This window comes from Enterobacter sp. RHBSTW-00318 (assembly GCF_014101375.1).
Taxonomy (GTDB): Bacteria; Pseudomonadota; Gammaproteobacteria; order Enterobacterales; family Enterobacteriaceae; genus Enterobacter; species Enterobacter ludwigii.
In genome coordinates, this window is record NZ_JABXQH010000001.1 from 3,954,577 (window position 1) to 4,184,633 (window position 230,057).

The window sequence follows — 230,057 nt, forward strand, 5'->3', positions numbered from 1 at the left end:
GGCTCGTTCAGCACCCGTTCCACAACCGGATGACGGCCTTCGGTAATACGAATACCGGGTTTATCGGTAAAGGCCGGGCAGGTGTAGTTCAGCGTTTCAGCGCGTTCTGCCAGGTTGACCAGCACGTCCAGCTCTGCCAGCGCGCTGGCGCTTGACTGCAGGTCTGCAAGGTGCGGCATCAGCATGTCGAACAGCTCTTCATACAGCTGTTTCTCCAGCGCCAGCGCCTTGCCTTTCGAGGTGAGAACTTTGTCCTCATACTCTTTCAGTTCAGGGATAATGTAACGCTCAGCGTTTTTCAGCGTCTGGCGGCGCACGTAGTGAATGGGGGCCAGATGGCTTTGTCCGCGGCTGATCTGAATGTAGTAACCGTGAACCGCGTTATAGCCCACTTTGAGGGTATCGAGCCCAAGGCGTTCGCGCTCGCGAATTTCCAGCTTATCCAGGTAGTCCGTGGCACCGTCGGCCAGCGCACGCCATTCATCCAGCTCTTCGTTGTAGCCCGGGGCAATTACGCCGCCGTCACGCACCAGAACCGGAGGTGCGTCAATAATGGCGCGTTCGAGCAGCTCGCGCAGCTCGCTAAATTCACCCATGGTTTCACGCAGTTTCTGCACCGGCGCGCTATCCACATCGGCGAGCAGGCTGCGCAATTCCGGCAACTGCTGGAAGGCATGACGCATGCGGGCGAGGTCGCGCGGACGTGCCGTACGCAGCGCCAGACGCGCAAGAATACGCTCCAGATCGCCGACCTGACGCAGCACGGGCTGCAGTTCACTGTAGCGATCCTGTAACGCGGCAATCGTCTGCTGACGACAGGTAAGCGTGTCGGTATCGCGAATGGGCATATGCAGCCAGCGTTTTAACATACGGCTGCCCATCGGCGTCACCGTGCTGTCGAGGACGGAAGCGAGGGTGTTTTCCACGCCTCCGGCCAGATTCTGGGTGATCTCCAGATTTCGACGCGTCGCGGCATCCATAATGATGCTGTCCTGCTGACGCTCCATCGTGATCGAGCGGATATGCGGCAGGGTGGTGCGCTGAGTATCTTTGACGTACTGCAGCAGGCAACCCGCGGCACACAGTCCGCGCGGGGCGTTTTCCACACCAAAGCCAATCAGATCGCGGGTGCCAAACTGCAGATTCAACTGCTGGCGCGCGGTATCAATTTCGAACTCCCACAGCGGACGACGGCGCAGACCGCGGCGGCCTTCAATCAGCGCCATCTCGGCAAAATCTTCGGCATAGAGCAGTTCTGCCGGGTTCGTGCGCTGCAATTCAGCCGCCATCGTTTCACGATCTGCCGGTTCACTCAGACGAAAACGTCCGGAGCTGATATCCAGCGTCGCATAACCGAAACCTTTGCCGTCCTGCCACAGTGCCGCCAGCAGGTTATCCTGGCGCTCCTGCAGCAGGGCTTCGTCGCTGATCGTACCAGGCGTGACGATGCGCACGACTTTGCGCTCAACCGGCCCTTTTGAGGTTGCCGGATCGCCGATCTGTTCGCAAATGGCGACTGACTCACCCTGATTCACCAGTTTCGCAAGGTAGTTTTCTACCGCGTGATGCGGAATACCGGCCATGGGAATGGGCTCGCCTGCAGATGCGCCACGCCGGGTCAGCGAGATATCGAGCAGCTGCGACGCACGTCTGGCATCGTCATAAAATAGCTCGTAAAAATCGCCCATTCGGTAGAACAACAAGATTTCCGGATGCTGTGCTTTCAGCTTCAGGTACTGCTGCATCATCGGTGTATGGCTAGAGAAGTCCTTATCAATGTCTTCATTCATATTGATTTTACTCATTATTTAATTCTTTCAAGTGCTCATATGGCCCTAGGTAAAACCCCTTTAAACCCATATAAACCAATAAATTTGTAGCTCAATTGTAGCTCAAGGTGTGATAGATTAGTTTTACTCCTTCTCTGGGCTACAAATGGTGGTGATGCTTTGAAAACAACTCTCAATCAGGCTTTTATTATCAATAAGTTAAGTATTAATGTTAAGCCTGAACTCAGTAGTTCTGGAAAAGTCGTTTTCGAAGCCAACCCTGACCAAAAACCTTACATAGTTTTTGACGATCATCGAGATTCACCCGTTGGCTTCGGTGTGAAGGTCAGTTTGACGAAAAAAACCTATGTAATCCAGCGAAGAGTAGCCTCGTCAGATCGTAATGTCAGTGAGGGTAAGAAGCCAAGCTCTGTCTTGAAAGTAAAGGTTGGGAATGTGTCCGATTTTCCGAGTATCGATCAAGCCCGTGAGGCAGCTCGGCAGTTGGTTCAGACAATGATTGCAACAAAGAGAAATCCCAACAAGATTAAAAGGGAACTCGATCTGGCTGAATTGACTGTGAGTGAAGCTTTTGCCCAATACAGGAGTCACTTACTTGGCAGAACCAAACCTGCTAAACCAAACACTCTCAATGTGTTAAACAAAGCTGAGAATCGGTTGAAAGAATGGCAAAACCTTCGAATCAAGGATCTTACTGGTAATGAAATCCTTCGGAAGTTTGACGAGCTTGCTTCAAGAGCCAGAACAGCAGCAGAACAGACTTTTAGGTGGGCCAATGTTGCTGTAAAACACGCAATCGAGATTGAAGCTGGGAATGCTCAGACCCAGCAACGACAACCTTCGTTGTCCTACAACCCTTTTTCAATTTTAAAGGTACAGAAGAAGTTCAGAACACGATCTGAGCTGGAAGATAGCTATCGTGCCAAGGGCGTTCGAAATCCATTGTCCCCAAAAGATACTTTGGGACGGTTCTTAACTGCATTACACAATAAGCGAAGTTTTAATCGCTTGGGTTGTGATTATCTGTTGCTGACCATTCTGACAGGAGCCAGGAAGGAAGAAACAGCAACACTGTGCTGGCGAGAGGCCCTGACACAAGAAGAGGCTAGAACGACCAGCTATGTCGATCTCGAAAATCGAGTGATTCGCTTTTACGACACGAAGAATCGTAATGACCATGAGCTTCCAATCTGCGATGCGACAAAGCGAATTCTGGAAGACCGGCGAGATATCGTCAATGATACCGAAATACGCGCAGATAAACGCAAATGGGTTTTTCCGGCTCGTTCGTCGCGGAGTAAGGTTGGGCACTATTCTGATAGTAAAAGCTTACGCGAGTATATCTGTCTGGAAGCCGGAATAATAAAGTTGGGAATGCACGATCTACGAAGAACCTTTGGTCGAGTTGCAGAAGGGCTTACTTCGTATGCAGTGGTGAAAAGATTGCTTAACCACCGTAATACCACAGACCCTACTGAAAGATATGCTGAGCCTGATAAAGAGCGGGTATTTGAGGCTCTTCAACTGATTGAGCTTCATATGCTGATGACGTCACCAGAATTGTATAATACACTTTTGGCTTCAGCGAAGTATCCACCATTGCCAGTAAATCAGGAGAACAAGGAATGAGTACTATTGATACTTTAAGGGAATACGCCGAAGTATGGCGGCTATTTGGTAGTATGCCAGATGATGCAACCCTGAGTGCTGAAGTTTCGGCCCTTTATCTTGGTGTAAGTGTCAAAACATTGGCTCGTTATCGCCAGACTGGTAATGGTCCCGCTTATATTCAATACCAGGCAGAAGACAGCAAGGCAAGGAATCAACGAGTAAATTATCTTTTAGGTGATTTAAGAACATGGCGGGATCATCATAAAGTGAACAGCACAATGGAAGCAGCACAGATCCGTGGGTTGGCTTTTGCTTCTTTGACTGATTTTACCAAGCCAGAGCCTTTCTGGACTATTGATAATAAAATCTATTCTCATGCTCTTACTGTATCTGACGAAGTATTCAAGGAGCTATTAAATACCTCTCGCGCAGAAGTTATTTGGATCTCTCTTGAAAAAGTGTTGTTTGAGAACTGGCATACTTCGAGAGAGCGTCAGAAATGGAATGACGTTTTTGTTAGAGTACTAAGTGGGATGATTAAATCATGTGAAGTTGAACAAGAACGTCATATACTTAATGATATCTTATGATTAGTTTTATTCCCAATATAAAGTTGAATTTGTATTGGGAAATAGTCATTTGCGGAAGTATAAATTGTTCAACAGCATTATTTATTATTTTAATCAAATGGAATGCCGTCTGTAGGATATCTTCTTTTGGGATTTTTAACCGGCTTTGTTTTACTCCCTGCACGATAAAAGTTAAACGAATTGGCAAAGTCTTCTGTCTCCAGTCTGGACTTTCTAAATTTATCCATCAGATCTTCATTGAAACGACGAGGGATTCCTTTAACACACAAGTTTGAATTAAGGTATACTTGGTTATCTATGGCGTCACGAATAAGTATTTTTCTCTCAAATAACTCTTTGAATGCGCGTGAGACATTTGATTTATTCAGCCCAAGATCTTTGGCTATACGTGACTGTGAAAAATCAGGGATAATATTTCCATAATCAATTACTGAGAAGAGATAAAGCACAATTCTAAACGCTGTGGGCGTCAAATCCATCCTGGCGAGTGTGGCCATATTGCCTTTGAATATCATTGAGAAATCGTCTCTGAATGACGTTTTTTTATAGCTATTTGCTTTAATCTTTATTTCTTCCAGATCTTCAGGCATAACCTCTAATGCTTCTGCAATAATGGACTTTTGTTCTTTAGTTAATACAACGCTTGTGATTGACATGATGGCTCCTTTTTTATTGTTGTGATTACATATATGGCACATTTAATTTATTTGTCAACTTTGGTGGTAGCATTATTTAATTGTATTTACTTTGAGATTTTACGGTTGTTATTTAGCGGGAGATGGTTGGTTATCAAATTTAAAACAAGGGGTGCTAAATTTCACCATCACCTGTTATGTAATTAATGATTTTTGGTGCTGAAGTTAATAACGACAGGGTTTGTTTAATTAATTGATTTTATTGGTTAATTTTCAAATGTGTTCTGCAAGATAAAAGAGTGATAAAGAAATAAGAAACCACAGTTTTGCATTAGAACGATAATCAAGGCCTTGGTGTACCTGATGAAAATACTTTTATTATTGTTTTTCTTATATAATATCATTTCTTAAGGGAAGCATGCGCAACTGTGTGTTGCGCCATTGGGCTTCAGAACATTACTACAGTATTTTCTGTAAGTATAAATACGCTTCGCGCACGAGTTCATAGACCTGAGGTTAACTGTCATTACAAATACGCTTCGCGCAAAAAATCAGGAGGCTGAGTTGATCGGGAAAGCGAACACAGATACATGATTTGCCCATTTGCTGAGTACGGCTCACGCCGGGACCCTTCGGAAAAACCCTTTCTGCTTCAGCGAGTGAGTGCTGTGGGCACTCAGCGGCGCTGCCAGGGAAACAAAATTATGGTTTTCACCGGTTTGGTAAAAATAATTAACATTTATCGGTAGTCGGGGCGTAAGCCAGTGCGTAGCACGCTCTCAAAAATATTCCTGTGGTTTTTTTATCTGAAATATGGAAATGACTCAGATAATTGAAATATGAAATAGTAATGCAATCTGGAGGACTCAATATCTCCACAGTGAAAGCTGTTTTAAGTGAGAATAGAATAAATATTGTTTTATAAAAATATTTTTAAATTACTATTGATTTTACTTTTTGAAGATGATAGTACTTAATTATAAAAGTAAAAAATGGAGAAAATTATGAGTGCTATTGATGTTTTATCTCAGGAGGAAAAGTTTATACATGTTGTTGATAAATTTATAACCCATCATCACAACAGCGTTAATAACAATGTCTTTTACAAAAAACTTTATGTTCTCTTCGCCGGGTATCATCTGAAGTATTTTTATTCACGGGCGCAGTATCGCAATTCATGTTATCACGTTGATAATATTATGCAGATGTTTACAGGAGTCGTTTCAACCCTGAACACAACTCTGCTCAGGAAGCTTGCAAACAGCAATACATTGCTGCATTGCCTGAATTCACTTGTGAATTATATTTCAGGCAATCTGGACGAAGCAGAGCATATTTATGCTGATTTGCTGGCTCAGTATGAAAAGAAACGCATTGCAGGCTCTCTGGCTTATACTCCGCCAGGCTCAGTGATCAGGAAAAGACTTTGATAGCGGCAGCAGCGTGTACAAGGAATGGGATGCTGAATGGTGGAGAGAAATGGAGCTGGCGTTTCCGGCAGGTCATAATCGAGTATTAAAAAGGCAGGAGCCACCCAGTTGGCGTCCCGCCTGTCGTGATGGCTTTAAGGTGGGTTTACTTATCAACGACCTGCCAGCCATCATCCGTTTTGACAAGGGTTACAGCAGCAGTACGCTTTTCGTTATCGACAATAGCCGTCACATTGCATTTATAACTTTGATCAGAGACTTCTACGCAGTCATGCTTTTTGACTGATTTTAATTCGCGCAGTGCGTCTTTTGGGACATCCTTGCCTGCTATAGATTTCACGAAAGCATTCGCCTGCGCAACGACCTTATTCATGGCAGTGTAAATATCCTGTTCGGAAGGTTCGCTGTTACAGCCACTCAGCAACGATGCAGCGGTAACGAGTGTGATAACGGCATAAGTTTTCATAAATAATTCCCTGGCTGTAACGTGAGTTATTGAATCAGACCTGTATTCATTCTGCTTTTATTTTCAGAGAACGAGCATTTGCTGACCGTTTCTCCTTTAAATTCGATTTCCAGCGTTTTGGCCTGCGTCTGTGAGCCCCCCGTCAGCAGCCCAACAACGGGAATAAATGTGGTGGCATCAAACTGATTGTTATCCATCGAATAAGTCCATTCTTCATTTCCACTATCAAGTGTAGTCTTGGTTTCGGGCTCACCTAATGCGGTAATGATTTCTGATTTCGTTGTTTTATTTTTGATGATTTTAGACTGCAGACTTTGTGATGTTTCTTTTTTCAGTTGCTGATTGCCTGATGTTGAACAACCAGAAATAAGGAAAGAAGAAATAAAAAACACAGAAATCATGAATCTGTTCATAAGTTATCTCATATTAGTTTTTTATGTTTGCGGTAGTGTGAAATTAATATCACCGTATAAAAATAACTCTATCTGCATATTTCTTTTTAATAATGCAGATAAGAATAATGACGCTGGCAAAAAACGTAATGACTGAGACAGGAGTGCTGCCGGTTAATGAAAATACTAACCAGGCGATAGCTAATGCCACGAATTGAAACAAGAATGCCACACTGAGCGGGCTTTCACCATAGGCCACTTTTGCATGACAGCCTTTGCAAACCCGCACACCATGTGGGCTTTGTGTAAAGCAGAAGGGGCAGCTAATCGTTTTATTATCCATCGTGACTCCAAGGACTGATTTAAGATGATGTATTTTTGAACATTTTCGATGAATGACCCGCTTTAGTAAAATTGCTTGTACCGATCGATGATTACTTCGTGATAGCTTATGGCTATCATAACTTAATTATCGATCTATACAAACGATCAATTATTCATTGACTATTGTTTCGTTATGGACTAGCACACCTTATGGTGTGTGGTGCTGGTTATTCCTAACTGATTGTTCCTGAGGAGAATGACTGGCTGTGAAAGGAACGGGTGCTAACAGGTGCAGATGAAGAATCTTGCGGAAAGGATGTGTTGTGGCATGCAGCAGTGACATTCCCCTGCGCCTTAGAAGTACAACAATTTGGTTGAGTAATAAAAGCCACACCTTCAGGCGACGCTGGCGGGGTATCTGACGGGTTGTATTGTGCAGCTTGCTCCTGAGCTGAATGATACCCACTGTCTCCTGTTGTCTTTCCAGACGAATTTTTTCTTCAAGCTGATGGATTTTCTCCAGAATCGTTTCCCGGTTTGCAGCCTGTTCTTCAGACTCGCATGATGGCACTGGCACTGGCACTGGCACTGGCACTGGCACTGGCACTGGTGCAGGTAGTATTGGCTTTTGTGCTTGTTTCAGTAAAGTCAGATGTTCCGGTACGAAATCAATCAGCGTTTGCAGGTAAGACCAGCCATATTTCTTACCCAACTGAGATGCTTTAAAGGCAATGCCCTGATACTGAAATGAAAAGCCGTTCATTTTTCCCGTTAAGGCGATATTGGGTTTACAGTTCACGCCTTCCTTTTCCAGCATAGTGATAAAAGTCAGCAAATCAGGGCGGCCGGTTAACGCATTATCAATCAGGCTCTGCAGAGTGGACTTGGGGCAGAGAGTTGTCGTTCGTTCAGCCATCATCAGCTCATTGCGGGAAGGCTTTCTTTTCTCCTGACGATGACCACTGTTTGCAGGTGTAGTTTGAGTGAGTTTGTGGACTTTCTCCAGTTCGCTGATAATCCGGGTACTGATGAGGTTTTCATTTTTACCAAGGTATAATTTCCCACCGACCATGTTAATTCTGTTAGCTATTATATGGATATGCTGCCCGTCCGAATCATCGTGCATGATATAGCAGCGAAGATGGGTTTCAGTGAATCCCATCCGGGTCATATAATCGTCAGCGAATGCCGCCCATTGTCTGACTGACAGTGTTTCTCCCTTTGGCAGGCGAAGCGAATTATGCCAGACAGGTTTGGCGACACCGGGGCGCAGTAGTCTTGTGCCTTCAAATTCACTGATAAGTTCAGCAGCAGTGCTTCCCGTCATGTTGCCACCGATAATATAAGGCGTGATTTTGTGGTGAGATCCTGGCTTAAGGCTATAGAGAACCACACCTGCAAACTGTTTACCCCGCTTTATTTTCTGCATGCCTTTCACTGGTCTTGCTCCAGAAAGGTTGATGGAATAAGGTGATCCCTGAGAGTTTTGATTTGTCTGCGCAGGGCGAAGAGTTCTGTACGGGTCAGTTCGCTGTCAGGGCTTTTGCTGTCGAGATGATTCAGCAGGCGGTTTAAATCCTGTGAAAGGTTGCCGAGTTTAATCCATGCTTCACGATTGATTTCAGGTAATACCGGTGGGAGTTTGTTGAGGGATGCCATTCTTAGCCATTCCCCTTTTTTATAAGGGCCTCTTTTACTATCGAGAATAGATAATTCTTCTTCGTTTAACCGAACGCTGACGCAGTGAGTTCGAACTTCATTAGGTGAATATTTTGCTGTATGGAATTTACCTCTTCTTGAGCTTCTTGATAGATCTTCTTTACTTTCATTTTTATGCATATCTAACCTTTTTTAAAATGTGTTCATGATCTACAGTTAGCGCATTGGTAAAATAAGTCAAGGCATTGTCGAAATTTATAAATAAGAGAGGTGGAGCAGATTGCTAATTAGGTAATCTGCTCTGGGTAAAAATAGGGTTCATATTAAATTCATTATGACAGTGAGGAGGGGCGGAGGTTACAATCTACGTTTTACTGGCATTAAAGAGATTGTTTGTTTCATAATTTCGCTAAGTTTCTTTCTCTCATGTTCTGCTATATATTTACAAATCTCATCATGTCGAATATGCTGTTCCAGTTGTTTTTTATCTATTTTGATATCATTGCGGATAAACCATTTAATGGTTTCAATGTCCCCGCGTAAATCATAACCTCGCAGTACAATATGGCGAAAATGTGTGTTGCTGATATCTGTCTTCTTCTTTAGTTCACTGAAGAAAGAGCTCATTTCATTTTCATTGGCACTTAGATAAACCTGGCAGTTATCAGAGATAGTAAAGTTAAGGTTTTTCTTCTGAAGCAAATCCATTATCTGCAGACTTTCGCTGTTGAGGTAGTTGAAAATTACTGGACTGCTATCCTTCATACTAATATGACGAATGAGCATTTTGGCTTTGAAATCGCCTAATGAATAGCAAATTTCAAAAATACCATGACCCTGGTTATCTCTGTGGTTTATATCGCAACCGGCCTGTACCATCAAATCAAAGATAGAGTGATTTTTTACGTAAAAAAGTATTGTTCTTCCGCATTTATCCACATTGTTGACATTAATTCCAGCATTGATCAGGGTTTTGCAACAGGATATATTATCAGCTAACGAGCATAAACAGGTTTGGCCGAGACCATTTTTGTGGTGTATATCTACGCCGGAATCAATCAATTTTTTCAGTATGTGAGGATTTCGCTGGTTAAACAAAACATTGTGACCATAGTTGTCAACATGGTTAAAATCTATTCCTGCTTTAACCAGAGTGTCAATCATTCTTGGGTTTTTACAGTAAAACAGTATATTTCTTCCAAACGAATCCAGTGTATTAATATCGGAGCCTGCAGTAATGCAAGCCTGAATGTCTTTTGGAGTTTTACAAGAGAGTAATGCATTTATTGCGTTGTTATTCATAATTTTTCTCCTCTGTTAAGCGACTAATCTGATATAGTTTTCATGGTTGGTTTTATATTCCTTTATTTTTTTAATGTCTTCGTAAATTCGAGCGAGTGAAAACCATGAGATCTCTTTCAACATGTTTTTGTTGCTTACATACAAAATGTTACCACCGCGAAATGAAAAAGCATTATGGAATGTACTTTCATTCGTCGTTTTGAGAAATCGAATGAAATTTTTTATTGTCTCTTTTTTGTTCATGTTATAAGAGGTGAATGTATAGATAGAGAATACGGTTAAAATATTTCTCTTCGAGACCATATGTCTTGAGAAATAATCGAAATAAAATCTTTGCTCCTGAGTGTCACTTTTGCAGAAAAAAGAAAATTGTGGATTATATAATCTATAAAGATCTGCGTTCTTTTTTGTTTTGGCGAGATAGTTAGTCAGGCTTGGATAGTTTGTTTTATTCATTTTAGTTCTCCTTTATTTAATTAACAAATGAAATATATATTATTAAATAAACAAAATGCAAATATATTTTTATATTTATTTAATTAAATAGTTATATTTTTATTATATTTCATATAAGGTGTTGTTTTTCATTGTTATATTATTTTTATCAAAAAGTGCTGTGTTTTATTTGATTGATTTGGTTTGAGAGTAGTGATTGATATTGTATGAATTGGCGATGAGGGTGTTTTAAAAAATAAATTTATCAAAGTGCTAAGGTGCAATGTGGGGCTTTGTATTAAATTAATGATGTTAGCGCCCCTTGGCTATCTAACTAAAGGTTAAAGCCAAGGGGAGAGTGTTCAGGCAGATTCAATTCATAATCTTTTTTTTGTAATTGCTTTACAGGTAACTGGTTGAAGCGTTGTTCGTAAAACCTTTTGCTCTCTCTGTGATTTTTCCTGGAGGATTTCTTCATAGAAGTAGCGTTCTTTTAGTGATTCTATATCAACTTTTATATCATTACGTATTAACCATTTAATTAGCAGTCTTCCTGCATAGTGCGTCAGTAGATATGTACTGCTTATGTAAAACCAAACATGACTAATGTCTGTCAGCTTCTTTAGTTGTAAAATTAATTTTTTAGCGTCGGCATTTGTTGGTGTTATGATACATTTATCACTTATCTCAAATTCATTTTTTTGTTTTATAAGCAATGACAACAGCTCAATTGATTTAAATGTAATGTTCTTGAATACAATTTTTGAACTGTTTGTAAGGTGAATATTACGGATAAGGAAGCGCATGTAGTTATCATTTTTAGATTCCCAGTGCGTATATTTACCAACTATGCTATTATTTTCTGACTGCCAGTGATCGAATGCTGTCTGTCCACTTATATTTTTATGATTAATGTCGCAACCAGCCTCAATTAGTGCATCGTACACATATCCTTCAAATGGAATGAAAAGAAAGGAATTGCCATAGCTATCTTTGGCATGGATATCTAGTCCTGCTTTGATAAGATATTTTATTAACCCAGGTGAAACATTAATATGCTGTATGGCAAGGGTGCCTGACTTGTTTCTGTGGTTTACATTAATTCCATTGCTGACAAGAAGTTCCACCGTCTCTATATTTTGAGCATAAAACAATGCATTGTTTCCGTCATTGTCTAAGTGGTGAATGTCAATGTCAGCGTCAATCATTGCCTGTATAGCTTCGGGTACATTACAGGTAAAAAGAGCAGTTTGACCTTTACTATTGCACATATTTATATCCATGCCAGCCTTGAGGCAACGAAGGACACCATTTTTAGACTTTACACGGAATAGGTTATTTTTATTATTTTCTCTTGATATCATTGTTTATCTCCTTTTTTGTTGTTTTCAAGATATTAATGACACCAGATTTTACGGTATTCAAATTTATTTTTGTTTTATTAGGGGGTATCTGATTTGGTTTGCTTGAGGTTATTCTTAACTTAATGGAACATAGGGACGTTAAGGTTATCCTATGTGATGTGGATTAACCATTTTCACAAGAATATTTATCCATATTGGAACTAATTTGTATAAAGGAGATAATTAGAGGCTCAGATATTAATAATATAGAGAGTAATGCTATAGGATATGGAAAAGATCATGTAATATAATGGTGGTTATTAATGTTCTTCTTAATTTTGGAAATTAAATGAGTAGTGTTTTTTATGAGGTTTTTTTCTGTTGATAATTCTTATTAAAATTTGAAGAGCATCCTTTAAGTTATTCGGCTTGAGGATGCTCATTTAAAATTTAAGCAGCGGAGTCTTTTTCAACAGCCAGGAAGGGGTGATGCTGCCAACTTACTGATTTAGTGTATGATGGTGTTTTTGAGGTGCTCCAGTGGCTTCTGTTTATATCAGCTGTCCCTCCTGTTCAGCTACTGACGGGGTGGTGCGTAACGGCAAAAGCACTGCCGGACATCAGCGCTATCTCTGCTCTCACTGCCGTAAAACATGGCAACTGCAGTTCACTTACACCGCTTCTCAACCCGGTACGCACCAGAAAATCATTGATATGGCCATGAATGGTGTTGGATGCCGGGCAACCGCCCGCATTATGGGCGTTGGCCTCAACACGATTTTACGTCACTTAAAAAACTCAGGCCGCAGTCGGTAACCTCGCGCATACAGCCGGGCAGTGACGTCATCGTCTGCGCGGAAATGGACGAACAGTGGGGATACGTCGGTGCTAAATCACGTCAGCGCTGGCTGTTTTACGCGTATGACAGGATACGGAGGACGGTTGTGGCGCACGTCTTCGGTGAACGCACTCTGGCCACACTGGAGCGTCTTCTGAGCCTGCTGTCGGCCTTTGAGGTCGTGGTATGGATGACGGATGGCTGGCCGCTGTATGAATCCCGCCTGAAGGGAAAGCTGCACGTAATCAGCAAGCGTTACACTCAGCGCATTGAGCGACATAACCTGAATCTGAGACAACATCTGGCAAGGCTGGGACGGAAGTCACTGTCGTTCTCAAAATCGGTGGAGCTGCATGACAAAGTCATCGGGCATTATCTGAACATAAAACACTATCAATAAGTTGGAGTCATTACCCAATTCTTGGCTAAATTTGCGATCCTACCTCAGAATGCAAATAGCCGATTATAAAAGCTCCCGTTCGGGAGCTTCATTTCAATAGTTAATCAATCTTAATCACCCACAAATTGCCAGCCGTCATCTGTTTTTAGGAGTTTAATTGATGCTGCTTGTTTTAAACCACTAATATCCATCACTACATTACATTTATAGCTTTTATCTGATTCTTTCGTGCAATCTACTTTTTTCACTGAGGTCAGTTGGCTTCCCGTCCATTTACTTAAAGCAGAATAAATATCTTTTTCAGAAGGTTCGGAATTACAGGCTGTTAATAGAAAAGTAGAAAGGATAACTGCGAGAATTGAGTATGTTTTCATTTTCTTATTCCGGAAACGATTAATTAAGAATGCCAGATTTTGTATTGTTATTATCAGTAGAGAATGTCCATTTGCTTACGGTTTCTCCATTGAAGTCGATTTCGAGAGATTTAGACTGAGTCTGGGAACCGCCAGTTAGCAAACCGACAACAGGGATAAAAGTCGAGGCATTAAACTGATTGTTATACATGAAATATCTCCATTGCTCGTTGCCATCGTCAAGAGTCGTTCTGGTGTCAGGCTCACCAAGTTGAGCAAGTAGCTCTGCTTTAGTTGTTTTGTTTTTAATTATTTTTGATTGTAGACTTTGAGCAGTTTCATTTTTAATTTTTTGGTTCCCTGATGTTGAACAGCCAGAAATTGAAAATATTGCAATAAAAAATGATGTAACAATAAATTTATTCATTTTATCATCCTTATTATATTTGGCCGGGGTTAGCTTTTATGTGTGAAAATGGCTCTGTGTGAAAATTTCTTACGCAAATAAAATCTTAAAAAAATTGCCGAGGCAAAATAGATAACGACAGTTAATATAAAACTTTGACTGATAGCAAATATGAAGAAAGCAATTACTAACAGCACAATTCCTATGAGTAAAGCTAACCAGGATGAAACGGCTCCATATTTGATAGTCGAATGACAGCCAGTGCAGACACGAACACCGAACGGACTCTCTTTAAAACAAAATGGGCACTTTATTGTTTCGTTCTTCATGGTAACCCCAGGGTAGAAGATTTACTGCGTGTTTGTAGGGATTCTCGATGACTCGTTGGCTTTAGTAAAATTGATTGCACCGATCGATTATCGGTAATTGATAGGTGATGACTATCATAGATAGATTATCGATCTGTAATAACGATCAATTTATTATTGACTTATCCTAAATTTACTACTATCAAAATGATTTTACTGTCAGGGGTAAGCAGTAACTTGTTGTCTATAAATGAATTTTTTTCCTTTGCGTAGAGGCCCTGTGGCATAGAGTTTTGAGAATCCAGGGAGGGGCTTATGAAGAATGCTCTTACCATAGCTTCGGAGAAGCTCTGTAAACCTTCTAAGAAATGGAAGCCAGCCGATAAGCCTGAGATGCTTTTGCTGTTTGACGGCATTCTTTTGAAGGATCTTTTCTACGATTTCGTTCCGTTTGTCTTCTCTGAGCCGTAATTCCAGTTCTGCAATTTTTCCACCGATACTTTCCCTTCTCTCAGTTGTCCTTAAAATCGTTGCAGGAGCAGGAGCAGGAGCAGGAGCAGGAGCAGGAGCAGGAGCAGGAGCAGGAGCAGGAGCAGGAGCAGGAGCAGGAGCAGGAGCAGGAGCAGGAGCAGGAGCAGGAGCAGGAGCAGGGTAATGCTGCCAACTTACTGATTTAGTGTATGATGGTGATTTTAAGGTGCTTGCGTGGCTTCCATTTCCATCAGATGTCCTTCCTGCTCCGCTACTGAAGGCGTGGTGCGTAACGGCAAAAGCACTGCCGGACATCAGCGCTATCTCTGCTCTCATTGCCGTAAAACATGGCAGCTACAGTTCACTTACACCGCCTCTCGGCCCGGTACACACCAGAAAATCATTGATATGGCCATGAATGGCGTCGGATGTCGCGCCAGTGCACGCATTATGGGCGTTGGCCTCAACACGGTTTTACGACACGTAAAAAACTCAGGCCGCAGTCGGTAAACTCACGCATACAACCGGGCAGTGACGTCATTGTTTGCGCGGAAATGGACGAACAGTGGGGTTACGTCGGCGCTAAATCACGCCAGCGTTGGTTGTTTTACGCGTATGACAGGATACGGAGGACGGTTGTGGCGCACGTCTTCGGTGAACGCACTCTGGCCACACTGGAGCGTCTTATGAGCCTGCTGTCACCCTTTGACGTGGTGATATGGATGACGGATGGCTGGCCGCTGTATGAATCCCGCCTGAAGGGAAAGCTGCACGTAATCAGCAAGCGATATACGCAGCGAATTGAGCGGCATAACCTGAATCTGAGGCAGCACCTGGCACGGCTGGGACGGAAGTCGCTGTCGTTCTCAAAATCGGTGGAGCTGCATGACAAAGTCATCGGGCATTATCTGAACATAAAACACTATCAATAAGTTGGGACCATTACCAAATAGTTTATATGCTAAAAATTTAGGGAATCATTTTCCTAATTCTCCAGCTAAAAGTTCAGCCTGCTTCAAAACAGTCTCTGTGGCGAGCAATGACATATCAGGCGGATAACCATATTTTTTGAGCAGACGTTTTACCACCACGCGAATTTTTGCTCTTGCTGCTTCTTTCACTGTCCAGTCAAGACTGACATTGTTGCGGATAGCCTCCGTAAGTACGACTGCCAGTTCTCGTAGTTTTTCCTTTTCCATTAACTCGCGAGCACTGTCGTTATCTGCAACAGCAGAATAGAAGGCATATTCATAAGCGCTGAGGTTTAACTGGCTGGCAAGGCTGTCAGATTCCTGGATAGTCTTGGCAAGCTTGATTAGCTCATCAATTACCTCCGCTGCGGTCAGTACCTTGTTCTGGTAGCCATTGATTGCAGAGGTCAGCATATCAATCAGTTTTTTGCCTTGGGTGATACTTTGATTCGAGCGAACCTTGATCTCGTCAGAAAGCAGTTTTTTAAGCGTTTCCAAAGCAATATTTCTGTGTTGGTAATCCTTCATTTCCTGAAGGAATTCTTCAGAAAGAACGGAAATATCAGGTTTTTGTATCCCAGCAGCGTCAAAAATATCAACAACTTTATCGGTAACCAGAGCCTGATCGATAGTCTGTTTTACCCGAACTTCGAGACTGTCATTGTGTTCTTCTTCTGATCCGTCTGAGTTTTCAGTAAATTTATTCAGTCTGGCTTTTACTGCCTGGAAGAATGCTACTTCGGGTGCCGCTTCCATTGCTTTATCGTGCGGTGTCGCCAATGCAAATGCCTGCGATAAGGCTGCAACCGCAGCGAGGAAACGCATTTTACCTTTACCGTTATCCAGCCCTAAAACATGGTTTTCTGATTCAAGAATAATTGTCAGGCGTTGTGAGGTAGTTGCGGCAAAGTAAGCTTTGTAATCGTAGCCATACATCATGCCTTCTAGGATTTCCAGCTTTTCCTGCATGAGCGTTACGGCTTCTTCCTGAACCTCAGCAGGATCTCCACGTCCACCTGCATCAGAGTAAAAGGAGAGGGCTTCTTTTAAATCAGAGGCAATGCCCAGATAGTCAACAACCAGACCGCCTATCTTATCTTTATACACACGGTTCACACGGGCAATTGCCTGCATGAGGTTGTGGCCTTTCATTGGTTTGTCGATATACAGCGTATGCATGCTGGGAGCGTCGAAGCCGGTTAACCACATATCACGCACTATCACCAGTTTCAGCTTGTCGTCGTCATCCTTCATACGGTTAGCCAGAACCTGACGTTCTTTTTTTGTGGTGTGGTGTTTAGCGATTTCTGGCCCGTCAGCAGCAGAAGAGGTCATGACGACTTTTATTATACCGTCATTTAAATCATCGCTGTGCCATTCAGGCTTTAAGGCTATGATTTCTTTATATAGTTCAGCAGCAATACGTCGGGACATGGTAACAATCATGCCCTTGCCATGATAGGCATTAGATTTTAAGCGCTGTTCAAAGTGTTGAACCATATCCGCCGCAATGGCTTTAATACGTTTTGAACTGCCAATCAGACCTTCGATTCTGGCCCATTTAGAACGTTCTTTCTGGGTAAGCGTCAGTTCGTCTTCGTTAAACTCATCGTCAAACTCTTCAATAAGCTGTCGGCCTTCATCACTGATGGCAATTTTCGCCAGACGGCTTTCATAGAAAATACGCACGGTTGCACCGTCTTCAACGGCCTGTGAGATATCGTAGATATCAACGTAGTTACCAAAAACAGCAGGCGTGTTGACGTCCGTTTTTTCTATGGGGGTTCCGGTAAAGCCGAGATAGGTCGCATTAGGTAAGGCATCACGCATATATTTGGCAAAGCCATAAACAGTGCGCTTACCTGTAACGTTGCCTTCACTGTCTTTCACGTCAACTTCTTTGGCGCTGAAACCGTATTGTGAACGGTGGGCTTCATCAGCGATAACGACGATATTGCTTCTGTCTGACAACAACTCATAGATATTGCTGCCATCATCAGGCTGGAATTTTTGAATAGTAGTAAACACCACACCGCCAGAGGCGACACGCAAATATTCTTTGAGTTCTTCCCGGTTGTTGGCCTGTTTTGGTGTCTGACGAAGTAGCTGGGTCGCGGAAGAGAACGTACCGAATAGCTGATCATCTAAGTCGTTACGGTCAGTAATCACAACAACTGTCGGATTATCCAGCGCCAGCACAATTTTCCCGGTATAAAACACCATCGAAAGCGATTTACCGGAACCCTGAGTATGCCAGACTACGCCCGCTTTGCGATCTCCGGTTTTTTGCGCATTAACAAGATCTTTACTGTTACGTCCCTGCTGGCGCAGTGCCACTTCGGCAGAGGGGGAGTCCGCATTCACCGCTGAGGCACGAATAGTGGAAAGAACTGCTGCATTTACCGCGTAGTACTGGTGATAAGCCGCCATTTTTTTAACAGTACGGATACTGATAATCCCTTTGCTGTCTTCATGTTTGCTGGCCTCAAACACGATAAAGTGGCGGATCATATCCAGCAGCGTTACAGGATTAAGCAACCCCTGTAATAAAACTTCGAGCTGTGGTTGGGTACTGGTAGCTGGCGTTTTACCGTTTGCGGTTTTCCACGTCATATAACGACTGAAATCAGCAGAAATCGTCCCCGCCTTGGCATCCAGTCCGTCAGATATCACATTAAACACATTGTACGTAAATAGGCTGGATATTTGGTTCTGATAGGTTTTAATCTGGTTATAAGCGCCTGATAACGTGGAATTTTCGTCAGCAGCATTTTTGAGTTCAATAACGACTAACGGCAGACCGTTGATGAACAAAATAAGATCCGGCCGGCGGGTATGGTTGCCTTCTTTGATGGTGAGCTGATTAATGACCAGAAATGCATTATTAGTGGGATCGTTAAAGTCGATCAGGCTGGCCAGCTCCCCTTGTGTATTACCATCCTTGCTGACTTCGATATTGATTCCTTCGGTCAAAAGGCGATGAAAGGTTAGATTGTTTGCCATTAGGTCAGGTGAGCTGATCTGCATCACCTGTTTTAGAGCTTCCTCACACTTCTGCTCACTAAGGTGCGGATTAATTCGTTGCAATGCTGTACGCACTTTATCTTCAAGGATAACCTGCTGATAGCTACGTAACGGATTGATTCCACTGGGTTCAATGTCCGGGCCGTAAACATACTCATAGCCCAGCCCTTGCAGGTGCTCAATTGCCATTACTTCAATATCGGATTCGGTCATCTTTGCCATGCGTACTGTCCTTATTGCCGCTTAACCAGAGAGCGGGCTGTACACCCGCATAATTATTTTATGCTACTGATGCGATTGCTTCTTCTGCATACTGAACCCGTACTTCACCGCTCATCAGTTTGGGAAGTAAGGTATCGCGGAGTTTTTCTAAGCTATCAATTTGTTTTGAGTTGTTAATAAGTTTACTTTCAAATGAATCTAATAACTCATTAATTATACGTAGGGAAGCTTCTGTTGGCAGATTAACATTGAACTTCTTAAGATGATCCAAGTTAACTCGTTGTCTGCCAGTTGAACCTTCCATACAGCTTTCTGCATATTCTTTGAAGTCCGGGTTTCGGCACATGATATATGAGATAAAAGGATGGATTTCTTTTTTAGGACGCATAACTATGAATTCGGTAGAACCCCATCCAGTTTCATTGTCGTCTAAAAAATCAATATAGGCCGCTTTCCCATTTTCTAAACATGGGGTAATTCTGGCTAGCAAGGTATCTCGTTTAGTAAATTTAGTTCCTGAAGAAAATGGACGTCTGTAATATCCATTTGCACGAAAAATAACAGTGCTCAGTCCAGCCATGTCCAAATAAGTAGCGTCTTGGCTTTTAATTAAAGTTCGCTTTGGATTAAAGTCAATTATCTGATCTATACTAACTGATACACCAGTGCTATCTAAAATAAACCACTGCCTAAACAGGGTTTCGGCCATGGATTCCAGAGTTTTATTCTGGCGATGAAGCAGGTCTATTTTGTCATCAAGAGAGGACAGTACAGAGGCGATGGCTTTTTGCTCTGGCAGTGAAGGTAATAGGATCTCTTGACTATAAGCGGTATCCCTGTTTAGTCCAGGAACAGCGCTATCTTCGTTCAGTTCTTCCAGCCCTAATGTTTTCAACAAATAGAATAAAAAAACAAAATCATATTTCGAAGGGTTAGGTAAAATATAATAAGCAGTATCAATACACCAAAATGGTCCATAAGTTAAGTACGCTTTCCCAACATTTCCTTTACGACCAATAATAATTCCTTGTTCGTTTATTAATGCTTTGTTATGCCAACCAGTTAATCCACCTGAACTATATACAGGTATAGAGCCAGCATTCCTATCCTGTGCCTTTAATGCTTTACCATAATTAAGAATGACAATCTCACCAAGTTTAGTTTTTATCCACTGACTCATAAAACCACCTTCGCCAGACTCTCAGCGATAGACTTATTCAGATGCGCTTCTTCTTCCAATTGTGCTTCAAACTCCGCTTTAAGAGCCGTAAAACGTTCTTTAAAGTCAAAATCGTCTTCTTCGTCAGCAAGGCCAACATAACGACCAGGTGTCAGCACATAATCAAGTTTAGCAACTTCATCAATGTCTACTGACGCACAGAAACCCGCAATATCTTCATATTCGCCACCTTTGTTACGCCAGTTATGGTAGGTGTCTGCGATGGTTTTAATATCGTCGTCAGAAAGCACTTTGGTACGACGATTAATCAAATGACCAAGATTACGGGCATCGATAAACAGAATTTCTTTACTGCGATCACGATATTGGCTGCTATTTTCACGATCACGACGCATAAACCATAACGCCGCAGGGATCTGGGTGTTCAGGAACAGTTTTGCAGGTAAATTAACGATACAGTCAATCACATTGGCATCTTTTACCAGTGCGGCACGGATATCACCTTCACCAGAACTTTTAGATGTTAAAGCCCCTTTTGCCAGTACAACACCAGCCTGACCTTTTGGCGACAGGTGATACAGAAAATGCTGCATCCAGGCAAAGTTAGCATTCCCGGTAGGTGGGATACCGTATTGCCAACGGGCATCGCCACGAAGCTGCTCACCGGACCAGTCAGACACGTTAAACGGTGGATTGGCAATGATAAAATCAGATTTCAAATCTTTATGAGCATCGTTAAGGAAAGAACCTTCACTGTTCCAGCGGACGTGTTCTGAATTGATACCCCGGATAGCCAGGTTCATTTTTGCCAGACGCCAAGTGGTCTGGTTGGATTCCTGACCGTAAATCGAAATATCGTCAATATTTCCCTGATGCGCTTCAACAAATTTTTCTGACTGAACGAACATACCACCAGAACCACAGCAGGGATCAAAGACACGGCCTTTGTAGGGTTCCAGCATGTTAACCAGCAGGCTAACAATGGATTTTGGTGTATAGAACTGACCGCCTTGTTTACCTTCTGCCAGTGCGAATTCACCAAGGAAGTATTCGAATACGTGGCCTAATACATCAGCAGAACGCGCTTTGGCATCTCCCAGTGCAATGTTGCCAATCAGATCTATCAGTTCACCCAGCACAGTGGCGTCGAGGTTCTGGCGAGCGTAGACTTTCGGCAGCACACCTTTTAGCTGTGGGTTACCCGCTTCGATAAGCTCCATAGCATCATCAACCAGCTTACCGATTTCGGGTAGCTTGGCCTTAGATATTAGATAGTTCCAGCGTGCAAGCTCAGGGACAAAGAAAATGTTGTAAGCGGTGTACTCGTCTTTATCTTCCGGGTCAGCGCCTGCGAACTCGCCTTCACCAGCCTTCAGCAACTCATAATGAGATTCAAAAGAATCAGAAATATACTTAAGGAAAATGAGGCCCAGCACGACATGCTTGTACTCGGCTGCATCAATGTTCTTACGTAGCTTGTCAGCCGCTTTCCACAGGATGACCTCTAACGGGTCTGTTTTGATTTCTTTAGGTTTTCTGGCCATTAGCGTAACTTTGTGAAGGGGGGAGATGGCTCTATTTTGCCTTAAAGTTCCGCTCGTTACGAGCTTATACAGCGATTAATTATTATCTGGTTTTAGTGTGTTCGTGTAGCTCAGCAAGTGCAATGACTCATGGAGTAAATGCTTTGTAGCGGGATTGTAGATGTCAGGTCATTGCCGTCAATGGAGCCACTGTCATTGGCATAATTGCTGCACAGCCGATGCCACTCGCACATTCGCCAGTTCACTGGGGTTCATCGTGAGTACTACACCAGTACGCAGTCCGGAAAGTAACGGCATGGCAGAATCGTTTGTAAAGACGTTCAAGTGAGATTACGTGTATGTAAATGATCTGCCGGATGCAGTCTCAGTGATGGAAAAATGGCATAATGGATAGAGGATTATAATAATCTGCATCCACACAAGAGGTTGAACATGAAATCGCCACGCGAATATCGTGATGCCATATTAGCAGTTAATTAACCGTGTCCGTTTTAGCAGGGGCAACTCCAGTATTCAAAAAAACTTTCTTAGTGCATATGCATGAGGTGAATAGATGTACAGGCTATGACAAACCATAGTTATAATTTTTAATGTTTAAAATTCTCCGTTACAGTAGGACATTCCTTGTACATTAAATTCCATCTAAGGTTGAATTTTTAATTTAATAAGGTAGCAATCTAAAATAATGTGTGTGGGTTATTTGTAAGATGATTTTTCTATTTTTGATAGTGGTAGTTAAGGAGGGGGGTATCTATTCAAAAATATAGATATTCAAGGTTGGTAGCGGTTTGGTTTCTTTTCTAACCGAAGGGCAGAAAAGCAAGGGGAACTCGAAGAAGCAAGCGCAGCGGCTTCGCAGAGTTAGCCCTTGCTTCATTTCGTATAATCATAAAAATCGGAGTGGCTGATATTTTTATGTAAATATATACAGCTTCACTTGTATTTGTTTTAAATATTCTGTTGCAGCTCAGGAGATGATAAAATTTACGCTTCGGTTGCATAGATGACACAGTATTGTGTTTGTAATTTAAAATATTCACTCATGCAATTCTTTTTAAATAATTTTTATTTGTTTTTGGACAAGCGTTGACATTTCTTATTTAAATGATAGTGATAATGTTATATCAATTAAAAATAAGGAGTTAAATATAATAAGGCTTTAGATGAAGTAGAGTTGCTTATGAATGAAATGCTTGGTAAATTAAATATAGCATTGAATGAAACGAATTTATATCCAACTAATGATATGTTTCGGATAATTGTGCGTGAGATTGATGTTGAAAATTTAAAAATACTGTCTTTTATTTATAACGAAGGATCTCAAGAGGTTATAGACGATATGACTCCCGTAATAAAAGAATTCATGTACTGGTAGGGCGATAAATTAGATTTTGGAACTATTAATATCCAATCTCTAATTGCAAAAAAAGAAGAAAAAGTAATTTCTTCAATCATATTAGAAAATTCAGATAAAGGTAAAGACATAAAAAGAATTTAATGGTTAATTGCAATCCTAACAATCTGCCCTCAGGGCTATTTTTAGAGGGGTGATAACTATCCTCAAACTGAGGGGCCGTTGCATTCCCTCTTATGAATACCTACTCATAGAGGCTGTCTGGCACAAGCGAAGCTCTTTGATCTGTTTATTGACTGCGAAGATCTCTGTTTTAGTTAACTCACTATTGCTACTTTTTGCATTAAGATGGTTTGTAAGGCAGTTCAGCTTTTGGGATATGTTAGAGAGTGATTTCCAAGCTTCAACATTGATAGCAGGAACGACCGGAGGAAGCCTATCAAGAGAGCTTCTTATACAATAGGGAAGATAAAAGAATCTATTAACTCTCAGCCTAATGATTCCAGAATAGATTTTATTAAACTATATCATTAGGATATGATATTAGTGGATTCACTCTTGAGCAAGAGTGAATCCACTTCTGAAATTAACTTTTACTCCATTGTTCAATTATCTTATCAAACTCCGAATCTACCCATTCTTTTCTCCATTCATCAAGATATTTGATGTCAATTGACGATGGGGGTATTGTACATTTTTCTATTTTTACAATCGAAGGTATTGATATTGAATCCCCCATGATTAAGGCCTCACCTTCTTTGAGCGATGGTAGGAGGTTTGTAATATCACCTACTGTATCCGGGAGTAATCGCTTAACATAATTTTGATCGTCTGGGTTAGTTAATCGCATTGAGATAAAAGTATTACACTGAGAAAATATTGTTTCTGAAATTTCAGAAGGTCTCTGACTTGCAAGGAGAAGGGTTACTCCGTATTTTCTACCCTCTTTTGCAATCCTCTCAATTGCTTCTTTGGATGTCCTGTATTTGCTCAGATCACTTTTGGGAGCATATTTATGTGCTTCTTCGTAAACAATTAATATTGGGATATCTTGGTTTTCATTAGATTTTCTTTTTATTTTTTTTGAATGATAGCCAAATTCAAAAATTAATCGAGATATCAATGATACACATATGCTAAGTACTTCAAAAGGAACACCGCTTACATCAAGTATTGTTATGTTTGATTTATCTTTTCCATAGCTTATTAAAGTTTCTAATGTTTCTTTAAATGTTACGGATTTGCTACCTTCACCCAGAATAAAATCTAATCTCTTATCAAATATTTTACTTTGTAATCGATCAACAAAATTGAGAAGTTTTCCATTTAAAGCACCGGCTGAACTTCCATCAGGAGTTACATTCTCTTTGAATAACCTATGAGCATTTTCATTGTCAAACTTGAAATTTCCTTCCTCATCTGACCAAATATGTTCATTATCTTTATTTTTTCTTTCATTATTTCTATTGTTAATATAATTGATGACTTCATTAATGTCGAAATAATATGGCGAGTGAAAGCTTATTATTTCCTTTGTGGCTGGATCTCCTTGAAAATGTATCTTTTTATTTAATGTTATTGCCTGACGGAACACATTTCTTTGATTGTGATCATTTGCTTCCGTGTCAAGAAAAAGCTCTTCTAACTCGTCACCATTTAATAGCCAATATGGAAGGGTTAATGTATCTACATTTAATACATTTGAATTAGGGAATGCATTTTCATATTCAGAATGTATATCAAAAATAATTATATGAGAATTGTTTAATCCCTTATAACCTTCTTGCTTTTCATCTACGGCTTTTTGAAGTATTTTTGCAACAGTGTGGGATTTACCTGAACCCGTTGAACCTACGATAGCGATATGTTTATTGAAAAATCTATTCCCATTCACAGGTACGGATACTTTGGTATTAAGCGATAAGCTTGAAAAAGTAAAACGGTCATTTATATCTATACTATCTGAGTATATGGATATTATTTCGTCTAATTTCGCTGGTTCCACTTTTTTAGGAGGAAGTGCAAGTGAATCTCCACCGCGATAGAATTTTCCATTTTTAACAAGACCTATTGGACTTGCTTCTATCATGTATTTCTGCTTTTGGCTTTCTTTAACTTCAATAGAAAAATTATCTATGATCGCCAGAAGAGCAACATCTTGATTATCTGAAACCCTTAAATAAGATCCTACACCTAATTTTTCTTCTGCTATCTTAAATTCTTCAAGATCGTCTACGGAAATTTTTAATTTATTTGGCGATACCGATACTACTTCTGCATTAATATCATTATTCCTGCTCATTACACTATCTCCTTTATGTCGGCAAAGTCTTTAACTTGTATGTTTACCTGGGGTAGTTGGGATGGGATATCAAGGCAGTTTTCCGTATAAAACTGGTAAACTTCTTTTCTTATATTAATACTGTTCAGTGTTTCATTGAAATCATCTATGTCGTTGATAAATTGGAAGTGGATTTCTTTATTTGAAAAACCTTCGATTAACATCTTGGGGGTAAATACACTTCCTTTAAAAGGGTACCCATCAGTGAAAATTAGATCTTCATTGAATAATTGATTCTTTAATTCGTATAAATTGGCATCGCTGGTGCCATGAAAAAGTAAAAAAGGAGAATATGGTCGATCTGTTCTTTTAGATAAATTAGACCAATTTGATTGTATTTTATATATACAGTCTTTAACTGTTTTTATATCAGTTTTGTCTTGAAATTCTAAGATGAAAAAACGAGCATAAGGTGAGGTGTTTACACTTCTGCGTATGAAAGATTCTTTTAATTTTCTTAAATATTCTTTTCTTCCTTCATATTGATAAAACCATATGTTAAATAAGACTTTTGATTTGTTGATACTTTCAACAAAATCAGATTTTTTTATCCTTCTATCTTTTTTATTACAAGAGATATCATATGTTTTTCTGAAAGCATTAGAATAAAGATAATGCTCTGCCTCATAATCTTCACATTGGAAATGGTTTTTTATTATTTGTATAGTTTCTTTTTTTTGATCATCAAATGATTTTGCATTGATATTTATAACTAACCGATCCAAAAAGGCTTGTAGATCCTCTTCGGTAAGCCCATTTTCAATATGGTATTCATGTTTGATTTTTTTTTCGGTGTAGGTGAGGAAATTAGATTTGAAAAAGTCAACTTTTAATGGGAGTGTTAACTTTTCTTGACCGGATTTATAATGCCCATAAAGATAATAATTAGCCCCTTTTTCTTTATTGTCCTTAAAGTGTGACAACATTAATCTTATGGGCTTTGATATAACGGAGTGGTTATAATCGGTACTTTCATAATATTTGCATTGTATCGCAGTTAAATGCCCATCGTTGTAGACATCAACATCTTCAATGCACTCTATATCAATCGAGTCATCCATTTGTGGTAACGAAAAAATCTCAATAATCGTTTTATCAACCTGATAACAATACCCACGAATTGTATCAACCGCACTTCTGTCCACTTTGTTATCCTTTTTGAGGTAAGGTGTTAAAAGTATATAAAAATATGCTGTGTTAATAACAATGCAATGATTGCATAGCTTTATGATTCTGCCACAAAGACAAGCCATTGACATGTACAAAGAACCAAAAACATTAAATTTCAATGCTAATTATTAAGATGTGAATAATTTGATGGCGTTAATAATTTTTAGTTTCTTGCCTGAAACCCCAAAAAGTAGCTTATGTGTAACCTTTTGTTATATGGCTATTTTAAATTTTCAATACAATCAGTTGGATATGTTATATTTTTCAATACTGCTGCATCATCGGCGTATGTGCGTCGAAATTGTCGATTGTGCTCATGGAGTTATGATGTCCATTTCTTTGAAAATAATACGCTTTGGGCGGCTCAGTGGCCGTTAGTTCCTTCTATTGTCGCATGAAAAAAAGGTACGGCGCAGAAAAATGTCGCGGCATTACGAGGTGCCTTCCTGCACTAACTCAATGACAATTTTTCCATGCTCAACCCCCACTCTGACCTGCGAATGGGTGGTAAACCCCGCTTTTTCAAGCCAGTCGCCCTTTAAGCTCAGCGCCGCATGCACGCTGTAGCGTTTGGGTATCTTGGTGTTACGGTCTTCATGACGCTTTCTGAAATACCCCACTTTCAAATGACGATAGGATTTGGTGATAGCGATCTTGTGCATACGGCCTCCGGACAACGTGGACAAGGGTCATTCCTGATGCTGTATAAAATACCAGTGATTTACTGCAGGTGTGGGCTTAATACTGGAATCAGCCTTCAGAAAACAGAATGCAACACCTGAAATCAGTAGCTGAAAGGCGTATTATAAATGCACTTTATTATCTGATGAGCCGTTATGTCCGGAAAACGCATTACACGTGAGAAAGAGACGATCGCGAAAATGATCGCACTGTATGAAACACAGTGTCCTCAGGCTTCGCAGGAAGAGGGGCATTATCAGGCGCTGAAAGCGTATGCCAATAAGCGCCTGGATAAATGCGTTTTTGGTGAGGAAAAACCCGCCTGTAAACAGTGCCCCGTTCACTGCTATCAGCCTGCCAGGCGCGAAGAGATGAAGCAGGTGATGCGCTGGGCTGGCCCACGCATGTTATGGCGTCATCCCATCCTGACGGTACGCCACCTGATGGATGACCGTCGCCCGGTACCGGAATTACCGGAAAAGTATCGCCCGAAAAAGTAACCGTTCAGGCGCTTCGCTGACAACCGTATCCCAACGCCTGCATGCGGGACCTCAGCCAGAATGACGCTACACCAGACTCTCTTTATCAATCCCGAGACGTTTCATGCGCGAGAGCAGCGTGGTGCGTTTTAGTCCCAGACGTTGGGCGGCACCTTTCGGCCCGGCCACGACACCGTTAGTCTCTTTCAGCACGCGCATGATCAGCTGATATTCGTCTTCACCTTCCTGCGCCACGTCGGTGGCTGTAACCGGGGTTTCGGGCAGGGAAACTTCGGGCAGGGAGAGTTGCAGTACGTTACCGCGCGTCAGCAATACCGCACGTTCAATGACGTTTTCCAGTTCACGGACGTTACCCGGCCACTCCATCGAGGAGAGGGTACGTAGCGTCTCGGCGGGGATACTGTCGATGTTGCGGCCCATCCGGCGGGCTATTTTGGCGGTAAACGCTTTGACCAGCAGAGGGATATCTTCCGGCCGTTCACGCAGGGGCGGCAGGCAGATTGGGAAGACGTTCAGGCGATAATAGAGGTCGCTTCGAAACTCGCGGTCGGCGACCATTTTTTTCAGGTCGCGGTTGGTGGCGGCAATGAGCCGCACGTCAGTCTGGATAAGTTTGTTACTGCCAAGACGTTCAAACTCCTGCTCCTGCAGGACGCGCAGCAGTTTGGGCTGCAGCTCCAGAGGCATGTCGCCCACTTCATCAAGGAACAACGAGCTTTTGTCCGCCAGCTCGAAACGGCCCAGACGCTGGCTGCTGGCACCGGTAAACGCGCCGCGTTCGTGGCCAAAGAGATCGCTTTCCAGCAGGCCTGCGGGCATAGCGGCGCAGTTCATCTTCACCATGCGGCGGCTGTTACGGTTGCTGAGGTTGTGGATCGCACGGGCAATCAGCTCTTTACCGGTGCCGGTTTCACCGAGGATCAGCACCGTACTGTCACTTTGCGCCACCATCTCCACCTGTTTCAGCACGCTGTACATGGCATCGCTGCGGCCGATGATTTCGCCAAACTCGCTGTCCACGTTGTTAAGCTGTTCCGTCAGCGCCAGGTTTTCATCCACCAGCCGTTCTTTCAGACGGTGGATCTCCTGATAGGCCAGCGCGTTATCCAGTGCGATGGAGATACGCTCGGCAATCTGGCGCAACAGTTTCAGGTTGGCGGTGGTAAAGACGCCCTCTTCACACTGCGCCAGCTTCAGGACACCAAGCATAGTATTGCCGGACATCAGCGGCAGCAGGCACAGCGTCTGGATTTTATTCCCCCAGGTGTTAAACAGCATCCGCTCATAAGGCGCGAGCGCATCCTGCTCGTTGAGGTTGAGCAGCAGGATCTCTTTGCTTTTAAATACCCGCTCAGAGAGCGTGCCCGCCTCATCCACTTCACTCTGTTCGTGGGCGGGGTTTGCCTCATCAAGATAGTGGGTGGAGTAGATGTTCAGCTTGCCTTTCCGGTGCCCCCGGAGCGCAATACTGATGGCGTCGATTTTGAAATAGTGGTGGATCTCTTTTGAGACTTCGCTGACCAGCTCATCCATATCGAGGCGCGAAAGCACCGCGTTGGTGATGGCCACCAGGATCCGGAAATTGTCACGTTCGCGGCTCAGCAGGTCGTAATCCACATTATTGGTGACGCGGCTTTGAATTTGCTCCGCGACCACGGCCACAATCTGGGTGAAGGTGTGCAGACGCTCGTATTCCGCCTCGCTCCACGGCTGGTCGGTGTGACGAATAAACTCGCAGCCGCCGAAGATATGCCCTTCCACCGCCAGTGGCAGCAGGCTGTAGTGGCCGAAAGGCGGGTATAACTGACTCTGCGCCAGCATCGGCCACGCTTCGCGGAATTCCTCAAAATTGCAGTGCAGCGCCTCCGGGCGGGAAAGAATACGCCGGACAGGACCATGAGCGAGGTAGGTTTCATCCTCGTACTCAAACGCTTTGCCATTGTCGCGCGTTGAATAGTAGCTCGCGCGATGGCTTGCGCTATGCCAGAGCACAATTGCGGCGCTGTCTGCCAGCGCTGATTGCCTGACCAGCCGCGTCAGGGCATCGCTCAGCGCGCCAAGATCGGGCTGCTGTAAAAGTGTGCGCGTAATGTCAAACAGGCCCTGCTGTCCAAGATCGCTCATCGGTGTATACGGCATATTGCTTTCCAATAGAAACTGGCAAAAAAGAGAAAGTCAGTGCTGACCGCTTTTGGCGCGGTTCTAGCAAATGCGGGGTAAAGGTTCCGCGTGCGGCAGATCCAGCGTCCGCTTGACGCCATACAACCCGGTCAGGCGCACCCCTTTGCGCTCAACCACTTCACCAATCAGCGCGGCCTCTTTCCCGAAAGGATGTGCCCGCAGCTGTTCGAGTACGGATTCGGCCGCCGCGCGCTCCACGCCAATGACCAGCTTGCCTTCATTTGCAAAGTTTAGCGGGTCGAGCCCGAGGAGTTCGCACAAGCCGCGAACGGCAGGCTTAACGGGCAGCGCGCGTTCAGTGAGTTCGATACCCAGACCGCAGCGCGCCGCGAACTCATGTACCACGGCGTTAACCCCGCCGCGTGTCGCATCGCGCAGGGCTTTCACGCCTGGAAGGGAACGCAGGGTCTGGATAAGCGGGGTCAGTACCGCGCAATCACTGCGTAATTCTCCGCCCAGCCCCAGGCCTTCACGCAGGTTCAGGATCGTCGCCCCGTGGCAGCCCAGCGATCCGCTGACGATCAGCACGTCGCCGACGGCAAGCTGCTGCGCGCCCCAGTGAATGTCGGCAGGGATCGCCCCCATGCCGGCGGTATTGATGAACAGTTTGTCGGCTGCGCCACGCTGGACCACTTTGGTGTCGCCGGTGACGATGGCGATACCCGCCTCGCGTGCCGTATGCGCCATGCTGCGGACAACCGCAGAGAGCGTCTCCATCGGCAGCCCCTCTTCAAGCATAAAGCCGCAGGAGAGAAAGCGCGGAACAGCGCCGCTGACGGCCACGTCGTTTGCCGTGCCGCAGACCGCGAGCTTGCCGATATCGCCGCCCGGGAAGAACAGCGGGTCAATCACGTAGCTGTCGGTGGAAAAGGCCAGCCTGTCGCCCTGCGCGGTCAGGGTGGAGAGGTCAATGCGGGCCTGATCCTCCTGCTCCGCCAGCCAGGGGTTATCAAACGCGTCCATAAACAGACGGTTAATCAGCTGCTGCATCGCCAGGCCGCCGCTGCCGTGTGCCATTTCAACCGTATTCATGCTTCAGACTCCTGATTGCGATACTGATACCACGCGGCACACGCCCCTTCGGAAGAGACCATCAGCGCGCCAAAAGCCGTTTGCGGGTTACAGGTGTTGCCAAATAACGGGCAGTGATGGGGTTTGCATTTGCCGGTGAGCACTTCGCCACAGCGGGCCCGCGGGTCGTCACACACCTGTTGCGGCTGCGGGCGGAAGTGGGCTTCGGCGTCGAACGACCGGTAGGCTGGCGTCAGGCGCACGCCGGACTCTGCAATCAGCCCCAGACCACGCCATTCGCTGTCGCCCTCGACGCTAAATACCTCGGCTATCGCCTGCTGGGCCACCACATTTCCACTGTCGGGGACGACACGGCGGTACTGATTTTCTACTGCACACTGGGCTGCTATTTTCTGCTCAACCAGCATGGTCACGCCTTGCAGTAGATCAAGAGGTTCGAAACCAGCCACCACTAAAGGCCGTTCGAACTGTTCAGCGATAAACCCGTAGGCCGCCGTCCCGATAACCATGCTGACATGGCCCGGCGCCAGGAAAGCGTCAATTCCGTTGTCCGGCTCTTCAAGCAGGCTGCGTAACGTCGGGATGAGCGTAATGTGCTGGCAAAAAAAGAAAAAGTTATCAATGTTGCGGGCTTTGGCCTGCTGCAGCGTGATGGCCGTGGCGGGCATGGTGGTTTCAAAACCAAGCCCGAAAAAGACGACCTTGCGGCCGGGGTTATGGGTGGCCAGCGTCAGGGCGTCCATCGGCGAGTACACGATCCTGATATCCGCCCCCCGGGCTTTTGCCTGCAACAGCGAGCCGTTTTTGCCCGGCACGCGCATCGCATCGCCAAAGGTACAGAAAATCACGTCAGGCTGGTGGGCTATCTCAAGGCAGGCGTCGATGCGTCCCATCGGCAGGACGCACACCGGGCAGCCGGGGCCATGGATAAACTCGATGTTTTCCGGCAGAAGCTGGTCGAGGCCAAATTTAAAGATGGCATGCGTATGCCCGCCGCAGACTTCCATAATACGCAGCGGCTTTTCGGCGGTATAGCTCAGCCGTGCCGCCCGTGTTTTCAGATGTTCAATCAGCTGCATCACCTGCTCAGGCGCGCGATATTCATCAACGTAGCGCATGGTTTACCGCTCCTCGCCGTACAGCAATGCCCCGACGTCCGGCTCCACGTCGAACATATTCTGAAGGGCATCGAGCGTGTCGCGGGCCTCCGCTTCGTTGATGATGCTCATGGCAAACCCCACGTGCACCAGCACCCACTGACCGAGGCGTGAGGCGCCGGTTTCGTCGGTGCTGCCGACGAGCGTCAGGTCGACGTCGCGCAATATGCCACACACCTCAACGCGGGCCTGATTCCCGTCAATGGCGTGAATTTGTCCGGGGACGCCTATGCACATCGTTCGCTCTCCAGCCAGTTCAGCCAGGCGTCCATCCCGTCACCGCGGGTGGCGGACACCAGCATGATGTCAATATCCGGGTTCACTTCACGGGCATAGGCCATGCATTTGTCCACGTCGAAATTCAGGTACGGCAGCAGGTCAACTTTGTTCAGCAACATCAGCGAAGCGGCGGCAAACATATGCGGATATTTAAGCGGCTTGTCTTCACCTTCGGTCACCGAGAGCACCGCGACCTTATGTCGCTCACCGAGATCGAAGCTGGCCGGACAGACCAGGTTGCCCACGTTCTCAATAAACAGGATGCCGTTGTCCGCAAGCGGCAAGCGCGGCGTGGCGTCGGCAATCATTTGTGCATCCAGATGGCAGCCTTTACCCGTATTAACCTGAATGGCGGGCGTGCCGGTTTCGCGAATACGCGCGGCGTCGTTCACCGTCTGCTGATCGCCTTCGATCACCGCGCAGGAGATGCGTCCGTTCAGGCGGTGGAGCGTTTGTGTCAGCAGCGTGGTTTTGCCGGAGCCGGGGCTGGAGACCAGGTTCAGGACCAGCTGTTTACGCGTGGCAAAGCGGGCGCGGTTGCGTGCTGCAATCTGGTTGTTTTTATCCAGAACGTTGATTTCCACCTCCAGCATCTGACGCTGGCTGAGCCCCGGCGCGTGGGTACCGGCGATGCCATGCCCGTAATGCAGGTCGCCCGCAGCGGAGTGTCGGGGGGCGAAGGTGATACCGGTTAATGCCGCTGCAGGGCGAGGGGCAGGTGAAAAGGGTGCGGAGCGAAACGCGGCGTGAGGACGGTGTTCATCCCCTTCTATATACAGGTTGCCTTCAGCGCAACCGCAGGTACTACACATATTTTACTCCTTCTCGATTTCGAGACGTTGGATCTGCATGCCGTCATCCGCCACGATGCGAAGCTCGCTGCTCTGGCACTGCGGACAGCGCTGAACCTTCGATGAAAGCAGAGTGACGTATTGCTGACACTGCGCGCACCAGCACTCCGCCTGCTGTTCTTCAATATGAAGTTCACAGCCTTCCGCCAGCGTGCCGCGGCACACCAGCTCAAAGCAGAAGGTCAGGGCGCTGGTTTCAACGCAGGAAAAGGCCCCGACCTGTAGCCAGACACCGGTGACGCGTTTTGCATTGTTTGCCCGCGCCTGCTGTTCAATTAACTCGACGGCCCGCTGGCAGAGGGTGATTTCGTGCATGACGCCTCCTCAATGAATTGCCCCGATAATGCAATAACGGTGCCAGCTTGATTTTTGTTAAGGCGTGACGATGTCAATGCTGTCGAAATGACACGTCGACACGGCGCGATTGACACGCTTCTTTTGATTAAAATAGTTAAAAATCAATGCATTAAAAACTGGCATGGAATCTGCTTAATAGCCGCTATCTCCATTAACCGGATACCTTTTATGACTATTTGGGAAATTAGCGAAAAAGCGGATTACATTGCGCAGCGCCATCAGCAGTTACAGGAGCAGTGGCACCTTTACTGCAACTCTCTGATTCAGGGCATCACCCTGTCAAAAGCCCGTCTTCACCACGCCATGAGCTGTGCAGCGCAGGGGGATATGCGCTTTGTGCTCTTCGGCCATTTCACGATAAACGTCACCCTGGCAGACACCTTCAACAGCCACACCATCGAGTACTACGTCGAAACAAAAGAAGATGAAAAACAGTGTATTGCGAAGGCGCAGCTGATGGCCGACGGGATGGTCGATGGTCACGTCAGTAACCGCGATCGCCAGCAGGTGCTGGAGCACTATCTGGAAAAAATCGCGCCGGTTTATAACGGCCTGTACGCCGCTGTTGAACACGATCTCCCGGTCAACCTGAAACAGCTGATGGATGGAAATATCTCAGCGAACGTGGCCTGACCATTGCGTGTCGAGAAGTGTCGACAAGACAGTTTTTCGTCAAAAATGACTATCACCAGAGGATGACCCGGTGAACCGTTTTGTAATTGCTGACTCGACGGTCTGTATTGGCTGTCGAACCTGTGAGGCGGCCTGTTCGGAAACGCACCGTCAGCACGGGCTACAGTCCATGCCGCGCCTGCGCGTCATGCGTAATGAAAAAGAGTCTGCGCCGCAGCTCTGCCACCACTGTGAAGATGCCCCCTGCGCGGGAGTCTGTCCTGTTAATGCCATCACCCGTGTCGAGGGGGCGGTGCAGCTGAATGAAAGTCTGTGCGTGAGCTGCAAACTGTGCGGCATTGCCTGCCCGTTCGGCGCGATTGAATTTTCCGGCAGCCGTCCGCTGCATATCCCGGCGAATGCCAACTCCCCGAAAGCGCCGCCAGCGCCACCTGCGCCGGCGAAGGTGAGCACGCTGCTTGACTGGGTTCCCGGCGTGCGTGCCGTTGCGGTCAAATGCGACCTGTGCAGCTTTGATGAACAAGGGCCAGCCTGTGTGCGCACCTGCCCGACGAAGGCGCTGATTCTGGTCAATATTCGCGACATCGTTCGCACCAGTAAACGTAAGCGTGAGCTGACCATTAACAGTGATTTCGGCGATCTTTCTCTGCTTCAGGCGCTGAACGAGGGGGCGAAATGAACGCGGTGATGATGATTACCAGCGCGGTGGCCTATTTTGCCGCCGCCGCTGTGTTGGCCTTGATCTTCTCTTTCCATAAAACCCTGAGCGGCTGGATAGCCGGTATCGGCGGGGCGGTTGGCAGCGTGATGACGCTGGTGGCCGGTGGCCTCGTGTTAACAGGCGGACAATCTGTCGAAGCGGTGATGCCGCTGATACGGCACACCGTTGAAATTACGCCGCTGAATGCCATCTGGCTGGTGACCTTTGGTCTGTGCGGCGTGTTTATCAGCCTGTTTAATATTGACTGGCACCGTCATCAGCACACTCAGCCCAACGGTCTGCTGGTCAATCTGCTGATGGCTGCGGCGGTCTGTACCGTGACTGCCAGCAACCTCGGCGCTCTGGTGGTGATGGCCGAGATCATGGCGCTGTGCGGCGTATTCCTTACGGGCTGTAGCACCTCCGGCAAACTGTGGTTTGCGCTGGGGCGTCTTGGCACGTTGCTGCTGGCACTGGCCTGCTGGCTGGTGTGGCAGCGCTTCGGCACGCTGGACTTCTCCGCCCTTAACGGTCAGTCGCTCGGGAATGATGTCTGGCTCCTTGGCGTGATCGGCTTTGGCCTGCTGGCCGGGATTATCCCGCTGCACGGCTGGGTGCCACAGGCACATGCACATGCCTCCGCGCCTGCCGCAGCGCTCTTCTCGACGGTTGTCATGAAGGTTGGTCTGTTCGGCATTCTGACGATAACGCTCACCGGTGGGCAGCCACCGCTGTGGTGGGGCGTTGTGCTGCTGGTCGCCGGGATGATCACCGCCTTCGTCGGCGGCCTGTACGCCCTGATGGAGCACAATATCCAGCGTTTGCTGGCGTACCACACCCTTGAGAACATCGGCATTATCCTGCTGGGTATTGGCGCAGGCGTTACCGGGCTGGCGCTCAATCAACCGGCGCTGATTGCGGCCGGCTTTATCGGCGGCCTGTATCACCTGATCAACCACAGCCTGTTTAAAAGCACCCTGTTCCTCGGGGCAGGTAGCGTCTGGTTCCGCACCGGTCATCGCGATATCGAAAAACTCGGCGGCATCGGCAAAAAAATGCCCGTTATCTCTCTGTGCATGCTGGTGGGGCTGATGGCAATGGCTGCGCTGCCGCCGCTGAACGGCTTTGCCGGCGAGTGGGTTATCTATCAGTCCTTCTTCGCACTCGGTCAGAGCGAGGTGTTTATCGCCCGGTTGCTCGGCCCGCTGCTGGCGGTTGGGCTGGCGATAACCGGTGCGCTGGCGGTGATGTGTATGGCTAAAGTCTACGGCGTGACCTTCCTGGGTGCACCGCGCACGCGTGAGGCCGAAAACGCCTGCTGTGCGCCGGCATTGATGGGGGCGAGCGTTGTCGCGCTGGCGCTGTGCTGCATCGCGGGCGGGGTGGCTGCCCCGTGGCTTCTTCCGCTGTTGGGTAACGCCATTCCTCTGCCGCTCACCACGGCGCATACCACGGTGTCCCAGCCGATGATTGCGCTGCTGCTGATTGCCGCGCCGCTGCTGCCGTTCGTGCTGATGCTGTTCTTCAGACGCGACCGCCTCTCCTCTCGATCACGCGGTACCGCCTGGGCTTGCGGTTACGCACACGAGCAATCCATGGTGATCACAGCGCACGGCTTTGCCATGCCGGTCAAAGAGAACTTTGCCGCGGTGCTGAAACTGCGGGACTGGCTTAACCCGGTGGGGTGGGTGCCGGGCTGGCAGAGCGCTGCCGTGCCCGTGCTGTTCCGCCGACTGGCGTTGATCGAACTGGCGGTACTGGTTGTGATTGTGATTTCACGAGGAGCCTGACATGAGTCTGTTACTGGCAATACTTCAGGCGCTGGTGCTATTTGCCATGGCGCCGTTGCTCTCCGGGGTGAGCCGCGTGGCGCGTGCCCGGATGCATAACCGTCGCGGGCCTGGTGTACTCCAGGAGTACCGTGATTTGTTCAAGCTGATGGGACGTCAGAGCGTTTCCCCGGACGCGGCAGGATGGGTCTTTCGCCTGACACCGTTTGTGCTGGCTGGCGTCATGCTCACCATCGCCACGGCGTTACCGGTCGTCACCGTCGGATCGCCACTGCCGGTGCTGGGCGATCTCATTACGCTTATCTACCTCTTCGCCATCGCGCGTTTCTTCTTCGCGATTGCCGGCCTCGATACCGGCAGCCCGTTTACCGGGATTGGTGCCAGCCGCGAGGCCATGCTCGGCGTGCTGGTTGAGCCGATCCTGCTGCTCGGCCTGTGGGTCGCTGCGCAGGTCGCGGGGTCAACCCATATCAGCTTTATCACTCATACCGTGTATCACTGGCCCGTGGACCGTTCCCTTCCGTTGCTTTTGGCGCTCTGCGCCTGCGCATTCGCGACGTTTATCGAGATGGGCAAACTGCCGTTCGACCTCGCGGAAGCGGAGCAGGAGCTGCAGGAAGGTCCGTTGACCGAGTACAGCGGTTACGGCTTTGCGGTGCTGAAATGGGGCATCAGCCTCAAACAGCTGGTGGTGCTGCAGATGTTTGTCGGTGTCTTCTTCCCGTGGGGGCAGATGACGCACTTTTCCGCGGCCGGCCTGGTGCTGGCGGTGGTCGTTGCCGCGCTCAAGCTACTTGTCGGCGTGCTGGTGATTGCCCTGTTTGAGAACAGCATGGCGCGTCTGCGTTTTGTGGCGACGTCGCGCATCACCTGGGCCGGTTTTGGTTTTGCATTTTTAGCGTTCGTCTCCTTGCTGGTGGCGTGATTAAAGAGAGTTTTTATGTCTGAAGAAAAGAAAGGTCAGCAGTATCTCGCCGCGTTGCACCAGGCCTTCCCGGGCGTGGTGCTGGAGGAGTCCTGGCAAACCAAAGACCAGATAACGGTGACCGTGAAAGTGAACTACCTGCCGGAAGTGGTGGAGTTTCTCTACTACCAGCAGGGTGGCTGGCTGTCGGTGTTGTTCGGCAACGACGAGCGTCAGCTGTGCGGAAACTATGCGGTTTACTACGTGATGTCGATGGAGCAGGGCGAGAAGTGCTGGCTCACCGTGCGTGTCGAAGTGGATCCCAACAAACCGGAATACCCGTCTGTCACCCCGCGCGTGCCCGCCGCCGTCTGGGGCGAGCGTGAAGTGCGCGATATGTATGGTCTGGTCCCGGTTGGGCTTCCGGATGAGCGCCGTCTGGTGCTGCCGGACGACTGGCCAGACGAACTCTATCCCCTGCGCAAAGACAGCATGGATTACCGTCAGCGTCCGGCCCCGACCACCGACAGCGAGACTTACGCGTTCATCAATGAGCTCGGCAGCAAAAAGAACAATGTGGTGCCGATAGGCCCGCTGCACGTCACGTCTGACGAGCCGGGCCACTTCCGCCTGTTTGTCGACGGCGAGAATATTATTGATGCCGACTACCGCCTGTTCTACGTGCATCGCGGGATGGAAAAGCTGGCGGAAACCCGGATGGGATATAACGAAGTGACGTTCCTCTCTGACCGCGTGTGCGGCATCTGCGGGTTTGCCCACAGTACCGCCTACACCACCTCGGTGGAGAACGGCATGGGGATTGTGGTGCCGGAACGCGCGCAGATGATCCGTGCCATCCTGCTGGAAGTGGAGCGTCTGCACTCGCACCTGCTGAACCTCGGTCTGGCCTGTCACTTTGTCGGTTTTGACTCCGGCTTTATGCAGTTTTTCCGCGTACGTGAAGCCTCCATGAAGATGGCGGAAATCCTGACCGGGGCGCGTAAAACATACGGTCTGAACCTGATCGGCGGGATTCGTCGCGATCTGCTGAAAGATGACATGATCCAGACCCGCCAGCTGGCGCAGCAGATGCGTCGCGACGTTCAGGAGCTGGTGGATATGCTGCTCAGCACGCCGAACATTGAGCAGCGTACCGTCGGTATTGGCCGGCTGGATCCGCAAATCGCCCGCGATTTCAGTAACGTTGGCCCCATGGTTCGCGCCAGCGGCCACGCCCGCGATACCCGCGCCGATCATCCGTTCGTCGGCTACGGCCTGCTGCCTATGACCGTGCACAGCGAGCAGGGCTGCGACGTTATTTCGCGTCTGAAGGTGCGTATCAACGAGGTCTTCACCGCGCTGAACATGATCGACTTCGGTCTGGATAATCTGCCGGGCGGTCCGCTAATGGTCGAGGGCTTCACCTACATTCCAAACCGCTTCGCGCTGGGGTTTGCCGAAGCCCCGCGTGGAGACGATATCCACTGGAGCATGACCGGTGACAACCAGAAGCTCTACCGCTGGCGCTGCCGTGCGGCAACCTACGCCAACTGGCCAACCCTGCGCTACATGCTGCGCGGCAATACGGTATCCGATGCGCCGCTGATCATTGGCAGCCTCGATCCGTGCTACTCCTGCACCGACCGCATGACGGTGGTGGATGTGCGCAAGAAGAAAAGCCAGGTGGTGCCGTACAAAGAGCTGGAGCGCTACAGCATCGAGCGTAAGAACTCGCCGCTGAAATAGGGGATTTTGTGCAGGCTGATGCCCTCACCCTGACCCTCTTTTTGATGAGAGATCCGGGGGGCGGAGCACAGGCAGCACATAAGCAGGAGTCAACATGTTTACCTTCATTAAAAAAGTGATCAAAACCGGGACGGTGACCAGTCGCTATCCGCTGGAGCCGATGCCGGTCGATAAAAACTTTCGCGGCAAGCCGGAGCACAACCCGCAGCAGTGCATCGGCTGTGCTGCCTGCGTTAACGCCTGCCCGTCAAATGCCCTGACGGTGGAAACCGATCTGAAAACGGGCGAGCTGGCCTGGCAGTTCAACCTCGGGCGCTGCATTTTCTGCGGCCGCTGCGAGGAGGTTTGCCCGACGGTGGCGATCCGTCTTTCGCAGGAGTACGAGCTGGCGGTCTGGAAGAAAGAGGATTTTCTGCAGCAGTCGCGTTTCGCGCTGTGCAACTGCCGTGTCTGCAAACGCCCGTTTGCCGTACAAAAAGAGATCGACTACGCCATCGCGCTGTTGCAGCACAACGGTGATGCCCGCGCGGAGCATCATCGCGAAAGCTTTGAAACCTGCCCGGACTGCAAGCGGCAGAAATGCCTGCTGCCGTCGGATCGCATCGATATTACCCGTCATATGAGAGAGGCCAGCTGATGGAAAACCTGATCGGCCCACGCGACGCTAACGGCATTCCGGTGCCGATGACGGTGGAGGAATCCATCGCCAGCATGAAGGCCTCGCTGCTGAAAAACATTAAACGTTCGGCCTATGTGTACCGGGTGGACTGCGGCGGCTGCAACGGCTGTGAGATTGAGATCTTTGCCACGCTGTCGCCCCTGTTCGACGCCGAACGCTTCGGTATTAAAGTGGTGCCTTCGCCGCGTCATGCGGATATTTTACTGTTTACCGGTGCCGTCACCCGCGCCATGAGATCGCCAGCATTGCGTGCCTGGCAGTCCGCACCGGATCCAAAAATCTGTATCTCTTACGGTGCCTGCGGAAACAGCGGCGGCATCTTCCATGACCTGTACTGCGTCTGGGGCGGCACCGATAAAATTGTTCCGGTGGATGTCTACATTCCCGGTTGCCCGCCAACGCCTGCGGCCACGCTGTACGGTTTTGCCATGGCACTCGGGCTGCTGGAGCAGAAAATACATGCCCGTGAACCGGGTGAACGCGACAACCAGGCTGCCGCAATTCTGCACCCGGATATGGTGCAGCCGCTGCGCGTGAAGGTCGATCGCACGGCGCGCCGGCTCGCGGGGTATCGCTATGGTCGCCAGATTGCCGACGATTATCTGCGTCTGCTGAGCCAGGGCGATCATCAGGTCACGCGCTGGCTGGAGGCGGAAAACGATCCTCGTCTTAATGAGATCGTCGCGAACCTGAATCAGGTGGTGGAAGAGGCGCGTATCCGATGAGTGAAACGGTGGTGTTCAGTCAGCTGAGCCGTAAGTTTATTGATGAGAACGATGCCACGCCGGATGCGGCGCAGCAGGTGGTCTATTACAGCCTGGCCATTGGGCATCACCTCGGAGTGATAGATTGTCTCGAAACGGTATTAAGCTGCCCGTGGCCTGACTATCTGGCGTGGATCGCCACGCTGGCGGAGGGCAGTACGGCGCGCCGCAAAATGGAAGGCGTGCCGAAGTACGGTGAGATCGTTATCGACGCCAACCACATTGCGATGCTCGCCAGTGCCTTCGACGCCGCGCTGAGCGTGCAAACCCCGCAGCAGCAGGCCTGGAGCAAAATTTTGCTCAGCATGCTGCATGATATTCATCAGGAGAGTGCCATCTACCTGATGGTGAGGAGATTACGTGACTGATGTTTTACTGTGTGTCGGTAACAGCATGATGGGCGACGACGGCGCGGGCCCGCTGCTTGCACAAATGTGTGCCGCGCATCCGCAGGGTGAATGGGTGGTTATTGACGGCGGCAGCGCACCGGAAAACGATGTGGTGGCGATCCGTGAGCTGCACCCGGACAGGCTGCTGATTGTGGATGCAACCGATATGGGACTTAATCCGGGGGAAACCCGCCTGATTGATCCGGATGACATCGCCGAGATGTTTATGATGACCACCCACAATATGCCGCTGAACTATCTGGTCGATCAGATTAAAGACGACGTGGGGGAGGTATTGTTTCTGGGCATTCAGCCGGACATCGTTGGGTTTTATTATCCGATGACGCCGCCGGTGAAAGAGGCCGTTGAAGAGGTTTACTCCCGGCTTGCCGGATGGCGTGGGGACGGCGGTTTTTCCCGACTGTGAGCAGTGCCGGGTGGTGGTAGCTTCCACCCGGCCTGGACACCTCCTCGCCCGAATCCTGTGGGAGAGGGTGGGGGAGAGAGCAACAGGCTACGCCAGATCCGCGCCGTTACTTGCAATGACCTTCTTATACCACCAGAACGATTTCTTACGCGTTCTGTCCAGCGTACCGTTGCCCGCGTCGTCGCGGTCAACATAGACAAACCCGTAGCGTTTGCTCATCTCGCCCGTGGATGCGGCCACCAGGTCAATGCAGCCCCAGGTGGTGTAGCCCATCAGCGGCACACCGTCTTCTATGGCATCGCCCATCGCACGAATATGTTCGCGCAGGTAGCTGATACGGTAGTCGTCATTAATCTCACCGTGTTCATCCATGACGTCTTTCGCGCCGAGGCCGTTTTCCACCAGGAACAGCGGCTTCTGATAGCGGTCGTACATCATGTTCATGGTGATGCGCAGCCCCAGTGGGTCGATCCCCCAACCCCATTCGCTGACCTGGATGTGCGGGTTGCGCAAGGATTTCACGATATTCGCCGCATTGGTATTACTGGCGTTCATGTCCGCCGACGCGCAGCGCGAGGCGTAATAGCTGAACGACACAAAATCGACGGTATTTTTCAGCAGTTCATCGTCGCCAGGGTCTTTGACAATCACCACCCCTTTTTCGCGGAACACGCGGGCAGAATAGGCCGGGTAGCTGCCGCGCGCCTGCACGTCGATAAAGAACAGGTTTTCGCGGTCTTTCTCCAGCGCCATCCACACGTCTTCCGGTTTGCAGGAGTAGGGGTAGAAGTTGCCGCCGGCCAGCATACAGCCGACCTGGTTTTCCGGGTTCACCTCATGGGCGATTTTGGTCGCCAGGGCGCTTGCCACCAGTTCGTGATGCGCGGCCTGATATTTCACCTGATCTTCGTTCTCACCCTTTTCAAACACCAGGCCCGCGCCGGAGAACGGGCTGTGTAGCATGATGTTGATTTCGTTGAAGGTGAGCCAATACTTCACCAGACCGTTAAATTCTTCGAAACAGGTACGGGCATAGCGGGCGAAGAAATCGACCATCTTGCGGTTGCGCCAGGATCCATACTCCGTGACCAGATGCATCGGTACGTCGAAATGGCACAGGGTGACCAACGGTTCGATGTTGTATTTTTTGCACTCTTCGAACACTGCGCGGTAGAAGGCAATCCCCTCTTTATTGGGCAGCGGCTCATCGCCGTTCGGGTAGAGGCGGCTCCAGGCAATTGAGGTACGAAATACCGTAAAGCCCATCTCCGCCATCAGGGCGATGTCTTCTTTGTAGCGATGGTAAAAATCAATCGCCTCGTGGCTCGGGTAAAACTCGTCGTCACGCAACGTAAAACGTTTTTCCTTACCGACCTTCACCGCCAGACGATTCGCGCCGTGGGGGATCATATCGACCGTCGTCAGTCCTTTGCCGCCTTCACGGTAAGCCCCTTCACTCTGGTTGGCGGCAAGCGCGCCGCCCCATAAAAATCCTTGTGGAAAAACAGACATCTTTACCTCGCTATAAATTTAGACTTGTGCTGCTTTGGCCTGAACCGGAGCGCTCTGCAGGGCGCGTGCTTTCTCAGCGTCGTCTTCGACCGGGATATCTTCAAAACCTAAAATCAGGGTCAGAACAAACGAGAGCACAACCGCCAGCGCCATGACCCCGAATACCCAGACGATGGTCATCGGGTTGGCCGGATCGAAGAACTGTACGCTGGTAAACAGCCCCGGCGCCGCCATTGAGTGGCTGGCAAGACCGGCTATGCCAGCCACTGCCCCGCAGATGAAGCCGCTGATAAGGCTCGCAATCAGCGGGCGTTTCAGGCGTACCGCCACACCATAGAGGGCAGGTTCTGAAATGCCTGCCATGATGGCAGAAGCCGCTGCCGCCAGCGCCGTCTGGCGCAGTTCCGGGTTTTTCGTTTTCCATGCCACCGCCAGCGATGAACCGCCGAGCGACAGGTTGGCTCCGATTTCCGACGGCATAACCATTCCCTCTTTGCCCGTCTCGGCAATGGTCTGAATAATCGTCGGCGTAAATACGCGGTGCATCCCGGTCATCACCAGCAGCGGCCAGAGGGCGCCCATAATGGCCACGGAGAGCCAGCCCAGATAGCCGTGAATAGTGTAGACCAGCGCTGAAATCGCGCTCCCGATCCAGATCCCGAGCGGCCCTATCAGCACAATGGCGAGCGGGGCGGCAATCAGAACGATCAGCATCGGTTTAAGGAAGTTTTTCGTGACCGCCGGCGTAATACGATCAACCCAGCGTTCGATGTACGACAGGCACCAGGTCATCACCAGCGCCGGGATGACCGTGTAGGTGTATTTCACTGCCGTCACCGGAATAAAGGCGAATTCAACGTGCTCGCCCTGTGCGGCTTTCGCCATCAGTTCGATAAAGCCCGGGTGTACCAGCACGCCCGCGATGGCAATCGCCAGCGACATGTTGGTTTTGAATTTCACTGCGGCAGAGGCGGCGACCATCAGCGGCAGGAAGAAGAACGCGCCATCGCCAATCAGCGTCAGAAGGGTGAGCGTCGGTGCCCCTTTTTCCAGGGCGCCGGTCATCTCCAGGATCATTGCCAGCAGTTTGACCATTGAACCGCCGATGATCGCCGGGATCAGCGGTGACATGGTGCCGATCAGCGCATCGAGGATCCCGGCACCGATGCGGCGCAGGGTCATTTTCTGCGGGCCTTCCGGTACGGCAGGCTGCAGGTCGGTGGGCAGCAGGCTTACCACTTCGCGGTAGGCCTGAGACACGGTGTTGCCAATGATCACCTGGCACTGGTTGTCGTTGCGGACCACGCCGAGCACGCCGTTAATGCTTTTCAGGCGCGGGGCATCGGTGAGGCTTTCGTCTTTGAGGACGAAACGCAGTCGCGTCATGCAGTGGGTGACGGCGACGATGTTGTCTCTGCCGCCGAGCGCGCTGACAACGTCATTCGCCAGCGCAGCGTAATTTTTGGCCATCGGATGTAATCCTGTTATCGTTGTGAGAAATGTAGGAAACCGGTTCCACATAATCATCAATAGTTTCTTTGAATGAAACAAGATCACATTTTGTGCATTTTTTCATTTCGTGATGATGATCACCTGGAGGGGTAAAAAGCGTGATATCGCCGCTGCGACAATTTTTCTGCAGTGCAGTACACTGCGCCCTGGTAGTTTCAAACGGAAGATTACGATGACCACGATGCTTGAAGTCGCGAAGCGGGCAGGCGTTTCGAAAGCGACGGTTTCCAGGGTATTGTCGGGCAATGGCTACGTCAGCCAGGAGACCAAAGACCGGGTGTTTCAGGCGATTGAAGAGAGCGGCTATCGCCCGAATTTGCTGGCACGAAATCTGGCGACCAAACGTACCCAGACGCTGGGTCTGGTGGTCACCAACACCCTTTATCACGGCGTCTATTTTAGCGAACTGCTCTTTCACGCCGCCCGCATGACGGAAGAGAAAGGGCGGCAGCTGATCCTGGCGGACGGTAAGCACAGTGCGGATGAAGAGCGCGAGGCCATTCAGTATTTGCTCGATATGCGCTGTGACGCGGTGATCATTTACCCGCGTTTCCTGAGCGTGGATGAGATGGACGATATCGTTGAGAAATGCGAACAGCCGATTATGGTCCTCAACCGCCGCTTACGGAAAAACAGCAGTCACAGCGTCTGGTCAGATCATAAAGCCTCCTGCCAGGACGCCGTGTCGCAGCTTATTCAGAAAGGGCACCGGGAGATTGCGTTTATCACCGGTTCGCTGGATTCCCCCACGGGCGTTGAGCGTCTCTCGGGCTACAAAGACGCCCTGGCACAACACCAGATCCCGCTGCGCCCGTCGCTGATTGCGCAGGGGAAATGGAACCCGGCCAGCGGTGCGGCGGCGGTGTCTGAGCTGCTTTCGCGCGGTGAAACTTTTTCGGCGCTGGTGGCGAGCAATGACGATATGGCGATTGGTGCCATGAAACAGCTGCATGAGCGCGGGATCGCCACCCCGGATGCCGTGTCGGTGATTGGCTTTGACGATGTGGCCATCGCCCCCTACATCGTCCCCTCGCTCTCCAGCGTGCGCATTCCGGTGACGGAGATGATCAAAGAGACCATTAGCCGCCTGATCTTCCTGCTGGATGGCGGTGAGTTTAAGTACCAGCAAACCTTCTCCGGCGAGCTTATCCTGCGTGACTCGGTTATTGACGGGCCTCACCGCTGATGTCGACAGCTGTCATCGTCAGAAGTGACGATGACAGCCCTGCTGTCATTTTATAAACCGCAGAAAATCAACAGGTTAATAATTGGCACGGTTTATGTATATCTCCGCGCAGGACTGTAATGCTGGAGAAGCAGATGAACCGTTTTATTATGGCCGATGCCAGTAAATGCATTGGCTGCCGTACCTGTGAAGTGGCGTGTGTGGTTTCCCATCAGGCGGAGCAGGATTGCGCATCGCTCACCCCTGATACCTTTTTACCGCGGATCCACGTCATTAAAGGCGTGAATATCTCCACTGCCGCTATCTGTCGCCAGTGTGAGGATGCGCCGTGCGCTAACGTCTGCCCAAACGGGGCCATCAAACGTGAGAAAGGATTCGTGCATGTGATGCAGGAGCGCTGCATCGGCTGCAAAACCTGTGTGGTTGCCTGCCCGTACGGTGCGATGGAAGTCGTGGTGCGTCCGGTTGTGCGCAACAGCGGCATGGGGCTGAGCGTGCGCGCGGAAAAAGCGGAAGCCAATAAATGCGACCTCTGCTACCACCGTGATGCCGGCCCGGCCTGTATGGAGGCCTGCCCGACGCACGCCCTGGTCTGCGTGGATCGCGACAAGCTTGAGCAGATGAGCGCGGAAAAACGCCGTCGTGCCGCGTTCGACACGTCATCGTCACTGCTGTTTTAAGTCGCGATGGGCGATAACGGCGTACTGTTGCGGGTGCGCGGCAAGGTGCAGGGGGTAGGGTTTCGTCCCTTCGTCTGGCAGCTGGCGCATCAGCTACAGCTGACGGGTGACGTTTGTAATGACGGAGAGGGCGTGCTGGTGCGTCTCGCGGGTAATGGGGGGGCCTTTACCGCGAGGCTGCATCAGGACTGCCCACCGCTGGCACGTATCGATGCTGTCGACAGCCAGCCGTTTACCTGGGCAACGGTGCCGCAGGCGTTCACCATTCGCCATAGCGCGGGCGGAGCGATGGACACCCAGATTGTGCCGGATGCCGCTACCTGCCCGGCGTGCCTGGCTGAAATGCGCGATCCCCGAGCGCGGCGTTATCGCTATCCGTTTATCAACTGTACCCATTGCGGTCCACGTTTTACCATCATTCGCGCCATGCCCTATGACCGCCCGGCCACGTCAATGGCGGCATTTCCCCTCTGTGAGCCGTGTGAAACCGAGTACCGCAATCCCGCTGACCGCCGTTTTCACGCGCAGCCGGTAGCCTGTCCGGATTGTGGACCCGAGCTGGAATGGCGCGCGGGCGAGGCTGTTGCCACCCGCGAGTCTGCGCTGAGTGCGGCGGTCCACATGCTCAAAAATGGCGGGATTGTCGCCATCAAAGGGCTGGGCGGTTTTCACCTTGCCTGTGACGCATCCAACGCGCAGGCGGTGGCAACCCTGCGGGCGCGCAAACAGCGCCCGATGAAGCCACTGGCGGTCATGATCCCGCAGGCGGAGGGAGTGCCGGAATCAGTGCAAACGCTGCTGCGCTCGCCTGCAGCGCCCATCGTGCTCACGCCAAAAGCATGGTGTCCTCCGCTTCCTGACGCGATCGCGCCAGGGCTGGACACCGTTGGCCTGATGCTGCCCGCTAACCCGCTACAGCATGTGCTGATGATGGACTGTCAGCGCGCGCTGGTGATGACCTCCGGCAACCTCAGCGGGCGTCCGCCGGCCATCACCTGCCAGCAGGCACTGGATGAACTGGGCGACATCGCTGACGGATTCCTGCTGCACAACCGCGACATCCTGCAGCGTATGGATGATTCCGTGATGGATCAGGACGGTATGATGCTGCGCCGCGCGCGCGGTTTTGTGCCGGATGCCATCACGCTGCCCGCCGGTTTCAGCGCTGTCCCGGCGATGGTGTGCACCGGTGCTGATATGAAAAATACCTTCTGTCTGGTGCGCGGTAACCAGGCGGTACTGAGTCAGCACTTTGGCGATCTGAGTGACGACGGTGTCGAGGCCCAGTGGCGTTCTGCGCTGTCGATGATGCAGCAGATCTATGCGTTTCAGCCGCAGCGCGTGGTATGCGATGCCCATCCGGGCTATCACGCCCGACAGTGGGCGCAAGCCCAGGCTTTGCCGATCGACACCGTGCTTCACCACCACGCTCACGCGGCGGCATGCATGGCAGAAAACGGCTGGCCGCTTGAGGGCGGAGATGTCATTGCCCTGACGCTGGATGGGATCGGCATGGGCGAAAACGGCGCGCTGTGGGGCGGGGAGTGCCTGCGGGTAAGCTATCTCGACTGCGAACGTCTGGGCGGTCTGCCTGCGGTTGCGCTGCCGGGCGGGGACAGGGCGGCCATGCAGCCGTGGCGCAATTTACTCGCCCACTGCCTGGCGTTTGTGCCGGACTGGCAGCAGTACCCGGAAACGCGTGACGTTCAGCGGCAAAACTGGCCGCTGCTGGCTACGGCCATTCAGCGCGGTTTAAACGCGCCGCTGGCCTCATCCTGCGGCCGTCTGTTCGACGCGGTGGCCTGCGCGCTCGGCATCACGTCAGAAACCCAGAGCTATGAAGGTGAGGCCGCCTGCCGGCTTGAAGCGCTGGCCGCGCAGTGCCACGACGTTCAACATCCGGTTACGCTTCAGGCTGATAACCTTACGCGCTTCTGGCAACAGTGGCTGAACTGGCAGGCGGAACCCTGCGAGCGGGCATGGGCGTTTCACGATGCGCTGGCGAAAGGGCTGGCGGAGCTTGTCACCTCCCATACCCGGCGACTGGGGCTTTCCACCGTATGCTTCAGCGGCGGCGTGTTACATAACCGTCTGCTGCGCGCGCGACTGCGCCATTACCTCTCAGACTTCACGCTGCTTTTTCCTCATCATCTGCCGTCAGGTGACGGCGCTATCTCCTTCGGGCAGGCGGTGGTTGCTGCCGCCCGGTCATGTTCACAAAGGATGTAAAATGTTACGACTCTTACGCAATGAACCCCGCGCGGCGTTTCTGCTGCTGGCTCTGGTAATGGCTAATCTTCTGGCATGGGGCTGGGCATGGCAAACCTTCAGCGGCAGTACGGCGCTGATGGCCGCCAGCCTGCTGGCCTGGTGTTATGGACTCCGTCATGCGGTGGATGCCGACCACATCGCGGCCATTGATACCGTCACGCGTAAGATGATGCAGCAGGGTAAACGCCCTTCCGGCGTGGGGGCATGGTTCTCTCTGGGACACTCCACCATTGTGGTGCTGGCCTCCATTGCCATTGCGGCCACCGCCACGGCGTTTCAGAAGAATATGGCATGGTTTCATGAAACCGGCAGCCTGATTGGCACCGCCGTTTCTGCAACGTTTCTGCTGGCGATGGCGCTGGTCAATCTGGTGATTTTGCGCGGCGTGTGGCGTAATTTTCAGGCGCTGAAGAACGGTCAGGTCACGCGTGACGACATCCCGCTTCCGGCATCAGGCGGAGTCATGAACTGGCTATTTGGCGCAACGTTCCGCCTGGTGAACAAGAGCTGGCAGATGTACCTGGTCGGTTTCCTGTTTGGTCTGGGGTTTGATACCGCGACGGAAATCGGTGTGCTTGGGATTTCAGCCGCCAGCGCGTCAAACGGGATGTCAGTCTGGTCCATCATGATCTTCCCGGCGCTGTTTGCCAGCGGTATGGCGCTGGTCGATACCCTCGACAATCTGCTGATGGTCGGCGCTTACGGCTGGGCGTTTAACAAGCCGCAGCGCAAGCTTTACTACAACATGACCATCACCGGTACCTCTGTGGTGGTGGCGCTGTTTATCGGCGGGCTGGAAGCTCTGGGTCTGTTGATGGATAAGTTTGCCCTCAGCGGAGGCCTCTGGGATCGCATTGGCGCAGTTAATGACAACCTCGGTAACGCCGGGTTCGTGGTGGTCGGGCTGTTCGTTGCCTGCTGGCTGATTTCCATGATCAACTATCGCTGGCGCGGCTACGATGCACTTGTCGTACGTTCCTGACGCGGCGTCTGAACATCATTGTCGTTATCTGGCTAAACGACGTTGAAAAAAAAGCCCCGGGACATCGGGGCTGTGGACCATAAAATCCAAAGGTTACGTTAGCGTGGCAGGCGAATCAGCGTTAAGCGGGTAATGATTTCAGCAGAGCGAAAGCCTCCTTCATCCGGTCTTCGCTCACCACAAAGGCGCGCATTTGTCCTTCGCTGTCGCACCCACGAGCCACCATTCCCTGAGGTTCAATGGTGAGTTGCCAGTGCAGATCCGGACGCTCGGTTTCGCCTGCCAGGTGTAGCGGGAGTGCCGGCGTTTTTACTTTTACCAGCATGGCGGGTAATTTCAGTGGCGCACTGCCGCCAGACAGGTTTTTCGCCAGGTACATCGCGCTCAGTTGAATGGGCTGCAGGAAGGGCAGGACCTGTCCGTTAATTTCAGCGCAGTCACCCAGGGCGTAAATATCGGGCTGCGTGGTTTGCAGGTAGCTGTCTACCTTCACGCCACGGCCTGTTTCCGCGCCGGCGCGATGCGCCAGCGCCGTTTCCGGACGCAGGCCCGTGGCGGCAACCACCACATCCACCTCAACGCTGCGGCTGCGGTCGAGCGTTGCATGAATCCCACTCCCGGTTTTCTTCAGGCTTTGCAGCTGGGATTTCAGCAGCAGATGTACGCCCATATCGGTCAGACGATGCTGTAAGCGACTACTTACTTCTGCGGGCATCAGCGCCGACAAAATGCTTGCCGCATGGTCGACCAGGGTGACGGATTTACCCGCCCGGCTAAAATCCATCGCCAGCTCTGTGCCAATCAACCCTGCGCCGACAATCATCACCCGCTTCGCGTCACGCAGCAGGGTTTCACTGGCCTGATACGCCTGCTGGCTGTTGAGGGTGATCATCAGTTCCCGGCCTTCCACCGGCGGCACAAAAGCAGACGCCCCTGTCGCCAGCACCAGTTTGTCGTACTGCCAGGTTTTGTCTTTTGCTTTTACCACATGGGCGGCGGCGTCGATATCGGTTATCCAGGTGTGCGGAAATAACCGCAGACTAAACTGTTCCGCGAACGCCCCTGCGGTCTGGCGGGTGAGGTCTTCGGCTCGCTGATTCTGGCTGATAACGTGGCTTAAATCAGGCTTGTTGTACTCGTCCATGCTGTCGGCGGCAATGAGCGTCAACGGCACGCTGGCGTCTTGTTTGCGAATGTTTTTCACCAGCTGGCGGGCGGCAAAGCCCGAGCCGATGATAACGATACCGTGGTTCATTGTGCCTCCGTCGCCAGTTCGTCAAAGACCTCTTTTCCCAGGGAACATTCCGGGCAGAGGAAATTGTCCGGCACGTCGCACCAGGGGGTACCGGGGGCAACATCCTGCAGCGGCTCGCCCTGTGCCGGGTCGTAAATCCACTGGCAGACGCTGCACTGCATGCGAGGGCCAAAGTCAGCGACCGCTGCGGCGCAGGCTTGTTGCGGCGCGGGGTTTTTGGCGTTCATGTCGGGGAGCGGCGCGAGCGCCCACTGACGCGCAATGTCACGGCCATGCTGGCGGCACAATTCAAGCGCGTCGATGTCCGGACGCCATTTCGCCTTCAGGCTCATGGACATCTCAAAACCGGCATCCTGCAAACGCGTGGAGAGCCGGTCTACTGCGCCGCCGCTCCAGCCGTGGGAGCCAAATGCGCTGGCCCGTTTATTACGAAAGCGCAGGCCGGTCATCTCTTCCACAAGGCCTGCAATTTTCGGCATCATCACGTTGTTCATCGTGGAGGTGCCCACCAGCACGCCCTTGGAGCGGAAGACGTTGGTCAGGATCTCGTTTTTATCGCTACGCGCCACGTTGAAGATTTTCACCGCCACGTTCGGGTCGACTTCGTTAATACCCTGCGCAATGGCGTCCGCCATCATGCGGGTGTTATTAGACATGGTGTCGTAGAAAAGCGTGATACGGTCTTCCTGATAATCCGCGGCCCATTTGAGGTACAGCTCCACGATCTGGGTGGGGTTTTCGCGCCACACCACGCCGTGAGAGGTGGCTATCATATCCACGGGCAGGTTAAAGCCGAGGATTTCGGTGATTTTTGGCGTCACCAGACGGCTGAACGGCGTCAGGATATTGGCGTAGTAGCGCTGACACTGTTCGAATAGCTCAGTTTGATCCACTTCGTCGTTAAATAGGCGCTCGTCACAATAGTGCTGGCCGAAGGCATCGTTGCTGAACAGCACCGCATCGCCGGTCATGTAGGTCATCATACTGTCGGGCCAGTGCAGCATCGGGGTTTCAACGAAGATCAGCTGTTTGCCGTTGCCGATATCCAGCGTGTCGCCGGTTTTGACGGTGTGGAAATTCCACTCCGGGTGGTGGTGATGGCCGTTAATCGAGTCGATGGCGTTGGTGGTGCAGTAAATCGGGGTGTCGGGAATGCAGGACATTAACTCGGTCAGCGCCCCGGCATGATCCTCTTCCGCATGGTTAATGATGATGTAGTCGATATCCGCAAGATCGATTTCACTGCGCAGATTTTGCACGAACTCCCGGCTGAATTTGTGATCGACGGTATCGATGAGCACGTTTTTGCCTTCACGGATGAGATAGCTGTTGTAGCTGCTGCCGCGCAGCGTTTTGTACTCCGTTCCGTGGAAGTCACGCACTTCCCAGTCACGTTGGCCAACCCAATGAATGTTATTTTTAACCAGAATAGACATAGCAACCTCAATTAATACGGCGTTTTTCAAATAAGATGACTAGCCTTTATCAAGTTGCGTGCCAGTTTTTCATGTTGCTGTTTTTTAAGGTTTTTAAATTTTATTACTCGTAATGGGTAGTCAATATGACTATCTGATTTATGGTCATTGTGACAATATGAATGGTCAAAATGACAGTGAGGCGCAGATGAGCTTTTCCGTGGACGTACTGGCAAAAATTGCCATTGAACTGCAAACCGGTATCGGTCATCAGGACCGTTTTCAGCGGCTGATTTCGACGCTGCGCCACGTGCTGGCGTGCGATGCGTCGGCACTGCTGCGCTACGACGCCCGGCAGTTTATTCCGCTGGCTATCGACGGGCTGGCGCAGGACGTTCTTGGGCGACGCTTCTCCCTGGAAGGCCATCCGCGTCTGGAAACCATCGCGCGGGCCGGTGACGTGGTGCGCTTTCCGGCGGACAGTGATTTGCCCGACCCTTACGACGGGCTGATCCCGGGGCAGGAGAGCCTGAAAGTTCATGCCTGTATCGGCCTGCCGCTGTTTGCCGGACAAAACCTGATTGGGGCATTAACCCTCGACGGCCTGTCGCCGGATCAGTTCGACACCTTTAGCGATGAAGAGCTGCGGCTGATTGCCGCGCTGGCCGCCGGTGCGCTGAATAACGCGCTGCTGATCGAACAGCTGGAGAGCCAGAACATCCTTCCCGGCAGCCCGTCGGCGTTTGAACCGGTGGCACACACGGAGATGATTGGGCTGTCACCGGGGATGGTGCAGCTAAAAAAAGAGATCGATATCGTGGCGGCCTCGGATTTAAACGTGCTGATTTTCGGGGAAACCGGCACCGGTAAAGAGCTGGTGGCGAAGGGCATCCACGAAGCCTCGCCGCGCGCGGTCAACCCGCTGGTGTACCTCAACTGCGCCGCGCTGCCGGAAAGCGTGGCGGAAAGTGAGCTGTTTGGTCACGTCAAAGGGGCGTTTACCGGGGCGATCAGCAACCGCAGCGGCAAATTCGAAATGGCGGATAACGGCACGTTGTTCCTCGATGAAATTGGCGAACTGTCGCTGTCGCTTCAGGCCAAACTGCTGCGCGTCCTGCAGTACGGCGATATTCAGCGCGTCGGCGACGATCGCAGCCTGAGAGTCAACGTGCGTGTGCTGGCGGCAACCAACCGTGACCTGCGCGAAGAGGTGTTGGCCGGGAATTTTCGCGCTGACCTGTACCATCGTCTGAGCGTGTTTCCGCTTACCGTGCCGCCGCTACGCGAGCGCGGTGACGATGTGGTGCTGCTGGCGGGTTTTTTCTGCGAGCAATGTCGGTTACGAATGGGCCTTTCCCGCGTGGTATTAAGCCCCGGCGCGCGAGCCCATCTGATGCGCTACGGCTGGCCGGGTAACGTACGCGAACTGGAACATGCGATTCACCGCGCCGTGGTGCTGGCGCGGGCGACACGTTCGGGAGATGAGGTGGTGATCCACGCGCGGCATTTCGCATTGCACGATGACACCGCTTCGTTCGTTACGCCTGCCGCGCCGGAAATGGCCCATGAGAACCTGCGGGAAGCAACAGAAGCGTTTCAGCGTCAGACGATCGCCCGCGCGCTGGAGCAGAATAACCGCAGCTGGGCGGCGTGCGCGCGAGCGCTGGAAATGGACGTCGCCAACCTGCACCGGCTGGCGAAACGTCTGGGACTCAAAGGTTAAATAATCCCGGCCTGGTAGAAATCCTGCAGGTTGATGGCGCCGCACAGCGTGCCGTGCTCATCCACCACCGGCGCGGCGGTGATTTTGCGTTTCATCAGCACCTCTTTGGCTTCGATGGCGCGGCTCTCGGCGTTCAGGGTCAACCCGCCCCGGGTCATCGCTTCCGAAACCTGGGATTCCAGCTTGCCGCCGCCCACCAGCCAGCGGCGCAGGTCGCCGTCGGTAAACACGCCTTTAACGCTACCGGTTTCATCGCACACCGCTACCAGACCCAGCCCGGTGCGGCTCAGTTCCAGCATCGCATCCATTACGCTGGTGTTGAGTTTGACCTGCGGAATGGCCTCGTCGGTCCGCATCAGATGATGAACTTTATTGAGCAGTCGCGCACCGAGCGCGCCCGCCGGGTGCGAGCGGGCAAAATCTTCTTCGTTAAAGCCGCGTGCCTGCATTACCGCCATTGCCAGCGCGTCGCCCATCATCAGCGTATTTACGGTGCTGGAGGTGGGAGCGAGGTGCATCGGGCAGGCTTCGCGCTCAACGGAGATATCAAGCGTAGCTTTGGCCGCCAGTGCCAGCGGTGAGCGGGATTTACCGGTCATCGCCAGCAGCGCGACCGATTTTTCCTGCAGACGCGGGATGATGAGATCCAGCTCTTTGGCCGAACCGGAGTAGGAGATAAACAGCATCACGTCGCGGCTTTCAATCATCCCCAGATCGCCGTGCAGCGCTTCAGCCGGATGCACGAAGAACGCCGGTGTGCCGGTGCTGGCAAGCGTAGCGGCAATCTTTTTGCCGATATGACCGGACTTGCCGATCCCGGAGACCACCACTTTACCTTCGCACTGGATAATGGTGTTTGCCGCGCGCACAAAATCCTCGCCCAGACGTTCCGGCAGGCGGCTGGCTTCCTGCAGCTCCAGCATCAGGGTCTGGCGGCCTGCGTTTAACAGAAAATCACTCATCTCTCTCTCCGGTTACAATCACGTCGATCCCTTTCTCTTCCAGCGCTTTTTTGAACGCCGGGTCGATACCTGCGTCGGTAATGAGCTTATCGACGCTTTCAAGGCTGCAGACTATGTTGGGACTTTTACGGCCAAACTTCGACGAGTCTGCCATCAAAATCACTTCGCGCGCGGCGTTGCACATCGCTTTGCTGACGCTGAACACCTCGTTAAAGGTCGTCACGCCGGCGTTCAAATCGATACCGTCCGTGCCCATAAAGAGTTTATCAAAGCTGAAGTGTTCAAAGGCGTTTTCCGCCAGTTGACCGTGAAACGACGCAGATTTTTTACGGAACGTCCCGCCGGGCATCAGAATGGTTTGCTCGCTGTCGAACTCCGACAGGGCGTTGACGATGTGCAGACTGTTGGTCATCACCGTGATGTTGTTAAAGCGGCTGAGCATCGGGATCATCTGCAGCACGGTGCTGCCTGCATCAAGGATAATGGAGTCGCCATCATGGATAAATTTTACGGCGGCCTCGGCAATCAGCGCTTTCTGGTGAGTATTGATCAGCGTTTTGTGATCGATAGGCGGGTCGGCTTCATCTTTGTTGAGCATCACGCCGCCGTAGGTTCGGATGACTGCACCAGAGTTTTCGAGCAATACCAGATCCTTTCGTATTGTCGTGCCGGTGGTGTCAAAGTAGTGGGCCAGTTCTTCTACCGAGCATTTTCCCTGCTTTTGCAGATGCTCCAGAATGGCCGCCTGACGCTGACGTGGTTTCATAGGCGCTCAATTCCTTAGGTTGCGAAATGATAATTTCGCAAGCTTATCGCGTTCACAACGAAATTATCCATGTTTCAGATTAAGCGCTAATGATAGAGCATTCTGACAGAGCGAATCATGGGGAAAGATCACATCGGGTTGTAATTCCTGCAGCGATATCCCGTTAATCGCCTGGATTTTCGCCGGGCGGGCAAAAACGGTCATCCCGCGCATGATGAGGGAATCGCAGACCGTATTGTGTTCGTCCAGCGCAATGGCAACCACCACGCGCGGTTTGAAACGCCCGCCGGAACGCCCGACGCCCACGCGCCCTTTCTGACACAGGGCATCAAACGCGCGGTTAAACTGGCGGATTTGCCAGCCGCCAAAGATCAGCTGGCACATCCAGGCGATGGCGGCAACGGTAATGAGTGCGGTAACCATACGAGCTCCTTGTTGTTCCCTCTCCCGAAGGAGAGGGGGATACGGGCATCAGCGTGTTCGATCAGAACATCACCTGCCCGCCGGTGACATTAATGGACTGCCCGGTGCAGTAAGAGGCTTGGGGGCTGGCATAAAACAGCAGCATGTTCAGCACGTCCTGATAATCGCAGCCGCGCTTCAGCGGCACTTTGTCGATGTAATACTGCTCCACTTCCTCCTCTTTCAGCCCGAGCTTGGTGGCATATTGCGGCAGCAGGGACTGGAACATCGGCGATTTCAGCAGGTTGCCCAGCATCAGCGAGTGAACGGTAATGCCATATTCGGCCAGATCGAGGGCCAGAGATTGCGTCAGCCCTACGCCGCCAAATTTCGCCGCGCTGTAACCGGAGTTGTGTTTGCTGCCCACTTTGCCCGATTTCGAGTTGATCTGGATGATGCGCCCCTGAATGCCATCGCGGATCATCAGACGGGAAAACTCGCGTGCGCAGAGGAAATAGCCCACCAGGTTAACCTGCAGGGAGCGGTCGAAGTCCCCCAGTTCGAAATCGCTGATAAAGGCCGCTTTGGCTATCCCTGCGCTGTATACCAGCAGGTCGGTACGGCCAAAAATCTCGTCCACGCCGCGGGCCAGCGCCATCACGCTCTGCTCGCTGGTGGCATCAGCACCAAATCCGTAGGCCATTCCTTCACCCAATTCGGTGTTGATGGTGTCCGCCACGCGTGCGGCTTTTTCACTCTGAATATCCACTACCGCCACGCGGTAACCCTCTGCAGCAAGCCCACGGCAGAGGAACTCGCCTAAGGTTTGTCCCCCACCAATGACAACGGCAACCTGACTCATATCTTTCTCCTTAAATTACGCAACAAACTTCAACGTGCAGCCTGGGGTGACAGCCTGCGGAACCGGGCCATCCACATGAACCGTACCGGGATATTCCGCCTGCGGCTGGCCATCAAAACGCAAAGTGATATGGCCGAGCTCCCGCAGGTTTTGTCCGGCCACGTCGCCGACGGCGGTCACGGCGTAGCGCGCGTCGCCCAACTCCAGCTGGCTCCCGGCCTTCAGCTCGCCGTTCATCTTGCCGTGACAGTGGATAAAGCAAAACTCTTCGATATCCGCGGGCGCACCTTCGCGGAAGGTAATCAGCATCTTGTCGCTGAGCGCATCGGCCGCGCTCTGGCCAATGCGGGTGATGGTGGTCTGGTAAATTACGGTCATCACAGGAACCTCTTATTGGTAAATAAAGCCGGAGACAAACCAGGCAATCAGCACCGTCGGTGCGCCGGTCAGGAAACGGCTGACCAGTACAGACGGCACGCCAACGCGCACGGTGTCCTGGCGCGCTTCTGCCAGCGACAGCCCGACAGGAATGAAATCACACGCCGCCTGGGCGTTAATGGCAAACAGGGCGGGCAGAGCCAGATGCGGGGGAATGTTGCCAAGGCCAATCTGCACGCCAATCAGCACGCCGATAACCTGCGCAATGACCGCGCCCGGGCCGAGAAACGGCGACAGCAGCGGGAAGGAGCAGATCAGCGCCAGCGTCACCAGCCCGAGCGGGTGGCTCGCCAGCGGGGCGAGGCCGTGGGCAATCCAGTCGCCCAGACCCGAGGCCATGATGATGCCGATCAGCGCCGAAACGAATGCCATAAACGGCAGAATGGTTTTCAGCACCGTGTCGATGGTGTCGCGCCCGGACTGGAACAGCACGGCCACGGCAGAGCCCATCCCCATTCCGACTTTTGCCAGCAGGCCGTCACTCTGTTCGGTGATTTTTTTACTCGTGTCGTAATCGCGCGGGGCCGCTTTCTGAGGGGCAACAGACCCTTGTGCCAGGTGAATGTTTTCCTCCTTCACGCCGGAGACATAAATGTCCTCCAGGATGTACTGCGCCAGCGGACCTGATTTACCGGTGGAATGGATATTCACGGTAGGAATACGCCGCTTGGGGTAGATGCCGCAGCGCAGCGTGCCGCCGCAGTCGATCACCGCCACACCAATTTCCGGTTCAGGCGGTTCGCCCTCTTTGAAGCCGTCGACCGCTTCCCAGCCGGTCAGCTCACGCAGTTTGTCGACAATGGCCGGACGTGTACCTGCGGTGATATAGACGATTTTTTTGCCTTCAGTGGCGTCGAATTCCAGCGGGCCGCCCCAGCCGCCCGTTCCTTTTTCAATGCGAATACGGCTCATGCTGCGGCTCCTGAAAGATGGACTTTCTGTTCAAGCTGGATACCCATTTTCTTCTCGAAAATGGCGGTGGTGAGGTCCGTGACCCAGCCGCGGAAAAAGTTGGTGACCAGACCGACCAGCAGATAACTCACCGCCAGCGGACCGAGCGGCAGGCCAAGCGTGGTCAGGCCGCTGGCAATGCCCAGATAGACAAACAGCTCGCCGGGGTTGATATGCGGGAACAGGCCATTCATGGAGTGGCAGCTGTAGGAGGCTGCGGCGTAATAGCTGGGTTTGTACTTTTCAGGCATAAAGCGGCCGAGGCTCAGCGTCATCGGGTTGCAAAAAACAAACGTACCGATGAAGGGCAGAACCAGGTAACGGGACAGCGGATTGCCGGCGCAGCGCTGGGCAAAACGTTCAATGCGTTGCTGGCCGATAAAGTTAATCAGCGCGTTCATGATGACCAGCAGGCTAATCAGCAGGGGCAGGATCCCGGTCACCATGCCGGTGAACACTTCTCCGCCTTTCTGAAACAGCCCGATGAACCACTCGGCGCCGTGGGTGATGGTTTCTATCATTCTTCTCTCCTGTGGGGCTTTTTTGTTTTTGTATAACCGAGGCTAATAATAATCACTTTGAAAGGTTTTAAAGTGTTAATTAGATCTCACAATGAAAGAAAAATGGATTATTTTGAAAGTTAATTGCCAATGAGAGTCTTGTGTGGATGAAAATTGCACAGATTTGCGATGGGGAGCGTAAAGATTTGGTGGGGGAGGTGCGTACCACTTCCTTGAGGTGTTGCGGATGCTTTACCATACTGGGTTCTTATCGAACCCGTTAAATGGATGTCACATGTTCAAGCGTCGTTATGCAGCGTTGTTACCTGCGCTTATTCTGCTGTCTGCCTGTAGTAGCAAACCCAAGACCGAAGCCGTGCAGCAAACGGCTGGCGCGCCTTCCGGAGGATTCCTGCTGGAGCCGCAGCATAATATGATGCAAATGGGAGGCGACTTTGCGAATAACCCGGCGGCCAAGCAGTTCATCGATAAAATGGTGAGCAAACACGGTTTTGACCGCCAGCAACTGCATGAAATTTTGTCGCAGGCGAAGCGACTGGATTATGTTCTGCGTTTGATGGATCGCCAGGCACCGACGGCTCAGGTACCGACCGGGCCAAATGGCGCATGGCTGCGTTATCGCAAACAGTTCATTACGCCGGATAACGTGCAAAATGGCGTGGTCTTCTGGAACCAATATGAAGATGCGCTGAACCGTGCGTGGCAGGTGTATGGCGTACCGCCTGAAATCATCGTCGGGATTATCGGCGTGGAAACCCGCTGGGGCCGCGTGATGGGCAAAACCCGTATCCTCGATGCGCTGGCGACGCTCTCCTTTAACTACCCGCGTCGCGCTGAATATTTCTCGTCTGAGCTGGAAACCTTCCTGCTGATGGCGCGCAATGAACAAGATGACCCGTTAGATCTCAAAGGCTCGTTTGCCGGTGCGATGGGCTACGGCCAGTTTATGCCGTCCTCTTATAAGCAATATGCCGTCGACTTTAACGGAGATGGCCACATTAACCTGTGGGATCCGGTGGATGCCATCGGCAGCGTGGCGAACTACTTTAAAGCGCACGGCTGGGTGCCGGGCGGTCAGGTGGCGGTGCAGGCTAACGGCCAGGCACCAGGGCTTGAGAACGGCTTTAAAACCAACTACAGCGTTTCGCAGCTGGCCGCTGCAGGCTTAACGCCAACGCAGCCGCTGGGAAATACGCAACAGGCGAGCCTGCTGCGTCTGGATGTCGGTACGGGTTATCAGTACTGGTACGGGCTGCCTAACTTCTACACCATCACCCGCTATAACCACAGCACTCACTATGCGATGGCCGTATGGCAGCTGGGGCTGGCGGTGTCACAGGCGCGCGTGCCTGCCGCGTCGCCGTTCAGTCAGTAACGCTTGATGCTCGACCCTCTTCCGCCGGGAGAGGGTCGGGCTGATATCCAGAAACATTTCGCCACACTCCCGTTAATCTCCGCTCATTTACATCCGCATTATCTTTCATTATTGTTATGTTATAACATTTGATGTGGTGATGAGATGTCTACTTCCTTTTTTTCTCTGTCTGCGCCGGTCCGGCTTCTGATGGCGCTGGCGCTGATTGTCTTTATCGGGCTGGCCGTGTGCTGGGCGGTGGCATTGCCATGATTGTGATGAGTCAACTCACGGCGGGTTACGACCGCGAGCCGGTCACGCGTCCTCTTTCCGGGGTGATTGAATGCGGGAGCATGACCGCCATCCTCGGGGCCAACGGCTGCGGTAAATCAACGCTTCTGAAAACCCTCGCCGGGTTTATCCCGCCGGTAAGCGGCCGTTTTCACTGGCAGAAAAAACGCCCGGTAATGGGCTGGCTGGCACAGCGTCATGCCCTAGAGGCGCAATTTCCGCTAACCGTGCAGGATGTGGTCAGCATGGGCTGCTGGCCTGAAGCGTCGCTTTTTTCTGGCCTTCGCCGTGAAATGCGGCTGCGCATTGCCGGTGCGCTTGAGCGGGTGGGGCTTGGAACGATGGCGCTAACGACCATTGATGAGCTCTCAGGCGGTCAGTTTCAGCGCATGCTGTTCGCGCGGGTATTAGTGCAGCAGGCGCCGCTGGTCATGCTCGATGAGCCCTTTACCGGCGTTGATGAAGCTACCTGTAATGTGCTGATGGACCTGATGCTGGAAATGTATATGCAGGGGCAAACGGTGCTTGCGGTGTTGCACGACAGCGAGCGTGTATCGCGCCACTTCCCGCAGACGTTACGGCTGGACGCTGACATGCCCCAGTGGAAAACCGAGCGGGTGAGGGTGGCATGATCTGGCATATCTTTTTTCAGCCTTTTATTGAGTATGGCTTTATGCGCCGCGCGCTGGTGGTTTGCCTGGCGTTGTCCGTCAGTACCACTGCTCTGGGCGTTTTCCTTCAGCTGCGCCGGATGAGTCTGATGGGCGATGCCCTCTCTCACGCCATTTTGCCCGGTGTCGCGGTGGGGTATTTGCTCAGCGGTATGTCGCTGCTGGCCATGAGTGTGGGAGGCTTTATTGCCGGTATTACCGTGGCGCTGGTGGCCGGGCTGGTCAGCCGTCGAACGCCGCTTAAAGAGGACGCCAGTTTTGCCGGGTTCTATCTTGGCTCGCTGGCGCTGGGCGTCACGCTGGTATCACTGCGCGGTTCGAGCGTCGATCTTCTGCACCTGCTGTTTGGCTCCATCCTGGCGGTGGATAACGATGCCGCGCTTTTTGTGGCAGGCGTTTGCATGTTCACCCTTATCACGCTGGCGATTTTCTACCGTGGGCTGGTGACCGAGGCCTTTGACACCGCCTGGCTGCAGGTAAACGCCCGCCATGTTCCCGGCTTATTACACGGCCTGTTTCTGGCGCTGCTGGTGCTTAATCTCGTTGCCGGTTTTCAGGTGCTTGGCACGTTGATGGCGGTCGGGCTGATGATGCTCCCTGCGGTAGCGGCACGCTGCTGGGCACGCACCTTACCCGGACTGCTATTGATGGCGGGTATCAGCGGTATTTTCTGCGCGTGGCTCGGACTCAGTCTCTCCTGGGCCGCCAGCCTGCCCGCGGGGCCGTCCATCGTGCTTACCGCCAGCGCGCTGTTCTTTATTTCCATTTTATTTGGCACGCGCAGCAGGCTGGCTGGCAGCCTGCGTGCGCTTTTTTAACGCAAGGGGAAACGATGAAACGTACGGGATTCGTAGTGGCGCTCGCGCTGGGGATGATGTCGCAAACGGTGATGGCGAAAACGCTCAATGTGGTGACCAGCTTTTCCATACTGGGGGATATGACCCGGGAGGTGGGCGGTGACCATGTGAACGTCACGACGCTGGTGGGGCCGGACGGCGATCCGCATACCTTCGAGCCCTCGCCAAAAGATAGCGCGGCGCTAAGCAAGGCAGATGTTGTGGTGGTCAATGGTCTGGGGCTGGAAGGGTGGCTGGATCGCCTGGTGAAAGCCTCCGGGTTCAAAGGCCAGCTGGTGGTGGCGTCGCGTGGTGTGCAGACGCATACCCTCGAAGAAGAGGGCAAAACCGTCACTGACCCGCACGCCTGGAACAGCGCGGCGAACGGGGCGCTGTACGCGCAAAATATTCTCAACGGGCTGGTGAAAGCCGACCCAGAAGATAAAACCGCGCTGGAAGCGACCGGAGAACCGTACATCGCGCAGCTTAAGCAGCTGGATAGCTGGGCCAAAACGCGTTTTAGCCAGATCCCGCTGGTGAAACGTAAAGTGCTGACCAGTCATGACGCGTTCGGCTATTTCAGCCGCGCCTACGGGGTGACGTTTATGGCACCCCAGGGGTTGTCGTCAGAGAGCGAGGCCAGCGCGGCACAGGTCGCTGAGATCATTAATCAGATTAAAGCGGACGGCGTGAAAACCTGGTTTATGGAAAACCAGCTCGACCCGCGGCTGGTTAAACAGATTGCTACAGCCACCGGCGCGCAGCCGGGAGGCGAGCTTTACCCTGAAGCGCTCTCGGCAAAAGGGGGCGTGGCAGAGACCTACGTTATGGCGTTCCGCCACAATGTGGATACCCTCGCTGACAGCATGAAATAATCCTCGCCACCGCCGGTGCGCTCGCATCGGCTTTTTTCTGAAGCCCCCTCGTAAATCCTGCAGCGCATCCCCATATCTGACGAGAAAGTGCTATCTTGTGCTGCATGTTTTTCTAAGGCCTGGAGCGAGAATGACTGACCATGAATTGATGCAGCTTAGCGAAGTGGTAGGGCTGGCGCTTAAGCAACGCGGGGCGACCCTCACCACCGCGGAGTCCTGCACCGGCGGCTGGGTGGCGAAAGCGATTACCGATATTGCCGGCAGTTCCGCCTGGTTTGAACGTGGTTTTGTGACCTACAGTAATGAAGCTAAAGCGCAAATGATCGGCGTGCGGGAATCTACGCTCGAACAGCATGGCGCGGTCAGCGAGCCGGTGGTGATTGAGATGGCTATTGGTGCGCTCAAAGAGGCGCGCGCGGATTATGCAATATCGATTAGCGGCATTGCGGGCCCGGACGGGGGCAGTGACGTGAAGCCTGTCGGCACCGTCTGGTTTGGTTTTGCTACCGCCAGAGGTGAAGGGATCACCCGCCGGGAGTGCTTTAGCGGCGATCGCGAAAGCGTGCGTCGTCAGGCAACCGTTTATGCATTAAAAACGCTCTGGCAACAATTTCTACAAAATACTTGATACTGTATGACCATACAGTATAATTGCACCAACAGAACAGAAATCCACGGTGAAGCACAGTCGCTTCTCCCGGCATGACAGGAGTAATAATGGCTATCGACGAAAACAAACAGAAAGCGTTGGCGGCAGCACTGGGCCAGATCGAAAAGCAATTCGGTAAAGGCTCCATCATGCGCCTGGGTGAAGACCGTTCCATGGATGTGGAAACTATCTCCACCGGTTCGCTTTCTCTGGATATCGCGCTGGGCGCTGGCGGCCTGCCAATGGGCCGTATCGTAGAAATCTACGGGCCCGAGTCCTCAGGTAAAACAACCCTGACGCTGCAGGTTATCGCTGCGGCACAGCGTGAAGGTAAAACCTGTGCGTTTATCGATGCCGAGCACGCGCTGGACCCTGTTTATGCTCGTAAGCTGGGCGTTGATATCGACAACCTGCTGTGTTCTCAGCCGGACACCGGTGAGCAGGCGCTGGAAATTTGTGACGCGCTGGCCCGTTCCGGTGCGGTTGACGTTATCGTGGTCGACTCCGTTGCTGCTCTGACGCCAAAAGCTGAAATCGAAGGCGAAATTGGTGACTCTCACATGGGCCTCGCGGCACGTATGATGAGCCAGGCAATGCGTAAGCTGGCCGGTAACCTGAAGCAGTCCAACACGCTGCTGATCTTCATCAACCAGATCCGTATGAAAATTGGTGTGATGTTTGGTAACCCGGAAACCACTACCGGTGGTAACGCGCTGAAATTCTACGCGTCTGTCCGTCTGGATATCCGCCGTATCGGCGCGGTGAAAGAGGGTGAAAACGTAGTGGGTAGCGAAACCCGCGTGAAGGTTGTGAAGAACAAAATCGCAGCGCCGTTCAAACAGGCTGAATTCCAGATCCTCTACGGTGAAGGTATCAACTTCTACGGCGAACTGGTTGACCTGGGCGTGAAAGAGAAGCTGATTGAAAAAGCGGGCGCATGGTACAGCTACAACGGCGACAAGATTGGTCAGGGTAAAGCAAATGCAATCTCCTGGCTGAAAGAGAACCCGGCTGCGGCGAAAGAAATTGAGAAGAAAGTGCGTGAGCTTCTGCTGAACAACCAGGACGGTACGCCTGATTTCGTGGTGGATAACGCGGGTGCTGAAGAAACCAACGAAGATTTCTAATTCTCTCGTTTAAAGATGAAGGGCTGCTAATGCGGCCCTTTTTGCATTTCTGAATCAGCAGGTTTTTTATGAGTGAATCGACTTCACGCCGCCCTGCCTATGCACGCTTACTGGACCGTGCGGTGCGCATTCTTGCCGTCCGTGACCACAGCGAACAGGAGTTGCGGCGAAAACTGTCGGCCCCCGTAATGAGTAAAAACGGGCCGGAAGAGATTGATGCGACTGCGGAAGATTACGACCGCGTCATTGCCTGGTGCTATGAGCACCTCTATCTGGATGACGAGCGTTTCGCTTCCCGGTTTCTTGCCAGCCGTGGCCGCAAAGGATATGGCCCCGCGCGTATCCGCCAGGAGCTGAACCAGAAAGGGGTCGCCCGTGAAACCATTGAAAAGGCCATGCGCGAATGCGACACAGACTGGTGCGCGCTGGCAAAAGAACAGGCCATTCGCAAGTACGGCGAACCCTTGCCACGTGAATTTTCAGAAAAAGTTAAAATCCAGCGCTTTTTGCTCTACCGCGGCTTTCTGATGGAAGATATTCAGGATATCTGGCGTAATTTTGCGGATTGAATGCATGCGGGATTTTACTTCCCACTAAAGAAAACTTATCTTATTCCCACTTTTTCCAGTAGCTGGTCTGTCCAACGTTTTACCGATACAGGCTTGCTACGACATTTCGTTAGCTTGATTTCAGGATAATTATGAGCAAGAGCACCGCTGAGATCCGTCAGGCGTTTCTCGATTTTTTCCATAGTAAGGGACATCAGGTAGTTGCCAGCAGCTCCCTGGTACCGAACAACGATCCGACTCTGCTGTTTACCAACGCCGGGATGAACCAGTTCAAGGATGTGTTCCTTGGTCTCGACAAACGTAATTATTCCCGCGCCACAACCTCACAGCGTTGCGTGCGTGCGGGCGGTAAACACAACGACCTGGAAAACGTCGGTTACACCGCGCGTCACCACACGTTCTTCGAAATGCTGGGTAACTTCAGCTTCGGCGACTATTTCAAACACGATGCCATTCAATATGCGTGGGAACTGCTGACCGGTGAAAACTGGTTCAACCTGCCGAAAGATCGTCTGTGGGTTACCGTCTATGAAACCGATGACGAAGCCTACGAAATCTGGGAAAAAGAGGTTGGTATCCCGCGCGAGCGTATTATTCGCATCGGTGATAACAAAGGCGCACCTTATGCGTCTGACAACTTCTGGCAGATGGGCGATACCGGTCCTTGCGGTCCGTGCACCGAGATCTTCTACGATCACGGCGACCATATCTGGGGTGGTCCTCCAGGCAGCCCGGAAGAAGACGGCGATCGCTACATTGAGATCTGGAACATCGTCTTCATGCAGTTCAACCGTCAGGCTGACGGTACGATGGAGCCGCTGCCGAAACCGTCCGTTGATACCGGTATGGGTCTGGAGCGTATCGCGGCTGTTCTGCAGCACGTTAACTCCAACTACGAAATTGACCTGTTCAGCACCCTGATTAAAGCCGTTGCGCAAGTGACGGGTGCAACCGATCTGAACAACAAATCGCTGCGCGTTATTGCAGACCACATCCGTTCCTGTGCGTTCCTGATTGCCGACGGCGTGATCCCGTCGAATGAAAACCGTGGCTATGTGCTGCGTCGTATCATTCGTCGTGCTATCCGTCACGGCAACATGCTGGGCGCGAAGGACACCTTCTTCTATAAACTCGTTGGGCCACTGATTGGCGTGATGGGCGCAGCCGGTGATGAGCTGAAACGTCAGCAGGCGCAGGTTGAGCAGGTTCTGAAAACGGAAGAAGAGCAGTTTGCTCGTACTCTGGAGCGCGGACTGGCGTTGCTGGATGAAGAGCTGGCGAAACTTAAGGGCGATACGCTGGACGGCGAAACCGCTTTCCGCCTGTACGATACCTACGGTTTCCCGGTTGACCTGACGGCGGACGTTTGCCGTGAGCGCAACATTAAAGTGGACGAAGCAGGCTTTGAAGCCGCAATGGAAGAGCAGCGCCGCCGTGCGCGCGAGTCCAGCGGTTTTGGTGCTGACTACAACGCGATGATCCGCGTTGATGGCGCATCAGAATTCAAAGGCTACGAAAATCTGGAACTGACTGGCAAAGTGACCGCCCTGTTTGTTGACGGTAAAGCCGTAGACAGCATCAACGCGGGTCAGGATGCGGTTGTCATTCTGGACAAAACGCCGTTCTACGCAGAATCCGGCGGCCAGGTTGGCGATAAAGGCGAACTGAAAGGCAACGGTTTCAGCTTCAGCGTAAGCGACACGCAGAAATACGGTCAGGCGATTGGCCATCAGGGCAAACTGACTGCCGGTTCTCTGAAAGTGGGCGAGGGTGTCCAGGCGAACGTTGATGAAGCTCGTCGTGCGCGCATTCGTCTGAACCACTCAGCTACGCACCTGATGCACGCTGCCCTGCGTGAAGTTCTGGGAACGCACGTTGCACAGAAAGGTTCTCTGGTTAACGATAAAGTGCTGCGCTTCGACTTCTCTCATTTTGAAGCGATGAAGCCGTCAGAAATCCGCGCGGTGGAAGATCTGGTGAATGCGCAGATCCGTCGTAACCTGCCAATCGAAACCCATATCATGGATCTCGAGGCGGCGAAGAAGAAAGGCGCGATGGCACTGTTCGGCGAGAAATACGACGACCGCGTTCGCGTGCTGAGCATGGGCGACTTCTCGACTGAACTCTGCGGCGGTACGCATGCCTCCCGTACCGGCGACATTGGTCTGTTCCGCATTGTTTCCGAATCAGGAACGGCGGCGGGCGTGCGTCGTATTGAAGCGGTAACCGGTGAAGGCGCGATTGCCAGCCTGCATGCGCAGAGCGATCAGCTGCACGACATCGCGCAGTTGATGAAAGGTGATAGCCAGAACCTGGGCGAGAAAGTGCGCGTTGCGCTGGATCGCACGCGTCAGCTGGAAAAAGAGCTGCAGCAGCTGAAAGAGCAGGCTGCGGCGCAGGAGAGTGCAAACCTCTCCAGCAAAGCTGTAGACATTAAGGGCGTCAAACTGCTGGTCAGCGATCTGGCGGGCGTTGAGCCTAAGATGCTGCGTACTATGGTCGACGATCTGAAGAACCAGCTCGGTTCCACAGTTATCGTGCTGGCGACAGTGGCAGAAGGTAAGGTTTCTCTGATTGCGGGCGTCTCTAAGGATGTGACCGACCGCGTAAAAGCAGGGGAACTGATTGGTATGGTCGCCCAGCAGGTGGGCGGTAAGGGTGGCGGTCGTCCGGACATGGCGCAAGCCGGTGGTACGGATGCGGCGGCACTTCCTGCGGCATTGGCCAGTGTTGAAAGCTGGGTGAGCGCGAAACTGTAATAACTACAAAGCACAAGCAGACGCCATAGCGGTAACGTTATGGCGTCTTGTTCACTGCGCTATCGATAACGATAAAGTCAGGTTGAGTTTGTGTATATCGGCTAAACTTACGTTTAACAGAATGTGATGCCGTGACTGCTTACACTTTACGTGTTTGTCATCGCTTACTTTTTGGCGTTATATGATGGATAATGCCGGGATACAAGAGACCCGACTCTTTTAATCTTTCAAGGAGCAAAGAATGCTGATTCTGACTCGTCGAGTTGGTGAGACCCTCATGATTGGGGATGAGGTCACCGTGACAGTTTTAGGGGTAAAGGGTAACCAGGTACGTATTGGTGTAAACGCTCCTAAAGAAGTATCTGTCCACCGTGAAGAGATCTACCAGCGTATCCAGGCTGAAAAATCCCAGCAGTCCAGTTACTGATATTGTCGCGTCTCGCTGTCGGGCGAGACGCAACCTCTCCCGCCATTTTTCCTGCTTAAAGTTACCGTTTAATTTCAATCGCTCTGTTTTTAACCACTCTCTTACCCTTAACTCGCCTTAACATCACTATTCTGTCATCAGTTTTCTGAGAAGATGCCTGCAAAATCCGCTTATAAAACACCCTCTTTGCAGCTTTTGCATGCGAATTGCGTGTGATTTGTGCAAACGATAAAAGCTTTTGGAAAATTGTTTGACTTATAAGTCCCAGAAAGTAATATATGCGCCACGCAGCGACGAGAAGCTCTTAACGAGTTACTCGAAGCACTCGAAAGAGGCGTTGTGTGGTGAGGTGGCCGAGAGGCTGAAGGCGCTCCCCTGCTAAGGGAGTATGCGGTCAAAAGCTGCATCCGGGGTTCGAATCCCCGCCTCACCGCCATTTTGCATCCGTAGCTCAGCTGGATAGAGTACTCGGCTACGAACCGAGCGGTCGGAGGTTCGAATCCTCCCGGATGCACCATCTATTACTTCATATTCCTTTCGAAGTGATATGAATATCGAGTAGTACAATAGTAAATCCCGATGCATCCGTAGCTCAGCTGGATAGAGTACTCGGCTACGAACCGAGCGGTCGGAGGTTCGAATCCTCCCGGATGCACCATCTTCTCCGAGATAACAGCAAAGCTGTTGTTTCAAGGTCTGCGGGTTAGCCGCAAGCACCAGGGAGGATAACGTTGCTTTAGCAACGGCTCGAAGGGCGAGGCGCAGCCGAGTAATCCTCCCGGATGCACCATTTACTATTTCTGAAAGCAGTACCCTGATGCATCCGTAGCTCAGCTGGATAGAGTACTCGGCTACGAACCGAGCGGTCGGAGGTTCGAATCCTCCCGGATGCACCATCTATTACTTCATATTGCTTTCGAAGTGATATGAATATCGAGTAGTACAATAGTAAATCCCGATGCATCCGTAGCTCAGCTGGATAGAGTACTCGGCTACGAACCGAGCGGTCGGAGGTTCGAATCCTCCCGGATGCACCATCTTCTTTTCTGTACCACTCTCTTTCTCCCTGGTTATTCCTTCGACGTTCCGTCAGCAATCATTTCTCTTTGAGCGACAAAAACCACCGTTTACGATAAAGTAATGCTTTGTTAATCGTTTAGCGAGAGCACGATGTACGCACAGTATGACGGTTTGATCTTCGATATGGATGGCACTCTCCTGGATACCGAACCCACGCATCGTCAAGCCTGGACTGATGTCCTTGCTCGTTACGGTATGCGTTTCGATCTTCAGGCGATGATCGCCCTCAACGGAGCCCCAACCTGGCGTATAGCGCAGGCCGTGATTGAACGTAATCATGCCGATCTCGACCCGCACCTTCTGGCCCGTGAAAAAACCGATGCGGTAAAAGCGATGCTTTTAGATACCGTGCGTCCGTTACCGTTAATTGACGTCGTAAAAGCATGGCACGGGCGTCGTCCTATGTCCGTTGGCACGGGCAGTGAAAGCGCTATTTCGGAAGCGCTGCTCACCCATCTTGGCCTGCGCCATTATTTCTCTGCGGTGGTTGCCGCCGATCATGTTCAAAATCACAAGCCCGCACCGGACACCTTCCTGCGTTGTGCAGAATTGATGGGTGTGCCTGCGGTGAAATGTGTTGTGTTCGAAGATGCTGATTTTGGTATTCAGGCCGCGCGCGATGCCGGGATGGATGTTGTGGACGTCCGCTTACTGTGAGTGACGCGCTGTCACTTTTATCATTATTCGCCAGCAGTTTTTTAAGCGCCACGCTCTTGCCGGGAAATTCGGAAGTGGTGCTGGTGGCGATGCTGTTGTCTGGCGTGAGTCAGCCCTGGTTGCTCGTGTTAATAGCAACAATGGGTAATAGCTTTGGAGGGCTGACTAACGTTATTCTTGGGCGTTTCTTTCCGCTGCGTGAAAAATCGCGCTGGCAGGAAAAGGCAGTCGGCTGGCTAAAACGCTATGGCGCTGCCACGCTGTTATTAAGCTGGATGCCTGTAATAGGTGATTTACTGTGCCTGCTGGCGGGATGGATGCGCATCTCCTGGGGGCCAGTGCTCTTTTTTTTGTGCCTTGGCAAGGCGTTGCGCTATGTTCTCGTGGCATGGGCAACACTACAGGGTATGACGTGGTGGCACTAATTGGTGGAATGAATACGCGACCTTCAATCGTCAACCATTACAATTATGCTGAGTAACAATACTTTGACAGGCGGGAGGTCAATTTGATCCCGGACGTATCTCAGGCGCTGGCCTGGCTGGAAAATCACCCTCAGGCACTGAAGGGTATTCAGCGTGGTCTTGAGCGTGAAACGCTGCGCGTTAACGCGGACGGTAGCTTAGCGACAACGGGTCACCCGAAGGCGTTAGGCTCGGCGCTGACACATAAATGGATCACAACCGATTTCGCTGAAGCGCTGCTGGAATTCATCACGCCAGTGGATGGTGATATTGATCATATGCTAACGATTCTGCGCGACATCCATCGCTACACTGCCCGCAATCTGGGTGATGAGCGTATGTGGCCGCTCAGCATGCCGTGCTATATCGAACAAGGCCAGGAGATTGAACTGGCGCAATACGGCACGTCAAATATCGGTCAGCTGAAAACGCTCTATCGTGAGGGGCTGAAAAACCGCTACGGTGCGTTGATGCAGACCATTTCTGGCGTGCATTACAATTTCTCTTTACCCATGGCGTTCTGGCAGGCGAAGTGCGGCGAAACGGATAAAGACGCGATCTCCGCGGGTTATTTCCGCCTGATCCGCAACTACTATCGTTTTGGCTGGGTCATTCCGTATCTGTTTGGGGCATCGCCTGCGATATGCTCGTCATTCCTGCAGGGGAAACCGACCACGCTGCCGTTCGAGAAGACAGAGTGTGGAATGTACTATCTCCCGTACGCCACCTCCCTGCGTCTTAGCGATCTGGGTTATACCAATAAGTCGCAAAGCAATCTCGGTATTACGTTTAACGAATTGCACGAATATGTGGCAGGATTGAAGCGGGCGATCAAAACGCCGTCGGAAGAGTACGAGAAAATCGGCCTCGAAAAAGACGGTAAGCGCCTGCAGATTAACAGCAACGTGCTGCAGATTGAAAATGAACTGTACGCGCCTATTCGTCCGAAGCGCGTCACGCACAGCGGTGAAACCCCGTCGGATGCACTGCAGCGCGGCGGGATTGAATACATAGAAGTGCGCTCGCTGGATATCAACCCGTTCTCACCCATCGGCGTTGATGAGCAGCAGGTTCGCTTCCTGGATCTGTTTATGGTCTGGTGCGTACTGGCGGATGCGCCGGAAATGAGTTCAGAGGAACTGCTCTGTACCCGTACCAACTGGAACCGCGTGATTCTGGAAGGGCGCAAGCCGGGTCTTACGCTGGGTATTGGCTGCGAGACAGCGCAGTTCCCGCTGACGAAAGTCGGCAAGGATCTGTTCCGTGACCTGAAGCGTGTTGCCCGAACCATGGACAGCATTGACGGTGGTGAAGCCTATCAGAACGTGTGCGACCAGCTGGTTGAATCGTTTGATAACCCGGAACTGACGTTCTCAGCGCGTATTCTGCGTTCTATGATTGATCAGGGTATTGGCGGCACCGGGCGTTCGCTCTCTGCGGAATACCGCGAGATGCTGAAGCAGGAGCCGTTAGAGATTCTGAGTGAAGCCGATTTTGTGGCAGAACGAGACGCGTCTGTCGTGCGTCAGAAAGAGGTTGAAGCGGCGGATACGGAGTCGTTTGAGGCGTTTCTGGCGAAACAGGCTTAACAGAAAAGAAAAAGGCCACATCGCTGTGGCCAAAATATACATCTCTGAATTCAGGGATGATGATAACAAATGCGCGTCTTTCATATACTCAGACGTGCATTTTGTAGAAGAGTTCAGTTTATTTTAAAAAAAATCACTATCGGAGGTGACGTATGCCGTTATTAGATAGCTTTACTGTCGACCATACCCGTATGGAAGCACCTGCAGTACGTGTGGCGAAGACCATGCACACCCCGCACGGCGACACGATCACCGTATTCGATCTGCGCTTCTGCGTGCCTAACAAAGAAGTGATGCCAGAGAAAGGCATTCACACCCTGGAGCACCTGTTTGCCGGGTTTATGCGCGACCACCTGAATGGTAATGGCGTGGAGATCATCGATATCTCTCCGATGGGTTGCCGTACCGGTTTCTACATGAGCCTGATTGGTCAGCCTGAAGAGAAACGCGTCGCGGATGCCTGGAAAGCGGCAATGGAAGATGTGCTGAAGGTGAAAGAGCAGAACCAGATCCCTGAGCTGAACGTATATCAGTGCGGAACTTACCAGATGCACTCTCTGGAAGAAGCCCAGGAGATCGCGCGTCATATCATCGAGCGTGACGTTCGCGTAAACAGCAACGAAGAGCTGGCGCTGCCAAAAGAAAAACTGCAGGAACTGCACATCTAGTGCACCTTTTCCCTCTCCCTCAGGGAGAGGGTAGGGTGAGGGGCGTTTAACCTCATGACCACAACCTCAACCTTCTCCTTTACCCATCGCCCACTTGTTCCTTATGCCCATGATTACCTTCATGGCGACAGCGAGCCGTGGCATCAGCACGACTGCGCGCAATTGCTGCACACCCTGAGTGGGGTGGTGAGAGTCGATACCGCATCAGGTTGTTGGGTGGTGCCGCCCGGACGTGGCGTCTGGCTACCCGCGGGCACTCCGCACTCTTTGCGTATTACCGGCAACGTTGCGGCGCGCACGTTGTTTATCGATCCCCTGGCGCGAGCCGATCTTCCGGCAACCTGTCAGATAGTCCAGATCTCCGGTCTGTTACGCGAACTTATCCTCACCTCGCTGACGCTTGAGGCGTCCTACTCGCCAGGCAGTCGTGATGAGCGCGTATATGAGCTCATTCTGGATGAAATCCGCACGATGCGGGTGCTGCCGTTTCACCTGCCTGAGCCGGAAAGCGAGCCGTTGCGTACCCTTTGCCAGCAGATCCGGCTGTTGCCGGGGGAAAGCTGGGGCAGCATGCAGGCCGCAAACACGCTTGGTATGAGTGAACGTACGATGAACCGCCATTTCAAGCAGCAGACGGGGTTAAGCTACGGTGAGTGGCTAAGAAGGGCGCGCCTGCTGGAAGCGCTGCTGCGCCTGGGACAAGGTCAGCCAGTGCTACGTGTGGCGCTTGATCTGGGCTACGGCAGCCACAGTGCCTTTACGGCGATGTTTCGCCGGGTGATGGGGATATCACCCAGCGATTATTTCAAAGACAGCTAGCTGACAGCATTGAACAGGGCCTGAAGAGACGCGCGGGCCACGTCGCTGTCAATGCCGACGCCCCAGCGGCTGCTACCATCCTGAAACAGACAGCGGATATACGCCACCGAGCGGCTGTCGCTGCGCTCCCCAAGCGTATGTTCGTGATAGTCCTTAATGACAAACGGGGTCGTGACCCAGCGGCTTAGACCATTGGCCGCCGCGGATAAAAGCCCGTTGCCTTGCCCCTCCAGCTGGCGCATCCCGCCCTGCGTCGTGACGCTTGCCGTCAGATGTAACTGCCCGTCCTGCTGGCTGTCGCTACGGTAAGCGTGCAGGGCAAAGCCCGGCGTCTCTACCAGCCCATAACGGGTGCGGAACAGTTGCCACAGCGCATGCTGCGTCATCTCTTTACCGTGCTGGTCGGTTTCCTGCTGTACGTGCTGGCTAAAGTCCTGCTGCAGGGCGCGGGGTAATTTCAGACCATGATTTTGTTCAATAAGCCACGCGCTGCCGCTTTTCCCTGACTGGCTGTTAACCCGGATCACCGCTTCGTAGGTGCAACCAATATCCTGCGGGTCAACCGGCAGATAGGGCATTTCCCAGCGTTCGTCAGGCTTGCGGGCATCAAAGCCTTTCTTGATGGCATCCTGATGTGAACCTGAAAATGCGGTATACGCCAGCCGTCCTGCCCACGGATGGCGCGGATGCACCGGCAGCTGATTGCAGGTTTCTACCACCTCCACCACGTGATTCATGTCGCTAAAGTCCAGATTCGGGCTAATCCCCTGGCTGTAGAGGTTCATCGCCAGCGTGACCAGGCAGACGTTACCGGTTCGTTCGCCGTTCCCAAACAGACACCCTTCGACACGGTCTGCACCGGCCATCAGGGCCAGCTCCGCGCTGGCGACACCGGTGCCGCGGTCGTTATGCGGATGGACGCTGATGCAGACATCGCTGCGGCGGCTGAAATGACGGCAGAAATACTCAATCTGATCGGCATACACATTCGGTGTACTGACCTCAACGGTGGCCGGTAAGTTGATCACCATCGGGCGTTCGGCGCACGGCTGCCAGATGTCTGCCACGGCTTCGCAAATCTCCAGCGCAAAGTCCGGCTCGGTAAAGCAGAAAGTTTCCGGAGAGTATTCGTATTGCCAGCGGGTGGCGGGATTCTCTTCGCACAGCGTGCGGATAAGACGCGTGGAACGGGTCGCCAGCTCAACGATTTGCGCTTTCTCCATGCCGAACACCAGGCGGCGGAACAGCGGGGCGGTGGCGTTATACAGGTGTACGGTGGCCTGCTTCGCCCCGCGCAGCGACGCAAAGGTACGCAGGATAAGGTCTTCTCGCGCCTGGGTTAATACCTGAATGGTGACGTCATCGGGAATGCGGTTTTCGTCGATCAACTGACGCACAAAATTGAAGTCCGTCTGTGAGGCAGAGGGGAAAGCGACTTCGATTTCTTTGAATCCGCAACGCAGTAACAACGCCCAGAACTGCAGTTTGCGGTTGCTGTCCATCGGCTCGGCAAGGGCCTGATTACCGTCGCGTAAATCGGTGGAAAGCCAGCGCGGCGCCTGCGTGAGGCGTTGCTCAGGCCAGCGGCGATCGGGCAGGGAAATAGCAGGTTGAGGTTGGTATTTGTCGGAAGGTGTTTTCAGCATGGTGCGCTCCTGTTGTCTTTTCACTATCGTGAATCGATTTCAGGAGCGCTGCTTTATCGTTACTGACAATCGCTGTCGCGATCTGGACACCGCACGTTAGTGCGCACCGCCGCCACCGCCTCCGGCGCCAAACGGTGGTCGGGCAAACCATACCAGTCCCAGCAGGATGATAAAGATCCCCGCCGATATCCAGAATATCTCGTTTGCCGAGATAATCAGGCCCTGGTTGGTGATCTGCTGGGCGATCCAGCCGGATGTCTGCTGCTCCGTCATCCCCATTCCCTGAAGCTGACTGTACATCTGCTGCGAGTTAGGGTTAAACGGGTTCACCGCTTCGGTCAGCTGCGCATGGTGCATCGACTCGCGATTGGTCCAAAGGGTCGTGGTGATCGACGTCCCGATGGAGCCTGCCAGCGTACGCGTAAAGTTCGACAGGCTTGATGCCGCCGCCATGCGCTCTGGCGGCAAGCCAGAAAGCGTAATGGTCGTCAGCGGCATAAAGAAGCACGCCACGGCGAAGCCCTGAATGAACTGCGGCCATGCGGATGCGCCAAAGTCCATGCCCGGCTCGAACGTATACGCGCGCCAGTAGAAGCACACCGCGTACATAATAAAGCTGAAGGTCACCAGTCTGCGCATGTCGAGCTTGTGAGCGAAGCGGCCGATAATCGGCGACAGCAGGACCGGAATTAACCCCACTGGCGCAGAAGCCAAACCTGCCCAGGTTGCGGTGTAGCCATATACCTCCTGCAACAGCTGCGGCAGCAGAACGATTGCGCCGAAGTAGAGCATGTAGGCCAGGCTGATACACAGGCAGCCGATGGTGAAGTTTCGCGACTTAAACAGCGAGAGATCGACGATTGGGTTATCGTCTGTCAGCTCCCAGACGATCAGGAAGCTCAGCGATATCACCGCGACAACGGTCAGGATGATAATCTCTGTCGAGTTAAACCAGTCCAGCTCTTTACCCTGATCGAGCATCACCTGCAGGCTACCGATCCCGACCACCAGCAGCGCCAGACCAATGGCGTCAATTCGCCGCTGCTCTGTTCGGGTTTCGCGACCGCGCAGCGTTTGCAGGGTCAGCATCACCACCAGCGCCCCAATCGGCACGTTGATGAAGAAGATCCAGCCCCAGTGGTAGTTGTCGCTGATATAGCCGCCGAGGATAGGCCCGCAAATCGGTGCGACAATCACCGTCATTGACCACAGCGCCAGCGCGATAGAGCGCTTAGCGGGCGGATAGTTGTTCAGCAGCAAACTCTGCGACAGCGGAATCAGCGGCCCGGCCACAATCCCCTGAATGACGCGGAAGATGATCAGCATCGTCAGGCTGTTGGACATGCCGCACGCCCAGGAGGCGAGCACGAACAATACCGTTGACCACAGGAACAGCTTCACTTCACCGACGCGCTTCGCCAGCCAGCCGGTGATAGGGATGGAGATGGCGTTTGCCACCCCAAACGAGGTAATGACCCAGGTCCCCTGGCTCAGTGACGAGCCAAGGTTACCGGCGATGGTCGGGATCGCCACGTTTGCGATGGTAGAGTCCAGCACCTGCATGAATGTCGCCAGCGACAGCGCAATGGTCATGATAACCAGTTGCGCCCCCTCCAGCGGTTTTTGCGGCTTTTGCTGTTGCATAATGCTCACCTTCGGATTAACCGGCGTTTGCCTTCACGATGTCATCGATCAGTTTATTGACCGGATCGAGGCTAATTTCACGGGCGTTACTTTCATAAGCCGGGGTGCTGCGCACCTGACTTGCCAGGATCTGACCATCGCGGTTGGCGGTATCAACCGTTACCAGCGTAGAGAGGCCAATACGCAGCGGATGGTCCGCCAGCTGTTTTGCATCCAGTTCAATACGTACAGGCAAGCGCTGAACCACTTTGATCCAGTTCCCGGTGGCGTTTTGCGCTGGCAACAGGGAGAAGGCACTGCCGGTCCCCATATCCAGGCCGACCACTTTCCCGGTGTACTTCACGTCATCACCGTAAATATCGCTGATCACCGTCGCGGTCTGGCCGATACGCATATGGGCAAGCTGCGTCTCTTTAAAGTTCGCATCAACCCACAGGTTGTCCGCCGGAACGACCGCCATCAGCGGCGTGGTTGGGCTAATTTGGGCGCCAGGCTGGACGGAACGACGAGAGACGTAGCCGGTCATCGGGCTGACAATTTTAGTACGCTGCAGGGCAAGCCACGCGTTGCGCACGTCGGTGGCAGCCTGTTGCACGGCAGGCTGGTTTTCCAGGCTGGTGCCCAGCACCATCGCCTGGTTGGCGTTGTACTGTTGAATCGCCACGTCCAGCTGCGCCTGTGCGCTGGCAACGGCATCACGCGCGTGCTGCAGCTCTTCACGGCCAATCAGGTTGGCAGTGCCGAGGGGAACGCGACGGTTCAGGTCGCTCTGCGCCTGCGCCAGTGCGGTTTTCTGCACGTCGATGTTGGCCTGCAGCTGCTTGCTGTTGATCATCAGCTGGCGGGTCTGACGGACGCTGGAGGCCAGCGCGGTCTGGGCTTTTTCAAAAGCCTGTTGGGCGTCGGTCGGATCGAGCGTGACCAATACATCCCCTTTTTGCACAAAATCGGTGTTATCAGCCCAGACTTTCGTCACGCTGCCCGATACCTGCGCCATAATTTGTACCTGGTTCCCTGCCACGTATGCATCGTCTGTCTCTTCAGCATGACGCAATACTAAAAACCAATAGATCCCATATGCCACGGCAATAATAATAAAGAGCAATGTCAGTACAATAAGGGCGCTTTTGCGTTTGCCCTTTTTATTGACCGGTTGCTGCGGGGTAGTGCTCTCCGCATTTGCGCTCATTGTTGTTCTCCACGATCTTCTTATTTTCACATCGGCTGAGCCGAGCTGTTGTCAGAAAGGCCAGCAGTGTGACGTGCTGGCCTGTCGGTTTTCTTATGAGTCTGGGATTGTTGAGCGTGTTGTCGCGTTAGCGCAGCGCCTCTAGAACAGCGCCGTCTTCATCCATCTGGTCCAGACGGGTCAGCAGCTTACGAGTAATGTGCTCAAGCTGGTCGCGCTCGGTGGTGCTGAGGGCAGACCACAGTTGATGCAGGCAATTATGCTGAGGTGGCAGCACCTCACGCAGGAATTGGTGACCTTTGTCGGTCAGCTGCAGATGCAGGCAGCGGCGATCGTTATCGCTTTCACGGCGTTCAATCCAGCCGCGTTTTTCCAGTTCATCGGCAATACGGGTGGCATTAGTACGGGATGAACCCAGCGCGCAGCTCAGCTCTGACGGCTGAATGCTGTGATTTTCCTGAGACTCCAGCGTAATTAACGCCATAAACAACGTCTCGTTAATCCCTTGAGCTTTCAGCATCTTATTACGATTTTCCAGTAGCTTACCCTGCATGTGCATGCACAGGCGGGTCAGCAGGATCTCCTGATACGGGAAGTCCTCATGACGACTGGCGCGGAATTTAAGCATTTGTTCAATGGGCGTAAACGAACTATCCATTTGGGCATAACCTCATTAATTACAGCCGATATAGTAACGATAGTGACAAATAATGTAAATGAATTATTTGTGCGGTTATATCCGCCAAACTTATGTCACCATCAGAAAGCGCCGGGTAAGTCCGTGACCCGGTGAGCACAGAGAGCGTTGGGAGTGAACCCGCGGAAGAGAGGATGTGAGGACGGGGGTCTGAACTATTCATGCCGGTAGAAAATATGTCACCCACATTAAAATTTCTGGGATAAATGATTACGTTTACATTAACAGACTGCAGGGCCCCTTTACACCCTAAGAGGCCCAAAGCAATGTAAAACTTAGTTAATTACGTCCTGGCGATGGTACCCGCGCCACCATACTAGCAGATTCAGCGCGGCGACGATTGCCCCTATCCCGCACACGCCTGACCAACCGGCATGCTGCCACGCCGAGGCTGAAATTAACGAACCCGCTGCGCCGCCAATAAAATAGCTGGTCATGTATCCGGCCGTGAGGCGGTTACGCGCCTCTGGCTTCACGCGGTAGATGACGGTCTGGTTAGTGATATGCACGCCCTGTACGGTCAGGTCGAGTACCAGAATACCGACGATCAGCGCCAGCACAGAGGTATGGCCATACCAGATGGCTGCCCAGGAGAGCAGGAGCAGAACCAGCCCGGCAGAGGTCGTCAGATGGGATTTGCCTTTATCCGCCAAGCCGCCCGCCGGACGCGCGCCCAGGGCTCCCGCAGCGCCCGCCAGACCAAACAGACCAATCACCGCTTCGGAATAATTGAACGGCGGTGCGGCCAGCAGAAACGCCATTGAGGTCCATAAGATGCTGAAGTTGGCGAAGGTCAAACAGCCCAGCAACGCACGCGTACGCAGCAGTTTATCGTGTGTGAAGAGGCTGAAAACGGAGGCGAGAAGCTGCGGATAATTAAGGTGATTTTCCTGCTTCACCTTTGGCAGCCCGCGCCACAGGGCAAGCGCCATCACGGCCATCAGTACGCTCGCCACCCAATACACGGTACGCCAGCCACCAAGACTCGCCAGCAGCCCGGCGACGGTCCGCGCCAGCAAAATCCCCAGCAGCAGGCCGCTCATGATTGTTCCCACCACCTTGCCGCGCTTTTCCGGTGAGGCGAGAGTGGCGGCGAGCGGAACCAGAATCTGCGCCACGACGGAGAACAGACCCGTTAACGCGGTGCCGATAATCATCATCGTTAACGAGTGGCTGCTGGCGGTGATCAGCATCCCGCCTGCGGCCAGCAAGGTCATGGAGACAATCAGCATCCGACGCTCAAACATATCGCCCAGCGGCACGAGGAAAAGCAGCCCGGCGGCATAGCCAAGCTGCGCGGCGGTGACAATAAAGCCAGCGGAGCTGGCAGAAAGGTTAAATGCGCGGGCGATGGTATCGAGCAGTGGCTGCGCGTAGTAGTTACTGGCGACTGCCAGACCCGTTGCCACGGACATTAAAAGGATGAGTGCCGGGCTAAGCCCTTGAGTTGTTTTAGTCATCAGGTTCAGGAATCGTGAGTTAAGTGATTATTTTTCCGTGAACCATAATAGCGAATGATTGTGAATGTGGTGGGATTGTTACGTGCTGGATTGTGCGGTTTAGGGGAGTTCACCCTCTCCCGTGGGGAGAGGGCAGGTCTGAAGGGCTCTTATGACTTCTGCGCGTCCATCGCTTCTTTTACCCAGCCATCAAACTGCTGCTGGTGGGCTTTGATCCAGCCATCCACGTGGCCTTTGATGTCAGCTTCGGACGATTTCCCCGCGTGCATCATTGCGTTCTGGGCGTTGATGTCCGCCAGAGGCAGTTTCATCACCGAGAACAGCTTCGCTGCCGCCGGGTTTTTCTCAGCCCAGGTTTTGTTAGCAACGATATGCATCGTGTTTACCGGGAAGCCATAGTTCATGCCGTTTGGCAGTTTGGTGTCGATATCTTTCTGCTCGCCCGGCAGGGAAGAGAAGGGCACCTGCAGCCACACCACGTCTTTCCCCGGCTTCAGCACGTCGCTCACCCAGTACGGTGTCCAGGTGTAATAGATAACCGGTTTACCCTCTTTGAAGCGGGCAATGGTGTCGGCCATCATCGCCGAGTAGTTACCGTGGCTGACGTCGACCGTTTTCGCCAGGTCAAAGGCTTTGTTCTGGTGATTAATCACCGCCTCACAGCCCCAGCCCGGCGAGCAGCCCATCATGTCAGCTTTGCCGTCACCGTTGGTGTCGAACAGTTTGGCAATCTTCGGATCCTTCAGCTGCTCAATATTGGTGATGTGGTACTGGTCGGCTGTTTTCTTGTCGATCAGGTACCCCTGCGCCGCACCGGTCACGAAGGTGCCTTCACGGTAGAATTTTTTATCCCCGCCGGCGGCGGCATACATGTCGTCGTGCAGCGGCTGCCAGTTGACGGCGGTAAAGGTGGCATCACCGGAGGCAATCGAGGTGTAGCCCACGTTGTAATCCACTTCACTTGGGGTGTTGACCGTATAGCCCAGTTTTTCCAGCGCGCGGCTGACTAACAGCGTCTGGAAGGTCTCTTCTGAAATGGTGCTTTGCACCGGTTGCACGGTAATGCCTTTGCCCGGCAGGTCTGCTGCAAACGTGCTGGTGGAGACAAGGGTGGCAAACGCTGTGGCAAAAAGTACGCGATGTCGCATCGTTGTTCCTTATTTTCTGAATGGGCGGGTGATTAACCCGACAGGGCCGGTGCTATACCAGCGACGGTTGCCGCGACTGCGTGAATCACGACCGACAGCCTGCGTCAGGCGGTCAAGGATAATGGCGAGGATCACAATGCCGACGCCGCCCACGGTGGCCAGTCCCATATCAAGACGACCAATGCCGCGCAGCACCATCTGACCCAGTCCGCCGACGGCGATCATTGAGGCAATCACCACCATGGAGAGGGCCAGCATCAGCGTCTGGTTGACACCCGCCATGATGGTTGGCATCGCCAGTGGAAGCTGAACTTTAAACAGCATCTGGCGCGGGCTGGCACCAAATGAACGCGACGCCTCGATAAGATCGGCCGGTACCTGGTTAATCCCGAGTATCGTCAGACGAATGACCGGCGGCAGGGCGAAGATAATGGTCACCACGACGCCCGGCACGTTGCCGATACCAAACAGCATCACGATCGGCACCAGGTAGACAAACGCGGGGGTGGTCTGCATCGCATCCAGCAGCGGACGAATAATCTTCGCCGCCCGCGGACTGCGCGCCAGCCAGATCCCCATCGGCAGGCCGATAGCGACGCAGAAGAGCAGTGCGGTGAGCACCAGCGCTAAGGTGATCATTGCCTGTGACCAGGCGCCAATCGCGCCGATGGCAATCAGTGAGATCAGCGTGGCGACACCCATGCCAGCGCTGCCAAACTGCCAGGCAATCAGGGAGAAGAGCACAATAGCGACCGGCGCGGGCATGCCGAGCATCAGCTGCTGGAAACCGTTCAGGATGTAATCCACCGGTACGCGGATCCCCTGGAAGACCGGACGGAAGTGAGTCACTACCCAGTCGATCCCCTCCGTGACCCAGCTATCCAGCGGGATCAGCGTCTTATGAAACGGATCCATAATATTGAAGTGCTCTGGCGCAGGGGCCGGTGCACTGTTGAGCCAGTCCGCCGCGCCGCCATCGGTTGGCGCAGGCGTGGAAGACCCCCACGCATCGGCAGATTGAGCAGCGCTGTCCGCCGCCTCGGTGGTTCCCCACGGGTTAGATTGATCAGCCATTGTTTGTCCCCTCGCGATCTAAAGCCTGCAGCAACATGCGTTTTGAGATGATGCCGACGTACTGTTGTTCCTCACTGACTACCGGTACGGCACATGGGGCCTGACCAACGTGAGAGAGCAGCTCGCTGAGCGGCGTTTCGGCGTCTACGGCAAGCGGGGAGTCGATAACCGCCGCATCAATGCCCTGATTTTCGCTGAGTGCGGTTTTCAGGGAGTCGATGGAAACAATGCCAACAAATTTATTACCGCGTTCGATCAGATAACCGTATTCCCGATCTTCATCCTGCAACAGTTTCAGTGCAGAGCGCGGACCAAAGCCCGGTGTTTTGCGGATAAGACCGTTCGGTGAACGACGGGCGATATCTTTCGCACTAAAGACCTGGCTAATATCCACGCCGCGGAAGAAGGTGCGCACATAATCATTGGCCGGATTATTCAGAATTTCATCCGGCGTGCCGACCTGCACCACTTCACCATTTTGCATAATGGCAATACGGTCACCAATACGCATGGCTTCATCAAGATCGTGGGAAATAAAAACAATAGTACGTTGATGTTTAGCCTGTAATTTTACCAGCTCATCCTGCATCTCGGTGCGAATTAATGGATCGAGTGCCGAGAAAGCTTCATCCATTAATAAAATGTCTGGGTTAATGGCTAATGCGCGGGCTAATCCGACACGCTGGCGCATCCCGCCAGAAAGCTCATCCGGGTAGGCATGCGCATAATTCTCGAGGCCCACCTGACGTAATGCATCCAGCGCTTTTTCCTGACGTTCATTAGCGGTAACGCCCGCTAATTCCATGCCAAAGGCGGCATTATCCAGCACCGTCATATGCGGCATCAGCGCAAATGACTGGAACACCATTGCAATCTTCTTTCTGCGCACCTCGCGAAGTTCAGCCTCTGATATTCTGGCGATATCAACGCCATCAATCAGTACCTGTCCACGGGTGGGTTCAATCAGGCGATTGAGAAGGCGAACCATAGTGGATTTACCCGAACCGGATAACCCCATGATGACAAAAATCTCGCCTTCTTCAATGGCCAGACTGGCGTCTTTAACGCCAAGCGACAGCCCGGTTTTTTCCAGAATTTGCTCTTTTGAAAGGCCTTTCTCAATATATTTGAATGCGCGCTGAGGATGCTCGCCAAATACTTTATAAAGATTTTTCACTTCTAATTTAATTGCCATGCAATAGAGAGTGTCCTGTTATTTGTTTATGTCGATATCATTACCATGGTAAATAGTTAACTGGCATTACCCTAACATACTGAGAATCTGAGACAACCCTGGGTTTGCTTATGGCAGGAATTTTGCCGTAAGCGAAACGGCTGAATTTCCCATGAGTAAAGGGCTGAGCGTGGTTTGAATTTTTCTGAATTTTTTGCTTTTGCACAGCGAAATTTCGCCTGAATCGGAGTGATTCAGGCGAATATGAACGGGGAATTACAGTGTAGTTGCCCGTAAAATATTAGGGAGGAAGTTGTTAGATTTATATTAAATTAATGAACGTTAATCCGCTCATTAAAAATCCCAGTCCTCATCTTCGGTCTCCACCGCTTTGCCCATCACATACGACGAACCAGACCCGGAGAAGAAATCGTGGTTTTCATCGGCGTTGGGTGACAGTGCCGCCAGGATCGCCGGGTTCACGTCGGCCATTTCCGGTGGGAAAAGCGCTTCGTAGCCGAGATTCATCAGCGCTTTGTTGGCGTTGTAGCAAAGAAACGCTTTTACCTCCTCCTCCCAACCGGTACCGGCGTACAATTCTTCGGTATAACTCAGTTCGTTCTCGTACAAATCCATCAGCAAATCGAGGGCAAAACCTTTTAACGCTTCGCGCTTTTCTTCGCTGACGTTCTCCAGCCCTTTCTGATATTTATAGCCGATGTAGTACCCGTGTACGGCTTCATCACGAATGATGAGGCGAATTAAATCGGCGGTGTTGGTCAGCTTGCCGCGGCTCGACCAGTACATCGGTAACCAGAAGCCCGAATAGAACAGGAAGGATTCGAGAAACACGCTGGCAATTTTTTTCTTCAGCGGTTCGTCGGCCTGATAATACTCCTGCACCAGGCTGGCCTTTCGCTGCAATGACTCGCTTTCTTCGCTCCAGGTGTATGCCGCGTCCACATCTTTGGTCTGGCACAGCGTCGAAAAAATCGAGCTGTAGGAGCGGGCATGGACCGCCTCCATAAAGCTGATGTTCGACATCACCGCCTCTTCGTGAGGCGTCAGCGCGTCGGCCATCAGCGCAGGGGCACCGACGGTATTTTGAATGGTGTCCAGCAGCGTCAGACCGGTGAACACACGGATCGTCAGCTGCTGTTCGGCGTGGCTGAGGGTTTGCCAGGCCGGAATATCGTTTGAAAGCGGGATTTTTTCCGGCAGCCAGAAGTTGCTGGTCAGGCGGTTCCACACCTCCAGGTCTTTATCATCCTGAATTTTATTCCAGTTAACGGCACTCACGCGTGACAGTTTCATCCTTTCTCCTTACAGCGCGCAGGACACGCAGCCTTCAATTTCGGTACCTTCCAGCGCACGCTGGCGCAGGCGAATGTAGTAGAGGGTTTTGATCCCTCTCTTCCAGGCGTAAATCTGTGCCCGGTTGATGTCGCGCGTGGTGGCGGTGTCCGGGAAGAAGAGCGTCAGCGACAGCCCCTGATCCACGTGTTTTGTCGCCTCGGCGTAGGTATCAATAATTTTCTCAGGACCAATCTCATACGCGTCCTGATACAGGGCCAGATTGTCGTTGGTCATAAACGGGGCAGGATAGTAAACGCGCCCGGTCTTACCTTCCTTGCGGATCTCAATCTTCGACACAATCGGGTGGATACTCGACGTGGCGTGGTTAATGTAAGAGATTGACCCGGTTGGCGGTACGGCCTGCAGATTCTGGTTATAGATGCCGTAACGCATCACATCGTCCCGCAGCTGCTGCCACATCTCGCGGGTAGGCAGGAGAACCCCGGCATCGGCAAAAAGCTGGCGCACTTTGTCGGTTTTCGGCTGCCAGTCTCCTTCCAGATATGGCCTGAAGTACTCACCGCTGGCGTAACGCGACTGTTCAAAGCCCGCAAAGCGCTGGTTACGCTCGCGCGCCAGCATCATTGAGGTATGCAGCGCATGCCAGGTAATGGTGTAAAAATAGAGGTTGGTGAAATCCAGTCCTTCCGGGCTACCGTAGGCGATACCTTTCCGCGCCAGATAGCCGTGGAGGTTCATCTGCCCAAGGCCGATGGCGTGCGAGGCGGCATTACCGGCTTCAATGGACGGCACGCTGCGGATGTGGCTCATGTCTGACACCGCGGTCAGTCCGCGAATAGCGGTCTCCACCGTGCGACCAAAATCGGGGGAGTCCATGGTGTGGGCAATATTCAGCGACCCGAGGTTACAAGAGATGTCTTTGCCGATGTCGGCGTAGTCCAGGTTTTCGTCATACGTGGATGCGCTGTTCACCTGCAATATCTCGGAGCAGAGGTTGCTCATATTGATTCGCCCGGCAATCGGGTTCGCACGGTTGACCGTATCTTCATACATGATGTACGGATAGCCGGACTCAAACTGAATTTCGGCCAGCGTCTGGAAGAAATCGCGGGCGTTAATGTACTTCTTACGAATGCGATCGTCGGCCACCAGATCGTGATACAGGGCGCTTATCGCCACATCACCAAACGCTTTCCCGTAAATACGCTCAATGTCGTAGGGCGAGAAGAGCGCCATCTCGGCATTTTCTTTGGCGAGCGCAAAGGTGATATCCGGAATCACCACCCCAAGCGACAGGGTCTTAATGCGGATTTTTTCATCGGCGTTTTCACGTTTGGTATCCAGGAAGCGCAGGATATCCGGATGGTGTGCGTGGAGATAGACCGCCCCCGCGCCCTGACGCGCCCCCAACTGGTTGGCATACGAGAAAGCATCTTCCAGCATTTTCATGACCGGAATCACGCCGGAGGACTGGTTTTCGATGCGCTTAATTGGCGCACCGGCTTCACGCAGGTTCGACAGCAGAAACGCTACACCGCCGCCGCGTTTAGAGAGCTGCAGCGCCGAATTCACCGCGCGACCAATCGACTCCATATTGTCTTCGATGCGCAGCAGGAAGCAGGAGACCAGCTCGCCGCGCTGAGCTTTTCCGCAATTGAGAAAGGTCGGTGTGGCGGGCTGGAAACGGCCGGAGAGCATCTCATCCATCAGGCGTTCTGCCAGCGTTTCATCGCCCTGCGCGAGCGTCAGGGCAACCATCACCACGCGGTCCTCGAAGCTTTCAAGATAGCGTTTGCCGTCGAACGTTTTCAGGGTATAGCTGGTGTAAAACTTCCATGCGCCAAGAAACGTCTGGAAACGAAAACCGCGGCTATGGGCCTGCCCGAACAGCGTCTCCACAAAGGCACGATCGTACCGGGCCAGCACGCGCTCTTCGTAATAGCCTTCCTTGACCAGATAATCGAGACGTTCATTCTGGCTTGCAAAGGTCATGCTGTTGGGGCGGACGTGGGTGGCGATAAACGCCTCCACCGCCTCATGATCTTTGCCAAACTGAATGTGCCCCTCACGGTCATAGAGGTTCAGCATCGCGTTTAATGCGTGGTAATCCGGTGTCGCCTGAATTACACGTTCTGCGGTTGTCGTTGCCAAAATTCGTTCACTCCTTTACGCACGTTCTCTACGTCCTGCTGTGTCCCCATCAGTTCAAAACGATAGAGATACGGCACGCCGCATTTTTGAGAAATGACATCACCGGCACGGCCAAAGGCATCGCCGAAATTGCGATTGCCCGCCGCGATAACGCCGCGAATAAGCTGTCGGTTGTGGGGATCGTTGAGAAAGCGGATCACCTGGCGAGGCACGGCCCCCGCGGTGCCACCTCCACCATAGCTCGGGACCACCAGAATGTAGGGTTCGTCTACCCGGATCCGTTCCCGCTCATTAAGCGGGATACGTATCGCAGGCAGCCCGACGCGCTCAATAAAGCGGAGCGTGTTTTCCGAGCTGCTGGAGAAGTAGACCAGCCCACTCATGCCCTGGCGGCCTGGGCGGCGAGGCGGTTAATCATGTCGGGGCGAAAGCCGGACCAGCTGGTCTCCCCGGCGACGACGACCGGCAGCTGGCGAAAACCTTGCGCCCGCAGGGTATCGGCAGCTTCGGGCTGCAGGTCAATATTCACCATCTCAAAGGCCACTCCACGGCTTTCCATTGCACGTTTTGTCGCGTGGCATTGAACACAATCGTTACGAGTGTAAATAATAATGCTCATGATTCGTATTTCCATTTAAAATGAGAGAGCGGCGCGAATCATCGCGTCAGGTTGTGTGTATCTTGCTAAAGGGAATACTAGATGTAGTTGTCTTAAGATTCAACCATACAAGATATGGGAATTTCAGATTAATATGGCCCCGATGATGAGCACAGCGGGGCAGGGCGGGCTGTACGGCTTTTTCAGGCGCGCAGGCAAAGAAAAGCCCCGGGGGCTGACGCGACCGGGGCGGATTCGGACAGGCTGAGACGACTATTTGCGCAGGCTAAGCAGCGCCCCCACGAAGATACCCACCGCGGCTACCGTACCAAGCGTACAGAGGGGTTTTTCGCGAACGAAGGTATTGGCGCAGCTGATGGCATCGCAGGCAGCCTGCGTGGTGCGCGAACGCCCATTCATGCGGGCGCGGGTTTCACGTAGCAAAGACTGAGCCTTACGTTTTGCGGCATCCGCTTCGTCCTTCGCACCGGAACCCCAGGATTTCAGCACTTCTTCCAGCGAGTCCGCTAATTGGCTGACATCGTTACGAATATCCTGTGTGTCGTCGTTAATATCGTTTCGGTTCGGTCTGTTAAACATACGATCCTCCGTAATTTTGCGTTCCCGTTTAGTTTAGTCCAGAAATTTAATATCTGAAGCGCGTCACGCGTTATCTGGCAGTTTATGGAATATTCTGAAAGCCCTGCTAATGCTGAATACTGTAAGGTTGCCGGGCAGGAAAAGATAACGAGGAAAAGATATGTATTTACGACCTGATGAGGTGGCGCGCGTTCTTGAAAAAGAGGGATTCACCATGGATGAGGTGACATCAAAAGCGTATGGATATCGCCGTGGCGAGAATTATGTTTACGTTAATCGTGAAGCAAGAATGGGACGTACCGCTCTCATTATTCACCCGACGCTGAAAGACAGAAGTTTGTCATTTGCTGAGCCTGCCTCGGATATTAAAACCTGCGATCATTATCAGCAATTCCCACTGTATTTAGGTGGTGAAACGCATGAACATTATGGTATTCCGCATGGCTTCAGTTCGCGTATGGCGCTGGAGCGGTTTTTGAAGGGACTGTTTGGCGACGTACAGTAAATCTGCGACTGGCATTCGCCAGTCGCCTCACATCATGCTTTGGCCTGGCTGTACTGGCTGACCTTAAACAGGCGGCGACAGTAGTCGAGAAAATAGCCATACACCGCACCCATCAGCATTGAAATCACGATATTTGAACTGACCGCTGCGACGATTTGATGCCAGTCTGCGCCCACTGTCAGCAGAATAGCCACGTAAACGGGTGACTGGAACGTCACGTATGCCAGAACGTCGGCGAGGTTTTTCACCCACCCTGACGGGCTAATACGACGCGCAAAGCGCATGACCGCATCGCGGTATAATCCGTAAGGCCACGCAATAATAATGTTGACCGGAATTGCCACCAGACGAGAAGAAAGTGACTGCTCAAAGGACATTCCGGAGAGGAAAATTTCGATCAGCATGTTCACGACGGAACAGTAAACAACCATCGCGAAGGTATCCGCTACCGCATGGCGCAGGCGAGATTGCGGTGAGAACATGTCTGAACTCCTTGAGAAGAACACAATAGAAACGATTTTCCCTCAGCGGTTAGTGCTTTAGGTTGGTTTGTCAGTCGTGTATAGCGTATATCTCTGCATTTGAACTAACAACTAGTTATTAATTTTTATTTAGTCGCGTTTTGTCCACAAAATTCTCTAAAATTGCGTGTTTTTTGTTCGGTTCGTTATAATCTGTCCCTGTCGTCAGTTTTTGTATGTAAATCAATCTGTTGATCTTGAGCGTGCCGAAGCGAATGTTCTGCCCGAACGACGGCAGTGCGGCATGCTTTGATTTGGATTAAATCTAACCGTTTATACTGAGATAAAGATTGAATCCGGCGGTATCGACAGTTATCTGCCGATATTATTAAACGCGATATTTTAAAACATTTACATTTTTAGCAAGACGTGCCCGCGGGTAGATATTCCAGGCGAAATGAATTATTCTCTTGTCGATTTTTCGATTTACCCTAAAGAAAAGGTTTTCAAATATATGTCTTTGACGTTACAGAATCTTAATAATATCCGAACTCTGCGTGCGATGGCGCGTGAATTATCCCTGGACGTTCTTGAAGAAATGCTGGAAAAAGTCAGGGTCGTTGCTGAAGAGAAACGGAGTGAGTTGGCGGAATTAGAGCAACAACGCGCTGAGCAGCAGGAAAAAATTAATGCCCTGCTGGAACTGATGAAAGCTGATGGTATTTCACCGTCCGATCTCCTCGGTTCAGATATGGCGCAGGCCGGTAAGCCAGCGAAAAAACGTAAACCGCGTGAAGCGAAATATCGCTTTATTGATCTCAACGGTGAAGAGAAAACATGGACCGGTCAGGGGCGTACGCCAAAGCCTATTGCCAATGCACTGGCAAATGGTAAATCACTGGATGATTTTCTGATTTAATCCATGAGCCGGGCGGAAGACACCGCCCGGTTGCCTGTTTAGCAGACGCCGAAATCACCCTCTTCGGTATACAGGGCCAGGTCTGCGGCCTTCAGGGTAAATTTCTCGCCTTGCTCATTGCTGGCCTGAACCGCCACAACGCTATCGCCGTTCACTTCGAGTACTTTCAGTTTTGGGCCGCCTTTACGCGGTTGCACATAATCACCGACAGAAAACATACTACCTCCTCATCGTTTCAATGATCTTCACCTTAGCCCACGTCTGATGCCGGGTACAGCGTATTTCACCGATTACTGCTTACGAGGTACGCCGGTTCCAGGGCATCACTTTCAGCAGTCTCGCCATTCCGCAAAACCCGGTCAGCCCGGCAAACAGCAGCCCGGCCCCCACAAAGCCGCTCAGCAGGAAAAAACCGCTGGAGAGCGTAAAGCCCAGCACGACCCCGCACAGGGTGAGCAGCCCGGCGGCAATTTGCACCTGGCGCATCAACGGCAGCGGCTGTGACGTGTCTTCCTGCGTGATCAACCCAGCCTGCTTCCACCCCTGAATTCCGCCTTCAACGATAAATGCCTGAGCAGGCGCGGCAGCCTGAGCAAGGCGGGCTGCGTTCGAGGATGTCCGGGCGCCAGACTGGCAGTGAAAAATCACCGTTTCGCCCGCGTGCGTCTCAAGCCCGCCGGGTAAGGTGTCCAGCGGCACGGACCGGGCGGCGGGAATATGCTCGCGGGCATATTCGTCGGGATCGCGAATATCGATCAGTTTTGCACCTTCAGCAACGAGCGCATTGGCCTGCTGGGGTGAAATGAGCGGTAGTGACATGGTGGCTCCTTACGGGCAATAGAGGCTTTTCAGGGTGCTGATCAGCTGATGCACCGCATCGTTTTTAATGAAATACAGGATGCGCTGCGCTTCACGGGTGCTGTCGATAAGCCCCTCTTCACGCATACGCGCCAGATGTTGTGACGTGGCGGATGGGCTAAGCCCCGTCGCCCGCGCCAGATCGCCCGCGCTGGTACCCGGTGTACCGCACAGCATGCAGAGGATCAGCAACCGACGCGGATTGCTCATCGCTTTTAACAGGGCTGCGGCCTGTCCGGCGCTGGCCTGAAGTTGTTCGAGTTCAGTCATATTAGTTTAGTCTTTACTTAATTAAGGAAACCCTAAACTAATGGGGAGGATTAAGCCAGTGTCAAAAGCGTAAAAGAGGGTAAAAGGGCGATAAAGAGATGGTGCAGGCCGTTAAACTGGCTACGCTTAGAGAATGTTCTCTTTTTTATTTTCAATTGGTTAGCTTGCACGGAGTCGTTATGGGTTTTTGGCGTATTGTCTTTACTATTATCCTGCCACCGCTGGGCGTGCTGCTCGGCAAAGGGTTTGGCTGGGCGTTTATCATTAACATCGTTCTGACCTTACTGGGCTACATCCCTGGTCTTATTCACGCGTTTTGGGTGCAAAGCAAAAACTAAGCGCGCCACAATAGATCGCTGTATATCCCGGTCAGCACGCCCTGTGGACCAAACTGCTGTTTGATCCAGCGCGTGACCTGGCCGGTCGCCGCATGCTGCGTGGCAAGCAGCATGCGTGAATCCTGACGCGGATTATTGATTCGCCGCGTGACCAGCAGCCCGTCCTCCACCGCCTCGCGGGCCATATACTCCGGTAAAAAACCAATCCCGTCCCCAAGGATCTGACACTGGCATTTGGTGTTGAAGTCGGGCACCAGAATCGCCTCCTGGCCGTGCAGCAGCCAGCCGACCTTCTTGTTTATGGTGTGCGCCGTGTCTTCCACCATGATGTTGGGGTACAGACGCAGCTGGCTTTCGGCTATCGGCTCCGGCACGAAGGCCAGCGGGTGTTCCGGCGCGATGGCGAATACCCAACGGATGGCACCGATCTCGGTGTAATCAATGCCGCCGCCGTCGAGCAGCGTATCCGGTGCGCCAATCGCGATATTGGCCTGGTTGTTGATGATGGAGTCCCAGACGCCGTTGTAGACCTCGGTCGTGACGGTGATCTGGCAGGTAGGAAACTGTTTTTTCAGCACCTGCAGCAGCCGTGCCGTATGGCGTGGGGTGTACAAAAGCTGGTTGATGCAGATGCGGACCCGCGCCTCAATGCCCTGCGAAATGGTGTCTATCCCGCGCTTAATGGCATGAAAATCATTCAGCAGGTCGGTCGCTTTACGGTAAAAGTAAAACCCCGACTCGGTCAGCTCAATGCTGCGCGTATTGCGTACAAACAGCACCACATCCAGCCCGGTCTCCATTCGCTTGATGGTGTAACTGATGGCAGAGGTGGTTACGCCAAGCTCGGTGGCGGCTTTGCTGAAGCTGCCAAAGCGTGCCGCCGTGGTGAAGGCCAGCAGGTTCTCTTCAGTAAAGATGGAATTCATATTACGGCTCCTGTTAGCCATCAGTTTTGAACATATTTTAACAGCGCTGTTACAACGCATATGACGGCGGTCACAGTTCTGATTATTCGCGCCGAGCCGCGTCATGTCAGGCTTCATCAGGCATAAGCAGAATGCTGTCTGAGGCGAATAAAAGCGCTAAAACATAAGTAAAACATTGCACGGCTGCACATTTTGGCTGAATTGTTGAATTTAACTCAATAATGAATTGACTGTCGATGAATGATTTTTAAGCGGATTCTTTTCTCACCAGGCTGTTGCTATTCTCAGGTCATGAGCAATACATCATGGGGAGTCTGAATATGTCTGCGAACGAACTCGTTACTGAATTTTTGCTGGCGGCAGAGCAGGGCAATATTGACGGGCTAAAAGCCTGCCTTGAAAAAGGTGTCGATATTAATGCCACTCAACGCCAGAAAAGAACGGCCGTTATTATTGCCAGTCTGAAAAAACATTATGACTGCGTGGCATTTTTAATTGCCGCCGGAGCAGATATTGATCAACAGGATCAGACCTGTTTTAACCCCTTCCTGATTAGCTGCCTGACAAATGATTTAACCCTGCTGCGGATAGTCTTACCCGCCAATCCGGATCTTGATCGCCTGACCCGCTTCGGTGGTGTCGGCATTACGCCTGCCAGCGAGAAAGGGCACGTTGAGATTGTGCGCGAGCTGCTGGAGAAAACCGATATTAACGTCAACCACACCAACTTCGTGGGCTGGACGCCGCTGCTGGAAGCGATTGTCCTCAACGATGGCGGCGCGAAACAGCAGGAAATTGTAAAGCTGTTACTGGATAACGGCGCAAATCCGCACATGACCGATAAATACGGCAAAACCCCGCTCGAACTGGCGCGGGAAAAAGGCTACCACCAGATAGCAGACCTGCTGCTGGCTGCAGGCGCGTAATTCCTTCGGCCAGCCTTTTCCGGCTGGTCGCTCATTCAGACAGTATTTTACCGACGTGCCTATTGCACGACGGCGGCCCCCTTTTATCCTCATTCAGGAGAAAATAATGCCCACCAAAATCGTCATAAAAAAGAATACCTATTTTGACTCGGTGTCATTGATGTCGGTTTCTACGAAGGCCAATAAATTGCCGGGCGTTGAGCAGGCTTTTGTGGCTATGGCGACAGAAATGAACAAAGGCGTATTAAAAAATCTCGGGCTATTAACGCCGGAATTAGCGGATGCCAAAAACGGCGACTTAATGATTGTGATTAAAGGCGAGGCGGCGAATGACGAAACGCTGGCAGCCATCGAAGCGCTTTTCACCCGCAAGGAGAGCGGCGGGAGCCATGAAGCGCGTTATGCCACCCTTGCCAGTGCGAAAACCCATCGTCCTGAGAGCAACCTGGCGGTGATTTCGGTAAACGGCACGTTTGCCGCCCGCGAAGCACGTCAGGCGCTGGAAAACGATCTCAACGTCATGCTCTTCTCCGACAACGTCAGCCTTGATGACGAGCTGGCGCTGAAGCAGCTGGCACACCAGAAAGGGCTGCTGATGATGGGGCCGGACTGCGGCACGGCCATTATCAACGGTACCGGGCTGTGCTTCGCCAATGCGGTGCGCCGCGGACCGATCGGTATTATCGGGGCGTCCGGGACCGGCAGCCAGGAGCTGAGCGTGCGGATCCATGAATTCGGCGGCGGCGTGTCGCAGCTGATTGGCACCGGCGGGCGCGATCTGAGCGAAAAGATAGGTGGCCTGATGATGCTGGATGCCATCGCGATGCTGGACGCTGACGACGCCACCCAGGTGATTACCCTCATCTCTAAACCGCCTGCGCCGTCGGTGGCAGAAAAAGTGCTGGCCCGCGCCCGCACCTGCCGCAAACCGGTGGTGGTCTGTTTCCTCGGTCGTCATCAGCCGCCGGCTGATGAAGGCAACCTGCAGTTCGCCCGTGGCACCAAAGAGGCGGCGCTGAAGGCCGTGCTGTTAACGGGGGTGAAAAAAGAGTCTCTCGACCTGCATCCGCTGAACTGGCCACTGATCGAAGAGGTGCGTGCCCGGCTGACACCCCAGCAGAAATACATCCGCGGCCTGTTCTGCGGCGGCACCCTGTGCGATGAGGCCATGTTCGCCGCGCTGGAAAAGTTCGACGACGTCTACAGCAACATTCAACCCGACCCGGCGAAACGGCTGGACGATATCAACGTCAGTAAAGCCCACACCTTCCTTGATTTTGGAGATGACGATTTCACCCACGGCAAACCGCACCCGATGATCGATCCGACCAACCGCATCAGCCGCCTGTTGCAGGAGGCGCGTGACCCCGAGGTGGGCGTGATCGTGATGGACTTTGTTCTGGGCTTTGGCGCGCACGAGGATCCGGTTGGCGTGATGCTTGAGGCCATAAAAGAGGCGCAGGCGACGGCGAAAGCCGATAACCGCCCGCTGGCAATTCTCGGCTATGTGCTCGGAACCGACCAGGACTCACCGTCCCTGGCACAGCAGTGTCAGCTTCTGACCGAGGCAGGGGTGATCTGGGCGAGCAGCAGCACCAACACCGGATTACTGGCACGTGAATTTGTCTTTAAAGGGGAGACTGCCTGATGACGACCTTATTTAACCAGCCGTTGAACGTGATTAACGTCGGTATCGCGCTGTTCAGTGCGGATCTCAAAAAGCAGCATATCCCCGTGACCCAGCTCGACTGGACGCCGCCGGGGCAGGGGAATTTGCAGGTTGTAGAAGCGCTGGATCAGCTGGCCCTTGCGCCACTGGCTGACAAAATCGCCGCCGCCAATAAGATTGCCCTTGAGCGCATTATCCAGTCCCATCCGGTGCTGGTGGGCTACGACCAGGCGATCAACGTTGTGCCGGGCATGACCCGCACCACCATTCTGCACGCCGGTCCGCCCGTCAGCTGGGAAAACATGTGTGGCGCAATGAAAGGGGCCGTGACCGGGGCGCTGGTGTTTGAAGGGCTGGCACGCGATATCGACGACGCGGAGCGCGTGGCGGCGTCAGGGGCGATCACCTTCTCGCCCTGTCACGAGCACGACTGCGTAGGCTCAATGGCGGGCGTCACTTCGGCATCGATGTTTATGCACATCGTTGAGAACAAAACCTACGGCAACCGGGCGTTCACTAACCTTAGCGAGCAGATGGCGAAGATCCTGCGCATGGGCGCCAACGACCAGAGCGTTATTGACCGCCTGAACTGGATGCGTGACGTGCTCGGCCCGATGCTGCGCGATGCCATGAAAATCATTGGTGAAATCGACCTGCGCCTGATGCTGGCCCAGGCGCTGCACATGGGCGACGAGTGCCATAACCGCAACAACGCCGGCACCACGCTGCTGATCCAGGCGTTGACGCCCGGGCTGATTCAGGCCGGGTATCCGGTGGCACAGCAGCGTGAGGTGTTTGAGTTCGTCGCCAGCAGCGATTACTTCTCCGGCCCGACGTGGATGGCGATGTGTAAAGCCGCCATGGATGCCGCACACGGTATTGAATACAGCACCGTGGTCACCACCATGGCGCGTAACGGCTACGAGTTCGGCCTGCGCATCTCCGGGCTGCCGGGGCAGTGGTTCACCGGCCCGGCGCAGCAGGTGATAGGGCCGATGTTCGCGGGCTACAGGCCGGAAGACTCCGGGCTGGATATTGGCGACAGCGCCATTACCGAAACCTACGGTATCGGTGGTTTTGCGATGGCCACAGCCCCGGCGATCGTGGCACTGGTGGGTGGCACGGTGGATGAAGCCATCGATTTCTCCCGTCAGATGCGCGAGATCACCCTCGGTGAAAACCCGAACGTCACCATTCCGCTGCTCTCATTTATGGGCATTCCAACCGCCATCGACATCACAAAAGTCGCGGGCAGCGGCATTCTGCCGGTCATTAACACCGCCATTGCCCACAAAGACGCAGGTATTGGCATGATTGGGGCGGGCATCGTTCACCCGCCGTTTAGCTGTTTTGAAAAGGCGCTGTTGACCTTCCGCGATCGCTACTTTTTATAAGGCATGCATCCATGAAAAACATGAAACTGGAGTGGAAAAGAGGTGACTGGGCGGCGTATTTCGGGTTGATGACCAACAACCTGACCAATTTGCTGACCATGATGGGGCTGCTCATTTTTGTCGTCGGCATCCCGAAGGAGATTGTTTATGGACGCATTGCGCCAGCCTTCGGGCTGGCGGTGCTGGTCGCGAGCGTCTGCTACGCGTGGTTTGGCCTGCAGATGGCGCGCCAGACCGGGCGTACGGATGTCACCGCGCTGCCGTCTGGCCCAAGCGCGCCGTCAATTTTCACCGTGACCTTTCTGGTGCTGATGCCGGTCTACCAGCAAACCGGTGATGCGGATTTCGCTATCCAGATTGGTCTGGTGTGGTGCTTCGTGGAGGCGATGATTCTGGCGGGCGGTTCGTTCCTGGGGGAAACCATCCGCAAGATGATCCCGCGTACCGTCCTGCTGTCGTGCCTGTCCGGGCTGGGCCTGCTGCTGCTGGCGATGAACCCGATGCTGCAGGCGTTTGAGGCGCCTACCGTGTCGTTCATCGTGCTGCTGCTGATCTTTATTAACTGGTTTGGTAAAAAGCCGATCTTCGCCAAAATCCCAACCGGCCTGCTCTTGCTGATTGCCGGTACCGCGCTGGCGTGGATCTCCGGTCTGCAAAGCCCGGAGGCCATCAAAGCCTCGATGTCGTCGTTTGGCTTTAACCCGCCGGAAGTGCATGTCGACAGCTTTATGCAGGGACTGCCGCACGCATTACCGTACCTGGCCTCTGCCGTCCCGCTGGGTCTGGCGAACTACATTTTTGACCTGGAAAACATCGAAAGCGCCCACGCGGCGGGGGATGAGTACCCGACCCGCAAGGTGATGCTGGCAAACGGGCTGGCCTCCATGCTCGGGTGTCTGATGGGTAACCCGTTCCCGGTGACGGTTTACGTCGGCCACGCGGGCTGGAAAGCGATGGGGGCCAGCATTGGTTACACGCTGGCCTCCGGTGTGACCATGTTTATCGTGCCGCTGTTCGGGCTGGGGGCGTTTATGCTCGCCATCATACCGATGACCGCCATCGTGCCGATTCTGGTGTTTATCGGGGTGGTGACCGCCAACCAGGTAGTAAGGGAAACGCCCAAAGTGGAGGTTCCCGTGATCTTCATCTGCCTGTTCCCGTGGATCGCCAACTGGGCGCTGACCATGATGAACAGCGTGATGGGCGCGGCGGGGACCAGTGCGGCGAAAATTGGCACCGACGTGCTGCACAGCAAAGGGATCTACTACCAGGGACTGGTGCATCTGGGTAACGGCGCACCGCTCGCCAGCATGCTGTGGGGCTGCATCGCTATCTTCGCCATCATCAACAAACCGCTGCGCGGAGCCGTGGCCGCCGCCGTTGGGGCGTTGCTGGCGCTGTTCGGCGTGATCCACGCGCCAGTGGTTGGCTTTGCTGAAGGCAGTTCGCTGATGTTTGTCACGGCCTACCTGATGATGGGGGGCATGTTTGTGGTGAAGCATTTTCTTGATAGCCGCGACGTGGTGAGCGCGGCAGCGCCGGTTTCGGAGTCCTGATAATGGCTGATGTCCTCACCCCGCACCATTTCAAAGGAAACACTATGAAAGAGCTCATGGTCGTCGCCATTGGCGGCAACAGCATTATCAAAGATAACGCCAGTCAGTCCATTGAACACCAGTCACAGGCCGTGAAATTGGTTGCAGAGTCAGTGCTGGAGATGCTGGCGTCTGACTATGACATCGTGCTCACTCACGGTAACGGCCCCCAGGTGGGGCTGGATCTGCGCCGCGCTGAAATTGCTCACGAGCGGGAAGGACTACCCCTCACGCCGCTGGCAAACTGCGTGGCGGATACCCAGGGCGGTATCGGCTACCTGATCCAGCAGGCACTCAATAACCGCATGGCCGCCCACGGCGAGCAAAAAGCGGTCACGGTCGTCACGCAGGTGGAAGTGGATAAACACGATCCGGGTTTCGCCCATCCCACCAAACCTATCGGCGCGTTTTTCAGTGAGACGCAGCGTGATGCGCTCCAGCGTGCCCATCCTGACTGGCATTTTGTTGAAGACGCCGGGCGCGGTTATCGCCGGGTGGTGGCCTCACCGCAGCCGCTGCGTATCGTTGAAGCGGAGGCTATCAAGACCCTGACGCAAAAAGGCTTTGTGGTGATCGGGGCGGGCGGTGGTGGTATTCCGGTGGTGCGCACAGCGCAGGGGGATTACCAGAGCGTCGATGCGGTGATTGATAAGGATCTCTCGACCGCGCTGCTGGCCCGCGAGATCCATGCCGACGTGCTGGTGATCACCACCGGGGTGGAGAAAGTGTGCATCAACTTTGGTAAGCCAGACCAGCAGGCGCTGGATACGGTGAATGTGGCGCAGATGAAACGCTACGTGGCGGAGGGGCACTTCCCGGCGGGCAGCATGCTGCCGAAAATCGTCGCCTCGCTGGCGTTTCTGAACGACGGCGGCAAGCGCGTGATCATCACCTCGCCGGACTGCCTGCCTGCGGCGCTGAGCGGTGAGACCGGTACCCACATTGTGAATGCGTAAGTAAAAGGAAGAGAAGATGAGTGAGAATAAAAGCCGACGCGAGTTTATTAGCCAGAGCGGCAAAATGGTTACCGCCTGCGCCCTGTTTGGCACCACTGGCTCCGTCGCGTATGCTGCAGAGACTGCGAAACCACGTTGTGAGACAGGCAAACCGATGAACATTACCGCCAGACACTACTACCTGGATAACGTGCTGCTGGAGGCCGGGTTCAACGTTGACGGCGGCGTGGCGATAAGCACCCGCACCGAACTGAAAACACTCGAAATTAATGACGGCAAAATTGTCGCCCTGCGTGATAACAAAAGCCATGCCGATGCCACGCTGCCACACTATGATGCAGGCAGTAAGCTGATGCTGCCGGCGATGCGCGACATGCATATCCACCTGGATAAAACCTTTTACGGTGGTCCCTGGCATTCCCTTAACCGCCCGGCGGGCACGACCATTCAGGACATGATCCGTCTTGAACAAAAATTGCTGCCAGAGTTACAGCCCTACACGCAGGAGCGTGCGGAAAAGCTTATCGATCTGATCCAGTCGAAAGGCTCCACCCTCGCCCGCAGCCACTGCAATATTGAGCCGACATCTGGCCTGAAGAATCTGGAAAATCTCCAGGCCGTCTTAGCGCGCCGCAAGCCGGGGTTTGACTGTGAAATTGTCGCCTTCCCGCAGCACGGCTTGCTGTTGTCGCACTCCGAAACGCTGATGCGCGAGGCCATGCAGGCTGGCGCGCACTACGTGGGCGGTCTGGATCCGACTAACGTGGACGGTGCGATGGAAAAATCCCTCGACACGATGTTCCAGATTGCGCTGGATTATGACAAAGGGGTGGACATCCACCTGCATGAAACCAGCCCGGCAGGCGTCGCGGCGGTGAACTACATGGTAGAGACCGTGGAGAAAACGCCCGCGCTGAAGGGCAAACTGACCATCAGCCACGCCTTCGCGCTGGCCATGCTCAACGAGCAGCAGGTCGATGAAATCGCCACCCGTATGGCGGCGCAGCAGGTGACCATTGCCTCTACGGTGCCGATTGGCACCCTGCATATGCCGCTGAAGCAACTCCGTGACAAGGGGGTGTTCGTCATGACCGGCACCGACAGCGTCATTGACCACTGGTCGCCGTATGGGCTGGGCGATATGCTGGAAAAAGCCAATCTTTACGCCCAGCTCTATATTCGCCCGAATGAACAGACGCTCTCCCGCGCGCTGGGTATCGCCACCGGTGATGTGCTGCCGTTGAACGACAAAGGCGAGCGCGTGTGGCCAAAAGCGCAGGACGATGCCAGCTTTGTGCTGGTGGACGCTTCCTGTTCCGCCGAGGCCGTGGCGCGGATTTCACCGCGTACCGCGACCTTCCATAAGGGCCATCTTGTGTGGGGCACCGTCTCCTGACGCCACGTCGGGGTATTGCTACAGGTGATACCCCGACAGACGCAGCTCGCGATCAATCCATTCAACAAACTGCTGGATCTTCCAGGTGCGCTCGTTCATGTGCGGCATCACCAGATGATGCGCATTAATGGCGATCCCCGTTTCATCTGGTAGCACCTGCACCAGGGAGCCATCGTTCAGGTGATCGGTGGCCATCATCTTGCTTTCCAGAATAAATCCCAGCCCCATGCGCGCGGCTTCAAAGCTCATGTAAGAACGATCAAAACTCAGGCTGAAGTTGAGCCAGGGGCGGTCGATATTGTGCCAGGCAAACCATTTTTCCCAGTTGACCAGGGTGCTGGTCGACGAGATAAGCGCCTGTGAAAGCAGGTCCTGCGGCGTGTTGACGGGATGTGCACGCAGATATGCCGGTGAGGCCAGCACCACCAGCGCATCGTTTTTAATGGTCATGACCCTGTAAGCGTCCCAGTCCGGGATGCCGTGGCGAATATCAATATCGATGTTATCGCGTGCAAACTGCAGGTTCTCATAGGAGCAGGAAAGATTGACCGTAATATCCGGGTATTCACTGCGAAATTTGCCGAGCCGGCGCAATAACCACGTCAGGCCAAACGTTGGTGAAGAGTGAACGCGCAATACCGGATTATCGGCCTCTTTCATCACCTGTTCGGTTGCACGGCCGATGGCGCTCATCGCTGCGGAGACGTCGCGCAGATATTTTTCCCCCGTCGGGGTCAGGGTCACGCCTTTGCCGCTGCGGATAAATAACTTCTTCCCCATCCAGGATTCCAGCGAGGCGATCTGATGACTGACGGCTGACGCGGTGACGTTAAGCTGTTCGGCCGCCAGATGGATACTGAGAGAGTTGGCCACGGCGATAAAGGACTGAATATTTCGCAGCGAGGGTATGGGGAGGGTCTGGCGATCCTGCGCGGGCATGGCCCACTCCTTTTAAACGAGACAATTTTAAAAAACATAACATTGCGGCATCGCGTCAGCAATTTTTACCCGGCTGAATGGATTAAACATGATCCTGTTCACAGTGTTTTATCGATGAATATTGATGAGGGTTACATTTTATTTTTATGACCTGCATCGCGTATCAAATTTATCTCAGCAATAAATGAGTTTTATTGAATGGTGTTTCGTTCGATAGCCGATATATTGACGTTGAACGCATAAATAAAACGACTCACGTTGTTCGAATAATGAGGTAAAACATGTCTCGTATAGAACAAGTTGCCCCCTACATAGCGACAAAGAAAACCAATTACCGTTTCGTTGTGCTGGCATTAATTTTTATTGTGTATGCCATTAACTATGCCGACCGAACAAATATTGGTGCTGTACTTCCTTTTATCATCGACGAGTTTCATATCAATAATTTCGAAGCCGGTGCGATCGCCAGTATGTTCTTTTTGGGATACGCCCTGAGCCAAATACCGGCGGGCTTTTTTATCGCCAAAAAGGGCATTCGCGGGATGGTGGCGCTGTCGATATTTGGCTTCTCGGCGTTTACCTGGTTGATGGGGACTGCGACCTCAGTGCTGGGCCTGAAGTTTATCCGCCTCGGGCTGGGGTTAACCGAGGGGCCATGCCCGGTGGGGTTGGCATCAACGATCAATAACTGGTTTCCACCAAAAGAGAAGGCCATGGCGACCGGCGTCTATATCGCTGCCACCATGTTTGCCCCCATCCTGGTGCCGCCGCTGGCAGTGTGGATTGCCATGACATGGGGCTGGCGCTGGGTCTTTTTCTCTTTTGCCATTCCGGGGCTGGTCATTGCTGTCCTGTGGTATTTACTGGTACGTACCCGGCCTTCCGAGAGCCCTTTCGTGTCAAAGGGCGAACTGGAGACCATTACCGCAGGTCAGGCGACACCGGATGCCAGACGGGAAAATATCGTGATTTCCCCCGGCTTCTCCCGCCTTGACCGTCTGATCCGCGTACGGGATCTGTCGCCCATCAGCACGGTAAAAGGTCTGTTCACATCGAAAAATATTCTCGGTGACTGTGTGGCCTACTTCATGATGGTCAGCGTGCTGTATGGCCTGCTGACCTGGATACCGCTTTATCTGGTGAAAGAAAAAGGCTTTACGTTCATGAGCATGGGCCTCGTCGCGAGTATGCCGTGTATCGGCGGTTTTATCGGCGCGATTTTTGGCGGCTATGTCTCCGATAAATGGCTCGGGCGCAGGCGTAAACCGACCATGATGTTTACAGCCATCAGCACCGTACTGATGATGGTCATCATGCTGAATATCCCGCAAAGCACCGTTGCGGTTTGTGTCGGCCTCTTTTTTGTTGGTCTCTGTCTGAATATAGGCTGGCCCGCCTTCACCGCTTATGGAATGGCCGTTGCGGACAGCAAAACGTATCCCATCGCCGCATCAATTATTAATAGCGGCGGTAATCTCGGCGGATTTGTTTCGCCGATGCTGGCAGGTTATCTGCTGGATAAAACTGGAAGCTTTAATTCTGTCTTTATTTATTTCGGTATTTGCGCAGCAATTGGATTAGTCATGATTATCTTGCTGGAAGAACCGAAATAATAAATAAAACCTCTCTTACAATACTGGAGAAATATATGCTTCTGAAAGATAAAGTCGCCGTGATTACCGGCGCGGCTTCTGTGCGCGGTTTGGGTTTCGCCACGGCAAAATTATATGCCGAGCAGGGCGCGAAAGTGGTCATTATTGATTTAGATGCCGAGGCCAGCCAGCGTGCGGCTGCATGTCTGGGTGAAGGGCATCTGGGGCTTGCGGCAAACGTCAGCAACGAGTTGCAGGTGAACGCAGCCATTGAGCAGGTTCTGGGTAAATATGGGCGCATCGACATTCTGGTGAATAACGCCGGGATAACCCAGCCGCTCAAACTGATGGATATTAAGCGCGACAATTACGATGCCGTACTGGATGTCAGCCTGCGCGGTACGCTGCTGATGTCCCAGGCGGTGATTCCCACTCTGCGCGCGCAGAAGTCCGGCAGCATTGTCTGTATCTCTTCAGTTTCGGCACAGCGCGGCGGCGGTATTTTTGGCGGCCCGCACTACAGCGCTGCAAAAGCCGGCGTGCTGGGACTAGCCAAAGCCATGGCCCGTGAGCTTGGGCCGGATAACGTGCGCGTGAACTGCATCACCCCGGGGCTTATCCAGACGGACATCACCGCTGGCAAGCTGAGCGATGAGATGAAAACCGCCATTCTGGCGGGTATTCCGCTCAACCGTCTTGGTGATGCACAGGATGTTGCCCGTGCCGCGCTGTTCCTGGGCAGCGATCTCTCTTCTTATTCCACCGGTATCACGCTCGACGTGAACGGCGGCATGCTGATCCATTAAGGGGAGACGAGAATGACGAATACGACAGTTCAACAGGTTGCCGCGGCCGCGTGGCGCATTCGCCGCTACGCGCTGCGAATGGGCGAAGTACAAGGTCAGGGCTATATCGGTCAGGCGCTGGGCTATGCCGACGTGCTGGCAACTGCGTTTGCGCACGGTATGACCTTCAGGGCTCAGGAGCCGGAGTGGGAAGGCCGCGACCGCTTCCTGCTCTCCCACGGACATTACGCCATTGCGTATTATGCGGCGCTGATCGAGGCGGGGATCGTTCCTGAAGAGGAACTTGAAACCTACGGCTCGGATGACAGCCGCCTGCCGATGTCCGGCATGGCAACGTATACACCCGGCATGGAGATCTCCGGCGGTTCTCTGGGGCAGGGACTCAGCATTGGTGTGGGAATGGCGCTGGGGCTGAAACATAAACAGAGCACGGCGTGGGTAATTAACTCCATGTCTGACGGTGAGCTGGACGAAGGTTCAACCTGGGAAGCCGCCATGTCAGCCGCGCATCATGGGCTCTCGAACCTGATTGTGCTGGTGGACATTAACCGGCAACAGGCGGACGGTAATTCACATAACATCCTCGGTTTTGAGCCGCTGGAAGATAAGTGGACCTCCTTTGGCTGGTATGTACAACGCGTTAACGGTAACGATATCCCCGCGCTGGTGTCGGCGTTTGATAATGCCAGACGCTATCCCGAACAACAGCCGCGCGTCATCTTGTGCGACACGCTGATGGGCAAGGGCGTGCCTTTCCTCGAGCAGCGTGACAAGAACCATTTTATTCGCGTGGATGCCGATGAGTGGCAACAGGCGCTCGCCGTGCTCGATGCGAATAAACCAGAAGGAGTCCTGTAATGAGCCAGCCCGTCGAAAATAAACCGCGTTTAACCACCTCCGCCATGATTGCCTCAATTGCAGAGGAAGGGCAGGAAACCCGGGCCGCGCCGTTTGGCCACGCGCTGGTGAAACTGGCGGCTCAGCGCCAGAACATTGTCGGCATGACGGCAGATTTATCGAAATATACCGACCTGCATATCTTTGCTCAGGCATACCCTGAACGTTTCTTCCAGATGGGAATGGCGGAACAGCTGTTAATGGGGGCGGCAGGTGGGATGGCTAAAGAGGGCTTTATTCCCTTTGCCACCACCTATGCCGTGTTCGCCACCCGCCGTGCCTACGATTTTATTCATCAGGTCATTGCTGAGGAACACCTCAACGTCAAGATTTGCGCCGCGCTGCCGGGGTTGACCACCGGCTACGGGCCAAGCCATCAGGCAACGGAAGATATTGCGATCATGCGCGGCATTCCGGGCATGACCATTATCGATCCTTGCGATGCGATTGACACCGAACAGGCGGTGCCTGCCATTGCCAGCCACGAAGGGCCGGTTTATATGCGTTTGTTACGCGGTAAGGTTCCGGTGGTGCTGGATCAGTACAATTACCGGTTTGAAATAGGCAAAGCCGCGCTGCTGGAAGAGGGCAGTGATGTGCTGATTATCGCCTCAGGGCTGATGACCATGCGCGCACTGGAGGCGGCAAAGCAGTTGCGCAAGGATAATGTCAGCGTGGCGGTACTTCACTCACCCACGATTAAGCCCCTGGATGAAGCGACCATTCTGGCGCAAGCCGCGAAACCCGGACGTCTGGTTATTGTGGCTGAAAACCACAGTAGCGTTGGCGGGCTTTGTGAAGCCGTGGCGTCGCTGTTGATGCGCCATCGCGTTAACGTCGACTTTGACACCGTTGCGTTGCCGGATGAGTTCCTTGATGCGGGTGCGCTACCGACCCTTCACGCGCGTTACGGGATTTCGACTGCCGCCATGGTGGAGAAGATCCGGCGCAGGCTCTGATTTTCAGACGGGTATGTTGTCAACGGGCGAGGGGTGTTTTACCCTCGCCTCTGTTGCGATAAAGGAGTCCGTCATGGCACAAAACATCTACGACAACCCGGCGTTTTTTGAAGGCTATGCCCGGCTACCGCGTTCGGTGCAGGGTCTGGACGGCGCACCGGAATGGCCTGCGCTGAAAAGCATGCTGCCACCGTTATCCGGCAAGTCAGTTATCGATCTTGGCTGCGGTTACGGTTGGTTCTGTCGCGCTGCACGCGCGCTGGGGGCGGCAGAAGTGACCGGCGTTGATCTCTCCGAAAAGATGCTCGCCCGGGCGGCTGAACTGACGGACGACGTGCAAATACAGTATCAGCGCAGCGATCTGGCATCTCTGGCGTTACCTGAGAACAGCGTTGATTTGATCTACAGTTCACTGGCGCTGCACTACCTGCCGGTGCTGGAGACCCTGTTTGAAAAAATCCGGCGGGCGCTTAAACCCGGCGGCAGCCTCGTCTTTTCAATGGAACATCCGATTTACACCTGCGCCTCACGTCAGGGCTGGCTGACCGACGATAACGGCGAGCGTTTCTGGGGCGTTAATCGCTATCAGGATGAGGGCGAGCGCGTCAGCAACTGGCTGGCGGACGGGGTGATCAAATATCACCGTACGCTCGGTACCACGCTCAATGCGCTTATTAAGGCGGGGCTGACAATAACGGAAGTGAACGAATGGGGACCAACGCAGGCACAAATTGATGCATGGCCCGCGCTGGCCGAAGAGGCGGAACGTCCGATGCTGGTCCTGATTTCTGCCGCTAAGGCTCAGTAACCCACTTTATACACTCGTCCATTCTGCACTCCTTCCACGCTGCGACGATAGGCCTGCGCCACCGTTGCGGCGGGAACACTTTCAAAGCCCGGGAAGAAGCCTTCGTACGCTTCCGCTGATTCGGTAAGTACCGTCGGGCTAATCAGGTTGATGCGGATCCCGCGCGGCAGTTCACAGGCCGCAGCGCGGACAAACCCTTCCAGAGCGGCGTTCACCGTGGTGGCATTCACCCCCTGAGCGATAGGCTCATGCGCCACGATCCCGCTTATCAGGGTGATGGAGCCGCCTTCATTGAGGTAATGCTGGCCGGTCAACGCCAGACGAACCTGTCCCAGCAGCTTATCCTGCAAGCCCTGGTTGAAATCGCTGTCTTTCATGGTCGCGAGCGGGCCGAAGTGCAGGCCGCCACTGGCAGAGACAATCGCATCCACCGCACCGATGTTTTCAAACAATGCCTGGACGCTTGCCTGAGAGGTGATATCCACCTGGTAGTCGCCCTGGGTGCGACCCACGCGGATCACGTCGTGGCGACGGCTCAGCTCTTCTGTTACCGCACGACCGACCGTACCGCTGGCACCAATAATCACGATTTTCATAGCTGACTCCTTAGGTTGTGAGCCTTCATTCTTTAATAAATCAAAACTCAGATAAACTGGGCTAAAGTTAGAGGATTGCTAACCAGGGGTTTGGAATATGGATAAGCTTCGCAGCATGGAGACCTTCATTGCTGTCGTTGAGAGCGGCAGTTTTACCGGCGCGGCAGGCCGGCTGGAGATGTCGGCGGTGATGGTGGGGAAGTACATTGCGTTGCTGGAGTCTCAGCTCGGCACCCGGCTGCTGGAGCGAAACACGCGGCGTCAAAGTCTGACGGACGCCGGGCGGGTCTATTTCGACGAGGCGAAGCGGGTGCTGGAGCAGGTCTCTATCGCCGAAAGCGCGGTTGAGCGACTGCGTGCCGCCCCAGCCGGGACCTTGCGGGTCACTGCGCCCACCTCGTTTGGGGGTTGTGTGATAGCCCCCCTCACGGCGACCTTTTTGCAGCGCTACCCGGACGTGCGCGTGGAGTTGGATCTGACCAACCGGATGGTGGATCTGGTGGATGAAGGGGTCGATCTGGCCATTCGCATTGGTGACATTCATAACGACGATCTGGTGGCGAAATACCTCTGCCCGTACCGAATGGTGATCTGCGCGGCCCCGGCGTATCTGGCGCGTTACGGCACGCCGCGAACGCCTGCCGATCTGGCGGATCATCTCTGCCTGTCACACACGGTGTGGACCGCGCGTAACGAATGGCGGCTGCCGGGGGTTGAAGGTGAGATGCGCTGGAAGCGCGATGCCATTCTGCGCTGCAACGATGGCTATGGGCTACGGATGGCGGCGAGAGCGGGGGCGGGATTATTACTGCAACCCGAAGTGCTGGTGGCAGAAGAGCTGGCGAGCGGCAGACTGGTGCAGGTACTGGAGAACTACACGCCTGCGCCACGACCGGTACATTTGCTGTGGCGCCAGGATTTACGTCCGCTACCCAAGCTCACGCAATTTGTCGCGCATATTCTGCAGGGCGCGGAATATTTCGGCCATGCAGTTGAAGAAAAGTAATTATCAAAGCCGCAGACTTATGCTACTAAGATTAGGCACATTATAAAAAAAGAAGGTAAGCAAAGAATGTCTGTGAATAAACTCGCCAGCAGCGCACAGGGCCTGCAATCATCTGCCATCCGTGAATTATTAAAACATAGCAAAATGGCCGGGGTGATTTCGCTGGGTGGCGGTATTCCTAACCCTGCACTGTTCGATCATGAAGGCCTGAAAATTGCCGCTGATGCCGTATTATCACAGCATTTTGGTGAAGCTTTTCAGTACGGTCTGACCGAAGGCATCCCGGGGCTGCGTGAAGAAATTAAGCTCATCTGTGAAGGCCGCGGGATCTCCTGCAAGGCCGATGACGTGGTCATTACGTCCGGTTCGCAACAATCTCTCGATGTGCTGGCGCGGGCGTTAATTAACCCGGGCGATACCGTCGTCGTCGAACGTCCAACGTATCTAGCGGCACTGCAGGTATTTGGTCTGGCACAGGCCAAATTTGAATCCGTGGGCACCGATGGCGACGGAATGAAAGTGGATGAACTTGAAGCACTGGTGGCGAATAAAACCATCAAGGCGGTTTATATTGTTCCGACATTTGGTAACCCGGGTGGGGTAACGCTTTCTGAGGTGCGTCGTAAACAGCTGGTGGAATTATCGAAGCGCTATGACTTCGTTATTATCGAAGACGATCCGTACAGTGAAATTAATTATACCGATGAAGTGTTCCGCCCGTTAATTGCCCATGCCAAAGATATCGGCAATGAAGAGAACGTCGTCTATACCTCGACCTTCTCCAAAATCCTCGCGCCGGGCACTCGTGTGGGCTGGGTGCTGGTACCGGAGTGGCTGAAACGCGCGGTGGTTAATCTCAAGCAAACCACCGATCTGCACACCAGCACGCTGTCACAGCTGATGACCTACGAGTACCTGAAAACCGGTCGTCTGGCCGATCAGATTAAAATGATCCGTGAAGCCTACCGCCAGAAATACCAGACCTTTGCAAATGAACTGGAGGCGGAACTGGGTGATGTCATGTCGTTCCATAAGCCGAAGGGCGGAATGTTCCTGTGGGCCAAAATGAACAATGGCATCAACACCACGCGCTGGCTGGAAAAAACGTTAAGCAACGGTGTGGTTTTTGTGCCGGGTGAGTTCTTCTATTGCAATGAGCCAGACCATACGACGCTGCGCATGTCGTTTGTCACGCCAACCGATGAAGAGCTGAAAGAGGCGGTTCGTCGCCTGAAAAAATCGCTGTAACAGACCTGCGCATAATGGCACCTGTGCTGTTATGCGCATTACTTGTGCAGTGCGGCCAGCGCCGCAAGCGTTCATGGTGAATCCCATGTTTGAATTTCTGATCGGTATCCTCACGCACACCCCCGTCTGGGTGTGGGTTCTGTTTATCTTCCTTATCTCACGCGGCCTCAATGCCCGTAAGCCTGCCACCGTTACGCTGGAAAGGCTGGCCATCATTCCTGCCATCTTTCTTATCTGGGATATCTACGATCTGTTGGTCTATCGCGATCTTACTCTCGCGACGGTGGCCCTTTGGGTTGCGGGGATTGTGGCGGGCGCGGCGCTGGGGTATGTGCTGATTAAGCAGACGGTCATCACCCGCACCGACGCGCCGCGCACCCTTTATCGCCAGCCGGACTACACGGCACTGCCGTTTATGATGCTGGCATTTGGGGTGAAATACGTGCTGGGGGTGATGAACGCCCTCTCTCCCCAGACGTTGCAGCAGCCCGCCATGAGCGCGCTGGCGATAGTCTCCGGCGGGGTATTTGCCGGGGTGTTTATCGGGAAGTTTACGCGCTATGTGAGTGTGTATCTCAGCGGCGCACCGCAACCGGCTGAGTAACGTTAGCCCGTTGCATGGGCCAGCGCGCGAGCAGAAGCTTCACCGTTGGCTACTCGCGTGACTTCGTGGATCCGGCAGATTTTTCCTGCGCACAGCGTGGCAAACATATAAACCTCTATTTCAGCCTGATGGCCTTCGGGATACGTGACGGTCACGATATGCCGGTCAGCCAGCAGTGTGTCATGACACCCTATCTGTTCCACGCGGAAGGCGATATCGCGGATCTGCGAACGCACGTGCTCCAGGTGCTGAATAAAGCCAGAATAATCAAGAGAGTGACCGTCCGTGATCTGCTGATACTCTGGCGAAAAAACGTCTTTCGGATCAATCTCGCCTTTAAACAGGCGGGTCAGTAAACGGGACATTTCCTCACGCAAAATAGCATTGTCAGACTGGGTAATCAGGCGGGTGATGATGTTCATGGTGACTCCTCGTTGCGTTGAGCCGCCATTATCCTTGACAGACAGAGACTTAGTTTCTGTAATAAGCCAATGAATACCGATTTTCGGCCAAATAACGTGGTCAGCTTCGAGACACTTTTGCATCCAGGTGGATACCATACGCCGTGGCACAGCCATCAGGCCGGTCAGCTCTGGCGGATTACGACGGGTCTGCTGGTTGTCGAAACAGCGTCTGGGCGTTCGGTTGTACCGGCGCAACATATCGGCTGGATCCCGCCCGGTCAGGAGCATGCTGCCTTTTCCGGGAGTGCGATTGACGGTCGTGCGATCTATCTGGATCCCGCAGGGTGTGAAGCGCTGCCCGGTGAAACGACGCTTTTCGAACCCGACGAGCTCACCAGCGCGCTGTTTTCACGCTTAAACGCTGAAGGAAGCGGGTACGATCCGCGAAAGCTCACCCTGCTGCTGGATGAACTGGCGCGGGGCCGTCAGGTGCGCTATCTGCTGCCCATGCCAGCCGATCCCCGATTAAAGAAGGTAGCCAGCCATCTAATGCAACGTGTGGACGACAACCAGACGGTTGAGCACTATGCCTCCCTTGCGGGAATGAGCGTGCGGACATTCCACCGTCGGTTTAGCGCGGAAACGAGAATGAACGTTGTTAACTGGCGGCAACTTGCCCGCGTAATGCGGGCAATGGAGTGGCTGGCAGCAGGTAAACCGGTTGGCTGGATCGCGCTGTCGTGCGGCTACAACAGTATCAGCGCGTTTATTGAGGTTTTCAGGGCCTTTACCGGCAAAACGCCCGGGCAGTGGGCGCTTAAAGAAGCCCCTTCTGTGCGAAGGTAATGCGCGTGGCTTCGTTCAGATCCAGTGCTTTAATTGCTTCCGGGCGGACCCAGGCAACCTCCTGAAACTCGTCGTTAAACGTTACCTGCCGATTTGTGCTGATGCAGTCGAAAATCAGGTAAATCATATAAATCTCTTCCGTGGTGCCATCGGCATAGGTTTTCACCCGAATGTCATCGCGAAACGCCCAGGGTTTGACCTCCGTGATCTCCAGCACGTCGCCCAGCTCTTCGCGAATTTCACGGCGCAGCGCCTGCTCCATGGTTTCTCCCGGCTCCATCCCGCCGCCCGATAACGCCCACTGGCCGGGAAATACGCCGCGGTCATCGGCCATTTTGCACAGCAGATACGCCCCGTCGTTCTGAATGATGGGGCAGACAATAGTTCGTTGACGCATGGTTTCTTCCTGAAAAATGAGTTTGGGCTATTTTAACAGAAGGCGGAAAGGGAAAAGGTAAACGAGGTCAGACTTTCGCCGCTGGGTTAAGCGGTATTGTTGCGGGTTACGGATGCCATGACTCCGGCCCTCTTCCACGGGCAGAGGGCCGGACAAACAAACCGCCAGTGATTAGCGCTCTCGCAGCGCCTCTTTCGCCCGGTTGAACGGCTTGATCATGTAATCCAGTACCGTTTTCTCACCGGTTTTAATGTCCACCGTCGCAATCATCCCCGGCACGATTGAGAAGTGCCTGCCTGCTTTATTCACCAGGTAATCCTGGCTGGTGCGGATAAATACCCGGTAATAGAACACTTCCGGCTTGGCTTCGTCCTGAATAGTGTCCGGCGAAATGGTTTCAACCACGCCGTGCAGTCCGCCATAAATGGCGTAATCGTAGGCGGTGATTTTTACCAGCGCTTCCTGATTCGGGTGGATAAAGGCGATATCGCGCGGGGAGAGGCGGGTTTCGATCAGCAGGTGATCGTCCACCGGTACAATCTCCATCAGCTCGCCGTTAGGCGGGATGACGCCACCGATGGTGGTGACTTTGATGTTTTTCACGATCCCGCGCACCGGAGATTTCACCGTTAAGCGGGTCACTGAATCCTCGCGGCCTTTGAGGATCGCCGAGACCATATCCACTTCAGCGTTGGCCTTGGATAACGCCTCGCGGGCCTGAACATAGTACTGGGATCGCACGTCGGTGAGTTTCAGCTCCAGATCGCTTTTCTGCCGCTGCAGGCGCAGTACCTCCACGTGGCTGGCGGCGCCGGTTTTCACCAGACGCTGAGTGATCGCCAGCTCCTTATTCGCAAGATCCAATGCCGCACGCAGCTCCCGCTGGGTATCTTCCAGCTGCGCACGGCGTGAATTATAGAGCCGGGTTTCGGCAGCGGTCAGATCGGTCCACTTCGCCAGCGAAGGGGGAAATTTCAGCGGCAGATCGTTTACCTCGGCGTACAGTCGCACGCTGGAGGCCAGCGAGGCACGGTAGCGCGCCGCGCTTTCACCAACGTTAGATTCTGAACGCGTGGGATCGAGTCGCGCCAGCACTTGTCCGGCCTGCACCTGGTCACCCTCATGGACGTTCAGCTCGGTGAGGATCCCCCCGTCGAGCGACTGTAAAACCTGCTCGCGCGAACTGGGGATCACTTTGCCCGTGCCGGTTGAGACTTCATCCAGCACGCCAAACCACGCCCAGACGCCAAGTACCACGAACATCAGTAAAGAGAAGATAACAATCCGCCGCGCACCGGTGTAGCCGCTTTCGGAGTCGAGCGCATTGTCCAGGTCGTCCATTGCGGCGACGTCACGCTGACTGATTTTCATTTTTCCACTCCCGTCCGGTTGCTGCCTGCTGCTGCTGTTGCTGCATGCGGCTGTTGTTCAGCGCCTGCGCTTTCGGCGCGTCCATCACCAGCATTCCCTCTTTGAGCACCACGACCCGCTCCACCAGTTCCAGCACCGGCACGCGATGCGTGGCGACAATCAGGGTGCGGTTGCCAAGCCAGGCGCTCAGACGCTGGATAAATTCCCGCTCGGTGTGCTCATCGAGCGACGCAGTCGGTTCATCCATCAGCACAATATTGGGGTCGCGAAGCAGCATGCGCGCCAGCAGAATGGATTGCCGCTGGCCGCCGGATAACCCCACGCCGTTCTCCATAATTGGGTAGTCCAGACCCTTCGGCAGTTTCTGCACAAAGCCCGCAGCGCCGGTTAACTCCAGCACCTCGAAAATCTCCTCATCGGTGGCGCGCGGCATGCCGAGGGTGATGTTTTCGCGCAGGGTGCCGTAAAAGAGCCGGGCGTTCTGGGTCATAAAGCCGACGTTGCGCCGGACATCGGCGACATCGAGGTGCGGGAGGCTGAAGTTATCGAGCCGCAATTCACCGCCGGCGAGATCCATTCCGCCCGCCATCGCCTGCAGCAGGGTCGATTTTCCGGCGCCGTTACGCCCGAGGATCGCCACTTTTTCACCTGGCTTAATCTCCAGACGGTTAATGCGCAGGGCCATGCGCGGATCTTCCGGGTGATAGCGGAACTGTGCCTGCTCGAAAAGATAGTGACCGCGCAGTACATCCTGGCGGATCGGCGTCTCCTCACGCTGGTTTTCTGTGGGGAGCTGCATGATGCTGTCCAGTCCCTCTTTCGCCGCTTTGACCTGCTGCCAGCGCGCCAGCACGCCGCACAGGGTGGCCATCGGAGCGATCATGCGCGAGGCCAGCATTGAGGCGGCGACCACCGAACCGGTCGTCAGCGTGCCGTCGATCACCATCGGCGCACCGACCACGATCACCCCGGCATAGACCAGGCTCTGAATCGTCATTCCCCAGCTGATCAGGTTCTGGGTCAGTTCACGGGTGCGCAGGCCAGATTCAGCGGTGATCTGGATGTAGCTGTTCCACTGCTGCAAAAAGCGGTTTTCCGCCTGCATCAGCTTTATGTCCTCCAGCCCCTGCACGCTCTCCACCAGCACGGCATTGCGCAGGGTGGATTCGTGCGCCGACTGCTTCGCGAGCTCTGCCAGCTTTTTCTGCAGCAGCAGACCGGGCAGGACCATGATCACCGCGGCGACCGGTGCGATCCACGCCAGTTGGGGAGCGATGATTGCCAGCACCACCACGAACAGGAAAAAGAAGGGCAGATCGACAATTGTGGAGATGGTGGAGGAGGTGACCATCTCGCGGATCTGCTCCAGCTCGCGTAGCTGGGAGATAAAGCTGCCGGTCGAGCGAGGGATGGCGCTGTTGCGCAGCCGCAGGGCGTGACCGAAGACCCGATCCGATACGCGCAGATCGGAGCGTTTACCCAGCAGATCCATAATGTGCCCGCGTGCCACGCGCAGCACAAAGCCAAACAGGGTGGCGATCAGCACGCCGATAGTCAGGACATACAGCGTCGGGTAGGACTGCGCGGGGATCACCCGGTCATACACCTGCATGGAAAAGACAATCCCCGACAGGGACAGGACGTTAATGAACAGCGCGGCGAGCATCACCCAGCTGTAGGGGCGCAAGTCGCGCATTACCAGCCGGTAAAGCCAGTCCGGACGGTATTTCGAAATATAGGCATCCACGCGGCTGTCTTTCAGCGCGGCCAGTGGGCGCAGGGCAATGACGTGGCGGATGGCGGGCAGCATGGCGGTCATCGAAAGCCGGTTGGTGTAGGTCTGATCGTCGAAAAAGCTGACCTCCAGCGTATCGTCGCCATCGAAATGTTCGATCACGCCGATCCTGCCGTCGTTCATTGCCGCCACGACCGGCAGACGCCAGCTGTTGATCGCCTGCTGATCCGCCGTCAGCAGCTGAAACGACAGCCCTGCTTCACGGGCCAGCTGAGTCAGTGCAGGCACCATCGGTTTGCCTTTTAGCCACGGCGCGCCCGCGAGCAGCGCACCGGGGGAGCAGGCGACGCGGTAGCGCGTGGCGACAAAACCAAAGGCCTGCGCCCACTGCGCCAGGGCCTCATCCGTCATGGTCTCACCTTGCGGGATATCGCGTTGCTTCATGGCTGGATCTCCACGGTCTGGATGGTGCGGTTATCAAGATCGAACGCGTGACGCAATTGCCCGGTGTTATAGAGGCAGTTGAGCTGCAGCTGGTGCAACTGTCCGAGGGTCTGCTGCTGGGTAAAACGCGCCTGATAGACCTCCTGCTCGGCGTTAAGCACATCGAGCAGCGGGCGCGAACCCAGATCGAGATATTGCTGCTGATAGAGTTCACGGGTGCGGGCGCTGAGCGCCTCCTGACGGCCCTGAATCTGCAGCGTGCTCAGCAGGCTTAATACCTGGCTGCGCGACTCCAGCAGTTTCTGGCGTACCTCGAGGCGGGTACGCTGAATGGTGGACTGTGCGGCTTCTACCGCGTGGCCTGCGGCGTTACGCCGGGCGGTGAGGCCGCCGCCCTGATAGAGCGGCATCTGCACTTTCACCCATGCAGAGTATTGGGTGCGATCCCGCGTTTCGTTACCCGCATAGCGTTCGTTCAGGTAGTGGCGCACCTCCGGCTCCAGCGAGACGGTCGGTGTCATCTGGGCGTCGGCGTAGTCGAGATTGGCCTGGGCGACGTTAGCCTGCGCCCAGGCGGCTAATACTGCCGGGACCAGACGATCGTCCGGCTCGGCAATGTCGCAGCTGCGGGCCAGCTTTTGTGGAAAATCGTTGCTGATCGTGTTGAGGGTGTTCCAGCCAAGGAAGCTCATCAACGTGGCACGGGCGCTGTCGAGGCTGGCCTGGTACTGCATCAGCTGGGCGCGCGCGCCTTCGATACGTGCATCGGTCTGCACTACGTCAGAGAGTGAGGTGGCCCCTTCGTCATTACGCTGGCGGGTGAGGGTACCAATCGAAGAGAGCGCCTCAAGCTGCTCTTTGGCGGTGTCGACCATTTGCTGCCAGGTTTGCACCTGCACCATCGCGATGGCGGTATCGTGAGCGATGGTGTCGATGCTGACCAGCACGTTGGCCTGCTGCTGGGCGACGCCGGCACTTTCCGCACGCACTTGGCTTGCCACCTTGCCAAAGTCGTACAGCATTTGTGAGAGGGAGAGCACCAGCGACGGAGTAAAGCCATTATCGTCGCCGTCGTGGGTATAACCGTTATCCATGCCGGCATTAATTTGCGGATAGTATTTCGATTTGGCGACGTCCACCTCTTCGCTTTGTTGGTAGAGTTTCCCCACGGCTTCACTGATGGCCGGGTGCCAGGTGACGGCGCGGTTGACGGCTTCGCCAAGCTGCAGCGTGCCGGGGGCAGCCTTGCCGACGACAGGTGCCACGCGGCCATTCAGAGAGGGGAGTTCCTGCGTTTCACGGAGTTGTCCGGTATTGATCATCGCCGCCGGCGTCGCGGAGAGGGCGGGCACAGATATCAGGCAGCACGAGAGCCACCAGTAAGGCATCTTCATTCCCATGTCTTATCCCTAATAAAAATGTACTGCTTTATTGTTTATGCCCGGGCGCTGTGCGCCCGGGTCATTTGTGCAGGTGCTATCAGGTAACGATGTGTTGCTGGTTCACTAACTCGTCGTAGGTGGTCTGGACGTTATCCAGCGTCACGAGCGTCGTATTAGTGTAGGTGCTCCCTGAACCATCACGGTCGATGGAGATCACGGTATTGCCATTACTATTAGTAACATGCAGATAATTACCGAGCGTTGAGCTGCTCCCGTTCCAGCCCACCAGCAGATCGCCGATATCGATTTTGTCCCCCTGCGTGAGCGAGAAATTGGTCCAGTGATCGCCAGCAGTGCTGCTGACGTTGCCCGCGGTGGCGTTGCCTGCGGTGGCGTTCAGCACCTGGTAAATCAGGGTGTCGCCGTAGGCGGTGCCGGTAATGACGTCGTTATGTTCCGAACTGATGAACTGCGGCGCCATATTGATGGTCAGCGTGGCACTGTCTGTTTTCCCGTCGGCATCGGTCAGGGTGTAGTTGAAGGTCTCCTTCGAGGTGATGGTTGAGAGCGACACCCCGGTGTTGAGGGTGTAGGTGTAGTGGCCGTCCGCGCCAATTGCCAGCGTGCCGTAATGGCCGACGACGTTGACCGTTGCGCTGCCGGTGTACGGATCCAGCGTGGTGGTCACGCCGTCGTAGCCGGTCACGCTGAGGCGGGTATCCACCGAGTGCAACTGATCCAACACGCCGCCAGAGTCGGGGCCGTCAAAGATATTGCCGTTCACGCTGTGGCTGCCGGTGACGTCGAAATCACTCAGCGAGTAGGTGGTGCCGTTCACGCTTGGGGTGATCGTAATATTCCCCACACTCAGCCCCGGTACGCTACCGGTATAGCTCAGCGTATAAGTTCCGGCATTCAGATCCAGCCCGGTCAGCGGAACGTCGATATTACCGCCCAGCAAAGAGCCACCACTGAAGGAACCACTACGGATAACGCCTGTGCCATCACTAATTGACCAGTTCACCGTCAGGCCGCCCAGAGCCAGCAGCGATGCCACGTTAAAGTGCAGCGACGCGTTATGCAGCGCGGTGTTCGGATCCACCACGAAGGTTCCGCTCCCGCTGCCCTGGGTTGATGACAGCAGCGCGGTTGTCCAGCTGGCCGTCCCGACGGTGGTATCCGAGTAGGTTGTCGTGTGATGCACCGAGGTGACGTCCATCACGGTACTGACATCGTTGACCGCATCCATCGCTTGCGCGGTTGGGGTGATGTTGAGCGATGCTGTATCCTTTGTCCCGTCTGGCGCGGTGATGGTATAGACAAACGTATCCGGCGTGCTGATATGGTCCGCACCCACACCGGTTTTCAGGGTGTAGGTGTACTGTCCGGACGCATTGATGCTCAGCGTGCCGTATTCCCCCTGGATGTCGGTCAGGCCGCTGCTGTTCACCGCCACGCCGTTCACTTCTGATACCACCGCGCCGGTTGCGACATCGTTGTCCAGCACATCGCCGGTGGTGGTCTCGCCAATGCTCGATACGCTGTAGACATGATCTTCCAGCACGTTCAGCGTGTAGGCGGTCAGGGCGGTGATCCCTGCAGCCGTATTCAGCAGGAAGAGGTACTCCCCGGCAGGCAGGTTCAACGTCAGCTGAGACGAGGTACCGCCCAGCAACGGCGCACGCAGCCAGCCCGGTTCGACGCGCATCTGCTCGAAGGTCTGCGTCGCGTTATTGAACTTGTAGACATACAGGTCGAATACCGACGCCAGCGCCACACCGCCCACGGAAGCCTGAATGGTCATGGTGCGGGTAGTGCCTTCCTCCACGTTATAGATAATGGGGTTGGTCATGTCGTCCAGCAGGTTCAGCCCCAGCGTGTTGCCGAGATTAATACCCACCAGGGTAAAGCCGCCCTGCGACGAGGTGCCGTTATTAATTTCACTCACGGTCGTGTCAAAGGTCAGCGAGGCCGTGTCATCTACCGCCACAATACCGTTGACGAGAGTGCCTTCACCCAGCGACAGCACAAGGTTCGCCGACGCGCTGACGCCGTTATGGGTGATGGTGTAGGTGAAACTCTCTGTGCGACCAATGACCGCTGCGCTGGTGTCGGTCAGGTTGTAGGTGTAGCTGCCATCGCGGTTAATGGTCAGCGTACCGTACTGGCCCTGAACAACCGTGCCGTCGGCGTTCACGCTGGTGGTGACACCCAGCGCGTTGGTGACAGCAGAGACCGTGGTGCCTGCCGGGGCGTTGTCGCTGCCCGCGGTCGGGTCGGCGTCGAGAATTACGTTACCGTTCAGGCTGGTGTCGCCCGTCACGGTACCGGCGCTGGTTTCTTTCACCGCCACATCGAGGCTGGTGTAGGAGCCGGTCGCCAGCAGGTTGGTGTTGTAGCTCAGCACCCGGTAATCGCCATCAGCCAGCCCGGTCAGGTTCAGCGATACGCCGGTGGCTCCGAGGGTCAGCAGATCGGCAAACTGCGGTTGTCCGGTATCCACAACGGTGGTCCAGACACCGTTGACGTTATGTTGAACCACAAGTTCAAGGGTGTTGAGCAGAGAGAGTACCGCGCCCGTGGCGTTGGCGTTCACCACAATATCCGCGCTGCCACCGCTGCCCACCGTGAAGTTCACCTGGGCAGTATCATTACCCAACAACGTGAGAACGTTGCCTACGGCACCCACCAGCAGGAAACCGTAATCACTGTACTGGCTGTTGGTGACGGTGGCCGTGGTGCTGAGGTTCAGCTCTTCGACGTTATTGCTGGCGGAGAGCGGAACGACCGGCGCAAGTACGGAGCCAGGCTGTGAGGTATTGCCCGCGACGTCACTGGCGGTGATCTGCAGCGTCTGGCCTTCGGTCTGTTTGTTCGTAAAGGTGTAACTGTACGTGCCGTTGCTGTCCGCCGTGGCAGTCACCGTGGAGCCATCTGCAAGGCGAATAGCAACGGTGCTGCCTGCTTCCGCGTTACCAGTCAATACGCTACCGTCAGCGTTAAAGGTACCGGTTGGTGCCGTGGGGGCGGCAGTATCAACAATAATCGTCGTCACGGTTGAAGCCGCGCTGATGTTGCCCGCCGCATCGGTGGCCGTAGCGGTGAAGTTATGCGTGCCTTCCGTCAGTATGGTGCTGGTTTGTGGCAGGGTCCAGTTGCCGCTGGCATCGGCGGTTACCGTGCCGACAACCGTTGCCCCGTCATAGATACGCACTGTCGCATTGGCTTCGGCGGTTCCGTTCAGCGTTGGACGTGTGTCGTTGGTCGGGGTGGTGCCGATAACTGGCCCAGTGACGCTACCGACATCATCGACAACCGAGCCGATAACCGGGGCGATTGGCGCTATGGCATCCACGTTGATCACATAGGGGGTGGTGGGTGCGCTGGTATTGCCCACCGCATCGGTGGCGGTAAACGTCAGGCTGTGCGACCCGTTGCTCAGCGCCGGAGAAGGGGTAAAGCTCCATGCCCCGCCGGTCGCGATCGCGCTACCAATCTGGACGCCGTTATCGAAAATGTTCACTGTGGCCCCGGCTTCCGCTGTACCGGTGAGGGTTGGCTGCGCGTCGTTGGTCAACCCTCCGTCGGTGACTGGTGTAGCCACGTTACCCACATCATCCACAATGCTGCTCAGCACCGGCAGGGCTGGCGGCGTCGTGTCGATAGTCAGGCTAAAGGCCGCTGACGAAACGCTGGTATTACCCGCTGCATCCGTGGCCTGCGCCGTGAAGCTGTGCGCGCCCGTGGCTAAGGTGGTCGTGAGCAAGATACTCCAGTTGCCGCTGGTATCCGCGGTGCCCGTTCCGACAAGCGTTGTACCTTCGTAGATATTCACAGTCGCAAACGGCTCACTGGTCCCGACAAGCCGTGGCACGGTGTCGTCGGTCGTCTGTCCTGAACTGAGCGGGCCGGTGATGCTGCCCGCATCGTCAACGGCCTGGCTGATAACCGGCGCATTGGGGGCGCTGGTATCAACAACCAGCGTAAAGCCAGGCGAAGCCGGGCTGACGTTCCCCGCCGCGTCGGTCGCGGTCGCGGTCCAGGTATGGCTGCCATTGCTCAGCGCTGATGACGGCGTAAAGCTCCATGCTCCGGCGCCATCCGCCAGCGCGGTGCCGACCGGCTGTCCGTTCTCATAGATGGTCACCGTGGCGTTGGCTGCCGCGGTGCCCGTCAACGTTGGCGTGGTGTCGTCGGTACTTTGCCCGGAAGTCAGCGGCGTCTGTACGCTGCCTGCGTTGTCTCCCGCGGTCGTGATGGCCGGTGCCGCCGGTGGTGCCGTATCCACCGTCAGGTTAAACGGTGCCGTTGTGCTGCCGGTGTTACCAGCCGCATCGGTGGCATTGAAGGTGATAGCATGAGGCCCGTCGCTCAGGGCGGTGTCAGGCGTGTAGGTCCAGTTCCCCTGGGCATTAACCACCGCGGTGCCAATCTCGTTGCCATCCACAATGATATGCACTGTGGCACCTACTTCACCCGTACCGTTGAAGGTCGGACGCGCGTCGTTGGTGCTGTTGCCGGTGGTGAGCGTACCGGTGACCGGGCCGACGTCGTCAATCACACTGCTGACCAGTGGCGCAGCAGGACCTGTTGCATCCACGGTAAAGGCAAAGACCGACGAGTTTGCTGACGCATTCCCTGCCGCGTCCGTTGCATAGACGCGAAGAGCGTAGCTGCCATCGCCCAGTGGCGTGCTCGGGGTAAAGGTCCAGTTACCACTTCCGTCGACGGTCGCAAGACCAATCTCCGTACCATTATTCATGATATGGATTGTACTGCCCGGTTGTCCGGTGCCGCCGATCGTCGGGGTGATGTCGTTGGTGACTTGCCCGCTGGTGAGGTTGCCGGTCACGCCGCCAGGGGCATTGTCGTTAACCGTATCCAGCGTTGGAACCGTTGGCGCCGTCAGGTCAACCACGACGTTCCAGCCGTTAGACACCTGGCTGACGTTGCCCTGTGGGTCGGTGGCGGTAACGGTGAAGGCGTGAGGCCCTTCGCTGAGCGCGGTGTCAGGGGTGAATGTCCAGGCACCGGTGCCGTCAGCCGTGACCACGGCAATCTGGGTACCGCCGTCGAAAATTTTCACCACGCTGTTCGCTTCCGCCGTCCCCGAAAGGGTTGGCGTCGCGTCGTTGGTAGGGTTACCGCTGACTACCGTGGTGGCGGCGTTACCGACATTATCCGTTACGTTGGTGATCACCGGTGTGGTGGAAACCGTATCAACGACGATGGTGAAGCCTATCGACAGACCACTTTCATTGCCCGCGGGGTCGGTCTCGCGGATGGTCAGAACGTTATTGCCCTCCGCCAGCGCGGGCGGTGTGAAGACCCAGGTCCCCGTATTGCCGACCAGTGCGGTGCCCAGCAGGGTTCCGTTGCTGTAAACGGAGATGGTATCGCCCACCGTGCCGGAGCCGGTAAGGGTAGGCTGGTTATCGTTGGTGGTCTGCCCGTTGGTGAGCGGACCGGTGCCTGGGTTGACGTCATCAATTACCGCGCCGATAGTCGGTGTGCCCGGTGCAGTCAGATCGACGGTGACGCTGGCGGCCGGAGAGCGGCCGCTGGTCGCGCCATTGAGGGTCGCTGTGACCTCAAAGGTATGCAGCCCTTCGCCAAGCACGGTCGGGGTATAGCTCCAGTTGCCGCTGCCGTCGGCGGTGACCGTCGACACGGCTGTAACGTCACCGTCCTGATAGATGGTAATCAGGCTGCCCGCTTCGGCCGTGCCGGTGAGAGTAGGGGTAGTGTCGTTGGTGGTTTTGTCTTTCACATCGCCGGTGACCGGATCGACGTCATCGACGATCGCTGTGATAACGGGCACCTGCGGCAGGTCGAGCGGCGAATCAACGACGTTAAACGTCGCGCCTGGGCTGGCATTCCCTGCGGCATCAGTAGCGCTTACGGTCAGGGTGGTCGGATCCAGCTGTGCCGGACTCAGCGCAATGGAGAAGCTGCCGTCGCCGGCGGCAGTGCCGGTACCAATGACGGTACCACCGCTATTTTTCACGGTAATGGTACTTCCTGCCTCGGCAGTACCCGTCAGAGGCGTTCCCTCCTGAGCAAGAGCCATGTTGATCGGGTCGGCCGGCGCGGCGGTATCCACCGTCACGCTCAGCGGCGCAGAGCTTCCTGAAGCGTTACCGGCCGGGTCGACTGACGAGACGGTGAAGGTATGCGTGCCTTCCGCGAGCGTGCTGTCGGCGGTCCAGCTCCAGTTGCCATCCGGCTGTACCGTTACCGGCACCGTGGATGCTGTACCGTCTACGGAGACGATAACGGTGGTACCCGGTTCGCCGGTGCCCGTGAGGGTCGGCGTGCCGTCACGGGTATAAAGCACATTGCTTGTGAGCTGGCTGTCAGACACCGTATTAATCAGCGGGATTTCTGGCGCAGTGGTATCAACGGTGACGGTGAAGACCGGGCTGAGGCCGCTGACGTTACCCGCAGCATCGACTGCCGCAACGGTGATGTTGAGTGGGCCATCAGTCTGGGTCGGAAGATCGAGAGACCATTCGCCATTGCTGCCGATTTCGACGCGTCCTAGTTCAACGCCATTGTTATAAACGATGACCGTTTCGCCCGCAGGGCCGGTACCGCCCACACCGGGGGTAGTATCCGTGGTAACACCACCGTCTGGCTTACCGCCAACGGCGCTAATGACAGGCGTATCAGGTGCCACGGTATCAACGGTGATAGTGATCCCCGGTGACGCCGCCGAAACGTTACCGGCTTCGTCGGTGGCGGTGGCGGTAAATTCGTGGCTTCCCTCATCAATGCTGGCGTCAGGGCGCCAGCTCCAGTTGCCGTTGCTGTCTACGGTGACGCGACCCACTTCGGTGGCAGGCTGACCATTAATGCTGTCATAAATAATAACCACATCGTTCGCTGTGCCGGTGCCACTCAGGACCGGACGCGGATCGTTCGTGGTTTCCCCGTCGGCAACCGGTCCGGTTATCTGGCTGACGCTGTCCGTAATCACCGGTGCTGCTGGCGTAGCTGGTGGGTCGGTATCAATGGTGATGGTCACCGGCTGGGACGGGGCGCTTTCGTTCCCCGTGCCGTCCACGTTGGTGACGGTCAGGGTGATGTCATAGGTACCGTTGGGCAGTGGGGTTGTCGGTGTCCAGGACCAGTTGCCGGAGCCGTCCACTACGGCGTCACCTATTTTGACGCCGCCGTTGTAGATCGTCACGGTATCGCCGACCATGCCGGTACCGCTCAGGGTTGGCGTGGTGTCACGCGTGGTTTCACCCGGATTCAATGGCGTTTGCGTTGCACCGCCGTCAGGATTCACGGTGATGTCCGGAATATCCGGTGTGGCTGGCGCAATGGTATCTATCGTTAATTCAAACGGGCTGGAGATGGTGGTATTTCCGGCGGCATCCGTGGTGTGAACCGTCAGCGAATGCGTGCCGTCGGTGAGTGGGGTCGTTGGCGTAAATTGCCAACCGCCACTGCCGTCGAGGGTGGCTGTGCCGAGCAGGGTCGTACCGTCATAGACGGTGATAATCGTATCAGCAGGCGCGGAGCCCTGCAGCAGCGGCAGGGTGTCATCCGTGGTATCACCGCTACTGAGCGGTCCCTGAACGCCGCCAACGTCATCGGTGACGGTGGCGATAGTTGCAGCCACTGGCGCGGTGGTATCGACGATAAAGGTGAAGTCGTTTGACGGCAGGCTGGTGTTACCCGCCGCGTCGGTCGCGACGACAGTAAAGGTATGAGGACCCTCGCCAAGCGGCACGGTGGGGGTATAGGACCACGTGCCGCTGCCGTCGACCGGGATCGTGACAAGATCGGCGCCATCCAGGCGGATGGTGACCGTCGAGCCCGGCTCAGCCGTACCGTTGAGCGTCGGGGTAGTGTCGTTAGTGCTGCCGTTAGGGGAGAGTGTACCGAGGCCCTCCGGGACATCATCCACCACCTGGGTAATGAGCGGGGCGGCAGGTGCCACGCTGTCAATCGTAATGCCCCAGGTGTTGGAAATCCCACTGATGTTGCCTGCCGCGTCGGTTGCGACTGCGGTCAGGGCATGCTGCCCCTCGCTAAGCGGTGTGGAAGGGGTAAAGATCCACGCACCGCCGCTATCGGCAACGGTTGTACCAATATCAACGCCGTCCATGCGGAGGGTGATCGTCGCATTTGCTTCGGCAGTCCCGCTGAGCGTCGGGGATGCGTCATTGGTGGTCTCATTATTACCGATCGTACCAGTGCTTCCGGAAACATCGTCCACGACTTGTAATATCACCGGAGCGGTTGGTGCCGTGCCGTCAACGTTGATTGTCCAGGTGTTTGATGGCCCGCTCTGATTACCCGCGGCGTCCGCCGCAATTGCCGTTAGCACATGGGTTCCATCTAACAGTGGAGAAGGCGGTGTAAAACTCCACTGGCCGGAAGACGGAACGACCACCATCCCGATAATATCGCTGTCGCTGGAAAAGGTGATGGTCGAGCCGGGTTCGCCCGTTCCGTTTAACGTTGGGGACCGGTCGTTAGTCAGTCCACTCTGCTCGACTGGTCCGGTGGTGGCAAGGACGTCATCAACCACTGAAACAATGACCGGGGCCTGCGGTGGGGTAATATCCGGTGCAACAACGGGCGCTGTCGGACCCGTGTTGCCTGCCGTGTCGGTGGCTTCTGCGGTTAGGTTTTCGCCATTGATCTTCGGCGGGTTCAGCGGCAGGGTAAAATTGCCCTGGCCATCAGCCACAGTATCACCAATGAAGACACCACCTTCACGGATGGTTACTGTGCTCCCGGGCTCTGCGTTGCCGCTGATGGTGGTGCCATCAGCCGAGACAACCACGTTTTCAGGAGTAAGCGGCGGCGTAGTGTCCACAGTGAAGGTGATAGGTTGCGATGTTGTGCTCTGGTTTCCTGCAGCATCGGTTTCACTGACGGTTATCGAGTGTGTCCCTTCCGGGAGCGGATTGTCTGGTGTGACACTCCAGGTGCCGTTGGGCTGCACCGTCGTGGTCCCAATCGCCACGCCATTGTCGTAGATGGTGATAGTTCCACCAGGCTCGCCAGTCCCTGCCAGGACCGGCAGGGAAGCATCGGTGGGCACGCCCGAGGTAATGGTTCCTCTAATTTGGCCCGTGTCGTCGGTTAGCACAATCGTACTTGGTGCATCCGGCGGGGTAATGTCGACCGTGAGGGTGAATACCGGTGAGACTGGACCGGAGTTACCGGCGGCGTCGGTTGCCTGCACGGTAATCTGGTGGGTGCTTTCACTGAGGTTTACTGACGGTGTGAAGGTCCAGGTGCCATTGCTGGCCACGACCACACTCCCAATCGCGATACTACCGTCATAAATCGTCACGGTGGAGCCCGCTTCGGCAGTGCCGGTAAGCTGTGGACGCTGATCGTTGGTGCTACCGCCGTTACTGATTGTCCCCGTCTGCGGGTCAATATCATCTGTTATGCTGGTGATGGTCGCTGCATCAGGCGCGGTGGTGTCCGGTGCGATTACATTCGTGCCCTGGCTGGTATTCCCGGCGGCATCCGTTGCTGTGGCGGTAATTTGCTCACCATTGGTCAGTGGCGTCCCGAGGGATACGATAAATGTGCCGTCGCTACCGGTTTGACCTGTACCGATCACATTCCCGTTCATGTCTTTCAGCGTAATCGTACTGCCGGGTTCGGCAGTACCTGTGACAGTTTTACCATCCGAAGAAAACTGAAGACTGGAAGGCGCATTTGGCGGTGTGGTATCCGGATCGGAAGGATTGCCCGGCGTGCCGGGGTTCGTATTGTCATCATCATCGTCGCCACCCCCTCCGCCGCCGCTGCTTGCCGCGACAGCGATCCCGCCTGCGACAGCAAGACCACCGAGTACCCATGGCCAGATGGCTGCGCCACCGGTATCACCGCCTGAGGCCGCCAGTAATACGTCCGTGGAGGCGATAGATTCGTAGGTAGCAGCCCCGGTAGGATCTTCAATCCACCACAGCGCACCGTCACTCTCTTCCAGGACCAGCTGACTCACCCCCTCCGCGTCGGTGACGTAGAAATTCTTCAGGGTAATGACCTCGCCAGAGTGCAGCGTGACCACCAGATCGTTACCACTGCGGGCGAAGTGGGAGACATCGGCTCGCTCTACATGAAGCTCAACGATAGAGGAATGGCTCAGCGTAACCTGTGTGCCTTCCGTGGTAGTTTCCACGCCAGTAAGTTTCGATATAACAGAGATTTGGCTCATTTAGGTATTACTCCAGCAGAGTTGTCGTGAACGGCGTGCAAGATGCGCCATCTCTGCGGAAGGTAAAGCACGCCCCCGGCGGAGTTGCTGTTATTTACGCAGCACTCACCGTTATTTTTTTTAGAGCGAACGATGCCCGCCATAATCCAGAGTGGCAACATCAGAGCGAATCTAATTACTCATGAGAGAGAATGTCGTGTATTTGTATTTTTGTGTTGTATAAAACCCTGTAATTAATAGAGGTATTGGTTTTGATGATATAAAAATGATATAGCCAGAAAAGTCTGAATGTGCAAATCAAGCATCTGTAAACACTGTGTGAAGCGTTGAAGGGGGCATTAATTCATAGCTGGCTATTATAATTTAAAAAATACAAGGTATTGTTTTTATTGTATTTTTATTTATTTGTAAAATGTGGTTTTTTATCATTTCGCCATGAATAAATATTTAACAGGGGAGTTTTTTTAGAATGGCGTTAAACGCTATTGTTTATGTCGGCTTAATGTGCATTTAAGTTAGGGTAACGTTTTTGATATAACATATATTATGTTGGTAATTAATTAAAAATATATTCTTGTGCGGTGCCGGGATTCTGCTACTGAGAGAAAAATAATAACTAACAGGGAGTAAAGATAAAATATCCCGCTCAACATTTAATGGGGATACGACGTCAACATGATTCTGAGAAAAAAAGAGGGGCCCGGTAATGAATAAAATGCATCGCTCACGCGTTCACTGACGTCATTCCCATTCACCCTGGAGCCTTTTATGAACACCACCTCTGTGCGTTTGATTCCGGTGCTGATTTTTTCCCTGTTGTCTCCTCTCGCGCTGGCGATGGGCGATAATAGTACCGAGAGTAAAACACCCGACTGTCCGTCCGGACAGGTGTATGACAGTGCAACTCAGAAATGTGTGTCCGATAAGAGCAGCAGCCTTAGCGATCAGGACAAAACCAACTATGCCTATCACCTTGCTAAAAAAGGCGAGTACCAGGCGGCGCTGAACCTTCTTGATTCGCTAAAAAATAACAACACGGCTGAAGCATGGAACTATCGCGGGTATGCCACCCGCAAACTGGGTCGTACGGATGAAGGTATCGGTTACTACCAGCGTGCGCTGGCTATCGCCCCGGATTATGCCAAAGCCCGTGAATACCTGGGCGAGGCGTGGATGGTCAAGGGACGTCCGGATTTGGCCAAAGAGCAACTGAAAGTGATTGCCGGTATTTGCGGCCAGTCCTGTGAAGAGTACCGTGACCTGCAGGCTGCCATTAACGGACATCCGGAATCCTGATTTTCTCGTGGAGGGAAAACACATCGCTACCCGTGAGGTTCGCCAACAGTTAGCCGCACACCTCTCACGTCTCTGGCGTTATGGGCTGGTGTTGTCGCGAAACAGGGATGTCGCCGAAGAGCTGGTTCAGTCCACCTGCGTCCGCGCGCTTGAAAAAAGCAGTCAGTACATGCCCGGTACGCGTATCGACAGGTGGCTGTTTGCGATATTGCACTCCATCTGGATCTCTGAGCTTCGGGCATGCCATGTTCGTCAGGGGCAGGGGTTTGTCGCCAGCGACGAGCTTCTGGCGCCGGATACCCGTGAACAGGATGAGACGCACCTGCATTACCTGAAGGTGATGCAGCGTGTCAACATGCTTCCGGAAGCCCAGCGCAACACGGTTTTTTTGGTGTATGTCGAAGGTTTTACCTATCAGGAAGCCGCGAACACCCTGGCGGTGCCGATCGGTACCGTAATGAGCCGACTGGCGACGGCACGGGCAACGCTGGCAGCGTCTGCCGATGCCTTGCCCCCGGTTAAGGAGAAACGCTCTTGAACGCGCACCGTTTTACAGCGCCCTATAACGATGAGGCTATCGTGGCATGGATAGATGGCGAGATGTGTCATGCCGACGCGCAAAAATTTGAAGAAGAGTTGAGACGTGACGAGCGCCTCTCCGGGCGGACCGCCGAGTTAATGAAAAGCAATGCGGATTACCCCGGCGCGTTTGCCGCTATGCTGGATGATGCTCCTCTGGAGAAGATGCAGGCCCGGCTGGCGGAACTGCCCGATCCGAAGCCCGCTACCCCGGCTGGCGTAAGCCGGCGCGCACTCATTGCCGCGTCGGTCAGTTTCCTGGTGGTCGGTTCCGGCGTGGGATATGGGTTGCGACCCGCTTTCGCACCGTCTGATGAAAACGCCCATATTCGTGACCTCGAAGCGCAATACATGTCGCTTTACAGCGTCGAGACATTGCTGGATATGGACAGCGCGCCGCATGTTCTGCAGCGTGGGCTGGAACGGGCAGCGCAGGATATCGGCCTGCAACTTCAGGCGTCACAGCTTATCCTGCATGGAGCAGAGCTTAAAATGGTCCGCATGCTGCGCTATGAAACCACCTCTATCGCGCAAATAGCCTGGATAAATGCCGACTACGGCCCAATGGCGCTGTGCATCTCCCCGACAGAGCAGACAACGACAGCCGCTCAACAGGAACAGCGGCACGACATGAACCTGGTGTGGTGGCAGAAAGCGGGATATCAGTTTGTGCTGATCGGCCGCAACCCGCTCCCACAGTTGCGGGGCAGTGCAGAGCAGCTGCAAAGCCTGATTTCAGGATGACGGGATACCGTTAGCCTGAATTGCAATGGCAATGGCAATCCTGTCATCAACGACCAGCGCAAATTTATCCATGCCGTAGGCCGCGCGCGAAATGCTCGTTGTCGCATCCAGCGTGAGGACCGGCGCGTGCGGATCTTTCACGACGGCGTCCAGAATGACCGGGCGGGCAATATCGCGTACGGTCAATGTTCCGAACACCCTGAACGTTCCTGAACCCTGAGCGACCACGCGTGAGCTGATAAATTCGATAACAGGATAACGTTCAGATTCAAAAAACATGTCGCTTTTCAGTTGCCAGGTGAGCAGGCTGTTTGAGGCAACCAGGGTGGCCACGGGAAGGGTGACATGAATATGGTCATCGATATCCTTATCCGGGTTAAGCGTTACGGAACCCGTGACGCCACTGAATCTGGCCCAGGAGAGGATCCCCCCGAAGGCGTGCCAGGATAACCGTATGGCGGTGTTTTCAGTATCAATGGTATAGCTCTGCGGGGCGGCCTGCGCCAGCGGACAGAGCAACACGAACAGAATAACCAGGCGTCGCAGCATCTCAGGATCTCTTTAGGGGTGGCAAGGCGTTAACGCGCAACCCCGGGGATCTATTCGGCTTTTAGGCGTCAGGACGTCTTAATAATATCCACCGAGATCTCGACGGCGGTTACCGGACCCCGGTTTTCCAGCCAGTGGACCGTGTTGTGATCTTCCGGCCAGCCGACACCGGGACCGTAATCAGTCGCAATACCGTTACGATGATCGGTGATGGTTCCTTCAAGGATAAATACGGTGCCGGGCCTGTCGATATGATTATGCACCGGACCAAAGACCGCGCCGGGAGCGAGAGTGACCCTGCGCATGCGAAGCTGGCGCCCGGCCATGCCCGCTATTTCCGGACCCAGATCGACGACGGAGAGTAATTCAACGGTAACGCCCTGGGTTTCAGGTGCGGTGTGTTCGCTGTTCATGATGGAGTCCCCCTGAGACAAGTTTAGTCTTCAGGAAGCAGGGCAGGAGGGAATAAAAAAGGCCGCGTCTGCGGCCTTTCGAAGGGATTACTCAGTGACTTTCTTTTCCAGCTCGCTGGCACCTTCTTTGGTTTTATTCCAGCCTTTCTCAGCACCTTCTTTGGTGGCATCCCACCCTTTCTCGGTGCCTTCTTTGGTTTTATGCCAGGCTTTCTGGGAATCTTCGCTGACCTTGCTGCCTAAGTTTTCGGTTTTACCCTCTGCAGCATGCTTCTGTTTCAGCTTCAGCTCTTCGCCTTTATTCTGCTCTTCGTGCAGTTTTTGCTTCGCGTCGTTGGCGTTTGCCTTCGCCGCAGCGACGGTATCGTCAGTTGCATGTGTGGTCGCAGCAAATACTGGGGAAGCCAGCAGAACGGCAGATAATGCGATAATTGTTTTTTTCATAATATCCTCATTTAACGTTATCGGTTATGAGCGTGATTCAGCATGGCACAGACGAAGCGGTGTGGCTTTAGGAAAAAACTGTAATGTTATTTTGGCGTTATACCGTGAAGCGTATTTAGTTACGCAGAGGAATTAATTATTTTCAGGTTCAATGCCGTGTACCAGGGGCGTGCATATCCCTATTACGGGTGGCTTTTGGCCATGAGTAAAGTTAATTAACTCACTGAGCTTCGCAAAATATATTTTGACTCTCCCCGCTTGTTGGGGAGAGTTCGCAGAACAGTTTCACGTTGTCGCTCCTGGAATAGCCTGAAAAAGGCCCGCCAAAGCGTCGGGAGGTGTAAATATCGCGTTTTTGTCCCTGAGGGTCGATTGTTGTCAGTGTCCAGCTACTCAGGCGATCTTGCGGTCCGACGGGTATAAAAACATGCCAGTCTCCCTGCGGTACGAAAGAAAAATACCCATTATTATCCGTTTGTGTCGTGGCAATTTGTCGGTCGAATTCTACTAACGAAACGGTTACCCGGGGCAGCGGTTTCCCTGCGTTATTCAATGTGCCCTCAATACGAGGGGAGGGATAATCATGGTAAACGCAGCCGCTGAGCAAAAACGTGAGAGCCACGATAGCCTGGCTTGCGATGCGGTTTGAGGACGCTGTCATGGGTGCGAATCCTTTTGCGTTCAGGTATTTTTCGATGGCGTGAATGCAGTATACGCGGGTGGCGTAATTTCGGAACTGTAGATTCTGTTAAGGATGTTGATTTACTGAGTTTTTCCAGACTTATGCCTGGATAAATAAAGTGTGTGAATGGATGCGTGCAGAATGTAGCTTTACGAGCTACATAATAAGAGGTCTTGTCGGTGCCTTTACAATGTTAACGCAACTGACGTTGCGCTTTGCAGAAAGTCGCATCAACGAACTTTCTCTGGCGCAGGAGTGGCTGAAATCGTCATGTATTTTTTCAGACAAACCTCTCGTTTTACCCCCTTGGGGTCTGAATTAAAAGGAAGCCTTAAGCGCGAGGAGTCGACGGTGTTGACTGTCCAGAGAAAATTACCAATGAATCTGAAATTGATACTAGCTACTGTAACGGATAATACTTCAAAACTCCCCATCGAATACTCATTACCCAAACGGACGATTTCTTTAACGCCATCCTTAACATCGATAAGAGCAATTGTCAGTGACTCCTCGAAAATAATGTCATCCGTTAAAAAAAGATATAGCGATGATCATTAACCTTAACAGCTGCTTCCAATATTTGCCCTGGTACAATAATGCCTGTGCTATTGCCATTGATCACTACGCTAGACTGCGCCTGGGATAAATCTGTCGCTTCCTGACCCTTTACCAGAGATATTAAATTAACCTGTTTCATAATCAATTCCACACACTCCCCATTTCCCATACTGCAAGAGCACCGCTGACAAAACCACCAATAAGTACACAAACAGGTGCATCTGGCCCACACATCAATCCCGCCATTACGCAGCCTGCGGCGTTTAGCGCTATTTGCCGCCCCGATTCTGAGACCTTATTCTCAGCGGTATAAATTTCGTAAACAGAAATTGCAACAGTGGGTACGACGTATAGATGCTCAAGGTATTGAGAGTGATTGTAAGCTCTCCTGGCTTAGTTAGTATCGACGTGCGCTAGTGCAGCTTCATCACGTCATGAGGAAATTCTTTCTCATTAAGAATTATTGAAGTAATAGATTTCATATCATGAACCACCAGCAGATCTTTTAAGCCCATACGTTTTGATGGTATATTGGGTGCTTAAAATTTAACCGGTTCAAGCGGCATATGATAATCAGAAAACATTATTGATTATCATAGGATAAGCAACATCATTTGTCAGAGTCGCCATTCAGATGCAAACATCCTGTAACATATTAATTAAATGGTGTATCCTCATTTCTATAGGAAAAATCCGCTTTACAGTGGTTGCTGATTGTGATTATTAGTTTTGTGAGGCAATGGCAATGTGCGAAAGGATATTAAAAAAAGATGTTTATTCTGAATGGGTTATACGCAATACCCTGTACTGGATGACTTCGCTTACTCAGTGGAAGTTTTGTGAAGATATATCCTCCTGGAAAATCTCTTTTGAAAACGATAGTCCCGAATGCCTCTATGAATTCGAGAGGCTGCTGAATGATTACGCTTTGCGAGAAAAACTACAGCATAAAACAGGGGCGTTGAGAGATTCTATTGTCCATAAAGTGCTTCGCAGTGTCGATGAAAGGCTTTCGTAATGGAATTGATGCCATTCAATTTTGACAGATTGCCTAATGGACAGGTGTTTATAAGCAACCTCGCTGGTTTTCATCATTTCATTGATGAGCAAGAGTTGCTTGATCTTTCTGATGAGCAAATCAATGCGGAACAATCAAACGCACTCGAAAGCAAGCTATTCATAACCAACGAAAGCTCATCGGCTATAACGCCCTATGCTTTAAGTTCTGCTTTTGCAAAACGATTGATGAATGAACTGGCTATCAGGCCAATTTTCATGATTGTGCCCACACTACGTTGCGACCATACCTGCAAGTATTGTCAGGTCAGTAGAGCTTCAGTGAATGCCTCTGGTTATGATCTAGATCCCGATCTCATCCCTGATATCATTTCTACTATCAAAAAACTATCGACACCACCATACAAGATAGAGATACAGGGTGGAGAGCCACTCTTGCGGTTCGATTTAATTCAGTCTATCTATGAGCAATGTGCTGAAACGCTGGGAGGTATCGATTTTGAGATGGTGATAGCATCAAGCCTGTCTGTCTTGAATGAGGATATGCTTGAATGGTCGAGAGATAGGAACATAACGTTCTCTACTTCGCTTGATGGTGAGGAAGTTGTTCACAACAGTAATCGAATTCTTGGTCATGGGCTTGCGTACAGTAGAACAGTGTCAGGAGTAGAGGCTATTAAACGGTCTTTAGGCGCTGGGCGAGTTGCAACGGTTACCACAGTTACTAAAGATCTTATCAGGCATCCTGAATCGATTGTCCATGCTCACTTGTCTCTTGGCCTCAAGGACATGTTTATCCGACCTGTTAGTCCCTATGGGTTTGCACAAAAAGCATCGTTCACCTTTTCTATGGATGAATACTTCAGTTTCTATGCCTCGTTGATAGATGAAATCCTTAAGATCAATAATGAAGGGATAAGGGTTGTGGAACATTCGGCCTCCATTCATCTGAAAAGGATCTTCAATCCCGGCTTTAGTGGTTACGCAGATTTAAAGTCGCCAAGTGGGGTTGTGCTTAACAGTATTCTTTTCAATTATGACGGTCGAGTATATGGTAGCGATGAGAGCCGTATGTTGCAGAAGGTGAATCCTGAAACGGAGTTCAGTGCGGGTGAGGTTAAGACGCTACAATTTTCTAAGAGTCCTTACTATAACGCAGTATTAAGTTCATCGTTCAATTTTGCTCTACCAGGTTGTGATACATGTGCATATCAACCATTTTGCGGTGCAGATCCATGCCAGAACATAAGTGTACAGGGTGAGCCTGTCGGTGATAGGAGTCGTTCAACGTTTTGTCAGTATCACAAGGGGATGTTCAGGTATCTGATGAACTGCATCTCAGAAGGTGGTCCGAAGGCTGAGATGCTAAAAGGATGGGCATATGTCTGAGGTTATCAGGAACGATATCTTTCATTTTGCTTCAAAAGAGACTGTGCCCGCGGGGTTCTATCGGTTATGCAAACAAAAACCAGTGAACCCTTTATTCTTTTTGCCCAATTTGCTGGTAGTTGCTGAAAGCAATAATGATGTCATTCTACCATGCTTTGATTACTCTGTTATTAGCACTGAATTATTTGAGTCAATTGAAGATGGAGATATTGGGATAATCAACAATGGCTATATGATACGCGTTATTCTGTCCCGAAAAGCCAATCATAATACTGTCTTAGTAACGGAACGTTGCAATAACTTGTGTCTGTTTTGTTCGCAGCCACCAAAAAAATCAAATGATGATTGGCTTCTTACCCAATCAGCTCTTGCTATAGCTTCATTTGGTTTGAATGGAATTGTTGGGGTCAGCGGTGGTGAACCTTTGCTGTATGGAGATGATTTCCTTCACTTCATTGATTTTATCATCGAGAATTCACCAGATACTGCTTTGCATGTTTTAACAAACGGACGCAAATTTGCTGATACCAACTTTACTCAGGAAATGGCAAAGCGAAGCAAAAAGATCAAAATCACCTTTGGTATCCCGCTCTACTCATCAAGACCACTTGTGCATGATCATCTGGTAGGGAGTGATGGCGCATTTAATGAAACAGTCAAGGGGTTAATCAATGCAGGAAACTCAGGGATTAATATCGAACTTAGAGTTATTCCGACACTGGCTAACTATACAGAACTGGATGACATCGTAGAGTTCGTCGGCCGTGTGTTCTCCAACATCAATCAGATTTCCCTTATGGGGTTGGAATCTATCGGGTGGGCACGAAAAAACTGGTCATCAATCTTTATCGAGCATGATAACTATCGTGAGAAAATCCTCTCTGTCATAGACACTGCGCAAAGGTCAGGCATCCCTCTAACAATCTTCAATTACCCATTGTGCCATCTTCCTGAAAAAGCCAGAGGGTTTGCTACCCAGTCAATTTCTGACTGGAAAAATTACTATCCCAAAGAATGTGATGAATGTACTCAGAAGTCTTCCTGTGCTGGTTATTTCAGTTCGTCAAAAGGCCGTTTTCATCAACCTCCGAGACCAATTTTATGAAAAAAATTAATTTCGCTTCCCTGCTTCCGGGATTTTTGGCACTCAATAATTCTGTATGGGCAAGTGATTCCTCTACTGGAGCAAGTGATTTGCCCGGTATGACTCTTAATGAGCATGATTTAGTGATAGCACCACTTAACACGGAAGTCCCATTCTACATTGCAGGGCATCGCAGCCATAGCTCCCATCGGAGTCATAGTTCTCACAGATCCTCATCAGGTGGCGGGTACTATGGTGGCAGCACTCCTTATTATCCTAAAACATACAGTTCACCAAGCTCATCTGGCTCTTCAAGTTCAGGGACAAGTTCCTCATCGTCATCTGTTCGTTCGCTTCGCTCTAATGACATGGATGCCTCTACGACTACAAACTCTGCTGGAACGAATGGAACTACCCGTGCAACTAGTGGGCTGACTTCTGATACTGAAAAGCGTAAACGTTTAATCATGCGAGTGCAGTTTGCATTACTGGATAAAGGTTTTTATAACGGTAATATTGATGGAAGTATGGGACCAGCGACACGAGCTGCTATCAAAGATTATAGAGTTGCAAATGGGCTTCCTACTCCAGTAAGAGAAACATTAGATACTCAGTTATTGAATTCTTTAAATATACTGGCCCGTTAAAAATATCTGGTTAAATAGAATGAACATAAAACTCGCTATTTGAAGGATGTAGCTAATTCTGGGACAGGACATTCAGACGCCGCAGGACAGATCATGCATACAAAAAAGCCCGCAGGGCTTGCGCCGTGCGGGCTCTTAGGACTTCATCGGATGACTCTGGTAATCACCGATGGAGAATTTTGGTGGAGCTGGCGGGAGTTGAACCCGCGTCCGAAATTTCTACATCCTCGGTACTACATGCTTAGTTTGTCTTTACATTCGCACGCCAGCTGCGAACAAACACGCCACTAACGTACTAGCCTGATTAGTTTTAACGCTTCAACCCCAGGCAGGGCTTCCACGCGATCTCTTTTGGGTTTGACCTCTCTTGAATCCCCGTCTTAAGAGCGGAAGCTAGGGAGAGAGGGCTCAGAGCAGGTTATTAAGCTGCTAAAGCGTAGTTTTCGTCGTTTGCGACTATTTTTTTGCGGCTTTTTACGAGGCAAACCGCCCCTCGGCATGCACCTTGGGTTTCGCAAATCCCGTCGAATCCAGAATCAGCCCCAATAGTGTTGAACTGAGTATACCAGATTTTAGATCCTGGATACCAGCCCGGAACGCTAACTTATTGAATAGTACAATAAGTGCGCAGAATCAACGTCCTGCGTTTTTCATAATACGTGCTTTGTCGAGCTGCCATTCGCGCTCTTTCAGATCGGTACGTTTGTCGTGCTGTTTTTTACCCTTCGCGACGCCAACTTTCACTTTGCACCAGGCATTTTTCCAGTACAGCGACAGGGCAACCACGGTGAAGCCTTCACGGTTAATGCGCCCATAAAGGGACTCCAGTTCACGCTTGTTCAGCAGCAGCTTACGGGTACGCGTTGGGTCACACACGTAGTGTGACGAAGCGACGGTCAGCGGCGTGAAGTTGGCACCGAACAGGAAGGCTTCGCCATCTTTCAGGATCACGTAACTATCACCGATATTGGCTTTCCCGGCGCGCAGCGATTTTACTTCCCAACCCTGCAATGCAAGGCCAGCTTCGAATTCTTCTTCAATAAAATACTCGTGGCGAGCACGCTTGTTGAGCGCAATGGTCGCCGAGCCTGGTTTATGTGCTTTTTTCTTCGTCATAAGTATCGTAAAGCCATCGGTAATCTGATTTCAAAAAGTCACCTCATTGCGTCCTGTGAGGTCTAACGCGCTATATTAGCACGAGATGAGGCTTAGCGTTTTTTTAACAGGTGATAAATGTTATTATTTGTCGGTTGTGTGACCATGGGAAATGCTATGCCTCAGATTAGCCGTACTGCGCTTGTTCCATACAGCGCGGAACAAATGTATCAGTTAGTGAACGACGTTCAGTCTTATCCAGAGTTTATTCCGGGATGTACCGGGAGCCGAGTGCTGGAGTCTGGCCCGACGCAGATGACGGCGGCGGTCGATGTCTCCAAAGCGGGGATCAGCAAGACGTTCACCACCCGCAATACGCTGACGAGCAATCAGAGTATTTTGATGCATCTGGTAGATGGTCCGTTTAAAACCCTGATGGGTGGCTGGAAGTTTACCCCCCTCAGCGCTGATGCCTGTCGCATCGAGTTCCAGCTGGACTTTGAGTTTACCAATAAACTGATTGAGCTGGCGTTTGGCCGCATCTTTAAAGAGCTGGCCTCGAATATGGTTCAGGCGTTCACGACCCGCGCCAAAGAGGTTTACAGTGTCGCATAAGATAGCTGTCGAGGTGGTGTATGCGCTGCCGGAGAAGCAATATCTGCAGCGTGTGATGCTGGAAGAAGGTGCGACCGTTGAGGCGGCTATTCGCGCTTCTGGCATCCTTGAGCTTCGTCGTGACATCGACCTGGCGAAAAATAAAGTCGGCATTTACAGCCGTCCGGTCAAACTGGCTGATGTGGTGAATGAGGGTGACAGGGTCGAAATTTATCGCCCGCTGATTGCCGACCCGAAAGAGCTGCGTCGCCAGCGTGCGGAGAAATCGGGTAAGTAGTTCGCTCTTCACCTTAAGCCTGATCTCAAAGGGGCGAGGGGGATGAAGGAAAACAAAAAAGGTGCTCATTGAGCACCTTTTTGCGTCACTGACACCTGATTATTTGGTCAGGGCAGGCTTGTTGTCGATGTTGGTCAACACACCGGCGCTGCTGAAGGTCAGCGTCAGGGTCTGCTGGGACGCGTCTTCATGGCCCGGCTGCTGACGGAATACATAGAACCAGGTGTTTGTGCCGAACGGATCGGACATCATTGGGGTTCCAAGTGCATAAGCGACCTGCTGTTGTGTCATCCCCACACGGATTTTGGACACATCGTTAGGGGTAAGGTAGTTCCCTTGGTTGATATCAGGACGGTAAACCACTTTCTCCAGAGTGGAACAGCCTGCGGTCAACATCAGAAGAACCGCTGCGGCAGCGGTCAGCATTTTACAACGCATAGTGATTTGATTCCTTTTCGGGCCCGAGCAGAACGCGGCTCATATGTTATATGCCGATGATAATAGACCTTGCCCCACTTTGAAACCGGTCTGGCGGCGTTTTTGTTGTTCTCTATGACCCTGAGATCCCGAAAAAGTTTATGCCGCCAGCAGTTCTTTCGCGTTCGCGAGCGTATTTCGCGTGACTTCACTGCCGCCCAGCAGGCGTGCCAGCTCCTGCAGACGTGCGCGTTTATCCAGTGGCTTCATGTGCGTTTCCGTCATTTCACCGTCAGTTTCTTTGCTGACGATAAAGTGATGATGACCACACCCGGCCACCTGCGGCAGGTGGGTAACACACATGACCTGCGTTGATTCACCCAACTGGCGCAACAGTTTGCCGACGACTGCCGCTGTTGGGCCGCTGATCCCCACATCCACTTCATCGAAAATCAGCGCCGGGGTTTCCATTTTACGTGCGGTAATCACCTGAATCGCCAGCGCGATACGCGACAGTTCACCGCCGGAAGCCACTTTAGAGATGGGCTGCAACGGCTGCCCCGGGTTGGTGGTGACGCGGAATTCGATACGGTCCGCACCTTCCGCCGTCAGATGGTTCTCTTCGAAACGGACATCAATGGTGAATACGCCGTGCGGCATCGCCAGCGTGTGCATGCTGTCGGTGATGTGCTGGCTCAGTTCCTGGGCGTAATGTTGACGGATCTCATGCAGCTGTTTCGCCGTCGTCAGCGCCTGTTCATGGTGCAGGTTCACCGCCAGTGACAGGGTTTCCAGCGAGTCAGCCTGATCGTCAAGCTGCTGTTGTTCATCAAGCAGGGACTGATAATAGCCAGGCAGCTCTTCTGGCGTAACGTGGTGCTTGCGCGCCAGCGAGATCTGACGGGAGATGCGTTGCTCCAGCTCAAACAGACGGTTCGGGTCGAGATCCAGACGTTCACAGTAGTGGCGCAGTTCGTCACTGGCTTCTGAAGTCTGAATCGCGGCCTCTTCCAGCATATCCAGTACGCCAGAGAGTTTGCTGTCCATGCCGGCCAGCTCGGTGATGAGCTGACGAACATTATACAGCTGGCTCTGCAGGTTCACGTCTTCACCGTCAGCCAGCATGTTAAGGGCATTCTGGCTGGTTGAGAGCAGGTGACCGCTGTTAGCCAGGCGCTTGTACTCTTCGTCGATAAGCTCAAATTCACCCGCCTGCGGGCTAAATTCGTTGAGTTCTTTAAGCTGGTATTCCAGAAGCTCAGCGCGGGCGGCACGCTCCTGGCTTTGCTGCTGGTGCTGGGCAAGCTCACGACAGCTTTGATGCCACTGGCGATAGTGCTCCGCCATGCGCTGAGTAAGTGCGTACTCACCGGCATAGCCATCAAGCAGCGCTTTCTGCTGCTCCGGTTTAATGAGTTGCTGGTGCGCGTGCTGGCCGTGGATCTGAATGAGTAACTGGCCGAGTTCGCGAAGCTGGGAAAGCGGGACTGCAGTGCCGTTGATAAAGCCGCGGGAACGACCATCGCTGCTGATAACGCGACGAAGTAAACACTCACGTCCGTCTTCCAGCTGGTTCTCTTCGAGCCAGCGCAGGGCGGCAGGGGTATCTTTCAGGGAGAAGCGAGCGCAGAGATCGGCACGGTTTGCACCCCTGCGCACCATGTCACCTTCTGCACGGCCGCCGAGGCACAAGCCGAGGGCATCTATGGCAATGGATTTACCCGCACCGGTTTCCCCGGTGATCGCCGTCATGCCGCTGTGGAAATCGATCTCAAGCTCACGAACTATGGCAAAGTTGCTGATGGTCAGTTGTGCCAGCATAATTGTTTTCCTGTATGAAAAACCATGACTGTGTTTTCATACAGTATAAACTGGTTTTATATACAGTAAAGTACTGGATGCAAAATCAGAACAATTTTTTTGACCAGCCAAGCTTCGAGCTTAATGTATTGAAATAGCTGTAATCTTTCGGGTGAATAAGATTCAGGTGGTAATCACACCGACGAATGAGAACATCTTCACCTTCCTGAATAGGCAGCGCAATCTGGCTGTCGCAGCTGATCTCCAGATCGTTACGGCGGTGCGAGAAACGCAGACGGATGGTGCTGCTGCTGTTGATCACCAGCGGACGCGCCGAGAGCGTGTGCGGGAACATCGGTACCAGGGTGATGGCATCCAGTGAAGGGGTGAGGATCGGACCACCCGCAGAGAGCGAGTAGGCAGTCGACCCTGTCGGCGTGGAGATAATCAGCCCGTCAGAACGCTGCGAGAAGGCGAAGATTTCGTCGATATAGACTTCGAACTCAATCATGTGCGCCACTTTGCCGGGATGGAGCACCACTTCGTTAATCGCGGTGCTGATGCGCTTCTGGCAGTCCTGCTGACACACCTGCGCTTCCAGCAAAAAGCGTTTTTCGCTGATATAATGACCTTCCAGCACGTCGGCCAGCTGCTGCTGGGCGTTGTCCGGATCGAGGTCGGTCAGAAAGCCGAGATTGCCGCGGTTGATACCGATGACCTTGATGTCATAACGCGCGAGCGTTCGGGCCGCGCCGAGCATATTGCCGTCGCCACCGACCACCACGGCGAGATCCGCCTGCTGGCCAATTTCCGCCAGCGTGCCGGTTTTGACGCTCTTCAGCTGCAGCTCCTGGGCAATCTGCTGTTCGACCATCACTTCATAGCCTTTGCTACACAGCCAGCGATACAACATTTCATGTGTCGTCAATGCGGTAGGGTGACGCGGATGCCCGACGATCCCAATACACCTGAAATGATTATTCATTTTCTGGAGGTCCTTGTGCCTGATGAATGATGACAATCTGTCTTGTTCCCTTGAATCCCGGAAACTGATCCCCATAATAAGCGAAGTTAGCGATATGAATGCAGAAAAACGCGGAGAAATTCATGAGTAGTAAAGAACAGAAAACGCCTGAGGGGCAAGCCCCTGAAGAAATTATCACGGAACAGCACGATGATGTTGAGGCTGTAGAGCCGGACGCATCTGCTGAGCAGGTGGACCCGCGCGATGAAAAAATTGCGAATCTGGAAGCTCAGCTGGTAGAAGCACAGAATCGCGAACGCGACAGTGTTCTGCGCATCAAGGCGGAAATGGAAAACCTGCGCCGTCGTACCGAGCAGGACGTTGAGAAGGCGCATAAATTTGCGCTGGAGAAATTCATCAACGAACTGCTGCCGGTTATTGATAGCCTGGATCGCGCACTGGAAGTGGCTGATAAAGCTAACCCGGACAACACCGCGATGATCGAAGGTATCGAACTGACGCTGAAATCCATGCTGGATGTGGTACGTAAGTTTGGCGTGGAAGTGGTTGGCGATACCAACGTTCCGCTGGATCCAAACGTGCACCAGGCGATTGCGATGGTGGAATCAGAAGACGTTGAAGCCGGTAAAGTGCTTGGCGTGATGCAGAAAGGTTATACCCTGAACGGTCGTACCATTCGTGCTGCAATGGTTACCGTGGCGAAAGCGAAAGCGTAATTTGCCATCTGTAGCGCCGGGTGGCGGCTTGCGCCGTACCCGGCCTACTCTCTACTCAGCAATACTTTCCCGAATCGGTTTTACCGGCAGGACTTTCACCTGCTTAATCATATTGTCCTGCACGTCCAGGATATCAATATCGTATTGCTCAATGCGCACCCGCGTGCCCGCCGCCGGGATCTCTTCCAGTGCTTCCAGTATCATCCCGTTTATGGTGCGTGCTTCATCTTCCGGTAAATGCCAGTTAAAGGCTTTATTGAGCTCGCGAATGTTCGCGCTACCGTCGATCAGCACCGAGCCGTCGTTTTGCGGGGTGACTTCTTCCGCAAGGGAAGGGGACATTGAGGTGGTAAAGTCCCCGACAATCTCTTCCAGAATATCTTCAACCGTCACCAGCCCCTGAATATCCCCGTACTCATTGACCACCAGGCCGACCTTCTTCTTGTTACGCTGGAACTTCACCAGCTGGGTGCTGAGCGGCGTTCCTTCCGGCACGTAATAAATTTCGTCGGCGGCGCGGAGCATCACCTCTTTGGTGAACTCTTTTTTCTCGGTCATCAGACGATAAGCTTCGCGCACGCGCAGCATGCTGATGGCATCGTCCAGAGAGTCGCGGTACAGCACGATGCGCCCGTGCGGGGAGTGGGTCAGCTGGCGGACGATGGCTTTCCAGTCGTCATTGATATCAATGCCGACGATCTCGTTACGCGGCACCATGATGTCGTTAACGCTGACCTTTTCCAGATCCAGTACCGACAGCAGCATGTCCTGATTACGCCGGGAGATCTGCGAGCGTGATTCATGCACGATGGTGCGCAGCTCTTCTTTGCTGAGCGCGCTGCTGATGGTGACGTCTGCTTTGATACCGATCATCCGCATCAGAACACGCGTCACCATGTTCAGTAACCAGACCAGCGGCATCATCAGGATCAGCAGCGGTGCCAGCAGGAAGCTGCTGGGGTAGGCCACTTTTTCCGGGTAGAGCGCGGCGATGGTTTTAGGCAGCACTTCTGCAAACACCAGCACCACAAACGTTAGCACACCGGTGGCAATGGCGACGCCGGCGTTGCCGTACAGGCGCATCCCAACGATGGTACCGAGCGCAGAGGCAAGAATGTTGACGAGGTTGTTACCGATGAGCACCAGACTGATCAGACGATCCGGTTGACGCAGCAGTTTTTCGACGCGACGGGCGGCACGGTTACCCTGCTTAGCACGATGACGTAACCGGTAGCGGTTTAAGGTCATCATGCCGGTTTCCGAGCCGGAGAAATAGGCGGAGATGACCACCATGACGATCAGCGTAATGATCAGCGTGGTGGTAGAGATGTGTTCCAGGGGGAACTCCTTTGTTACTTAGCCAGCAAATTGCTGTATGAAGCGGCTGCCAAAATAGGCAAGGGTGAGAATGCCCGCGCCCGCGACGTTGAACCAGACCACGCGACGACCGCGCCAGCCTTCATGATAATGGCCCCATAACAGGACAATATAGACAAACCACGCGATGATGGAGAGGACCGCTTTATCGATATTCTCCACGCTGAACAGGTTTTTCATATAAAACAGGCCCGTGCACAGCGTTAACGTCAGCAGCACGACACCGACCTGGGTGATGTGGAACATCTTACGCTCAATCACCATCAGCGGCGGCATCTCATGGTTAAAGGCCAGCTTTTTGTTTTTCAGCTGGTAGTCAATCCAGGCGAGCTGCATGGCATAGAGCGCGGCGATAATCAGCGTTGCGTAAGCGAAGAGTGACAGGCCGATATGCACCAGCATTCCCGGCGTCGCTTCCAGATGCGTAATAAACTCATTGGGCATAAACGTGGCCAGGGCCAGGTTGATCAGCGCGAAGGCATACACAATCGGCAGTAGCAGCCAGCCGCGGTTTTTAGAGGCGACAATGGTCATCACCGTACAGATCATCAGGCTGACCAGCGAGCCGACGTTGAGCACGCTCAGGTTCTGTACGCTGCCATCGCCGGGGATAATGCGCGATTCCAGCGCGAACGCATGGCTTATCAGTGCGATCACCGCCGAAAGAATAGCCATGCGTCGCCAGCCGCTGTTTTTTTGCAGCAGTCCAGGAATGATCAGCGCGAGGCTGACAGAGTAGGCAACAAGGGCGATCAGTGCGAAAACAGGCATATAGGCATCGACAGTTGTCTTAATAAGAAAGAGAAGCAGTATAACGTTACGTGACGCCTGCTCCAACCGTTGCATAACAACAAAGCCGCCTTCATGTTATACTCCGGCAAAATTCTGTGTATGTGTCGCTGCCAGCGACCCAACGTTTCTACTCAGGCGAGAGACAATGTTTGATAATTTAACCGATCGTTTGTCGCGCACGCTGCGCAACATCAGCGGCCGCGGACGCCTTACCGAAGACAACATCAAGGAAACGCTGCGCGAAGTGCGCATGGCGCTGCTGGAAGCAGACGTCGCGTTGCCGGTTGTTCGTGATTTTATCAACCGCGTTAAAGAGAAGGCGGTTGGTCATGAAGTTAACAAGAGCCTGACCCCGGGTCAGGAGTTCGTCAAAATCGTCCGTAACGAACTGGTTTCGGCGATGGGCGAAGAGAACCAGGTGCTTAACCTGGCGGCACAGCCACCGGCCGTCGTGCTGATGGCAGGCCTGCAGGGTGCGGGTAAAACCACCAGTGTGGGTAAGCTGGGTAAATTCCTGCGTGAAAAGCACAAGAAAAAAGTGCTGGTCGTTTCTGCGGACGTCTATCGCCCGGCGGCGATTAAACAGCTGGAAACCCTGGCGCAGCAGGTCAGCGTGGATTTCTTCCCGTCTGACGTTGCCCAGAAGCCTGTCGACATCGTTAACGCGGCGCTGAAAGAGGCGAAGCTGAAATTCTACGACGTGCTGCTGGTGGATACCGCCGGTCGTCTGCACGTTGACGAAGCGATGATGGATGAGATCAAACAGGTGCATGCCGCTATCAATCCGGTAGAGACCCTGTTTGTTGTTGACGCCATGACCGGTCAGGATGCGGCGAACACCGCGAAAGCGTTTAACGAAGCGCTGCCGTTAACCGGCGTAGTGCTGACCAAAGTGGACGGTGACGCCCGCGGCGGTGCGGCGCTTTCGATTCGTCATATCACCGGCAAGCCGATTAAATTCCTCGGTGTGGGTGAGAAAACCGAAGCGCTGGAGCCATTCCACCCGGACCGTATCGCCTCCCGTATCCTCGGCATGGGCGACGTGCTGTCGCTTATCGAAGATATCGAGAGCAAGGTTGACCGCGCCCAGGCTGAGAAGCTGGCCAGCAAGCTGAAAAAAGGCGACGGTTTTGACCTGACCGATTTCCTTGAGCAGCTGCGTCAGATGAAAAACATGGGCGGCATGGCAAGCCTGATGGGCAAACTGCCGGGCATGGGCCAGATCCCTGACAACGTAAAAGCGCAGATGGATGACAAGGTGCTGGTGCGTATGGAGGCGATCATCAACTCGATGACCCTCAAGGAACGTGCTAACCCGGACATCATCAAAGGGTCCCGCAAACGCCGTATCGCAGCCGGTTGTGGCATGCAGGTGCAGGACGTAAACCGCCTTCTGAAACAGTTCGACGACATGCAGCGCATGATGAAGAAAATGAAGAAAGGCGGCATGGCGAAGATGATGCGTGGCATGAAGGGCATGATGCCGCCAGGATTCCCTGGCCGTTAATCGCCTGGCTGTTGGCTATTTTGATGCCGGGGTGTGCCCGAAAAGCGCACCCTGGCCGTGTTTTGCAGCAGAGTTTTAACTGCTGATTGCATTTTCCCCAGAAATCAGTAAAATTTTCGGGCTTTTAATATGACACCCGGGCTCCGTTCCTCGATGGGGCCCGGTTGTTTTATTCACACAAGAGGATGTTATGGTAACTATTCGTTTAGCACGTCACGGCGCTAAAAAGCGTCCGTTCTACCAGGTTGTTGTTACTGACAGCCGTAATGCACGCAACGGTCGCTTCATTGAGCGCGTTGGTTTCTTCAACCCGATCGCTTCTGGTTCTGAAGAAGAAACCCGTCTGGATCTGGATCGTATCGCTCACTGGGTTGGCCAGGGCGCTACTGTTTCCGATCGCGTTGCTACGCTGATCAAAGCAGCAAACAAAGCAGCTTAATCTGTCACGGTGGTCATGATGAGCAATAAAGCACCTGTTGAACCGATTGTATTGGGCAAAATGGGTTCTTGCTACGGTATTCGTGGTTGGCTCAGAGTGTTTTCCTCCACTGAAGACGCTGATAGCATTTTTAATTACCAGCCCTGGTTTATCCAGAAAGCCGGTAAGTGGGAAGAAGTCGAGCTGGAAAGCTGGCGTCACCACAATCAGGACATCATCATCAAGCTGAAAGGCATTGACGATCGTGATGCCGCGAATGCACTGACTAATTGTGAAATTATCGTGGATTCGTCGCAGTTGCCGCAGTTGGAAGAGGGCGACTACTACTGGAAAGACCTTATGGGTTGCCAGGTGGTCACCACTGAAGGTTATAGCCTGGGGAAAGTCATCGACATGATGGAAACCGGGTCAAATGACGTTCTCGTCATTAGGGCAAACCTGAAAGATGCATTTGGCATCAAGGAGCGGTTGGTTCCGTTCCTCGATGGACAGGTTATCAAGAAAGTCGATCTCGCTACTCAAACGATTGAAGTAGATTGGGATCCTGGTTTTTAAATTCTCCGGATAAACGGTAAAAGACGGCGCTATGTGGATTGGCATAATTAGCCTGTTTCCTGAAATGTTCCGCGCGATTACCGATTACGGGGTAACTGGCCGGGCAGTAAAGAATGGCCTGCTGAACATCCAGAGCTGGAGTCCTCGTGACTTTACGCATGACCGGCACCGTACCGTGGACGATCGTCCTTACGGCGGCGGACCGGGGATGTTAATGATGGTGCAACCCTTACGGGACGCCATTCACACAGCAAAAGCCGCGGCAGGTGAAGGCGCGAAGGTGATTTATCTGTCACCTCAGGGACGCAAGCTTGATCAAGCGGGCGTCAGCGAACTGGCGACGAATCAAAAATTGATTCTGGTCTGTGGTCGCTACGAAGGGATAGATGAGCGCGTAATTCAAACCGAGATTGACGAAGAATGGTCTATCGGCGATTACGTACTCAGCGGTGGTGAGTTACCAGCGATGACGCTGATTGACTCCGTTGCCCGGTTCATTCCGGGTGTACTGGGCCATGAAGCTTCGGCAACGGAAGATTCCTTTGCTGATGGGTTGCTGGACTGTCCACACTATACTCGTCCTGAAGTGTTAGAAGGGATGGAAGTACCGGCGGTGTTACTGTCAGGAAACCATGCTGAGATACGTCGCTGGCGTTTGAAGCAGTCGCTGGGCCGAACCTGGCTTAGAAGACCTGAACTTCTGGAAAACCTGGCTCTGACTGAAGAGCAAGCAAAGTTGCTGGCCGAGTTCAAAAAAGAACACGCGCAACAGCAGCATGAACATGATGGGAATGCGTAATACGCTCCCGAATATCAGTTTACCCAGGATAAGAGATTAAATTATGAGCAACATTATTAAGCAACTTGAACAAGAGCAGATGAAGCAGGACGTACCTTCCTTCCGTCCAGGTGACACCGTGGAAGTGAAAGTATGGGTTGTTGAAGGTTCCAAAAAACGTCTGCAGGCATTCGAGGGCGTGGTTATCGCTATTCGTAACCGCGGTCTGCACTCTGCATTCACTGTTCGTAAAATTTCCAACGGCGAAGGCGTTGAGCGTGTCTTCCAGACTCACTCTCCGGTAGTTGACAGCATTGCTGTTAAACGTCGTGGTGCTGTACGTAAAGCTAAACTGTACTACCTGCGTGAGCGTACTGGTAAGTCTGCTCGTATTAAAGAGCGTCTGAACTAAGATTCGCTTAAGCGACATCCTGTTAAAAAGGGCTGGCCGAAAGGCTGGCCCTTTTTTATTCCATCGCACCTCTCGCATTAACACTTTCGTCATAAATCATTTACAATGCTGGCCTCTTAACGGGAGGGAAAGTGGATAACGTACTGCATCGGCATAACTGGAAACGCGCAGCGGCTTTGACCGCGCTGTTTGCGATCCTGCTGATCGTGGTTGCGCCGCTTATCTCCATCTCGCTGCAAAAAGATCCCATGAGCGCCATGCCGGGAATGCATCATGACATGAGCATGATGTCGATGGATGAGCACCATGGCGATATGCCGCACTCGATGCCCGTCGACCATGCGGAAGCGTGTGGCTACTGTGTACTGTTAGCGCATGTGCCGGGCATGATGCTGGCGCTGATTGTACTGCTCAGTGTGGTACTGCAAAGGAGTCGCGTTACACCGCCGCAACCGCCGGTCAGCCACTGGTACTTTTTCCCCTGGCTCTTTCCTGATACCCGCGCGCCGCCGCGGCAGTCTGCTTTTTCCCTTTAAAAAAAATCGATAACTTTTTGCCTTAAAAAGGAAAAGTATGACTACCTGCACTCCGCGCGCGGCATGGGGAAACCTGCTGCGTCGACTCCATTTCTATGTCGGGCTGTTTGTTGGCCCGTTTATCTTCTTCGCCGCGCTGACCGGTACGCTGTATGTGGCGACGCCGCAACTGGAAAACGCGCTCTACCGGCACGCGTTGCACACGGATTCGGTGGGAGAGGCGCAGCCTCTGGCCGAGCAGATTGCCGTGGCGGAAAAAGCCGTGGGTTCAGATCTGCGCCTGCATGCCGTTCGTCCGGGGCTGGTTGACGGTGATACTACCCGCGTGATGTTCGCTGACCCGGCGCTTGGCCCGTCGGAGAACCGCGCTATCTTTGTGGATCCCGTGAGCCTTGAGGTGCGGGGCGATATGACGGTGTACGGCACGAGTGGCATTCTGCCGTTGCGCCAGACCATCGATTATCTGCACACCTCGTTGATGCTTGGCGATGTCGGGCGGCTCTATAGCGAGCTGGCCGCCTCCTGGATGTGGGTTGCCGCGCTGGGGGGAATCGCCCTGTGGTTTTACACCCGACCAAAACGTCGGATGAACAACCGTTTCCAGAACCGCCGTCGTGTGCATGTGGCACTGGGCTGGGTGTTGCTGGGGGGAATGTTATTGTTCTCAGCGACAGGCCTGACGTGGTCTCAGTGGGCGGGCGGTAACGTGGATACACTGCGTGCCCGGATGAACTGGCTTACGCCGCAGGTCAATACTACGCTCTCCGGTGTGCCTGCCATCATGGACGAGCACGCTGAGCACCGGGGGCATCATAGCGGGATGATGATGCCCGCGATGGTGATGGATCCGACGCTTTTTGATGACGTCCTGCATGCCGCCCGCACGGCGGGTATAGATGCCAGCAAGCTCGAAATCCGCCCGGCGAAAACGGCTGAACAGGCCTGGACCGTGACGGAAATCGATCGCAGCTGGCCGACTCAGGTCGACGCGGTGTCGGTCGATCCGCACGCCATGCACATTCTGGACAGAACCCGGTTTGAAGATTTCCCCTTAATGGCAAAACTGACCCGCTGGGGCGTGGATTTCCACATGGGGATCTTGTTTGGGCTGGCCAATCAGCTGTTGCTGATCGCGTTCGGTATTGCCCTGTGCGTGCTGATCGTCTGGGGATACCGGATGTGGTGGATGCGTCGTCCGGCGCAATCGGCCGTGAACCCGGTTCAGACGCTCTGTCAGAGCTGGCTGGCGCTATCGGGATGGGGAAGAGCCGTCACGGCGATGGTGAGTGTCCTGCTGGGGCTGGCGATGCCGGTGATGGGGGTGAGTCTGGCCCTGTTTGTGCTGGGCGACTGGCTGCGCTGGCGAGCGGCAACAGGCGTGTCGCTCGCAGAATCATCGGTTAAATAACCTTATGGCGTGCTGATAACCACCGCAACCCGGCGGTTTTCAGCGCGCCCTTTTGCAGTACTGTTGCTCGCAACAGGGTATTTTTTGCCTAACCCCTGCGTGGTGAGGTTGCTGCGCGGGATATTGGCTCCCTTCGCCCAGGCGTCGGCTACCGCATTTGCACGTTTCAATGACAGCGCTTCGTTGTAGCGCTCTTCGCCGTAGTTGTCCGTGTGACCGTCCATACGCGCGTGGTTCAGGCCGGTTGCCGCGAGGCGAGAGGCCATGGTCTTGATCTGCGTTTCACTTTCCGCACGCAGCCTGGCGTCATTTTTATCAAACAGGATGGTATCTGACAGGCCAAGAGACCAGTCGCCGTTCAGTTCGTTAAAACCGTAAGACTTCATCGCCGCAATTTGCTCAGGAGTGAACTTGCCTTGCGGCGGTGACTGGCAACCTGCCAGCACGACTGAGGCTAATAACAACGGCGCGAAGTATCGCTTTAACATATCGTTTCCCTTCTAATTTATCGTTTTTGTACGCTGGTTTTTAACCAGGTACATATTGCGGTCGGCTTTCTCCAGTAATGCTTCCACAGAACCATTTTCCCACGCCAGAGCAAAGCCAATACTGAGTGACATTGATGCTTTTTGCCCGTTATGCAATTCGAACGGGCGGATAAACTGCTGCGATAAGGCAGCACAAAGATGTTGAACCTCAGGCTCTGAATGGACGCCGTACAGCACCATGGCAAACTCGTCGCCGCCAAGGCGGTATGACTGATGGCGCTTATCACCGAACTCGACCATTCTTCTGGCGACTTCAATCAGCACACAGTCTCCTGCCGCGTGTCCCCAGGTGTCATTAATAAACTTAAAATTATCACCGTCGAGGAAGAGCAGGGCCGAGTTTGTTTTTGCTGAGGGGTCATTCATTAATGCCGCGATGCTGTTACGAAACGCCGCACGGTTGGCAAGACCCGTCAGCGGGTCGTGCATGGCGGTGCGTAATAGCTGGGCGTTTTTCGCCTGCAGTTTAAGCTGCCACTCCTCCATTTCATCCAGAAGGCTGTTGAAGTCCTCGCCAAACTGGTGAAATTCTTCAATGCGCCCGTCTTTCACCCGTCGGGAGAAGTTACGGTTAGTGCGTACGTCATGAACGACGTCAGTAATGTTTTGCAGCGCTGTAACCATGCCGTGATGCAAGGATTGCGTAATGGTCAGTGCGACCACCGTCGCAAACAGAATACAGCCGGTGAGAACGGCAAACGACATCCAGATGAAGTGGCTTATCAGGCTGTCACGCGCGGTAAGGCGTATTTCGCCAATCGTTGAGCCGTTATGGAATACGGGCTGGGAAATCGGCTCGGGGAAAAGCCAGCGGCTGACCAGTGCGCCCAGAGTGTCGTTGTTATCCGCCGGGTTCCACGACCAGTACGCAAAGCGTTTTTTGTGCACGTTGAGGACTTCAGCCACGGCAAACTGGCCCTGTTTGCCAAGGGCGGCAAGCGTTTCATTGGCTGCCACTGAATCGTTGAACACCAGGGAGGCTTCAAGGCTGTGGCTCATGGTGGCGCCGGTTAATTCGAGATTCTTTTGTGCGTATTGCTTTAATGTCACGACGGAGGCAAAACAGAGGAGCAGCCATATTAATGTCATCGTGATGATGACGCTTATCATGCTGATTCGTCTGAGTGTTCTTTTAAACGTCGGACGTGGCGCTGAAGTGAAATCTTTATCCATGCTGCTTATTCCGTGCGAGCATTAATACATCCGGATTGACTCTCACGCCACTGCGAGTCAGCGCATCCAGATTGACGGAAAACCGGACATGGTTGCGATCAATTATCAGGCAAAAGGCGCTGCCAATAATACATTCCGGATTTTGCTCTGAGATTAATAGCAATGCTCTGCCCTGATACTGACTTATTAATTCACGTTGTTTTACGGGGGATTCCGCCCCGAAATAAATAGCATCACACGTCGCGGACAGGGTTTCCTGATCGTTACGCACAATAACGGGGGTATAAGGTAATTCGCTTTGCCCGTCCTTGCTGGTGAGTGCATGCGTGTAGTGAGAAGAAGCATAAACACAGAGTTTTGGCTGGCCGGAAAGTGACGGCCATCGGGTGTAGCTCACAATACCTGAAACGATCGAACGTACCGATTTATCGGTTTCGGTGAACGTGCCTGCCGCTGCTGGGCCCACCATAAGGAACAGCATTAGCACCAGAGTGAGTCGGAAAAAAGAGATCAAGAATAAATTTCTCACCAGAATCCGCCACTTCGCTCCGGAAATAGATGTCCTTAAGAGTTGTGGGCAGAATACCATTGTTTATCAGAGCCGTCATTATGTCAGAATTTTCCCTGCCTCGACCTAAGCTAAATCCTACACTTTGTTATATTCCGGTGAATAAAAAGAGGCTTAATTAAGTCTGCTGGAGCGCATGCTTTCATCCATGCCTTTTTGCCATGACTCGTGCAGTTTTGCTGCATTTTCAGCAGTATCGCAGCTGGCAGGAAAAGATTTGCCCGCTAATCCCCAGGCGTGGAGAAAACCTTCTTCACACACTTTCTTCTGTCCGTCTGCATATCCCCGGAGATATTCACTACGATCAACATGCGGATCATTAAAATTATCGGCCAGCGTCTGGTTATCTTTAACCGGCAGACCATTCATGGCGTCTTCTTTACCTGCATCAAACCAGCTGGGGCTGGTCCAGTCCGGGTGGAAGGTATAAGGATTGATTTGGCAACCCGATAAAATGAGCGACAACAGCACCAGAGCAATTGAACGCATAGCCATTCTCCTTTTTTCTTCAGCATAGCCTGGTAACGGAAAGTAAGTGGTGTAATTTAAAGTTTACGGATCTGGCGGCTGATTTTTGCAATAAATTGGCATTCGTAAAGAAAAGTGTACGTATTTTGGATTGAAATCTTTACTTGTTATGGTATCGTTGTTTCACCTCTTCGAGGAAAACAACTATCGCAAACGAGCTTTACAGGATCGCAATCATGCAAAAAGACGCGCTGAACAACGTACACATCACTGACGAACAGATTTTGATTACTCCGGATCAACTGAAAGCGGAATTCCCACTGAGCGTCGCGCAGGAGGCTCAAATTGAGCACTCGCGTCAGACCATTTCAGACATTATCGCTGGCCGCGATCCGCGCCTGCTGGTGGTATGTGGTCCTTGTTCTATTCACGATCCTGAAGCCGCCATTGAGTACGCTCGTCGATTTAAAACATTAGCGGAGGAGGTCAGCGATAGCCTCTATCTGGTAATGCGCGTCTATTTTGAGAAGCCACGTACCACCGTTGGCTGGAAAGGGTTGATTAACGATCCGCACATGGATGGCTCGTTTGATGTGGAAGCAGGGCTGAAAATTGCGCGTCGTCTGCTGGTGGAGCTGGTCAGCATGGGGCTGCCGCTGGCCACTGAAGCGCTGGATCCGAACAGCCCGCAGTACCTGGGCGACCTGTTTAGCTGGTCTGCCATTGGGGCACGCACCACAGAATCACAAACCCACCGCGAGATGGCGTCTGGTCTGTCGATGCCGGTTGGTTTTAAAAACGGTACCGATGGCAGCCTGGCCACCGCAATTAACGCCATGCGTGCCGCGGCAATGCCGCACCGTTTTGTTGGCATTAACCAGGCGGGGCAGGTTTGCCTTCTGCAAACGCAGGGTAACCCGGATGGTCACGTGATCCTGCGCGGTGGTAAAGCACCGAACTACAGCCCGGCAGATGTGGCACAGTGTGAAAAAGAGATGGAGCAGGCGGGACTGCGCCCGGCACTGATGGTAGATTGCAGTCATGGTAATTCGAATAAAGATTACCGTCGTCAGCCTGCGGTTGCGGAATCTGTGGTGGCACAGATAAAAGATGGCAACCGTTCTATTATCGGTCTGATGATTGAGAGCAATATTCATGAAGGCAATCAGTCATCTGAACAACCGCGCAGCGCAATGAAGCACGGCGTATCCGTCACGGATGCCTGCATCAGCTGGGAAACCACCGACGCGCTGCTGCGTGAGATCCATAAAGATTTAAGCGGCCAGCTGGCGACGCGTCTGGCTTAAGAGGGTAGTTATGGTTGCTGAATTGACCGCGTTACGCGATCAAATTGATGAAGTGGATAAGGCGTTGCTGGACCTGCTGGCGCGCCGTATGGCTCTGGTTGCCGAAGTGGGTGAGGTAAAAAGCAAATACGGCCTGCCGATTTACGTCCCGGAGCGTGAGGCATCCATGCTGGCCTCGCGGCGCAAAGAGGCCCAGGCGCTGGGCGTCTCGCCGGATCTGATTGAAGATGTCTTGCGTCGCGTAATGCGGGAATCCTATTCCAGCGAAAACGATAAGGGCTTCAAAACCCTCTGTCCGTCCCTGCGCCCGGTGGTTATTGTGGGTGGTGCGGGCCAGATGGGGCGTCTGTTTGAAAAAATGCTGACGCTTTCTGGTTATCAGGTTCGCATTCTGGAAAAAGAGGACTGGGAACACGCGCCAGCGCTGATGGCCGATGCGGGGATGGTTATCGTCAGCGTGCCTATCCACGTGACGGAGCAGATCATCGGCAAGCTTCCACCGTTGCCGAAAGATTGCATCCTGGTTGACCTTGCATCGGTCAAAAATGGCCCTCTGCAGGCGATGCTGGCGGCGCATACTGGCCCGGTGCTTGGCCTGCACCCGATGTTTGGTCCGGACAGTGGCAGCCTGGCGAAGCAGGTTGTGGTGTACTGCGATGGTCGTCAGCCGGAGGCCTATCAGTGGTTCCTGGAACAGATCCAGGTATGGGGTGCCAGGTTGCACCGGATCAGCGCGGTAGAGCACGATCAGAACATGGCGTTCATTCAGGCGCTGCGCCACTTTGCGACCTTTGCCTACGGTTTGCATCTGGCGGAAGAGAATGTGCAGCTTGAACAGCTGCTGGCGCTCTCTTCACCGATCTATCGCCTGGAGCTGGCGATGGTCGGACGTTTGTTCGCTCAGGATCCACAGCTTTACGCCGACATTATTATGTCCTCTGAGAACAACCTGGCGCTTATCAAACGTTATTACCAGCGGTTTGGTGAAGCGATCACCTTGCTGGAGCATGGCGATAAACAGGCGTTTATCGACAGCTTCCGTAAAGTCGAGCACTGGTTTGGCGATTATGCGCAACGTTTTCAGAGTGAGAGCCGCACGCTTTTGCGTCAGGCAAATGACAGTCGCCAGTAATGCGATGATGTATATACTAAAAGCCAGCAATGCTGGTTTTTTTTCATTTTGGGGAACTGTTATGGCCGAACCGCTGCCGCTGTTGAATTACACCGGGCATCTGCCCGAATGTCCGACGTGGAGTGCCGAAGAGCATGCGCTCTACTGGGCAGATATTCTGGAGGGGGAGATCCACCGTTATCATCTGCCTACCGCGGAACACACGGTACTCTCTTTCCATGAAGAAGTAGGCTGTTTCGCTCTGCGTGAGCGTGGCGGCTTTATCGTCGCGATGCGCAATGGCATCTGGCTTGCTGACAAGCACGGTCTGCTTCAGCGCAAGGTGTGTGATAACCCCTCTAACCCGCAACTGGCGCGTTTTAATGATGGAGGTACCGATCATCATGGACGGTTCTATGCGGGAACCTTCTGGGGGCCGGGGGATTACAACGGCGCCATGCTGATGCGTATCGATAATGACCTGACGCCGAAAGTGATCCAGTGTGATATTCACGGGCACAACGGTCTGGCATTCAGCCCGGACAAACAGTGGATGTTCACCTCTGACACGCCAAATGGCGTTATCTACCGCACGCCGCTTGATGAGCAAGGTGAGCCGGGGAAACGCGAGATATTCCGCCGCTTTAAAGAGGGGGAGGGCATACCCGACGGTGCTGCGATGGATGAAGAAGGCTGCTACTGGAGCGCAATGTTTGATGGCTGGCGTATCGCACGCTTTTCACCGCAAGGGGAACAACTGGAAGAGCATCGCATGCCGGTTCGTTGTCCGACGATGGTCTGCTTTGGCGGCGAGGATATGAAGACCCTGTTTATCACGACCACGCGGGAAAATATGGATGCGGATGAAGTGGCGCAGTATCCGCTCTCCGGCGCCATCTTCACCCTGCCCGTCAGCGTGGCAGGGATGAAGAAAAGCCGCTTTATCGAACGTTAAGCGGGGTCAACCGGCACGACGTTTTCGCTCGGATAGCAGCCAAGCACTTTCATTGAGCGGGTGATTTCACCCAGTTCACGCAGGGCTTTCTGCATGGATGCAGATTCCAGGTTGGCCTGGATATCCAGATAGAACATCTCTTCCCACGGATTACCATGAATCGGGCGAGATTCCAGCTTCGTCATGATCAGGTTGTGGTTACGCAGTACCAGCAGGGCCTCAACCAGCGCACCCGCCTGCTGCCCGGTCGCCATCAGCAGTGTCGTTTTAGCCGGAACCTGCTCAGAGACATTGATGGCTTTACGGGCCAGTACCACGAAGCGGGTGATATTTTGCGTCTGGTTCGCCAGGTTGCGTTCCAGTACCTGCAGGCCATACAGCGCTCCGCCCGCCTCGCTGCCAAGCGCGGCCACCGTCGGGGAATTGGCCTGCATCACTTTTTCCATCGCCGCAGAAGTGCTTTCGGTGTACTCAATTTTCCAGTTCGGATAACGGTTGAGGAATTGACTGCACTGCTGGAACGGTTGTGGGTGACTGTACACCGTCTCGATTTGGCTCAGGTCGGTTGAGCCAGAGACCAGTACGCAGTGATCGATAGGGATGGTCATCTCGCCAACCAGCGACAGCGTAGTGTGCTGCAGAAGATCGTACACGTCGTTAATGGCGCCTGAGCTGGTGTTTTCAATCGGTACGACGGCGTAATCCGCCTGTCCGGTTTCGACCTGATTGAAAATATCAGCAAATTTTGCGCAGCCGCTTTCAATAAACTCTTCGAAATGACGCGCTGCGTACTGGCGTGCGGCAAGGTGAGAGTAAGAGCCTTTTGGGCCGAGGAAGGCGACACGTGCAGAGTGCGGGTTCGTTTTATTCAGATGCTGCTGGAGTAGCGCTTGCTGGGTCAGAACGGAGTCTTCGATGATGAGCTGGAACAAACGGGTGATGTAATGGGCGTCGAGGTGGTGCGCTTTGCCAAGCTGAATCAGGCGTTCCAGCAGGTCGCGTTCACGGTCGATATCACGGACCGGCCGATGGGAGTCCAGCTTGGCTTTTCCCACTTCGATGGCGAGTGTGCGACGTTCTGCCAGCAGGGCCAGTAATTTTTCGTCCAGTGCGCTGATTTTCACTCGCAGGTCCAGTAACGGGTTTTCCGGTGTCATAGTGTTGCCTGTCTCGTTTATCGTTATTAATAAAAAAGGCCTCCCGGTGTGGGAGGCCTTGTTGTTCGTCTTCGCATTCTTTATCACACGACGAAACGCCTCCCAATCAGGGGAAGGTAAAAAAGAATGCGAAGAAAAACGGTGTGTGTTTCATGAAATCATCCTGTCGTTGATACCGTTAAAGTACCCGTACTGTTTTCACGCTGTCAATAAAAAACGCGCCCGAAGGCGCGTTGGCGGTAAACTCAATTTAAAGGATTACTCTTCTTCAACTTCTTCCGCGAAGCTGGCGTCTTTCACCGACGTTGCGGCGCGACGGGCTTCACCTTTGTGTTGCACTTTATTGAGCTGCCGTTCCAGCTTGTTGATCAAATCGTTAATAGCGGTGTACATATCCTCATGTTTTGCGCTGGCGACCAGATGGCCGTTTGGAGTATTGATAGTTGCGTCAGCGATGAAACCTTGCGGCTCCTTGGACAGGATGATATGTGGGTTAATCAAATGTGTTTGCCATTTATCCAGTTTGGCGAGACGGTCTGCGACGTGTTGGCGGATTGCCGGAGTAATTTCCATTTGTTTACTGGTAATGTTCATTGTCATAAATTTTACCTCTTGTCTTTCCGTCTTGGTGATTCCAGCATACCTGTCCTAATGTCAAAATGTGTGATTTAGATCACGTTATTTTGTCGGTTTTTGTCAGGGAATGTTTTTTGTGAGGCAGGGCAGGAAGAGGTGATATTTACCTTGTGGAAGGCCCAATTTGCGGTCATAGTTGATAGGATGTGTTGAGGCTAAACCGCTTCAGCTGATCTCTGAACGCATAAACAAACGGCAGCCCGAAGGCTGCCGTTTCGCATTGAGGCAATATCAGGTGTTGCTGCTGTTCGCGGCGATGATTTTTGCCACTTTGTCAGCCTGTGCGGTCATCTGCATCTGACGGTAAGCATTTTCCATCAGCTTCAGGCCATCACGCGTTGCCTGTGTATCCGGATAATCACGCAGCATACCTTCTACACGATTAACCACGGCAACCCATGCGCCACGGCGGGTATAGTATTCCGCAACGGAGTATTCGTATTTCGCCAGACGATCTTTCAGGAACACCAGACGTTTGGTCGCGTCAGTGACGTACTGGCTGTTCGGGTAGCCGCGCACCAGTTTAGAGAAGTCGTTGAAAGCATCACGCGCATGCTGCGGGTCACGGTCAGAACGATCCACACCGAAGAAACCTTGCAGGGCACTGTCGTCCAGCGCCATGTTGGTAAGACCGCGCATGTACATGACGTAATCGATGTTAGGATGAGTCGGGTTCAGACGCATGAAACGATCGATGGTTGCCTGAGCCAGCGGCAGATCGGCATTTTTATAGTAGGCATAGATGAGATCTAACTGTACCTGCTGCGAATACGGACCAAATGGATAGCGATTATCCAACGCTTCCAGTTGCGTTATCGCCTGTTTCCAGTTACCGTCCTGCAACTTTTGTTGTGCAGTCGCATAGATTTCATTCGGCGGATTGTCAGGGACCTGTTCATTTGAACCGGAGCAGCCCACCAAAGCCAGGCTCAACGTGGCCGCTGCCACCAGATATTTCATGCGCGTCATGACGTTTTGACTTTCCTCAAATGTTTGTCCGGGAGAAACTCTGTTCCTGCTCCCGATTAAGACCAGCTACAATAGCACACTATATTAAACGGCAAAGCCGTAAAACCCAACGTTAAACGAAGAAGCAGTTTATGGCACAACGAGTAGAACTCACCGCAACAGTCTCCGAAAATCAGCTCGGTCAACGCTTAGATCAGGCTTTGGCCGAATTGTTCCCTGATTATTCGCGTTCACGCATAAAAGAATGGATCCTTGACCAGCGCGTGCTGGTAAACGGCAAGATCTGGGACAAACCAAAAGAGAAAGTGTTAGGTGGGGAAGCCGTCGCCATCAATGCTGAAATCGAAGAGGATATCCGCTTCGAGCCGCAGGATATCCCGCTGAACATCGTCTATGAAGATGATGACATCCTGGTGATCAACAAGCCACGTGACCTGGTTGTTCATCCGGGCGCGGGGAACCCTGATGGCACAGTGCTTAACGCACTTCTCCATTATTACCCGCCTATCGTGGATGTTCCACGCGCCGGCATCGTTCACCGTCTGGATAAAGACACCACGGGTCTGATGGTGGTGGCAAAGACCGTTCCAGCTCAGACACGTCTGGTGGAATCTCTGCAGCTGCGTGAAATCACCCGTGAATATGAAGCGGTGGCCATTGGTCATATGACCGCTGGCGGCACGGTGGAAGAACCTATCAGCCGTCACCCAACCAAACGTACCCATATGTCGGTGCACCCGATGGGTAAGCCTGCGGTAACGCACTACCGCATTATGGAACACTTCCGCATTCATACGCGTCTGCGTCTGCGTCTGGAAACCGGTCGTACTCACCAGATCCGTGTTCATATGGCGCACATTACCCATCCGCTGGTGGGCGATCAGGTCTACGGTGGTCGTCCGCGTCCGCCAAAAGGCGCATCGGATGAGTTCATTAGCGTACTGCGTAAGTTTGATCGCCAGGCGCTGCACGCAACGATGCTGCGTCTTTACCATCCTATCACCGGTATTCAGATGGAATGGCACGCGCCGATCCCACAGGATATGGTCGACCTTATTGACGCCATGCGCGTTGATTTTGAAGAACATAAAGATCAAGTGGACTGGTTATGACCAAACTGATTGTCCCGGAGTGGCCACTGCCTGAGGGCGTGGCTGCCTGCAGTTCAACCCGTATCGGCGGTGTGAGCCAGGGCGCGTGGGAATCTTTGAATCTCGGCGCACACTGTGGTGACAACCTGGAGCACGTTGAAGAAAACCGCAAACGCCTGTTTGCTGCCGGGAATTTACCGTCGAAACCGGTCTGGCTGGAACAGGTTCACGGTAAAACGGTACTGCCGTTAACGGGCGAACCCTATGCGTCTAAACGGGCCGATGCGTCTTACAGTGATACCCCGGGAACGGTATGTGCGGTAATGACTGCCGATTGCCTGCCGGTTCTGTTCTGTAACCGTGCCGGTACCGAGGTGGCAGCAGCGCATGCGGGCTGGCGTGGTCTGTGTGAAGGTGTGCTCGAAGAGACCGTCGCCTGCTTTAAAGATGACCCTGCGAATATCATGGCCTGGCTCGGCCCGGCCATTGGTCCTCGTGCGTTTGAAGTGGGACCCGAGGTCCGCGAAGCCTTTATGGAGAAAGATCTGCAAGCCGCGGATGCTTTCCTTCCTGCCGGTGAAAAATATCTGGCCGATATTTACCTGTTGGCCCGCCAGCGCCTGAATAATGTCGGCGTGACGCAGATCTTCGGCGGCGATCGCTGTACCTTCACCGAAAAGGGTGATTTTTTCTCTTATCGCCGCGACAAGACGACAGGTCGTATGGCAAGTTTTATTTGGCTGATATAACCTAAAGAATCAAGACGATCCGGAACGTGCCGTTTTCTTTTCACATAATTCAGGTCATTAACCTTGAATAATTGAGGGATGACCTCATTTAATCTCCAGTAGCAAATTTGACCTGTTATGGGAGGAGTTATGCGTCTGGATCGTCTTACTAATAAATTCCAGCTTGCTCTCGCCGATGCCCAGTCCCTTGCACTGGGGCACGACAACCAATTCATCGAACCTCTTCATTTAATGAGCGCCTTGTTGAATCAGGAAGGGGGATCGGTACGTCCGTTATTAACGTCTGCCGGCATTAATGCTGGCCAGTTACGCACCGCCATCGATCAGGCTCTGAGCCGTTTACCCCAGGTAGAAGGTACCGGTGGCGACGTTCAGCCGTCTCAGGATCTGGTGCGTGTGCTGAATCTTTGCGACAAGCTGGCGCAAAAACGTGGGGACAACTTTATTTCGTCAGAGCTTTTCGTTCTGGCGGCGCTTGAATCACGCGGTACCTTGACCGACCTGCTGAAATCTGCCGGCGCAACCACCGCCAATGTGACTCAGGCGATTGAGAAAATGCGCGGAGGTGAAAGCGTGAACGATCAGGGAGCCGAAGACCAACGTCAGGCTTTGAAAAAATTTACGGTCGACCTGACCGAGCGTGCCGAGCAGGGCAAGCTTGACCCGGTGATCGGCCGTGATGAAGAGATTCGCCGTACTATCCAGGTACTGCAGCGTCGTACCAAAAACAACCCGGTGCTGATTGGTGAGCCGGGGGTCGGTAAAACCGCCATCGTCGAAGGTCTGGCGCAGCGCATTGTGAACGGTGAAGTGCCGGAAGGGCTGAAAGGTCGTCGTGTACTGGCGCTCGACATGGGTGCGCTGGTGGCTGGGGCGAAATACCGTGGTGAGTTCGAAGAGCGTCTGAAAGGCGTGCTTAACGACCTGGCGAAACAGGAAGGCAACGTCATTCTGTTTATTGACGAACTGCACACCATGGTCGGCGCAGGTAAAGCGGACGGCGCGATGGATGCCGGTAATATGCTGAAACCAGCCCTGGCACGTGGGGAACTTCACTGCGTAGGGGCTACCACGCTGGATGAGTACCGTCAGTACATCGAAAAAGATGCTGCGCTGGAGCGTCGTTTCCAGAAAGTGTTTGTTGCTGAGCCAAGCGTTGAAGATACAATCGCGATTTTGCGTGGGCTGAAAGAACGTTATGAACTGCACCACCATGTGCAGATTACTGACCCGGCGATTGTTGCAGCGGCCACGCTTTCGCATCGTTATATCGCTGACCGTCAGTTGCCCGATAAAGCAATCGACCTTATTGATGAAGCGGCCTCGAGCATTCGTATGCAGATTGACTCGAAACCGGAAGAGCTGGACAGGCTCGACCGTCGCATCATCCAGCTCAAACTGGAACAGCAGGCACTGAAGAAAGAGTCTGATGAAGCCAGTAAGAAACGGCTGGATATGCTCAACGAAGAACTGGACGATAAAGAACGTCAGTACTCTGAGCTGGAAGAAGAGTGGAAAGCGGAGAAAGCTTCACTCTCGGGTACTCAGACAATTAAAGCTGAACTGGAACAGGCGAAAATTGCCATTGAGCAAGCGCGTCGTGTGGGTGACCTGGCGCGAATGTCTGAACTGCAGTACGGCAAAATTCCTGAGCTTGAGAAACAGCTTGAGATCGCTACACAGTCAGAAGGCAAAACGATGCGTCTGTTACGAAACAAAGTAACGGATGAGGAGATCGCTGAAGTGCTGGCTCGCTGGACCGGTATTCCGGTTGCGCGCATGATGGAAAGCGAACGCGACAAACTGCTGCGCATGGAGCAGGATCTGCATCAGCGCGTGATTGGTCAGAACGAGGCGGTTGAAGCGGTCTCTAATGCGATTCGCCGTAGCCGTGCAGGGTTGTCTGACCCTAATCGTCCGATCGGTTCGTTCCTGTTCCTGGGGCCTACGGGGGTCGGTAAAACCGAACTCTGTAAGGCGCTGGCTAACTTCATGTTTGACAGCGATGACGCGATGGTGCGTATCGATATGTCCGAGTTTATGGAGAAACACTCCGTTTCGCGACTGGTTGGTGCGCCTCCAGGATATGTGGGTTATGAAGAAGGTGGCTACCTGACAGAAGCGGTGCGCCGTCGTCCTTATTCCGTCATCCTGCTGGATGAAGTGGAAAAAGCGCATCCGGATGTGTTCAACATTCTGCTGCAGGTTCTTGACGATGGACGGCTGACTGACGGACAGGGGAGAACGGTCGACTTCCGTAACACGGTAGTGATCATGACCTCGAACCTGGGTTCCGATTTGATTCAGGAACGTTTCGGTGAACTGGACTACGGCCATATGAAGGATCTGGTGATGGGCGTGGTAAGCCATAGCTTCCGTCCAGAGTTCATTAACCGTATTGATGAAGTGGTAGTGTTCCATCCTTTGGGTGAGAAACATATTGCGTCGATTGCGCAGATTCAGCTGCAGCGTCTGTATAAACGTCTGGAAGAGCGTGGATATGAAATTCACATCTCCGATGATGCGCTGAAGCTCTTGAGCGCAAATGGGTACGATCCGGTTTATGGGGCGCGTCCGCTGAAACGCGCAATTCAGCAACAGATCGAAAACCCACTGGCGCAGCAGATACTCTCCGGGGAGCTGATTCCGGGCAAAGTTATCCGTCTGGAAGTCAACGACGACAAAATTGTGGCAGTGCAGTAAGTCACAAAACGCAAAAACGGGCCGCTTGCGGCTCGTTTTTGTTTAAAAACCAGGCCAGAATTGAGGTCTGGGATGCAAATTGCCTGGAAAGTGAGCAGTCAGTAAATAATTTTCACTTTATCCTTGCAGCTTCAGAATTACCCCCTATAATGCGCCTCCACTGACACGGAACAACGGCACACACGCCGCCGGGTCAGCAGAGATAAGCGAAAATAAATGCTTGACTCTGAAGCGGGAAAGCGTAATATGCACACCCCGCGCCGCAGCGAAAACGAAGCGGCACTGCTCTTTAACAATTTATCAGACAATCTGTGTGGGCACTCAAAGTGACATGGATTCTTAATGTCTTCGGACACTAAATGAATACCAAGTCTCTGAGTGAACATACGTAATTCATTACGAAGTTTAATTCACGAGCATCAAACTTAAATTGAAGAGTTTGATCATGGCTCAGATTGAACGCTGGCGGCAGGCCTAACACATGCAAGTCGAACGGTAGCACAGAGAGCTTGCTCTCGGGTGACGAGTGGCGGACGGGTGAGTAATGTCTGGGAAACTGCCTGATGGAGGGGGATAACTACTGGAAACGGTAGCTAATACCGCATAACGTCGCAAGACCAAAGAGGGGGACCTTCGGGCCTCTTGCCATCAGATGTGCCCAGATGGGATTAGCTAGTAGGTGGGGTAACGGCTCACCTAGGCGACGATCCCTAGCTGGTCTGAGAGGATGACCAGCCACACTGGAACTGAGACACGGTCCAGACTCCTACGGGAGGCAGCAGTGGGGAATATTGCACAATGGGCGCAAGCCTGATGCAGCCATGCCGCGTGTATGAAGAAGGCCTTCGGGTTGTAAAGTACTTTCAGCGGGGAGGAAGGTGTTGTGGTTAATAACCGCAGCAATTGACGTTACCCGCAGAAGAAGCACCGGCTAACTCCGTGCCAGCAGCCGCGGTAATACGGAGGGTGCAAGCGTTAATCGGAATTACTGGGCGTAAAGCGCACGCAGGCGGTCTGTCAAGTCGGATGTGAAATCCCCGGGCTCAACCTGGGAACTGCATTCGAAACTGGCAGGCTAGAGTCTTGTAGAGGGGGGTAGAATTCCAGGTGTAGCGGTGAAATGCGTAGAGATCTGGAGGAATACCGGTGGCGAAGGCGGCCCCCTGGACAAAGACTGACGCTCAGGTGCGAAAGCGTGGGGAGCAAACAGGATTAGATACCCTGGTAGTCCACGCCGTAAACGATGTCGACTTGGAGGTTGTGCCCTTGAGGCGTGGCTTCCGGAGCTAACGCGTTAAGTCGACCGCCTGGGGAGTACGGCCGCAAGGTTAAAACTCAAATGAATTGACGGGGGCCCGCACAAGCGGTGGAGCATGTGGTTTAATTCGATGCAACGCGAAGAACCTTACCTACTCTTGACATCCAGAGAACTTTCCAGAGATGGATTGGTGCCTTCGGGAACTCTGAGACAGGTGCTGCATGGCTGTCGTCAGCTCGTGTTGTGAAATGTTGGGTTAAGTCCCGCAACGAGCGCAACCCTTATCCTTTGTTGCCAGCGGTCCGGCCGGGAACTCAAAGGAGACTGCCAGTGATAAACTGGAGGAAGGTGGGGATGACGTCAAGTCATCATGGCCCTTACGAGTAGGGCTACACACGTGCTACAATGGCGCATACAAAGAGAAGCGAACTCGCGAGAGCAAGCGGACCTCATAAAGTGCGTCGTAGTCCGGATTGGAGTCTGCAACTCGACTCCATGAAGTCGGAATCGCTAGTAATCGTAGATCAGAATGCTACGGTGAATACGTTCCCGGGCCTTGTACACACCGCCCGTCACACCATGGGAGTGGGTTGCAAAAGAAGTAGGTAGCTTAACCTTCGGGAGGGCGCTTACCACTTTGTGATTCATGACTGGGGTGAAGTCGTAACAAGGTAACCGTAGGGGAACCTGCGGTTGGATCACCTCCTTACCTTAAAGAACCTGCCTTTGTAGTGCTCACACAGATTGTCTGATGAAAAGTAAATAGCAAGGCGTCTTGCGATTGAGACTTCAGTGTCCCCTTCGTCTAGAGGCCCAGGACACCGCCCTTTCACGGCGGTAACAGGGGTTCGAATCCCCTAGGGGACGCCACTTGCTGGTTCGTGAGTGAAAGTCACCTGCCGACATATCTCAAAACTCATCTTCGGGTGACGTTTGAGATATTTGCTCTTTAAAAATCTGGATCAAGCTGAAAATTGAAACGACACACATGTTATGTGTGTTCGAGTCTCTCAAATTTTCGCAAACCGGTGATGAATCGAAAGAAACATCTTCGGGTTGTGAGGTTAAGCGACTAAGCGTACACGGTGGATGCCCTGGCAGTCAGAGGCGATGAAGGACGTGCTAATCTGCGAAAAGCGCCGGCGAGGTGATATGAACCTTTGACCCGGCGATGTCCGAATGGGGAAACCCAGTGTGTTCCGACACACTATCGTTAACTGAATACATAGGTTAACGAGGCGAACCGGGGGAACTGAAACATCTAAGTACCCCGAGGAAAAGAAATCAACCGAGATTCCCCCAGTAGCGGCGAGCGAACGGGGAGCAGCCCAGAGTCTGAATCAGCTTGTGTGTTAGTGGAAGCGTCTGGAAAGTCGCACGGTACAGGGTGACAGTCCCGTACACGAAAGCACACAGGCTGTGAACTCGAAGAGTAGGGCGGGACACGTGGTATCCTGTCTGAATATGGGGGGACCATCCTCCAAGGCTAAATACTCCTGACTGACCGATAGTGAACCAGTACCGTGAGGGAAAGGCGAAAAGAACCCCGGCGAGGGGAGTGAAAAAGAACCTGAAACCGTGTACGTACAAGCAGTGGGAGCCTCTTTTATGGGGTGACTGCGTACCTTTTGTATAATGGGTCAGCGACTTATATTCTGTAGCAAGGTTAACCGTATAGGGGAGCCGAAGGGAAACCGAGTCTTAACTGGGCGTTAAGTTGCAGGGTATAGACCCGAAACCCGGTGATCTAGCCATGGGCAGGTTGAAGGTTGGGTAACACTAACTGGAGGACCGAACCGACTAATGTTGAAAAATTAGCGGATGACTTGTGGCTGGGGGTGAAAGGCCAATCAAACCGGGAGATAGCTGGTTCTCCCCGAAAGCTATTTAGGTAGCGCCTCGTGAACTCATCTTCGGGGGTAGAGCACTGTTTCGGCTAGGGGGCCATCCCGGCTTACCAACCCGATGCAAACTACGAATACCGAAGAATGTTATCACGGGAGACACACGGCGGGTGCTAACGTCCGTCGTGAAGAGGGAAACAACCCAGACCGCCAGCTAAGGTCCCAAAGTCATGGTTAAGTGGGAAACGATGTGGGAAGGCACAGACAGCCAGGATGTTGGCTTAGAAGCAGCCATCATTTAAAGAAAGCGTAATAGCTCACTGGTCGAGTCGGCCTGCGCGGAAGATGTAACGGGGCTAAACCATGCACCGAAGCTGCGGCAGCGACACTATGTGTTGTTGGGTAGGGGAGCGTTCTGTAAGCCGTTGAAGGTGTCCTGTGAGGGGTGCTGGAGGTATCAGAAGTGCGAATGCTGACATAAGTAACGATAAAGCGGGTGAAAAGCCCGCTCGCCGGAAGACCAAGGGTTCCTGTCCAACGTTAATCGGGGCAGGGTGAGTCGACCCCTAAGGCGAGGCCGAAAGGCGTAGTCGATGGGAAACAGGTTAATATTCCTGTACTTGGTGTTACTGCGAAGGGGGGACGGAGAAGGCTATGTTAGCCGGGCGACGGTTGTCCCGGTTTAAGCATGTAGGCGGAGGTTCCAGGTAAATCCGGTTCCTTGTTAACGCTGAGGTGTGATGACGAGGCACTACGGTGCTGAAGTAACAAATGCCCTGCTTCCAGGAAAAGCCTCTAAGCATCAGGTAACATCAAATCGTACCCCAAACCGACACAGGTGGTCAGGTAGAGAATACCAAGGCGCTTGAGAGAACTCGGGTGAAGGAACTAGGCAAAATGGTGCCGTAACTTCGGGAGAAGGCACGCTGATATGTAGGTGAAGCCCCTGCGGGTGGAGCTGAAATCAGTCGAAGATACCAGCTGGCTGCAACTGTTTATTAAAAACACAGCACTGTGCAAACACGAAAGTGGACGTATACGGTGTGACGCCTGCCCGGTGCCGGAAGGTTAATTGATGGGGTTAGCGGTAACGCGAAGCTCTTGATCGAAGCCCCGGTAAACGGCGGCCGTAACTATAACGGTCCTAAGGTAGCGAAATTCCTTGTCGGGTAAGTTCCGACCTGCACGAATGGCGTAATGATGGCCAGGCTGTCTCCACCCGAGACTCAGTGAAATTGAACTCGCTGTGAAGATGCAGTGTACCCGCGGCAAGACGGAAAGACCCCGTGAACCTTTACTATAGCTTGACACTGAACACTGGTCCTTGATGTGTAGGATAGGTGGGAGGCTTTGAAGCGTGGACGCCAGTCTGCGTGGAGCCAACCTTGAAATACCACCCTTTAATGGCTGGTGTTCTAACGTAGACCCGTAATCCGGGTTGCGGACAGTGTCTGGTGGGTAGTTTGACTGGGGCGGTCTCCTCCCAAAGAGTAACGGAGGAGCACGAAGGTTAGCTAATCCTGGTCGGACATCAGGAGGTTAGTGCAATGGCATAAGCTAGCTTGACTGCGAGAGTGACGGCTCGAGCAGGTGCGAAAGCAGGTCATAGTGATCCGGTGGTTCTGAATGGAAGGGCCATCGCTCAACGGATAAAAGGTACTCCGGGGATAACAGGCTGATACCGCCCAAGAGTTCATATCGACGGCGGTGTTTGGCACCTCGATGTCGGCTCATCACATCCTGGGGCTGAAGTAGGTCCCAAGGGTATGGCTGTTCGCCATTTAAAGTGGTACGCGAGCTGGGTTTAGAACGTCGTGAGACAGTTCGGTCCCTATCTGCCGTGGGCGCTGGAGAATTGAGGGGGGCTGCTCCTAGTACGAGAGGACCGGAGTGGACGCATCACTGGTGTTCGGGTTGTCATGCCAATGGCACTGCCCGGTAGCTAAATGCGGAAGAGATAAGTGCTGAAAGCATCTAAGCACGAAACTTGCCCCGAGATGAGTTCTCCCTGAGACTTTAAGTCTCCTGAAGGAACGTTGAAGACTACGACGTTGATAGGTCGGGTGTGTAAGCGCAGCGATGCGTTGAGCTAACCGATACTAATGAACCGTGAGGCTTAACCTTACAACGCCGAAGATGTTTTGGCGATGAGAGACGATTTTCAGCTGATACAGATTAACAGAATTTGCCTGGCGGCTTTAGCGCGGTGGTCCCACCTGACCCCATGCCGAACTCAGAAGTGAAACGCCGTAGCGCCGATGGTAGTGTGGGGTCTCCCCATGTGAGAGTAGGGAACTGCCAGGCATCAATTAAAAGAACCCCGTACCGTATGGTGCGGGGTTTTTTGCTTTGGGTTTTTCCCGCCATCGGAGATGGCATCAGTCTGCACACCACCACACCAGCCAACTACCCTTAGTCTTTATCCTATAACTTACCTTGCTAACAGAAAATGTGATCTTACTCTCAATGTTATTTATAACAAAATAATAACATTTGCTTTACAAGATCGTGAGTTCTCAGGACTCAGCATGCCGTTTTTATGGCAGGAGCATAATCACAATGACAGAAAGCATAACATCGAACGGGACGCTGGCTGCCAGTGATTCCCGTAGAAGGGTATGGGCAATCGTCAGTGCCTCTTCAGGGAACCTGGTTGAATGGTTCGACTTTTACGTCTACTCATTCTGTTCACTTTACTTCGCACATATCTTCTTCCCGTCCGGCAACACCACCACACAGCTTCTGCAAACGGCTGGCGTATTTGCTGCGGGCTTCTTAATGCGCCCCATTGGTGGATGGTTGTTTGGACGGATCGCAGACCGTCGAGGACGTAAGGCATCCATGCTGATTTCGGTCTGCATGATGTGCTTTGGCTCGCTGGTGATCGCCTGTCTCCCCGGTTATGATGCTATCGGGACATGGGCGCCGGCTCTTTTGCTACTGGCTCGTCTGTTCCAGGGACTTTCTGTTGGAGGAGAATACGGTACCAGCGCCACTTACATGAGTGAAATTGCCCTTGAGGGCCGGAAAGGATTTTACGCCTCTTTCCAGTACGTCACGCTTATTGGGGGTCAGCTTCTGGCCATTCTGGTGGTGGTTATTCTGCAGCAGGTCCTTACCGACAGCCAGCTTCATGAGTGGGGATGGCGAATTCCTTTCGCGATGGGCGCTGTACTGGCGGTCGTCGCACTCTGGTTGCGTCGTCAGTTGGATGAAACCTCGCAAAAAGAGGTCCGGGCGCTGAAGGAGGCGGGGTCGTTTAAAGGGCTGTGGCGTAACCGCAAAGCTTTCCTGATGGTTCTCGGGTTCACCGCGGGCGGTTCTCTCAGCTTTTACACCTTCACCACCTACATGCAAAAATATCTGGTGAACACCACGGGCATGCACGCCAACGTCGCCAGCGCTATCATGACCGTCGCGTTGTTCGTCTTTATGCTGATTCAGCCACTTATTGGCGCGCTCTCCGATAAAATAGGGCGTCGCACGTCAATGCTGATCTTTGGCGGCATGTCCGCGTTATGTACTGTTCCCATTTTAACTGCGCTTCAGCACGTTTCCTCACCGTATGCCGCCTTTGGTCTGGTCATGCTGGCGATGGTCATTGTCAGTTTTTACACATCGATCAGTGGGATCCTGAAGGCTGAGATGTTCCCGGCACAGGTACGCGCTTTGGGGGTAGGGCTTTCTTATGCGGTCGCCAATGCGCTGTTCGGTGGCTCTGCGGAGTACGTCGCGCTGTCGCTTAAATCATGGGGTACGGAAACAACCTTCTTCTGGTACGTGACGGTGATGGGGGCACTGGCCTTTATTGTCTCCCTGATGCTGCATCGAAAGGGTAAAGGTATTCGTCTCTAATAGCGTGCCATCTGCCATACGGCATAGCCGGTCGTGGCGCCGGCTACGTCCCAGGCAAAGTCTTTCCAGCTCCAGCCGCTCCCCGCGGAGCGGCTATCCCACAGCTCTTTTGAAGCCCCAAGGCTTACAGAGAACATCAGGCCGATTGCCGCACTACGATCCCGACTGTACCCCTGATGTTGTGCATACTCATTACCGGCAGCGGACAATATCGCGGAGGCGAGAAAGTGTTGCGCTTTATCCTGCCCGGACCAGCTATCGTTAGCCATATGGCTACAGCCACTGAGAAAGAGAGCACTCAGCAAGAGAAGAATACGCATTAGCGGACTCCAAAAAAAAGCCCTGTCGCTGACAGGGCCTGGACATCACAGAATACGGCTGATAAGTCTGTCAATACGGATTCGACGCAGGCGACGAATAAGCTTGCGGACTTTCACCGGGTAATCGGCAATGCTCTGCAGTTCACGGTAATGCTGAACCACAGTGGTATGCGTGCGAATAAGCTCGAGCTCACGTTCACGACTGGTCGCTAACTCATGTTTCGGGTCATGGATCAGGATGGCATTTTCGAGATCCAGACGCCAGGCGCGAGGGTTGAGGTTATTGCCCGTAAGCAGCATCCATTCATCGTCGACCCACATCCCTTTCAGATGATAACTGTTGTCTTCATCTTTCCACAGACGCACGACCAGCTGGTCAGTGTTAACGTAATACTGTAAACGGCTCAGGAAACGGCGCAGGTTAATCTCATAGAGATAAGGGAGGGCACCGATAATCTTGAACGGTTGATCTTCAGGAATAAAGAAGTCGTTAGCCGTTTTGTCACCGACGATAATTTCAACTTTTTTACCATCACGCAGCAGCTGAATGATATTACGCACCAGCACGGCGGGAAGGTTGAAGTAAGGGGTGCAGATGATGAGTTTCTGCTCCGCACACGGCATCAGGTGGAAAATCGTTTTGTTCAGCAGGCTTGATTTGCCTAACCCCACCAGCGGTGTAACGGATAGCTCTTCGTTATTGGCATCGCCCTGGAAATGGTAGACCGCATCACGCAGTTCCTGGCGGAACGCGCGGATATCATTTTTAATTTCCGGGCTTTTAGGACGGTGTGGATCGTCAAGACGATTTACGCCGCGACCCTGTACTAAGTTCTTATCAACCCAATTAAACATGATATCCGCCATCTGCGGATTACGAACCAGATGGTAACGGTCATATCGATATTTATCGAGCTGATGAAGGTAAACATCATTCAGGCTCGCGCCGCTGTACAGCACGCTATCATCAATGATGAACCCTTTGAAATGAAGGACGCCGAGCGCTTCTCGGGTATTTACAGGTACGCCGTAAACGGGCACATCGACGCCAGGATTTTCCTGCGCCGTGCGGCAATACCAGTCAGCATTGGTGTTTGAAGCAGCAGCGCCTATACGGCCACGCTGAGCGCGGTGCCAGTCGACCAGCACGCGAATATCCAGTTCCGGACGTTGACGCTTGGCTTCATAGAGCGCATTTAAGATCGCGCGCCCACCTTCATCTTGTTCAAGATACAGGGCCACAATGCAAATGCGACGCGTAGCGCCGGCAATCTTTTCCAGAAGCATCTCCCGAAAATGGGCGGGAGCGTAAAAGAACTCTACATCATCAACTGACTGAGAAATCTTCGGTAGTTGAGCAAGGTGTTGTTGATGTTTATTACGCTTAAATTTTGACAACATCACAGTGCGTTTCTTCTCTGTTCATTGAAGGGTTGTCTGTACCATGCAAACAACATAAGCGGACAATGATACCACCAGTCCCGTCCAAAGTGGGTAACATTTCCAGTAGCTTACTCGGCTTTATCCGCTGATATCAGGCTCAGGGATAAGGCCACAATACCTTCGTCCAGCTGAATATCAACGTCAAATCCAAGTTTTCGCGCCAGGGTCACCATACCGCGATTGTTAGGCATAGTAATGCCATTGAGGCGTAACAATCCGTGATCTCGCGTATAACTGATGAGTTTTTCCAGCAGCCGTCGCCCCAGACCCAACCCTTTCAGATCGGAGCGCACCAGCACAGCAAACTCCGCATCAACATTATCCGGGTCGGAAATAGCACGCGTAACGCCGAGGATCTCATCGCCCTTATCGGAACGACGGACGGCGACAAATGCCATTTCTCGATCGTAGTCGATCTGGGTCATATTGGCTAAATCATCGTGGGTAAATTCGTTGATTTCGCTAAAATAGCGATAGTAAAGATCCTCTTTCGTTACCTGAGAGATGAACGTGCGCAGCTGCGGTTCATCTTCCGGCAGGATAGGGCGGAACAACGCGCGCTCCCCGTTTTTCATCTCCACCCACTCCTCCAGCTGCAGAGGATACGGGCGGATCGCAAGGCGGCTCTCTCTGTCACCCTCGAAAGGCGCGATATCCAGCGTGACGTCCAGAGCCGTAAACTCACTGCCGGAGGCGAGCAGCGGGTGGATGTCCAGCCGCTGGATCTCCGCGCAATCAACAATCAGATTAGACACCTGCACCAGGAACTGACTCAACCCGGCAATATCAAGAGGGCGCAGCGCGCTTCGGCCCCGGATTTTTTTGCTTTTGATGGCCTGAATGATCAGATAACGCGCCAGGTTCATGTTCAGTGGTGGCAAAGCCACGACCGCCTGCTCCTCAGGACGCCACTCGACGCCGCCTTCCCCCAGCATGATAAGCGGGCCAAAGACAGGATCGTATTCAACCACCACGCGCAACTCCTGAGCGCCAGCGCGATTAGCCATGCTTTGCACCAGCAGTCCGTGGATCCGCGCCTGAGGCCAGGCCATTTTGACCCGGTCGAATATGGCATCAGCGGCTTGCTGTACCTCGGTCGCAGTCCGCAGGTATAACATCACCCCCTGGACATCAGACTTATGCGGGATATCCGGTGAGCGAAGCTTGAGGGCAACGGGATAGCCAATTTGTTCGGCAATATGCACGGCTTCGGCGCTGTCGCCGGCAATCCAGGTGGGCAGGGTTTGCATCCCGTAACTGCCCAGAATCGGCTGCACTTCGTGCGTATCAAGCGAGGTGGCTCCCTCTTCGATAGCCTGCTGTAAAAGCCGGTGAACATCGGCGGTGTTCGCCGTCAGGTTACCCGGTAAAGCCGGGGTTTCACGGAGCTGCTTCTGGTTGCGGCGATACTCCACCATATGCATAAACGCCGTAATCGTGCCTTCCGGAGTGCGGTAGGTGGGCAGACCGGCTTCACTGAACAGGCGTCGTGCCTCCTGGGAAGAGAACTCACCGCACCAGTTGGTCAGCAGAGTGACATATTTACCACGCGGATGGTTCCGGACGGCGTCAATCAGTGCGCGCGCGCTTTCACTCCCGGGAGCGACCGCGCTGGGGGAGTGAATAATCATCAGCGCGTCGAAATCCTGGCTATCCAGTAAAAGGGAGATCGCCCTGATATAGTGATCGCTACTGGCGTCATCGCGCAAATCGAGGGGATTGCCTGGGCTAACGCTTGCCGGCAGCGCCTCTTTCAGGCGTTGTAGCGTCTCCTCACCCAGGGTGGCCAGCTTGCCATTGCGCAGCCACAGTTCATCCAGTGCAAGTGCGGCAGGAGCCGCGCCATTACTGACAATCATTAACTTCTCACCGCGTAACGGACGCATATGGCTTAACGTCTCGACGGCGGAAAAAAGCTCGTGTGTATCCTGAACCCGTAGCAAACCCGCGCGTTGAATCGCGGCATCCCAGGCGGGATCCATGCCGGAATGCGACTGCAGCAGACTCTGGGCGGCGGGGCTACGCCCGCTTTTGATCACCAGAATCGGTTTGTTACGGGACGCGCTACGGGAAGCTGATACAAAACGACGGGCGTCGCTCAGGTGCTCAAGATAAAGAAGAATGGCGCTGGTTTTGCTGTCGCGAGCCAGAAAATCGAGCAGTTCATCAACGTCGATGTCCAGGCTGTCACCCAGAGCAATGAAGTAGGAAAACCCCATCTCACGCTGTTGCGCCCAGTCGAGGATAGTGTTCGATACCGCAGCCGATTGCGAAATAAATGCGAGTTTGCCTTGGCGGATAGGGACCGGGGAGAAGCTGGCATTCAGCCCTTGCCACGGGGCGAGCAGGCCCAGACTGTTTGGCCCAAGAATGCGCATCTGGTAGCGACTGGCGCATGCCAGAAGCTCCGGCTGCTGTTCGGGCGGAGACGAGAGAATAATGCAGGTTTTACATCCTTTCCTGCCGAGCGACTCCAGCAGGGCTGGATTACGTTTCGCATTTGTACACAGGATGGCAAGGTCCGGTATGAAAGGCAGGCTCTGCACGTCCGGCCATGCCAGCACCCCCTGAACAGCCTTATAGGCAGGCGTCACGGGCATGACGGGGCCATTAAATCCGCCGGCCAGCAGGTTACGCATCATCAGATAGCCTGCGCGATCCGGTTTCATTGATGCGCCGATAACGGCAATGGATTTAGGACGAAGTAGCGCTTCTAACCCTCGCTGGCTCATGCAGGCCTCCTGTGAATGCAAGCGACCTGATGATTTTAAACGTTTTCTGTCTCAGTTGCTGTGACGCTGCCCTTATGAACGGTTTTTCCTGCCAGGTAACGTTCACGAAAGCAGGAGAAATGGCTCCCCAGCGCACCTGCCGCGACGGTATCTCCCGCTAAATCCAGAAGGGCAATCGCCACTTCAGCGGTACAGTATTGCCCGTCAGCATGCGCTTCTCGCAGGCGGTAGGCCGAGACGCGTGAAAGGTCGACCGAAATCACCGGCAATGAATCGAGATAAGGACTTTTGCGGAACATTTTTCGCGCTTCGGTCCAGGTTCCGTCCAGCATAATAAACAGCGGCGGTTTACCTGATGGCGGTGCCGAAAGCACCTGGCGATCTTCGCCAGCATACGAGGCCGGAAATACGACCATTGGCTGATAGTCCGGGTTTGCTACTAAGTCGAGCAGGGCTTGAGGCGGTTCCGTGCGTGACCACTGAAATGCCGCGGTATCCGGCAGAATGTCGGCAATAAGGCGTCCGGTATTGCTGGGTTTCATTGGTTCGGTATCGAACATGACCAGGCAAAAACGACTCTTCGCCGTGCTCGGCGCAAGGGTCTCGCACAGACAAACTTTTAGCGGCAGCAGACAACGCTGACAGCGGCGAATACGATTGCCGCGGGCAAGAAAAGGGCGAGTCGCGCGGGCCAGGCGTGCGGCGCGCAGTTGAAGAACAGAATTATCAGTCATGGGCGAAGTGCAGGAAAAACCCTATTTTCGCAGAGGAAGGAACGGGGCACAAGATGCGCCCCGTTAATGTTACAGCGATTCATTTAACCAGCTATCAAACGGTGCTTTAGGAACGGCACCGTTAAGCATGTCGATCACTTCACCATTTTTGAAAATCATGATGGTTGGGATGCTGCGAATGCGAAAGCGTGCGCTCAGCTCACGTTCTGCTTCGGTATTGACCTTAACAAAACGCATTTTGCCGCTACGTTCTTCGGCAACATCTTCGAAGACTGGCGCGAAACTACGGCACGGACCACACCACGGTGCCCAAAAATCGACAACCACCGGAAGATCGTCCTTGAGGAGTTTGTCCAGCGTAGCACCCGTAGCGTTGATAACATCGCCATCAAACAGTTCATGGCCACAACGCCCGCATTTCGCACCATCTTCAATCCGATCGTCCGGAATGCGATTAAGAGCCTGACAGTTGGCACATACGGTATTCATAACTAACCTCTGATAGAGCCGTGGGACAGCGGCAGAATGCCGATAATGTTTCTAATATGTTACATATTATCATTCAGCCTGTTTGAAACGACAATGCGTTTTATTCAATGAGAACAATAGTCACAGGCTTTTGTACGAATTTATGGCTATGAGCTTGCACATCGGGTAATCTGCGCGCTTCGCGCAGCGCTGGTGGAGAAAAGCATGAACGACGAAATGAAAAACAAAAGCGGCAAGGTCAAAGTGATGTATGTCCGCAGTGATGATGACTCTGATAAACGCACCCAAAATCCGCGTACCGGAAAAGGTGGCGGGCGTCCGGCGTCTTCTCGTGCAGACGGTGGCCGTCGCCCCGCCCGCGATGACAGAAATAACCGCGGTGATGACCGCAAACGTGATGACCGCAAGCGTGACGATCGCAAACGCGATGATTTCTCGCGCGAGGGTTCATCCCCCTGGCGTACCGTTTCTCGCGCCCCTGGTGATGAGGCGCCTGAAAAAGCCGATCACGGCGGCATCAGCGGGAAAAGCTTTATTGACCCGGAAGTGCTGCGCCGTCAGCGTGCAGAAGAGACCCGAGTCTATGGCGAGAACGCCTGCCAGGCGCTGTTCCAGAGCCGTCCTGAGTGCATCGTTCGCGCATGGTTTATCCAGAGCGTAACCCCGCGCTTTAAAGAAGCGCTGCGCTGGATGGCGGCAAACCGTAAAGCCTACCATGTGGTGGATGACGCTGAGCTGACGAAAGCATCAGGCACTGAACACCACGGTGGCGTGTGCTTCCTGATCAAAAAACGTAACGGGACTACCGTACAGCAGTGGGTTAGCCAGGCGGAAGCCGATGACTGCGTGCTGGCACTTGAAGATGTGGGCAACCCGCATAATCTGGGTGCAATGATGCGTAGCTGCGCGCACTTTGGCGTGAAAGGCGTGCTGTTACAGGATGCCGCGCTGCTGGAATCGGGTGCCGCGATCCGTACCGCAGAGGGCGGGGCAGAGCATGTTCAGCCGATCACCGGCGACAGCGTTCTGGATGCTATTGAGCAGTTCCGTAATGCGGGATATGCCATCGTCACAACCTCCAGCCATGCCGCTACGCCGCTGTTTAAAGCGACACTGCCGCGTAAAATGGTGCTGGTGCTGGGTCAGGAGCGTGATGGCCTGTCGGATGCTGCGCTTTCCAGCGCGGATCTGAGCGTCTCTATCGACGGTACAGGCAATGTTGAAAGTCTGAACGTTTCCGTTGCGACTGGCGTACTGCTGGCGGAATGGTGGCGTCAGAATAAAGCATAAGACTGTGCGTCGGATGTGCCCGCTAACGGGCACATCCGATGCGTTACTCACTCTCAGCCGGTAACACTGGCATCCAGTCAATTGGCGTTTCGCCACGTTTTTCCAGCCACTCGTTCGCCAGAACAAAATGATTACAACCAAAGAAACCACGATGCGCTGACAGCGGTGACGGATGCGGTGCCTTCAGGACATGATGACGCTGCCTGTCGATAATCGCCCCTTTCTTCTGCGCGTGGGAACCCCACAGTAAAAACACCACCCCTTCACGATGCTCGTTGATAAGGCTGATGACTTTATCGGTAAAGGTTTCCCAGCCCAGGCTGGTGTGAGAATGTGCCTGACCGGCACGTACGGTGAGTACCGTATTCAGTAACAGCACGCCCTGGCGCGCCCAGCTTTCCAGATAACCATGCGTGGGCCGGGTAAACCCGGGCACGGTCTTTTCGAGTTCTTTGTACATGTTCAGAAGCGAAGGGGGAATAGCAACCCCAGGACGTACAGAGAAAGCAAGCCCGTGAGCCTGTCCCGGTCCGTGGTAAGGATCCTGGCCGAGGATAACAACTTTCACATCGCTGAGTTCGGTATAGCGAAACGCGTTGAAAACATCTTTTTGTGGCGGATAAATCGTCTGGCCAGACTGCCGCTCTGCCGCAACGGTGCTGAGGGTGTTAATAAAATAGGGCTGCTGTTTCTCTTCTGCCAGCACATCGTGCCAGGTCAACGGTGTCGTCATCTCGCTCTCCTGCGAATCACATTCTGCGCCTAGCTTAACCGCTAAAACCCGGGGTGCAAAATCCCAGGCATAAAATCACCGTAAGTCACTCAATTTATTTTGAATAGATGCGAAAGGAGTTGAGCTGGCAAAGCAATGAAATTGATCTGGAACAATAAAATCAAACCACACTCTTTGTGTGGTTGGTGTTTTTGTTGATTTAAATCAATAAATGACCGGGGTGCGAGTGATATATATACACACAAGAAACAATGGTTTTACCAATTGGCCGCGCGAGGCCGACACCAGTTAATGTAGCCTAAGGGAGGCAACACATGATTACAGGTATCCAGATTACTAAAGCTGCAAATGACGACCTGCTCAACTCTTTCTGGCTGCTGGACAGCGAGAAAAATGAAGCGCGCTGTGTAGTAGCAAAAGCGGGTTTTGCTGAAGATGAAATCGTTCCGGTGAACAAACTGGGCGAAATCGAATACCGTGAAATCCCAATGGAAGTAAAACCGGAAGTGCGCGTTGAAGGTGGTCAGCACCTGAACGTGAACGTGCTGCGCCGTGAAACGCTGGAAGATGCGGTTAAGCACCCGGAAAAATACCCACAGCTGACCATTCGTGTATCAGGTTATGCAGTACGTTTTAACTCTCTGACCCCGGAACAGCAGCGCGACGTTATTGCGCGTACCTTTACTGAAAGCCTGTAAGGTTTCAGTCTCGGGGGTGGAATAAAAAAGCCGGGGTTTTCCCCGGCTTTTTTTTACTCTTCAGTTTTCGTCTCTGGTGCGGCAGAGCTTGGTTTACGGCGCTTACCAATATTCTTGGTATCGCGGTGGCGCTGCTTCACGCGCGGCTTCTCTTTTTCTTTCTCTTTTTTCTCAGCACGTTTTGCGAGCGCTTTTTTAGACGGTTTGCCCGTCATTTTTTCACTTGGTGCACGAGTGGTCGGACGAAGCTCATCAATAACGCGTGCTTTCAGTGGCTCATCGACGTAGCGGCCAATTTTCTGCAGCAGCAGGTAGTCATGCGCTTCGACCAGAGAGATCGCGATACCTTTGCGTCCGGCACGGCCGGTACGGCCAATGCGGTGCAGATAGGTGTCGCCGCTGCGTGGCATATCGAAGTTAATGACGTGACTGACGTCCGGTATGTCGATCCCGCGTGCAGCAACGTCTGTTGCGACCAGCACGTTCACGCGACCATCAGTCAGACGTTTAATCCCTTCGGTACGCTTAACCTGCGCCATCTCGCCTTCGAGATAGCAGTTATTGATTCCGGCATTACGCAGCATTTCAGCCAGTTCATGCACACGCTCGCGCTTACGTACAAAGACGATGGTACGGGTGGCATCGTCCTGCTTCAGCAGGTGCTTAAGTAACTCAACCTTGTGTTCAAGGTTATCTGCACGGTAATACCACTGGTGGATCTTCTTGCGCTCGCGCGTGGACGGCGTCGCGGAAACTTCCACCGGATCTTCCAGCAGGCGCTCTGCGAAGTCTTTGATCGCGTCCCCTTCAAGGGTGGCAGAGAACAGCATCGTCTGGTTACGCCAGCGTGTCTCACCCGCGATATGTTCGATATCCTGCGCGAAGCCCATGTCCAGCATACGGTCAGCTTCGTCCAGAATCAGTGTTTCTACCGCGCGGCAGTCGAAGTTCTCTTCTTTAATGTACTGCAGCAGGCGACCGGTCGTCGCAACGACGATGTCCTGGTTTTCGCTGAACACTTCGGCGTGGTTCATATACGCAACGCCGCCAGTGATCGTGGCGATATCCAGATGGGTATTGGCCGCTAGCTCTCGGGCGTGATCGGCAACCTGCATCGCCAGCTCGCGCGTCGGCGTCAGAATCAAAATACGCGGCGGGCCTGATTTTTTACGTGGAAAATCGAGCAGATGCTGCAACACAGGCAGCAAGTAAGCTGCTGTCTTCCCCGTGCCGGTTGGCGCAGAACCGAGCACATCGCGGCCCTCAAGCGCAGGCGGAATGGCCGCTGCCTGAATGGCGGTCGGGCGTGTAAAGCCTTTGCTCTCAAGTGCATTGAGCAGGCTTTCATCGAGTTCAAGTTCGGAAAAAGTCGTTACAGTCATGTTCTACCTCTGTGTGGGGCGCTGATTATAGACGTTACGGCTGTAATCTTCATCTGTTTGTATGGATATCGCTTTGCGGCCACTTCGCTTTCCCCTATGCTACTCCAGTTTCACTTAGAAGGTTGCCCTGACATGTCTCAACTCAAAGCGCAGTTGCGCCGCGATGGTTTTACGTTTAAACAATTTTTTGTCGCTCACGATCGCTGTGCCATGAAAGTCGGTACAGACGGTATTTTACTGGGTGCCTGGGCACCTGTCGCAGGTGTAAAGCGTATTCTGGATATTGGGACGGGCAGCGGGCTGTTGGCGCTGATGCTGGCGCAACGTACCGAAGCGCATGTCACCATAGATGCGGTGGAGCTGGATGCGCAGGCGGCGGAGCAGGCGAGTGAAAATGCGGCTGAATCTCCGTGGGCCGCCCGGATTAACGTTGAATGTGCAGATGTGCTCGACTGGACGCCGGAACAAACCGCGCGTTACGACCTGATTGTCAGCAATCCTCCCTACTACGCGCCCGGAGTTGAGTGCGGAACGCCTGAGCGTGAACAGGCCCGTTATACCGGCTCCCTCGACCATAAGGCGCTGCTGATCAGTGCCGCAGAGCTTATTTCAGAAGAGGGGTTTTTCTGCGTGGTTCTGCCAGAAAGCACCGGCAATGCGTTTATTGGCATAGCGCAAGAGATTGGCTGGAAATTACGTTTACGCACCGATATTGCGGATACCGAAGGGCGATTGCCGCACCGCGTGCTGCTGGCGCTCTCACCTAAAGAAGGTGAATGCTTTAACGACCGAATGGTGATCCGTGGGCCAGACCAGCGTTATTCCGAAGATTACACCGCTCTGACCCAGGCGTTTTATCTGTTTATGTGAACCTGCGGGGAGAGGATCGACGGGCCGGACTCGGCCAGCTGATCGGGGTAGTCGAGGGTATAGTGCAAACCGCGGCTCTCTTTGCGCATCATCGCGCAGCGAACAATCAATTCGGCAACCTGAACCAGATTGCGCAACTCCAGCAGATTATTGGATACGCGGAAATTGGCATAATATTCATCGATTTCCTGCTGCAGCATCGTGATACGGCGTAATGCGCGTTCAAGACGTTTCGTGGTCCGCACAATCCCGACGTAGTCCCACATAAACAGCCGCAGTTCGTGCCAGTTATGCTGAATAACGACCAGCTCATCCGGGTTCTCCACGCGGCTTTCATCCCAGGCAGGCAGATTTTCTGTCTGACGGGCGTAAGGCATGCGCTTCGTGATATCTTCCGCGGCAGACCAGCCGTAAACCAGACACTCCAGCAGTGAGTTCGACGCCATCCGGTTCGCGCCATGAAGCCCGGTATAACTTACTTCACCGATAGCATACAGGCCATCCACATCGGTGCGACCATGATCGTCAACCATTACGCCCCCGCAGGTATAGTGGGCGGCAGGCACGATGGGCACCGAATCGCGGGTTAAATCAATCCCCAGACCCAGCAGCTTTTCGTAGATCATCGGGAAATGCTGGCGGATAAACTCTGCCGGCTTATGGCTGATGTCCAGATACATGCAGTCTACGCCAAGACGCTTCATTTCATGGTCGATGGCGCGGGCAACGATATCACGCGGTGCCAGCTCGCCTCTGGGGTCAAAGTCCGGCATAAAGCGGGAGCCGTCAGGGCGTTTCAGGTATGCGCCTTCACCGCGCAGGGCTTCCGTCAGCAGGAAATTACGCGCCTGAGGATGGAACAGGGCGGTCGGGTGAAACTGGTTGAATTCAAGGTTTGCCACGCGACAACCGGCGCGCCAGGCCATGGCGATCCCGTCTCCGGAGGCAATATCGGGGTTGGTTGTATACTGATACACTTTGGATGCACCGCCAGTCGCCAGCACTACGGCCTTCGCCTGACAGGTCTCAACCTTCTCTTTATTGCGATTCCAGACCCAGGCACCCACGACACGACGCGTACCCGGAAGGCCAATCTTGTCGGAAATAATCAGGTCAACGGCATTGCTGCGCTCAAGGACCCGAATGTTAGGATGGCTGAGGGCTTTGCTGACCAGCGTGGTTTCGACTTCTTTACCGGTAGCGTCTGCGGCATGCAGGATACGGCGGTGGCTATGCCCGCCTTCGCGGGTCAGGTGGTAACTCTCTTCACCGTTTGGCTGCACCTGTGTATCAAATAATACGCCCTGATCGATTAACCACTGCACGCAATGACGGGCATTACTGGCCACAAACTCTGCGGCATGCGCATCCACGATCCCGGCCCCGGCAATCAGCGTATCGTCGACATGCGACGCAATGCTGTCTGTCTCATCAAACACGGCGGCAATACCGCCCTGGGCATAAAACGTAGAACCTTCACTTATCGGCCCTTTGCTCAGAACGATAACGCTCTGATGTTCGGCCAGACGCAGTGCCAGGGAGAGACCGGCAGCGCCGCTACCGATGATCAGTACATCACAATGCAGTTCAGGTGTTGTGTTCATGATTTTTGTTTAATTTACTAAACAGTGTTTGGTCAGAATAGCATCCGAATGCGAGATATCGCACGTTTTTTTTGATGTGGGTTGTAACCGCTAAACTCGAGGCGGAGGATCAAAACCACGTAAAAGAAAGAAAATATTTTGCGAAGCAGATCGTTAGCGTCAGATTTTGTGGTGAAATAAAGACTGGGTTGCGTTACTCTTCTGGCGGGAAAAGAGATGTTTCTTGTCATAAAGTGGTGCGTATCGTGAACAGACTTATAATGAGAGAAAATGAACAGTCTGCGGCGCGATGAACAAAAACAAAGGCGTTACGGAACTTATTGAAGATCAGACACTCTAATTCGGTGCTTGCTCAAAGTGCGGTTTTTTAAGAGTGGCGTTTCGATAACGCGTGGAATTTAGGTTTGGGGAGACATTACCTCGGATGAGCGAGCAGTTAACGGACCAGGTCCTGGTTGAACGGGTCCAGAAGGGAGATCAGAAAGCCTTTAACTTACTGGTGGTGCGCTACCAGCATAAGGTGGCGAGCCTGGTTTCCCGCTATGTACCGTCAGGCGATGTGCCTGATGTAGTACAAGAGTCTTTGATTAAGGCCTATCGCGCGCTGGATTCATTCCGGGGAGATAGTGCTTTTTATACCTGGTTGTACCGTATTGCGGTCAATACGGCAAAGAATTATCTGGTCGCTCAGGGCCGCCGTCCGCCTTCAAGTGATGTGGACGCAATCGACGCCGAAAACTTTGAAAGTGGCGGTGCGCTGAAAGAAATTTCGAACCCTGAGAACTTAATGTTGTCAGAAGAACTGAGACAAATCGTTTTTCGCACGATCGAGTCGCTCCCGGAAGATTTACGCATGGCAATTACGTTACGGGAGTTGGATGGTCTGAGCTATGAAGAGATAGCCGCCATCATGGATTGTCCGGTCGGCACGGTACGTTCACGTATTTTCCGTGCGCGAGAAGCAATTGATAATAAAGTTCAACCGCTTATCAGGCGTTGACGATAGCGGGATACTGGAAAAGGTATTAGGCATGCAGAAAGAAAAACTTTCCGCTTTAATGGATGGTGAAACGCTGGATAGTGAGCTGCTCAACGAGCTGTCTCATTCTCCCGAAATGCAAGAGACCTGGGAGAGTTACCATCTCATCCGTGACACCCTTCGCGGTGACACCGGCGAGGTTCTCCATTTCGATATCTCAGCTCGCGTGATGGCGGCCATTGAAAATGAGCCTGTCCGTCAGACCACTCCGCTGATTCCTGAAGCTCAACCTGCGCCTCACCAGTGGCAGAAAATGCCGTTCTGGCACAAGGTGCGTCCGTGGGCCAGCCAGCTCACCCAAATGGGTGTGGCTGCATGCGTATCGCTTGCAGTTATCGTTGGCGTCCAGCACTATAATACTCAGTCTGAAACTAATCAGCAGCCAGAAGCGCCAGTGTTCAACACACTGCCGATGATGGGCAAAGCCAGCCCGGTAAGTTTGGGTGTTCCGGCTGATGCATCCGCCAGCGGCGGCCAGCAACAGCAGGTTCAGGAGCAACGCCGTCGCATTAATGCGATGTTGCAGGATTACGAGTTGCAGCGTCGTCTGCACTCTGAACAGCTTCAGTTTGAGCAGGCACAAACCCAGCAAGCGGCTGTGCAGGTGCCCGGAAACCAAACTTTAGGAACGCAATCGCAGTAATGAAGCAACTTTGGTTCGCCATGTCTCTGATGGCGGGTAGCCTGTTCTTCTCTGCCAACGCCTCGGCTGATGTTTCATCCGGGGCGTTGTTGCAGCAAATGAATCTGGCCAGCCAGTCACTCAATTACGAGTTGGCATTTATCAGTATCAATAAGCAGGGCGTCGAGTCGTTACGATACCGCCATGCCCGTCTTGATAACCAGCCGCTCGCCCAGCTTTTACAGATGGATGGCCCGCGTCGGGAAGTTGTCCAGCGTGGTAACGAAATCAGTTATTTCGAACCCGGTCTGGAGCCTTTCACGCTGAATGGCGATTATATCGTCGATTCTCTGCCATCGCTTATCTACACCGACTTCAAACGTCTTGCGCCTTACTATGATTTCATTTCAGTAGGGCGTACGCGCATTGCGGACAGACTGTGTGAGGTGATCCGCGTTGTTGCCCGTGACGGAACGCGCTACAGCTATATCGTCTGGATTGACGCCGAAACCAAGCTGCCAATGCGTGTAGACCTGCTTGACCGTGATGGTGAAACGCTGGAACAGTTCCGCGTTATCTCCTTTAGTGTGAACAATCAGGTGGGTAATAGCATGCAGAATCTGGCGAAAGCCAGCCTGCCGCCGTTGCTTTCGGTACCGGCGGGTGATTCCGTCAACTTCAACTGGGTTCCTTCCTGGATCCCGCAAGGGTTTAGCGAAGTCTCCAGCAGCCGCCGACAACTGCCAACCATTGAAACACCGGTTGAATCGCGTCTTTATTCCGATGGTTTGTTCAGTTTCTCGGTGAACATTAACCGCGCATCGGCAAACAGTTCTGAACAAATGCTTCGTACCGGACGTAGGACGGTCAGCACCACGGTTCGCGATAATGCAGAGATCACCATTGTGGGTGAATTACCGCCACAAACGGCGAAGCGTATTTCCGACAGCATTAAATTCAGGGCTGCACAATGATTAAAGAGTGGGCTACGGTCGTATCGTGGCAGAATGGCATTGCGCTGGTGAGTTGTGATGTTAAGGCCTCATGCAATAGCTGTGCTTCCAGAGCCGGTTGCGGTAGCCGCGTGCTGAATAAGCTCGGGCCGCAAACCTCGCATACCATTTCCGTGCCAAGCGATCGGCCGCTGATGGTGGGGCAAAAGGTGGAGCTGGGAATTGCAGAAGGTAGCCTGCTCACGTCCGCCATGCTGGTTTATCTCTCTCCGCTGGTGGGGCTGTTTGTTATGGGCGGCGTATTCCAGATGCTGTTTGGTACCGATGTGGCCGCCATGTGTGGTGCTGCATTGGGCGGCGTAGGGGGATTCTGGCTGGCCAAAGCTCTTTCCCCGAAGCTTGCCGCACGCGAAGAATGGCAGCCTGTTATTCTCAGCGTAGGGCTAGCACCCGACCAGCTTCGTGTTGAGACGCTCTCTTCTGAGGCCCGGTGATCCATCGGGCTTTGTCCTTTTTTACGTCCTAAAACAGAAAACGCCATTTCTTCACGCTATACCTGGCGCTAAGTACATTTCCAGGTAACGGGGATGTAGTGTAGAATGCGGCGTTTTCGCACTGAAAAACGTCAGGCTAAGAACAGCGGCCTCCAGGAATTCGTAAGGCATAATTATTTAACTATATGAAGAACATACGTAACTTTTCGATCATTGCTCACATTGACCACGGTAAGTCGACGCTGTCTGACCGTATTATCCAGATTTGCGGTGGCCTGTCTGATCGTGAAATGGAAGCCCAGGTTCTGGACTCCATGGACCTGGAACGCGAACGCGGTATCACCATCAAAGCGCAGAGCGTTACGCTTGATTACAAAGCGGCTGATGGCGAAATCTACCAGCTGAACTTTATCGACACCCCAGGCCACGTTGACTTCTCCTATGAAGTTTCACGCTCGCTGGCGGCCTGTGAAGGCGCGCTGCTGGTTGTGGATGCCGGGCAGGGCGTTGAAGCCCAGACCCTGGCAAACTGCTACACCGCGATGGAAATGGATCTCGAGGTTGTGCCGGTTCTGAACAAAATTGACCTGCCAGCTGCCGATCCTGAGCGCGTAGCGGAAGAGATTGAAGATATTGTCGGCATCGACGCGACCGATGCGGTGCGCTGCTCCGCTAAAACGGGCGTGGGCGTGACCGACGTGCTGGAACGCCTGGTGCGTGATATCCCGGCACCAGAAGGTGACCCGGATGCCCCGCTGCAGGCGCTGATCATCGACTCCTGGTTTGATAACTACCTGGGCGTTGTCTCGCTGGTGCGTATTAAAAACGGCACCATGCGTAAAGGCGACAAAATCAAGGTAATGAGTACTGGCCAGGTTTACAACGCTGACCGTCTGGGTATCTTCACGCCAAAACAGGTTGACCGTACCGAGCTGAAATGTGGCGAAGTAGGCTGGTTGGTCTGCGCCATTAAAGACATCCTCGGCGCGCCAGTGGGCGATACCCTGACCGGTGCACGTAACCCGGCAGACAAAGCGCTGCCAGGCTTTAAAAAGGTTAAACCGCAGGTTTACGCGGGTCTGTTCCCGGTCAGCTCTGACGACTATGAAAACTTCCGTGATGCGCTCGGCAAGCTGAGCCTCAACGATGCTTCCCTGTTCTATGAACCAGAAAGCTCCACGGCGCTGGGCTTCGGCTTCCGCTGCGGCTTCCTTGGTCTGCTGCACATGGAGATCATCCAGGAGCGTCTGGAGCGTGAGTACGATCTGGATCTGATCACCACGGCACCGACCGTTGTGTACGAAGTGCAGACCACCAACAAAGAGATCGTCTACGTCGATAGCCCGTCCAAGCTGCCGCCGCTGAACAATATCGAAGAACTGCGCGAGCCCATTGCAGAGTGTCATATGCTGCTGCCGCAGGAGTTCCTGGGTAACGTTATTACGCTGTGTATTGAGAAGCGTGGCGTACAGACCAACATGGTGTACCACGGTAATCAGGTTGCGCTGACGTACGAAATCCCTATGGCGGAAGTGGTCCTCGACTTCTTCGATCGCCTGAAGTCTACCTCTCGTGGCTATGCGTCACTGGATTACAACTTCAAACGCTTCCAGGCGTCTAACATGGTGCGTGTGGACGTGCTGATCAACGGCGAGCGTGTGGATGCGCTGGCACTGATCACTCACAACGACAATGCGCCATACCGTGGCCGTGAGCTGGTTGAGAAGATGAAAGAGCTGATCCCGCGTCAGCAGTTTGATATCGCGATTCAGGCCGCCATCGGTAACCACATTATTGCCCGTTCTACTGTGAAACAGCTGCGTAAAAACGTTCTGGCGAAATGCTACGGCGGTGACGTCAGCCGTAAGAAAAAGCTGCTGCAGAAACAGAAAGAAGGTAAGAAGCGTATGAAGCAGGTCGGTAACGTCGAACTGCCGCAGGAAGCATTCCTTGCCATCCTTCATGTTGGTAAAGACGGCAAATAACCCTAAGGAGTTGGCATGGCGAACATGTTTGCCCTGATTCTGGTCATTGCTACCCTGGTGACAGGTTTGTTGTGGTGTCTGGATAAGTTTATTTTCGCCCCAAAACGCCATGAACGTCAGGCTGCTGCACAGGCAGCCACTGGCGATGGGCTGGACGCGAAAACCCTGAAGAAAGTCGGCCCGAAACCGGGCTGGCTGGAAACCGGGGCATCGGTATTTCCGGTGCTGGCGATTGTGCTGGTTGTCCGCTCGTTTATTTACGAGCCGTTCCAGATCCCGTCTGGTTCAATGATGCCAACGCTGCTGATTGGCGATTTTATTCTGGTTGAGAAGTTTGCCTACGGGATTAAAGATCCGATCTACCAGAAAACGCTGATCGAAACCGGTCATCCAAAACGTGGCGACATCGTGGTGTTTAAATACCCGGAAGATCCGCGTCTGGATTACATCAAGCGTGCCGTGGGACTGCCGGGTGACAAAGTCACCTACGATCCGGTGGCGAAAGAAGTTACCGTTCAGCCTGGCTGCAGCTCCGGTACCGCGTGTGAAAACGCGCTGCCAATCACTTACTCAAACGTTGAGCCAAGTGATTTTGTGCAGACCTTTGCTCGCCGTAACGGCGGTGAAGCGACCAGCGGTTTCTTCCAGGTGCCCAAAGGCGAGACCAAAGAGGACGGTATTCGCCTGGTAGAACGTAAAGAGACGCTGGGTGATGTGACCCACCGTATCCTCACCGTGCCAATCGCGCAGGATCAAGTGGGGATGTACTACCGGCAGCCGGGCCAACAGCTGGCCAGTTGGATCGTACCACCGGGACACTACTTCATGATGGGTGATAACCGCGATAATTCCGCGGACAGCCGTTACTGGGGCTTTGTGCCGGAAGCGAATCTGGTAGGTAAAGCGACCGCTATCTGGATGAGTTTTGAGAAGCAGGAAGGCGAATGGCCGACCGGCGTTCGCCTGAATCGTATCGGCGGGATCCATTAATTCTCATTAAATGAACGCGTAGCCGCGTTAATTAGCGGCTACGTGAATTATTTCAGCGATAAATCTCTTTGGACTAACGACATCCCCTGTCGTTGTGTATAGAATATTCCCCCGAAGTTTAAGGTTGGCCCTGCAAGGGTGCCACGGCACACGAAACCGCGTTGGTCTTCTCAGGTCGGTTTCGTGTGCTGCATTTTTGACGCATTCATTTACTGGTATCGCATGAACCCCATCGTAATTAATCGGCTTCAACGGAAGCTGGGCTACACTTTTCATCATCAGGAGTTGTTGCAACAGGCATTAACCCACCGCAGTGCCAGCAGCAAGCATAATGAGCGCCTCGAGTTCCTGGGTGACTCTATTTTAAGTTTCGTGATCGCGAATGCGCTTTATCATCGTTTCCCACGTGTGGACGAAGGTGATATGAGCCGCATGCGCGCGACGCTGGTTCGGGGTAATACCCTGGCGGAAATCGCTCGTGAATTTGAACTGGGCGAATGTCTGCGACTTGGGCCGGGTGAACTGAAAAGCGGCGGCTTCCGTCGTGAATCTATTCTTGCCGACACGGTCGAAGCATTAATTGGTGGTGTGTTCCTGGACAGCGATATTCAGACCGTAGAAAAGCTGATCCTTAACTGGTATCAAACCCGTCTGGACGAAATCAGTCCGGGCGATAAACAAAAAGATCCGAAAACGCGTCTGCAGGAATATTTGCAGGGTCGCCACCTCCCGCTGCCATCCTATCTGGTGGTACAGGTGCGGGGCGAAGCGCACGATCAGGAATTTACCATCCATTGCCAGGTCAGTGGCCTGAGTGAACCGGTGGTCGGCACAGGTTCTAGCCGTCGTAAGGCTGAACAGGCTGCCGCCGAACAGGCGTTAAAAATGCTGGAGCTGGAATGAGCGAAGAAAAAACGTATTGCGGGTTTATTGCCATCGTCGGACGTCCGAACGTTGGCAAATCTACCCTGTTGAATAATCTGCTTGGGCAGAAAATTTCCATTACTTCCCGTAAGGCGCAGACCACGCGTCACCGCATCGTCGGTATCCACACGGAAGGCGCCTATCAGGCGATCTACGTTGATACCCCGGGCCTGCACATGGAAGAGAAGCGCGCCATCAACCGCCTGATGAACAAGGCGGCGAGCAGCTCGATTGGCGACGTAGAGCTGGTGATTTTCGTGGTGGAAGGCACCCGCTGGACGCCTGACGACGAAATGGTGCTGAACAAACTGCGCGACGGTAAAACGCCGGTGATCCTTGCGGTCAACAAAGTGGACAACGTGCAGGAAAAAGCCGATCTGCTGCCGCACCTGCAGTGGCTGGGAAGCCAGATGAACTTCCTTGATATCGTCCCGCTGTCTGCCGAGACCGGTCTGAACGTCGATACCATCGCAGGCATCGTGCGCAAACATCTGCCGGAAGCGATTCATCACTTCCCGGAAGATTACATCACCGATCGTTCTCAGCGCTTTATGGCCTCTGAGATCATCCGTGAAAAACTGATGCGTTTCCTTGGCGCGGAACTGCCGTACTCCGTAACGGTTGAGATTGAACGTTTTCAGACCAACGAACGCGGCGGCTATGACATCAACGGCCTGATCCTCGTTGAGCGTGAAGGGCAGAAGAAGATGGTGATCGGCAACAAAGGTGCCAAGATCAAAACCATCGGCATTGAAGCGCGCAGAGACATGCAGGACATGTTTGAAGCCCCGGTTCACCTTGAACTGTGGGTGAAGGTGAAATCAGGCTGGGCCGATGATGAGCGTGCATTGCGCAGCCTCGGTTACGGCGACGACGTCTAAGACTGAACATCGTGGATGGATGGCAGCGTGCCTTTGTCCTCCATAGCCGTCCGTGGAGCGAGACCAGCCTTATGCTGGACGTTTTCACGGAAGAGTCGGGCCGTGTGCGCCTTGTTGCTAAAGGCGCACGTTCCAAACGCTCCGGCCTGAAGGGCGCCTTACAGCCTTTCACTCCGCTGCTGGTACGCTTCGGCGGGCGTGGGGAAGTCAAAACCCTGCGCAGTGCCGAAGCCGTCTCTCTGGCGCTCCCCCTTTCTGGTATCACGCTGTACAGCGGTCTCTATGTCAACGAACTCATCTCACGTGTTCTGGAGCATGAGACTCGCTTCTCTGAACTTTTCTTTGATTACCTGCACTGTATCCAGGCGCTAGCCGGCGCTACCGGTACGCCCGAACCTGCCCTGCGTCGTTTTGAACTGGCGCTGCTCGGACACCTGGGCTACGGGGTCGATTTTTTGCATTGTGCAGGGAGCGGAGACGAGGTAGAGGATGCGATGACCTATCGCTACCGTGAAGAAAAAGGCTTTATCGCCAGCGTCGTGATAGATAACAGCACTTTTACCGGGCGACAGCTTAGAGCGCTGTATGCGCGCGAGTTTCCCGATCAGGATACCCTTCGCGCAGCAAAACGCTTTACCCGGATTGCGCTCAAGCCGTATCTTGGCGGCAAGCCCTTAAAGAGCCGCGAATTGTTCAGGCAGTTTATGCCGAAACGTTAACGTATCAGACCCTCGCTCCAGCCCTCTCACTGAGGGAGAGGGAGGCAGGGACACGAACTAAAATACCGAGGATTGTCATGGCTGAATTACTGTTAGGCGTCAACATTGATCACATCGCCACGCTGCGTAATGCACGCGGCACGGCTTATCCCGATCCGGTTCAGGCGGCGTTCATCGCTGAGCAGGCTGGCGCCGATGGCATTACCGTTCACCTGCGTGAAGACCGCCGTCATATTACCGACCGCGATGTGCGCATTCTGCGTCAGACGATGGACACCCGCATGAACCTGGAGATGGCGGTCACGGAAGAGATGCTGACGATTGCCTGCGAGACGAAGCCGCATTTCTGCTGCCTGGTACCGGAAAAACGTCAGGAAGTGACCACCGAGGGGGGCCTGGACGTGGCGGGTCAACGCGACAAAATGCGTGATGCCTGCAAGCGTCTGGCTGAGGCGGGAATCCTGGTCTCTCTGTTCATCGACGCCGATGTAGCACAGATCAAAGCGGCTGCCGAAGTGGGCGCGCCCTATATTGAAATTCATACCGGCTGTTACGCTGATGCGAAAGACGAAACTACGCAGGCCAAAGAGCTGGAGCGTATCGCCAATGCGGCCACCTATGCCGCGAGCCTGGGGCTGAAAGTTAACGCCGGGCATGGCCTGACCTACCATAACGTCAAGGCCATTGCAGCCCTGCCAGAAATGCATGAGCTGAATATCGGCCACGCTATTATTGGCCGTGCGGTAATGAGTGGCCTGAAAGAGGCGGTCTCAGAAATGAAACGCCTGATGCTGGAAGCGCGTCAGTAATGGCTATTCTGGGCTTAGGCACCGATATCGTTGAAATAGCCCGCATTGAAGCGGTGATCGCCCGTAGCGGCGATCGCCTGGCACGACGCGTGCTGAGCGATAACGAATGGGCCATCTGGGAGACGCATCAGCAGCCGGTACGTTTTCTGGCCAAGCGCTTTGCCGTCAAAGAGGCGGCAGCGAAAGCCTTCGGCACCGGTATTCGTAATGGTCTGGCGTTTAATCAGTTTGAAGTGTTTAACGATGAGCTGGGTAAACCGCGCCTGCGTTTATGGGGTGAGGCGCAAACGCTGGCAGAGAAACTCGGCGTAAATCACATGCACGTGACGCTCGCCGATGAACGCCACTACGCCTGCGCGACGGTGATTATCGAAAGTTAAAGTTTGTCCGCGTGATGCAGCAGGACAAACTTATCCCAAAGCTGCTCTTCGCTCTCGACGTGTGCCGGATCTTTCAGGATGGTATTGGGGATTGGGCACACTTTCTGACAGGTCGGCGTTTCGTAGTGGCCGATGCATTCAGTGCAGCGGTCGCTGTTAATCTCATAAATGCTCTCGCCCATCGAAATCGCCTGGTTCGGGCATTCCGGTTCGCACATATCGCAATTGATGCATTTTTTGGTGATTAACAGCGCCATCAGGAAATTCTCAGAAACAACACAAACAGGGCGGGCATTATACGCTCATTACCTGTTCAAACCAGTTTTTTTACCAGCTCTTCACTGTGCCGGATACGCTCTGGCGCGTGCTCCAGATCCTGTTGCACCAGGGCCATAAACAGCAGGTCGGTCAACATCATTTGCGCACTTGTCGAGGAGATCGCCGCGCTGCGCGTAGCCTGCTCTTCCGCGATAGTATATAAACAGCGCGTAGCCCGCTGCTGCAGCGCGTTGGGAGTAAACCCGGTGATGGCCAGAATCTTACCGCCTACGCGTAAGGCTTCATCGGTAGCCATATTGATCTCGCGGCGTTCGCCGGAATAGGAGATCGCCAGCAGCAGATCGTTAGCATCCATCGCCTGCACGGTCGCCAGCAGGGCGTGCATATCCTGCTCGACAATGGCGTTGTAACCTATTTTTGTCAGCTTCCAGCCAAAGTTACGTGCCACCAGTCCGGACGCGCCTATCCCGGTCAAAATAATACGTCGCGCTGCACGCAGCATCGCCACGCTTTCCAGTAATTTTTCTTCGGTATTCACATCAAGGGTGGCATGCATGGCCGCGACATTCTCTTTGATGAGCTTCTCTCCCACCAGACGCATCGGGTCATCGCCACGAATCTGATTATGCACCGGCATCGACTGCGGATTGGGGTTACTCACCAGCGCTTCGCTAATCGCCAGCTTGAGAGCCGGGAAGCCTTTAAAGCCAATCTTCTGGGCAAATTTCACCACGCTCGACTGACTCACTCCGGCCTCACTCGCCAGCTGCTGCGAGCTGAGATGGCGGGCATGGTCGGGCTGAGAGAGCAGAAAATCCGCCAGCTTTTTGTCGCTTTGAGCAAAGCCTGCATAACGCTGGCGAATGCGAATTAAACAGTTCATAGGTTCTCCTGGCGAAATTGTGATTGTCTGCGCAAATACGAATTTTGCTCGCCTGAATGAATTTTATATTCCATTATAGTGAGATTATTATGAATTAAAAATTCTTGAGGTACAAAAGATGAATCTTGGCTCACTTGTTTCTGAAACGCGTAACCCACAAACCATGGATCTGGATGCGCTCAGCACCCTGGAGCTGGTTAACCGTTTTAATCAACAGGATACGCTGGTCGCGCAGGCAGTGAAAGAGACATTACCCGAGGTGGCGAAAGCCGTCGATGCTGCGGCGGAAGCACTGAAGGCCGGTGGTCGCATTATCTACATGGGCGCCGGAACCAGCGGGCGTCTTGGTGTGCTGGATGCCTCTGAATGCCCTCCAACGTTTGGTGTGCCGCACGGTCTGGTGGTCGGGTTGATTGCTGGCGGCCCTGGCGCGCTGCTGAAAGCCGTGGAAGGAGCGGAAGACAACAAACAGCTCGGCGAGAATGACCTGAAGGGGCTAAATCTGACCGCTCAGGATCTGGTTGTTGGGCTGGCGGCTTCCGGGCGTACGCCGTACGTTATCGGCGGTCTGGAGTATGCCAACAAGACGGGCTGCACCACGGTGGCGATTTCCTGTAATCCTGGCTCGCCGATTGCGCAGGTCGCTGCTATCGCTATCTCTCCGGTTGTCGGCCCGGAAGCGTTAACCGGCTCTACGCGTCTGAAATCCGGCACCGCGCAAAAGCTGGTGCTCAACATGATCTCCACTGGCGCGATGGTGAAGTTTGGCAAGGTTTATCAGAACCTGATGGTGGATATGCAAGCGACCAACGTCAAGCTGGTGGACAGAGCCTGCCGTATGGTTATGGAGGCGACGGGAGCAAGCCGCGAAGAGGCGGAAGCGGTACTGAAACAAACCGATCACGATGTTAAACCGGCCATTCTGATGATCCTGAGCGGACTGGACGCTGCGGCCGCCAGAGCAAGGCTCAATGCCCATAACGGGTTCTTACGGGCGGCATTAGAAAACTAACAGAGGCGTGTATGGACAAAACAGCAGCGCTCGCCAGCGATATCCTGCAGGGGATCGGTGGGGAAAAAAATATTCAGCGTCTGGAAAACTGCATGACGCGCGTGCGCGTCGAGGTGCATAACGACGAGCAGCTTGATGTGCCGCGTCTGAAGCAGCTTTCCGGCGTGAGTGGTTACGTTAAACAGGGGCAACAGCACCAGCTGATTGTCGGGCCGGGAAAGGCGGCGCAGGTTGTGGATGCCATGCGTGCGCTGATGGTCGGCGGCGAGAGCGTGGCGATCGACGACGTCGAACGTACGAAGGCGCAGGCAAAGGCCCGATACAAAGCCCCCATGAGCGATGCGCTGCGACAACTGGCCAACGTCTTTATTCCGCTGATCCCGGCGTTTATTGCCTCTGGCTTAATCACCGGGATCATCAATATTCTTAAGCGTCCGGATATCGTAGGGGACTTCGCGACCCAGTATCCTAATTTATTAGGCATTCTCGGGATTTTCGGCAGCGCCGTGTTTGCCATCATGAACATTCTGGTGGGGGTCAACACCGCGAAGGTCTTTGGCGGCTCGCTGGCCATGGGCGGGGTGATGGCAGGTATTCTGTCCAGCCCACAACTGGCGCAGATAACCCTGTTTGGTGAGGCGCTCCAGCCTGGCCGCGGCGGGGTGATTGCCGTGCTGCTGGTGGTCATCCTGATGTGCTGGATCGAGAAGAAACTGCGCACTCTCCTGCCTGGATCAATTGAGCTGATCCTCAATCCACTGTTAACGACGTTAATCACCGGCAGCGTGGCTATTGTGGCGTTACAACCGCTGGGGGGCTGGATCTCTGAGGCCATCGCCCATGGCGCATCGCTGGCTATCGATCGCGGCGGTCTGTTAGTGGGTGCCGTGCTGTCAGGCACCTTCTTGCCGCTGGTACTGACCGGTCTGCATCAGGGGCTGGTGCCTATCCACGTCGAGCTGGTGCAGGCGCACGGTTACAACGCGCTGCTGCCCATCCTGTCGATGGCTGGCGTGGGGCAGGTCGGGGCGGCGATTGCCGTACTGATGAAAACCCGCAACGCGCGGCTGAAAAAAGTGATCAAAGGTGCGCTGCCGGTCGGATTACTCGGAATTGGCGAGCCGCTGATTTTCGGCGTCACGCTGCCGCTGGGGAAACCGTTCCTCGGTGCCTGCCTGGGAGGGGCGGTAGGCGGAGCGCTGATCAGCTACTGGAAAGTGGCAACGGTGATCACCTTTGGGATCTCCGGGCTGCCGCTGGCGCTCACCATCGTGACCGGAAAAGTTATGCTCTATCTGTTAGGCTATCTGGTAGCGGTGATCGCCGGGTTCCTGTTTACCTGGCTGTTAGGATTCAACGATCCAGAGGAGTAAGGTTTGGCAAATCACGAGCGTCGCGTTGTTTTTTTCGACCTGGACGGTACGCTGCATCAGCAGGATATGTTTGGTACGTTTATGCGCTACCTGCTGCGGCGTCAGCCTTTGAATGCGCTGCTCGTATTACCACTCTTACCCGTTATTGGCATTGCGCTGTTGCTAAAAGGTCGGGCAGCGCGCTGGCCAATGAGCCTGTTGCTCTGGGGCTGTACCTTTGGACGCAGCGAAGCGCGGCTTAAACAGCTTCAGCAGGATTTTGTGCACTGGTTTCGCGGGCATGTGACCGCGTTTCCGGTTGTTCAGGCAAGGCTCACCAGCTATCTCGACGCGAACGATGCCGACATCTGGTTGATTACCGGATCCCCGCAAGCGCTGGTGGAACAGGTCTATTATGATACCCCGTGGCTGCCGCGGGTGAATCTTATCGCCACGCAAATTACCCGCGGCTACGGTGGATGGGTACTGACCATGCGCTGCCTGGGACATGAAAAGGTGGTGCAACTGGAGAAGCGAATCGGTACGCCACTGCGTCTTTACAGCGGCTACAGCGACAGCAAGCAGGACAACCCGCTGCTCTATTTTTGCCAGCATCGCTGGCGCGTCACGCCCGCAGGCGAACTTCAGCAACTCGAATAGTCTTATCTATAGCGGGTGTGTATAATGCCGCCCGCTTTTAGACTGGAGTATCAACCGTTGTGCAACCCTGAACGCGATCATGAATACTGGATGCGCCATGCGCTTACGCTTGCCCAGCGCGCCTGGGACGAGGGGGAAGTGCCCGTGGGTGCTGTGCTTGTCCACAATAACCAGGTGATAGGGGAAGGGTGGAACCGCCCGATTGGCCGTCACGATCCGACTGCGCACGCTGAAATCATGGCCCTTCGTCAGGGCGGGATGGTGCTGCAAAACTATCGTCTGCTTGATACCACGCTGTATGTCACGCTTGAGCCGTGCGTTATGTGTTCCGGCGCGATGGTGCATAGCCGTATCGGCACGCTGGTCTTTGGCGCGCGGGATGAAAAAACCGGAGCGGCCGGTTCGCTGATGGACGTACTGGGACACCCGGGGATGAACCACCAGGTGCAGACTATCGGTGGGGTACTTGCACCAGAGTGTGCGGGGCTATTAAGTGATTTCTTTCGAATGCGCCGTCAGCAGAAAAAGCAACAAAAGGCAGAATTGAAGTTGTCGGGCGAGTAAGTTCGTCCGGTGCCACCACCGGATAACTCTGGGCCAGCTGATTTGCCTCTGCCGCCTCTTTTTCCTTCTCCAGCAGATAACCCACCAGGCTAATCTGATATTTACGGATATTTTCCACGTAGGCGTAGGCTTCATGCCCGCGCGCGTAACCGTAGGTCAGCTTGTTGTACCACGGCTTCTGGCTCAGCAGCGGCAGGCGCTGTTTTACGTCTGACCAGCTGTCCGGGTTACCTTTCGTTTTCGCCGTCAGCGCGCGCGCGTCAAGCATGTGCGCATAACCCATGTTGTAGGCTGCCAGCGCAAACCAGATCCGTTCCTCTTCAGGCACCGTCTCCGGCACTTTGCCCATCATATCCTGCAGATACCGTGCGCCGCCGCTGATGCTCTGTTCTGCATCGGTGCGGTCGGTCAGCCCAAGGCTCTGAGCGGTATTTTTAGTGAGCATCATTAAGCCGCGAACGCCAGTGGGCGAGGTGGCCTGAGTATCCCAGTGGGATTCCTGATAAGAGATCGCTGCCAGTAATCGCCAGTCGATCTCCTGGGCATACTTCTCAAATAACGGCTGCAGGTCTGGCAGCACACTATCGACTGCGCGCAAGAAGCTTCGGGTGTCGACGTAATCAAAATCGTCACCGTGGCCGAGGTATTTCTCTTCCAGACGCGCCAGCGTACCGTCTTCATTGATGGTGTTGAAGAAATCGAGCATCGCCGCAGAGAGGGTCTGATCGTCATCAAGCTGGCTAAACCAGGTCACCGGCTGTTCGTCTGTCACGTCCAGCGCCACCGCGATTTCGGGGTGCACGCGCTGGAAAAGGCTGATCGCGACCGAATCAGCGATGGTGTAGGGCAGTTTTTTATCTTTTACCTGGTCCAGCAGCTCAGTCGTGCCGAGCTTAGGATCAACCGTCCAGCTCAGGTCCGGGAATTTCTTCTCCTTGAGCTCACGCAGATCGTCAATCACGACGTGACCCGGGGCGATGGTCAACTGTTGTGCATTAATCGCCGCCAGCGTTCGCGGGCGCAGGCTCCCGACCCGGTAGACCAGCTGTTGCGAAACGGAGTAGTAGGTTGGGCCTGGCTGATAGTTCTTGCTGCGCTCGCTGTTGTACACCAGCCCGGCCGCAAGGATATCGGCATCGTTGTTATCCAGGTCATCAAACAGCTGGCTGATATTCTGACGGACGGTAATTTTGAGCTTCACGCCAAGATAGTCGGCAAACTGCTGCGCCAGTTCATAATCCAGGCCAATCGTTTTGCCGTTAATGTCGCTGTAAATCAGCGGCGAGTTGAGGGTACTGACGCGCAATTCCCCCCGCTCCTGTATGGCGGCGATACGGTTTTCGGCTTTACCGAACCAGGGGATGGAAGGCCAGAGGGCCACTGCCAGCAGCAACGTTACAATGCCGATGAGCAGATAATTAATCTTTAATTTTTTCAATTAGTTAATTCTCTGCGACGCCGGGTGCCTCAGTATGCTGTAGCCATGTTAAGAATAAGGTTTGCCATTGAATGAGCGGCATTTTGCGTAAAGTTACGCCACTTGGCAACAAATTAGAGAGAGAGGTCACATCTATTGTTAAACGTAAACGTTGATTTTATTTCGACGCAAACGGTTTCGTCGACGCTCAGGATTCTCTATAATGACGCCCGTTTTCCCCCCTTGCGCACACTGTAAGCGCCCCGGCGCTTCGAAGACGAGAGACTTATGATGGAAATTCTGCGTGGTTCGCCTGCACTGTCTGCCTTCCGTATCAATAAACTGCTGGCACGTTTTCAGGCAGCCGACCTTCCGGTAAGCAATATTTACGCTGAGTATGTCCATTTTGCTGACCTGAATGCACCCCTGAATGCAGAGGAGCGAGTACAGCTGGAACGCCTGCTCAAATATGGTCCAAGCCTGAGCAGCCATACGCCAACCGGCAAACTGATCCTTGCGACGCCTCGTCCAGGCACCATCTCCCCCTGGTCTTCCAAAGCCACCGACATCGCCCACAACTGTGGTCTGAACCAGATTAACCGTCTGGAGCGCGGCGTGGCGTACTACGTTGAAGCCTCTACCCTGACCGATGCGCAGTGGCAAACCGTTGCCGCTGAGCTGCACGACCGCATGATGGAGAGTGTCTTTGCCTCTCTGGACGATGCGCAGAAACTCTTCTCCCACCATCAGCCTGCGCCGGTACAGAGCGTCGATTTGCTGGGGCAGGGCCGTCAGGCGCTGATTGACGCCAACCTGCGTCTCGGTCTGGCACTGGCAGAAGACGAAATTGACTACCTGCAGGATGCGTTTGTTAAGCTGAACCGCAACCCGAACGACATCGAACTTTACATGTTCGCTCAGGCAAACTCTGAGCACTGCCGTCACAAGATTTTCAACGCCGACTGGATTATCGACGGTGAAGAGCAGCCGAAGTCGCTGTTCAAAATGATCAAAAACACCATGGAAAAAACGCCTGACCACGTGCTGTCTGCCTACAAAGACAACGCCGCGGTGATGGAAGGTTCTGACGTGGGCCGCTTCTTCGCCGATCGCGAAGCAGGGCGCTATGATTTCCATCAGGAGCCGGCGCATATCCTGATGAAAGTCGAAACGCATAACCACCCGACGGCGATCTCGCCGTGGCCGGGTGCGGCGACCGGGTCTGGCGGAGAAATCCGCGACGAAGGCGCAACCGGACGGGGTGCTAAACCAAAAGCCGGTCTGGTCGGTTTCTCCGTCTCCAACCTGCGCATCCCGGGCTTTGAACAGCCGTGGGAAGAAGATTTCGGCAAGCCGGAACGTATTGTGACCGCGCTGGATATCATGACCGAAGGCCCACTGGGCGGGGCGGCGTTCAACAATGAATTTGGACGTCCTGCGCTGAACGGTTACTTCCGTACCTACGAAGAGAAAGTGGAGAGCCACAACGGCGAAGAGCTGCGCGGCTATCACAAACCGATCATGCTGGCTGGCGGGATCGGTAACATTCGCGCCGATCACGTGCAAAAAGGCGAGATCGTAGTCGGTGCGAAGCTGATCGTTCTGGGTGGCCCGGCAATGAACATCGGCCTGGGCGGCGGGGCTGCCTCCTCTATGACCTCCGGTCAGTCTGATGCGGATCTCGATTTTGCATCCGTACAGCGTGATAACCCGGAGATGGAACGCCGTTGCCAGGAGGTCATTGACCGCTGCTGGCAGTTGGGTGATGCCAACCCTATCCTCTTTATTCACGACGTAGGCGCGGGCGGTCTGTCCAACGCCATGCCGGAGCTGGTCAGTGACGGTGGTCGTGGCGGTCGTTTCAATCTGCGCGACATCCTGAGTGATGAGCCAGGCATGAGCCCGCTGGAAATCTGGTGTAACGAATCCCAGGAACGTTATGTTCTGGCCGTCGCTGCCGATCAGCTGCCGCTGTTTGACGAGCTGTGCCGCCGCGAGCGTGCCCCGTATGCCGTCATCGGTGAAGCGACCGAAGCGCTGCACCTGTCCCTGAGCGACACCCATTTCGACAACCAGCCGATCGATCTGCCGCTGGACGTGCTGCTCGGTAAAACGCCGAAGATGACCCGCGACGTTGAGACCCGTAAAGCGGCTGGCAAAGCGCTGGATCGTCAGGGCATTACCGTGGCTGACGCGGTCAATCGCGTTCTGCACCTGCCGGCCGTGGCGGAGAAAACCTTCCTGGTCACCATCGGCGACCGTACCGTGACCGGTATGGTGTCGCGCGATCAGATGGTTGGCCCGTGGCAGATCCCGGTGGCTAACTGTGCCGTCACCACCGCGAGTCTCGACAGCTACTACGGTGAAGCGATGGCGCTGGGCGAACGTACCCCGGTCGCTCTGCTGGACTTCGCCGCGTCTGCTCGCCTGGCCGTTGGTGAAGCACTGACCAACATTGCCGCAACGCAGATTGGCGACATTAAACGTATCAAACTTTCCGCGAACTGGATGGCCGCAGCGGGCCACCCGGGCGAAGATGCGGGCCTGTATGAAGCCGTGAAGGCGGTGGGTGAGGAGCTCTGCCCGGCACTCGGCCTGACCATTCCGGTGGGTAAAGACTCCATGTCGATGAAGACCCGCTGGCAGGACGGTAACGAGCAGCGCGAGATGACCTCTCCGCTGTCGCTGATCATCTCCGCGTTTGCCCGCGTAGAAGACGTGCGCCATACCGTGACGCCACAGCTGGTGACTGAAGATAACGCCCTGCTGCTGATTGACCTGGGTAAAGGCCATAACGCGCTGGGAGCGACCGCGCTGGCGCAGGTTTATCGTCAGCTGGGTGATAAGCCGGCAGATGTGCGTGATGTGGCGCAGTTAAAAGGTTTCTACGACGCCATCCAGGCCCTGGTGGCACAGCGTAAACTGCTGGCCTACCACGACCGTTCCGACGGTGGCCTGCTGGTTACTCTGGCTGAGATGGCCTTCACCGGCCACTGCGGCGTCGAAGCGAACATCGCGACGCTGGGCGAGGATCGTCTGGCGGCGCTGTTTAACGAAGAGCTGGGCGCGGTGATTCAGGTGCGTGCCGCAGATCGTGACGCGGTTGAAAGCGTACTGGCTCAGCACGGCCTGGCAGACTGCGTGCATTATCTGGGTAAAGCCGTGCAGGGCGACCGCTTTGTCATTGAAGCGGATGGCCACGCGGTGTTCAGCGAGAGCCGTTCTACCCTGCGTATGTGGTGGGCTGAAACTACCTGGCAGATGCAGCGCCTGCGTGACAACCCGGAGTGTGCCGATCAGGAACACAACGCGAAGGCTAACGACAACGATCCTGGCCTGAACGTGAAGCTCTCCTTCGACATCAACGAAGATATCGCCGCGCCGTACATTGCGACCGGCGCGCGTCCGAAAGTGGCCGTACTGCGTGAGCAGGGCGTCAACTCCCACGTTGAGATGGCTGCTGCCTTCTACCGTGCGGGCTTTGATGCCATCGACGTTCACATGAGCGACCTGCTGGCCGGGCGTACCGGTCTGGAAGATTTCCAGGCGCTGGTGGCCTGCGGTGGTTTCTCTTACGGCGATGTGCTGGGGGCAGGTGAGGGTTGGGCGAAGTCCATCCTCTTCAACAGCCGTGTCCGCGACGAGTTTGAAACCTTCTTCCACCGTCCGCAAACGCTGGCGCTGGGCGTATGTAATGGTTGCCAGATGATGTCCAACCTGCGCGAGCTGATCCCCGGTAGCGAAGCCTGGCCGCGCTTTGTGCGTAACCAGTCTGACCGCTTTGAAGCGCGTTTCAGCCTCGTGGAAGTGACCCAAAGCCCGTCTCTGCTGCTGCAGGGCATGGTAGGGTCGCAGATGCCAATCGCCGTTTCCCATGGCGAAGGCCAGGTTGAAGTGCGCGATGCAGCTCATCTGGCTCAGCTTGAAAGCAAAGGTCTGGTGGCGCTGCGCTTTGTCGATAACTTCGGCAAGGTGACAGAATCCTACCCGGCTAACCCGAACGGTTCGGTGAACGGTATCACTGCGGTGACCAGCGAAAGCGGTCGTGCGACCATTATGATGCCGCACCCGGAACGAGTGTTCCGTACCGTGAGCAACTCCTGGCACCCGGAAAACTGGGGCGAGGACAGCCCGTGGATGCGTATCTTCCGAAATGCGCGTAAACAGCTAGGTTAAGCGTACCGCTACTCCCACAGCAGGCCCGGTGCGCGAAAACGCCACCGGGTTTTTTTGTGCCTGTCGCAAAACCGCGACAATCCGCTATTCGTGGTGTCTCCAAAAGGAGACATTTAACTCATTGAATTCTATAGGGTGTGGTGGGTTGTCGTTAAGGTGTTGCTTTTTAGCGACACTTAGCCTGGAAATCATTCAGCGGGCAATTAACGGCATAATTGCATAAAATAGATAAATATCAACAAGATAATTTATTGTTTTGCATTATGGCACGAGTGTTGCATAATATTAATCAGTGGCTCATTCACCTTCTTATGTCAGCCCCTTCGGGACGTGCTACATAAACTTCGAATGACGCACAAAAAGGTGCCTGCCGTCCAACTACTGATCATAGCGTTGCTTTATCAGGCCAGGGCGAAACGTCGAGTTAGGCACCGCCTCATTCCATGACAAAGCCGGGTTTTTACCCGGCTTTGTTGTATCTGAAGGGCAGACTCAGTTACGCTCTCCTCAAACCCCGATAAAGAGAGTAATGCGTTGAAACGCTGGCCCGTTTTTCCTCGTTCCCTGCGACAGCTTGTCATGATGGCCTTTCTGCTGATCCTGCTGCCTTTGCTGATCCTGGCATGGCAGGCGTGGCAGAGTCTCAACGCGTTGAGTGCGCAGGCGGCACTGACTAACCGCACGACGCTGATCGACGCCCGACGCAGTGAAGCGATGACTAACGCCGCGCTGGAGATGGAACGCAGCTATCGCCAGTACTGCGTGCTTGACGATCCTACTCTGGAAAAGGTCTATCAGAATCAACGTAAACGCTACAGTGAAATGCTGGACGCCCATGCAGGGGTGCTGCCGGACGATAAGCTTTATCAGGCGTTACGTCAGGATTTGAACGATCTGGCGCAACTGCAGTGTAAGAACAGTGGCCCGGATGCTGCAGCGGCTGCCCGTCTGGAAGCCTTTGCGAATGCCAATACCGAGATGGTGCAGTCTACCCGCACGGTTATCTTCTCGCGCGGGCAACAGCTGCAGCAGGAGATTGCGGAACGTGGCCAGTTCTTTGGCTGGCAGGCGCTGGTGCTGTTCCTCGTCAGCCTCGGTCTGGTTCTGCTCTTTACCCGCATGATCATCGGCCCGGTGAAGGGTATCCAGCGCATGATTAACCGCCTGGGCGAGGGGAAGTCTCTCGGGGATACGGTCGCCTTTAAAGGTCCGCGCGAGTTGCGCTCCGTTGGCCAGCGCATTATCTGGCTTTCTGAACGTCTGGCATGGCTGGAATCCCAGCGCCATCAGTTCTTGCGCCATATTTCCCATGAGCTTAAAACGCCGCTTGCCAGCATGCGCGAAGGAACGGAACTGCTGGCAGATGAAGTGGCGGGGCCGCTTACGCCCGAACAGAAAGAGATTGTCGACATCCTGGATGCCAGCAGCCGCAATCTGCAAAAGCTGATTGAGCAACTGCTCGACTACAACCGCAAACTGGCGGATGGCGCGGTGGTGCTGGAAAACGTCGATATTGCGCCGCTGGTGGATATGGTGATCTCCGCCCATAGCTTGCCAGCAAGAGCTAAAATGATGCATACCGGGGTGGAGCTCAGTGAGCCAACCTGCCTCGCGGAACCGATGCTGTTGATGAGCGTTCTGGATAATCTTTACTCCAATGCGGTGCACTATGGTACTGAATCCGGTAACATTTATATCCGAAGTTATACGAATGGTTCACGGGTGTTTATTGACGTCGCTAACACCGGCATTCCAATCCCTGATGACGAAAAAACCATGATCTTTGAACCCTTTTTCCAGGGAAGTCATCAGCGGAAAGGGGCGGTAAAAGGAAGTGGGCTGGGCCTGAGTATTGCCCGGGACTGCATACGACGCATGCAGGGTGAGCTGAAAATTGCCACGGACGAACGGTCAGATGTTTGCTTCCGTATTGAACTGCCCCTGAGCCGGAAAAATCAATGAAATGAATCTATGCCTGGTGAGTATGTCACACGTCTTTTCCCGCGCCGTGCGCGCGGTGTTTTCCAGCAATATGTTTCGCCTGAGCCTGCCCTGTTTATTTCTGGCGGGCTGTGTTTCCCATGTGCCGCAAAGTGCGATTAGCGATAAACAACAAGATAAATGGCCAGATAATCAGCTGGCAGATTTTCTGTCGACCCGCTGTGACGACATCTGGAACCTGTCGGGGCATGACGTCGAGAGCAATCCGCTGTTCTGGCTACGTGGAATAGATTGCGCCCAGCGTCTGGCGCCGGTTGAGGCGCGCTCGCAAGCGGCGATGCTCAGTGACGATACCTGGCAGGACGCGTTCAAGCGTGGAATTTTACTCGCGGATGCGAAAATCACCCCCGTTGAGCGTCGCACCAACGTCACGCGGCTGGACACGTTTGTCGGAAATCTTCCGGCGCAGGTGCGCCCGGTGTATCAGCTCTGGCGTGATGGTCAGGCGTTACAACTGCAGTTGTCTGAAGAGCGTTTTCGCTACAGCAAATTACAGCAATCCACCGACAGCGAGCTTGATACGCTGCGCCAGCAGGAGCAGCACTTACGTGCTCAACTGGATACCACGACGCGCAAGCTTGAAAACCTGACCGACATCGAAAGGCAGCTCTCGACGCGTAAACCGGCCGGAAATTATCTGCCTGATGCGCCAAAAGGGTCAGCCGTGACGCCAGACGGTGATGCGCAGAAACAAGAGGATGTGAAGCCATGACAAGCCGAAAACCTGCCCATCTCTTACTGGTGGATGACGATCCGGGGCTGTTAAAGCTGCTGGGGATGCGTCTGGTCAGTGAAGGCTACAGTGTGGTGACGGCGGAAAGCGGGCAGGAGGGGCTGAAAGTCCTGAGCCGCGAGAAGGTTGATCTGGTGATTAGCGACCTGCGAATGGATGAAATGGATGGCCTGCAGCTGTTCGCGGAGATCCAGAAGCAGCAGCCTGGCATGCCGGTGATCATCCTGACGGCGCACGGATCGATTCCGGATGCCGTTGCCGCGACGCAGCAGGGGGTATTCAGCTTTCTCACCAAGCCGGTAGATAAAGATGCCCTCTATAAGGCTATCGACAGCGCGCTTGAGCACGCGGCTCCGTCGAATGATGAAGCGTGGCGGGAGTCTATCGTCACCCGCAGCCCGATTATGCTGCGTCTGCTCGAACAGGCCCGGATGGTGGCGCAGTCAGACGTTAGCGTGCTGATTAATGGCCAGAGCGGTACCGGGAAAGAGATCCTTGCCCAGGCTATCCATAACGCTAGCCCGCGCAGCAAAAACGCCTTTATCGCGATTAACTGTGGTGCGCTCCCTGAACAACTGCTTGAGTCTGAACTGTTTGGTCATGCCCGCGGGGCGTTCACCGGGGCGGTGAGCAGCCGGGAAGGGCTTTTCCAGGCGGCAGAAGGCGGCACACTTTTCCTGGACGAGATTGGCGATATGCCGGCACCGCTGCAGGTCAAATTGCTGCGTGTTTTGCAGGAGCGAAAAGTGCGCCCCCTCGGCAGTAACCGCGATATCGATATTAACGTGCGTATCATTTCGGCCACGCACCGCGATTTACCAAAGGTCATGGCGCGCAACGAGTTTCGTGAAGATCTCTACTACCGTCTGAACGTGGTGAACCTGAAAATTCCGGCACTGGCCGAGCGGGCGGAAGATATTCCGCTGCTGGCAAACCATCTTTTGCGCCAGGCGGCCGATCGGCATAAGCCTTTTGTCCGGGCGTTTTCCACCGATGCGATGAAACGGCTGATGGCCGCAAGCTGGCCGGGCAACGTGCGCCAGCTGGTGAACGTTATTGAACAGTGCGTGGCGCTGACCTCGTCACCCGTCATTAGCGACGCACTGGTGGAGCAGGCGCTGGAAGGGGAAAACACCGCGCTGCCGACGTTTGCAGAAGCGCGTAATCAGTTCGAACTGAACTATCTGCGCAAGCTCCTGCAGATAACCAAAGGCAACGTAACCCATGCGGCGCGTATGGCCGGGCGCAACCGTACCGAGTTCTACAAGCTGCTCTCCCGCCATGAGCTGGAAGCAAACGATTTTAAAGAGTAGTACCGCAAAATCTGAATGAGTATGATACTGTGAGCAACCGATTACGAAGCAGCTTACAGGCAAGAGTTTAAGGACCCACCATGAAAAAGATTGATGCGATTATTAAACCTTTCAAACTGGATGATGTGCGTGAAGCGCTGGCGGAAGTGGGCATCACCGGGATGACAGTGACGGAAGTGAAAGGTTTTGGTCGCCAGAAGGGCCACACCGAACTTTACCGTGGCGCAGAGTACATGGTGGACTTTCTGCCAAAAGTGAAAATTGAAATCGTGGTGAGCGACGATATCGTGGATACCTGTGTGGATACCATTATCCGTACGGCGCAGACCGGCAAAATTGGCGACGGTAAAATCTTCGTCTTTGATGTGGCACGCGTGATCCGTATCCGTACCGGTGAAGAAGACGACGCCGCGATTTAATCGTCAGTACCTGATTCCTGATTCAGCCGGGTGGCGCTATGCTTACCCGGCCTGCAAAACCTCACCGGCCGGGAAAGTGTAGCGCCATCGGGCGATTACAGTACTTTATGCGGCCCGAAACATTCGTAATGAATGTTGTCTTTATTCACACCCAACTCCACCAGCTGCTTCGCGGCATACTGCATAAACGCGACCGGTCCGCAGACGTAAAACTGCATCTCCGGCGCGCTGAATGCCCCTTCGTGCTGACTCAAATTCATCAGACCTTCGCTGTCAAAGCGTGCGGCTGCACGGTCGGCATCCGTCGGCAGACGATACCAGGTATGGGCGGTAAAGCGTGGCAGACCGGAAGCCAGCGCATTCACTTCATCGGCAAACGCGTGCACTTCACCGTTCTCGGCCGCGTGGAACCAGTTTACCTGCGCGCTGTGGTTTGATTTAGCGAGGGTATCGAGCATCGCCAGCATTGGCGTCTGACCCACCCCGGCTGAGATCAGGGTGACCGGCGTATTCGCCTCAACCGCCATAAAGAAATCGCCCGCAGGCGCGGCCAGATGAACCACATCACCCACGTTAGCCTCGTTATGCAGCCAGTTTGATACCTGGCCGCCATTTTCGCGTTTTACGGCAATGCGATAACGTTTACCGTCTGGTTTGCGGGTCAGGGAGTACTGCCGAATCTCCTGGTGCGGGAAACCTTCAGGCTTCAGCCACACGCCCAGATACTGCCCCGGCTGATAATCAGCGACCGGCTTGCCATCCACCGGCTCGAACTCAAAACTGGTGATGAGCTGGCTGCGCGGCGTTTTCTCGACGATGCGGAAAGCGCGGGTACCTTCCCAGCCGCCAGCCTTACTGGCGTTTTCGCTGTAGATCTGTGCTTCACGGTTAATGAACACGTTTGCCAGCACGCCGTAGGCTTTTCCCCACGCGTCCAGCACCTCCTGACCTGGGCTAAACATCTCATCCAGTGTGGCCAGCAGATGGCCGCCGACGATGTTGTACTGCTCGGGTTTGATCTGGAAGCTGGTGTGCTTCTGCGCAATTTTTTCCACGGCAGGCAGCAACGCCGCCAGATTTTCGATATTACTGGCGTAGGCTGCGATGGCGTTGAACAGAGCTTCGCGCTGATCGCCGTTACGCTGGTTGCTCATGTTGAAAATCTCTTTCAACTCCGGGTTATGCGTAAACATACGATCGTAGAAATGGGCGGTGAGTTTCGGGCCGGTTTCGACCAGCAGGGGAATAGTGGCTTTAACTGTGGCGATGGTTTGAGCGTCGAGCATAGCAGCGTCCTTCAGTGGTGTTTTTAATGATGTATTTTAAATGCATCTTATAAAAAATACCCCTGCGTTGTAAATGGTTCTTTGCAACGTGAAAAATATGCATCACAAACCTGAAAAGAAATCCGTTGAAAATGATGAGGGCTTTATTCCTCAAACCCTTGCGTGGCGGGTAGGAAAACGTTTGCGTAAAATCGTTTGTCAAGACCTGTTATCACAGAACTAATCAGTTATACTGTTGCCCGTCGTCCAACAGGACTGCCTTTTCAGGCCAAAATTTTATTGTTAGCTGAGTCAGGAGATGCGGATGTTAAAGCGTGAAATGAACATTGCCGATTATGATGCCGAACTGTGGCAGGCTATGGAGCAGGAAAAAGTACGTCAGGAAGAGCACATCGAACTGATCGCCTCCGAAAACTACACCAGCCCGCGCGTAATGCAGGCGCAGGGTTCTCAGCTGACCAACAAATACGCTGAAGGTTACCCGGGCAAACGCTACTACGGCGGTTGCGAGTACGTTGATATCGTTGAGCAACTGGCCATCGATCGCGCTAAAGAACTGTTTGGCGCCGACTACGCTAACGTACAGCCGCACTCTGGCTCTCAGGCTAACTTCGCGGTCTACACCGCGCTGCTGCAACCGGGCGATACCGTTCTGGGTATGAACCTGGCGCAAGGCGGCCACCTGACTCACGGCTCTCCGGTTAACTTCTCTGGCAAACTGTACAACATCATTCCTTACGGCATTGATGAGTCCGGTAAAATTGACTACGAAGACATGGCGAAGCAGGCGCAGACCCACAAACCGAAGATGATTATCGGCGGTTTCTCTGCTTACTCCGGTATTGTTGACTGGGCAAAAATGCGTGAAATTGCAGACAGCATCGGTGCTTACCTGTTCGTTGACATGGCGCACGTTGCCGGCCTGATTGCTGCAGGCGTTTATCCGAACCCGGTCCCGCATGCTCACGTTGTGACCACCACCACGCACAAAACCCTGGCGGGCCCACGCGGTGGCTTGATCCTGGCAAAAGGTGGCGACGAAGAGCTGTACAAAAAGCTGAACTCTGCCGTATTCCCAAGCGCGCAGGGCGGCCCACTGATGCACGTTATCGCGGCGAAAGCGGTGGCGCTGAAAGAAGCGATGGAGCCAGAGTTTAAAGTTTACCAGCAGCAGGTTGCTAAAAACGCCAAAGCGATGGTGGAAGTCTTCCTGAACCGCGGTTACAAAGTGGTTTCCGGTGGTACTGAGAACCACCTGTTCCTGCTGGACCTGGTTGATAAAAACCTGACCGGTAAAGAAGCTGACGCTGCCCTTGGCCGCGCCAACATCACCGTGAACAAAAACAGCGTGCCAAACGATCCGAAGAGCCCGTTCGTGACCTCCGGTATCCGTATCGGTTCTCCGGCTGTTACTCGCCGCGGCTTTAAAGAAGCGGAAGTGAAAGAGCTGGCAGGCTGGATGTGTGACGTTCTGGACAATATCAATGACGAAGCGGTTATCGAGCGCGTTAAAGGTAAAGTTCTGGAAATCTGCGCACGCTTCCCGGTATACGCATAATCTTTCTGTTTGCAGAAATAAAAAAGGCCGCGATTGCGGCCTTTTTTTATGGGTTAACGCCGGTCAAGGGAGAGGGCTCCCGGTCCCACTATCGCCAGTAAAATAAACGCTCCGGCAATACTGATATTCTTGTAGAAGTTAATCATATTCGGCATGACGGCATCACCGGTCATATCCCAGTAGTGGTGGCCGATAATCGCGGTACCCAGCGTGTAAAATACAAAGAGTACGGCAACAGGGCGGGTGAAAAAGCCCAGCACGATCAGGATGGCGGCAGGCACCTCCATTACCACCGCAATAATGGCCGCCAGCATGGGCATGGGTGTACCCAGCGACGTCATATATTGTACGGTCCCGCTAAATCCCGTCAGTTTTGGATAGCCGAAGATAATAAACAGTACGACAAGCGCGATACGACCTATTAACAGCAACAGGTGACGTGCCTGGCCGAAATCTAAATAGCGAAGTGAGTTCATGGCAGAAATACCTCTGCAAGTGGAGTAATTTAAACGTAATACACATTTTCATTCCCTGCCATAAGTCAGATGACTGCACAATATGTTAAATTTTCGTTAATTTATAGCAGGCTATCGACTTGCTTAATTTTTGTATTCTCGCCAGACTATGGCCTCCATTTCGGGAGGGATTCATGGTCTTGCATTCCACGCGCTGGCTGGCGCTCAGTTATTTCACCTATTTCTTTAGCTACGGTATTTTTCTGCCTTTCTGGAGCGTCTGGCTCAAGGGGATCGGCCTGACGCCCGAGACCATAGGTATCCTGCTTGGCGCTGGTCTGGTGGCACGTTTCCTGGGAAGCCTGCTGATCGCACCGCGCGTCAGCGATCCCTCCTTGCTGATTAAGGCGGTACGCATTCTGGCGCTGTTGACGCTGGTCTTTGTCGCCTGTTTCTGGGTGAGCCACCAGTTTGCATGGCTGATGGTGGTGATGGTCGGCTTCAACCTCTTTTTCTCGCCGCTGGTTCCGCTGACGGATGCTCTGGCAAACACCTGGCAAAAACAGATAACGATGGATTATGGCCGCGTGCGGCTGTGGGGCTCAATTGCCTTTGTCATCGGCTCTGCATTGGTGGGTAAACTGGTTAGCCTTTACGATTACCGTGCGATCCTTGCGCTGCTGAGTATCGGCATTGCCTCCATGCTGCTGGGGATGCTGTTGCGTCCATCAGTAATGCCGCAAGGTGAGAGCCGTCATCAGGAAAGCGCCGGCTGGCCGGCCTGGCGAAGCCTGGTGGCACAAAGCTGGCGTTTCCTGGCCTGCGTCTGTCTGCTGCAGGGCGCGCACGCGGCGTACTATGGCTTCAGCGCCATCTACTGGCAGGGGGCTGGGTACTCCGCATCTGCAGTGGGTTACCTGTGGTCGCTCGGTGTGGTCGCTGAGGTGATTATCTTCGCGCTGAGCAAAAAGCTGTTCCGGCGCTTCGGCGCGCGCGATCTGCTCCTGCTTTCTGCCGTCTGTGGTGTTATACGGTGGGGCATTATGGGCTGGACGACGGAGCTGCCGTGGCTGATCGTGGCGCAAATTCTGCACTGCGGCACCTTCACGGTATGTCACCTGGCGGCTATGCGCTATATCGCCGCGCGTGAAGGCGGGGATGTCATTCGGTTGCAGTCGGTTTATTCGGCAGTGGCGATGGGCGGCAGTATTGCGGTGATGACGGTCTTTGCGGGCTTCCTTTACCAGCATCTGGGACACGGGGTCTTCTGGGTCATGGCGCTTGTCGCCCTACCGGCGATGTTCGTTCGCCCTAAAGTCGCCGCGCGCGCGTAGCTACGATTCCAGCATGGCGCGAATATGTTCTTGCTGCTGCGTGTTCAGCGTCTCAACGGCGTGGATCAGCGGTGGTGAGAACAGGGGCAGGGCGGTCGGATAAGGGGTGATGACCAGCGCCGCTTCGCGCGGTGCCCCCTCTTTCTGATAGGCCTGCAGCGTCTGATATCGAATGTTGAGCGGCAGCAACGTCAATTCGCGCAGTTGCTGCTCTATCACGTCCTCACAGGATTTATCCTCTCCCGTCAATAACACCACCTGCTTCTCATGCAGATCGGTCTCCTGCATCAGCCAGGCGCCGAAAATGACCGCCACCAGGCTCATCTCTTCATCAGAAAAACGCAGCCCGAATTCCGCTTCCAGCTCAAACAACGCCTCTTTGGTGGTGCGTAACAGGCGGGGGTAGAGACGATGGATCTCTTCCGGCAGGCTATTGTCGATGCCTATCTCAAACAGCGAACGGTCCAGCGCCTGGGCCAGATGAATATAAAGCTGGTCGGTCAGCCCCTGTTCATCGCTAAAGTTCATCCCGGTTTGCGCCCGAAAACGGGCGACCATGCGCACAATTGCCCGGCGCAGACGCTGATCCTGCTGATGCTTATCAAGCACAGGGTCAGGGGTGCGCAGCATCATAAACAGCAGCGCGAGAAAAAGTTGTTCATCGCTGTGGGTCCCTTGTGGCACACGGCGTTTCCAGTGACGAACAATCTCCTGAGCGGTGAAATATTCCCCTCTTGATTGCGTCCAGTTACGCTGCACCGATGAAAACTGCGGGGTATTCCCCAGATGATGCTGCATCAGGCAATACTGCAGATAGAGCTGCAAAAACTGTACGTCCCGGCAATCAAACGGGCGCTGAAGCTTGCGCGAGCAGAAGCTGATCAACGCCCGCAGGTTGGTATCATCATAGAGAGGCCGGGCAATGCCCTGCTGTTTAAGCGCGGTTTTCAGCGCGGGGGTAAACTGATGCGAAACGAATTGCGGACACAGCCGCATAGCCCTGCGCAGCCAGTGCAGCAGGCATAAACGTTGATTCAGGGCTGAGCCTTCAATCCGGTAGCTGCCGTCATGGTACGTGACGATGTCGAGCCGGTGATAGCGCTGGATTTCATCGCGCGTCTCGGCTATATCTTGCCGTGCCATAGCGTCGTCCACGCCATTGGCAGCGATAATGCTCTGTGCGGTAACGGCAGCATCGGGCAGGTAAAGCATTAAAAGCACCTGGCAGCGGCGCTGCGAACTGGAAAGCACAGATGGAATTTCAAGCGTCGTCATCATCTGTCGGGTATCCAGTGGGAATGTTTGATAAGAATAGCTAAAGGATGGGCGCTGAAAAGCGCGCCGGCAGGCCTTTCACTCAGGATTGCTGGCGAACATCACAGAATTTATGACGTGAGGAATTGATGCAAACAGTTAAACAAAGCGCAATGGCGTTATTTTTGACGGTGATCCCCTTTGCTGTCGTCGCGCATCCTCACAGTTTTATCAGCCTGAAAACCGAGCTGGTAACGGACGGAACGCAGCTCAGTGGCCTGAAAATGCGCTGGACGATGGATGAAATCACCTCGGCTGACCTGCTGTACGATGCCGGGAATGCAAAACCCGGGGATGAAATCTGGAAAAAGCTGGCGGCGGAAGTGATGGCCAACGTGCTTGGTCAGCACTATTTCACCGAGTTCTGGCATAACGGACAAAAAGTGAAATTTATGAATCGGCCGACGGAATATGGCATGACCCGCGACGGACATCAGGCGGTACTGACGTTTGTCCTGCCGCTGGCGCATCCGCAACCGCTGGCTGGGCAGACCTATACGTTTTCCACCTTTGATCCCACTTACTATGTCGATATGCATTACGCAGAGGAGAGTGATGTGACGCTACCGGCAGCCCTGCAAAAAACCTGCACGATGGCACTGCACACGCCAAAACCGAGCGAAGAGACGCTCAATTTTGCGGTCTCTCTCGATAAAGAAGATGCACCACCCGAAGACATGGAGCTGGGTAAACAGTTCGCACAGCAGGTGACGTTGCAATGTCAGTGATCGCATCTCCGGCACGAAAATCACGCCGCTGGCTTCATCTCTGGCCGCTGGCGCTCTTTTTGCTGCTGGCCGTGTGCGGCGCGTTGTGGCTATGGCACGCCTGGCCGCAGGTGATGATGAAAAGCATTGTCTGGCAGCGCGAGGTCAACCAGCAGATGAGTGGCTTACTGAAGGCGGTGGCGGAAAACCCGACGAAGGCAGGCGGTTCTCTTCTGGCCTTCAGTTTTCTCTACGGTGTCCTGCATGCGCTGGGGCCGGGACACGGCAAAATCGTGATCGCGACCTGGCTTGCGACCCATCCGTCCAGGCTCAAATCAAGCATTGGGTTGACCCTCGCATCTTCGCTGCTTCAGGGCGGCGTGGCGATTGCGCTGGTGGTGGTCGTCCTGTCGTTATTACGCCTTCCTGCTCGTCAGCTGCATATCAGCAGTTTCTGGCTGGAGAAGGGCAGTTACGCGCTGGTCGGTGTGCTGGGCTTGCTCCTGTGCTGGCGGGCACTGAAAAAACTGCGGGCTTTACTGCACAAACCCCAGTTCAGGGCTTTTACGCCGCACCATGAACACACTGCGAACTGCGGCTGTGGGCATCAGCATCTGCCGACGCAGGCGCAGCTACAGAACGGTGATGACTGGCGAGCGCGGCTGATGGTTGTGCTCTCAATGGGCATGCGTCCGTGTTCAGGGGCAATCATGGTGCTGCTGTTCAGTAAGGTGATGGGTGTATTTGGCTGGGGAATGCTCTCGGCATTGGCCATGGCGGCCGGGACGTCACTCACGATTTCGTCACTGGCACTGCTGGTGCACAGTTTCCGTCAACTGGCGGTCAAACTCAGCGGCAATAAAACGCCGGTGCTGTGGCGGCAGGTCGGATGGACAACGCTCGCGCTGGCGGGCGGGATGATTCTGCTGGTGGCTGCGGTAACGATGTGGATGAGCGCGGTGCCGGTGGGAAGGGGATTAAGGCCGTTTTAGTCAGGTACAGCATGGTGCCCTTTCCCGGCGGGAGAGGGCACCGCAGGCTGGATTAACGCTTCAGCGCGTCGCTCAGCTCATCACGCATGTTTGCCAGCATGGCTTTAACAACACGTGGGTTACCTGCAACGATGTTGCCGGTCGTCAGATGGTTGTGTCCGCCGGTGAAATCGCAAACAATGGCGCCTGATTCACGCGCGATCAGCTCGCCCGCTGCAAAATCCCACGGCTTCAGTGACAGCTCAAAGTAACCGTCAACGCGACCGGTAGCCACATAGGCCAGGTCCAGCGCGGCAGAACCGGTGCGACGGAAGTCCGCGCATTCGGTGAACAGTTTGCCCAGAATATTCATGTAAGTGGTTGCGTGCTGCTTCGCCTTGAACGGGAAGCCGGTCGCCAGAATGGTACCGTCGAGGTCGCGTGCATTGCTGCAGCGCAGACGGTAGCCGTTCAGCTGCGCGCCCTGACCGCGGGTTGCGGTGAACAGTTCGTTACGCATTGGATCGTAAACCACGGCGACTTCAGTACGGCCTTTAATGCGTACTGCGATAGACACGGAGAAGTGTGGCAGACGTTTGACGAAGTTGGTGGTGCCATCCAGTGGATCGATAACCCATTGAACATCCTGATCGGTACCTTCAAGTTCACCGCTTTCTTCGGTGATGATGGTGTGCTGCGGGTAAGATTTGCGGATGGTATCGATAATAATCGCTTCAGCGGCTTTATCGACGTTGGTTACGAAATCATTGCTGCCTTTCTGGCTGGTTTCAACAGAATCTGGCGTTTCGTAGTGTTTGGCAATTACATTACCCGCCTTGCGCGCTGCGCGCACGGCGATGGTCAGCATCGGATGCATCGGTCTCTCTCACTGGATGTTAAAGAACGGGAAAATCGGCGCAGAGTATAGCAGCGAGATCGGAATATGTCTCTCGTTTATGATAATATGGCCGAATATTCTTCAGACACAGAATCCAGACATTAAAACTATGCTGCAAAACATTCGAATCGTGCTGGTCGAAACATCGCACACTGGCAATATGGGCTCCGTAGCCCGCGCTATGAAAACTATGGGCTTAACGAACCTGTGGCTGGTTAACCCACTGGTGAAACCCGACTCACAGGCTATCGCTCTGGCTGCGGGCGCCAGCGATGTCATTGGTAACGCGCAGATCGTGGATACTCTGGACGAAGCCCTGGCAGGGTGCAGTCTGGTGGTCGGGACCAGCGCCCGCTCCCGTACACTGCCGTGGCCGATGTTGGATCCGCGTGAATGCGGTCTGAAAAGCGTCTCTGAAGCCGAACAGGCTCCTGTAGCGCTGGTGTTTGGCCGTGAACGCGTGGGCCTGACCAACGATGAACTGCAGAAGTGCCATTACCACGTGGCCATTGCCGCTAACCCGGAATACAGCTCCCTGAACCTGGCAATGGCCGTTCAGGTGATTGCCTATGAAGTGCGTATGGCGTGGCTGGCGACGCAGGAAAAAGCAACGGCAGAGCCGCAGGAAGAGGCCGTCTACCCGCTGGTGGACGATCTGGAGCGCTTCTATGGTCACCTGGAGCAGACCCTGCTCTCTACCGGTTTCATCCGTGAAGGTCACCCGGGGCAGGTAATGAACAAGCTGCGCCGCCTGTTTACCCGTGCACGTCCGGAAAGCCAGGAACTGAACATTCTGCGCGGGATTCTGGCGTCGATTGAGCAAAAGAATAAAGAGTAGTGCCCATCCTGGTGATACGGCACGGAAGGTTAAATACCTGACTAAAACAGTCAAGTAAATAGTTGACCATTTTAGTCAGGAATGTCAGACTTGGCCCTGCTATGCAATACCCCCATTTTACTATAAAAAACCCCGGGCAGGGGCGAGTTTGAGGTTAAGTAAGACATGAGACTGACATCTAAAGGGCGTTATGCCGTGACCGCGATGCTGGACGTTGCGCTCAACTCCGAAGCGGGCCCGGTTCCGTTGGCTGATATTTCTGAACGACAAGGGATCTCCCTCTCCTATCTGGAGCAGCTGTTCTCCAGACTGCGTAAAAATGGACTGGTTTCCAGCGTTCGTGGCCCAGGCGGCGGTTATCTGCTGGGTAAAGACGCGGGCAGTATTGCAGTTGGCGAAGTGATCAGTGCCGTTGACGAATCCGTTGATGCGACCCGTTGCCAGGGTAAAGGCGGCTGCCAGGGCGGCGATAAGTGCCTGACCCACGCGCTGTGGCGCGACCTGAGCGATCGTCTGACCGGCTTCCTGAACAACATCACCTTAGGTGAGCTGGTAAATAACCAGGAAGTTCTGGATGTCTCTGGCCGTCAGCACAGCCAGGACTCCCAACGCAGCACCCGCGGCCAGGACGCGATCGACGTCAAATTACGCGCGTAATAAAAAGATAAGTATTTCAGAATCAGGCCGGAGCGTTCGCTCGCTCCGTGTACTCGGTCGTACATCCAGCCGGTTGCCTGATTCCTTGCATTGAAGCGATGTACGGAGTTTATAGAGCAATGAAATTACCGATTTATCTCGACTACTCCGCAACCACGCCGGTGGACCCGCGTGTTGCCGAGAAAATGATGCAGTGTCTGACCCTGGACGGAAACTTTGGTAACCCAGCTTCCCGTTCACACCGTTTTGGCTGGCATGCTGAAGAGGCGGTAGATATCGCCCGTAATCAGATTGCTGACCTGGTGGGTGCCGACCCGCGTGAGATTGTATTCACCTCCGGTGCGACCGAATCCGATAACCTGGCGATCAAAGGTGCGGCCAACTTTTATCAGAAAAAAGGCAAGCACATCATCACCAGCAAAACCGAACACAAAGCCGTGCTGGACACCTGCCGTCAGCTCGAGCGTGAAGGTTTCGACGTGACTTACCTGGCACCACAGAGCAACGGTATCATCGACCTGAAAGAGCTCGAAGCGGCCATGCGTGATGACACCATTCTGGTTTCCATCATGCACGTAAACAACGAAATCGGCGTTGTGCAAGATATCGCGACCATCGGCGAAATGTGCCGTGCGCGCGGTATCATCTACCACGTAGACGCCACCCAGAGCGTGGGCAAACTGCCTATCGATCTGAGCCAGCTGAAAGTGGACCTGATGTCCTTCTCCGGCCACAAAATCTATGGCCCGAAAGGTATTGGTGCACTGTACGTTCGTCGTAAACCGCGTATCCGCATCGAAGCACAGATGCACGGTGGCGGTCACGAGCGTGGTATGCGTTCCGGTACGCTGCCTGTTCACCAGATCGTGGGGATGGGCGAAGCTTACCGTATTGCGAAAGAAGAGATGGAAACCGAGATGGCGCGCCTGCGCACGCTGCGTAACCGTCTGTGGGATGGCGTGAAAGATATGGAAGAAGTGTATCTGAACGGCGATCTCGAACAGGGCGCACCAAACATTCTCAACGTCAGCTTCAACTATGTTGAAGGTGAATCGCTGATTATGGCGCTGAAAGACCTGGCGGTTTCTTCCGGTTCTGCCTGTACGTCTGCAAGCCTGGAGCCATCCTATGTGCTGCGCGCACTGGGCATGACTGACGAGCTGGCACACAGCTCTATCCGTTTCTCTTTAGGTCGTTTCACTACCGAAGAAGAGATTGACTACACCATCAAGCTGGTTCGCAACTCCATCGGTCGTCTGCGTGACCTTTCTCCACTGTGGGAAATGTTCAAGCAGGGCGTGGATCTGAACAGCATTGAATGGTCACATCACTAATCGGTACATAAGGAGAATTCAACATGGCATACAGCGAAAAAGTTATTGATCATTACGAGAACCCGCGCAACGTTGGCTCTTTTGACAACAGCGACGAAAGCGTAGGTAGCGGTATGGTCGGTGCGCCAGCGTGTGGCGACGTGATGAAGCTGCAGATTAAAGTCAACAATGAAGGTATCATTGAAGACGCGCGCTTCAAGACCTACGGCTGCGGTTCTGCTATCGCCTCCAGCTCCCTGGTCACCGAATGGGTGAAGGGCAAGTCTCTGGACGAAGCACAGGCAATCAAGAACACGGATATTGCTGAAGAACTCGAACTGCCACCCGTGAAAATTCACTGTTCTATCCTGGCAGAAGACGCGATCAAAGCCGCCATTGCGGATTACAAAAGCAAACGTGAAGCAAAATAATTGAGGTTTGAGTATGTCGATTACCCTTAGCGACAGCGCTGCCGCGCGAGTAAGCTCTTTTCTGGCGAACCGTGGTAAAGGCTTTGGCCTGCGACTGGGCGTACGTACCTCCGGCTGTTCTGGTATGGCTTACGTACTGGAGTTTGTTGACGAACCGGCGTCTGATGACACCGTATTTGAAGACAAGGGCGTGAAGGTGGTGGTCGATGGCAAAAGCCTGCAATTCCTCAATGGCACTCAGCTGGACTTTGTAAAAGAAGGCCTGAACGAAGGGTTCAAATTCACGAACCCGAACGTCAAAGACGAGTGTGGTTGCGGCGAAAGCTTCCACGTTTAACCGCGCGTTATCCGAAACCCCACCGCAGGACTCCTGTGCGTGGGGTTTGTTCTAACAGGCTACCCCTGAGATTGTTATGGATTACTTCACTCTCTTCGGACTACCCGCTCAATACCCGATTGATCTGCAGGCGCTGACGATCCGCTTCCAGGATCTGCAGCGTCAGTATCATCCGGATAAATTCGCCAGTGGTACTCAGTCAGAGCAATTGGCTGCGGTATCGCAATCTGCGACCATCAATCAGGCCTGGCAGACGCTGCGCCATCCACTGTCTCGCGCTGAGTATCTGCTCTCGCTTCATGGCTTTGATCTGGCGAGTGAACAGCACACCGTGCGTGATACGGCGTTTTTGATGGAACAGCTGGAACTGCGTGAAGAGCTGGATGAGATTGAACAGGCCAAAGATGAAGCGCGTCTGGAAAGCTTCATCAAGCGCGTAAAAGGCATGTTCGATACCCGCCATCAACTGATGGTGGAGCAACTGAACAACGAGACCTGGGATGTGGCGGCAGACACTGTGCGCAAACTCCGTTTTCTCGATAAACTGCGAAGCAGTGCTGAACAACTCGAAGAAAAGCTGCTCGATTTTTAATTTCGGAAGCAATTATGGCCTTATTACAAATTAGTGAGCCTGGCTTAAGTGCCGCACCGCACCAGCGTCGTCTGGCGGTAGGTATTGATCTGGGCACCACCAATTCTCTCGTGGCGACCGTGCGAAGCGGCCAGGCGGAAACGTTGGCTGACGAGCAGGGCCGTCATCTGCTGCCTTCCGTGGTCCACTACCAACAGCAGGGCCACGCGGTTGGCTACGACGCACGCGCGAACGCCGCGCGCGATCCGGCGAACACCATCAGTTCCGTAAAACGCATGATGGGCCGCTCCCTCGCCGATATTCAGACCCGTTATCCGCATTTGCCGTATCAGCTGCAGGCCAGTGAAAACGGCCTGCCAATGATTGCCACGGCAGCGGGGCTGCTGAACCCGATCCGCGTTTCTGCTGATATCCTCAAAGCGCTGGCGGCGCGTGCTACGGCAACGCTCGGCGGCGATCTCGATGGCGTGGTCATTACCGTTCCGGCCTACTTTGATGATGCACAGCGTCAGGGCACCAAAGACGCGGCGCGTCTGGCGGGACTGCACGTTCTGCGCCTGCTGAACGAACCGACGGCGGCCGCCATTGCCTACGGCCTGGACTCCGGTCAGGAAGGGGTGATTGCGGTTTACGATCTGGGTGGCGGGACCTTTGATATTTCTATCCTGCGCTTAAGCCGTGGGGTGTTTGAAGTGCTGGCTACCGGCGGTGATTCTGCGCTGGGTGGCGATGACTTCGACCATCTGCTGGCCGATTTCATTCGCGAGCAGGCGGGTATTCCCGATCGCAGCGATGCACGCGTGCAGCGTGAACTGCTGGACGTGGCCATCGACGCGAAAATCGCGCTGAGCGATGCGCAGTCTGTCACCGTCAACGTGGCGGGCTGGCAGGGGGAAATCACCCGGGAACAGTTTAACGACCTGATCGCGCCTTTGGTGAAACGCACCCTGCTGGCCTGCCGTCGCGCACTGAAAGATGCGGGCGTTGAGGCTGACGAGGTGCTGGAAGTGGTCATGGTTGGTGGCTCCACGCGCGTACCGCTGGTGCGTGAACGGGTGGGTGAATTCTTTGGCCGCACGCCGCTGACGTCCATCGACCCGGATAAAGTGGTTGCCGTGGGCGCGGCTATCCAGGCGGATATTCTGGTCGGCAACAAGCCGGACAGCGAGATGTTGCTGCTGGATGTTATTCCGCTCTCCCTGGGTTTAGAAACCATGGGGGGACTGGTGGAGAAAGTCATTCCGCGTAACACCACCATTCCGGTGGCGCGCGCGCAGGAATTCACCACCTTCAAAGACGGCCAGACCGCGATGTCCATCCATGTGATGCAGGGCGAGCGCGAACTGGTGCAGGACTGTCGTTCACTGGCGCGCTTTGCGCTGCGCGGTATTCCTGCGCTGCCTGCGGGCGGTGCGCATATTCGCGTTACCTTCCAGGTGGATGCGGACGGCCTGCTGAGCGTCACGGCGATGGAGAAATCCACCGGCGTTGAGTCGTCTATCCAGGTGAAGCCGTCCTACGGCCTGACCGACGGTGAGATCGCCTCCATGATTCAGGATTCAATGAGCTACGCCGAACAGGATGTGAAGGCGCGTATGCTGGCAGAACAGAAAGTTGAAGCCGCACGCGTGCTGGAAAGTCTGAACGGTGCGCTCGCTGCCGACGCCGCGCTGTTAAGCGCCGCTGAGCGTCAGGTGATTGACGAGGCTGCCGCGCGCTTAAGCGCAGTGGCCGAAGGCAATGATGCTGATGCAATAGAAGAAGCCATTAAAAACGTTGATAAACAAACCCAGGACTTTGCTGCTCGCCGCATGGACAAATCTGTCCGCGTCGCGCTGAAAGGCCAGTCCGTGGACGAGGTTTAATATGCCAAAGATTGTTATTTTGCCTCATGCGGACCTCTGTCCGGATGGTGCTGTTCTGGAAGCGAAGACCGGTGAGACCATTCTCGATGTTGCCCTGCGTAACGGTATCGAAGTGGAACACGCCTGTGAAAAATCCTGTGCCTGCACAACCTGCCACTGCATCGTGCGTGAAGGTTTTGACTCTCTGGCCGAGAGCACCGAAGATGAAGACGACATGCTGGATAAAGCATGGGGTCTGGAGCCAGACAGCCGTTTGAGCTGCCAGGCTCTGGTGACCGATGAAGATCTGGTCGTGGAATTCCCACGCTACACCATCAACCACGCACGCGAGCACTGATATGGGACTGAAGTGGACTGACAGCCGTGAAATCGGCGAAGCGCTCTACGACGCTAACCCGGATCTCGATCCTAAAACCGTACGCTTCACCGATATGCATCAGTGGATCTGCGATTTAGACGATTTTGACGACGATCCAAACGCATCCAATGAAAAAATTCTGGAGGCGATTCTGTTAGTCTGGTTAGATGAAGCAGAATAAATCACCTTACGGGCTGCCTTCAGGCGGCCCGTTTGCTAATAAGGATAAATAAAATGACCGAAGCGATGAAGATTACGATCTCGAATCAGCCTGCTGACGCGCGCTGGGGCGAGAAAGCCACCTACAGTATCAACAACGACGGTATTACCCTGCACCTGACTGGCAACGATGATTTGGGTCTGATCCAGCGCGCGGCGCGCAAAATTGATGGTCTGGGCATTAAACATGTCACCCTGGATGGCGAAGGCTGGGATATCGACCGCAGCTGGGCATTCTGGGCGGGTTACAAAGGACCGAAAGGCAGCCGTAAAATCGAGTGGGCGACGTTCGACGAAGCGGGTCAGAAAGAGCTGGAAAGCCGTCTGACCATTATCGACTGGGTGCGCGATACCATTAACGCCCCGGCAGAAGAGCTGGGTCCTGAACAACTTGCGCAGCGCGCCGTTGACCTGCTGTGCGGCGTGGCCGGCGACAAAATGTCTTACCGCATCACCAAAGGTGAAGACCTGCGCGAGCAGAACTATATGGGGATCCACACCGTGGGTCGCGGTTCCGAGCGTCCTCCGGTATTGCTGGCGCTGGATTACAACCCAACCGGTGATAAAGCAGCACCGGTATTTGCCTGCCTGGTCGGGAAAGGCATCACGTTCGATACCGGCGGTTACAGCCTGAAGCAGAGCGCGTTCATGGACTCCATGAAGTCCGATATGGGCGGTGCAGCAACCATCACCGGCGCGCTGGCGTTTGCCATTACGCGCGGTCTGAACAAGCGCGTGAAGCTTTACCTGTGCTGTGCGGACAACATGGTGAGCGGTAATGCCTTTAAGCTCGGCGACATCATTCGCTACCGTAACGGTAAAAACGTGGAAGTCATGAACACCGATGCGGAAGGTCGTCTGGTGCTGGCTGATGGTCTCATCGACGCGTCTGCGCAGAAGCCAGAGCTGATTATCGACATGGCGACCCTGACCGGTGCGGCGAAAACCGCGCTGGGCAACGACTACCATGCGCTGTTCAGCTTTGACGACAAACTGGCAGCCCGTCTGCTGGCAAGCGCGGCCGCGGAGAACGAACCGTTCTGGCGTCTGCCGCTGGCCGAATTCCACCGCAGCCAGCTGCCGTCTAACTTCGCCGAACTGAACAACACTGCGAGCGCAGCCTATCCGGCGGGTGCGAGCACGGCGGCCGGCTTCCTGTCTCACTTCGTTGAGAACTATCACGAAGGCTGGTTGCACATCGACTGCTCCGCAACCTACCGTAAAGCGGCCGTTGAGCAGTGGTCTGCAGGGGCAACGGGACTGGGCGTGCGTACTATCGCGAACCTGCTGACTGCCGAGTAATTGTCTTTGTCCGGCGGCGCTGTGCTTGTCCGGGCCTACGGTTTTGTAGGCCTGTTAGCCTTGCGCCAGCCGACATTATCTTGAAGTAGCCAAACTATGTCTGAAACGAAAAACGAATTAGAAACTCTGCTGGAACAGGCGGCGACCGAACCTGCCCACCGTCCGGCATTTTTCCGCACGTTGCTGGAGTCCACCGTCTGGGTTCCGGGTACCGCAGCGGAAGGCGAACAGGTTGTTGAAGACAGCGCGCTGGACCTGCTCCACTGGGAGAAAGACGACGGCACGTCGGTGATCCCGTTCTTCACCTCGCTGGAAGCGCTGCAGCAGGCCGTTGAAGACGAGCAGGCGTTCGTGGTGATGCCGGTGCGCACTCTGTTCGAAATGACGCTGGGCCAGACCTTGTTCCTCAACGCCAAACTGCCAACCGGGAAAGAGTTCACCCCGCGTGAAATCAACCATCTGATTGGCGAGGAGGGCAACCCGCTCAGTACGCAGGAAGTGCTGGAAGGGGGCGAAACGCTGCTGTTGTCTGAAGTAGCCGAACCCCCTGCGCAGATGATTGATTCGCTGACCACGCTGTTCAAAACCCTCAAACCCGTGAGGCGCGCGTTCCTCTGCTCTGTTAAAGAGAGCACGGATGAACAGCCGGTACTGCTGATTGGCATTGAAGCAGACGGCGATATCGAGGAGATTATTCAGGCTGCGGGCAGTGTTGCCACCGATACGCTGCCGGGTGATGAGCCGATCGATATCTGTCAGGTGAAGAAGGATGAGAAGGGCATCAGCCACTTTATTACCGAGCACATCACGCCGTTTTACGAGCGTCGCTGGGGCGGATTCCTGCGCGATCTCAAAACCACCCGCATTATCTGATTACGCGGGGTGATTTTTCACCCCGTCGCTTCCAGCAGCAGTAAATCCATCAGCAGGACCAGATTCGACTCAAACGACGTCACGCCAGCGGCTTCTGCGGCGTAATGTACCGCCTCGTCATATAAGGCAAAGTGTAAATCTGCCATTCCCGCCAGCGTATTGGCCGAAGCGCGCGTAAAAGCCACGACCGTCATCCCCACGTTTTTCGCGATCCGCGCTTTATCCAGCACCTGTTCGGTTTCACCGCTGCGTGAGACGGCGATAAACACCTGATACCGCGCAGCGTTGCTGAGGAAAATGTTCCGGCTATCCCCCGGCCCGGAAATAAACGCCGTTTTGCCCAGCACCTGCAATTTCTTGGTGAGGTACTCGGCGAAGAGATAAGAGAAGCCGGCGCCATAAAGAAAGAAACTCTCTTTCTGGCGCAGTAACGTCGAAAATTGCGCGCGCTTCTCCTGCGTTACCCACTGAAAGGTGTGCTGATAGTTCGCGATAAATTGACTGAAAAGCGCCGGCAGTTCGGGGCGCTGTTGTGCCTGCGCAGCGATATACGGCGTCTCGGTTAACAGCTGTTTGCAGTGCCAGATAAATTCGCTGAAACCGCTGAAGCCTAATTTCTGACACAGACGCATAATGGTGGCGGTTGAGACGAACGTCGCCTGCGCCAGTTCGCGCACCGTAATATTGCCCACCAGCAGAGGATGCTCTGTGAGGTGGGCCAGCACGCGATATTCCGCGCGGGTCAGTGACGCCCCGCGCGTTAACAGCGTGGCCAGACGGTTATCCATTATTTGGCCGGTTCAACGGGCAAATCGTCTCGTGCACCCCATTCACTCCAGGCGCCATCATAGAGCGTCACGTCGTTTACACCGAGTGTGGCGAGCGCCAGAATCACCACGCAGGCCGTGACGCCGGACCCGCAACTGGCAATAATGGGACGATGCAAATCCACGCCCTGACGATCAAAAATGGCGCGCAGCTCATCGGTCGTTTTTAATTCACCTTCAAACACCAGATCGCCCCACGGCACATTCAACGCGCCGGGAATATGGCCGCGCTTCAGCCCCGGACGCGGTTCATCCGCCTGGGCGTTAAAGCGCGCTGCAGGGCGGGCATCGACAATTTGCGCCGTTTTTTCATGGCTGACCACCAGCACGTCGGTCAGACGTTTTACCTGATGCGCGTCAAACGTCGCGTCGAACTCGCCTTCCGGCAGCGTCACGTCGCCTTGCTGCAATGGCAGTTCATCACGCTTCCAGCCCGCGAGGCCGCCTGCCAGAATTGAGACTTTCTCCACGCCAAAGTTTTTCAGCATCCACCAGGCGCGCGGTGCGGAGAAGAGGTTACCTTCATCGTAAACCACGAGGTGTTTGTCACGATTAACGCCAAGTTCGCGCATCGCCACGGAGAACGCTTCCGGGCGCGGCAGCATGTGCGGGAGAGGGGAGTTATGGTCGGACAGGGCTTCAATATCAAAAAATACCGCGCCCGGCAAATGCCCTGCGCGGTATTCTGCGACCATATCGCGAAGATGTTCCTGCCCGGCAGGTGCCATACGCGCGTCAATAATCTGTACTTCCGGATCGTCACCGTGCTCAATCAGCCAGTCGGCGGCGACAAAATATGAGGTGGACATGGGTTGCCTCCATTCTTTTCCGTAAAAAAGGATTGTCGGTGTTTTTTCTGACACCGACAAGCAAACCACGTTCAACTCGCGAGCACGACCCTATTTTTTCACCGCTTCACCGTTCTGCCAGGCTTTTTGCAGCGCAGGCCAGTAGTCACGGTTGGCGTCAATCATGTCATCGAGAATCGCTTTTGCGTGCTCCATGGTGGGCACGGTGCGGTTCAGGGTGAACGCCTGCAGTGCTTTTTCGTAGCTGCCTTCAATGGTCGCTTCCACCAGCAACTGTTCAGAGGCGAGCTGCTGCTGTAGCAGCGTCTGATGGAACAGCGGGACCCGACCCACGCGGATAGGCTCTGGCCCTTCAGAGGTGATGTAGGCCGGGACTTCCACCACCGCGTCGTACGGCAGATTGGTTATCGCCCCGCGGTTTTCCACCATTACCAGATGGCGCTGACGCAGGTTAAATGCCAGCGAGCAGGCGACATCGACAATAAACTCGCCGTGGACGCCCACGTGGAAGGCATCCGGTAAAATCCCGGTACGCTTATACTCTTCTGCGGCGGCAAACAGCTTTTTCTCACGCCCGTTCATCACTTCGTTCGCGCGGGTATAGTCCGGGTTCTGATGCTCCACAATCTGGTTTGGCATCAGGTAGTACTGCAGATAGGGGTTTGGCAGATATTCCGGGAAGTTATCCATGATGGGCTTGATGTTGCGCCAGGTTTTCACCCACGACGGATCCGAGTGCTGCGGATCGGTTTTGGCCGCATCTTCCGTCAGCAGGCCGAACCTCGCGATATGCCGACGCAGTTCCGGCAGCTTGTCCTCGCCGTCTACCCGCACGCGGGTAAACCAGCCGAAGTGGTTCAGACCAAAGTAGTCCACCTCCAGCTTGTGGCGGTCCACACCCAAAATGGCCCCCATGTTACGCATCGCCGCCACTGGCATATCGCAGATATTAAGCACGCGGGCGTCCGGTCGCAGGCGGCGCACCCCTTCCGCAACGATCGCTGCCGGGTTGGAATAGTTCACGATCCAGGCTTTTTCATGCGCGTAGCGATCCACCAGATCGATCAGCTCGACCATCGGCAGGATCGTGCGCAGGCCGTATGCCAGCCCGCCAGGACCGCAGGTTTCCTGGCCCACCACGCCGTGGCGCAGCGGGATCTTCTCATCCTGCTCACGCATTCTGTACTGGCCGACACGCATCTGGGCGAAGACAAAGTGCGCCCCGCTGAACGCGACTTCCGGGTCTGTGGTCACGGTGAAGGTAATGCTCTGGCTATGGTCGCGAATGACCTTCTCCACCACCGGTGCAATGGTGTTCTGGCGTGCTTCGTCGATATCGTAGAGGCGAATCTCGGCCAGCGGGAAGTCCTGCAGGCGTACCATCAGGCTTTTCACGATACCTGGCGTATAGGTGCTGCCGCCACCGGCAATCGACAGAATAAAAGGGGGTGTAAACATCTTTAGCTCCTCTCAGAGAAACGTCTCAACGGCTTCTCGCATTTTTTTGACATGCAGCCCGTAGACCACCTGAACGTTGTTACCTTGTTTGATAATCCCTTTCGCGCCGGTCGCTTTCAGGCGCGGCTCGTCGATGATGGAGACATCCTTCACCGTGACGCGTAAGCGGGTGTAGCAGTTATCCACTACCTCAATGTTTTCCCGACCTCCCAGTCCCACCACGATGGATTCACCCAGCCCGTCATTGTTCCCCTTCGCCTGATACTCCTGTTTGCTGTACAGGCGCGTCTCCTGATCGTCATCCTCGCGTCCCGGCGTCTTCATGTTGAAGCGCAGGATCAGGAAGCGGAACACCACAAAATAGAGCGCGAACATGATGAGCCCGACCACGATGTACATCGGCCAGTTGGACTTCTCCGTGCCGAGCGGCAGGTTATAAAGAATAAAATCGATAATTCCGTTAGCGCCGATGGCATGAACACCGAACAGGGAGAAAAGCATCATGCCGATGCCGGTCAGCGCCGCATGTACCACAAACAACAGCGGAGCGACGAACAGGAACGAAAACTCAATCGGCTCGGTAACGCCCACCAGCAAAGAGGTTAATGCTGCCGGGATCAGGATGGCTTTGGCTGCCGCTTTGCGCTCCGGCCTGGCGGTCATGTACATCGCCAGCGCCGCCGCGGGCAGGCCAAACATTTTGCTGATGCCGCGCGCGTCCCACACTACCGTGCTGCTCAACTGCTTCACTTCCGGACAAGCCATTTCGGCGAAATAGATATTGCGTGCGCCCTGATAAACCGTGCCGCATACCTCTTGCGTCCCCCCAAGTTCGGTATACAGGAAGGGGGTATAGACCAGATGATGCAGGCCGGTCGGCACCAGAATACGTTCCAGGAAGCCGTAAATGGCCACCCCAAAAGGCCCGGAACCTTTGATCGCCAGCGCCAGTGCGCTGATGCCATGCTGGGCAAATGGCCACAGTTCGCTCATCACGACGCCGAGCAGCATTGAGACAGGAAGCATGACGATGGCGACGAAACAGTGGCCGGAATAGATGGCCATCGCGCCGTTAAACTGTACGCCGGAGTATTTGTTGTACAAGTATCCGGACAGCGCCCCGGTCAGGATCCCGGCGAAAACGCCCATCTCCAGCACCTGCACGCCCAGCACCATACTTTGCCCGGCGGCTTTCATCTGGTCAGCGGGGGCCAGTTCGCCCTGGAGCTGCAGCGTAACGTTCATCGCGTTAATGAAAACAACAAAGGTCACCAGGCCGATCAGGGCCGCATAGCCTTTATCACGCGTGGCCAGGCCAATCGGTATCCCGACGGCAAACACCAGCGCCAGGTTAACCAGTACTGACACGGCCGATTTCGCGATAAGCTGACCAACATGCTGAATCAGCGGATGGCCGAGAAACGGCACATACTCTGCGAGGTTACCGTTCCCCAGGACGTTACCGAATGCGATAAACAGACCGACGATCGGTAAGATAAGTACCGGTCCGTACAACGATTTTCCGAAATTTTGTAGGGCGTTCACGGCTCGTTTCATGACTGTCTCTCTTAGTGAACCGCGCACTCGGGGTGCGTCTTGAGCTTAAAGCTAGCAGGCTAAAGGCGAGGTAATCCAGCTATCTTCTTGTTTTAAAAACAAATGACGTAAAAGGTAACATGTGACGTTTGCGACTGTGATCGGCATAGCAGTGCCTGAGTAAAGGCGTCGTCGCTCTGCGAGGTGCTTTCCAGATTCTAAAATTAGACTTTTTGTATTAATGAAACTTGCGGATAATACTTATCCGGAAGACGACCAACAGGCTCCATGGGCCAGGGACAAAGGATGACACCGTTTCGCTTAGCCGCGATTTCTCTCGCGCTGCTTACCACATTTTCGCTTGTCGGCTGTGATAACAGCGACGATAACTCTCAGGTTGCGGCTCCCGCAGCATCCACAGCAACGACACCGAAAGCACCGAAAGCACCGGAAAAGCCGGACGCTGAAAAGCTGGCAACGCTGGCGGCACAGAGTCAGGGCAAAGCGCTCACCCTGCTGGATACCTCAGAGGTGCAGCTTGATGGCGCGGCCACGCTGGTGCTGACCTTCTCTGTTCCGCTCAATCCCGATCAGGATTTCGCCAAAACAGTGCATGTGGTGGATAAAAAAAGCGGCAAGGTTGACGGGGCGTGGGAACTCGCACCTAACCT

Annotated in this window: 215 protein-coding genes, 6 tRNA genes, 3 rRNA genes, 1 other RNA gene, 3 pseudogenes and 1 other annotated feature (2 of these 229 only partly in view); of the genes and pseudogenes, 126 read left to right on the top strand and 102 right to left on the bottom strand. The window is 53.7% G+C overall.

The features are described from left to right. Positions 1-1,790, bottom strand: partial view of a DNA mismatch repair protein MutS gene (mutS, locus tag HV157_RS19530; protein WP_182378596.1) — the 5' portion only. 778 nt of this gene lie to the left of the window's left edge; the window shows 1,790 of its 2,568 coding nt (coding positions 1-1,790); its start codon is at positions 1,788-1,790; its stop codon lies beyond the left edge, outside the window. A 159-nt stretch (positions 1,791-1,949) separates the two neighbouring features. On the opposite strand from mutS, the gene HV157_RS19535 reads away from it, so the two are divergent. Together HV157_RS19535 and HV157_RS19540 are read left to right on the top strand one after the other, a co-directional pair. After that, complete coding sequence (locus tag HV157_RS19535; protein WP_016239677.1) at positions 1,950-3,419, top strand: tyrosine-type recombinase/integrase; 1,470 nt, start codon at positions 1,950-1,952, stop codon at positions 3,417-3,419. Beyond that, on the top strand, positions 3,416-3,991 hold the full coding sequence (locus HV157_RS19540) for a hypothetical protein (protein ID WP_016239676.1): 576 nt from the start codon (positions 3,416-3,418) through the stop codon (positions 3,989-3,991). The genes HV157_RS19535 and HV157_RS19540 overlap by 4 nt, the downstream gene beginning before the upstream one ends. A gap of 89 nt (positions 3,992-4,080) precedes the next feature. Here the strand turns inward: HV157_RS19540 and HV157_RS19545 are convergent, their stop codons facing one another. Then, positions 4,081-4,647 (bottom strand): helix-turn-helix domain-containing protein, encoded by a 567-nt coding sequence (locus tag HV157_RS19545; RefSeq protein ID WP_016239675.1) that lies wholly within the window; start codon positions 4,645-4,647, stop codon positions 4,081-4,083. A gap of 983 nt (positions 4,648-5,630) precedes the next feature. On the opposite strand from HV157_RS19545, the gene HV157_RS19550 reads away from it, so the two are divergent. Beyond that, positions 5,631-6,056, top strand: a complete 426-nt coding sequence (locus HV157_RS19550; protein ID WP_004114857.1) for a hypothetical protein — start codon at positions 5,631-5,633, stop codon at positions 6,054-6,056. Positions 6,057-6,201: 145 nt separating this feature from the next. Here the strand turns inward: HV157_RS19550 and HV157_RS19555 are convergent, their stop codons facing one another. From HV157_RS19555 to HV157_RS19590, 8 genes are all read right to left on the bottom strand, one after another. Then, positions 6,202-6,522, bottom strand: a complete 321-nt coding sequence (locus tag HV157_RS19555; protein ID WP_016239674.1) for a hypothetical protein — start codon at positions 6,520-6,522, stop codon at positions 6,202-6,204. A 26-nt stretch (positions 6,523-6,548) separates the two neighbouring features. Continuing rightward, on the bottom strand, positions 6,549-6,935 hold the full coding sequence (locus HV157_RS19560) for a hypothetical protein (RefSeq protein WP_016239673.1): 387 nt from the start codon (positions 6,933-6,935) through the stop codon (positions 6,549-6,551). Between the two features lie 49 nt (positions 6,936-6,984). Further along, positions 6,985-7,257, bottom strand: coding sequence for a hypothetical protein (locus HV157_RS19565; RefSeq protein ID WP_016239672.1), 273 nt, complete (start codon positions 7,255-7,257; stop codon positions 6,985-6,987). A gap of 189 nt (positions 7,258-7,446) precedes the next feature. Continuing rightward, positions 7,447-8,676, bottom strand: a complete 1,230-nt coding sequence (locus tag HV157_RS19570) for a relaxase/mobilization nuclease domain-containing protein (protein WP_115186669.1) — start codon at positions 8,674-8,676, stop codon at positions 7,447-7,449. Next, the gene (locus tag HV157_RS19575; RefSeq protein WP_001594377.1) at positions 8,673-9,077 is read right to left on the bottom strand and encodes a hypothetical protein; all 405 of its coding nucleotides are present in this window, start codon (positions 9,075-9,077) and stop codon (positions 8,673-8,675) included. The genes HV157_RS19570 and HV157_RS19575 overlap by 4 nt, the downstream gene beginning before the upstream one ends. Positions 9,078-9,254: 177 nt before the next feature. Beyond that, on the bottom strand, positions 9,255-10,199 hold the full coding sequence (locus HV157_RS19580) for an ankyrin repeat domain-containing protein (RefSeq protein WP_045286507.1): 945 nt from the start codon (positions 10,197-10,199) through the stop codon (positions 9,255-9,257). Between the two features lie 15 nt (positions 10,200-10,214). Further along, positions 10,215-10,655 carry a hypothetical protein gene (locus HV157_RS19585; protein WP_045286508.1) on the bottom strand — a complete coding sequence of 147 codons (441 nt, stop codon included), beginning with the start codon at positions 10,653-10,655 and terminating at the stop codon, positions 10,215-10,217. A gap of 356 nt (positions 10,656-11,011) precedes the next feature. Next, a complete protein-coding gene (locus HV157_RS19590) occupies positions 11,012-11,998 on the bottom strand; it encodes an ankyrin repeat domain-containing protein (protein WP_045286509.1) in 987 nt (328 codons plus the stop codon). A gap of 519 nt (positions 11,999-12,517) precedes the next feature. Here HV157_RS19590 and HV157_RS19595 point away from each other — a divergent pair. Further along, positions 12,518-13,215, top strand: a protein-coding gene (locus HV157_RS19595; RefSeq protein WP_232937296.1) for an IS1 family transposase whose coding sequence is annotated in 2 segments (ribosomal slippage) — positions 12,518-12,767 and positions 12,767-13,215 — 699 coding nt in all. Because the reading frame shifts where the segments join, the coding sequence is not laid out codon by codon here. A gap of 110 nt (positions 13,216-13,325) precedes the next feature. On the opposite strand, the gene HV157_RS19600 is transcribed toward HV157_RS19595, so the two are convergent. The 3 genes and pseudogenes from HV157_RS19600 to HV157_RS26300 all read right to left on the bottom strand — a co-directional run. Next, positions 13,326-13,589 (bottom strand): hypothetical protein, encoded by a 264-nt coding sequence (locus HV157_RS19600; protein ID WP_016239666.1) that lies wholly within the window; start codon positions 13,587-13,589, stop codon positions 13,326-13,328. A gap of 19 nt (positions 13,590-13,608) precedes the next feature. Continuing rightward, the gene (locus HV157_RS19605) at positions 13,609-13,995 is read right to left on the bottom strand and encodes a hypothetical protein (protein ID WP_016239665.1); all 387 of its coding nucleotides are present in this window, start codon (positions 13,993-13,995) and stop codon (positions 13,609-13,611) included. Positions 13,996-14,501: 506 nt separating this feature from the next. Further along, a pseudogene (locus HV157_RS26300) lies at positions 14,502-14,903 on the bottom strand (relaxase); the annotation flags it as partial. An 84-nt stretch (positions 14,904-14,987) separates the two neighbouring features. Here HV157_RS26300 and HV157_RS19620 point away from each other — a divergent pair. Next, a protein-coding gene (locus HV157_RS19620) for an IS1 family transposase (RefSeq protein WP_232937292.1) occupies positions 14,988-15,685 on the top strand; the annotation gives its coding sequence in 2 pieces (ribosomal slippage) (positions 14,988-15,237 and positions 15,237-15,685; 699 coding nt in all). Between the two features lie 45 nt (positions 15,686-15,730). Here the strand turns inward: HV157_RS19620 and HV157_RS19625 are convergent. Genes HV157_RS19625 through HV157_RS19635 form a run of 3 tightly spaced genes read right to left on the bottom strand, consistent with a single transcriptional unit; the run spans position 15,731 to position 21,694 of the window. After that, positions 15,731-18,970, bottom strand: a complete 3,240-nt coding sequence (locus HV157_RS19625) for a type I restriction endonuclease subunit R (protein ID WP_097476836.1) — start codon at positions 18,968-18,970, stop codon at positions 15,731-15,733. A 58-nt stretch (positions 18,971-19,028) separates the two neighbouring features. Beyond that, entirely contained in the window at positions 19,029-20,150 is a 1,122-nt protein-coding gene (locus HV157_RS19630; protein ID WP_142441492.1) for a restriction endonuclease subunit S, read from the bottom strand. Beyond that, positions 20,147-21,694: a class I SAM-dependent DNA methyltransferase gene (locus HV157_RS19635; RefSeq protein ID WP_045286511.1), complete on the bottom strand. Its 1,548-nt coding sequence runs from the start codon at positions 21,692-21,694 to the stop codon at positions 20,147-20,149. Before HV157_RS19635 ends, HV157_RS19630 begins: the two co-directional genes overlap by 4 nt. A 223-nt stretch (positions 21,695-21,917) precedes the next feature. Here HV157_RS19635 and HV157_RS19640 point away from each other — a divergent pair. Both HV157_RS19640 and HV157_RS26305 read left to right on the top strand, forming a co-directional pair. After that, a pseudogene (locus HV157_RS19640) lies at positions 21,918-22,174 on the top strand (integrase core domain-containing protein); the annotation flags it as partial. Between the two features lie 700 nt (positions 22,175-22,874). Further along, positions 22,875-23,069, top strand: a complete 195-nt coding sequence (locus tag HV157_RS26305; protein WP_016239656.1) for a hypothetical protein — start codon at positions 22,875-22,877, stop codon at positions 23,067-23,069. Between the two features lie 213 nt (positions 23,070-23,282). On the opposite strand, the pseudogene HV157_RS26310 reads toward HV157_RS26305, so the two are convergent. From HV157_RS26310 to HV157_RS19660, 4 genes and pseudogenes are all read right to left on the bottom strand, one after another. Beyond that, a pseudogene (locus tag HV157_RS26310) lies at positions 23,283-23,498 on the bottom strand (hypothetical protein); the annotation flags it as partial. Positions 23,499-23,634: 136 nt separating this feature from the next. Next, positions 23,635-25,350, bottom strand: a complete 1,716-nt coding sequence (herA, locus tag HV157_RS19650) for an anti-phage-associated helicase HerA (RefSeq protein WP_016239655.1) — start codon at positions 25,348-25,350, stop codon at positions 23,635-23,637. Further along, positions 25,350-26,534 carry a DUF4297 family anti-phage-associated protein gene (locus HV157_RS19655; RefSeq protein WP_016239654.1) on the bottom strand — a complete coding sequence of 395 codons (1,185 nt, stop codon included), beginning with the start codon at positions 26,532-26,534 and terminating at the stop codon, positions 25,350-25,352. Before HV157_RS19655 ends, herA begins: the two co-directional genes overlap by 1 nt. Positions 26,535-26,990: 456 nt before the next feature. Further along, positions 26,991-27,221: a SymE family type I addiction module toxin gene (locus HV157_RS19660; RefSeq protein ID WP_032678858.1), complete on the bottom strand. Its 231-nt coding sequence runs from the start codon at positions 27,219-27,221 to the stop codon at positions 26,991-26,993. A gap of 174 nt (positions 27,222-27,395) precedes the next feature. Between HV157_RS19660 and HV157_RS19665 the strand changes: the two genes are divergently transcribed. Beyond that, the gene (locus HV157_RS19665; RefSeq protein WP_040018915.1) at positions 27,396-27,740 is read left to right on the top strand and encodes a nitrous oxide-stimulated promoter family protein; all 345 of its coding nucleotides are present in this window, start codon (positions 27,396-27,398) and stop codon (positions 27,738-27,740) included. A 66-nt stretch (positions 27,741-27,806) separates the two neighbouring features. On the opposite strand, the gene flhA is transcribed toward HV157_RS19665, so the two are convergent. The 6 genes from flhA to hypA form a co-directional block, all read right to left on the bottom strand. Beyond that, positions 27,807-29,879: a formate hydrogenlyase transcriptional activator FlhA gene (gene flhA, locus HV157_RS19670; RefSeq protein ID WP_020883827.1), complete on the bottom strand. Its 2,073-nt coding sequence runs from the start codon at positions 29,877-29,879 to the stop codon at positions 27,807-27,809. Positions 29,880-29,942: 63 nt separating this feature from the next. Then, positions 29,943-30,953: a hydrogenase expression/formation protein HypE gene (gene hypE / locus HV157_RS19675; RefSeq protein WP_182268848.1), complete on the bottom strand. Its 1,011-nt coding sequence runs from the start codon at positions 30,951-30,953 to the stop codon at positions 29,943-29,945. Continuing rightward, a complete protein-coding gene (hypD, locus tag HV157_RS19680) occupies positions 30,950-32,071 on the bottom strand; it encodes a hydrogenase formation protein HypD (RefSeq protein WP_047956023.1) in 1,122 nt (373 codons plus the stop codon). Before hypD ends, hypE begins: the two co-directional genes overlap by 4 nt. 3 nt (positions 32,072-32,074) lie before the next feature. Next, positions 32,075-32,347 (bottom strand): HypC/HybG/HupF family hydrogenase formation chaperone, encoded by a 273-nt coding sequence (locus tag HV157_RS19685; RefSeq protein ID WP_014171373.1) that lies wholly within the window; start codon positions 32,345-32,347, stop codon positions 32,075-32,077. Further along, on the bottom strand, positions 32,338-33,201 hold the full coding sequence (gene hypB / locus HV157_RS19690; RefSeq protein ID WP_086462958.1) for a hydrogenase nickel incorporation protein HypB: 864 nt from the start codon (positions 33,199-33,201) through the stop codon (positions 32,338-32,340). The genes HV157_RS19685 and hypB overlap by 10 nt, the downstream gene beginning before the upstream one ends. Before the next feature lie 3 nt (positions 33,202-33,204). Further along, on the bottom strand, positions 33,205-33,555 hold the full coding sequence (hypA, locus tag HV157_RS19695; protein ID WP_014171370.1) for a hydrogenase maturation nickel metallochaperone HypA: 351 nt from the start codon (positions 33,553-33,555) through the stop codon (positions 33,205-33,207). A 210-nt stretch (positions 33,556-33,765) separates the two neighbouring features. Here hypA and hycA point away from each other — a divergent pair, with 210 nt between their 5' ends. From hycA to hycI, 9 genes are all read left to right on the top strand, one after another. Continuing rightward, complete coding sequence (gene hycA / locus HV157_RS19700; protein ID WP_182268849.1) at positions 33,766-34,230, top strand: formate hydrogenlyase regulator HycA; 465 nt, start codon at positions 33,766-33,768, stop codon at positions 34,228-34,230. Positions 34,231-34,300: 70 nt separating this feature from the next. Then, on the top strand, positions 34,301-34,909 hold the full coding sequence (locus tag HV157_RS19705) for a 4Fe-4S dicluster domain-containing protein (protein WP_014171368.1): 609 nt from the start codon (positions 34,301-34,303) through the stop codon (positions 34,907-34,909). After that, positions 34,906-36,720 (top strand): formate hydrogenlyase subunit 3, encoded by a 1,815-nt coding sequence (hycC, locus tag HV157_RS19710; protein ID WP_181216134.1) that lies wholly within the window; start codon positions 34,906-34,908, stop codon positions 36,718-36,720. The genes HV157_RS19705 and hycC overlap by 4 nt, the downstream gene beginning before the upstream one ends. A gap of 1 nt (position 36,721) precedes the next feature. After that, complete coding sequence (locus tag HV157_RS19715) at positions 36,722-37,645, top strand: respiratory chain complex I subunit 1 family protein (protein WP_014171366.1); 924 nt, start codon at positions 36,722-36,724, stop codon at positions 37,643-37,645. A gap of 15 nt (positions 37,646-37,660) precedes the next feature. After that, the gene (hycE, locus tag HV157_RS19720; protein WP_020883834.1) at positions 37,661-39,370 is read left to right on the top strand and encodes a formate hydrogenlyase subunit HycE; all 1,710 of its coding nucleotides are present in this window, start codon (positions 37,661-37,663) and stop codon (positions 39,368-39,370) included. Positions 39,371-39,464: 94 nt separating this feature from the next. After that, positions 39,465-40,007, top strand: coding sequence for a formate hydrogenlyase complex iron-sulfur subunit (locus HV157_RS19725; protein WP_014171363.1), 543 nt, complete (start codon positions 39,465-39,467; stop codon positions 40,005-40,007). Beyond that, a complete protein-coding gene (locus HV157_RS19730) occupies positions 40,007-40,774 on the top strand; it encodes an NADH-quinone oxidoreductase subunit B family protein (protein WP_014171362.1) in 768 nt (255 codons plus the stop codon). Before HV157_RS19725 ends, HV157_RS19730 begins: the two co-directional genes overlap by 1 nt. Further along, positions 40,771-41,181, top strand: a complete 411-nt coding sequence (locus HV157_RS19735; protein ID WP_182268850.1) for a formate hydrogenlyase maturation HycH family protein — start codon at positions 40,771-40,773, stop codon at positions 41,179-41,181. Before HV157_RS19730 ends, HV157_RS19735 begins: the two co-directional genes overlap by 4 nt. After that, positions 41,174-41,629 carry a hydrogenase maturation peptidase HycI gene (hycI, locus tag HV157_RS19740; protein ID WP_014171360.1) on the top strand — a complete coding sequence of 152 codons (456 nt, stop codon included), beginning with the start codon at positions 41,174-41,176 and terminating at the stop codon, positions 41,627-41,629. The genes HV157_RS19735 and hycI overlap by 8 nt, the downstream gene beginning before the upstream one ends. Positions 41,630-41,716: 87 nt before the next feature. Here the strand turns inward: hycI and HV157_RS19745 are convergent, their stop codons facing one another. Together HV157_RS19745 and ascF are read right to left on the bottom strand one after the other, a co-directional pair. After that, positions 41,717-43,141, bottom strand: a complete 1,425-nt coding sequence (locus HV157_RS19745) for a 6-phospho-beta-glucosidase (protein WP_182268851.1) — start codon at positions 43,139-43,141, stop codon at positions 41,717-41,719. An 18-nt stretch (positions 43,142-43,159) separates the two neighbouring features. Beyond that, a complete protein-coding gene (gene ascF / locus HV157_RS19750) occupies positions 43,160-44,611 on the bottom strand; it encodes a PTS cellobiose/arbutin/salicin transporter subunit IIBC (protein WP_020883839.1) in 1,452 nt (483 codons plus the stop codon). A 214-nt stretch (positions 44,612-44,825) separates the two neighbouring features. On the opposite strand from ascF, the gene HV157_RS19755 reads away from it, so the two are divergent. The 4 genes from HV157_RS19755 to HV157_RS19770 all read left to right on the top strand — a co-directional run bounded on the left by HV157_RS19755 (position 44,826) and on the right by HV157_RS19770 (position 49,772). Next, positions 44,826-45,839 carry a LacI family DNA-binding transcriptional regulator gene (locus HV157_RS19755; RefSeq protein ID WP_049022820.1) on the top strand — a complete coding sequence of 338 codons (1,014 nt, stop codon included), beginning with the start codon at positions 44,826-44,828 and terminating at the stop codon, positions 45,837-45,839. Between the two features lie 134 nt (positions 45,840-45,973). After that, positions 45,974-46,519, top strand: a complete 546-nt coding sequence (gene hydN / locus HV157_RS19760) for an electron transport protein HydN (RefSeq protein WP_023308960.1) — start codon at positions 45,974-45,976, stop codon at positions 46,517-46,519. A gap of 6 nt (positions 46,520-46,525) precedes the next feature. Continuing rightward, on the top strand, positions 46,526-48,748 hold the full coding sequence (gene hypF, locus HV157_RS19765; protein ID WP_182268852.1) for a carbamoyltransferase HypF: 2,223 nt from the start codon (positions 46,526-46,528) through the stop codon (positions 48,746-48,748). A 1-nt stretch (position 48,749) separates the two neighbouring features. Next, entirely contained in the window at positions 48,750-49,772 is a 1,023-nt protein-coding gene (locus HV157_RS19770) for a HoxN/HupN/NixA family nickel/cobalt transporter (protein WP_059306139.1), read from the top strand. 121 nt (positions 49,773-49,893) lie between these two features. Here HV157_RS19770 and norW read toward each other — a convergent pair whose 3' ends face one another. Together norW and norV are read right to left on the bottom strand one after the other, a co-directional pair. Beyond that, entirely contained in the window at positions 49,894-51,027 is a 1,134-nt protein-coding gene (gene norW, locus HV157_RS19775) for an NADH:flavorubredoxin reductase NorW (RefSeq protein WP_032680414.1), read from the bottom strand. Then, positions 51,024-52,463: an anaerobic nitric oxide reductase flavorubredoxin gene (norV, locus tag HV157_RS19780; protein ID WP_182268853.1), complete on the bottom strand. Its 1,440-nt coding sequence runs from the start codon at positions 52,461-52,463 to the stop codon at positions 51,024-51,026. Before norV ends, norW begins: the two co-directional genes overlap by 4 nt. Before the next feature lie 187 nt (positions 52,464-52,650). On the opposite strand from norV, the gene norR reads away from it, so the two are divergent. Next, complete coding sequence (gene norR / locus HV157_RS19785) at positions 52,651-54,165, top strand: nitric oxide reductase transcriptional regulator NorR (RefSeq protein ID WP_025203385.1); 1,515 nt, start codon at positions 52,651-52,653, stop codon at positions 54,163-54,165. On the opposite strand, the gene gutQ is transcribed toward norR, so the two are convergent. The 7 genes from gutQ to srlA all read right to left on the bottom strand — a co-directional run bounded on the left by gutQ (position 54,162) and on the right by srlA (position 59,067). Further along, positions 54,162-55,127: an arabinose-5-phosphate isomerase GutQ gene (gene gutQ, locus HV157_RS19790; RefSeq protein ID WP_014171349.1), complete on the bottom strand. Its 966-nt coding sequence runs from the start codon at positions 55,125-55,127 to the stop codon at positions 54,162-54,164. The two genes, norR and gutQ, sit on opposite strands and share 4 nt — an antisense overlap. After that, positions 55,120-55,893: a DNA-binding transcriptional repressor gene (locus HV157_RS19795; RefSeq protein WP_014171348.1), complete on the bottom strand. Its 774-nt coding sequence runs from the start codon at positions 55,891-55,893 to the stop codon at positions 55,120-55,122. The genes gutQ and HV157_RS19795 overlap by 8 nt, the downstream gene beginning before the upstream one ends. Positions 55,894-55,956: 63 nt before the next feature. Next, on the bottom strand, positions 55,957-56,316 hold the full coding sequence (gene gutM, locus HV157_RS19800) for a transcriptional regulator GutM (protein ID WP_047366619.1): 360 nt from the start codon (positions 56,314-56,316) through the stop codon (positions 55,957-55,959). A gap of 61 nt (positions 56,317-56,377) precedes the next feature. Continuing rightward, positions 56,378-57,157 (bottom strand): sorbitol-6-phosphate dehydrogenase, encoded by a 780-nt coding sequence (srlD, locus tag HV157_RS19805; RefSeq protein WP_063925523.1) that lies wholly within the window; start codon positions 57,155-57,157, stop codon positions 56,378-56,380. A 15-nt stretch (positions 57,158-57,172) separates the two neighbouring features. After that, entirely contained in the window at positions 57,173-57,535 is a 363-nt protein-coding gene (srlB, locus tag HV157_RS19810) for a PTS glucitol/sorbitol transporter subunit IIA (protein ID WP_182268854.1), read from the bottom strand. 12 nt (positions 57,536-57,547) lie between these two features. Beyond that, positions 57,548-58,507, bottom strand: coding sequence for a PTS glucitol/sorbitol transporter subunit IIB (locus HV157_RS19815; RefSeq protein ID WP_182268855.1), 960 nt, complete (start codon positions 58,505-58,507; stop codon positions 57,548-57,550). Next, on the bottom strand, positions 58,504-59,067 hold the full coding sequence (srlA, locus tag HV157_RS19820) for a PTS glucitol/sorbitol transporter subunit IIC (RefSeq protein WP_014171343.1): 564 nt from the start codon (positions 59,065-59,067) through the stop codon (positions 58,504-58,506). Before srlA ends, HV157_RS19815 begins: the two co-directional genes overlap by 4 nt. Before the next feature lie 274 nt (positions 59,068-59,341). Here srlA and mltB point away from each other — a divergent pair, with 274 nt between their 5' ends. The 19 genes from mltB to HV157_RS19915 all read left to right on the top strand — a co-directional run bounded on the left by mltB (position 59,342) and on the right by HV157_RS19915 (position 73,902). Continuing rightward, positions 59,342-60,442 carry a lytic murein transglycosylase B gene (gene mltB / locus HV157_RS19825; protein ID WP_182268856.1) on the top strand — a complete coding sequence of 367 codons (1,101 nt, stop codon included), beginning with the start codon at positions 59,342-59,344 and terminating at the stop codon, positions 60,440-60,442. A gap of 248 nt (positions 60,443-60,690) precedes the next feature. Beyond that, entirely contained in the window at positions 60,691-61,344 is a 654-nt protein-coding gene (locus HV157_RS19830) for an ATP-binding cassette domain-containing protein (protein WP_151711785.1), read from the top strand. After that, positions 61,341-62,201 (top strand): metal ABC transporter permease, encoded by an 861-nt coding sequence (locus HV157_RS19835; RefSeq protein ID WP_020883852.1) that lies wholly within the window; start codon positions 61,341-61,343, stop codon positions 62,199-62,201. The genes HV157_RS19830 and HV157_RS19835 overlap by 4 nt, the downstream gene beginning before the upstream one ends. A gap of 14 nt (positions 62,202-62,215) precedes the next feature. Continuing rightward, a complete protein-coding gene (locus tag HV157_RS19840) occupies positions 62,216-63,094 on the top strand; it encodes a metal ABC transporter substrate-binding protein (RefSeq protein WP_182268857.1) in 879 nt (292 codons plus the stop codon). 130 nt (positions 63,095-63,224) lie between these two features. After that, positions 63,225-63,722 (top strand): nicotinamide-nucleotide amidase, encoded by a 498-nt coding sequence (gene pncC / locus HV157_RS19845; protein WP_020883854.1) that lies wholly within the window; start codon positions 63,225-63,227, stop codon positions 63,720-63,722. Between the two features lie 89 nt (positions 63,723-63,811). Beyond that, positions 63,812-64,870, top strand: a complete 1,059-nt coding sequence (gene recA, locus HV157_RS19850; RefSeq protein ID WP_020883855.1) for a recombinase RecA — start codon at positions 63,812-63,814, stop codon at positions 64,868-64,870. Positions 64,871-64,938: 68 nt separating this feature from the next. Continuing rightward, positions 64,939-65,439, top strand: a complete 501-nt coding sequence (gene recX, locus HV157_RS19855) for a recombination regulator RecX (RefSeq protein ID WP_182268858.1) — start codon at positions 64,939-64,941, stop codon at positions 65,437-65,439. A gap of 131 nt (positions 65,440-65,570) precedes the next feature. Beyond that, positions 65,571-68,198: an alanine--tRNA ligase gene (alaS, locus tag HV157_RS19860; RefSeq protein WP_182268859.1), complete on the top strand. Its 2,628-nt coding sequence runs from the start codon at positions 65,571-65,573 to the stop codon at positions 68,196-68,198. Positions 68,199-68,439: 241 nt separating this feature from the next. Continuing rightward, positions 68,440-68,625 carry a carbon storage regulator CsrA gene (gene csrA / locus HV157_RS19865; protein ID WP_000906486.1) on the top strand — a complete coding sequence of 62 codons (186 nt, stop codon included), beginning with the start codon at positions 68,440-68,442 and terminating at the stop codon, positions 68,623-68,625. Positions 68,626-68,968: 343 nt separating this feature from the next. Further along, positions 68,969-69,061: transfer RNA gene (locus tag HV157_RS19870), tRNA-Ser, on the top strand. 4 nt (positions 69,062-69,065) lie between these two features. After that, positions 69,066-69,142, top strand: a tRNA-Arg gene (locus tag HV157_RS19875). 64 nt (positions 69,143-69,206) lie between these two features. Continuing rightward, positions 69,207-69,283: transfer RNA gene (locus HV157_RS19880), tRNA-Arg, on the top strand. A gap of 161 nt (positions 69,284-69,444) precedes the next feature. Then, positions 69,445-69,521, top strand: a tRNA-Arg gene (locus tag HV157_RS19885). A 64-nt stretch (positions 69,522-69,585) separates the two neighbouring features. Beyond that, a tRNA-Arg gene (locus HV157_RS19890) sits at positions 69,586-69,662 on the top strand. Positions 69,663-69,795: 133 nt separating this feature from the next. Next, entirely contained in the window at positions 69,796-70,362 is a 567-nt protein-coding gene (yqaB, locus tag HV157_RS19895) for a fructose-1-phosphate/6-phosphogluconate phosphatase (protein WP_182268860.1), read from the top strand. Next, a complete protein-coding gene (locus HV157_RS19900; RefSeq protein ID WP_032678833.1) occupies positions 70,359-70,787 on the top strand; it encodes a YqaA family protein in 429 nt (142 codons plus the stop codon). Before yqaB ends, HV157_RS19900 begins: the two co-directional genes overlap by 4 nt. Before the next feature lie 83 nt (positions 70,788-70,870). Further along, positions 70,871-72,415 carry a glutamate--cysteine ligase gene (gene gshA, locus HV157_RS19905; protein ID WP_182268861.1) on the top strand — a complete coding sequence of 515 codons (1,545 nt, stop codon included), beginning with the start codon at positions 70,871-70,873 and terminating at the stop codon, positions 72,413-72,415. Between the two features lie 152 nt (positions 72,416-72,567). Continuing rightward, entirely contained in the window at positions 72,568-73,083 is a 516-nt protein-coding gene (luxS, locus tag HV157_RS19910; RefSeq protein WP_008499539.1) for an S-ribosylhomocysteine lyase, read from the top strand. A gap of 54 nt (positions 73,084-73,137) precedes the next feature. Further along, positions 73,138-73,902, top strand: a complete 765-nt coding sequence (locus HV157_RS19915; protein ID WP_032680417.1) for a helix-turn-helix transcriptional regulator — start codon at positions 73,138-73,140, stop codon at positions 73,900-73,902. Here the strand turns inward: HV157_RS19915 and leuA are convergent. From leuA to HV157_RS19980, 13 genes are all read right to left on the bottom strand, one after another. Continuing rightward, positions 73,899-75,548 carry a 2-isopropylmalate synthase gene (gene leuA / locus HV157_RS19920; protein WP_104440319.1) on the bottom strand — a complete coding sequence of 550 codons (1,650 nt, stop codon included), beginning with the start codon at positions 75,546-75,548 and terminating at the stop codon, positions 73,899-73,901. The two genes, HV157_RS19915 and leuA, sit on opposite strands and share 4 nt — an antisense overlap. Positions 75,549-75,644: 96 nt before the next feature. Continuing rightward, a complete protein-coding gene (gene emrB / locus HV157_RS19925) occupies positions 75,645-77,192 on the bottom strand; it encodes a multidrug efflux MFS transporter permease subunit EmrB (RefSeq protein ID WP_182268862.1) in 1,548 nt (515 codons plus the stop codon). A gap of 16 nt (positions 77,193-77,208) precedes the next feature. Further along, positions 77,209-78,381, bottom strand: coding sequence for a multidrug efflux MFS transporter periplasmic adaptor subunit EmrA (emrA, locus tag HV157_RS19930; protein WP_020883861.1), 1,173 nt, complete (start codon positions 78,379-78,381; stop codon positions 77,209-77,211). 127 nt (positions 78,382-78,508) lie between these two features. Continuing rightward, the gene (gene emrR, locus HV157_RS19935) at positions 78,509-79,039 is read right to left on the bottom strand and encodes a multidrug efflux transporter EmrAB transcriptional repressor EmrR (RefSeq protein ID WP_014171323.1); all 531 of its coding nucleotides are present in this window, start codon (positions 79,037-79,039) and stop codon (positions 78,509-78,511) included. 314 nt (positions 79,040-79,353) lie between these two features. Then, complete coding sequence (locus HV157_RS19940) at positions 79,354-80,538, bottom strand: MFS transporter (RefSeq protein WP_014171322.1); 1,185 nt, start codon at positions 80,536-80,538, stop codon at positions 79,354-79,356. A 149-nt stretch (positions 80,539-80,687) separates the two neighbouring features. Next, a complete protein-coding gene (gene proX / locus HV157_RS19945; RefSeq protein ID WP_025203399.1) occupies positions 80,688-81,686 on the bottom strand; it encodes a glycine betaine/L-proline ABC transporter substrate-binding protein ProX in 999 nt (332 codons plus the stop codon). Positions 81,687-81,695: 9 nt separating this feature from the next. Next, complete coding sequence (proW, locus tag HV157_RS19950; protein ID WP_014171320.1) at positions 81,696-82,760, bottom strand: glycine betaine/L-proline ABC transporter permease ProW; 1,065 nt, start codon at positions 82,758-82,760, stop codon at positions 81,696-81,698. Beyond that, positions 82,753-83,955, bottom strand: a complete 1,203-nt coding sequence (gene proV, locus HV157_RS19955; protein WP_020883862.1) for a glycine betaine/L-proline ABC transporter ATP-binding protein ProV — start codon at positions 83,953-83,955, stop codon at positions 82,753-82,755. Before proV ends, proW begins: the two co-directional genes overlap by 8 nt. Before the next feature lie 333 nt (positions 83,956-84,288). After that, positions 84,289-85,248, bottom strand: coding sequence for a class 1b ribonucleoside-diphosphate reductase subunit beta (gene nrdF / locus HV157_RS19960; RefSeq protein ID WP_182268863.1), 960 nt, complete (start codon positions 85,246-85,248; stop codon positions 84,289-84,291). 9 nt (positions 85,249-85,257) lie between these two features. Continuing rightward, positions 85,258-87,402, bottom strand: coding sequence for a class 1b ribonucleoside-diphosphate reductase subunit alpha (nrdE, locus tag HV157_RS19965; RefSeq protein ID WP_182378530.1), 2,145 nt, complete (start codon positions 87,400-87,402; stop codon positions 85,258-85,260). After that, the gene (nrdI, locus tag HV157_RS19970) at positions 87,375-87,785 is read right to left on the bottom strand and encodes a class Ib ribonucleoside-diphosphate reductase assembly flavoprotein NrdI (protein ID WP_040018935.1); all 411 of its coding nucleotides are present in this window, start codon (positions 87,783-87,785) and stop codon (positions 87,375-87,377) included. The genes nrdE and nrdI overlap by 28 nt, the downstream gene beginning before the upstream one ends. Continuing rightward, positions 87,782-88,021, bottom strand: a complete 240-nt coding sequence (gene nrdH / locus HV157_RS19975) for a glutaredoxin-like protein NrdH (protein ID WP_020883865.1) — start codon at positions 88,019-88,021, stop codon at positions 87,782-87,784. Before nrdH ends, nrdI begins: the two co-directional genes overlap by 4 nt. A 252-nt stretch (positions 88,022-88,273) precedes the next feature. Beyond that, a complete protein-coding gene (locus HV157_RS19980) occupies positions 88,274-88,600 on the bottom strand; it encodes a DUF883 domain-containing protein (RefSeq protein ID WP_014171314.1) in 327 nt (108 codons plus the stop codon). Between the two features lie 160 nt (positions 88,601-88,760). Between HV157_RS19980 and HV157_RS19985 the strand changes: the two genes are divergently transcribed. Continuing rightward, positions 88,761-89,105 carry a DUF2002 family protein gene (locus tag HV157_RS19985; RefSeq protein ID WP_006811693.1) on the top strand — a complete coding sequence of 115 codons (345 nt, stop codon included), beginning with the start codon at positions 88,761-88,763 and terminating at the stop codon, positions 89,103-89,105. A gap of 32 nt (positions 89,106-89,137) precedes the next feature. Here the strand turns inward: HV157_RS19985 and alaE are convergent, their stop codons facing one another. Continuing rightward, positions 89,138-89,587 carry an L-alanine exporter AlaE gene (alaE, locus tag HV157_RS19990; protein ID WP_020883866.1) on the bottom strand — a complete coding sequence of 150 codons (450 nt, stop codon included), beginning with the start codon at positions 89,585-89,587 and terminating at the stop codon, positions 89,138-89,140. Between the two features lie 493 nt (positions 89,588-90,080). Between alaE and stpA the strand changes: the two genes are divergently transcribed. Continuing rightward, the gene (gene stpA, locus HV157_RS19995) at positions 90,081-90,485 is read left to right on the top strand and encodes a DNA-binding protein StpA (RefSeq protein ID WP_020883867.1); all 405 of its coding nucleotides are present in this window, start codon (positions 90,081-90,083) and stop codon (positions 90,483-90,485) included. A gap of 38 nt (positions 90,486-90,523) precedes the next feature. Here stpA and HV157_RS20000 read toward each other — a convergent pair whose 3' ends face one another. The 3 genes from HV157_RS20000 to HV157_RS20010 all read right to left on the bottom strand — a co-directional run bounded on the left by HV157_RS20000 (position 90,524) and on the right by HV157_RS20010 (position 91,613). Then, positions 90,524-90,703: a hypothetical protein gene (locus HV157_RS20000; RefSeq protein ID WP_014171310.1), complete on the bottom strand. Its 180-nt coding sequence runs from the start codon at positions 90,701-90,703 to the stop codon at positions 90,524-90,526. Between the two features lie 79 nt (positions 90,704-90,782). Continuing rightward, positions 90,783-91,304, bottom strand: a complete 522-nt coding sequence (locus HV157_RS20005; RefSeq protein WP_014171309.1) for a rhodanese family protein — start codon at positions 91,302-91,304, stop codon at positions 90,783-90,785. Positions 91,305-91,313: 9 nt separating this feature from the next. Beyond that, on the bottom strand, positions 91,314-91,613 hold the full coding sequence (locus tag HV157_RS20010; protein WP_020883869.1) for a metalloregulator ArsR/SmtB family transcription factor: 300 nt from the start codon (positions 91,611-91,613) through the stop codon (positions 91,314-91,316). Positions 91,614-91,792: 179 nt separating this feature from the next. On the opposite strand from HV157_RS20010, the gene HV157_RS20015 reads away from it, so the two are divergent. Then, positions 91,793-91,951, top strand: a complete 159-nt coding sequence (locus HV157_RS20015) for a YqaE/Pmp3 family membrane protein (RefSeq protein WP_032678825.1) — start codon at positions 91,793-91,795, stop codon at positions 91,949-91,951. Here HV157_RS20015 and HV157_RS20020 read toward each other — a convergent pair. Further along, entirely contained in the window at positions 91,948-92,877 is a 930-nt protein-coding gene (locus HV157_RS20020; RefSeq protein WP_020883871.1) for a LysR substrate-binding domain-containing protein, read from the bottom strand. The genes HV157_RS20015 and HV157_RS20020 overlap by 4 nt on opposite strands. A gap of 320 nt (positions 92,878-93,197) precedes the next feature. Between HV157_RS20020 and HV157_RS20025 the strand changes: the two genes are divergently transcribed. From HV157_RS20025 to HV157_RS20050, 6 genes are all read left to right on the top strand, one after another. Beyond that, positions 93,198-93,803: an ankyrin repeat domain-containing protein gene (locus HV157_RS20025; protein ID WP_020883872.1), complete on the top strand. Its 606-nt coding sequence runs from the start codon at positions 93,198-93,200 to the stop codon at positions 93,801-93,803. Between the two features lie 106 nt (positions 93,804-93,909). Beyond that, a complete protein-coding gene (gene fdrA / locus HV157_RS20030; RefSeq protein ID WP_032680425.1) occupies positions 93,910-95,451 on the top strand; it encodes an acyl-CoA synthetase FdrA in 1,542 nt (513 codons plus the stop codon). Beyond that, positions 95,451-96,866 carry a DUF1116 domain-containing protein gene (locus HV157_RS20035; protein ID WP_032680426.1) on the top strand — a complete coding sequence of 472 codons (1,416 nt, stop codon included), beginning with the start codon at positions 95,451-95,453 and terminating at the stop codon, positions 96,864-96,866. Before fdrA ends, HV157_RS20035 begins: the two co-directional genes overlap by 1 nt. Positions 96,867-96,877: 11 nt before the next feature. Continuing rightward, positions 96,878-98,422, top strand: a complete 1,545-nt coding sequence (locus tag HV157_RS20040) for a hypothetical protein (RefSeq protein WP_047742219.1) — start codon at positions 96,878-96,880, stop codon at positions 98,420-98,422. 44 nt (positions 98,423-98,466) lie between these two features. Further along, entirely contained in the window at positions 98,467-99,417 is a 951-nt protein-coding gene (locus HV157_RS20045; protein WP_182268865.1) for a carbamate kinase family protein, read from the top strand. A gap of 16 nt (positions 99,418-99,433) precedes the next feature. Further along, positions 99,434-100,813 carry an amidohydrolase family protein gene (locus HV157_RS20050; RefSeq protein ID WP_182268866.1) on the top strand — a complete coding sequence of 460 codons (1,380 nt, stop codon included), beginning with the start codon at positions 99,434-99,436 and terminating at the stop codon, positions 100,811-100,813. 18 nt (positions 100,814-100,831) lie between these two features. On the opposite strand, the gene HV157_RS20055 is transcribed toward HV157_RS20050, so the two are convergent. Next, positions 100,832-101,752 carry a LysR substrate-binding domain-containing protein gene (locus tag HV157_RS20055; protein WP_020883878.1) on the bottom strand — a complete coding sequence of 307 codons (921 nt, stop codon included), beginning with the start codon at positions 101,750-101,752 and terminating at the stop codon, positions 100,832-100,834. A gap of 281 nt (positions 101,753-102,033) precedes the next feature. Here HV157_RS20055 and HV157_RS20060 point away from each other — a divergent pair, with 281 nt between their 5' ends. The 5 genes from HV157_RS20060 (at position 102,034) to HV157_RS20080 (ending at position 106,814) form a co-directional block, all read left to right on the top strand. Beyond that, entirely contained in the window at positions 102,034-103,365 is a 1,332-nt protein-coding gene (locus HV157_RS20060; protein ID WP_182268867.1) for an MFS transporter, read from the top strand. A 35-nt stretch (positions 103,366-103,400) separates the two neighbouring features. After that, positions 103,401-104,150, top strand: a complete 750-nt coding sequence (locus HV157_RS20065; RefSeq protein WP_014171297.1) for a glucose 1-dehydrogenase — start codon at positions 103,401-103,403, stop codon at positions 104,148-104,150. A 12-nt stretch (positions 104,151-104,162) separates the two neighbouring features. Then, positions 104,163-105,008 (top strand): transketolase, encoded by an 846-nt coding sequence (locus tag HV157_RS20070; protein ID WP_020883879.1) that lies wholly within the window; start codon positions 104,163-104,165, stop codon positions 105,006-105,008. After that, positions 105,008-106,006, top strand: coding sequence for a transketolase family protein (locus HV157_RS20075; RefSeq protein WP_182268868.1), 999 nt, complete (start codon positions 105,008-105,010; stop codon positions 106,004-106,006). Before HV157_RS20070 ends, HV157_RS20075 begins: the two co-directional genes overlap by 1 nt. A gap of 73 nt (positions 106,007-106,079) precedes the next feature. Beyond that, the gene (locus HV157_RS20080) at positions 106,080-106,814 is read left to right on the top strand and encodes a class I SAM-dependent methyltransferase (protein WP_182268869.1); all 735 of its coding nucleotides are present in this window, start codon (positions 106,080-106,082) and stop codon (positions 106,812-106,814) included. Here HV157_RS20080 and HV157_RS20085 read toward each other — a convergent pair. Further along, positions 106,808-107,410, bottom strand: coding sequence for a short chain dehydrogenase (locus HV157_RS20085; protein ID WP_025203409.1), 603 nt, complete (start codon positions 107,408-107,410; stop codon positions 106,808-106,810). The two genes, HV157_RS20080 and HV157_RS20085, sit on opposite strands and share 7 nt — an antisense overlap. 97 nt (positions 107,411-107,507) lie before the next feature. On the opposite strand from HV157_RS20085, the gene HV157_RS20090 reads away from it, so the two are divergent. The 3 genes from HV157_RS20090 to HV157_RS20100 all read left to right on the top strand — a co-directional run bounded on the left by HV157_RS20090 (position 107,508) and on the right by HV157_RS20100 (position 110,268). Then, positions 107,508-108,416, top strand: coding sequence for a LysR family transcriptional regulator (locus HV157_RS20090; RefSeq protein WP_032678815.1), 909 nt, complete (start codon positions 107,508-107,510; stop codon positions 108,414-108,416). A gap of 66 nt (positions 108,417-108,482) precedes the next feature. Next, positions 108,483-109,664, top strand: coding sequence for a PLP-dependent aminotransferase family protein (locus HV157_RS20095; RefSeq protein WP_182268870.1), 1,182 nt, complete (start codon positions 108,483-108,485; stop codon positions 109,662-109,664). Positions 109,665-109,749: 85 nt separating this feature from the next. Further along, positions 109,750-110,268 carry a DUF6622 family protein gene (locus HV157_RS20100; protein ID WP_182268871.1) on the top strand — a complete coding sequence of 173 codons (519 nt, stop codon included), beginning with the start codon at positions 109,750-109,752 and terminating at the stop codon, positions 110,266-110,268. 2 nt (positions 110,269-110,270) lie between these two features. Here the strand turns inward: HV157_RS20100 and HV157_RS20105 are convergent, their stop codons facing one another. Next, positions 110,271-110,690, bottom strand: coding sequence for a nuclear transport factor 2 family protein (locus tag HV157_RS20105; protein ID WP_160890554.1), 420 nt, complete (start codon positions 110,688-110,690; stop codon positions 110,271-110,273). A gap of 69 nt (positions 110,691-110,759) precedes the next feature. Here HV157_RS20105 and HV157_RS20110 point away from each other — a divergent pair, with 69 nt between their 5' ends. Continuing rightward, complete coding sequence (locus HV157_RS20110; protein ID WP_181012593.1) at positions 110,760-111,518, top strand: helix-turn-helix transcriptional regulator; 759 nt, start codon at positions 110,760-110,762, stop codon at positions 111,516-111,518. Here HV157_RS20110 and nudI read toward each other — a convergent pair. From nudI to HV157_RS20135, 5 genes are all read right to left on the bottom strand, one after another. Next, positions 111,490-111,915, bottom strand: coding sequence for a nucleoside triphosphatase NudI (nudI, locus tag HV157_RS20115; protein ID WP_063925506.1), 426 nt, complete (start codon positions 111,913-111,915; stop codon positions 111,490-111,492). The genes HV157_RS20110 and nudI overlap by 29 nt on opposite strands. Before the next feature lie 171 nt (positions 111,916-112,086). Further along, a complete protein-coding gene (locus HV157_RS20120; RefSeq protein ID WP_086462978.1) occupies positions 112,087-113,256 on the bottom strand; it encodes an HlyD family efflux transporter periplasmic adaptor subunit in 1,170 nt (389 codons plus the stop codon). A 10-nt stretch (positions 113,257-113,266) separates the two neighbouring features. After that, positions 113,267-115,465 carry a type I secretion system permease/ATPase gene (locus tag HV157_RS20125; RefSeq protein ID WP_047356649.1) on the bottom strand — a complete coding sequence of 733 codons (2,199 nt, stop codon included), beginning with the start codon at positions 115,463-115,465 and terminating at the stop codon, positions 113,267-113,269. After that, complete coding sequence (locus HV157_RS20130) at positions 115,462-116,865, bottom strand: TolC family outer membrane protein (RefSeq protein ID WP_014171284.1); 1,404 nt, start codon at positions 116,863-116,865, stop codon at positions 115,462-115,464. The genes HV157_RS20125 and HV157_RS20130 overlap by 4 nt, the downstream gene beginning before the upstream one ends. Before the next feature lie 79 nt (positions 116,866-116,944). Next, a complete protein-coding gene (locus tag HV157_RS20135; RefSeq protein WP_182268872.1) occupies positions 116,945-127,045 on the bottom strand; it encodes a BapA/Bap/LapF family large adhesin in 10,101 nt (3,366 codons plus the stop codon). Positions 127,046-127,813: 768 nt separating this feature from the next. Between HV157_RS20135 and HV157_RS20140 the strand changes: the two genes are divergently transcribed. From HV157_RS20140 to HV157_RS20150, 3 genes are read left to right on the top strand one after another with little or no spacing between them, the layout of a single operon-like run. After that, positions 127,814-128,341, top strand: coding sequence for a tetratricopeptide repeat protein (locus HV157_RS20140; protein WP_182268873.1), 528 nt, complete (start codon positions 127,814-127,816; stop codon positions 128,339-128,341). A 7-nt stretch (positions 128,342-128,348) separates the two neighbouring features. Then, positions 128,349-128,879: a sigma-70 family RNA polymerase sigma factor gene (locus HV157_RS20145; RefSeq protein ID WP_182268874.1), complete on the top strand. Its 531-nt coding sequence runs from the start codon at positions 128,349-128,351 to the stop codon at positions 128,877-128,879. Beyond that, positions 128,876-129,664, top strand: coding sequence for a membrane protein (locus tag HV157_RS20150; RefSeq protein ID WP_014171280.1), 789 nt, complete (start codon positions 128,876-128,878; stop codon positions 129,662-129,664). Before HV157_RS20145 ends, HV157_RS20150 begins: the two co-directional genes overlap by 4 nt. Here HV157_RS20150 and HV157_RS20155 read toward each other — a convergent pair. From HV157_RS20155 to HV157_RS26315, 5 genes are all read right to left on the bottom strand, one after another. Further along, positions 129,656-130,213 (bottom strand): YceI family protein, encoded by a 558-nt coding sequence (locus tag HV157_RS20155; protein WP_182268875.1) that lies wholly within the window; start codon positions 130,211-130,213, stop codon positions 129,656-129,658. The two genes, HV157_RS20150 and HV157_RS20155, sit on opposite strands and share 9 nt — an antisense overlap. Before the next feature lie 68 nt (positions 130,214-130,281). Continuing rightward, complete coding sequence (locus HV157_RS20160; protein WP_050737195.1) at positions 130,282-130,626, bottom strand: cupin domain-containing protein; 345 nt, start codon at positions 130,624-130,626, stop codon at positions 130,282-130,284. Positions 130,627-130,713: 87 nt separating this feature from the next. Next, on the bottom strand, positions 130,714-131,070 hold the full coding sequence (locus HV157_RS20165; protein WP_014171277.1) for a hypothetical protein: 357 nt from the start codon (positions 131,068-131,070) through the stop codon (positions 130,714-130,716). 220 nt (positions 131,071-131,290) lie between these two features. After that, positions 131,291-131,731, bottom strand: a complete 441-nt coding sequence (locus tag HV157_RS20170) for a carboxypeptidase-like regulatory domain-containing protein (RefSeq protein WP_182268876.1) — start codon at positions 131,729-131,731, stop codon at positions 131,291-131,293. A 550-nt stretch (positions 131,732-132,281) separates the two neighbouring features. Continuing rightward, positions 132,282-132,449, bottom strand: a complete 168-nt coding sequence (locus HV157_RS26315) for a hypothetical protein (RefSeq protein WP_233100307.1) — start codon at positions 132,447-132,449, stop codon at positions 132,282-132,284. Positions 132,450-133,055: 606 nt separating this feature from the next. Here HV157_RS26315 and hxsD point away from each other — a divergent pair. The 4 genes from hxsD to hxsA are packed head-to-tail and all read left to right on the top strand — an operon-like array spanning position 133,056 to position 136,447. After that, positions 133,056-133,328: a His-Xaa-Ser system protein HxsD gene (hxsD, locus tag HV157_RS20180; RefSeq protein ID WP_032678801.1), complete on the top strand. Its 273-nt coding sequence runs from the start codon at positions 133,056-133,058 to the stop codon at positions 133,326-133,328. Further along, on the top strand, positions 133,328-134,716 hold the full coding sequence (gene hxsB / locus HV157_RS20185) for a His-Xaa-Ser system radical SAM maturase HxsB (RefSeq protein WP_032678800.1): 1,389 nt from the start codon (positions 133,328-133,330) through the stop codon (positions 134,714-134,716). Before hxsD ends, hxsB begins: the two co-directional genes overlap by 1 nt. Then, positions 134,709-135,821 (top strand): His-Xaa-Ser system radical SAM maturase HxsC, encoded by a 1,113-nt coding sequence (hxsC, locus tag HV157_RS20190; RefSeq protein WP_182268877.1) that lies wholly within the window; start codon positions 134,709-134,711, stop codon positions 135,819-135,821. Before hxsB ends, hxsC begins: the two co-directional genes overlap by 8 nt. Further along, the gene (gene hxsA, locus HV157_RS20195; protein ID WP_072031457.1) at positions 135,818-136,447 is read left to right on the top strand and encodes a His-Xaa-Ser repeat protein HxsA; all 630 of its coding nucleotides are present in this window, start codon (positions 135,818-135,820) and stop codon (positions 136,445-136,447) included. The genes hxsC and hxsA overlap by 4 nt, the downstream gene beginning before the upstream one ends. A 180-nt stretch (positions 136,448-136,627) precedes the next feature. Here the strand turns inward: hxsA and ssrA are convergent. Together ssrA and smpB are read right to left on the bottom strand one after the other, a co-directional pair. Then, positions 136,628-136,991, bottom strand: a transfer-messenger RNA (tmRNA) gene (gene ssrA, locus HV157_RS20200). Positions 136,992-137,080: 89 nt separating this feature from the next. Further along, positions 137,081-137,563, bottom strand: coding sequence for an SsrA-binding protein SmpB (gene smpB / locus HV157_RS20205; RefSeq protein WP_008502505.1), 483 nt, complete (start codon positions 137,561-137,563; stop codon positions 137,081-137,083). Positions 137,564-137,719: 156 nt separating this feature from the next. Here smpB and HV157_RS20210 point away from each other — a divergent pair, with 156 nt between their 5' ends. After that, on the top strand, positions 137,720-138,157 hold the full coding sequence (locus tag HV157_RS20210; protein WP_024908332.1) for a type II toxin-antitoxin system RatA family toxin: 438 nt from the start codon (positions 137,720-137,722) through the stop codon (positions 138,155-138,157). Then, positions 138,147-138,434 (top strand): RnfH family protein, encoded by a 288-nt coding sequence (locus HV157_RS20215; RefSeq protein ID WP_032680464.1) that lies wholly within the window; start codon positions 138,147-138,149, stop codon positions 138,432-138,434. The genes HV157_RS20210 and HV157_RS20215 overlap by 11 nt, the downstream gene beginning before the upstream one ends. 99 nt (positions 138,435-138,533) lie before the next feature. Here the strand turns inward: HV157_RS20215 and bamE are convergent, their stop codons facing one another. The 3 genes from bamE to nadK form a co-directional block, all read right to left on the bottom strand. Then, entirely contained in the window at positions 138,534-138,872 is a 339-nt protein-coding gene (gene bamE / locus HV157_RS20220) for an outer membrane protein assembly factor BamE (RefSeq protein WP_014171256.1), read from the bottom strand. Positions 138,873-139,010: 138 nt separating this feature from the next. Beyond that, complete coding sequence (gene recN / locus HV157_RS20225; protein WP_182268878.1) at positions 139,011-140,672, bottom strand: DNA repair protein RecN; 1,662 nt, start codon at positions 140,670-140,672, stop codon at positions 139,011-139,013. An 85-nt stretch (positions 140,673-140,757) separates the two neighbouring features. Further along, the gene (gene nadK, locus HV157_RS20230; RefSeq protein ID WP_020883909.1) at positions 140,758-141,636 is read right to left on the bottom strand and encodes an NAD(+) kinase; all 879 of its coding nucleotides are present in this window, start codon (positions 141,634-141,636) and stop codon (positions 140,758-140,760) included. A 122-nt stretch (positions 141,637-141,758) separates the two neighbouring features. Here nadK and grpE point away from each other — a divergent pair, with 122 nt between their 5' ends. Beyond that, entirely contained in the window at positions 141,759-142,352 is a 594-nt protein-coding gene (gene grpE, locus HV157_RS20235; RefSeq protein WP_020883911.1) for a nucleotide exchange factor GrpE, read from the top strand. A 51-nt stretch (positions 142,353-142,403) separates the two neighbouring features. Here grpE and HV157_RS20240 read toward each other — a convergent pair whose 3' ends face one another. Both HV157_RS20240 and HV157_RS20245 read right to left on the bottom strand, forming a co-directional pair. Then, on the bottom strand, positions 142,404-143,690 hold the full coding sequence (locus HV157_RS20240) for an HlyC/CorC family transporter (protein ID WP_032670206.1): 1,287 nt from the start codon (positions 143,688-143,690) through the stop codon (positions 142,404-142,406). Between the two features lie 18 nt (positions 143,691-143,708). Next, complete coding sequence (locus tag HV157_RS20245) at positions 143,709-144,500, bottom strand: inner membrane protein YpjD (protein ID WP_003863130.1); 792 nt, start codon at positions 144,498-144,500, stop codon at positions 143,709-143,711. A gap of 166 nt (positions 144,501-144,666) precedes the next feature. Between HV157_RS20245 and ffh the strand changes: the two genes are divergently transcribed. The 7 genes from ffh to HV157_RS20280 all read left to right on the top strand — a co-directional run bounded on the left by ffh (position 144,667) and on the right by HV157_RS20280 (position 150,156). Then, on the top strand, positions 144,667-146,028 hold the full coding sequence (ffh, locus tag HV157_RS20250) for a signal recognition particle protein (protein WP_014171250.1): 1,362 nt from the start codon (positions 144,667-144,669) through the stop codon (positions 146,026-146,028). A gap of 190 nt (positions 146,029-146,218) precedes the next feature. Further along, positions 146,219-146,467 carry a 30S ribosomal protein S16 gene (rpsP, locus tag HV157_RS20255; RefSeq protein ID WP_014171249.1) on the top strand — a complete coding sequence of 83 codons (249 nt, stop codon included), beginning with the start codon at positions 146,219-146,221 and terminating at the stop codon, positions 146,465-146,467. A 15-nt stretch (positions 146,468-146,482) separates the two neighbouring features. Beyond that, on the top strand, positions 146,483-147,022 hold the full coding sequence (gene rimM, locus HV157_RS20260) for a ribosome maturation factor RimM (RefSeq protein WP_032670210.1): 540 nt from the start codon (positions 146,483-146,485) through the stop codon (positions 147,020-147,022). 31 nt (positions 147,023-147,053) lie between these two features. Beyond that, complete coding sequence (trmD, locus tag HV157_RS20265; protein WP_014171247.1) at positions 147,054-147,821, top strand: tRNA (guanosine(37)-N1)-methyltransferase TrmD; 768 nt, start codon at positions 147,054-147,056, stop codon at positions 147,819-147,821. A gap of 43 nt (positions 147,822-147,864) precedes the next feature. Further along, on the top strand, positions 147,865-148,212 hold the full coding sequence (gene rplS / locus HV157_RS20270) for a 50S ribosomal protein L19 (RefSeq protein WP_002914145.1): 348 nt from the start codon (positions 147,865-147,867) through the stop codon (positions 148,210-148,212). 131 nt (positions 148,213-148,343) lie between these two features. Then, positions 148,344-148,748 (top strand): DUF2946 domain-containing protein, encoded by a 405-nt coding sequence (locus HV157_RS20275; protein WP_182268879.1) that lies wholly within the window; start codon positions 148,344-148,346, stop codon positions 148,746-148,748. 37 nt (positions 148,749-148,785) lie between these two features. Further along, complete coding sequence (locus HV157_RS20280; RefSeq protein WP_182268880.1) at positions 148,786-150,156, top strand: PepSY-associated TM helix domain-containing protein; 1,371 nt, start codon at positions 148,786-148,788, stop codon at positions 150,154-150,156. Between the two features lie 2 nt (positions 150,157-150,158). Here HV157_RS20280 and HV157_RS20285 read toward each other — a convergent pair whose 3' ends face one another. The 4 genes from HV157_RS20285 to HV157_RS20300 all read right to left on the bottom strand — a co-directional run bounded on the left by HV157_RS20285 (position 150,159) and on the right by HV157_RS20300 (position 152,934). Then, positions 150,159-150,644, bottom strand: coding sequence for an OmpA family protein (locus HV157_RS20285; protein ID WP_014171244.1), 486 nt, complete (start codon positions 150,642-150,644; stop codon positions 150,159-150,161). A gap of 12 nt (positions 150,645-150,656) precedes the next feature. Next, entirely contained in the window at positions 150,657-151,877 is a 1,221-nt protein-coding gene (gene dgcN / locus HV157_RS20290; RefSeq protein WP_047366092.1) for a diguanylate cyclase DgcN, read from the bottom strand. Further along, positions 151,870-152,358 carry a YfiR family protein gene (locus HV157_RS20295; protein WP_233100377.1) on the bottom strand — a complete coding sequence of 163 codons (489 nt, stop codon included), beginning with the start codon at positions 152,356-152,358 and terminating at the stop codon, positions 151,870-151,872. The genes dgcN and HV157_RS20295 overlap by 8 nt, the downstream gene beginning before the upstream one ends. A 201-nt stretch (positions 152,359-152,559) precedes the next feature. Beyond that, a complete protein-coding gene (locus tag HV157_RS20300) occupies positions 152,560-152,934 on the bottom strand; it encodes a DUF2799 domain-containing protein (protein WP_020883919.1) in 375 nt (124 codons plus the stop codon). A gap of 215 nt (positions 152,935-153,149) precedes the next feature. On the opposite strand from HV157_RS20300, the gene aroF reads away from it, so the two are divergent. The 3 genes from aroF to HV157_RS20315 all read left to right on the top strand — a co-directional run bounded on the left by aroF (position 153,150) and on the right by HV157_RS20315 (position 156,286). Further along, the gene (gene aroF, locus HV157_RS20305; protein WP_025203434.1) at positions 153,150-154,220 is read left to right on the top strand and encodes a 3-deoxy-7-phosphoheptulonate synthase AroF; all 1,071 of its coding nucleotides are present in this window, start codon (positions 153,150-153,152) and stop codon (positions 154,218-154,220) included. A gap of 10 nt (positions 154,221-154,230) precedes the next feature. Beyond that, positions 154,231-155,352 carry a bifunctional chorismate mutase/prephenate dehydrogenase gene (gene tyrA, locus HV157_RS20310; RefSeq protein ID WP_014171239.1) on the top strand — a complete coding sequence of 374 codons (1,122 nt, stop codon included), beginning with the start codon at positions 154,231-154,233 and terminating at the stop codon, positions 155,350-155,352. A gap of 61 nt (positions 155,353-155,413) precedes the next feature. Then, positions 155,414-156,286, top strand: a complete 873-nt coding sequence (locus HV157_RS20315) for an SMP-30/gluconolactonase/LRE family protein (protein WP_182268882.1) — start codon at positions 155,414-155,416, stop codon at positions 156,284-156,286. Here HV157_RS20315 and pheA read toward each other — a convergent pair. The 4 genes from pheA to bamD all read right to left on the bottom strand — a co-directional run bounded on the left by pheA (position 156,283) and on the right by bamD (position 159,048). After that, complete coding sequence (gene pheA / locus HV157_RS20320; protein WP_020883922.1) at positions 156,283-157,443, bottom strand: bifunctional chorismate mutase/prephenate dehydratase; 1,161 nt, start codon at positions 157,441-157,443, stop codon at positions 156,283-156,285. The two genes, HV157_RS20315 and pheA, sit on opposite strands and share 4 nt — an antisense overlap. Before the next feature lie 29 nt (positions 157,444-157,472). Then, positions 157,473-157,598: a sequence feature (Phe leader region), on the bottom strand. Continuing rightward, complete coding sequence (gene pheL / locus HV157_RS20325; protein WP_001386991.1) at positions 157,550-157,597, bottom strand: pheA operon leader peptide PheL; 48 nt, start codon at positions 157,595-157,597, stop codon at positions 157,550-157,552. It overlaps the preceding feature by 48 nt. Positions 157,599-157,701: 103 nt before the next feature. Then, on the bottom strand, positions 157,702-158,043 hold the full coding sequence (gene raiA / locus HV157_RS20330) for a ribosome-associated translation inhibitor RaiA (protein WP_003863162.1): 342 nt from the start codon (positions 158,041-158,043) through the stop codon (positions 157,702-157,704). Between the two features lie 267 nt (positions 158,044-158,310). Beyond that, positions 158,311-159,048, bottom strand: coding sequence for an outer membrane protein assembly factor BamD (gene bamD / locus HV157_RS20335; RefSeq protein ID WP_013098339.1), 738 nt, complete (start codon positions 159,046-159,048; stop codon positions 158,311-158,313). Between the two features lie 131 nt (positions 159,049-159,179). On the opposite strand from bamD, the gene rluD reads away from it, so the two are divergent. The 8 genes from rluD to HV157_RS20375 all read left to right on the top strand — a co-directional run bounded on the left by rluD (position 159,180) and on the right by HV157_RS20375 (position 170,548). Beyond that, complete coding sequence (rluD, locus tag HV157_RS20340) at positions 159,180-160,160, top strand: 23S rRNA pseudouridine(1911/1915/1917) synthase RluD (RefSeq protein ID WP_014171235.1); 981 nt, start codon at positions 159,180-159,182, stop codon at positions 160,158-160,160. After that, complete coding sequence (gene yfiH, locus HV157_RS20345) at positions 160,157-160,888, top strand: purine nucleoside phosphorylase YfiH (protein ID WP_020883923.1); 732 nt, start codon at positions 160,157-160,159, stop codon at positions 160,886-160,888. Before rluD ends, yfiH begins: the two co-directional genes overlap by 4 nt. A gap of 129 nt (positions 160,889-161,017) precedes the next feature. After that, complete coding sequence (clpB, locus tag HV157_RS20350) at positions 161,018-163,591, top strand: ATP-dependent chaperone ClpB (protein WP_182268883.1); 2,574 nt, start codon at positions 161,018-161,020, stop codon at positions 163,589-163,591. A gap of 427 nt (positions 163,592-164,018) precedes the next feature. Beyond that, a 16S ribosomal RNA gene (locus tag HV157_RS20355) occupies positions 164,019-165,558 on the top strand. An 85-nt stretch (positions 165,559-165,643) separates the two neighbouring features. Next, a tRNA-Glu gene (locus HV157_RS20360) sits at positions 165,644-165,719 on the top strand. Positions 165,720-165,911: 192 nt separating this feature from the next. Continuing rightward, positions 165,912-168,817: ribosomal RNA gene (locus tag HV157_RS20365) — 23S ribosomal RNA — on the top strand. Positions 168,818-168,881: 64 nt separating this feature from the next. Then, positions 168,882-168,997, top strand: a 5S ribosomal RNA gene (gene rrf / locus HV157_RS20370). The 16S, 23S and 5S rRNA genes sit together here with 1 tRNA gene alongside, the layout of an rRNA operon. 255 nt (positions 168,998-169,252) lie before the next feature. Next, positions 169,253-170,548, top strand: coding sequence for an MFS transporter (locus HV157_RS20375; protein WP_020882991.1), 1,296 nt, complete (start codon positions 169,253-169,255; stop codon positions 170,546-170,548). On the opposite strand, the gene HV157_RS20380 is transcribed toward HV157_RS20375, so the two are convergent. The 5 genes from HV157_RS20380 to trxC all read right to left on the bottom strand — a co-directional run bounded on the left by HV157_RS20380 (position 170,545) and on the right by trxC (position 176,266). Continuing rightward, on the bottom strand, positions 170,545-170,868 hold the full coding sequence (locus HV157_RS20380; protein WP_086532206.1) for a YfiM family lipoprotein: 324 nt from the start codon (positions 170,866-170,868) through the stop codon (positions 170,545-170,547). The two genes, HV157_RS20375 and HV157_RS20380, sit on opposite strands and share 4 nt — an antisense overlap. A gap of 45 nt (positions 170,869-170,913) precedes the next feature. Beyond that, positions 170,914-172,269, bottom strand: a complete 1,356-nt coding sequence (pssA, locus tag HV157_RS20385; protein ID WP_182269138.1) for a CDP-diacylglycerol--serine O-phosphatidyltransferase — start codon at positions 172,267-172,269, stop codon at positions 170,914-170,916. 110 nt (positions 172,270-172,379) lie between these two features. Continuing rightward, complete coding sequence (gene pat / locus HV157_RS20390; RefSeq protein WP_182268884.1) at positions 172,380-175,043, bottom strand: protein lysine acetyltransferase; 2,664 nt, start codon at positions 175,041-175,043, stop codon at positions 172,380-172,382. A 35-nt stretch (positions 175,044-175,078) separates the two neighbouring features. Further along, a complete protein-coding gene (gene tapT / locus HV157_RS20395) occupies positions 175,079-175,777 on the bottom strand; it encodes a tRNA-uridine aminocarboxypropyltransferase (protein WP_182268885.1) in 699 nt (232 codons plus the stop codon). Between the two features lie 69 nt (positions 175,778-175,846). Further along, entirely contained in the window at positions 175,847-176,266 is a 420-nt protein-coding gene (gene trxC, locus HV157_RS20400) for a thioredoxin TrxC (protein ID WP_014171226.1), read from the bottom strand. Between the two features lie 204 nt (positions 176,267-176,470). Between trxC and HV157_RS20405 the strand changes: the two genes are divergently transcribed. Further along, positions 176,471-177,556 carry a tRNA/rRNA methyltransferase gene (locus HV157_RS20405; protein WP_025203443.1) on the top strand — a complete coding sequence of 362 codons (1,086 nt, stop codon included), beginning with the start codon at positions 176,471-176,473 and terminating at the stop codon, positions 177,554-177,556. A gap of 43 nt (positions 177,557-177,599) precedes the next feature. Here the strand turns inward: HV157_RS20405 and ung are convergent, their stop codons facing one another. After that, complete coding sequence (gene ung, locus HV157_RS20410) at positions 177,600-178,289, bottom strand: uracil-DNA glycosylase (protein WP_182268886.1); 690 nt, start codon at positions 178,287-178,289, stop codon at positions 177,600-177,602. A 314-nt stretch (positions 178,290-178,603) separates the two neighbouring features. On the opposite strand from ung, the gene grcA reads away from it, so the two are divergent. Beyond that, positions 178,604-178,987, top strand: a complete 384-nt coding sequence (grcA, locus tag HV157_RS20415) for an autonomous glycyl radical cofactor GrcA (RefSeq protein WP_013098327.1) — start codon at positions 178,604-178,606, stop codon at positions 178,985-178,987. Between the two features lie 53 nt (positions 178,988-179,040). Here grcA and srmB read toward each other — a convergent pair whose 3' ends face one another. Continuing rightward, positions 179,041-180,369: an ATP-dependent RNA helicase SrmB gene (srmB, locus tag HV157_RS20420; protein ID WP_020882998.1), complete on the bottom strand. Its 1,329-nt coding sequence runs from the start codon at positions 180,367-180,369 to the stop codon at positions 179,041-179,043. Positions 180,370-180,501: 132 nt separating this feature from the next. On the opposite strand from srmB, the gene HV157_RS20425 reads away from it, so the two are divergent. Further along, a complete protein-coding gene (locus HV157_RS20425; protein ID WP_032680478.1) occupies positions 180,502-181,239 on the top strand; it encodes a tRNA1(Val) (adenine(37)-N6)-methyltransferase in 738 nt (245 codons plus the stop codon). On the opposite strand, the gene nadB is transcribed toward HV157_RS20425, so the two are convergent. After that, positions 181,224-182,843: an L-aspartate oxidase gene (nadB, locus tag HV157_RS20430; RefSeq protein WP_020883000.1), complete on the bottom strand. Its 1,620-nt coding sequence runs from the start codon at positions 182,841-182,843 to the stop codon at positions 181,224-181,226. The genes HV157_RS20425 and nadB overlap by 16 nt on opposite strands. A gap of 424 nt (positions 182,844-183,267) precedes the next feature. Here nadB and rpoE point away from each other — a divergent pair, with 424 nt between their 5' ends. The 11 genes from rpoE (at position 183,268) to acpS (ending at position 192,639) form a co-directional block, all read left to right on the top strand. After that, on the top strand, positions 183,268-183,843 hold the full coding sequence (gene rpoE / locus HV157_RS20440) for an RNA polymerase sigma factor RpoE (protein WP_129318424.1): 576 nt from the start codon (positions 183,268-183,270) through the stop codon (positions 183,841-183,843). 31 nt (positions 183,844-183,874) lie between these two features. Further along, positions 183,875-184,525, top strand: a complete 651-nt coding sequence (gene rseA / locus HV157_RS20445; RefSeq protein WP_025203448.1) for an anti-sigma-E factor RseA — start codon at positions 183,875-183,877, stop codon at positions 184,523-184,525. Then, positions 184,525-185,478, top strand: coding sequence for a sigma-E factor regulatory protein RseB (gene rseB, locus HV157_RS20450; protein WP_014171218.1), 954 nt, complete (start codon positions 184,525-184,527; stop codon positions 185,476-185,478). The genes rseA and rseB overlap by 1 nt, the downstream gene beginning before the upstream one ends. After that, positions 185,475-185,951, top strand: coding sequence for a SoxR-reducing system protein RseC (gene rseC / locus HV157_RS20455; protein ID WP_014171217.1), 477 nt, complete (start codon positions 185,475-185,477; stop codon positions 185,949-185,951). The genes rseB and rseC overlap by 4 nt, the downstream gene beginning before the upstream one ends. A 185-nt stretch (positions 185,952-186,136) precedes the next feature. Continuing rightward, entirely contained in the window at positions 186,137-187,936 is a 1,800-nt protein-coding gene (gene lepA / locus HV157_RS20460) for a translation elongation factor 4 (RefSeq protein WP_014171216.1), read from the top strand. Between the two features lie 15 nt (positions 187,937-187,951). Beyond that, a complete protein-coding gene (lepB, locus tag HV157_RS20465) occupies positions 187,952-188,926 on the top strand; it encodes a signal peptidase I (protein WP_014171215.1) in 975 nt (324 codons plus the stop codon). 222 nt (positions 188,927-189,148) lie between these two features. Further along, positions 189,149-189,829, top strand: coding sequence for a ribonuclease III (rnc, locus tag HV157_RS20470; protein WP_003860711.1), 681 nt, complete (start codon positions 189,149-189,151; stop codon positions 189,827-189,829). Then, on the top strand, positions 189,826-190,731 hold the full coding sequence (gene era / locus HV157_RS20475) for a GTPase Era (protein WP_014171212.1): 906 nt from the start codon (positions 189,826-189,828) through the stop codon (positions 190,729-190,731). Before rnc ends, era begins: the two co-directional genes overlap by 4 nt. Before the next feature lie 11 nt (positions 190,732-190,742). Further along, positions 190,743-191,450, top strand: coding sequence for a DNA repair protein RecO (gene recO / locus HV157_RS20480; RefSeq protein ID WP_014171211.1), 708 nt, complete (start codon positions 190,743-190,745; stop codon positions 191,448-191,450). Between the two features lie 77 nt (positions 191,451-191,527). After that, the gene (gene pdxJ / locus HV157_RS20485; protein ID WP_182268887.1) at positions 191,528-192,259 is read left to right on the top strand and encodes a pyridoxine 5'-phosphate synthase; all 732 of its coding nucleotides are present in this window, start codon (positions 191,528-191,530) and stop codon (positions 192,257-192,259) included. Beyond that, positions 192,259-192,639 carry a holo-ACP synthase gene (acpS, locus tag HV157_RS20490; RefSeq protein ID WP_014171209.1) on the top strand — a complete coding sequence of 127 codons (381 nt, stop codon included), beginning with the start codon at positions 192,259-192,261 and terminating at the stop codon, positions 192,637-192,639. The genes pdxJ and acpS overlap by 1 nt, the downstream gene beginning before the upstream one ends. Here acpS and HV157_RS20495 read toward each other — a convergent pair. Together HV157_RS20495 and HV157_RS20500 are read right to left on the bottom strand one after the other, a co-directional pair. Next, positions 192,636-192,896: a YfhL family 4Fe-4S dicluster ferredoxin gene (locus HV157_RS20495; protein WP_020883006.1), complete on the bottom strand. Its 261-nt coding sequence runs from the start codon at positions 192,894-192,896 to the stop codon at positions 192,636-192,638. The two genes, acpS and HV157_RS20495, sit on opposite strands and share 4 nt — an antisense overlap. 56 nt (positions 192,897-192,952) lie before the next feature. Further along, a complete protein-coding gene (locus HV157_RS20500; protein ID WP_014171207.1) occupies positions 192,953-193,801 on the bottom strand; it encodes a MurR/RpiR family transcriptional regulator in 849 nt (282 codons plus the stop codon). A 118-nt stretch (positions 193,802-193,919) separates the two neighbouring features. Between HV157_RS20500 and murQ the strand changes: the two genes are divergently transcribed. From murQ to tadA, 4 genes are read left to right on the top strand one after another with little or no spacing between them, the layout of a single operon-like run. Then, positions 193,920-194,813, top strand: coding sequence for an N-acetylmuramic acid 6-phosphate etherase (gene murQ, locus HV157_RS20505; RefSeq protein WP_020883007.1), 894 nt, complete (start codon positions 193,920-193,922; stop codon positions 194,811-194,813). A gap of 11 nt (positions 194,814-194,824) precedes the next feature. After that, positions 194,825-196,186, top strand: a complete 1,362-nt coding sequence (locus tag HV157_RS20510) for a PTS transporter subunit EIIC (RefSeq protein ID WP_014171204.1) — start codon at positions 194,825-194,827, stop codon at positions 196,184-196,186. Positions 196,187-196,189: 3 nt separating this feature from the next. Further along, complete coding sequence (gene yfhb / locus HV157_RS20515; RefSeq protein ID WP_020883009.1) at positions 196,190-196,825, top strand: phosphatidylglycerophosphatase C; 636 nt, start codon at positions 196,190-196,192, stop codon at positions 196,823-196,825. A gap of 24 nt (positions 196,826-196,849) precedes the next feature. Next, positions 196,850-197,389, top strand: a complete 540-nt coding sequence (gene tadA, locus HV157_RS20520) for a tRNA adenosine(34) deaminase TadA (RefSeq protein WP_020883010.1) — start codon at positions 196,850-196,852, stop codon at positions 197,387-197,389. Here tadA and mltF read toward each other — a convergent pair. Beyond that, complete coding sequence (gene mltF, locus HV157_RS20525; protein WP_014171200.1) at positions 197,277-198,827, bottom strand: membrane-bound lytic murein transglycosylase MltF; 1,551 nt, start codon at positions 198,825-198,827, stop codon at positions 197,277-197,279. The genes tadA and mltF overlap by 113 nt on opposite strands. A gap of 267 nt (positions 198,828-199,094) precedes the next feature. Here mltF and purL point away from each other — a divergent pair, with 267 nt between their 5' ends. The 5 genes from purL (at position 199,095) to glnB (ending at position 207,448) form a co-directional block, all read left to right on the top strand. Continuing rightward, positions 199,095-202,982, top strand: a complete 3,888-nt coding sequence (gene purL / locus HV157_RS20530; RefSeq protein ID WP_153853128.1) for a phosphoribosylformylglycinamidine synthase — start codon at positions 199,095-199,097, stop codon at positions 202,980-202,982. Between the two features lie 534 nt (positions 202,983-203,516). Further along, positions 203,517-204,944, top strand: a complete 1,428-nt coding sequence (gene qseE / locus HV157_RS20535) for a two component system sensor histidine kinase QseE/GlrK (protein ID WP_047955966.1) — start codon at positions 203,517-203,519, stop codon at positions 204,942-204,944. A gap of 1 nt (position 204,945) precedes the next feature. Continuing rightward, positions 204,946-205,695 (top strand): two-component system QseEF-associated lipoprotein QseG, encoded by a 750-nt coding sequence (gene qseG, locus HV157_RS20540; protein ID WP_182268888.1) that lies wholly within the window; start codon positions 204,946-204,948, stop codon positions 205,693-205,695. Continuing rightward, positions 205,692-207,029 (top strand): two-component system response regulator GlrR, encoded by a 1,338-nt coding sequence (gene glrR, locus HV157_RS20545; protein WP_014171196.1) that lies wholly within the window; start codon positions 205,692-205,694, stop codon positions 207,027-207,029. The genes qseG and glrR overlap by 4 nt, the downstream gene beginning before the upstream one ends. Before the next feature lie 80 nt (positions 207,030-207,109). Beyond that, complete coding sequence (gene glnB, locus HV157_RS20550) at positions 207,110-207,448, top strand: nitrogen regulatory protein P-II (RefSeq protein WP_003860685.1); 339 nt, start codon at positions 207,110-207,112, stop codon at positions 207,446-207,448. A gap of 95 nt (positions 207,449-207,543) precedes the next feature. On the opposite strand, the gene hmpA is transcribed toward glnB, so the two are convergent. Then, positions 207,544-208,734, bottom strand: a complete 1,191-nt coding sequence (gene hmpA, locus HV157_RS20555; protein ID WP_182268889.1) for an NO-inducible flavohemoprotein — start codon at positions 208,732-208,734, stop codon at positions 207,544-207,546. A gap of 304 nt (positions 208,735-209,038) precedes the next feature. Here hmpA and glyA point away from each other — a divergent pair, with 304 nt between their 5' ends. Next, positions 209,039-210,292 carry a serine hydroxymethyltransferase gene (gene glyA / locus HV157_RS20560; protein WP_020883014.1) on the top strand — a complete coding sequence of 418 codons (1,254 nt, stop codon included), beginning with the start codon at positions 209,039-209,041 and terminating at the stop codon, positions 210,290-210,292. A gap of 53 nt (positions 210,293-210,345) precedes the next feature. Here the strand turns inward: glyA and HV157_RS20565 are convergent, their stop codons facing one another. Continuing rightward, a complete protein-coding gene (locus HV157_RS20565; RefSeq protein WP_014171191.1) occupies positions 210,346-210,768 on the bottom strand; it encodes a DoxX family protein in 423 nt (140 codons plus the stop codon). Positions 210,769-210,941: 173 nt separating this feature from the next. On the opposite strand from HV157_RS20565, the gene HV157_RS20570 reads away from it, so the two are divergent. Further along, positions 210,942-212,081 (top strand): 3-phenylpropionate MFS transporter, encoded by a 1,140-nt coding sequence (locus tag HV157_RS20570; protein ID WP_020883016.1) that lies wholly within the window; start codon positions 210,942-210,944, stop codon positions 212,079-212,081. Here the strand turns inward: HV157_RS20570 and csiE are convergent, their stop codons facing one another. Continuing rightward, positions 212,082-213,359, bottom strand: a complete 1,278-nt coding sequence (gene csiE / locus HV157_RS20575; protein ID WP_014171189.1) for a stationary phase inducible protein CsiE — start codon at positions 213,357-213,359, stop codon at positions 212,082-212,084. It lies immediately after the preceding gene. Between the two features lie 125 nt (positions 213,360-213,484). Between csiE and HV157_RS20580 the strand changes: the two genes are divergently transcribed. Together HV157_RS20580 and HV157_RS20585 are read left to right on the top strand one after the other, a co-directional pair. Then, entirely contained in the window at positions 213,485-214,123 is a 639-nt protein-coding gene (locus HV157_RS20580) for a DUF1007 family protein (RefSeq protein ID WP_041162813.1), read from the top strand. After that, positions 214,114-215,094: a nickel/cobalt transporter gene (locus tag HV157_RS20585; RefSeq protein WP_025203459.1), complete on the top strand. Its 981-nt coding sequence runs from the start codon at positions 214,114-214,116 to the stop codon at positions 215,092-215,094. Before HV157_RS20580 ends, HV157_RS20585 begins: the two co-directional genes overlap by 10 nt. Positions 215,095-215,146: 52 nt before the next feature. Here HV157_RS20585 and suhB read toward each other — a convergent pair whose 3' ends face one another. Beyond that, complete coding sequence (gene suhB, locus HV157_RS20590; protein ID WP_020883019.1) at positions 215,147-215,950, bottom strand: inositol-1-monophosphatase; 804 nt, start codon at positions 215,948-215,950, stop codon at positions 215,147-215,149. Between the two features lie 130 nt (positions 215,951-216,080). Here suhB and trmJ point away from each other — a divergent pair, with 130 nt between their 5' ends. From trmJ to sseB, 11 genes are all read left to right on the top strand, one after another. Then, positions 216,081-216,809 (top strand): tRNA (cytosine(32)/uridine(32)-2'-O)-methyltransferase TrmJ, encoded by a 729-nt coding sequence (gene trmJ / locus HV157_RS20595; RefSeq protein ID WP_032669904.1) that lies wholly within the window; start codon positions 216,081-216,083, stop codon positions 216,807-216,809. A gap of 165 nt (positions 216,810-216,974) precedes the next feature. Then, positions 216,975-217,466 carry a Fe-S cluster assembly transcriptional regulator IscR gene (iscR, locus tag HV157_RS20600; RefSeq protein ID WP_020883021.1) on the top strand — a complete coding sequence of 164 codons (492 nt, stop codon included), beginning with the start codon at positions 216,975-216,977 and terminating at the stop codon, positions 217,464-217,466. A 119-nt stretch (positions 217,467-217,585) separates the two neighbouring features. Beyond that, a complete protein-coding gene (gene iscS / locus HV157_RS20605) occupies positions 217,586-218,800 on the top strand; it encodes a cysteine desulfurase (protein WP_020883022.1) in 1,215 nt (404 codons plus the stop codon). Positions 218,801-218,823: 23 nt separating this feature from the next. Then, positions 218,824-219,210 carry a Fe-S cluster assembly scaffold IscU gene (iscU, locus tag HV157_RS20610; RefSeq protein WP_003860661.1) on the top strand — a complete coding sequence of 129 codons (387 nt, stop codon included), beginning with the start codon at positions 218,824-218,826 and terminating at the stop codon, positions 219,208-219,210. Positions 219,211-219,223: 13 nt separating this feature from the next. Then, complete coding sequence (gene iscA, locus HV157_RS20615; RefSeq protein WP_003860659.1) at positions 219,224-219,547, top strand: iron-sulfur cluster assembly protein IscA; 324 nt, start codon at positions 219,224-219,226, stop codon at positions 219,545-219,547. Between the two features lie 76 nt (positions 219,548-219,623). Next, positions 219,624-220,139, top strand: coding sequence for a co-chaperone HscB (gene hscB, locus HV157_RS20620; protein WP_014171181.1), 516 nt, complete (start codon positions 219,624-219,626; stop codon positions 220,137-220,139). Positions 220,140-220,153: 14 nt separating this feature from the next. Beyond that, a complete protein-coding gene (gene hscA, locus HV157_RS20625) occupies positions 220,154-222,004 on the top strand; it encodes a Fe-S protein assembly chaperone HscA (protein ID WP_020883023.1) in 1,851 nt (616 codons plus the stop codon). A gap of 1 nt (position 222,005) precedes the next feature. Continuing rightward, the gene (gene fdx / locus HV157_RS20630; protein ID WP_014171179.1) at positions 222,006-222,341 is read left to right on the top strand and encodes an ISC system 2Fe-2S type ferredoxin; all 336 of its coding nucleotides are present in this window, start codon (positions 222,006-222,008) and stop codon (positions 222,339-222,341) included. A 1-nt stretch (position 222,342) separates the two neighbouring features. Then, a complete protein-coding gene (gene iscX / locus HV157_RS20635; RefSeq protein ID WP_014171178.1) occupies positions 222,343-222,543 on the top strand; it encodes a Fe-S cluster assembly protein IscX in 201 nt (66 codons plus the stop codon). A 53-nt stretch (positions 222,544-222,596) separates the two neighbouring features. Next, positions 222,597-223,883: an aminopeptidase PepB gene (gene pepB, locus HV157_RS20640; protein ID WP_182268890.1), complete on the top strand. Its 1,287-nt coding sequence runs from the start codon at positions 222,597-222,599 to the stop codon at positions 223,881-223,883. A gap of 96 nt (positions 223,884-223,979) precedes the next feature. Continuing rightward, positions 223,980-224,756 (top strand): enhanced serine sensitivity protein SseB, encoded by a 777-nt coding sequence (gene sseB, locus HV157_RS20645; protein ID WP_020883025.1) that lies wholly within the window; start codon positions 223,980-223,982, stop codon positions 224,754-224,756. A gap of 17 nt (positions 224,757-224,773) precedes the next feature. Here the strand turns inward: sseB and HV157_RS20650 are convergent, their stop codons facing one another. The 4 genes from HV157_RS20650 to HV157_RS20665 form a co-directional block, all read right to left on the bottom strand. Next, the gene (locus tag HV157_RS20650) at positions 224,774-225,544 is read right to left on the bottom strand and encodes a MurR/RpiR family transcriptional regulator (protein WP_020883026.1); all 771 of its coding nucleotides are present in this window, start codon (positions 225,542-225,544) and stop codon (positions 224,774-224,776) included. Further along, entirely contained in the window at positions 225,544-226,392 is an 849-nt protein-coding gene (sseA, locus tag HV157_RS20655) for a 3-mercaptopyruvate sulfurtransferase (RefSeq protein ID WP_025203463.1), read from the bottom strand. Before sseA ends, HV157_RS20650 begins: the two co-directional genes overlap by 1 nt. Positions 226,393-226,482: 90 nt before the next feature. Further along, positions 226,483-227,850, bottom strand: coding sequence for a 6-phospho-alpha-glucosidase (locus HV157_RS20660; RefSeq protein ID WP_014171173.1), 1,368 nt, complete (start codon positions 227,848-227,850; stop codon positions 226,483-226,485). A gap of 12 nt (positions 227,851-227,862) precedes the next feature. Continuing rightward, complete coding sequence (locus HV157_RS20665) at positions 227,863-229,407, bottom strand: PTS transporter subunit EIIC (protein WP_047743081.1); 1,545 nt, start codon at positions 229,405-229,407, stop codon at positions 227,863-227,865. Positions 229,408-229,692: 285 nt separating this feature from the next. On the opposite strand from HV157_RS20665, the gene HV157_RS20670 reads away from it, so the two are divergent. Then, a protein-coding gene (locus HV157_RS20670) for an alpha-2-macroglobulin (RefSeq protein ID WP_182268891.1) crosses the window boundary here: on the top strand, positions 229,693-230,057 show its 5' portion. 4,597 nt of this gene lie beyond the right edge of the window; 365 of the gene's 4,962 nt are visible here — the first part of the coding sequence; the start codon lies at positions 229,693-229,695; the stop codon falls past the right edge of the window.

What these genes read in the sequence shown, in the direction of transcription:
- HV157_RS19830 (WP_151711785.1), top strand. Translation starts at nt 60,691, where the DNA reads ATGATTGTGATGAGTCAACTCACGGCGGGTTACGACCGCGAGCCGGTC.
- mltB (WP_182268856.1), top strand. Translation starts at nt 59,342, where the DNA reads ATGTTCAAGCGTCGTTATGCAGCGTTGTTACCTGCGCTTATTCTGCTG.
- HV157_RS20495 (WP_020883006.1), bottom strand. Translation starts at nt 192,896, where the DNA reads ATGGCGCTGTTAATCACCAAAAAATGCATCAATTGCGATATGTGCGAA.
- HV157_RS19580 (WP_045286507.1), bottom strand. Translation starts at nt 10,199, where the DNA reads ATGAATAACAACGCAATAAATGCATTACTCTCTTGTAAAACTCCAAAA.
- ung (WP_182268886.1), bottom strand. Translation starts at nt 178,289, where the DNA reads ATGACGACACCGTTGACCTGGCACGATGTGCTGGCAGAAGAGAAACAG.
- HV157_RS20055 (WP_020883878.1), bottom strand. Translation starts at nt 101,752, where the DNA reads ATGCCCGCGCAGGATCGCCAGACCCTCCCCATACCCTCGCTGCGAAAT.
- glrR (WP_014171196.1), top strand. Translation starts at nt 205,692, where the DNA reads ATGACAAGCCGAAAACCTGCCCATCTCTTACTGGTGGATGACGATCCG.
- HV157_RS20570 (WP_020883016.1), top strand. Translation starts at nt 210,942, where the DNA reads ATGGTCTTGCATTCCACGCGCTGGCTGGCGCTCAGTTATTTCACCTAT.
- nrdI (WP_040018935.1), bottom strand. Translation starts at nt 87,785, where the DNA reads ATGAGTGGGCTGGTCTACTTCTCCAGCAGCTCGGAAAACACGCTCCGC.
- norR (WP_025203385.1), top strand. Translation starts at nt 52,651, where the DNA reads ATGAGCTTTTCCGTGGACGTACTGGCAAAAATTGCCATTGAACTGCAA.
- HV157_RS20010 (WP_020883869.1), bottom strand. Translation starts at nt 91,613, where the DNA reads ATGACTGAACTCGAACAACTTCAGGCCAGCGCCGGACAGGCCGCAGCC.
- sseB (WP_020883025.1), top strand. Translation starts at nt 223,980, where the DNA reads ATGTCTGAAACGAAAAACGAATTAGAAACTCTGCTGGAACAGGCGGCG.
- HV157_RS20135 (WP_182268872.1), bottom strand. Translation starts at nt 127,045, where the DNA reads ATGAGCCAAATCTCTGTTATATCGAAACTTACTGGCGTGGAAACTACC.
- HV157_RS19815 (WP_182268855.1), bottom strand. Translation starts at nt 58,507, where the DNA reads ATGAGCCGTATTCGCATTGAAAAAGGAACGGGCGGCTGGGGCGGCCCG.
- HV157_RS20065 (WP_014171297.1), top strand. Translation starts at nt 103,401, where the DNA reads ATGCTTCTGAAAGATAAAGTCGCCGTGATTACCGGCGCGGCTTCTGTG.
- HV157_RS19575 (WP_001594377.1), bottom strand. Translation starts at nt 9,077, where the DNA reads ATGCATAAAAATGAAAGTAAAGAAGATCTATCAAGAAGCTCAAGAAGA.
- HV157_RS19590 (WP_045286509.1), bottom strand. Translation starts at nt 11,998, where the DNA reads ATGATATCAAGAGAAAATAATAAAAATAACCTATTCCGTGTAAAGTCT.
- HV157_RS20120 (WP_086462978.1), bottom strand. Translation starts at nt 113,256, where the DNA reads ATGGACGACCTGGACAATGCGCTCGACTCCGAAAGCGGCTACACCGGT.
- HV157_RS19665 (WP_040018915.1), top strand. Translation starts at nt 27,396, where the DNA reads ATGTCCGGAAAACGCATTACACGTGAGAAAGAGACGATCGCGAAAATG.
- HV157_RS19795 (WP_014171348.1), bottom strand. Translation starts at nt 55,893, where the DNA reads ATGAAACCACGTCAGCGTCAGGCGGCCATTCTGGAGCATCTGCAAAAG.
- hycA (WP_182268849.1), top strand. Translation starts at nt 33,766, where the DNA reads ATGACTATTTGGGAAATTAGCGAAAAAGCGGATTACATTGCGCAGCGC.
- HV157_RS20245 (WP_003863130.1), bottom strand. Translation starts at nt 144,500, where the DNA reads ATGCCTGTTTTCGCACTGATCGCCCTTGTTGCCTACTCTGTCAGCCTC.
- srlB (WP_182268854.1), bottom strand. Translation starts at nt 57,535, where the DNA reads ATGACCGTAATTTACCAGACCACCATCACCCGCATTGGCCAGAGCGCG.
- recN (WP_182268878.1), bottom strand. Translation starts at nt 140,672, where the DNA reads ATGCTGGCACAACTGACCATCAGCAACTTTGCCATAGTTCGTGAGCTT.
- rpsP (WP_014171249.1), top strand. Translation starts at nt 146,219, where the DNA reads ATGGTAACTATTCGTTTAGCACGTCACGGCGCTAAAAAGCGTCCGTTC.
- HV157_RS19545 (WP_016239675.1), bottom strand. Translation starts at nt 4,647, where the DNA reads ATGTCAATCACAAGCGTTGTATTAACTAAAGAACAAAAGTCCATTATT.
- purL (WP_153853128.1), top strand. Translation starts at nt 199,095, where the DNA reads ATGATGGAAATTCTGCGTGGTTCGCCTGCACTGTCTGCCTTCCGTATC.
- HV157_RS19735 (WP_182268850.1), top strand. Translation starts at nt 40,771, where the DNA reads ATGAGTGAAACGGTGGTGTTCAGTCAGCTGAGCCGTAAGTTTATTGAT.
- HV157_RS19565 (WP_016239672.1), bottom strand. Translation starts at nt 7,257, where the DNA reads ATGGATAATAAAACGATTAGCTGCCCCTTCTGCTTTACACAAAGCCCA.
- HV157_RS20040 (WP_047742219.1), top strand. Translation starts at nt 96,878, where the DNA reads ATGAAAAACATGAAACTGGAGTGGAAAAGAGGTGACTGGGCGGCGTAT.
- HV157_RS20105 (WP_160890554.1), bottom strand. Translation starts at nt 110,690, where the DNA reads ATGAACATCATCACCCGCCTGATTACCCAGTCTGACAATGCTATTTTG.
- yqaB (WP_182268860.1), top strand. Translation starts at nt 69,796, where the DNA reads ATGTACGCACAGTATGACGGTTTGATCTTCGATATGGATGGCACTCTC.
- tapT (WP_182268885.1), bottom strand. Translation starts at nt 175,777, where the DNA reads ATGACTGATAATTCTGTTCTTCAACTGCGCGCCGCACGCCTGGCCCGC.
- acpS (WP_014171209.1), top strand. Translation starts at nt 192,259, where the DNA reads ATGGCTATTCTGGGCTTAGGCACCGATATCGTTGAAATAGCCCGCATT.
- HV157_RS20425 (WP_032680478.1), top strand. Translation starts at nt 180,502, where the DNA reads ATGTCTCAACTCAAAGCGCAGTTGCGCCGCGATGGTTTTACGTTTAAA.
- pdxJ (WP_182268887.1), top strand. Translation starts at nt 191,528, where the DNA reads ATGGCTGAATTACTGTTAGGCGTCAACATTGATCACATCGCCACGCTG.
- grcA (WP_013098327.1), top strand. Translation starts at nt 178,604, where the DNA reads ATGATTACAGGTATCCAGATTACTAAAGCTGCAAATGACGACCTGCTC.
- hycE (WP_020883834.1), top strand. Translation starts at nt 37,661, where the DNA reads ATGTCTGAAGAAAAGAAAGGTCAGCAGTATCTCGCCGCGTTGCACCAG.
- HV157_RS20405 (WP_025203443.1), top strand. Translation starts at nt 176,471, where the DNA reads ATGAACGACGAAATGAAAAACAAAAGCGGCAAGGTCAAAGTGATGTAT.
- rpoE (WP_129318424.1), top strand. Translation starts at nt 183,268, where the DNA reads ATGAGCGAGCAGTTAACGGACCAGGTCCTGGTTGAACGGGTCCAGAAG.
- HV157_RS20585 (WP_025203459.1), top strand. Translation starts at nt 214,114, where the DNA reads ATGTCAGTGATCGCATCTCCGGCACGAAAATCACGCCGCTGGCTTCAT.
- HV157_RS19980 (WP_014171314.1), bottom strand. Translation starts at nt 88,600, where the DNA reads ATGTTTAACAGACCGAACCGAAACGATATTAACGACGACACACAGGAT.
- hxsB (WP_032678800.1), top strand. Translation starts at nt 133,328, where the DNA reads ATGGAATTGATGCCATTCAATTTTGACAGATTGCCTAATGGACAGGTG.
- nudI (WP_063925506.1), bottom strand. Translation starts at nt 111,915, where the DNA reads ATGCGTCAACGAACTATTGTCTGCCCCATCATTCAGAACGACGGGGCG.
- pncC (WP_020883854.1), top strand. Translation starts at nt 63,225, where the DNA reads ATGACTGACCATGAATTGATGCAGCTTAGCGAAGTGGTAGGGCTGGCG.
- stpA (WP_020883867.1), top strand. Translation starts at nt 90,081, where the DNA reads ATGTCTTTGACGTTACAGAATCTTAATAATATCCGAACTCTGCGTGCG.
- csrA (WP_000906486.1), top strand. Translation starts at nt 68,440, where the DNA reads ATGCTGATTCTGACTCGTCGAGTTGGTGAGACCCTCATGATTGGGGAT.
- HV157_RS20565 (WP_014171191.1), bottom strand. Translation starts at nt 210,768, where the DNA reads ATGAACTCACTTCGCTATTTAGATTTCGGCCAGGCACGTCACCTGTTG.
- alaE (WP_020883866.1), bottom strand. Translation starts at nt 89,587, where the DNA reads ATGTTCTCACCGCAATCTCGCCTGCGCCATGCGGTAGCGGATACCTTC.
- alaS (WP_182268859.1), top strand. Translation starts at nt 65,571, where the DNA reads ATGAGCAAGAGCACCGCTGAGATCCGTCAGGCGTTTCTCGATTTTTTC.
- srlD (WP_063925523.1), bottom strand. Translation starts at nt 57,157, where the DNA reads ATGAGTCAGGTTGCCGTTGTCATTGGTGGGGGACAAACCTTAGGCGAG.
- hypE (WP_182268848.1), bottom strand. Translation starts at nt 30,953, where the DNA reads ATGAATACGGTTGAAATGGCACACGGCAGCGGCGGCCTGGCGATGCAG.
- norW (WP_032680414.1), bottom strand. Translation starts at nt 51,027, where the DNA reads ATGAACCACGGTATCGTTATCATCGGCTCGGGCTTTGCCGCCCGCCAG.
- proX (WP_025203399.1), bottom strand. Translation starts at nt 81,686, where the DNA reads ATGCGACATCGCGTACTTTTTGCCACAGCGTTTGCCACCCTTGTCTCC.
- dgcN (WP_047366092.1), bottom strand. Translation starts at nt 151,877, where the DNA reads ATGGATAAAGATTTCACTTCAGCGCCACGTCCGACGTTTAAAAGAACA.
- HV157_RS20280 (WP_182268880.1), top strand. Translation starts at nt 148,786, where the DNA reads ATGACTACCTGCACTCCGCGCGCGGCATGGGGAAACCTGCTGCGTCGA.
- tyrA (WP_014171239.1), top strand. Translation starts at nt 154,231, where the DNA reads ATGGTTGCTGAATTGACCGCGTTACGCGATCAAATTGATGAAGTGGAT.
- hycC (WP_181216134.1), top strand. Translation starts at nt 34,906, where the DNA reads ATGAACGCGGTGATGATGATTACCAGCGCGGTGGCCTATTTTGCCGCC.
- srlA (WP_014171343.1), bottom strand. Translation starts at nt 59,067, where the DNA reads ATGATAGAAACCATCACCCACGGCGCCGAGTGGTTCATCGGGCTGTTT.
- recA (WP_020883855.1), top strand. Translation starts at nt 63,812, where the DNA reads ATGGCTATCGACGAAAACAAACAGAAAGCGTTGGCGGCAGCACTGGGC.
- HV157_RS20130 (WP_014171284.1), bottom strand. Translation starts at nt 116,865, where the DNA reads ATGGGAATGAAGATGCCTTACTGGTGGCTCTCGTGCTGCCTGATATCT.
- HV157_RS20100 (WP_182268871.1), top strand. Translation starts at nt 109,750, where the DNA reads ATGTTTGAATTTCTGATCGGTATCCTCACGCACACCCCCGTCTGGGTG.
- HV157_RS20015 (WP_032678825.1), top strand. Translation starts at nt 91,793, where the DNA reads ATGGGTTTTTGGCGTATTGTCTTTACTATTATCCTGCCACCGCTGGGC.
- recX (WP_182268858.1), top strand. Translation starts at nt 64,939, where the DNA reads ATGAGTGAATCGACTTCACGCCGCCCTGCCTATGCACGCTTACTGGAC.
- iscA (WP_003860659.1), top strand. Translation starts at nt 219,224, where the DNA reads ATGTCGATTACCCTTAGCGACAGCGCTGCCGCGCGAGTAAGCTCTTTT.
- pat (WP_182268884.1), bottom strand. Translation starts at nt 175,043, where the DNA reads ATGAGCCAGCGAGGGTTAGAAGCGCTACTTCGTCCTAAATCCATTGCC.
- HV157_RS20045 (WP_182268865.1), top strand. Translation starts at nt 98,467, where the DNA reads ATGAAAGAGCTCATGGTCGTCGCCATTGGCGGCAACAGCATTATCAAA.
- HV157_RS19715 (WP_014171366.1), top strand. Translation starts at nt 36,722, where the DNA reads ATGAGTCTGTTACTGGCAATACTTCAGGCGCTGGTGCTATTTGCCATG.
- iscX (WP_014171178.1), top strand. Translation starts at nt 222,343, where the DNA reads ATGGGACTGAAGTGGACTGACAGCCGTGAAATCGGCGAAGCGCTCTAC.
- HV157_RS20375 (WP_020882991.1), top strand. Translation starts at nt 169,253, where the DNA reads ATGACAGAAAGCATAACATCGAACGGGACGCTGGCTGCCAGTGATTCC.
- sseA (WP_025203463.1), bottom strand. Translation starts at nt 226,392, where the DNA reads ATGTCCACCTCATATTTTGTCGCCGCCGACTGGCTGATTGAGCACGGT.
- nadK (WP_020883909.1), bottom strand. Translation starts at nt 141,636, where the DNA reads ATGAATAATCATTTCAGGTGTATTGGGATCGTCGGGCATCCGCGTCAC.
- HV157_RS20285 (WP_014171244.1), bottom strand. Translation starts at nt 150,644, where the DNA reads ATGTTAAAGCGATACTTCGCGCCGTTGTTATTAGCCTCAGTCGTGCTG.
- trmD (WP_014171247.1), top strand. Translation starts at nt 147,054, where the DNA reads ATGTGGATTGGCATAATTAGCCTGTTTCCTGAAATGTTCCGCGCGATT.
- hscB (WP_014171181.1), top strand. Translation starts at nt 219,624, where the DNA reads ATGGATTACTTCACTCTCTTCGGACTACCCGCTCAATACCCGATTGAT.
- HV157_RS19585 (WP_045286508.1), bottom strand. Translation starts at nt 10,655, where the DNA reads ATGAATAAAACAAACTATCCAAGCCTGACTAACTATCTCGCCAAAACA.
- herA (WP_016239655.1), bottom strand. Translation starts at nt 25,350, where the DNA reads ATGAGCAGGAATAATGATATTAATGCAGAAGTAGTATCGGTATCGCCA.
- fdx (WP_014171179.1), top strand. Translation starts at nt 222,006, where the DNA reads ATGCCAAAGATTGTTATTTTGCCTCATGCGGACCTCTGTCCGGATGGT.
- grpE (WP_020883911.1), top strand. Translation starts at nt 141,759, where the DNA reads ATGAGTAGTAAAGAACAGAAAACGCCTGAGGGGCAAGCCCCTGAAGAA.
- HV157_RS20665 (WP_047743081.1), bottom strand. Translation starts at nt 229,407, where the DNA reads ATGAAACGAGCCGTGAACGCCCTACAAAATTTCGGAAAATCGTTGTAC.
- HV157_RS20025 (WP_020883872.1), top strand. Translation starts at nt 93,198, where the DNA reads ATGTCTGCGAACGAACTCGTTACTGAATTTTTGCTGGCGGCAGAGCAG.
- suhB (WP_020883019.1), bottom strand. Translation starts at nt 215,950, where the DNA reads ATGCATCCGATGCTGACCATCGCCGTGCGCGCAGCGCGCAAGGCGGGT.
- pssA (WP_182269138.1), bottom strand. Translation starts at nt 172,269, where the DNA reads ATGTTGTCAAAATTTAAGCGTAATAAACATCAACAACACCTTGCTCAA.
- emrB (WP_182268862.1), bottom strand. Translation starts at nt 77,192, where the DNA reads ATGCAACAGCAAAAGCCGCAAAAACCGCTGGAGGGGGCGCAACTGGTT.
- HV157_RS19835 (WP_020883852.1), top strand. Translation starts at nt 61,341, where the DNA reads ATGATCTGGCATATCTTTTTTCAGCCTTTTATTGAGTATGGCTTTATG.
- HV157_RS19635 (WP_045286511.1), bottom strand. Translation starts at nt 21,694, where the DNA reads ATGGCCAGAAAACCTAAAGAAATCAAAACAGACCCGTTAGAGGTCATC.
- HV157_RS19605 (WP_016239665.1), bottom strand. Translation starts at nt 13,995, where the DNA reads ATGAATAAATTTATTGTTACATCATTTTTTATTGCAATATTTTCAATT.
- era (WP_014171212.1), top strand. Translation starts at nt 189,826, where the DNA reads ATGAGCGAAGAAAAAACGTATTGCGGGTTTATTGCCATCGTCGGACGT.
- rnc (WP_003860711.1), top strand. Translation starts at nt 189,149, where the DNA reads ATGAACCCCATCGTAATTAATCGGCTTCAACGGAAGCTGGGCTACACT.
- qseG (WP_182268888.1), top strand. Translation starts at nt 204,946, where the DNA reads ATGAATCTATGCCTGGTGAGTATGTCACACGTCTTTTCCCGCGCCGTG.
- HV157_RS20295 (WP_233100377.1), bottom strand. Translation starts at nt 152,358, where the DNA reads ATGCTGTTCCTTATGGTGGGCCCAGCAGCGGCAGGCACGTTCACCGAA.
- HV157_RS20095 (WP_182268870.1), top strand. Translation starts at nt 108,483, where the DNA reads ATGTCTGTGAATAAACTCGCCAGCAGCGCACAGGGCCTGCAATCATCT.
- HV157_RS20080 (WP_182268869.1), top strand. Translation starts at nt 106,080, where the DNA reads ATGGCACAAAACATCTACGACAACCCGGCGTTTTTTGAAGGCTATGCC.
- HV157_RS20510 (WP_014171204.1), top strand. Translation starts at nt 194,825, where the DNA reads ATGGACAAAACAGCAGCGCTCGCCAGCGATATCCTGCAGGGGATCGGT.
- pheA (WP_020883922.1), bottom strand. Translation starts at nt 157,443, where the DNA reads ATGACACCGGAAAACCCGTTACTGGACCTGCGAGTGAAAATCAGCGCA.
- hscA (WP_020883023.1), top strand. Translation starts at nt 220,154, where the DNA reads ATGGCCTTATTACAAATTAGTGAGCCTGGCTTAAGTGCCGCACCGCAC.
- aroF (WP_025203434.1), top strand. Translation starts at nt 153,150, where the DNA reads ATGCAAAAAGACGCGCTGAACAACGTACACATCACTGACGAACAGATT.
- srmB (WP_020882998.1), bottom strand. Translation starts at nt 180,369, where the DNA reads ATGACTGTAACGACTTTTTCCGAACTTGAACTCGATGAAAGCCTGCTC.
- HV157_RS20060 (WP_182268867.1), top strand. Translation starts at nt 102,034, where the DNA reads ATGTCTCGTATAGAACAAGTTGCCCCCTACATAGCGACAAAGAAAACC.
- HV157_RS19660 (WP_032678858.1), bottom strand. Translation starts at nt 27,221, where the DNA reads ATGCACAAGATCGCTATCACCAAATCCTATCGTCATTTGAAAGTGGGG.
- lepB (WP_014171215.1), top strand. Translation starts at nt 187,952, where the DNA reads ATGGCGAACATGTTTGCCCTGATTCTGGTCATTGCTACCCTGGTGACA.
- HV157_RS20070 (WP_020883879.1), top strand. Translation starts at nt 104,163, where the DNA reads ATGACGAATACGACAGTTCAACAGGTTGCCGCGGCCGCGTGGCGCATT.
- HV157_RS20035 (WP_032680426.1), top strand. Translation starts at nt 95,451, where the DNA reads ATGACGACCTTATTTAACCAGCCGTTGAACGTGATTAACGTCGGTATC.
- emrR (WP_014171323.1), bottom strand. Translation starts at nt 79,039, where the DNA reads ATGGATAGTTCGTTTACGCCCATTGAACAAATGCTTAAATTCCGCGCC.
- hydN (WP_023308960.1), top strand. Translation starts at nt 45,974, where the DNA reads ATGAACCGTTTTATTATGGCCGATGCCAGTAAATGCATTGGCTGCCGT.
- HV157_RS20125 (WP_047356649.1), bottom strand. Translation starts at nt 115,465, where the DNA reads ATGAAGCAACGCGATATCCCGCAAGGTGAGACCATGACGGATGAGGCC.
- rimM (WP_032670210.1), top strand. Translation starts at nt 146,483, where the DNA reads ATGATGAGCAATAAAGCACCTGTTGAACCGATTGTATTGGGCAAAATG.
- HV157_RS20165 (WP_014171277.1), bottom strand. Translation starts at nt 131,070, where the DNA reads ATGAAAAAAACAATTATCGCATTATCTGCCGTTCTGCTGGCTTCCCCA.
- smpB (WP_008502505.1), bottom strand. Translation starts at nt 137,563, where the DNA reads ATGACGAAGAAAAAAGCACATAAACCAGGCTCGGCGACCATTGCGCTC.
- HV157_RS20500 (WP_014171207.1), bottom strand. Translation starts at nt 193,801, where the DNA reads ATGAACTGTTTAATTCGCATTCGCCAGCGTTATGCAGGCTTTGCTCAA.
- HV157_RS20050 (WP_182268866.1), top strand. Translation starts at nt 99,434, where the DNA reads ATGAGTGAGAATAAAAGCCGACGCGAGTTTATTAGCCAGAGCGGCAAA.
- rluD (WP_014171235.1), top strand. Translation starts at nt 159,180, where the DNA reads ATGGCACAACGAGTAGAACTCACCGCAACAGTCTCCGAAAATCAGCTC.
- HV157_RS19540 (WP_016239676.1), top strand. Translation starts at nt 3,416, where the DNA reads ATGAGTACTATTGATACTTTAAGGGAATACGCCGAAGTATGGCGGCTA.
- HV157_RS20660 (WP_014171173.1), bottom strand. Translation starts at nt 227,850, where the DNA reads ATGTTTACACCCCCTTTTATTCTGTCGATTGCCGGTGGCGGCAGCACC.
- pepB (WP_182268890.1), top strand. Translation starts at nt 222,597, where the DNA reads ATGACCGAAGCGATGAAGATTACGATCTCGAATCAGCCTGCTGACGCG.
- HV157_RS20380 (WP_086532206.1), bottom strand. Translation starts at nt 170,868, where the DNA reads ATGCGTATTCTTCTCTTGCTGAGTGCTCTCTTTCTCAGTGGCTGTAGC.
- hxsC (WP_182268877.1), top strand. Translation starts at nt 134,709, where the DNA reads ATGTCTGAGGTTATCAGGAACGATATCTTTCATTTTGCTTCAAAAGAG.
- HV157_RS19550 (WP_004114857.1), top strand. Translation starts at nt 5,631, where the DNA reads ATGAGTGCTATTGATGTTTTATCTCAGGAGGAAAAGTTTATACATGTT.
- ffh (WP_014171250.1), top strand. Translation starts at nt 144,667, where the DNA reads ATGTTTGATAATTTAACCGATCGTTTGTCGCGCACGCTGCGCAACATC.
- rseA (WP_025203448.1), top strand. Translation starts at nt 183,875, where the DNA reads ATGCAGAAAGAAAAACTTTCCGCTTTAATGGATGGTGAAACGCTGGAT.
- HV157_RS20110 (WP_181012593.1), top strand. Translation starts at nt 110,760, where the DNA reads ATGAATACCGATTTTCGGCCAAATAACGTGGTCAGCTTCGAGACACTT.
- HV157_RS19560 (WP_016239673.1), bottom strand. Translation starts at nt 6,935, where the DNA reads ATGAACAGATTCATGATTTCTGTGTTTTTTATTTCTTCTTTCCTTATT.
- HV157_RS20020 (WP_020883871.1), bottom strand. Translation starts at nt 92,877, where the DNA reads ATGAATTCCATCTTTACTGAAGAGAACCTGCTGGCCTTCACCACGGCG.
- HV157_RS26315 (WP_233100307.1), bottom strand. Translation starts at nt 132,449, where the DNA reads ATGAAACAGGTTAATTTAATATCTCTGGTAAAGGGTCAGGAAGCGACA.
- HV157_RS20300 (WP_020883919.1), bottom strand. Translation starts at nt 152,934, where the DNA reads ATGCGTTCAATTGCTCTGGTGCTGTTGTCGCTCATTTTATCGGGTTGC.
- rseB (WP_014171218.1), top strand. Translation starts at nt 184,525, where the DNA reads ATGAAGCAACTTTGGTTCGCCATGTCTCTGATGGCGGGTAGCCTGTTC.
- nrdF (WP_182268863.1), bottom strand. Translation starts at nt 85,248, where the DNA reads ATGAAACTGTCACGCGTGAGTGCCGTTAACTGGAATAAAATTCAGGAT.
- tadA (WP_020883010.1), top strand. Translation starts at nt 196,850, where the DNA reads ATGCCGCCCGCTTTTAGACTGGAGTATCAACCGTTGTGCAACCCTGAA.
- HV157_RS19745 (WP_182268851.1), bottom strand. Translation starts at nt 43,141, where the DNA reads ATGTCTGTTTTTCCACAAGGATTTTTATGGGGCGGCGCGCTTGCCGCC.
- rplS (WP_002914145.1), top strand. Translation starts at nt 147,865, where the DNA reads ATGAGCAACATTATTAAGCAACTTGAACAAGAGCAGATGAAGCAGGAC.
- ascF (WP_020883839.1), bottom strand. Translation starts at nt 44,611, where the DNA reads ATGGCCAAAAATTACGCTGCGCTGGCGAATGACGTTGTCAGCGCGCTC.
- murQ (WP_020883007.1), top strand. Translation starts at nt 193,920, where the DNA reads ATGAATCTTGGCTCACTTGTTTCTGAAACGCGTAACCCACAAACCATG.
- HV157_RS19555 (WP_016239674.1), bottom strand. Translation starts at nt 6,522, where the DNA reads ATGAAAACTTATGCCGTTATCACACTCGTTACCGCTGCATCGTTGCTG.
- HV157_RS20580 (WP_041162813.1), top strand. Translation starts at nt 213,485, where the DNA reads ATGCAAACAGTTAAACAAAGCGCAATGGCGTTATTTTTGACGGTGATC.
- HV157_RS19685 (WP_014171373.1), bottom strand. Translation starts at nt 32,347, where the DNA reads ATGTGCATAGGCGTCCCCGGACAAATTCACGCCATTGACGGGAATCAG.
- HV157_RS20140 (WP_182268873.1), top strand. Translation starts at nt 127,814, where the DNA reads ATGAACACCACCTCTGTGCGTTTGATTCCGGTGCTGATTTTTTCCCTG.
- norV (WP_182268853.1), bottom strand. Translation starts at nt 52,463, where the DNA reads ATGTCTATTCTGGTTAAAAATAACATTCATTGGGTTGGCCAACGTGAC.
- HV157_RS19730 (WP_014171362.1), top strand. Translation starts at nt 40,007, where the DNA reads ATGGAAAACCTGATCGGCCCACGCGACGCTAACGGCATTCCGGTGCCG.
- hypD (WP_047956023.1), bottom strand. Translation starts at nt 32,071, where the DNA reads ATGCGCTACGTTGATGAATATCGCGCGCCTGAGCAGGTGATGCAGCTG.
- HV157_RS19725 (WP_014171363.1), top strand. Translation starts at nt 39,465, where the DNA reads ATGTTTACCTTCATTAAAAAAGTGATCAAAACCGGGACGGTGACCAGT.
- rseC (WP_014171217.1), top strand. Translation starts at nt 185,475, where the DNA reads ATGATTAAAGAGTGGGCTACGGTCGTATCGTGGCAGAATGGCATTGCG.
- HV157_RS26305 (WP_016239656.1), top strand. Translation starts at nt 22,875, where the DNA reads ATGAATGAAATGCTTGGTAAATTAAATATAGCATTGAATGAAACGAAT.
- HV157_RS19630 (WP_142441492.1), bottom strand. Translation starts at nt 20,150, where the DNA reads ATGAGTCAGTGGATAAAAACTAAACTTGGTGAGATTGTCATTCTTAAT.
- gutQ (WP_014171349.1), bottom strand. Translation starts at nt 55,127, where the DNA reads ATGAGTGATTTTCTGTTAAACGCAGGCCGCCAGACCCTGATGCTGGAG.
- hypA (WP_014171370.1), bottom strand. Translation starts at nt 33,555, where the DNA reads ATGCACGAAATCACCCTCTGCCAGCGGGCCGTCGAGTTAATTGAACAG.
- iscS (WP_020883022.1), top strand. Translation starts at nt 217,586, where the DNA reads ATGAAATTACCGATTTATCTCGACTACTCCGCAACCACGCCGGTGGAC.
- iscR (WP_020883021.1), top strand. Translation starts at nt 216,975, where the DNA reads ATGAGACTGACATCTAAAGGGCGTTATGCCGTGACCGCGATGCTGGAC.
- hypB (WP_086462958.1), bottom strand. Translation starts at nt 33,201, where the DNA reads ATGTGTAGTACCTGCGGTTGCGCTGAAGGCAACCTGTATATAGAAGGG.
- HV157_RS20090 (WP_032678815.1), top strand. Translation starts at nt 107,508, where the DNA reads ATGGATAAGCTTCGCAGCATGGAGACCTTCATTGCTGTCGTTGAGAGC.
- hmpA (WP_182268889.1), bottom strand. Translation starts at nt 208,734, where the DNA reads ATGCTCGACGCTCAAACCATCGCCACAGTTAAAGCCACTATTCCCCTG.
- HV157_RS19600 (WP_016239666.1), bottom strand. Translation starts at nt 13,589, where the DNA reads ATGAAAACATACTCAATTCTCGCAGTTATCCTTTCTACTTTTCTATTA.
- HV157_RS20160 (WP_050737195.1), bottom strand. Translation starts at nt 130,626, where the DNA reads ATGAACAGCGAACACACCGCACCTGAAACCCAGGGCGTTACCGTTGAA.
- hxsA (WP_072031457.1), top strand. Translation starts at nt 135,818, where the DNA reads ATGAAAAAAATTAATTTCGCTTCCCTGCTTCCGGGATTTTTGGCACTC.
- bamD (WP_013098339.1), bottom strand. Translation starts at nt 159,048, where the DNA reads ATGACGCGCATGAAATATCTGGTGGCAGCGGCCACGTTGAGCCTGGCT.
- nadB (WP_020883000.1), bottom strand. Translation starts at nt 182,843, where the DNA reads ATGAACACAACACCTGAACTGCATTGTGATGTACTGATCATCGGTAGC.
- HV157_RS20000 (WP_014171310.1), bottom strand. Translation starts at nt 90,703, where the DNA reads ATGTTTTCTGTCGGTGATTATGTGCAACCGCGTAAAGGCGGCCCAAAA.
- csiE (WP_014171189.1), bottom strand. Translation starts at nt 213,359, where the DNA reads ATGATGACGACGCTTGAAATTCCATCTGTGCTTTCCAGTTCGCAGCGC.
- glyA (WP_020883014.1), top strand. Translation starts at nt 209,039, where the DNA reads ATGTTAAAGCGTGAAATGAACATTGCCGATTATGATGCCGAACTGTGG.
- HV157_RS19940 (WP_014171322.1), bottom strand. Translation starts at nt 80,538, where the DNA reads ATGACTAAAACAACTCAAGGGCTTAGCCCGGCACTCATCCTTTTAATG.
- HV157_RS20005 (WP_014171309.1), bottom strand. Translation starts at nt 91,304, where the DNA reads ATGTCACTACCGCTCATTTCACCCCAGCAGGCCAATGCGCTCGTTGCT.
- HV157_RS19915 (WP_032680417.1), top strand. Translation starts at nt 73,138, where the DNA reads ATGACCACAACCTCAACCTTCTCCTTTACCCATCGCCCACTTGTTCCT.
- gutM (WP_047366619.1), bottom strand. Translation starts at nt 56,316, where the DNA reads ATGGTTACCGCACTCATTACCGTTGCCGCCATCGCCTGGATGTGCCAG.
- leuA (WP_104440319.1), bottom strand. Translation starts at nt 75,548, where the DNA reads ATGCTGAAAACACCTTCCGACAAATACCAACCTCAACCTGCTATTTCC.
- bamE (WP_014171256.1), bottom strand. Translation starts at nt 138,872, where the DNA reads ATGCGTTGTAAAATGCTGACCGCTGCCGCAGCGGTTCTTCTGATGTTG.
- emrA (WP_020883861.1), bottom strand. Translation starts at nt 78,381, where the DNA reads ATGAGCGCAAATGCGGAGAGCACTACCCCGCAGCAACCGGTCAATAAA.
- HV157_RS20075 (WP_182268868.1), top strand. Translation starts at nt 105,008, where the DNA reads ATGAGCCAGCCCGTCGAAAATAAACCGCGTTTAACCACCTCCGCCATG.
- HV157_RS19625 (WP_097476836.1), bottom strand. Translation starts at nt 18,970, where the DNA reads ATGGCAAAGATGACCGAATCCGATATTGAAGTAATGGCAATTGAGCAC.
- HV157_RS20650 (WP_020883026.1), bottom strand. Translation starts at nt 225,544, where the DNA reads ATGGATAACCGTCTGGCCACGCTGTTAACGCGCGGGGCGTCACTGACC.
- raiA (WP_003863162.1), bottom strand. Translation starts at nt 158,043, where the DNA reads ATGACAATGAACATTACCAGTAAACAAATGGAAATTACTCCGGCAATC.
- iscU (WP_003860661.1), top strand. Translation starts at nt 218,824, where the DNA reads ATGGCATACAGCGAAAAAGTTATTGATCATTACGAGAACCCGCGCAAC.
- yfiH (WP_020883923.1), top strand. Translation starts at nt 160,157, where the DNA reads ATGACCAAACTGATTGTCCCGGAGTGGCCACTGCCTGAGGGCGTGGCT.
- HV157_RS20085 (WP_025203409.1), bottom strand. Translation starts at nt 107,410, where the DNA reads ATGAAAATCGTGATTATTGGTGCCAGCGGTACGGTCGGTCGTGCGGTA.
- HV157_RS20155 (WP_182268875.1), bottom strand. Translation starts at nt 130,213, where the DNA reads ATGCTGCGACGCCTGGTTATTCTGTTCGTGTTGCTCTGTCCGCTGGCG.
- HV157_RS20315 (WP_182268882.1), top strand. Translation starts at nt 155,414, where the DNA reads ATGGCCGAACCGCTGCCGCTGTTGAATTACACCGGGCATCTGCCCGAA.
- fdrA (WP_032680425.1), top strand. Translation starts at nt 93,910, where the DNA reads ATGCCCACCAAAATCGTCATAAAAAAGAATACCTATTTTGACTCGGTG.
- trmJ (WP_032669904.1), top strand. Translation starts at nt 216,081, where the DNA reads ATGCTGCAAAACATTCGAATCGTGCTGGTCGAAACATCGCACACTGGC.
- proV (WP_020883862.1), bottom strand. Translation starts at nt 83,955, where the DNA reads ATGGCAATTAAATTAGAAGTGAAAAATCTTTATAAAGTATTTGGCGAG.
- trxC (WP_014171226.1), bottom strand. Translation starts at nt 176,266, where the DNA reads ATGAATACCGTATGTGCCAACTGTCAGGCTCTTAATCGCATTCCGGAC.
- HV157_RS19985 (WP_006811693.1), top strand. Translation starts at nt 88,761, where the DNA reads ATGTATTTACGACCTGATGAGGTGGCGCGCGTTCTTGAAAAAGAGGGA.
- glnB (WP_003860685.1), top strand. Translation starts at nt 207,110, where the DNA reads ATGAAAAAGATTGATGCGATTATTAAACCTTTCAAACTGGATGATGTG.
- HV157_RS20210 (WP_024908332.1), top strand. Translation starts at nt 137,720, where the DNA reads ATGCCTCAGATTAGCCGTACTGCGCTTGTTCCATACAGCGCGGAACAA.
- hxsD (WP_032678801.1), top strand. Translation starts at nt 133,056, where the DNA reads ATGTGCGAAAGGATATTAAAAAAAGATGTTTATTCTGAATGGGTTATA.
- HV157_RS19770 (WP_059306139.1), top strand. Translation starts at nt 48,750, where the DNA reads ATGTTACGACTCTTACGCAATGAACCCCGCGCGGCGTTTCTGCTGCTG.
- HV157_RS20170 (WP_182268876.1), bottom strand. Translation starts at nt 131,731, where the DNA reads ATGACAGCGTCCTCAAACCGCATCGCAAGCCAGGCTATCGTGGCTCTC.
- HV157_RS19755 (WP_049022820.1), top strand. Translation starts at nt 44,826, where the DNA reads ATGACCACGATGCTTGAAGTCGCGAAGCGGGCAGGCGTTTCGAAAGCG.
- proW (WP_014171320.1), bottom strand. Translation starts at nt 82,760, where the DNA reads ATGGCTGATCAATCTAACCCGTGGGGAACCACCGAGGCGGCGGACAGC.
- hypF (WP_182268852.1), top strand. Translation starts at nt 46,526, where the DNA reads ATGGGCGATAACGGCGTACTGTTGCGGGTGCGCGGCAAGGTGCAGGGG.
- luxS (WP_008499539.1), top strand. Translation starts at nt 72,568, where the DNA reads ATGCCGTTATTAGATAGCTTTACTGTCGACCATACCCGTATGGAAGCA.
- flhA (WP_020883827.1), bottom strand. Translation starts at nt 29,879, where the DNA reads ATGCCGTATACACCGATGAGCGATCTTGGACAGCAGGGCCTGTTTGAC.
- clpB (WP_182268883.1), top strand. Translation starts at nt 161,018, where the DNA reads ATGCGTCTGGATCGTCTTACTAATAAATTCCAGCTTGCTCTCGCCGAT.
- lepA (WP_014171216.1), top strand. Translation starts at nt 186,137, where the DNA reads ATGAAGAACATACGTAACTTTTCGATCATTGCTCACATTGACCACGGT.
- nrdH (WP_020883865.1), bottom strand. Translation starts at nt 88,021, where the DNA reads ATGAGCATTATTATTTACACTCGTAACGATTGTGTTCAATGCCACGCG.
- HV157_RS19840 (WP_182268857.1), top strand. Translation starts at nt 62,216, where the DNA reads ATGAAACGTACGGGATTCGTAGTGGCGCTCGCGCTGGGGATGATGTCG.